Annotated in this window: 201 protein-coding genes, 2 tRNA genes and 1 riboswitch (1 of these 204 running past the window's edge); of the genes, 86 read left to right on the forward strand and 117 right to left on the reverse strand. The window is 61.2% G+C overall.

Going from position 1 to position 230686, the window contains the following annotated elements; translation table 11 throughout:
- Positions 1-154: 154 nt before the first annotated feature.
- Positions 155-775, forward strand: coding sequence for a flavodoxin family protein (locus INF35_RS10045; RefSeq protein WP_193502091.1), 621 nt, complete (start codon positions 155-157; stop codon positions 773-775).
- 92 nt (positions 776-867) lie between these two features.
- Here the strand turns inward: INF35_RS10045 and INF35_RS10050 are convergent, their stop codons facing one another.
- The 3 genes from INF35_RS10050 to INF35_RS10060 all read right to left on the reverse strand — a co-directional run bounded on the left by INF35_RS10050 (position 868) and on the right by INF35_RS10060 (position 3434).
- Entirely contained in the window at positions 868-1584 is a 717-nt protein-coding gene (locus INF35_RS10050) for an amino acid ABC transporter ATP-binding protein (RefSeq protein WP_193502093.1), read from the reverse strand.
- On the reverse strand, positions 1571-2338 hold the full coding sequence (locus INF35_RS10055; protein ID WP_193502964.1) for an amino acid ABC transporter permease: 768 nt from the start codon (positions 2336-2338) through the stop codon (positions 1571-1573). Before INF35_RS10055 ends, INF35_RS10050 begins: the two co-directional genes overlap by 14 nt.
- A gap of 232 nt (positions 2339-2570) precedes the next feature.
- Positions 2571-3434, reverse strand: coding sequence for a transporter substrate-binding domain-containing protein (locus tag INF35_RS10060; RefSeq protein ID WP_193502095.1), 864 nt, complete (start codon positions 3432-3434; stop codon positions 2571-2573).
- Between the two features lie 95 nt (positions 3435-3529).
- On the opposite strand from INF35_RS10060, the gene INF35_RS10065 reads away from it, so the two are divergent.
- The 26 genes from INF35_RS10065 to INF35_RS10190 all read left to right on the forward strand — a co-directional run bounded on the left by INF35_RS10065 (position 3530) and on the right by INF35_RS10190 (position 31773).
- Positions 3530-3799, forward strand: coding sequence for a hypothetical protein (locus INF35_RS10065; RefSeq protein ID WP_193502097.1), 270 nt, complete (start codon positions 3530-3532; stop codon positions 3797-3799).
- 229 nt (positions 3800-4028) lie between these two features.
- The gene (gene feoB, locus INF35_RS10070; protein ID WP_193502099.1) at positions 4029-6407 is read left to right on the forward strand and encodes a ferrous iron transport protein B; all 2379 of its coding nucleotides are present in this window, start codon (positions 4029-4031) and stop codon (positions 6405-6407) included.
- Between the two features lie 25 nt (positions 6408-6432).
- Positions 6433-6615, forward strand: coding sequence for a FeoB-associated Cys-rich membrane protein (locus tag INF35_RS10075; RefSeq protein ID WP_193502101.1), 183 nt, complete (start codon positions 6433-6435; stop codon positions 6613-6615).
- 273 nt (positions 6616-6888) lie between these two features.
- Positions 6889-7764: a PPK2 family polyphosphate kinase gene (locus INF35_RS10080; RefSeq protein ID WP_193502103.1), complete on the forward strand. Its 876-nt coding sequence runs from the start codon at positions 6889-6891 to the stop codon at positions 7762-7764.
- Positions 7765-7790: 26 nt separating this feature from the next.
- Positions 7791-8900, forward strand: coding sequence for a glycosyltransferase family 1 protein (locus tag INF35_RS10085; RefSeq protein ID WP_193502105.1), 1110 nt, complete (start codon positions 7791-7793; stop codon positions 8898-8900).
- A complete protein-coding gene (locus INF35_RS10090; protein ID WP_193502107.1) occupies positions 8897-9877 on the forward strand; it encodes a glycosyltransferase family 2 protein in 981 nt (326 codons plus the stop codon). Before INF35_RS10085 ends, INF35_RS10090 begins: the two co-directional genes overlap by 4 nt.
- Before the next feature lie 67 nt (positions 9878-9944).
- Complete coding sequence (locus INF35_RS10095; protein WP_193502108.1) at positions 9945-11195, forward strand: glycosyltransferase family protein; 1251 nt, start codon at positions 9945-9947, stop codon at positions 11193-11195.
- Between the two features lie 26 nt (positions 11196-11221).
- Positions 11222-12511 carry a glycosyltransferase family 4 protein gene (locus tag INF35_RS10100; protein ID WP_193502109.1) on the forward strand — a complete coding sequence of 430 codons (1290 nt, stop codon included), beginning with the start codon at positions 11222-11224 and terminating at the stop codon, positions 12509-12511.
- Positions 12498-13508 carry a glycosyltransferase family 2 protein gene (locus INF35_RS10105; RefSeq protein WP_193502110.1) on the forward strand — a complete coding sequence of 337 codons (1011 nt, stop codon included), beginning with the start codon at positions 12498-12500 and terminating at the stop codon, positions 13506-13508. The genes INF35_RS10100 and INF35_RS10105 overlap by 14 nt, the downstream gene beginning before the upstream one ends.
- A gap of 67 nt (positions 13509-13575) precedes the next feature.
- A complete protein-coding gene (locus INF35_RS10110) occupies positions 13576-14595 on the forward strand; it encodes a glycosyltransferase family 2 protein (protein ID WP_193502111.1) in 1020 nt (339 codons plus the stop codon).
- A 4-nt stretch (positions 14596-14599) separates the two neighbouring features.
- A complete protein-coding gene (locus INF35_RS10115; protein ID WP_193502112.1) occupies positions 14600-15580 on the forward strand; it encodes a glycosyltransferase family 2 protein in 981 nt (326 codons plus the stop codon).
- 23 nt (positions 15581-15603) lie between these two features.
- Positions 15604-16824: a glycosyltransferase family 4 protein gene (locus INF35_RS14070; protein ID WP_193502113.1), complete on the forward strand. Its 1221-nt coding sequence runs from the start codon at positions 15604-15606 to the stop codon at positions 16822-16824.
- Positions 16821-17879: a glycosyltransferase family 2 protein gene (locus tag INF35_RS10125; RefSeq protein ID WP_193502115.1), complete on the forward strand. Its 1059-nt coding sequence runs from the start codon at positions 16821-16823 to the stop codon at positions 17877-17879. The genes INF35_RS14070 and INF35_RS10125 overlap by 4 nt, the downstream gene beginning before the upstream one ends.
- Before the next feature lie 310 nt (positions 17880-18189).
- On the forward strand, positions 18190-19485 hold the full coding sequence (gene eno, locus INF35_RS10130; RefSeq protein WP_193502117.1) for a phosphopyruvate hydratase: 1296 nt from the start codon (positions 18190-18192) through the stop codon (positions 19483-19485).
- A gap of 354 nt (positions 19486-19839) precedes the next feature.
- Positions 19840-20715: an ABC transporter permease gene (locus INF35_RS10135; protein ID WP_193502119.1), complete on the forward strand. Its 876-nt coding sequence runs from the start codon at positions 19840-19842 to the stop codon at positions 20713-20715.
- 10 nt (positions 20716-20725) lie between these two features.
- Positions 20726-22015, forward strand: coding sequence for an ABC transporter ATP-binding protein (locus INF35_RS10140; protein ID WP_193502121.1), 1290 nt, complete (start codon positions 20726-20728; stop codon positions 22013-22015).
- A gap of 3 nt (positions 22016-22018) precedes the next feature.
- On the forward strand, positions 22019-23005 hold the full coding sequence (locus INF35_RS10145; RefSeq protein ID WP_193502123.1) for a glycosyltransferase family 52: 987 nt from the start codon (positions 22019-22021) through the stop codon (positions 23003-23005).
- Between the two features lie 49 nt (positions 23006-23054).
- Positions 23055-23315: a hypothetical protein gene (locus tag INF35_RS10150; RefSeq protein ID WP_193502125.1), complete on the forward strand. Its 261-nt coding sequence runs from the start codon at positions 23055-23057 to the stop codon at positions 23313-23315.
- A 132-nt stretch (positions 23316-23447) separates the two neighbouring features.
- Positions 23448-24191, forward strand: coding sequence for a 3-deoxy-manno-octulosonate cytidylyltransferase (locus INF35_RS10155; RefSeq protein ID WP_193502127.1), 744 nt, complete (start codon positions 23448-23450; stop codon positions 24189-24191).
- A gap of 44 nt (positions 24192-24235) precedes the next feature.
- Positions 24236-25807, forward strand: a complete 1572-nt coding sequence (locus INF35_RS10160) for an aldolase catalytic domain-containing protein (protein WP_193502129.1) — start codon at positions 24236-24238, stop codon at positions 25805-25807.
- Positions 25808-25850: 43 nt separating this feature from the next.
- The gene (locus INF35_RS10165; RefSeq protein WP_193502131.1) at positions 25851-26375 is read left to right on the forward strand and encodes a KdsC family phosphatase; all 525 of its coding nucleotides are present in this window, start codon (positions 25851-25853) and stop codon (positions 26373-26375) included.
- Between the two features lie 12 nt (positions 26376-26387).
- Entirely contained in the window at positions 26388-29072 is a 2685-nt protein-coding gene (locus tag INF35_RS10170; protein ID WP_193502133.1) for a DUF2142 domain-containing protein, read from the forward strand.
- Positions 29073-29097: 25 nt separating this feature from the next.
- Entirely contained in the window at positions 29098-30231 is a 1134-nt protein-coding gene (locus tag INF35_RS10175; RefSeq protein ID WP_193502135.1) for a glycosyltransferase family 4 protein, read from the forward strand.
- A gap of 69 nt (positions 30232-30300) precedes the next feature.
- The gene (locus tag INF35_RS10180; protein WP_193502137.1) at positions 30301-31020 is read left to right on the forward strand and encodes a glycosyltransferase family 2 protein; all 720 of its coding nucleotides are present in this window, start codon (positions 30301-30303) and stop codon (positions 31018-31020) included.
- A 3-nt stretch (positions 31021-31023) separates the two neighbouring features.
- Positions 31024-31383 carry a DUF2304 domain-containing protein gene (locus INF35_RS10185; RefSeq protein ID WP_193502140.1) on the forward strand — a complete coding sequence of 120 codons (360 nt, stop codon included), beginning with the start codon at positions 31024-31026 and terminating at the stop codon, positions 31381-31383.
- A 99-nt stretch (positions 31384-31482) separates the two neighbouring features.
- The gene (locus INF35_RS10190; RefSeq protein ID WP_193502142.1) at positions 31483-31773 is read left to right on the forward strand and encodes a hypothetical protein; all 291 of its coding nucleotides are present in this window, start codon (positions 31483-31485) and stop codon (positions 31771-31773) included.
- Positions 31774-31868: 95 nt separating this feature from the next.
- Here the strand turns inward: INF35_RS10190 and INF35_RS10195 are convergent, their stop codons facing one another.
- From INF35_RS10195 to infC, 24 genes are all read right to left on the reverse strand, one after another.
- Positions 31869-33113 (reverse strand): hypothetical protein, encoded by a 1245-nt coding sequence (locus INF35_RS10195; RefSeq protein ID WP_193502144.1) that lies wholly within the window; start codon positions 33111-33113, stop codon positions 31869-31871.
- A 150-nt stretch (positions 33114-33263) separates the two neighbouring features.
- Complete coding sequence (locus INF35_RS10200) at positions 33264-33707, reverse strand: CD1247 N-terminal domain-containing protein (RefSeq protein ID WP_193502146.1); 444 nt, start codon at positions 33705-33707, stop codon at positions 33264-33266.
- Positions 33708-33776: 69 nt separating this feature from the next.
- Positions 33777-34334 (reverse strand): elongation factor P, encoded by a 558-nt coding sequence (gene efp, locus INF35_RS10205; protein ID WP_193502148.1) that lies wholly within the window; start codon positions 34332-34334, stop codon positions 33777-33779.
- Positions 34335-34485: 151 nt separating this feature from the next.
- Positions 34486-35340 (reverse strand): TIM barrel protein, encoded by an 855-nt coding sequence (locus INF35_RS10210; RefSeq protein WP_193502150.1) that lies wholly within the window; start codon positions 35338-35340, stop codon positions 34486-34488.
- Positions 35333-35842: a YqeG family HAD IIIA-type phosphatase gene (locus INF35_RS10215; RefSeq protein ID WP_193502152.1), complete on the reverse strand. Its 510-nt coding sequence runs from the start codon at positions 35840-35842 to the stop codon at positions 35333-35335. The genes INF35_RS10210 and INF35_RS10215 overlap by 8 nt, the downstream gene beginning before the upstream one ends.
- A 139-nt stretch (positions 35843-35981) precedes the next feature.
- Positions 35982-36158: a 30S ribosomal protein S21 gene (rpsU, locus tag INF35_RS10220; protein ID WP_040917814.1), complete on the reverse strand. Its 177-nt coding sequence runs from the start codon at positions 36156-36158 to the stop codon at positions 35982-35984.
- Positions 36159-36378: 220 nt separating this feature from the next.
- The gene (gene leuS / locus INF35_RS10225; protein ID WP_193502154.1) at positions 36379-38922 is read right to left on the reverse strand and encodes a leucine--tRNA ligase; all 2544 of its coding nucleotides are present in this window, start codon (positions 38920-38922) and stop codon (positions 36379-36381) included.
- Positions 38923-39034: 112 nt separating this feature from the next.
- Complete coding sequence (rsfS, locus tag INF35_RS10230; protein WP_193502156.1) at positions 39035-39418, reverse strand: ribosome silencing factor; 384 nt, start codon at positions 39416-39418, stop codon at positions 39035-39037.
- Positions 39419-39502: 84 nt separating this feature from the next.
- On the reverse strand, positions 39503-41575 hold the full coding sequence (locus INF35_RS10235) for an LCP family protein (protein WP_193502158.1): 2073 nt from the start codon (positions 41573-41575) through the stop codon (positions 39503-39505).
- 67 nt (positions 41576-41642) lie between these two features.
- A complete protein-coding gene (yqeK, locus tag INF35_RS10240) occupies positions 41643-42218 on the reverse strand; it encodes a bis(5'-nucleosyl)-tetraphosphatase (symmetrical) YqeK (protein ID WP_193502160.1) in 576 nt (191 codons plus the stop codon).
- Between the two features lie 119 nt (positions 42219-42337).
- Positions 42338-42946: a nicotinate (nicotinamide) nucleotide adenylyltransferase gene (gene nadD / locus INF35_RS10245; protein WP_193502163.1), complete on the reverse strand. Its 609-nt coding sequence runs from the start codon at positions 42944-42946 to the stop codon at positions 42338-42340.
- The gene (locus INF35_RS10250) at positions 42943-43248 is read right to left on the reverse strand and encodes a YhbY family RNA-binding protein (RefSeq protein ID WP_193502165.1); all 306 of its coding nucleotides are present in this window, start codon (positions 43246-43248) and stop codon (positions 42943-42945) included. Before INF35_RS10250 ends, nadD begins: the two co-directional genes overlap by 4 nt.
- A 111-nt stretch (positions 43249-43359) precedes the next feature.
- Complete coding sequence (gene rdgB, locus INF35_RS10255) at positions 43360-43998, reverse strand: RdgB/HAM1 family non-canonical purine NTP pyrophosphatase (protein ID WP_193502167.1); 639 nt, start codon at positions 43996-43998, stop codon at positions 43360-43362.
- Complete coding sequence (gene ftsY / locus INF35_RS10260) at positions 43995-44951, reverse strand: signal recognition particle-docking protein FtsY (RefSeq protein ID WP_193502169.1); 957 nt, start codon at positions 44949-44951, stop codon at positions 43995-43997. Before ftsY ends, rdgB begins: the two co-directional genes overlap by 4 nt.
- A gap of 43 nt (positions 44952-44994) precedes the next feature.
- Positions 44995-48552, reverse strand: coding sequence for a chromosome segregation protein SMC (smc, locus tag INF35_RS10265; RefSeq protein ID WP_193502171.1), 3558 nt, complete (start codon positions 48550-48552; stop codon positions 44995-44997).
- A 36-nt stretch (positions 48553-48588) separates the two neighbouring features.
- Positions 48589-49272, reverse strand: coding sequence for a ribonuclease III (rnc, locus tag INF35_RS10270; RefSeq protein WP_193502173.1), 684 nt, complete (start codon positions 49270-49272; stop codon positions 48589-48591).
- A complete protein-coding gene (plsX, locus tag INF35_RS10275; protein WP_193502175.1) occupies positions 49269-50306 on the reverse strand; it encodes a phosphate acyltransferase PlsX in 1038 nt (345 codons plus the stop codon). The genes rnc and plsX overlap by 4 nt, the downstream gene beginning before the upstream one ends.
- A gap of 20 nt (positions 50307-50326) precedes the next feature.
- Positions 50327-51646 carry a methylenetetrahydrofolate--tRNA-(uracil(54)-C(5))-methyltransferase (FADH(2)-oxidizing) TrmFO gene (gene trmFO / locus INF35_RS10280; RefSeq protein WP_193502177.1) on the reverse strand — a complete coding sequence of 440 codons (1320 nt, stop codon included), beginning with the start codon at positions 51644-51646 and terminating at the stop codon, positions 50327-50329.
- A 25-nt stretch (positions 51647-51671) separates the two neighbouring features.
- Positions 51672-53750, reverse strand: a complete 2079-nt coding sequence (gene topA, locus INF35_RS10285) for a type I DNA topoisomerase (protein WP_193502179.1) — start codon at positions 53748-53750, stop codon at positions 51672-51674.
- A 106-nt stretch (positions 53751-53856) separates the two neighbouring features.
- Positions 53857-54960 carry a DNA-processing protein DprA gene (dprA, locus tag INF35_RS10290; RefSeq protein WP_193502181.1) on the reverse strand — a complete coding sequence of 368 codons (1104 nt, stop codon included), beginning with the start codon at positions 54958-54960 and terminating at the stop codon, positions 53857-53859.
- A 19-nt stretch (positions 54961-54979) separates the two neighbouring features.
- Positions 54980-55756: a TrmH family RNA methyltransferase gene (locus INF35_RS10295; protein WP_193502183.1), complete on the reverse strand. Its 777-nt coding sequence runs from the start codon at positions 55754-55756 to the stop codon at positions 54980-54982.
- A gap of 97 nt (positions 55757-55853) precedes the next feature.
- A complete protein-coding gene (rplT, locus tag INF35_RS10300) occupies positions 55854-56210 on the reverse strand; it encodes a 50S ribosomal protein L20 (RefSeq protein ID WP_193502185.1) in 357 nt (118 codons plus the stop codon).
- Between the two features lie 52 nt (positions 56211-56262).
- Entirely contained in the window at positions 56263-56469 is a 207-nt protein-coding gene (rpmI, locus tag INF35_RS10305; RefSeq protein WP_193502187.1) for a 50S ribosomal protein L35, read from the reverse strand.
- Between the two features lie 25 nt (positions 56470-56494).
- Positions 56495-56998, reverse strand: coding sequence for a translation initiation factor IF-3 (gene infC, locus INF35_RS10310; protein WP_207728312.1), 504 nt, complete (start codon positions 56996-56998; stop codon positions 56495-56497).
- Between the two features lie 403 nt (positions 56999-57401).
- Between infC and INF35_RS10315 the strand changes: the two genes are divergently transcribed.
- From INF35_RS10315 to INF35_RS10360, 10 genes are all read left to right on the forward strand, one after another.
- Positions 57402-58514, forward strand: a complete 1113-nt coding sequence (locus INF35_RS10315; RefSeq protein ID WP_193502189.1) for a D-alanine--D-alanine ligase family protein — start codon at positions 57402-57404, stop codon at positions 58512-58514.
- Positions 58515-58517: 3 nt separating this feature from the next.
- Positions 58518-59351 carry a glutamate racemase gene (gene murI, locus INF35_RS10320; protein ID WP_193502191.1) on the forward strand — a complete coding sequence of 278 codons (834 nt, stop codon included), beginning with the start codon at positions 58518-58520 and terminating at the stop codon, positions 59349-59351.
- A 20-nt stretch (positions 59352-59371) separates the two neighbouring features.
- Positions 59372-59827 (forward strand): DUF1934 domain-containing protein, encoded by a 456-nt coding sequence (locus INF35_RS10325; protein ID WP_193502193.1) that lies wholly within the window; start codon positions 59372-59374, stop codon positions 59825-59827.
- A 49-nt stretch (positions 59828-59876) separates the two neighbouring features.
- Positions 59877-61637 (forward strand): arginine--tRNA ligase, encoded by a 1761-nt coding sequence (gene argS, locus INF35_RS10330; RefSeq protein ID WP_193502195.1) that lies wholly within the window; start codon positions 59877-59879, stop codon positions 61635-61637.
- A 1742-nt stretch (positions 61638-63379) separates the two neighbouring features.
- Entirely contained in the window at positions 63380-64105 is a 726-nt protein-coding gene (cuyB, locus tag INF35_RS10335; RefSeq protein WP_207728301.1) for a cysteate racemase, read from the forward strand.
- 89 nt (positions 64106-64194) lie between these two features.
- On the forward strand, positions 64195-66177 hold the full coding sequence (gene metG / locus INF35_RS10340; protein ID WP_193502196.1) for a methionine--tRNA ligase: 1983 nt from the start codon (positions 64195-64197) through the stop codon (positions 66175-66177).
- A 25-nt stretch (positions 66178-66202) separates the two neighbouring features.
- Positions 66203-67165 (forward strand): DMT family transporter, encoded by a 963-nt coding sequence (locus tag INF35_RS10345; protein WP_193502198.1) that lies wholly within the window; start codon positions 66203-66205, stop codon positions 67163-67165.
- A 9-nt stretch (positions 67166-67174) separates the two neighbouring features.
- Positions 67175-67966: a TatD family hydrolase gene (locus INF35_RS10350; protein WP_193502201.1), complete on the forward strand. Its 792-nt coding sequence runs from the start codon at positions 67175-67177 to the stop codon at positions 67964-67966.
- A 34-nt stretch (positions 67967-68000) separates the two neighbouring features.
- Complete coding sequence (locus tag INF35_RS10355) at positions 68001-69740, forward strand: hypothetical protein (RefSeq protein WP_193502203.1); 1740 nt, start codon at positions 68001-68003, stop codon at positions 69738-69740.
- A gap of 93 nt (positions 69741-69833) precedes the next feature.
- Positions 69834-70067, forward strand: coding sequence for a methylenetetrahydrofolate dehydrogenase (locus tag INF35_RS10360; RefSeq protein WP_193502205.1), 234 nt, complete (start codon positions 69834-69836; stop codon positions 70065-70067).
- Positions 70068-70236: 169 nt separating this feature from the next.
- Here the strand turns inward: INF35_RS10360 and INF35_RS10365 are convergent, their stop codons facing one another.
- Positions 70237-71604, reverse strand: a complete 1368-nt coding sequence (locus tag INF35_RS10365) for a DUF6612 family protein (protein WP_193502207.1) — start codon at positions 71602-71604, stop codon at positions 70237-70239.
- A 139-nt stretch (positions 71605-71743) separates the two neighbouring features.
- Positions 71744-72229: a CYTH domain-containing protein gene (locus INF35_RS10370; RefSeq protein ID WP_193502209.1), complete on the reverse strand. Its 486-nt coding sequence runs from the start codon at positions 72227-72229 to the stop codon at positions 71744-71746.
- A 181-nt stretch (positions 72230-72410) separates the two neighbouring features.
- Between INF35_RS10370 and INF35_RS10375 the strand changes: the two genes are divergently transcribed.
- The 7 genes from INF35_RS10375 (at position 72411) to INF35_RS10405 (ending at position 82470) form a co-directional block, all read left to right on the forward strand.
- Positions 72411-73643, forward strand: a complete 1233-nt coding sequence (locus INF35_RS10375; protein WP_193502211.1) for a class I SAM-dependent rRNA methyltransferase — start codon at positions 72411-72413, stop codon at positions 73641-73643.
- Between the two features lie 201 nt (positions 73644-73844).
- Positions 73845-75935 carry a glutamine synthetase III family protein gene (locus INF35_RS10380; RefSeq protein ID WP_193502213.1) on the forward strand — a complete coding sequence of 697 codons (2091 nt, stop codon included), beginning with the start codon at positions 73845-73847 and terminating at the stop codon, positions 75933-75935.
- Between the two features lie 173 nt (positions 75936-76108).
- Entirely contained in the window at positions 76109-77419 is a 1311-nt protein-coding gene (locus INF35_RS10385; protein WP_193502215.1) for a glutamine synthetase family protein, read from the forward strand.
- 52 nt (positions 77420-77471) lie between these two features.
- Entirely contained in the window at positions 77472-78047 is a 576-nt protein-coding gene (locus tag INF35_RS10390) for an ANTAR domain-containing response regulator (protein WP_193502217.1), read from the forward strand.
- A gap of 240 nt (positions 78048-78287) precedes the next feature.
- Entirely contained in the window at positions 78288-79937 is a 1650-nt protein-coding gene (locus INF35_RS10395; RefSeq protein WP_193502219.1) for a CTP synthase, read from the forward strand.
- 377 nt (positions 79938-80314) lie between these two features.
- Positions 80315-81007, forward strand: coding sequence for a phosphatase PAP2 family protein (locus tag INF35_RS10400; protein WP_207728302.1), 693 nt, complete (start codon positions 80315-80317; stop codon positions 81005-81007).
- Positions 81008-81258: 251 nt separating this feature from the next.
- Positions 81259-82470: an FprA family A-type flavoprotein gene (locus INF35_RS10405; protein ID WP_193502221.1), complete on the forward strand. Its 1212-nt coding sequence runs from the start codon at positions 81259-81261 to the stop codon at positions 82468-82470.
- A 151-nt stretch (positions 82471-82621) separates the two neighbouring features.
- On the opposite strand, the gene INF35_RS10410 is transcribed toward INF35_RS10405, so the two are convergent.
- From INF35_RS10410 to INF35_RS10450, 9 genes are all read right to left on the reverse strand, one after another.
- A complete protein-coding gene (locus tag INF35_RS10410; RefSeq protein ID WP_193502223.1) occupies positions 82622-84070 on the reverse strand; it encodes a 5-bromo-4-chloroindolyl phosphate hydrolysis family protein in 1449 nt (482 codons plus the stop codon).
- Positions 84071-84103: 33 nt separating this feature from the next.
- Positions 84104-85411, reverse strand: coding sequence for a GDSL-type esterase/lipase family protein (locus INF35_RS10415; protein ID WP_193502225.1), 1308 nt, complete (start codon positions 85409-85411; stop codon positions 84104-84106).
- Between the two features lie 194 nt (positions 85412-85605).
- On the reverse strand, positions 85606-86457 hold the full coding sequence (locus INF35_RS10420) for a DUF368 domain-containing protein (RefSeq protein ID WP_193502227.1): 852 nt from the start codon (positions 86455-86457) through the stop codon (positions 85606-85608).
- Positions 86458-86708: 251 nt separating this feature from the next.
- Complete coding sequence (locus INF35_RS10425) at positions 86709-87341, reverse strand: sigma-70 family RNA polymerase sigma factor (protein ID WP_235983203.1); 633 nt, start codon at positions 87339-87341, stop codon at positions 86709-86711.
- Positions 87342-87641: 300 nt separating this feature from the next.
- Positions 87642-88460: an ABC transporter ATP-binding protein gene (locus tag INF35_RS10430; protein ID WP_193502231.1), complete on the reverse strand. Its 819-nt coding sequence runs from the start codon at positions 88458-88460 to the stop codon at positions 87642-87644.
- A complete protein-coding gene (locus tag INF35_RS10435; protein ID WP_193502233.1) occupies positions 88453-89376 on the reverse strand; it encodes an ABC transporter permease in 924 nt (307 codons plus the stop codon). Before INF35_RS10435 ends, INF35_RS10430 begins: the two co-directional genes overlap by 8 nt.
- Positions 89377-89471: 95 nt before the next feature.
- Positions 89472-90515 (reverse strand): ABC transporter substrate-binding protein, encoded by a 1044-nt coding sequence (locus INF35_RS10440; protein ID WP_193502235.1) that lies wholly within the window; start codon positions 90513-90515, stop codon positions 89472-89474.
- A gap of 477 nt (positions 90516-90992) precedes the next feature.
- Positions 90993-92591 carry a putative PEP-binding protein gene (locus INF35_RS10445; protein ID WP_193502237.1) on the reverse strand — a complete coding sequence of 533 codons (1599 nt, stop codon included), beginning with the start codon at positions 92589-92591 and terminating at the stop codon, positions 90993-90995.
- Between the two features lie 70 nt (positions 92592-92661).
- Positions 92662-93852, reverse strand: a complete 1191-nt coding sequence (locus INF35_RS10450) for a patatin-like phospholipase family protein (RefSeq protein WP_193502239.1) — start codon at positions 93850-93852, stop codon at positions 92662-92664.
- A 301-nt stretch (positions 93853-94153) separates the two neighbouring features.
- Here INF35_RS10450 and INF35_RS10455 point away from each other — a divergent pair, with 301 nt between their 5' ends.
- The gene (locus tag INF35_RS10455; RefSeq protein ID WP_193502241.1) at positions 94154-95080 is read left to right on the forward strand and encodes a nucleotidyltransferase family protein; all 927 of its coding nucleotides are present in this window, start codon (positions 94154-94156) and stop codon (positions 95078-95080) included.
- Between the two features lie 143 nt (positions 95081-95223).
- Here the strand turns inward: INF35_RS10455 and dnaJ are convergent, their stop codons facing one another.
- The 5 genes from dnaJ to INF35_RS10480 all read right to left on the reverse strand — a co-directional run bounded on the left by dnaJ (position 95224) and on the right by INF35_RS10480 (position 101337).
- A complete protein-coding gene (dnaJ, locus tag INF35_RS10460) occupies positions 95224-96393 on the reverse strand; it encodes a molecular chaperone DnaJ (protein ID WP_193502243.1) in 1170 nt (389 codons plus the stop codon).
- A 226-nt stretch (positions 96394-96619) separates the two neighbouring features.
- Positions 96620-98464 (reverse strand): molecular chaperone DnaK, encoded by a 1845-nt coding sequence (dnaK, locus tag INF35_RS10465; RefSeq protein WP_193502244.1) that lies wholly within the window; start codon positions 98462-98464, stop codon positions 96620-96622.
- A gap of 91 nt (positions 98465-98555) precedes the next feature.
- Entirely contained in the window at positions 98556-99215 is a 660-nt protein-coding gene (locus tag INF35_RS10470) for a nucleotide exchange factor GrpE (protein WP_193502245.1), read from the reverse strand.
- Complete coding sequence (gene hrcA / locus INF35_RS10475; RefSeq protein ID WP_193502246.1) at positions 99212-100237, reverse strand: heat-inducible transcriptional repressor HrcA; 1026 nt, start codon at positions 100235-100237, stop codon at positions 99212-99214. Before hrcA ends, INF35_RS10470 begins: the two co-directional genes overlap by 4 nt.
- Positions 100238-100791: 554 nt before the next feature.
- On the reverse strand, positions 100792-101337 hold the full coding sequence (locus INF35_RS10480; RefSeq protein WP_193502247.1) for a stage V sporulation T C-terminal domain-containing protein: 546 nt from the start codon (positions 101335-101337) through the stop codon (positions 100792-100794).
- A gap of 178 nt (positions 101338-101515) precedes the next feature.
- On the opposite strand from INF35_RS10480, the gene INF35_RS10485 reads away from it, so the two are divergent.
- On the forward strand, positions 101516-101995 hold the full coding sequence (locus INF35_RS10485; protein ID WP_193502248.1) for an NUDIX hydrolase: 480 nt from the start codon (positions 101516-101518) through the stop codon (positions 101993-101995).
- Positions 101996-102087: 92 nt separating this feature from the next.
- On the opposite strand, the gene INF35_RS10490 is transcribed toward INF35_RS10485, so the two are convergent.
- From INF35_RS10490 to INF35_RS10520, 7 genes are all read right to left on the reverse strand, one after another.
- Positions 102088-103419 (reverse strand): hypothetical protein, encoded by a 1332-nt coding sequence (locus INF35_RS10490; protein WP_193502249.1) that lies wholly within the window; start codon positions 103417-103419, stop codon positions 102088-102090.
- Positions 103420-103551: 132 nt separating this feature from the next.
- Positions 103552-104715: an FtsW/RodA/SpoVE family cell cycle protein gene (locus tag INF35_RS10495; RefSeq protein WP_268885745.1), complete on the reverse strand. Its 1164-nt coding sequence runs from the start codon at positions 104713-104715 to the stop codon at positions 103552-103554.
- A 175-nt stretch (positions 104716-104890) separates the two neighbouring features.
- Complete coding sequence (locus INF35_RS10500; protein WP_193502251.1) at positions 104891-108484, reverse strand: SpoIID/LytB domain-containing protein; 3594 nt, start codon at positions 108482-108484, stop codon at positions 104891-104893.
- A 73-nt stretch (positions 108485-108557) separates the two neighbouring features.
- On the reverse strand, positions 108558-109865 hold the full coding sequence (locus tag INF35_RS10505) for a competence/damage-inducible protein A (RefSeq protein WP_193502253.1): 1308 nt from the start codon (positions 109863-109865) through the stop codon (positions 108558-108560).
- A gap of 18 nt (positions 109866-109883) precedes the next feature.
- The gene (thiI, locus tag INF35_RS10510) at positions 109884-111077 is read right to left on the reverse strand and encodes a tRNA uracil 4-sulfurtransferase ThiI (protein WP_193502255.1); all 1194 of its coding nucleotides are present in this window, start codon (positions 111075-111077) and stop codon (positions 109884-109886) included.
- Positions 111078-111114: 37 nt separating this feature from the next.
- Entirely contained in the window at positions 111115-112272 is a 1158-nt protein-coding gene (locus INF35_RS10515) for a cysteine desulfurase family protein (protein ID WP_193502257.1), read from the reverse strand.
- Between the two features lie 230 nt (positions 112273-112502).
- Positions 112503-113516, reverse strand: coding sequence for an aldo/keto reductase (locus tag INF35_RS10520; protein WP_193502258.1), 1014 nt, complete (start codon positions 113514-113516; stop codon positions 112503-112505).
- A gap of 297 nt (positions 113517-113813) precedes the next feature.
- On the opposite strand from INF35_RS10520, the gene proC reads away from it, so the two are divergent.
- From proC to INF35_RS10535, 3 genes are read left to right on the forward strand one after another with little or no spacing between them, the layout of a single operon-like run.
- Positions 113814-114614: a pyrroline-5-carboxylate reductase gene (proC, locus tag INF35_RS10525; RefSeq protein ID WP_193502259.1), complete on the forward strand. Its 801-nt coding sequence runs from the start codon at positions 113814-113816 to the stop codon at positions 114612-114614.
- A 30-nt stretch (positions 114615-114644) separates the two neighbouring features.
- Entirely contained in the window at positions 114645-115409 is a 765-nt protein-coding gene (gene proB / locus INF35_RS10530; RefSeq protein ID WP_193502260.1) for a glutamate 5-kinase, read from the forward strand.
- A gap of 51 nt (positions 115410-115460) precedes the next feature.
- Positions 115461-116753, forward strand: a complete 1293-nt coding sequence (locus INF35_RS10535) for a glutamate-5-semialdehyde dehydrogenase (RefSeq protein ID WP_193502261.1) — start codon at positions 115461-115463, stop codon at positions 116751-116753.
- Between the two features lie 122 nt (positions 116754-116875).
- On the opposite strand, the gene INF35_RS10540 is transcribed toward INF35_RS10535, so the two are convergent.
- Positions 116876-118885: a glycoside hydrolase family 25 protein gene (locus INF35_RS10540; protein ID WP_193502262.1), complete on the reverse strand. Its 2010-nt coding sequence runs from the start codon at positions 118883-118885 to the stop codon at positions 116876-116878.
- 213 nt (positions 118886-119098) lie between these two features.
- Complete coding sequence (locus INF35_RS10545) at positions 119099-120196, reverse strand: DUF3810 domain-containing protein (protein WP_193502263.1); 1098 nt, start codon at positions 120194-120196, stop codon at positions 119099-119101.
- A 172-nt stretch (positions 120197-120368) separates the two neighbouring features.
- Between INF35_RS10545 and INF35_RS10550 the strand changes: the two genes are divergently transcribed.
- The 3 genes from INF35_RS10550 (at position 120369) to INF35_RS10560 (ending at position 123702) form a co-directional block, all read left to right on the forward strand.
- On the forward strand, positions 120369-122075 hold the full coding sequence (locus INF35_RS10550; RefSeq protein WP_193502264.1) for an alpha-amylase family glycosyl hydrolase: 1707 nt from the start codon (positions 120369-120371) through the stop codon (positions 122073-122075).
- Between the two features lie 71 nt (positions 122076-122146).
- Positions 122147-122264: riboswitch (TPP riboswitch) on the forward strand.
- Between the two features lie 93 nt (positions 122265-122357).
- Positions 122358-122987, forward strand: coding sequence for an energy-coupled thiamine transporter ThiT (locus tag INF35_RS10555; protein ID WP_193502265.1), 630 nt, complete (start codon positions 122358-122360; stop codon positions 122985-122987).
- Positions 122988-123150: 163 nt separating this feature from the next.
- A complete protein-coding gene (locus INF35_RS10560; protein ID WP_193502267.1) occupies positions 123151-123702 on the forward strand; it encodes a TM7S3/TM198-like domain-containing protein in 552 nt (183 codons plus the stop codon).
- Between the two features lie 77 nt (positions 123703-123779).
- On the opposite strand, the gene INF35_RS13995 is transcribed toward INF35_RS10560, so the two are convergent.
- From INF35_RS13995 to INF35_RS10590, 6 genes are all read right to left on the reverse strand, one after another.
- Positions 123780-125627 carry a 5'-nucleotidase C-terminal domain-containing protein gene (locus tag INF35_RS13995; RefSeq protein WP_193502269.1) on the reverse strand — a complete coding sequence of 616 codons (1848 nt, stop codon included), beginning with the start codon at positions 125625-125627 and terminating at the stop codon, positions 123780-123782.
- A gap of 193 nt (positions 125628-125820) precedes the next feature.
- The gene (locus INF35_RS10570; RefSeq protein WP_193502271.1) at positions 125821-126966 is read right to left on the reverse strand and encodes a hypothetical protein; all 1146 of its coding nucleotides are present in this window, start codon (positions 126964-126966) and stop codon (positions 125821-125823) included.
- A 136-nt stretch (positions 126967-127102) separates the two neighbouring features.
- The gene (gene mfd, locus INF35_RS10575; protein WP_193502273.1) at positions 127103-130567 is read right to left on the reverse strand and encodes a transcription-repair coupling factor; all 3465 of its coding nucleotides are present in this window, start codon (positions 130565-130567) and stop codon (positions 127103-127105) included.
- A gap of 39 nt (positions 130568-130606) precedes the next feature.
- Positions 130607-131200 carry an aminoacyl-tRNA hydrolase gene (gene pth, locus INF35_RS10580; protein WP_193502275.1) on the reverse strand — a complete coding sequence of 198 codons (594 nt, stop codon included), beginning with the start codon at positions 131198-131200 and terminating at the stop codon, positions 130607-130609.
- A 41-nt stretch (positions 131201-131241) separates the two neighbouring features.
- Positions 131242-131610 carry a YccF domain-containing protein gene (locus INF35_RS10585; protein ID WP_193502276.1) on the reverse strand — a complete coding sequence of 123 codons (369 nt, stop codon included), beginning with the start codon at positions 131608-131610 and terminating at the stop codon, positions 131242-131244.
- Between the two features lie 43 nt (positions 131611-131653).
- Entirely contained in the window at positions 131654-132391 is a 738-nt protein-coding gene (locus tag INF35_RS10590; protein ID WP_193502277.1) for a UDP-N-acetylglucosamine diphosphorylase, read from the reverse strand.
- Positions 132392-132761: 370 nt separating this feature from the next.
- Between INF35_RS10590 and ppdK the strand changes: the two genes are divergently transcribed.
- Entirely contained in the window at positions 132762-135428 is a 2667-nt protein-coding gene (gene ppdK / locus INF35_RS10595; protein WP_193502278.1) for a pyruvate, phosphate dikinase, read from the forward strand.
- Positions 135429-135459: 31 nt separating this feature from the next.
- Here the strand turns inward: ppdK and INF35_RS10600 are convergent, their stop codons facing one another.
- On the reverse strand, positions 135460-135687 hold the full coding sequence (locus INF35_RS10600) for a hypothetical protein (RefSeq protein WP_193502279.1): 228 nt from the start codon (positions 135685-135687) through the stop codon (positions 135460-135462).
- 50 nt (positions 135688-135737) lie between these two features.
- On the opposite strand from INF35_RS10600, the gene INF35_RS14135 reads away from it, so the two are divergent.
- Positions 135738-136088 carry a ParB/RepB/Spo0J family partition protein gene (locus tag INF35_RS14135; RefSeq protein WP_193502280.1) on the forward strand — a complete coding sequence of 117 codons (351 nt, stop codon included), beginning with the start codon at positions 135738-135740 and terminating at the stop codon, positions 136086-136088.
- An 884-nt stretch (positions 136089-136972) separates the two neighbouring features.
- On the opposite strand, the gene INF35_RS10610 is transcribed toward INF35_RS14135, so the two are convergent.
- The 6 genes from INF35_RS10610 to INF35_RS10635 are packed head-to-tail and all read right to left on the reverse strand — an operon-like array spanning position 136973 to position 141253.
- Positions 136973-137917: a DUF1848 domain-containing protein gene (locus tag INF35_RS10610; RefSeq protein WP_193502281.1), complete on the reverse strand. Its 945-nt coding sequence runs from the start codon at positions 137915-137917 to the stop codon at positions 136973-136975.
- A 28-nt stretch (positions 137918-137945) separates the two neighbouring features.
- Positions 137946-138485 (reverse strand): DUF3795 domain-containing protein, encoded by a 540-nt coding sequence (locus tag INF35_RS10615; protein ID WP_193502283.1) that lies wholly within the window; start codon positions 138483-138485, stop codon positions 137946-137948.
- Between the two features lie 15 nt (positions 138486-138500).
- Entirely contained in the window at positions 138501-139346 is an 846-nt protein-coding gene (locus INF35_RS10620; protein ID WP_193502285.1) for a GIY-YIG nuclease family protein, read from the reverse strand.
- A gap of 16 nt (positions 139347-139362) precedes the next feature.
- Positions 139363-140013: a GyrI-like domain-containing protein gene (locus INF35_RS10625; protein ID WP_193502287.1), complete on the reverse strand. Its 651-nt coding sequence runs from the start codon at positions 140011-140013 to the stop codon at positions 139363-139365.
- A gap of 2 nt (positions 140014-140015) precedes the next feature.
- Positions 140016-140339 carry a TfoX/Sxy family protein gene (locus INF35_RS10630; protein ID WP_193502289.1) on the reverse strand — a complete coding sequence of 108 codons (324 nt, stop codon included), beginning with the start codon at positions 140337-140339 and terminating at the stop codon, positions 140016-140018.
- 2 nt (positions 140340-140341) lie between these two features.
- Positions 140342-141253 carry a helix-turn-helix transcriptional regulator gene (locus INF35_RS10635; protein WP_193502291.1) on the reverse strand — a complete coding sequence of 304 codons (912 nt, stop codon included), beginning with the start codon at positions 141251-141253 and terminating at the stop codon, positions 140342-140344.
- Between the two features lie 273 nt (positions 141254-141526).
- Here INF35_RS10635 and INF35_RS10640 point away from each other — a divergent pair, with 273 nt between their 5' ends.
- Both INF35_RS10640 and INF35_RS10645 read left to right on the forward strand, forming a co-directional pair.
- Complete coding sequence (locus tag INF35_RS10640) at positions 141527-141781, forward strand: hypothetical protein (RefSeq protein WP_193502293.1); 255 nt, start codon at positions 141527-141529, stop codon at positions 141779-141781.
- Positions 141782-141790: 9 nt separating this feature from the next.
- Positions 141791-142519: a hypothetical protein gene (locus INF35_RS10645; protein ID WP_193502295.1), complete on the forward strand. Its 729-nt coding sequence runs from the start codon at positions 141791-141793 to the stop codon at positions 142517-142519.
- Positions 142520-142714: 195 nt separating this feature from the next.
- Here the strand turns inward: INF35_RS10645 and INF35_RS10650 are convergent, their stop codons facing one another.
- The 3 genes from INF35_RS10650 to INF35_RS10660 are packed head-to-tail and all read right to left on the reverse strand — an operon-like array spanning position 142715 to position 144006.
- Positions 142715-143056, reverse strand: a complete 342-nt coding sequence (locus INF35_RS10650; RefSeq protein ID WP_193502297.1) for an ASCH domain-containing protein — start codon at positions 143054-143056, stop codon at positions 142715-142717.
- Positions 142989-143258 carry a hypothetical protein gene (locus tag INF35_RS10655; RefSeq protein WP_193503021.1) on the reverse strand — a complete coding sequence of 90 codons (270 nt, stop codon included), beginning with the start codon at positions 143256-143258 and terminating at the stop codon, positions 142989-142991. The genes INF35_RS10650 and INF35_RS10655 overlap by 68 nt, the downstream gene beginning before the upstream one ends.
- Before the next feature lie 4 nt (positions 143259-143262).
- On the reverse strand, positions 143263-144006 hold the full coding sequence (locus INF35_RS10660) for a glycerophosphodiester phosphodiesterase (RefSeq protein ID WP_193502299.1): 744 nt from the start codon (positions 144004-144006) through the stop codon (positions 143263-143265).
- 431 nt (positions 144007-144437) lie between these two features.
- Between INF35_RS10660 and INF35_RS10665 the strand changes: the two genes are divergently transcribed.
- From INF35_RS10665 to INF35_RS10675, 3 genes are all read left to right on the forward strand, one after another.
- Positions 144438-147695 carry an ADP-ribosylglycohydrolase family protein gene (locus INF35_RS10665; RefSeq protein ID WP_193502301.1) on the forward strand — a complete coding sequence of 1086 codons (3258 nt, stop codon included), beginning with the start codon at positions 144438-144440 and terminating at the stop codon, positions 147693-147695.
- 246 nt (positions 147696-147941) lie between these two features.
- Positions 147942-148277, forward strand: a complete 336-nt coding sequence (locus tag INF35_RS10670) for a PadR family transcriptional regulator (RefSeq protein WP_193502303.1) — start codon at positions 147942-147944, stop codon at positions 148275-148277.
- Positions 148252-149391, forward strand: coding sequence for a DUF4097 family beta strand repeat-containing protein (locus INF35_RS10675; RefSeq protein ID WP_193502305.1), 1140 nt, complete (start codon positions 148252-148254; stop codon positions 149389-149391). Before INF35_RS10670 ends, INF35_RS10675 begins: the two co-directional genes overlap by 26 nt.
- Before the next feature lie 553 nt (positions 149392-149944).
- On the opposite strand, the gene INF35_RS10680 is transcribed toward INF35_RS10675, so the two are convergent.
- The 9 genes from INF35_RS10680 to INF35_RS10720 all read right to left on the reverse strand — a co-directional run bounded on the left by INF35_RS10680 (position 149945) and on the right by INF35_RS10720 (position 158689).
- Positions 149945-150553 (reverse strand): ABC transporter ATP-binding protein, encoded by a 609-nt coding sequence (locus INF35_RS10680; RefSeq protein ID WP_193502307.1) that lies wholly within the window; start codon positions 150551-150553, stop codon positions 149945-149947.
- A 2-nt stretch (positions 150554-150555) separates the two neighbouring features.
- The gene (locus INF35_RS10685; protein WP_193502309.1) at positions 150556-151491 is read right to left on the reverse strand and encodes an ABC transporter ATP-binding protein; all 936 of its coding nucleotides are present in this window, start codon (positions 151489-151491) and stop codon (positions 150556-150558) included.
- Positions 151492-151501: 10 nt separating this feature from the next.
- The gene (locus tag INF35_RS10690; RefSeq protein ID WP_193502311.1) at positions 151502-152326 is read right to left on the reverse strand and encodes an ABC transporter permease; all 825 of its coding nucleotides are present in this window, start codon (positions 152324-152326) and stop codon (positions 151502-151504) included.
- Positions 152323-153321 carry an ABC transporter permease gene (locus tag INF35_RS10695; RefSeq protein WP_456237422.1) on the reverse strand — a complete coding sequence of 333 codons (999 nt, stop codon included), beginning with the start codon at positions 153319-153321 and terminating at the stop codon, positions 152323-152325. Before INF35_RS10695 ends, INF35_RS10690 begins: the two co-directional genes overlap by 4 nt.
- A 153-nt stretch (positions 153322-153474) precedes the next feature.
- Positions 153475-155094, reverse strand: coding sequence for an ABC transporter substrate-binding protein (locus tag INF35_RS10700; RefSeq protein WP_193502313.1), 1620 nt, complete (start codon positions 155092-155094; stop codon positions 153475-153477).
- A gap of 63 nt (positions 155095-155157) precedes the next feature.
- Positions 155158-156516: a nickel pincer cofactor biosynthesis protein LarC gene (larC, locus tag INF35_RS10705; protein WP_193502315.1), complete on the reverse strand. Its 1359-nt coding sequence runs from the start codon at positions 156514-156516 to the stop codon at positions 155158-155160.
- Positions 156513-157277 (reverse strand): nickel pincer cofactor biosynthesis protein LarB, encoded by a 765-nt coding sequence (gene larB, locus INF35_RS10710; protein ID WP_193502317.1) that lies wholly within the window; start codon positions 157275-157277, stop codon positions 156513-156515. Before larB ends, larC begins: the two co-directional genes overlap by 4 nt.
- A 13-nt stretch (positions 157278-157290) precedes the next feature.
- Positions 157291-158046, reverse strand: a complete 756-nt coding sequence (gene larE / locus INF35_RS10715; protein ID WP_193502319.1) for an ATP-dependent sacrificial sulfur transferase LarE — start codon at positions 158044-158046, stop codon at positions 157291-157293.
- A gap of 211 nt (positions 158047-158257) precedes the next feature.
- Complete coding sequence (locus tag INF35_RS10720; RefSeq protein ID WP_193502976.1) at positions 158258-158689, reverse strand: DUF3842 family protein; 432 nt, start codon at positions 158687-158689, stop codon at positions 158258-158260.
- Positions 158690-158858: 169 nt separating this feature from the next.
- On the opposite strand from INF35_RS10720, the gene INF35_RS10725 reads away from it, so the two are divergent.
- The 4 genes from INF35_RS10725 (at position 158859) to INF35_RS10740 (ending at position 161949) form a co-directional block, all read left to right on the forward strand.
- Positions 158859-158945 (forward strand) — tRNA-Leu (locus tag INF35_RS10725).
- Positions 158946-159414: 469 nt separating this feature from the next.
- Positions 159415-159789 (forward strand): ArsR/SmtB family transcription factor, encoded by a 375-nt coding sequence (locus INF35_RS10730; protein WP_193502321.1) that lies wholly within the window; start codon positions 159415-159417, stop codon positions 159787-159789.
- Positions 159790-159825: 36 nt separating this feature from the next.
- On the forward strand, positions 159826-160041 hold the full coding sequence (locus tag INF35_RS10735) for a cation transporter (protein WP_193502324.1): 216 nt from the start codon (positions 159826-159828) through the stop codon (positions 160039-160041).
- A 42-nt stretch (positions 160042-160083) separates the two neighbouring features.
- Positions 160084-161949 carry a heavy metal translocating P-type ATPase gene (locus INF35_RS10740; RefSeq protein WP_193502326.1) on the forward strand — a complete coding sequence of 622 codons (1866 nt, stop codon included), beginning with the start codon at positions 160084-160086 and terminating at the stop codon, positions 161947-161949.
- A gap of 87 nt (positions 161950-162036) precedes the next feature.
- Here INF35_RS10740 and INF35_RS10745 read toward each other — a convergent pair whose 3' ends face one another.
- The 5 genes from INF35_RS10745 to INF35_RS10765 form a co-directional block, all read right to left on the reverse strand.
- Entirely contained in the window at positions 162037-162798 is a 762-nt protein-coding gene (locus tag INF35_RS10745; protein WP_193503023.1) for a hypothetical protein, read from the reverse strand.
- Between the two features lie 142 nt (positions 162799-162940).
- Positions 162941-164320 (reverse strand): aldehyde dehydrogenase, encoded by a 1380-nt coding sequence (locus tag INF35_RS10750; protein WP_193502328.1) that lies wholly within the window; start codon positions 164318-164320, stop codon positions 162941-162943.
- Positions 164223-165536 carry an iron-containing alcohol dehydrogenase gene (locus INF35_RS10755; protein WP_193502330.1) on the reverse strand — a complete coding sequence of 438 codons (1314 nt, stop codon included), beginning with the start codon at positions 165534-165536 and terminating at the stop codon, positions 164223-164225. Before INF35_RS10755 ends, INF35_RS10750 begins: the two co-directional genes overlap by 98 nt.
- 285 nt (positions 165537-165821) lie before the next feature.
- Positions 165822-167501: a phosphoenolpyruvate--protein phosphotransferase gene (gene ptsP / locus INF35_RS10760; RefSeq protein ID WP_193502332.1), complete on the reverse strand. Its 1680-nt coding sequence runs from the start codon at positions 167499-167501 to the stop codon at positions 165822-165824.
- A gap of 159 nt (positions 167502-167660) precedes the next feature.
- The gene (locus INF35_RS10765) at positions 167661-167918 is read right to left on the reverse strand and encodes an HPr family phosphocarrier protein (protein ID WP_193502333.1); all 258 of its coding nucleotides are present in this window, start codon (positions 167916-167918) and stop codon (positions 167661-167663) included.
- A 421-nt stretch (positions 167919-168339) separates the two neighbouring features.
- Here INF35_RS10765 and INF35_RS10770 point away from each other — a divergent pair, with 421 nt between their 5' ends.
- From INF35_RS10770 to INF35_RS10785, 4 genes are all read left to right on the forward strand, one after another.
- Entirely contained in the window at positions 168340-169218 is an 879-nt protein-coding gene (locus INF35_RS10770; RefSeq protein ID WP_193502334.1) for a PepSY domain-containing protein, read from the forward strand.
- A 152-nt stretch (positions 169219-169370) separates the two neighbouring features.
- Positions 169371-170030, forward strand: coding sequence for a serine O-acetyltransferase EpsC (epsC, locus tag INF35_RS10775; RefSeq protein ID WP_193502335.1), 660 nt, complete (start codon positions 169371-169373; stop codon positions 170028-170030).
- Between the two features lie 96 nt (positions 170031-170126).
- A complete protein-coding gene (locus INF35_RS10780) occupies positions 170127-170348 on the forward strand; it encodes a YdbC family protein (protein ID WP_193502336.1) in 222 nt (73 codons plus the stop codon).
- Positions 170348-170941, forward strand: coding sequence for an HD domain-containing protein (locus INF35_RS10785; RefSeq protein WP_193502337.1), 594 nt, complete (start codon positions 170348-170350; stop codon positions 170939-170941). Before INF35_RS10780 ends, INF35_RS10785 begins: the two co-directional genes overlap by 1 nt.
- Positions 170942-171044: 103 nt before the next feature.
- Here INF35_RS10785 and INF35_RS10790 read toward each other — a convergent pair whose 3' ends face one another.
- The 11 genes from INF35_RS10790 to prmA all read right to left on the reverse strand — a co-directional run bounded on the left by INF35_RS10790 (position 171045) and on the right by prmA (position 184519).
- Entirely contained in the window at positions 171045-172940 is a 1896-nt protein-coding gene (locus INF35_RS10790) for a hypothetical protein (protein WP_193502338.1), read from the reverse strand.
- A gap of 135 nt (positions 172941-173075) precedes the next feature.
- On the reverse strand, positions 173076-174227 hold the full coding sequence (locus INF35_RS10795; protein WP_193502339.1) for a coiled-coil domain-containing protein: 1152 nt from the start codon (positions 174225-174227) through the stop codon (positions 173076-173078).
- Between the two features lie 129 nt (positions 174228-174356).
- The gene (gene ftsZ, locus INF35_RS10800) at positions 174357-175604 is read right to left on the reverse strand and encodes a cell division protein FtsZ (protein ID WP_193502340.1); all 1248 of its coding nucleotides are present in this window, start codon (positions 175602-175604) and stop codon (positions 174357-174359) included.
- Between the two features lie 306 nt (positions 175605-175910).
- Entirely contained in the window at positions 175911-177173 is a 1263-nt protein-coding gene (locus INF35_RS10805) for a UDP-N-acetylglucosamine 1-carboxyvinyltransferase (RefSeq protein ID WP_193502342.1), read from the reverse strand.
- Positions 177174-177307: 134 nt separating this feature from the next.
- The gene (locus tag INF35_RS10810) at positions 177308-177895 is read right to left on the reverse strand and encodes a dipicolinate synthase subunit B (RefSeq protein WP_193502344.1); all 588 of its coding nucleotides are present in this window, start codon (positions 177893-177895) and stop codon (positions 177308-177310) included.
- Positions 177892-178680 (reverse strand): NAD(P)-dependent oxidoreductase, encoded by a 789-nt coding sequence (locus INF35_RS10815; RefSeq protein ID WP_193502346.1) that lies wholly within the window; start codon positions 178678-178680, stop codon positions 177892-177894. Before INF35_RS10815 ends, INF35_RS10810 begins: the two co-directional genes overlap by 4 nt.
- Positions 178681-178827: 147 nt before the next feature.
- On the reverse strand, positions 178828-180876 hold the full coding sequence (locus tag INF35_RS10820; RefSeq protein ID WP_193502348.1) for a peptidoglycan DD-metalloendopeptidase family protein: 2049 nt from the start codon (positions 180874-180876) through the stop codon (positions 178828-178830).
- 45 nt (positions 180877-180921) lie between these two features.
- Positions 180922-182166, reverse strand: coding sequence for a murein hydrolase activator EnvC family protein (locus tag INF35_RS10825; RefSeq protein WP_193502351.1), 1245 nt, complete (start codon positions 182164-182166; stop codon positions 180922-180924).
- A 124-nt stretch (positions 182167-182290) separates the two neighbouring features.
- Complete coding sequence (locus INF35_RS10830) at positions 182291-182530, reverse strand: phosphatase (RefSeq protein WP_235983205.1); 240 nt, start codon at positions 182528-182530, stop codon at positions 182291-182293.
- Between the two features lie 264 nt (positions 182531-182794).
- Complete coding sequence (locus tag INF35_RS10835; RefSeq protein ID WP_193502354.1) at positions 182795-183526, reverse strand: RsmE family RNA methyltransferase; 732 nt, start codon at positions 183524-183526, stop codon at positions 182795-182797.
- 72 nt (positions 183527-183598) lie between these two features.
- Entirely contained in the window at positions 183599-184519 is a 921-nt protein-coding gene (prmA, locus tag INF35_RS10840) for a 50S ribosomal protein L11 methyltransferase (RefSeq protein WP_193502356.1), read from the reverse strand.
- A gap of 148 nt (positions 184520-184667) precedes the next feature.
- Between prmA and INF35_RS10845 the strand changes: the two genes are divergently transcribed.
- From INF35_RS10845 to spoVAE, 4 genes are all read left to right on the forward strand, one after another.
- Positions 184668-185234, forward strand: coding sequence for a GNAT family N-acetyltransferase (locus INF35_RS10845; protein WP_193502358.1), 567 nt, complete (start codon positions 184668-184670; stop codon positions 185232-185234).
- 54 nt (positions 185235-185288) lie between these two features.
- Positions 185289-185729: a SpoVA/SpoVAEb family sporulation membrane protein gene (locus INF35_RS10850; RefSeq protein WP_193502360.1), complete on the forward strand. Its 441-nt coding sequence runs from the start codon at positions 185289-185291 to the stop codon at positions 185727-185729.
- 170 nt (positions 185730-185899) lie between these two features.
- Complete coding sequence (locus INF35_RS10855) at positions 185900-186910, forward strand: stage V sporulation protein AD (RefSeq protein ID WP_193502362.1); 1011 nt, start codon at positions 185900-185902, stop codon at positions 186908-186910.
- Between the two features lie 3 nt (positions 186911-186913).
- Positions 186914-187270 carry a stage V sporulation protein AE gene (gene spoVAE, locus INF35_RS10860; protein ID WP_193502364.1) on the forward strand — a complete coding sequence of 119 codons (357 nt, stop codon included), beginning with the start codon at positions 186914-186916 and terminating at the stop codon, positions 187268-187270.
- A gap of 98 nt (positions 187271-187368) precedes the next feature.
- On the opposite strand, the gene INF35_RS10865 is transcribed toward spoVAE, so the two are convergent.
- Complete coding sequence (locus INF35_RS10865; protein ID WP_193502366.1) at positions 187369-188553, reverse strand: MFS transporter; 1185 nt, start codon at positions 188551-188553, stop codon at positions 187369-187371.
- A gap of 283 nt (positions 188554-188836) precedes the next feature.
- The gene (rny, locus tag INF35_RS10870; RefSeq protein WP_193502368.1) at positions 188837-190393 is read right to left on the reverse strand and encodes a ribonuclease Y; all 1557 of its coding nucleotides are present in this window, start codon (positions 190391-190393) and stop codon (positions 188837-188839) included.
- A 775-nt stretch (positions 190394-191168) separates the two neighbouring features.
- Between rny and thrS the strand changes: the two genes are divergently transcribed.
- Complete coding sequence (thrS, locus tag INF35_RS10875) at positions 191169-192932, forward strand: threonine--tRNA ligase (RefSeq protein WP_193502371.1); 1764 nt, start codon at positions 191169-191171, stop codon at positions 192930-192932.
- A gap of 157 nt (positions 192933-193089) precedes the next feature.
- Positions 193090-193383 carry a hypothetical protein gene (locus tag INF35_RS10880; protein ID WP_193502373.1) on the forward strand — a complete coding sequence of 98 codons (294 nt, stop codon included), beginning with the start codon at positions 193090-193092 and terminating at the stop codon, positions 193381-193383.
- A 182-nt stretch (positions 193384-193565) separates the two neighbouring features.
- Here INF35_RS10880 and INF35_RS10885 read toward each other — a convergent pair.
- A tRNA-Lys gene (locus INF35_RS10885) sits at positions 193566-193641 on the reverse strand.
- Positions 193642-193866: 225 nt separating this feature from the next.
- On the opposite strand from INF35_RS10885, the gene INF35_RS10890 reads away from it, so the two are divergent.
- The 3 genes from INF35_RS10890 (at position 193867) to lepA (ending at position 197618) form a co-directional block, all read left to right on the forward strand.
- On the forward strand, positions 193867-194562 hold the full coding sequence (locus INF35_RS10890) for a tRNA 2-thiocytidine biosynthesis TtcA family protein (RefSeq protein ID WP_193502980.1): 696 nt from the start codon (positions 193867-193869) through the stop codon (positions 194560-194562).
- A 68-nt stretch (positions 194563-194630) separates the two neighbouring features.
- Positions 194631-195809 carry an alanine racemase gene (gene alr / locus INF35_RS10895; protein WP_193502375.1) on the forward strand — a complete coding sequence of 393 codons (1179 nt, stop codon included), beginning with the start codon at positions 194631-194633 and terminating at the stop codon, positions 195807-195809.
- The gene (gene lepA, locus INF35_RS10900; RefSeq protein ID WP_193502377.1) at positions 195810-197618 is read left to right on the forward strand and encodes a translation elongation factor 4; all 1809 of its coding nucleotides are present in this window, start codon (positions 195810-195812) and stop codon (positions 197616-197618) included.
- A gap of 87 nt (positions 197619-197705) precedes the next feature.
- On the opposite strand, the gene INF35_RS14075 is transcribed toward lepA, so the two are convergent.
- Entirely contained in the window at positions 197706-198209 is a 504-nt protein-coding gene (locus INF35_RS14075) for a DUF6591 domain-containing protein (protein WP_328740779.1), read from the reverse strand.
- A gap of 117 nt (positions 198210-198326) precedes the next feature.
- Between INF35_RS14075 and INF35_RS10910 the strand changes: the two genes are divergently transcribed.
- Positions 198327-198572, forward strand: coding sequence for a helix-turn-helix domain-containing protein (locus INF35_RS10910; RefSeq protein ID WP_193502381.1), 246 nt, complete (start codon positions 198327-198329; stop codon positions 198570-198572).
- A 70-nt stretch (positions 198573-198642) separates the two neighbouring features.
- On the opposite strand, the gene abc-f is transcribed toward INF35_RS10910, so the two are convergent.
- On the reverse strand, positions 198643-200133 hold the full coding sequence (abc-f, locus tag INF35_RS10915; protein ID WP_193502383.1) for a ribosomal protection-like ABC-F family protein: 1491 nt from the start codon (positions 200131-200133) through the stop codon (positions 198643-198645).
- Positions 200134-200648: 515 nt separating this feature from the next.
- Here abc-f and sdaAB point away from each other — a divergent pair.
- The 4 genes from sdaAB to INF35_RS10935 all read left to right on the forward strand — a co-directional run bounded on the left by sdaAB (position 200649) and on the right by INF35_RS10935 (position 205685).
- Positions 200649-201308: an L-serine ammonia-lyase, iron-sulfur-dependent subunit beta gene (sdaAB, locus tag INF35_RS10920; RefSeq protein ID WP_193502385.1), complete on the forward strand. Its 660-nt coding sequence runs from the start codon at positions 200649-200651 to the stop codon at positions 201306-201308.
- 25 nt (positions 201309-201333) lie between these two features.
- Positions 201334-202218: an L-serine ammonia-lyase, iron-sulfur-dependent, subunit alpha gene (sdaAA, locus tag INF35_RS10925; RefSeq protein ID WP_193502387.1), complete on the forward strand. Its 885-nt coding sequence runs from the start codon at positions 201334-201336 to the stop codon at positions 202216-202218.
- A 139-nt stretch (positions 202219-202357) separates the two neighbouring features.
- On the forward strand, positions 202358-204991 hold the full coding sequence (locus INF35_RS10930) for a peptidoglycan-binding protein (protein WP_193502389.1): 2634 nt from the start codon (positions 202358-202360) through the stop codon (positions 204989-204991).
- A 4-nt stretch (positions 204992-204995) separates the two neighbouring features.
- Complete coding sequence (locus INF35_RS10935; RefSeq protein WP_193502391.1) at positions 204996-205685, forward strand: peptidoglycan-binding domain-containing protein; 690 nt, start codon at positions 204996-204998, stop codon at positions 205683-205685.
- A 65-nt stretch (positions 205686-205750) separates the two neighbouring features.
- Here the strand turns inward: INF35_RS10935 and INF35_RS10940 are convergent, their stop codons facing one another.
- Both INF35_RS10940 and rbr read right to left on the reverse strand, forming a co-directional pair.
- Complete coding sequence (locus INF35_RS10940; RefSeq protein WP_193502393.1) at positions 205751-206512, reverse strand: hypothetical protein; 762 nt, start codon at positions 206510-206512, stop codon at positions 205751-205753.
- A 231-nt stretch (positions 206513-206743) separates the two neighbouring features.
- Positions 206744-207286 carry a rubrerythrin gene (gene rbr / locus INF35_RS10945; RefSeq protein WP_207728304.1) on the reverse strand — a complete coding sequence of 181 codons (543 nt, stop codon included), beginning with the start codon at positions 207284-207286 and terminating at the stop codon, positions 206744-206746.
- 220 nt (positions 207287-207506) lie between these two features.
- On the opposite strand from rbr, the gene INF35_RS10950 reads away from it, so the two are divergent.
- A complete protein-coding gene (locus INF35_RS10950; RefSeq protein WP_193502395.1) occupies positions 207507-207887 on the forward strand; it encodes a Fur family transcriptional regulator in 381 nt (126 codons plus the stop codon).
- Positions 207888-208124: 237 nt separating this feature from the next.
- Entirely contained in the window at positions 208125-209165 is a 1041-nt protein-coding gene (locus INF35_RS10955; RefSeq protein ID WP_193502396.1) for a DUF4349 domain-containing protein, read from the forward strand.
- Positions 209166-209300: 135 nt separating this feature from the next.
- Here the strand turns inward: INF35_RS10955 and aspS are convergent, their stop codons facing one another.
- The 3 genes from aspS to INF35_RS10970 form a co-directional block, all read right to left on the reverse strand.
- The gene (gene aspS / locus INF35_RS10960; protein ID WP_193502397.1) at positions 209301-211085 is read right to left on the reverse strand and encodes an aspartate--tRNA ligase; all 1785 of its coding nucleotides are present in this window, start codon (positions 211083-211085) and stop codon (positions 209301-209303) included.
- 94 nt (positions 211086-211179) lie between these two features.
- Positions 211180-213099, reverse strand: a complete 1920-nt coding sequence (pulA, locus tag INF35_RS10965) for a type I pullulanase (RefSeq protein ID WP_193502398.1) — start codon at positions 213097-213099, stop codon at positions 211180-211182.
- A gap of 179 nt (positions 213100-213278) precedes the next feature.
- Positions 213279-215561: a glycogen/starch/alpha-glucan phosphorylase gene (locus INF35_RS10970; RefSeq protein ID WP_193502399.1), complete on the reverse strand. Its 2283-nt coding sequence runs from the start codon at positions 215559-215561 to the stop codon at positions 213279-213281.
- 247 nt (positions 215562-215808) lie between these two features.
- On the opposite strand from INF35_RS10970, the gene INF35_RS10975 reads away from it, so the two are divergent.
- Entirely contained in the window at positions 215809-216690 is an 882-nt protein-coding gene (locus INF35_RS10975) for an AraC family transcriptional regulator (RefSeq protein WP_193502400.1), read from the forward strand.
- Positions 216691-216857: 167 nt separating this feature from the next.
- Here the strand turns inward: INF35_RS10975 and INF35_RS10980 are convergent, their stop codons facing one another.
- The 3 genes from INF35_RS10980 to INF35_RS10990 form a co-directional block, all read right to left on the reverse strand.
- Entirely contained in the window at positions 216858-218711 is a 1854-nt protein-coding gene (locus INF35_RS10980; protein WP_193502401.1) for a hypothetical protein, read from the reverse strand.
- A gap of 100 nt (positions 218712-218811) precedes the next feature.
- Positions 218812-219657 carry a class B sortase gene (locus tag INF35_RS10985; protein ID WP_193502402.1) on the reverse strand — a complete coding sequence of 282 codons (846 nt, stop codon included), beginning with the start codon at positions 219655-219657 and terminating at the stop codon, positions 218812-218814.
- On the reverse strand, positions 219654-220109 hold the full coding sequence (locus tag INF35_RS10990) for a DUF4352 domain-containing protein (RefSeq protein ID WP_193502403.1): 456 nt from the start codon (positions 220107-220109) through the stop codon (positions 219654-219656). Before INF35_RS10990 ends, INF35_RS10985 begins: the two co-directional genes overlap by 4 nt.
- A 207-nt stretch (positions 220110-220316) precedes the next feature.
- Between INF35_RS10990 and INF35_RS10995 the strand changes: the two genes are divergently transcribed.
- A complete protein-coding gene (locus INF35_RS10995) occupies positions 220317-220670 on the forward strand; it encodes a helix-turn-helix domain-containing protein (RefSeq protein ID WP_193502404.1) in 354 nt (117 codons plus the stop codon).
- Between the two features lie 247 nt (positions 220671-220917).
- Here INF35_RS10995 and INF35_RS11000 read toward each other — a convergent pair whose 3' ends face one another.
- The 6 genes from INF35_RS11000 to INF35_RS11025 form a co-directional block, all read right to left on the reverse strand.
- Entirely contained in the window at positions 220918-221661 is a 744-nt protein-coding gene (locus INF35_RS11000) for a tRNA threonylcarbamoyladenosine dehydratase (RefSeq protein WP_193502405.1), read from the reverse strand.
- A 28-nt stretch (positions 221662-221689) separates the two neighbouring features.
- On the reverse strand, positions 221690-222133 hold the full coding sequence (locus INF35_RS11005; protein ID WP_193502406.1) for a hypothetical protein: 444 nt from the start codon (positions 222131-222133) through the stop codon (positions 221690-221692).
- A 4-nt stretch (positions 222134-222137) separates the two neighbouring features.
- A complete protein-coding gene (locus INF35_RS11010; RefSeq protein WP_193502407.1) occupies positions 222138-223769 on the reverse strand; it encodes a DUF4153 domain-containing protein in 1632 nt (543 codons plus the stop codon).
- Between the two features lie 153 nt (positions 223770-223922).
- On the reverse strand, positions 223923-224147 hold the full coding sequence (locus INF35_RS11015) for a helix-turn-helix domain-containing protein (RefSeq protein WP_193502408.1): 225 nt from the start codon (positions 224145-224147) through the stop codon (positions 223923-223925).
- 15 nt (positions 224148-224162) lie between these two features.
- Positions 224163-224651, reverse strand: a complete 489-nt coding sequence (locus INF35_RS13870; protein WP_193502409.1) for a DUF2975 domain-containing protein — start codon at positions 224649-224651, stop codon at positions 224163-224165.
- Positions 224652-224880: 229 nt separating this feature from the next.
- Entirely contained in the window at positions 224881-225387 is a 507-nt protein-coding gene (locus INF35_RS11025; protein WP_193502410.1) for an HD domain-containing protein, read from the reverse strand.
- A gap of 188 nt (positions 225388-225575) precedes the next feature.
- Between INF35_RS11025 and INF35_RS11030 the strand changes: the two genes are divergently transcribed.
- Positions 225576-225977 (forward strand): hypothetical protein, encoded by a 402-nt coding sequence (locus tag INF35_RS11030; RefSeq protein ID WP_193502411.1) that lies wholly within the window; start codon positions 225576-225578, stop codon positions 225975-225977.
- A gap of 62 nt (positions 225978-226039) precedes the next feature.
- Here the strand turns inward: INF35_RS11030 and INF35_RS11035 are convergent, their stop codons facing one another.
- The 5 genes from INF35_RS11035 to INF35_RS11055 form a co-directional block, all read right to left on the reverse strand.
- Positions 226040-227422, reverse strand: a complete 1383-nt coding sequence (locus tag INF35_RS11035; protein ID WP_193502412.1) for a sodium-dependent transporter — start codon at positions 227420-227422, stop codon at positions 226040-226042.
- Between the two features lie 292 nt (positions 227423-227714).
- Positions 227715-228167, reverse strand: a complete 453-nt coding sequence (locus tag INF35_RS11040; protein ID WP_193502413.1) for a MarR family winged helix-turn-helix transcriptional regulator — start codon at positions 228165-228167, stop codon at positions 227715-227717.
- Positions 228168-228206: 39 nt separating this feature from the next.
- The gene (locus INF35_RS11045; protein WP_193502414.1) at positions 228207-229136 is read right to left on the reverse strand and encodes a TPM domain-containing protein; all 930 of its coding nucleotides are present in this window, start codon (positions 229134-229136) and stop codon (positions 228207-228209) included.
- Positions 229133-229762, reverse strand: a complete 630-nt coding sequence (locus INF35_RS11050; protein WP_193502415.1) for a hypothetical protein — start codon at positions 229760-229762, stop codon at positions 229133-229135. Before INF35_RS11050 ends, INF35_RS11045 begins: the two co-directional genes overlap by 4 nt.
- A gap of 1 nt (position 229763) precedes the next feature.
- On the reverse strand, positions 229764-230686 hold the 3' portion of the coding sequence (locus INF35_RS11055) for a toxic anion resistance protein (RefSeq protein ID WP_193502416.1). It continues 259 nt past the right edge of the window; 923 of the gene's 1182 nt are visible here — the last part of the coding sequence; its start codon lies off the right edge, out of view — the gene reads right to left on this strand; its stop codon occupies positions 229764-229766.

Consider the following 230686-nt stretch of genomic DNA (forward strand, 5'->3'; position numbering starts at 1 on the left):
CGGCCCCGTCCATCCCCTTGCATGGACATGATATAATAGGAATAAAGTCAGGAGAACGGGATCAGCAGACGCCCTGCGGTCAAGCTGCCGTTTTGCAGAACCGCAGGCGGCCCTGCCCAAATTTTCCCGCATTGAAATGGAGGCTGGATCTGTCATGAAAGTACTTTTGATCAACGGCAGCCCGCATGAAAAAGGCTGCACCTATGCTGCTCTCGCCGAGATGGCCAAGGTCCTCAACGGGGAAGGCATTGAGACCACCATCTTCCACATCGGCCGGGCGCCGGTGGGCGGATGCGTAGGCTGCGGCGGCTGTGCCAAGGCGGGCAAGTGCGTCTTCGGCGGTCCCGTGGCGGATGTGCTGCCTCTGGTGCAGGAGGCTGACGGTATCGTCTTTGGCGCACCGGTCCACTATGCCACCGCGGCAGCGGGCATGCTGGGCTTTATGCACCGGTTGGCCTACTCCGCTGGACGGTATCTGCGTCACAAGCCTGCCGCTGTGGTGACCAGCGCCCGCCGCGCCGGCACCGTCAGCGCCCTGGATGCCATGATGAAGATTCCAACCTTCTACGAGATGCCCCTGGTCAACTCTACCTACTGGCCCATGGTCCACGGCTCCAACGCCGAGGAGGCCGCCAAGGACGAGGAGGGCATGCAGATCATGCGCAACCTGGCCCGCAACATGGCATGGGTCCTGCGCTGCATCGAGGCAGGCAAGGCCGCCGGCATTGAGGCTCCCACCGCCGAGAGCGGCAGCCGTACCAACTTCATCCGCTGATTGTTTCAACAATCCGGAAGTTTTCCACAACAAGCAAAAGATCCCCGTACCGGGCGGCTGCCTGATACGGGGATCTTTGTATCTTGCAGAGATTACAGCACCTTGGACAGGAAGGTGCGCAGGCGCTCGTTGTCCGGGTTGGCAAAGAACTCCTGCGGGGGGCGATCCACCTTGACCACACCTTCGTCGATAAAGATGACGCGGTTGGCCACCTCCCGGGCAAAGCCCATCTCATGGGTGACGACCACCATGGTCATGCCGCCCTTGGCCAGCTCCTTCATGAGTTCCAGAACCTCGCCCACCATCTCGGGGTCAAGGGCGGAGGTGGGTTCATCGAAGAGCAGGGCCTCCGGGTCCATGGCCAGGGCACGGACAATGGCAATGCGCTGCTTCTGGCCGCCGGAAAGCATGGCCGGGTAGGCATCCGCCTTGTCCGCCAGCCCGATGCGGGCCAGCAGGTCCATGGCCTTGGCATCGGCCGCCGCCTGGCTCATCAGGCCCAGTTTGGTGGGGGCCAGCGTAATGTTGCGCTTGACGGTCAGGTGCGGGAAGAGGTTGAAGTGCTGGAACACCATGCCCATCTTGGCACGGATCTTGTTGATATCCTTTTCCGTGACCTCTTTGTCCTCAAAGTAGACATGGCCGGAGGTGGGTTCCTCCAGACGGTTGAGGCAGCGTAGGAAGGTGGACTTGCCGCAGCCGGAAGGGCCGACCAGGCAGACAACGTCGCCCTTGTTGATGGTCAGGTTGATGCCCTTGAGGACATCCAGACCGGCATAGCTTTTTTTCAGATTCTCAACGACGATCACTCTGTCTCATCCTCCCTTCCAGTTTGCCCAGCAGCCAGGTAAAGACCATGACCAGCACCAGATAGATGGCCGCAATGCCAAGCAGCGGATACATGGCCTCGTACGTACGGTTCATGATGCCCTTGGCCGCATACAGCAGTTCCTTGCCGCCGATAACGGTGATGAGCGACGTGTCCTTGAGCAGGACGATGAACTCATTGCCCAAAGCAGGCAGCACCGACTTGATGGCCTGGGGAATCACAATGTTGACCATGGTGGTGGTGTAGTTGAGGCCAAGGCTGCGCCCCGCCTCCATCTGGCCGGGGTCCACGGCCATCAGACCGCCGCGGATGATCTCCGACACATAGGCGCCCGAGTTGATGCCCAGGCTCAGTGCACCGACCAGGGTATACTCGCGGCTGGACTTGAAGATGACCATGCTCATGATGAGCAGCTGGACCATCATGGGGGTGCCGCGGATGACGGTGGAGTAGATCTTGCAGATCAGGTTGACAACGCCCAGCACCGGGTTGCGGTGGCCGGGACGCTGCTGGTCATGGGCCACGCGGATCAGCGCGACCACACCGCCCAGCACCACGCCCAGAGCCAGAGCCATGGCTGTGACAAGCAGCGTGGTGCCCACGCCCTGAATGTACTGCTGCCAGCGGTCGCCCTCAAGAAACGCCTGATAGAATTTGACGAAGATGTCCTGCCACAGAGTGAGCTCTGTGCCGCTTTTTGCCAGATTGGACAGCGTTTCAAACTGTGCTGCCAAGTCCATGCCCACATCCACCTTTCTTTCCGGTCGGTGCCGCGCCGGGAATTTCCGGCGCTTTGGTTGATTGCCGCCATTGACGGCGCGGTCTCTGCCGCCCGGGGCGGCAACAAAAGAGAGAGCGGCCAGCCCGGCACATTGCCGGATGCGGACGCAGTCGCCCGCATGGTCGCCCTCCCCTTTCAGGCGGTATTATCCGCCTGTTGTGTCGATTGGTTCAGCTCTAGTCCGATCAGTCGGCAGTGATGTACTTGTCGATGATGGACTGGACGGTGCCGTCGGCCTTCAGCTCAGCCAGTGCGCCGTTGATGGCGTCCAGCATCTGGGTGTTGCCCTTCTTGACGCCGATGGCGTAATCCTCATTGACATACTCGGTGTCGAGGATCTTCAGGCCGGGGTTGGCAGCGACGAACTCCTGAGCGGGAGCGTTGTCGATGACAACGCAGTCCACCTGACCGTTCATCAGGGCCTGGACAGCGGTCAGACCGTTGTCGTAGGGAGTAACGTTCTCTGCGCCGAAGCCGCCGTTCTCCACAGTGTCGGAGCAGTACAGGTCACCGGTGGTGCCGCGCTGCACGCCGATCATCTTGCCGGTCAGATCATCCACGGAAGTGATGTCGGAATCCTCAGGCACGATGACCACCTGAATGCCGGTGGCATAGCTGTCGGTGAAGTCCAGGTTGACCAGGCGGTCCTCGGTGACGGAGACGCCCGCCATGACCATGTCGCTCTTGCCGTTCTGAGCAGCCAGCAGGGCAGAGTCAAAGTCCATATCGTCGATGCGCAGTTCCAGGCCCAGCTTGTCGGCGATAGCCTGGGCGATCTCCACGTCGATGCCCTCGAACTCGCCGGCGTCATTGGTCATCTCGTACGGCGGGAAAGCAGCATTGGTGGACATGATGAGCATGCCTTCCTCAACGGTGGTCAGCTCACCGGCAGTGGCTGCGGACTCGGAAGTAGCCTCGTCCACCGCGGCCTCGGAGCTGGAGCTGGTATCGGCAGCGGAAGAGCTGCTGTCGGAAGAAGTGTTGCCGCTGCAGGCCGCCAGGCTCAGTGCCAGGGCGGAGGCCAGCAGGATAGAAGTCAGTTTCTTCATGTTTGTTCCCTCGTGTTCTCTCTTTTTTAGTATAAGGTATGGTTTATGTGTCCCGGCACGGCAGATACCGTGTCCTCCCCGGTGACTTTATCAGTATGCTGCATAAAAGCTACAATGTCAATGAATATTTTTCAATTTTGGCAATTTGTGTAGGGGGATTGCCGGTGCGCCGCGATTTTTGTGCAGTTTTTTCGTCTGAAAACAGCCTTGTGCATACAGCTTTTCTTCTCTTTCCGCAAGGCAATTTGCGCTGCATCGTCCACGTGCCGGGAACGCGCTTTCTGTATGTTTACTCTATTGCGGGCTGGTCCGCGGGGTTTGTGTCCCCTTTTGCTTTCCCGCCGGATGCTGCCTTTTCCGACTGATATGCACTTATTTTGTATATTTATCCATATTCATGCATGTTTTCACCGTAACGGGGGAAAGGGAGCTTTTTTCCAGACCCCATCCTATTGACACTCACCGTCCCCGATGCTAGACTGGGACTGCTATAATAGGTATAAAGTGCGGCAGGAACCGCATTTCGGCGCATGCAGCAGGCGGCGCCGCAGAGAACGCGCCCGTTTTTTCGGGGCGCAGGGGGGAATTGGAAACATGACATTAGCCGAATTATCCGTCGGCCAGGACGCCCGTATCCGTACGGTGGGCGGCGAGGGAGCCCTTCGCCGTCACCTACTGGACATGGGCCTGACGCCGGGCATTGAAGTGACGCTGCGCAAGGTCGCGCCCATGGGCGATCCCATTGAGCTGGAACTGCGCGGCTATGAGCTGACACTGCGTCTGGACGACGCCCGCAAAATTGAAATCGAAGGAGTACATACCACCGATCGCGCCGCCCGCAGCGAGGAGCGCCACGCACCGGTGCCCCATCCCGGCCGCGGCGAGATCAGCCGCGCCCCCAGCTACCGCACCCGCAAAAGCGGCGATGTGATCCCCAAGGGCCAGCCTCTGACCTTTGCCCTGGCCGGCAACCAGAACTGCGGCAAGACCACCCTGTTCAACCAGCTGACCGGCTCCAACCAGCACGTGGGCAACTTCCCCGGCGTGACAGTGGATCGCAAGGACGGGCAGATCCGCGGCCATGCAGAGGCTACCGTCACCGACCTGCCGGGTATCTACTCGCTGTCGCCCTACTCCAATGAGGAGATCGTTACACGGGATTTTCTCTTGCAGAACAAGCCCACCGGCATCATCAACATTGTGGATGCCACCAACATCGAGCGTAACCTCTATCTGACCATCCAGCTGATGGAGCTGGGCATCCCCATGGTGCTTGCCCTCAACATGATGGACGAAGTCCGTGCCAACGGCGGCACTATCATGGTCAACCAGCTGGAGGAACTGCTGGGCATCCCGGTGGTTCCCATCTCGGCTGCCCGAAACGAAGGCATTGACGAGCTCATCGAGCACGCCATTCACGTAGCCCGCCATCGGGAAGCCCCCGGCCGCATCGATTTCTGCGACGCCGGTGATCCCGACGATCCCCGGGGCGCAGTGCACCGCTGCATCCACGCCATCGTCCACCTGATCGAGGACCATGCCCGCCGGGCGGGGCTGCCGCCGCGCTTTGCCGCCACCAAGCTGGTGGAAGGCGACCAGCCCATTCTGGAACAGCTGCAGCTGGACCAGAACGAAAAGGAAATGCTGGAGCACACCATTGTGGAGATGGAAAACGAGACCGGCACCGACCGGGAGGCCGCTCTGGCCGACATGCGGTTCCACTTTCTGGAAGGCCTGTGCGCCGAGACCGTCGTCCGCCCCGCCGAGAGCCGGGAGCATCGCCGCAGTGTGGAGCTGGACAAAATCCTGACCGGGCGCTTCACTGCCATTCCCTGCTTCATCGTCATTCTGGCGCTGGTGTTCTGGCTGACCTTCGGAGTCATCGGCGCGGCGCTGTCCGACCTGATGACCCTGGGCATCGACAACTTCACCGCCCTGGTGGACGCGGGGCTCACCGCCTACGGCATCAACCCCGTGGTACATTCCCTCGTCATTGACGGCATTTTCGCAGGCGTTGGCAGCGTGCTGAGCTTTTTGCCCACCATCGTTACCCTGTTCTTCTTCCTGTCCATCCTGGAAGATACCGGCTACATGGCCCGCGTCGCCTTTGTCATGGACAAGCCCCTGCGCCGCATCGGCCTGTCGGGACGCAGCTTCGTCCCTATGCTGGTGGGCTTCGGATGCTCGGTGCCCGCCATCATGTCCACCCGCACCCTTTCCTCCGACCGTGACCGCCGCATGACCGTGCTGCTCACCCCCTTTATGAGCTGCTCCGCCAAGCTGCCCATCTACGCCCTGTTCACGGCGGCTTTCTTCCCCCGCAATCTCCGTCCTGTGGTCATGGTGGCCCTGTATCTCATCGGCATCCTGTGCGGTGTGCTGTATGCTCTGGTGCTGCGCCATACCCGCTTCCGCGGCGAGCCGGTGCCTTTTGTCATGGAACTGCCCAACTACCGCCTGCCCAGCCCCAAGAGCGTGGGCCAGCTGATCTGGGAAAAGGCCCGGGACTTTATCCAGCGGGCCTTCACCATCATCTTTGTGGCAACCGTCATCATCTGGTTTTTGCAAAGCTTCGACACCCGCCTCAACGTGGTCACTTCACCAGAAAACAGCCTGCTGGCCATGATCGGCGGCTGGATCGCTCCCATCTTTGCCCCGCTGGGCTTCGGTGACTGGCGCGTCTCCACCGCCCTCATCACCGGCTTTACTGCCAAGGAGAGCGTGGTCTCCACCCTTACCGTTCTGCTGGGCGGCGACACCGGCCTGCTGAACAGCATGTTCACTCCCTTCACCGCCATGGTGTTTCTGGTGTTCACCCTGCTGTACACCCCCTGTGTGGCTGCCATCGCAGCGGCCCGCCGGGAGCTGGGTTCCGCCCGCGCCGCGGCCGGTGTGGTGATCGTCCAGTGCCTCATCGCCTGGGTTGTTGCCTTCCTCGTCCACTGTGTCGGCCTGCTGATCGGGCTGGCCTGACACCCATTTCAAACAGGAGTCTATTATGAATTTGCAGAGTTTTCTCGTCCTTGTGGTGATCTTTGTGCTGCTGGGTCTGGCCGTGGCCTTCATTGCCAAAAACGGCGGCTGGCAGGGCGGCTGCAGCGGTCACTGTGCCAGCTGCCAGCAGCGCTGCGCCCAGCAGAACAAAAAGTCCGACTCTGACCCCGACGGCGAATCCAAATAATCTCACCGCCTGACCAAACCCTTTTCCGCCGCGTGCCTGTCATCCTGACGGGGTACGCGGCTTTTATTTTCCGTTTTTGTCTGTAAAGCGGCATTTTTTTCCTTTCCTTGCCGTGTCCGTTATAATCGCGCAACGGGCACAATAGCCTCCGTCGGCATCGGGCCGCAATTTCCATGTAAAACTCATAAATTATCCTGCCCTGCGCGGTTGCGAAACCATGCGGGAGCAGGTATACTGATTATGGGGTTTTGTGACCCCGCAGGAGGCTGCATCATGAACGCTGAGACTTTTTGCTTTGACGGATCCCGGACCTGTGATCTTGACCGTCTGCCCACCGGGGCGGGCAAATACCGCGGCAAAAAGGCGGAATTTGCTCCCCGCACTGCCAACAACCTGAAGCAGATGGAAGTTCTGCAGGACGCCCTGTATGCGGACGGCCGGGAAGGACTCATCATCCTGCTGCAGGCACTGGACGCCGCGGGCAAGGACGGCACCGTCAAGCACGTCATGGGAGGACTGAACCCCCAAGGCGTGGTCGTGCACAATTTCAAGCAGCCCACGTCGGAGGACCTGCGCCACGATTATCTGTGGCGGGTCAACCGCTGTCTGCCGCCCCGGGGCGGTATTGCCATTTTCAACCGCAGTTATTACGAGGACGTGCTGGTGGTCCGAATGCATGAACTGTTCCGGGGCTACCGCATGGCCGACCGGGTACTGAACGATTCCGACGAGGCGTTCTTCAAAAAGCGTTACCGTCAGATCCGCGACTACGAGGAATATCTGTACGAAAACAGTTTCCGGGTGGTCAAGATTTTCCTGCATCTGTCCAAGGCGGAGCAGAAAAAGCGGTTTCTGGAACGCATCGATTTACCGGAGAAAAACTGGAAGTTTTCCCCCGACGACATCAGGGAGCGCGGCCGCTTTGACGAGTACAACAAACTCTACGAAGAGGTCATCAACGCCACGGCCAGCAAGTACAGTCCCTGGTACGTCCTGCCCGCCGACCAGAAATGGTATACCCGGTATCTTGTGTCCGAGATTGTGGTGGATGCCCTGAAACAGTGCCATCCCCGTTACCCGGTGCTGTCGGCGGAGGACCGGGACCGGCTTGTCCGCAGCCGGGAGCTCCTGATGAACGAGCCTGACTGACCCCACACGAAAGCGAGGGATGCCGCATGGCCCCCATCCGGGTCCTGCAGATCATGCCGGCCATGGACGCCGGCGGCATGGAGACCTTTGTCATGAACGTCTACCGTGCCATAGACCGCACCAAGGTGCAGTTCGACTTTCTTTATCACTATGACAAACCCTGTTTTTACGACGAGGAGATTCTCTCTCTGGGCGGGCACATCACCAAGCTGACCGTCCGCCAGGACAACAATCTGCCTCGCTATCTCCATGCGCTGGATGCCTTTTTTGCCGCAGAACCCCAATATCGCATCATTCACGGGCATTACAGCGGCTTCGGCATGTTTTACAACCGTGCGGCCAGGCGCCGGGGCATTCCGGTGCGGGTGGGCCACAGCCACAACACCGCCTACGAACCGGGGCTGGTGGGTACTCTGGACCGGCTGATGAGCAGCCGCTTCGACCGTCTGCTCACCGACCGGTTTGCCTGCAGCGAAAAGGCCGGGCAAATGCTGTTCGCCAGCCACCCCTTCACCGTACTGCCCAACGGCATCCCGGTGGACAAGTTTGCCCACCCTGACCCCAGTGCCCGGGCTGCCCTGCGCGCCGAATTCGGTGTAGCGGAGGACGCCCCGCTTCTGGGGCATGTGGGGCGCTTTTCCGCCCAGAAAAACCACAGCGGCCTGCTGGACATCTTTGCTGAAGTCCATCGCCGCCGCCCCGACGCCCGGCTGCTTTTGCTGGGTACCGGCGCTCTGGAGGCTGACATCCGCGCCAAAGCGGAGAGCCTTGGCCTGAGCGACTCGGTCCTATTTGCCGGGGTCCGCAGCGACACCGCCGCCTGCTATGCCGCCATGGACGCTTTCTTGCTGCCCAGCCTCTTTGAGGGGCTGCCCGTGGTGCTGGTGGAGGCCCAGACCGCCGGGCTGCCCTGTTTTGTATCGGATACGGTGGACCGGGGCGCCGCTTTTGCCGACGGGGTACAGTTTCTGCCCCTCGGCTCCCCTGCTGCCTGGGCCGATGCCCTGTGCGGGGAGCCTCTTGTCCGCAACCCCAACGCCCTGGCCCAGGCCAAAGCCGCCGGTTACGACGTGCGGACCTCGGCACAGAGGCTGCAGGAATTCTATCTCCGGCGCTACGCCGAGGTGGAAGCATGAGGGCCGCCCGCATTGCCGTGGTGGTGCCCGTCTACAACGCGGCAGAGTACCTGCCCCTGTGTCTTGACTCCATCGCGGCCCAGAGTTTCTCCCAGTTCTGCTGTGTGCTGGCCGACGACGGCTCTACCGACGGCTCGGGAGCGCTCTGCGATACATACGCCCGGCGGGACCCCCGCTTTGAGGTGCTGCACCTGCAAAACGGCGGCACCGCTGCTGCCCGGGCTGCCGGGGTGCGGGCCGTCTCTTGTGAGTATCTGGCCTTCTGCGATGCCGACGACCTGCTGCATCCCCGATTTCTGGAGACGCTGCTCCATGCCGCCGAGCAGAGCGGTCTGCCCATCGCCTGCTGCCGGTACGACACCTTTACCGATGCACCGTCCCTGAACGGCCCGGCGCCGGAGAGTTACACCGAGATGGAGGACCCCCGCCATCTGGAGGCCCTTCTCCACGACCATGCCGTGGACTACAGCCTGTGCAACAAGCTGTACGACGCCAATCTGATGCGGCCGGAGTTTCTCGACAACGGTCTTGCCCACAACGAGGACCTGCTGGCCAACTGGGAGGCGTTTCTTCTGGCACCGGGGATGGTCTTCTGCGATTTTGCGGGCTACCATTACCGCCAGCATGCCGCCTCGGCCAGCCACCACGGGCTGACTGCCGGAGAGCTGGCCGACCACCGCGCCGCCGCCGCCCAAATTCTGGCCCAGGCGCCGGACTCTGTGCGCAGCAGTGCTGGAGCTTTCTACTATGAAAAACTCACCTATCTGGTCACCCGGATTCTGCGCCTGCCCGAAGATGCCGGTCTTGCCCCCGCCCTGCAGCAGCTGACGGAAGAGCTGCGCCGGGGCGAGAAAGACCCGCTGCTGGGGGCCAACTCCGCCCTGCCCCGGGCTGTGCGCATTGCCGCCCGGGCCGCCGTGCATACGCCCCGGCTTCTGCGCCTTGCCTGCCGACTGCTGCTGCGGGACCGGGCCTGATTTTTTGCCGTTGTTCGGCTTATCTTTTGTTTTGTGCTTGCCTGATTGCTGAAAAAGGAGCTTATTGATGCGCTTTTTATTGATTGTAGACAGTGTGGAAGCGCCGCAGGCCATCAACCCCGAGCTGGGACGCCGCCTGGCCGCTCAGCTGGCGGAACTGGGGCACCAGGTCCATCTGCTGGAGCTGTGGGACGGGGAGACGCCTCCCCCTGCCCCCGCCGGCGCCGGCACCCCCAACGGTGTGGTGCTGCACGACCTTGCCTTTGCCGATGAGCGGATGATGAACCGCGCCCTGGAAAACGGGTCCAGGCAGGGCAGTCCCATTCCCCTGCGTCTGGCCCGGCTGGCCCGTCACCCCGCCGCCATGGAGGCCGCTTTCCGCCAGCTGGTGCTGCGCCGCCCCCGCCGTCAGGAGGATACCCGCCGGGAGATCGAGCGCCTGGACGCCATCTATCACTTTGATTTTGTCACCGCTGTAGCTGCCCCCTACCGCGCCGCCTTTGCTCTGGAGGAAGCCTCCATCGTGGGCAAAAAGGTGCTGTGGCTCATGGACCCCTACGCCGCCAACCGTACCTATCAGGCCCCCGGCGGCTGGGCCCGGGAACTGCAGCTGCTGCGCTCGGCAGACACGGTGTTCGTCACCCGTCAGGCCATGTCCGACTACGAAAACGGTCCCCTGGCCCCCTGCCGGGACAAGGCCTTTGAGCTGGCCTTCCCTGCCCTGGTTCCGCCCCAGGCCGAGATCTATGACCCCCACCGGGGAATCGGCCCGCTGGACTGCGTCTTTTGCGGGACCCTGTACCCGGGCATCCGCACGCCGGATTTTGCCCTGGAACTGTTCACCAAGCTCAACAGACCCGATGTGCATCTGACCATGGTGGGCCGGGGCTGGGACAGCTTTACCTCCCAGGCCGACGCCGCCCGCAAGGCCCTGGGCAAGCGGGTACAGCTTTCCGGACCCGTCTCCGCCACCCGGGCCCGCACCCTCACCGCCGGGGCCGACATCCTGCTCAATCTGGGCAATGCCGTGAGCAACCAGATCCCCAGCAAGCTGTTTGAGTATTTCGGCACCGGCAAGCCCATCCTGCATCTCTCCCCCCGGGAGGACGACGCGGTTCTGCCCTACCTGAAACGCTATCCCCTGGCCCTCGTTCTGTCTGAGCAGGAGGGCGTCACCCCCGATGTGCTGGCCCGCCTCAACGCCTGGCTGCGGGAGATGCGGGGCAAGTCCCTCACCTACGAGAAGGCCGCCGAGCTGTTCCCCGAATATACCCCCGCCGCCGTGGCCCGGCGATTTGTTGAGATCATTACCCGGTGATTTCCGCCGGAGAAAGGAGCGCCCCCATGCCTCACATTCTATGGCTTGTCAGCATTACGCTGCCGGAGGCCGCCGCAGCCTGCGGGCTGTCCGCCGCCGAGGTGGGCGGGGGCTGGCTCACCGGCATGCTGGATGCCCTGGCGCCCTCCGCCGACCTGACGGTATGCAGTCTGGACGCCCGCGCCAAAACGGTCCTGAACGGCAGCGGCGGAGGCGCCAACTTTGTGGTGCTGCCCCCCGACGCCGGGTTCGACTCTTTGCTGGAGGAAGGGCATTTTGACCTTGTCCACATCTGGGGCACCGAGTACCCCGCAGCCGCCGCCATGCAGGCTTCCGCCAAACGCCATGGCCTGCCGGTTCTGGTGGGCATTCAGGGTGTCATGAAGGACTGCGCCGCCCATTTGTGCGATGGGGTGCCGGAGCGGTATCTGCACTCCAACGCCCTGCAGCGGGCCATTGACCGGGTGGTGCCGGGGGCCCTTCTGGACGGCATGCAGAAACGGTTTGACGATCTGGCCCAGAGCGAAGCCCGGCTGCTGGCCGGGGCCCGCTATGTCACCGGCCGCACCACCTTTGACCGCCGTGCCGTGGCCGAGCTGGCGCCCAACGCCCTGTACTTTTGCTGCAACGAGACGCTGCGCCCCGCCTTTGTCCAAAGCCGGGAGCTGTGGCATGCCCGGGAATTCGGCCGGGGTCCGGTGCTGCTCATGAGTCAGGGCAATTATCCGCTGAAAAATCTGCATACCATGCTGCGCGCCCTGCCTCTCCTGCTCAAGCGCTGGCCCGATGCCGTTTTGCGGGTGGCGGGCTGGCCGCCTCTGGAAAAAGGTCCCCTGCTGCGGCCGGTCATTGACTGGATGTTTCCCTATCAAAGCTACTGCAAAAAGCTGATCCGCCAAAACGGGCTGGACGGCCACGTGGTCTACACCGGTCCCCTGCCTGCCGAGAAGATGCGCCGGGCTTTTCTGGATGCCGACCTGTTCGTGCTGCCCTCCTACAGCGAGAACAGCCCCAATAGTCTGGGCGAAGCCATGCTGCTGGGTCTGCCCTGTGTGGCGGCTGCGGCGGGCGGCATCCCAGACATGACGGGCGGCGGAAAAGACGCCGTCCTCTACGGCCCGCCGGGGAACGCCGATGCTTTGGATGAGGCCATCGCCTCGGTCTTGTCCCGGCCCGACCACGGTGCCGCCATGGGAAGCGCCGCCCGGGACCAGGCCCGCATCACCCATGATCCTGCGGCCAATGCCGCCCGTATGCTGGAAATTTACGACGCCGTTCTGCGCGCCGAAAAGGAGTCCTCCCATGCCAACCCCTGAGCTTGCCCCCGTCAGTGTCATCGTGCCCTGCTACAATGCCGCGGACACCCTGCGCCGGGCGGTGGAGGGCATTCTGGACGGTGCGCCGTCCAATCTGGAGCTGCTGCTGGTGGATGACGGTTCCACCGACGCCACCCCCGCCCTCTGCGATGAGCTGGCCGTCGGGGACTCCCGCATTCAGGTGCTGCACAAGCAAAACGGCGGGGTTTCCTCCGCCCGCAACGCCGGTCTGGACAGGGTCCGGGGCGACTGGGTGCTGTTTGTGGATTCCGACGACACCCTGACCCCCGGGCTGTGGCAGGTTCTGGGGGAGGCCTTTGCCAGGCAGCCGGGGCTGGTGCTCTTCGGCATTGACCGGGCCAGCGGCCCCGCCCCCTGCCCTCTGGCGCCGGGGTATTATCCCGACCCGTCGGCCCTGGGAGACGCCCTGCGCCCGCTGCTGTTTGAGAGCGGATACCTGGCCGCGCCTTACGGAAAAGTCTTTTCCGCCGGGGTGCTGCGGCAGGCCGGAATGCGCTTTGACGAGGCCCTCAAGGTCAACGAGGATGTGCTGTTCAACACAGTTTTTTTACAAAATACCATTTCCATTTTCTGCCTGCCGGGTGTATACTATTACCAATATGACCAGAAAGCGGGGTCCCTGTCCCGGCGTCTGCGGGGCGATCTGCTCAAGGCCGAGCGCTATTGCGCCCCTCAGCTCAAAGCCATGCTGCAGCGCTGGGGCTACCCGCCTGAACCGTTTCTCAAGGAGAGCCGCCTGCGCGCCTGTCTGAATCAGTATGGCCTGCTGACCGGCTGCCGGGGCGACATGCCCTATCAGGAGCGCCGGGCCCTGTTTGCCGAGATTTTGGCCCAGCCCGATGCCCGGGCTGCCCTGCGGGAGCAGCTGCGCCGGGATGCCCATCCCCTGCTGGCGCTGCCCTACCGGGTGGGCGTTTCCCTGGACCTGCCGGGGCTGCTGGCCGGGTATACTCTTTTGAAAAACCGGTTTTTATGATAGAATTTTCCCGGCGCCGGACGGCGTCTTTCTGAAATACCACATCCCCACATCCAAGGAGCGACCGATGTCCACCACCCCGAAACTCAGCATCATCACAACGGTATACGACGCCAAGGACTATCTGCCCGCCACGGTGCAGAGCATTCTGGCCCAGACCTTTGCCGATTTTGAGCTTCTTCTGGTGGAGGACGGCAGTCCCAACGGCTGCGGCGAGCTCTGCGACCAGCTGGCCAGGCAGGATGCCCGCATTCGGGTATTCCACAAGCCCAACGGCGGCCCTGCCTCGGCGGCCAATGTGGGGCTGGAAAACGCCTGCGGGGATTACATCGGCTTTGTGGATTCCGACGACCTCATCCAGCCGGACATGTACGCCCGGCTGTTTGCCGCGCTGGAAGCCCATCCCGGTGCCCGTCTGGCCGCCTGTGCCGGGGATGCCATCGACGACAGGGGCCAGCCCATTCCCGGCCGGGGAGTCACCTGCTCCATCACCGGGGAATGCAACGCCATGGACCTGCTGCTGGAGACCTTCAAAACCGGCAGCTTTTACGGGCCGCTGAGCTGGAACAAGCTCTTTGACGCCCGGCTGTTCCGGGACAAAAACATCCGCTACGACGAGAGCATGTTTTTCGGCGACGACGCCAGCGTGCTGCATCTCGTCTTTGAGGGAGAGAGGGCGGTCTGCCTGCCCGACGCCCTCTACCATTACCGCACCCGCGCCGGACAGATGACCGGGGCTGTGTTTCCGCCCCGCAAACTGGACGACCTGCGGATGTACTGGGACTGGCTGAGCTATTTTGCCGCCCGGCCGAATTCCGAGGAATACTACCGGTGGGCGGTGGCCTGGTACTGGAAGGTTTTTTACCAATTCTGGGTCATGTCCGGCGAGGCAGGGAATCTGGCCGAGCTGAAACCCGGATTTCTGAAACACAAAAAGCATCTGGACAGCCTGCTGCCCGACATTTTGCGGTGCCCGTACATCGCTGCGGGCGAAAAGGTACGCGCCGTTCTGTTCATTGCCAGCCCCACGCTGACCTGGACGGCGGCCCGTGCCTGGGGGCGGCTTTGCAGATTGGGAAGGGGTTAAAACTATGGAACGTATCTGTGTGAGCGTGATCATTCCGATCTACAACACCAAGACCTGGCTGGAAGAGTGCATCCAGAGCGTCCTGGACCAGAAATTTGACCAGACCTTTGAGGTCATTCTGGTGGACGACGGCTCCACCGACGGCTGCGGTGATCTCTGTGATGAGTTTGCCAAGCGGGATGCGCGCATCCGGGTCATCCATCAGGAAAACCAGGGCCTGTCTGCCGCCCGCAACACCGGCATTGACGCCGCCCAGGGCCGTTACTATGCCTTTGTGGACTCGGACGACATCCTGCGCCCGGCCTATCTGCAGAAGCTCTTCGACGCCTGCGAGAAGCACGACGCCTACATGGCCATCTGCGCCGTGGAGGATGTGCGGGAGGACGGCACCAGCGAGGAGCCCCCTGCCTACACCATGCCCACCGAGGTGGGCGTCTTTACCGGCAAGGACCTGCTTAACCGGTTCTACGCCGCCAACGGCACCTACTACACCGTTGCCTGGAACAAGCTCTACCGTGCCGAGGTGTGGAAGCTGTTGCACTACCCCGAAGGCCGCCTGCATGAGGACGACTTTGTGGCCCACCGCCTGTTCTGGCGCTGCGACAAGGTGGTCTGCCTGGACGATCAGCTCTACTGCTACCGCCTGCGCAGCGGCAGCATCTGCCGTACCAACATCAAACCGGAAGCCTTCGACGCTGTGGACGGTCTGGCCGACCGCTACCGCTTCTTTGTGGAGAACGGCGCCGACCGCACCGTCATCGACTGCGCCTATGCGGCCTGCTGGCGGCGGTATCTCTTCCTGTGCGCCAAGGTGCGCCAGTCCCCTGAGCCCGCCCTGGTCAAGGCAATCTCCAAGGAGCAGTTTTTGATGCAGGGGCTCATCAGCTACCTGCCCAACTGCAAACAGCTGAAAATGACCGAAAAGCTCTCGGCCGCCCGCTGGTCCATGATGCCTGCGGAAAGCCTCTGCCCTGTGAAAAAGTAATCTTTGTGTGAGGAGGCCCGGCCGTGCCGCTTGTCAAGCCGGACAAAAAAACTGAAAAGCTTCCCCGTGTGCTGCTGATCCCCCCGGCGGACCTGCCCGTGCCTGCGGTGCGCGGCGGCGCGGTGGAGACCCTCATCACCCATCTGATCCGGGAAAATGAGCGACAGGGAAAACTGGATCTTTTGTGTGCCAGCGTCCAGGACCCCGAAGCCAAAGCCGCTGCGGCAGACCTGCATCATACCAAAATGATGTACATCGCCCGTCCCCGGGGGCATCGCCGGTACTGGCCCATGGTATTTATTGAGCGGTGTTTTGGCGTTGCAGCGCCTTATGAGCCGTGGTATCAGAAGGTCCAGCTGTCTCTGGCTCTGGAACTGCCCCCACCGGACTGGATCATCGCCGAGGGCGGCAACCTGACCCAGTTCGGTGCCATCGGCCGCATGTTCGGCCGCAAGCGCTGCCTGGCCCATCTCCACGGCCTGACCCAGTGCAGCCGCCAGATGGACGATATCTATGGCGGGGTGCTGGCCCTGAGTGAGTTCATTCGAGATGAGTACCTGAAAACCAGCACTCTTGATCGAAAAAACGCCTTCATTCTTCACAACTGCATCGACACCGAACGCTTCACCCCCGGTGAGCCCGACGCCAGGCTGCGTGCCTCCCTCGGGTTCGCGCCGGAGGATTTTGTTGTGCTCTTCTGCGGGCGGCTGGAACCGGACAAGGGTATCCACAAGCTGCTGGAGGCCATGGCCTCTCTGTCCGACCCTCACATCAAACTGCTGATCGTCGGCAGCCCCTTTTTCGGCAGGACCCAGTCCAGCCCCTTTTTGAAAAAGCTGGAGGCCCAGGCCCGGGCACTGGACAGCCGGGTCCGGTTCACCGGCTTTATCCAGAACGACGCCCTGCCCGACTATTACCGCCTGGCCGACCTGGTCTGCGTGCCCACCATGGTGCAGGAGGCGGCGGGCCTGGTGGCCATCGAGGCCATGGCCTGCGGCCGCCCGGTGCTGGCCACCCGCTCCGGCGGCATGCCGGAATATCTGGCCGGAAGCCAGGCCGTACTGGTGGACCTGAACCGGGACGTAGCCGGGCAGCTTGCCTGGGCCATTGAGATGCTGCGGGATCATCCCGAGCTGCGCGCCGAGATGGGCCGCGCCGGAGCCGAGGCCGCCAAGCGGTTCTCGGTAGCCGCCTTTTACGACAACTTTGTCCGCATCCTGACCGAAATGGGGGAACGCACATGAAGCCCGCCGTCTGCGTCATCGTGCCGGTATACAAGGCCGTGCACACCCTGGACCGCTGCGTGGAGAGCGTGCTGTCCCAGGAGGTTTCCGGCGGGCTTTGCTGCATTCTGGTGGACGACGGCAGCCCGGATGAATCGGGAGCCATGTGTGACGGCTGGGCCCGGAAAGACCCCCGTGTGCGGGTCATCCACCAGGAGGACGGCGGCGTATCCAGCGCCCGCAACGCCGGTTTGGAACTTGCCGACGCCGAGTACATCGTCTTTCTCGACTCCGATGACGCTTTGCGGGAAGGTGCGCTGGAAGCCGCCCTCACCGCCCAGGAGGAACACCCGGACAGCTTTGTCATCTGGAACTACACCACCGACCTGCTGGACGACGCCCCCACCGAGGGAGATGTGACCGTCCGGCCGGCCTCGGCACTGGCAAGGCTGTATCTTGACTGCCTCATCGCCATGCCCTGGAACAAGCTCTACCGGGGAGACCTTTTGCAGGAGCTTCGCTTTGACGAGGGCTATACCCTGGGCGAGGACCTGCAGTTTGTGCTGGATTACATCGCCCGGCTCAACCATGGGGAAACGCCCTGGTCCTTCGCGGTGCTGGAGGCCCCTCTGACCTGGTACAACTGCGACACCACCGGAACCAGTCTTTCCACCCGCTATCACGACGACTACTGCGACATCTGGCCCCGGCACTTTGCCAAGCTGAACGCTGCCTGCCGGACCGTGCATGTTCCCCCGGAGGACCTGCTGCCCCTGCACCGGGCGGAGCTCACCGTCCTGGCGGAGGGTGCGGCCGATATTCTGCGCCGGGACCCCTCCCCTGCCGGACTGCGCCGGGATAAGGCCGACAAGGCGCTGTCCGGAGTGTGGCTGCGGGAACTGCTCAAAACCATGCGCCGGGAGAAAAACTACTCGGCTTACTATCTGCCGGTGTGGTGGCGAAACCTTCACCTGCTCTACTCCATGGCGGAAGCCAAGCGGCTGAACAAACCACTGTACGGCAAGATGGACTGGCTGGGATACTATCTCTTTCTGGGACGGCGCCGCCGGGAGTAATCTTTTGTTCCTGCGCTGCCTGTCTGGGATTTGTTTCGCCGCTCTGCGGGCGAGGCTGCCGGAGCCCTTGTTCTGGGAGGTCCCACCTCCGCCGCATTGTTTCAACAGTCCGTGGAAAACTAAATCATTCCATCACAGCCGCCCGGCTTTTGTCAGCCCGGGCGGCTGTTTTTGTAAATCTTTTGCATAGGTCTTGATTTGCGGCGAAATACTTAGTATGATGAATGCAGAAGATGTTAGCATTGAGCAACTAAAGTTTGCGTATGCAAATCCCGTTGCTTTTCGACACTTTGGAAAGGAAGGTTTTCCCATGAACTATCTTGAGATTGAGCAGGTCATCGGCCGTGAGATTATCGACTCCCGGGGCAATCCCACTGTGGAGGCGGAGATCCGTCTTGCCGACGGCACCATCGCCCGGGGCGCTGCCCCCAGCGGCGCCTCCACCGGCGAGTTTGAGGCCCTGGAACTGCGGGACGGCGACGCATCCCGCTACGGCGGCAAGGGCGTTGCCAAGGCTGTGGAGAACATCAACACCGTCATCAACGAGACGCTGACCGGTATGGACGCCTCCGACATTTACGCCGTGGACCGGGCCATGATCGCTGCCGACGGCACAAAGGACAAGTCCCGTCTGGGGGCCAACGCCATTCTGGCTGTCTCCATCGCCTGCGCCAGGGCGGCGGCCGCCTCTCTGGACATTCCTCTCTACCGCTTTCTGGGCGGCATTGCGGGCAACAAACTGCCCGTGCCCATGATGAATATCCTGAACGGCGGCGCCCATGCCGCCAACACGGTGGACGTGCAGGAATTCATGATCATGCCTGCGGGGGCGCCCTCCTTCCGGGAGGGTCTGCGCTGGTGCACCGAGGTGTTCCACGCCCTGCAGAGTCTGCTCAAGGCCAAGGGGCTCACTACCTCGGTGGGCGATGAGGGCGGCTTTGCCCCCGACCTGGCCAGCGACGAGGAGGCCATCGAGTATATCCTGGAAGCCATCCGCAAGGCGGGCTATGAACCCGGCAAGGATTTCGTCCTGGCCATGGATGCCGCCTCCAGTGAGTGGAAGGCCGGCGAGAAGGGCCGCTACAAGCTGCCCAAGTGCGGCAGGGAGTTCACCTCCTCCCAGCTGGTGGAACACTGGAAGGAACTGGTGGACAAGTACCCCATCTATTCCATTGAGGACGGCCTGGACGAGGAGGACTGGGAAGGCTGGCAGCTTTTGACCCGGGAGCTGGGCGACCGCGTCCAGCTGGTGGGCGACGACCTCTTTGTCACCAACACCGAACGGCTGGCCAGGGGCATTGCCTTGGGCTGCGGCAACTCCATCCTCATCAAGCTCAACCAGATCGGCTCGGTGTCCGAGACGCTGGAAGCCATCAAGATGGCCCACAAGGCCGGGTATACTGCCATTGCCTCTCACCGCTCCGGCGAGACCGAGGATACCACCATCGCCGACCTGGCCGTGGCCCTCAACACCTGCCAGATCAAGACCGGCGCCCCCAGCCGCAGCGAGCGGGTGGCCAAGTACAACCAGCTGCTCCGCATTGAGGAGGAACTGGGCGACGGCGCGGTCTATCCGGGCTTTGACGCCTTCAACATCCGGCGCTGAATCCGGCGTTTTCCCTATCCACCATGTGTAAGACCGGGAGTCCCCGCCAGGCGGGGGCTCCCGTTTCATTTGCCGGCCGGACCGTGACGGATTCCTTTCCTGCCCTTTTTCGAAGAAGATTTCTGCAGCAAAAGACTCTTTGGGGAAGTCTCGGCGTTTTGGCCGGGTTATCCCCGCATGGAGGAATCCCGTATTGCTTTTTGCCGTACACAGGAAGTTTTTTCCCTGCTGCAAACCATACACGGCAGGGCCCGCCGGCCCCTGCCGCAAACCGCCCGGGATTTGTAATTTACTGCCATCCATGGTACAATAGGCGTGTATATGAATTTTTGCGAAAGTACAGGTAATGAATCTATGGCGGAACAACTGCAGACCAACGCCTCCAACGGCGAATGGACCACCATTATCCGTCCCCGCACCGGCTGGTTTGACATCGACCTGCAGGAGCTGTGGCGGTATCGCGACCTGATCGTCCTGTTTGTCAAGCGCAACTTTGCCGTGCTGTACAAGCAGACCATTCTTGGCCCGGCATGGGTGCTTCTCAACCCGCTGCTGACCAGCGTGCTCTTTAACGTAGTGTTCGGCGGCATTGCGGGCCTTTCCACCGACGGCACCCCCTCCTTCCTGTTCTACATGGCGGGCAATACCGTCTGGACCTTTTTCTCCAGCTGCATCAACAATACCGCCAACACCTTTGTGGCCAACAGCCAGGTGTTCGGCAAGGTGTATTTTCCCCGGCTCACCATGCCCATCAGCCAGGCGTTGACCAGCCTCATCAACTTCCTGATTCAGGCGGCCATGTTTGTGCTGTTCTGGCTCTATTTCTTCTTCACCGGGGCGGACATTCACCTCACCGCCTGGATGTGGGCCGTGCCTCTGGTGCTGGTCCAGACCATGCTGCTGGGCCTGGGTGTGGGCATCATCGTCTCCAGCCTGACCACCAAGTACCGTGACCTGGCCATCGCCGTCAGCTTCGGCGTGCAGCTGTGGATGTACGTTTCCCCCGTGGTCTACCCGCTGTCCACCCTGGGAGAAAGTCCCCGCCTCGCCTTTTTGATGCGTCTCAATCCCATGACCGCCCCCATCGAGATTTTCCGCACCGCCACGCTGGGTACCGGCTCGGCGGAAATGGGGATGTTCGTGTACAGTCTGGTGTTCACCGCCGTGGCCCTTGTCCTGGGCGTGGTGCTGTTCAGCCGGATCGAAAAAACCTTTATGGACACGGTGTAAGGGGGCAGCTATGGCATCCAACAACAGAACGCCCGTCATCCAGGTGACGGGGCTGAAAAAGCAGTACAAGCTGGGCCAGATCGGCGGCGGCACCCTGACCCACGACCTTCAGAGCTGGTGGGCGCGTGTCCGCGGCAAGGAGGACCCCAACACCGTCATCGGCACCGACACCCGGCTGTTCGGCCAGACCTTCATGGCCCTCAATGGGGTAGATCTCACCGTCTACCAGGGGGAAGCCCTGGGCATCATCGGCCGCAACGGAGCAGGTAAGTCCACCCTGCTCAAGATCCTCTCCCGCATCACCGCCCCCACCGAGGGCGAGATCCGGCTGAAAGGCCGGGTGGCCAGCATGCTGGAAGTGGGCACCGGTTTCAACAACGAGATGACCGGCCGGGAAAACATCTACATGAACGGCGCCATCCTGGGCATGACCAAGGCCGAGGTCGACGCCAAGCTGGATCAGATCATCGAATTTTCCGAGTGCGGGGACTTCATCGACACCCCCGTCAAGCGATATTCCAGCGGTATGTTCGTCAAGCTGGCCTTCGCTGTGGCGGCCCATCTGGACAGCGAGATCATGGTCATGGACGAGGTCCTGGCCGTGGGCGACATGAAGTTCCAGCAGAAATGCCTGGGCAAAATGAGCGACGTGGCCGGTCAGGAAGGCCGCACCGTCCTCTATGTCAGCCACAACATGTCCACCATCCGCCAGCTGTGCACCCGCTGTGTGGTGCTGGACAAGGGCCGGGTCATCTTTGACGGCGACGTGGAACAGGCCATTGCCGTCTACATGGATACCACCGACGTCAACGTGGTCCACTACGACCTGGCCGACGTCTCCCGCATGAACCAGAGCGCGGGCAAGCGGCTGCGCCTGGAGACCCTGGACTTTGTGGACAAGGAATCCAGCGTCTTTGCCGACACCGAGAAAATGCGCATCCGCATCACCTGGCGGGTGTCCGAACCCTTTGCCGGGGTGCACATGAAGATGAATCTGCATTACCGGGATTCCTCCCCCGTGGGCATCACCCACCCGGTGGACCTGGGCCCCGCCCAGCCCGGAAAGCTGTACGTCTCCGAATTCGAGTTTGACCCGTCGCTTTTGGGCGAGGGACAGTATTTCTTCTATCTCGACATCTTCGACGGTGCCCTGGCCCAGGCGGTCTGTCTGGACAAGCCGGTCACCGAGTTTGCCTTTGAGGTCACCAGCGGCGACCTCTCCATGCCCGAGTGGGCCTCCGGCTGGGGCCGTATCCACTTCCCGCCGGTCAAGGTGCTGACCTCGGGGGCGGAGGGATGAGGGATGGCAAAGCCGGATCTTTACATCTGCCACACCGCCTATCACCTGCTCATCGCCCTGGTGCGCGCCCTGCGCGCGGGGGGCGGGCAGTCTGTCTGGCTCAGCGAGCAGCTGCCCGACGCCGAGGCCCTGGCGGCTTCCCATAAGCTGGACGGCATTTTTTCCGAAGTCTGTGTCCTGCACGAGTCCCGCTGGCAGGGAACCGTCACCGGTCCCCTTGCCCACATCCGCAACCGCCGGGCTTACGAGAAGGCCGGTGCCGGGCCGGTGCTGGACAAGCATGCCTACCATACCATCTACATCAGCAACGACTGGAGCGCGGTGGGGCGGTATCTTCAGGACTGCCGGGCGCCCTACACTCTCTGTGAGGACACCCTGGGCGGCACGCTGGACCCCGACCAGCATCTGCTGGACGAGCAGCGTACTGCCCCCGATTTCAAGGCCCGCCGCGAGGGGCAGGGCTACCTCTACTGGGGGGACAGCCCCGTCTGCCAGGCCGTGGAGAGCGAGGACGCCACCCAGTGCGTGCTCTTTCCGCCGGAAAAGCTTCTGACCTTTTCCAAGGCGGAGCTTCTGGAAAGCCTGTCCGATGAGGAGAAAGCCGCCGTGCGCAGGGTCTTTCTGACAAGGCCGCTGCCGGATGATCCCGCGGTTTTCTCCCGGGCGACCCTTTTGCTGCCCCGCAGTTTTGTGGACGACGGCCGCATGGACCAGGACACCCAGAACCGGATGTTCCAGGCCGTGGCCAAACAGTATGCCGACGGTCCCCTCTTCATCAAGACCCATCCCCGTGACACCACCGACTATGAAGCTCTGTTCCCCGACGCCGTGGTGCTGGAGCGCACCATGCCCAGCGAAGTGCTGAATTTCTGCCTGCCGGGCAAGTTCCGCCGGGCGGTCACGGTGCAGAGCTGGGTGCTGCGGGGCTTTACCGCCGCGGAGGAGAACATCTTCCTCTCGCTGGAGGACGCTCTGGCCCTGATTGGATGATGGTTGTTCCGCTTTTCTCTTTCCCAACGCAGAAAGGATGGCGAAGCTGATGTTCTGGCACAAGGTACAGCGCTTTTTGGCCATTGCCATGGGTGCCTTTTTCGGCGTCTTTCTGGGGTATTGTCTGTGGACGGCATGGGACCATATGGCCCGCCCCGAATTGTATGCCATGAACTCCGCCCCCTGGTGGGTGGGGGTGCTGGTCTATGGCATCGGCTGTGCGATCTGTGAGCTGGTGCTGCTGGCCGGCTGGCTGTTCGCCCGTTTCCGGGCAGGGAAAGCTTCTCCGCCCGATCCCGACAAAAAATGATGAACCACTGAACGATCCCGGCTGGTCCTGTCCGCCTGCTGTGGCGGGCAGGACGGAGCGACCCGGTTGGAGAGGGAGATTCCCGTTTTCCCGCCGGCGTTGCCCCGCCGGGCAGAAAGGACATGTTCTGTTATGAAAACCATTGCTGTGATTCCCGCACGGTACCAGAGCTCCCGCATGCCGGGCAAGCCTCTGGCCGATATTCTGGGCCGTCCCATGATCTGGTGGGTGTGGCGCGAGGCCAAAAAGTGCGCTGTCCTGGACGATGTGGTCATCGCCACCGACGACGAGCGCATCGCCGAAGCCTGCCGCAAGTACGGCATGGAATACTGCATGACCAGCCCCGACCACGACACCCCCACCGGACGCATCTGGGAGGTCAGCACCAAATTGGAGGCCGACCTCTATCTCCAGGTCATGGGGGACGAGCCCCTCATCAATGTGAAGGCCTTTGACCTGATCCTGCCCAAAGAGCAACCTGAAGATCCCTATTATGTGGCGGTGCTGACCAACGTCATGGAGCACCCCGCCGATGTTATCGACTTTTCCAACCAGAAGGTGGTCACCAACGCCGCCCGGGAGATCCTGATGATCTCCCGCAGCCCCATCCCTTACCCTAAGGGAACGCTGGACTTTGAGTATGAGAAGGTCACCGGCATCCAGCTGTACAGCCGTCAGGCGCTGGCTTTCTACCACGACACCCCCAAGTCCCTTTTGGAGCGTGCCGAGGAAAACGACATGATGCGTTTTGTGGAAAACGGGCACAAGGTACATGCCATTGTCAGCCCGTACAAGACCGTCAGCGTGGACACCCCCAAAGATCTTACCCTGGTGGCCCGCATCCTCACCGAGCGCGGAGCCACTGTTGAGGAATAAACCCAACAAACCGCAGTTTTTCTGCCAAAAAGGAGGTATTGCCCATGGGCGACATCAAACTGCTGGACTGCACGCTGCGTGACGGCGGCTACGTCAATGACTGGAAGTGGGGATTTTCCCCCGCACGGGATATCATCCGCACCCTGACCCGGGCCGGAGTGGATATTGTGGAGGTCGGCTTTCTGCGCAATGTGGAGGGCTATGACCCCGATGTATCGGTTTGCAACACCATCGAGGAGCTCAACCGCCTGCTGCCCGACGATCCCCGGGGCACCATGTACTCCGGTATGGCCATGCGCTCCAACTACGACATCCGCAAGCTGTCGGAGTATCAGGGCAAGGGCATCGAGATGATCCGCATCACCGCCCACGACTACGATATCCGGGACGGCATGGACTTTGCCCGGGAGGTTAAGGCCCGGGGCTACAAGCTGTCCATCAACCCCATCAACATCATGGGCTATGCGGACAAGGACATTCTCTGGATTCTCGACCAGGTCAATGCCATCATGCCCTATCAGTTCTCCATTGTGGATACCTTCGGCAGCATGCGCCGCCGGGACCTGGAGCGCATTGTCAGCCTGGTGGACCACAACCTCGACCCGTCCATCCGGGTGGGCCTCCATCTCCATGAGAACATGGCCCTGAGCTTCTGCCTGGCCCAGGAATTCATCGACAAGCATCTGGCCCGGGACATCACCGTGGACGCCAGCCTGATGGGCATGGGCCGTATCCCCGGCAACCTGCCCATCGAGCTCACCGCCGACTATCTCAACGAAACCTGCGGCGGGCACTACGACATTGACGAGCTGATGGATGCCATTCAGGACCACATCGCGCCCATCAAGGGCCAGCCGGAATGGGGCTACACTCCCGCCTATTTCCTGTCGGCGCGGTACAATCTGCACCGCAACTATGCCGAGCATTACCTGGCCAAGGGCGATTTGACCAACCGGGACATCAACCACATTCTGTCGGTGCTGGACCGCTCCAAGGCCACCGCCTTCGACAAGGCATACGCCGACCAGCTCTACCAGGAATACCAGAGCCGTCAGGTCGACGACGCTGCCGCCATGCAGGAGCTGACCCAGGCTTTCCAGAGCCGCACTGTGCTGGTGCTGGCCCCCGGCGCCACCCTGGCCGACCCCGACGTGCAGGCCAAGCTCAAGGCCATGCCCGGCAAGGAAGCGGACGTGGTGGTCTCGGCAAACTTTCTGCCCGACTTTCTGACGCCGGACTATGCCTTCTTCACCAACAGCAAACGACTGGACAAAATCACGGCTTTCCCCTGCCCGGCTATTCTGACCTCCAACCTGCGGCCTGAGACTGCCCCGGCCGCCTGCCGCACCGTCAACTACAACCGTGTAGCGGGCGCCTTTGCCCAGGGCAGCAACAGCGTCATCATGCTGCTGCGGCTGCTCTCCCAGTGCGGCGCCCGGGCTGTGCTGCTGGCCGGTGCCGACGGCTACCCTGCCGGCAAGCCCGCCTACGCCGACGCCAGCCTCCATGCCCACACCGGGCGGGATCATGCCTTCCATGCCGCCATGGCGGAGGCTATCCGCACGGCGGGCATCCCGGTGACTTTCGTCACCCCCAGTGCCTACCAGAACGCCTGAACCGGCGCGGGCACTGCAAATCCACAACAAAGGACGTGATGGCATGATCCGCCTGCTGGTACTGGACGTGGACGGCACCATGACGGACGGGGGCGTCTACTACGACGCTTCCGGCAACGAACTGAAAAAATTTGCGATCAAGGACGGCGCAGGCATCGTGCTGGCCCGGGCGGCAGGCATTCAGATCATGATCTGCACCGGGCGGGAGTGCGAGGCAGTGCGGCGGCGGGCCGCCGAGCTGCACGTGGATCACCTGTACCAGAACGTTTCCCGCAAGGCAGAGTTTCTGGGGCAGTTCCTCGCCGAGCACGGCTTTGCCCGGGAGGAAGTGGCCTACTGCGGCGACGACCTCAACGACCTGGGCGCCATGGCTCTGTGCGGCTTTGTGGCCTGCCCTGCCGACGCCAGCCCAGAGGTCCTGGCCCGGGCCGACTGCCGCTGCCCCCAGAAGGGCGGCGAGGGCTGTGTGCGCGGCGCTGTGGAAGCCATTCTCCGCCGGGACGGCCGCTGGGCCGAGGCAGTGCACAAGGCTTTCGGCGTCACGTTGGAAACCGGCTGCGGCCGATAACAGGAGCGCTCCATGACAGCATTTGCATCCTTTTGTAAAAAGCATCGGCACACCCTCGTTGCCCTCGGGGCGGCGGCGGTGTGCTTTGCCGTTTTTCTCCTCTGCTGGTTTGTCTCCATCCGCGGGCTGGGCTCCAAGGCCCTGTCCGACAAGCTGAGCGACGACTACTCCGCCTACCTTCCCATGGAGGGCAGCGTCAGCCAGAGCTTCGTCTTTGACGACGACCTGCTGGCCATGGCCTTTGTATTCGGCGTTGAGGGGGAGCAGCCTTCCGGCACCCTGGACCTTGTGCTCACCGACGCCGACACCGGCGAGGTCCTTGCCCAAAGCCAGGGCGTGATGGAGAACATCCTGCCCGGGCAATACACCGGCCTGGGCCTGGACACCGCTGTCACCGGCACGGAGGGGCGGCACTATCTGGTGACCCTGACCCCTCACTATACGGGCAGCGGCCGCCTGAGCATCGGCTGTTCCTCCACCGCCACCCTGTGGGAGGAGACCATGACGGTGGATGGACAAACTCAGAATTCCACTGCCGCCCTCATCGTCACCTACCGGCAGATCGGCGGCTTTCTGACCCGGTATTACTGGGTGGTTGCCCTGGCGGTGCTGGCCATCGTCTTTTGGGGGGTGCGGTCGGCCCTGCGCCGCCGCATTGCCCTGCACCGGCTGGTGTTTGCCCTGGTTCTGGCTCTGGGCCTTGCCTATACCCTGGTGCTGCCCCCCTACGGCGCCCCTGATGAAAAATACCATATCAACCAGTCCTTTACCCTGGCATGCCGCTGGGCCAACGTCTTCTCGTCGGAGGACTGGGAGATGGGCCATGTGCCCATCAACATGAGCTACCGCCGGGAGCACGACTTTGACGCCACCCTGCAGGACCAGGAGGACGGAACTACCGTCTGGACCTGGCAGGCCTTTGCCGACGGCATGTTCACCCTCTCCCCCGACGACTTTGACAGCCACGTAGCTCTGGAGGAGGCCCAGACCGACTCCAACCCCATCCTCTACCTGCCCAGCGCGGCGGTGGTGTTCGTGGGATTTCTGCTGCATCTGGGCTTTGTGCCGGTACTGGTGCTGGGCAGGTTGGCAAACCTTGTCTGCTTTGCGGCGCTGGCGGCATTTGCGGTGCGTTTTGCCCCCTTTGGCCGCCGGGTCTTTGCTGCTGTCGCCCTGCTGCCCATGACGCTGCATCTGGCGGCGTCCTTCTCCCGGGATGCTCTGCTGCTGGGGCTGTGTTTTGCCTTTACCTCCCTCTGTCTGCGGGCGGCGTTTGGGGAAAAAGCCCCCGGCCGTGCCCTCCTCATCGCCATTGCAGCGGCGGGTCTGCTCTTCTGCCCCGGCAAGGCGGTCTACCTGCCTCTGGCGGCTCTGGTGCTGCTGATCCCGTCCAGGCGTCTGGGACTGCCCCGTCCCGCCCTGTGGAAGGCCGGATACCTTGCCGCCTGTGTGGCGCTGACCCTCTGCATGAACAGCTCCATGCTCAGTTTTGCAGTGGGAGGCGAGACCCGGCAGGCAGCCTCCACGGATTCGGCAGAGGCGGCTGCCGCTTCCGTGGAGGGGGGCGAACCTGCCGTGGAAGCGCTGTCCCTTGCTGTGCACGGCGCCCCCTCCGGGGAGGCTGATGATGGGGAGACCTCCGCACCTGCGGATGCTTCCCCTGAGAAGGAAACCTATCACTTTTCGGCGGACGACGCAGAATTCCCTGCCGATATGACGCTGACCATCCGGGAAGATCTGGTTGACAACACGCCGGAAAATTATGTCCGACGCCTGTTCTGGTACGTGGAAGGAGTGGAAAATCCCGCCCAGGCGGAGGTGACCTTCTGGGCTGATGCACTGAAGAACGGCGATGTCACCGCTGCCATGCTGGCACAGAGCTTTTTCTTCAGCCCTTCTGAAATGGAAAACGCCTCCCTCTCCGACAGCAACTATCTCTATGCGCTGACGCTGTGTCTGTTTGATCGCGTACCCGACAAGTATGAACTCGACGGCCAGCTTGAACGCCTTGCACAGAGCGGACGAATCGCCTTTTTCAAAGAAATCTACTCCAGCGAGGCGGCTGCCTCCCTGTTTGCCGGCTGCGGTTTGACCATTGGCATCGAGGACGATACCCGCTATCCCCTTGACCGGAACGAATTGGCCAAGGATGTGGAGGCCGCTGCCGCCGTGCGGGAAAGTCAGAGCATTGCCACCGGCGACGACGCCATCTGCTACACCCCGGGCTATATTCTGTCTCACCCGGTGGATACCCTGCGCCTGATGGTGCGCACCGTTATCGACAATACCGATCATTACCTCCGCACCCTGGTGGGCGGCAGTCTGGGGTATTACTCCCTGGACCTGGCCTGGGGCTGGGTGGTGGTTCTCTATCTGCTGCTGGCCTGGGCTGTGATCCCCGCCGGGGACAGCCCCCTGACAGGGCGCCTCCGCGCCGGGGCCTTTGCTCTGGTGCTGCTCTGCTGTGCGCTTTCGGTGGCAGGCTGTCTGACCTGGACGCCCACCTATTCCGAGACGCTCTACGGCCTGCAGGGACGGTACTTCCTGCCGGTGCTGCCCCTCGGCCTGCTGTGCCTGGCTCCCCGCCGTATCCGCGTTTCCGATGCAGGCCATGCCGAGGCCTGCCTTGTCTGTGCCCTCTGTCTGGCAAACGCCGGGGTGCTGCTCAACGCCATGCTGGCCGTCGTCGCCCAGTAATCGCCCCACGGGAGGGATTTGTGTCTTGACCATCTGCTTTTTTTCCGCTCAGTACCTGCCCACACCGGGGGGCGTGGAGCGGTACACCTGGAATATGGCCCGCCGGGCCATCCGTGCCGGTCACCGCGCCATTGTGGTGACCAGCGCCCTGCCCGGCCTGCCCGACCACGAGATCGACGCCGACGGCATCGAGATTTTCCGCCTGCCGGTGTGGCCGGTGATGAAAGGGCGCTTCCCGGTGCTGCGGTTCGGCGCCCGCCACCGCGACGGGGTAAAAGCTCTGTTTGCCCGCCCCATTGACCTTTGCGTCATCCAGACCCGCATGTATGTGGAGAGCATCTGGGCGGCCCGTGCGGCGGCCGGGCGCAGGATTCCCACTGTGGTCATTGACCATTCCACCGGCTACATGCCCATGGGCGGCGGTGTTCTCGGACTGGCCGGGCGGATGTATGAGCACCTGGCCTGTGCCCTTATCAAAAGTACCCATCCCCGGTTTTACGGGGTTTCCCTGGCGAGCTGCCGTTGGCTGGCGACTTTCGGCATCCGTCCGGAGGGCACTATGCCCAACGCCATTGACCCCGACGCTCTTGCCGCCGAGCTGGCAGAGCCCCCGACCCCGGGTCTGACCCGGAGTGAGCTCTGTCCTGACGGGGAAAAGCTCGTCCTGTTTGTGGGGCGCATGATCCCGGAAAAGGGCATCTGTGAGCTGGCCGAAGCAGTCAGTGCCATGCCCGGCGTGGTGCTGGCTGCCGCGGGAGACGGTCCCCTGCTGGAGGAATTGCGCACCCGGTATGCCGGTGAGAAACGCATCCGGCTGACCGGCCCTCTCTCCCACGGGGACATCGTCCGGCTGCTGGGTCAGGCAGACTGCTACTGTCTGCCCACCCGTTATGCCGAGGGCCTGCCCACCACCCTGCTGGAGGCGGCCGGCTGCGGATGCCCCATCCTGTGCACCCCCACCGCTGGAACGGAGGAGCTTCTGCCCGGTGACAGTGCGGTCTTTCTGCCGGACACCACGCCCGACGCCATCCGTGCCGGGCTGAGCCGTGTGCTGGATGACCCCGCCGCAGCACATGCCCGGGCCGCCCGAGCCTGTGAAAACGCTCTGGCGCACTTTACATGGGACGCCGTCTTTGATAAACTGGTACAAAGTATCTGATTTTTTGCCCATCCTATCTGAAAAAGTCTTGTGCGCGGGAGAATTTTTCCCGGCGCAGAAGGAGAAAAGATGTCTAAACTACTGATCGTCATTCCCGCCCATAATGAGGAGGAAAACATCGTCCGCGTCGTCCGTGAGCTGATCACCAAGTATCCCCAGTACGACTATGTCGTCGTCAACGACGGCAGCCGGGACAAGACCGCTGCCCTCTGCCGGGCCAACGGCTTCCGGCTCATTGATCTGCCGGTCAATCTGGGGCTGGCCGGCGCCTTCCAGACGGGGCTGCGCTATGCCGCCGAAAACGGCTACGACTGTGCCATGCAGCTGGATGCCGACGGCCAGCACAAGCCGGAATACATTGAACCCATGCTGGAAGCCCTGGACGAGGGTGCCGACATTGTCATCGGCAGCCGGTTTCTCACCGTCAAAAAGCCCAAAAACCTGCGTATGCTGGGCAGCTATATCATCAGCTGGTCCATCCGTCTGACCACCGGCCGAGCAATCTGTGACCCCACCTCCGGCATGCGGATGTTCAACCGTGCCATGGTGGAGGAGTTCGCCCAGAATCTCAACTACGGCCCTGAGCCCGACACCATCAGCTATCTGATCAAAAACGGTGCCAAGGTCAAGGAGGTCCAGGTGGAGATGGGTGAGCGCGTTGCCGGGCAGAGCTATCTCAATTTTGCCAAAAGCGTTCAATATATGGTCAAGATGTCCATCTCCATTTTGCTGATCCAGTGGTTCCGCAAGCGCGACACCGAGACCCCTTACTCGCAAAGGAGGACCTGAGTCATGTTAGATCAGCCTATCATCCGCGCTTGTCTCATCATCGGCAGCCTGATCACTGCCTTTTTTATTCTGCGCCGTGTCCGTCAGGCCAAGGTCCAGATTGAGGATACCATCTTCTGGCTGGCGGCCTCCGCCGTGCTGCTGATCCTGGCCATCTTCCCCGGCATCGCCTTCTGGGCCTCCCGGCTGCTGGGATTTGTCAGCCCCATCAACTTTGTCTACATCGTTATCATTTTTCTGCTGATCGTCAAGCAGTTCTTTATGTCTATCCGCCTCAGCCAGCTGGATTCCAAGGTCCGCATCCTGACCCAGCGCATCGCCCTCAACGAGGAAAAAGCTGAGCGGGACAAATTGGATTTGTAAAGTATCCTCAAACCTGATATAATAGTTTATGTATCGTCTGATCTGCGCCCATGTACCCGCATGCCGCGCTGTCTATACAGGAAGGAAGGTTGTGACCCCATGGCATACACTCCGAAATTGACCTACAAAGGCCGTCCGCTGGTTCGCTGCGGCAACGACATCTACTACGGTTCTCTCAAAGACCCCTACGTCATCTATCTCCAGATCCTCACCACCAAAAAGGAAAAGGACGTTGAGGTTGCCGACAAGGTCCATATCGTTCTGCTAAACACCGATTCCTCCAAGGCTCTGCCCGACCGCATCGTCCGTCAGGCAAACAAGGTGGGGCTTTTCAATGCCCTGAGCTTCGGCGACATTATGCTGCGCAGCCAGATGAAGGGCAAGGCCTGAGCGGTGCTCCTTTTCCTCTGTGCAAGAGACAAACAAAGCAGGCGCTTCTCCCCCCTGCGGGGGCAGAAGCGCCTGCTTTTGTTGTATACGGTTTTTCAATAGATGGGGGCATGACTGACAAAGGCTGCAAAATAGACGCACCAGAGCACTCCCAGCACGGCCAGCAGGATGGCGCGTCCGACCTTGCCGCGCACGACAGTTACTGCCGCGCCGGGCAGCGCCGGCATGCCCAGGGCATACCGCTGGGCGCTGATGAGCCAGGTCTGACCGTTCATCATGAGAATGCCTGCCAGGCCCAGCAGCAGCCAGTCCGGGCAGAGTCTGTGCGCCGCCAATGCAAAGAGCAGCACCTCCAGCAGGATCACCGCCACCGTCCACAGGCCGATATAGATGCCCAGCGGAGTCTCAATGTCCACGTAGCGGCACATGTTGACGATGGCCTGGGGAAAGAGGCAGAAGCTGTGATGCCAGTGCTCCTGCTGGTAAACGGTGAACTGAAAGGCGTTGCCGTAGACCTTCCAGTTGAGGAGCAGATAGACGAGGATGCCTGCGGCAGGGCCTGCCGCAGGGAGCATGCAGGAGGCCCGGAGCTTTTCCCGGCGGCGGAGGGCCAGAATCATCCAAGCCACGGCATAGCCTGCCAGCAGGATGCCGTTGGCCCGGCAGAGAGCCGCCAGCAGTCCGAACAGCCCCGCCTGTCCCGGTCTGCGGCGCTGCATGGCGTCCAGAAAGGCAAAGTTCAGGCAGTAGAACAGTGCCTCGGTCTGGGGCAGGACAAAGAAGAAGCTGCCCGGCAAAGCCAGCTGCACGGCACAGGCCACAGCCGCTGTTATTTGGTCACCGCCGGTCAGCCGCCAGACACAGCGGTAGAGAAGCACGGAGCCCGCCGCCGTGAGCAGCATGGCTAGCACCGTCCCCACCAGCCACAAGTCCGCCCCCAGCAGAGCAAAGGGACGCAGCAGCCAGCCCCACAAGGGGAAAAAGACGATCATCAGGTATTGCTCGGCAAAGCCGTCCTCCCCTGCCCCATAGCCCCAGCGGGCCAGGTCCAGGTAGTGGCGGGCGTCCAATCCGCCGCAGAGGCCCACCTGTACCCCATCCAGCGGGGAAAGTTCCGGATGCTGCAGCCAGGCTGCAATGCACAGTGCCGTCAGCATGACGGCGCACCAGAGCAGCGCCCCGCCAAACACCAGACGCTGGCCTTTGATGGGCACTGTCCCGCTTCTGTCCCGTGGGCCATTTCCGACGGTGGCACCGGCAAACAGGCGCACCACACCCTGTCCCAGGGCATAGAGAACCCCGACCGCCGCCCCACCAGCCAGAAGCAACGACACAGACATGGTCTTTCCCCCTTTCTTTTCAGTCTGCCCTGATTATAGCACAGGCAGACAGGCAAGTCCATCTGCGGCCCCGCCGCCCCCTTTACGCAAAAACCGCCCCCGCAGGGTCCGGAGTTCCGGTCTCTGCAGGGGCGGTTGTGGTGCAATTGCTTATTCGATGGGGATATCACGATTCTGAGGCAGGGCCGCGGGCTCTTCGTCCTCGTCCTCCGCCAGCTCAACGCCGAAGGAAGCGCCGCAGTTGGGGCAGACCAGTTCGTCGCCCAGCAGGGCATCCTCGTCCACGGTGGTGACCTCGCCGCAGTTGGGGCAGGTCACTTCGTACATGGCATCCTCGTCGTCGCTCTCCTCGTCCTCATCATCGTCTACGTCAAAGACAACGTTGATGAGATCGGTCAGATCCTCGTCGATGGTATCCACATCCTCGTACAGCTGATCCAGGGCATTGTCCTGCTCGGTCACGGTGGCGGCCATCTCCTCCAGCAGGTCCATCATCGCAGCGATGATTTTGCCGTTCTTGGAGTTGGCGTCAAATTCCATACCGGACATCAGTCCGCGGATGTACGCAGCTTTTGCATTGAGATCCATTGCCATAATGGTTCCCTCCTTATGATGGACGGTCTCCCGCCCGTTTGCGTCGTTATGAACTCTGTCAGGCAGAGATCAGACACGCTCCATATACTCGCCGGTGCGGGTATCGATGCGGATCTTGTCGCCCTCGTTGATGAACAGAGGAACGCGGATCTCGGCACCGGTCTCAACCTTGGCGGGCTTCAGGGTGTTGGTGGCGGTGTTGCCCTTGAAGCCGGGCTCGGTCTCGGTGATCTCGAGCTCGATGAAGTTGGGGATTTCGACGCTGAACACCTTGCCCTTGTAGGACAGCAGCTTGCAGACCTCGTTCTCCTTGCAGAACTTGAAGTTATCGGGCACATCGGCGGCGTTGACCGGGATGTCGTCGTAGGTCTCGTTGTCCATGAAGTGGTACAGATCGCCGTCAGCGTAGCTGTAGGTCACTTCCTTGCGCTCGATGAAGGCCTGGGGGAACTTGGCGGTGGGGTTGTAGCTGGTTTCGGTAACAGCGCCGGTAATGACGTTCTTGGTCTTGGTGCGCACGAAAGCAGCGCCCTTGCCGGGCTTGACGTGCTGGAACTCGACGACCTGAAGGACCTGGCCGTCCTGCTCAAAAGTAACACCGTTACGGAACTCGCCTGCAGAGATCATATAGAAAACTCCTCCATATATTAGAATTCAAGCATACCTGTAGATATTTTACCCGAAACTGCGCGCCGTTGCAAGCCCTGCGCCCGGTTTTCGGGGCCAAAATACAGAAAAATCCGGGATTTTGGCCGTTTTTTCGTGTGATTGCCTGCGTTCAGGCCTCCTCGTAAGCCTGCATCAGCGTCCGGGCGTCCTCCGCCTGGGTGCCTGCCGACTCACAGATGATGGTGGGGGCCAGTCCCCGCTGTTTCAGCAGCTGCATCAGTGGCTGGTGGGGCGGGCCGAACTCGGTATCGGCAAAGGTGAGATGGCACTTTTCTCCGCCTGCGGTGTAGGCAATGCGGGAGAAGTGGGAGTGGAAATGCACCGCCCGGTCATCCCCCAGCGCCTGGGCCATGCGGTCGAGGATGACTGCATAGTCCTCCTCCCCGGTGATGCCGCCGTGGGTGCGGGCATACAGATGGCCGAAGTCGATGCAGGGAGTGATGCGGTCATCCACGCCGCACAGGGCCAGCACCTCGTCCAGCGTGCCCAGCTGGTTCACCTTGCCCATGGTCTCGGGGCAGAGTATGCAGTCGCCAAAACCTGCGGCGTCCACCGCCTCCACCGCCCGGCGCATGGTGTCCAGGGCCTTTTCCAGGGCGGCTTCCCGGCTCTGTTTGCCGCAGCTGCCTGCATGGAAGATGACCCGGCGTCCTCCCAGCGCCTTGACCAGGGCACAGCTCTGCAGCAGGTAATCCACGCTGTGCAGGCGCTTTTCCTCCTCCATACTGCTCATGCTGATATAGTAAGGCGCGTGCACCGACAGGGCGATGTTCTTCTCGGCACACTGGGCACCGAGAACGGCCGCCTTGTCCAGAGGCATGCGGACGCCCCGGCCGCACTGGACCTCGAAGGCGGTGAGGCCGAACCCGGCATGGTAAGTTGCAATATCCCGCGGGCTTTTGAAGCCGGAGGCGGCAAAACTGTCCGACAGACCGGCAGCACCGAAGCGGGGTGAATCACTCATACAGGGTCCCTCCCTTTTTGTAATACTTACGGATGAAGGGCGGTTCAAACTTGCGCTTGAGCTTGACCCCTCTGGATTTGTCGTGGGGGGTGCGGGGCATGACATACAGGCAGCGGATGCCGAACAGCCCCGCGGCCAGGCGGTCGGTGTAGATCTGATCCCCCACCATGGCCATCTGGTTTTTCTTAACGCCCAGACGGCGGCGGGCCACCATAAGCCCCACCGGCAGCGGCTTGCATGCCAGAGGCACCCAGGCCAGGCCGATGCGCTCCGCAAAGGGACGCACCCGCTTTGCCGTATTGTTGGATACAATGGTCAGGCTGACGCCCGCAGCACGCATAGTGTCCAGCCAGGCGGAGACACTGTCCTCCAGCTGCTGGCTGCCGTCCCCGGTGAGGGTGTTATCCACATCCAGCACCAGGGCACAGATGCCCTTCTGACGCAGAAACTCAGGCGTGATTGCCTCCACATTCTTGAAAATATATTCCGGTGTGAGCAGCATGGGTTTGTCCCCCTTTCCCGGGCGGCGATGGTAAAAAAGAATTCTGCAGCGGGGCTGACCCCGCAATAAAAAAGCAGGCCCGACACGCGGGCCTGCTCAGCCGTTCGACGTTGCACGTCAGCTCATGCAGGCAAAAAGCTTACTTGAACTTACGCTTGCGGGCGGCTTCGGACTTCTTCTTGCGGCGCACGGACGGCTTCTCGTAAGCCTCGCGCTTGCGCACCTCGGCGAGCACACCGCTGCGAGCGGTGCTGCGCTTGAACCGGCGCAGGGCGCTCTCAAGGGATTCGCCCTCTTTGACACGGATCTCCGACATCTTGCTTTCCCTCCCTTGGCCTATAGACAGGAGTTTGCCGGTCGTTTTTTCAGCATCTGCGCGGTAGGGTACTTTCCGGCAGACAGTCACAGGACTGTACCGAAAGCGCCTTTTTTCACGCTTGCTACTAGTCAACCAGTATTGTCAATTATACTATACTGTGCGTGAAAATGTCAACCTTCTTTTCGCGTACAGTCGGATTGTTCACAAATTGTTCAGCTTATCCCTTGGCGGCCAGGTTGACCAGCTTGCCCTTGACGTAGATCTCCTTGACAATGGTCTTGCCGGCCAGAGCCTCCTGCACGGCGGGCTCCGCCTTGGCCTGGGCAATGGCATCGGCCTGCTCGATATCGGCAGCCACCTGGATGCGGGCCTTGACCTTGCCGTTGACCTGCACGGCGATCTCGATGGTCTGCTCCACGCACTTGGCCTCGTCATAGGACGGCCAGGGGTGGTAGGCCAGCTGATCGATATGGCCCAGCTGCTGCCACATTTCCTCGGTCATGTGGGGGGCAAAGGGGTTGAGCAGCTGCAGCAGCACTTCCAGCTCGGCACGGGTGGCGCCGCCGTTGTCATACAGGGCATTGACGTAGATCATCAGCTGAGCAATGGCAGTGTTGGCCTTGAGGGCGTCGATGTCCTCGCCCACCTTCTTGATGGTGCGGTGAACAGTGGCCTCCAAAGCGGGACGATAGCCCTCGCCCTCCACGATCTTGTCGCCCAGGCCCCAGATGCGCTCCAAAAAGCGCTTGCAGCCCTTGATGGAGGAGGTGTTCCAGGGAGCGGCCTTCTCAAAGTCGCCGATGAACATCTCATACAGGCGCAGGGTGTCGGCACCATACTCATTGACCACGTCGTCGGGGTTGACCACGTTGCCCAGGCTCTTGGACATCTTGACAATGGGATGCTCGGCCATCTCGCCGTACTTCTCCACCAGATGGGCACGGACGGCCTTCTCGCTGCCGAACTCCGCCAGCAGCTGCTTGCGCTCGGCGTCGGGCAGGTTTTCAAAGGCATGGGGGTTGAGGCCCAGAATCATGCCGTGGCTGGTGCGCTTGTTGTAGGGCTCCTTGGAGGGGACCACACCGATGTCGTAGAGGAATTTATGCCAGAAACGGCTGTACAGCAGGTGAAGGGTGGTGTGCTCCATGCCGCCGTTGTACCAGTCCACAGGGCTCCAGTATTCCAGGGCTTCCTTGCTGGCCAGCTCCTTGTCGTTGTGGGGATCGCAGTAGCGCAGGAAGTACCAGCTGGAACCCGCCCACTGGGGCATGGTGTCGGTCTCCCGCTTGGCAGGGCCGCCGCAGCAGGGGCAGGTGGTGTTGACCCACTCGGTATGGCGGGCCAGGGGGCTCTCGCCGTCGGGGCCGGGCTCAAAGTCCTTGATCTCGGGCAGCCGCAGGGGCAACTCGCTCTCGGGCAGGGGCTGCCAGCCGCACTTCTCGCAGTAGACCATGGGGATGGGCTCGCCCCAGTAACGCTGACGGCTGAACACCCAGTCGCGCAGCTTGAAGTTGACCTTCTTGCAGCCCTTGTGATTCTCTTCCAGCCAGGCGTACATCTTCTCCTTGGCATCCTCCACGGACAGGCCGTCCAGGAAGCCGGAGTTGACCAGCGTGCCGGTGGCCACGTCGGTGAAGGCAGCCTCGCTCAGGTTGGAAGGCTCGTTGCCCTTGACCACCTCGATGATGGGCAGGCCGAACTTGGTGGCAAACTCCCAGTCACGGGTATCGTGGGCAGGCACAGCCATGATGGCGCCGGTGCCGTAGGTGGCCAGGACGTAGTCCGAGATGAAAATGGGGACCACCTTGCCGTTGACCGGGTTGATGGCCTGGACGCCGTCGATGCAAACGCCGGTCTTTTCCTTGTTGAGCTCGGTACGCTCAAAGTCGGACTTGCGGGCAGCCTCGGCCTGGTATGCCTTGATCTCATCCACATTCTTGATGAGGCCGGCTTCCACCCACTTCTTGATGAAGGCATGCTCGGGGCTGACGACCATGTAGGTGCAGCCGAACAGCGTGTCGGCGCGGGTGGTGTAGACGGTCAGGGTATCCCCTGCGGTGGTGTCGAAGTTGATCTCGGCGCCGTGGCTGCGGCCGATCCAGTTCTTCTGCTGGGTGGAGACACGCTCAATGTAATCCAGGCCATCCAGATCATCGATCAGGCGGTCGGCATAGGCAGTGATCTTGAGCATCCACTGGCTCTTGACCTTGTGGACCACGGGGCTGCCGCAGCGTTCGCACACACCGTTGACGACTTCCTCATTGGCCAGCACGACCTTGCAGCCGGTGCAGTAGTTGACCGTGGTCTCCTTTTTATAGGCCAGGCCCTTCTTGTACAGCTGCAGGAAGATCCACTGGGTCCACTTATAGTAATCCGGGTCCGTGGTGTTGATCTCCCGGTCCCAGTCAAAGGACAGGCCCAGGCTCTTGAGCTGAGCCTTGAAACGGGCCACGTTCTTGGCGGTGACGATTTCGGGATTGATGTGATTTTTCAGGGCATAGTTTTCAGTGGGCAGGCCGAAAGCGTCCCAGCCCATGGGATACAGCACGTTATAACCGCACTGACGCTTTTTGCGGGCCACAATGTCCAGAGCGGTGTAGCTGCGGGGATGTCCCACGTGCAGGCCTGCCGCCGAAGGATACGGAAATTCCACCAGAGCATAAAACTTCGGTTTGGACTTGTCGATCTCGGCATGGAAGGTATGCTCGTCCTCCCACACTTTCTGCCATTTGGCTTCTACTGCTTTGAAATCATATTTCACGATTCGATCTCTCCCCAATGCGGGCGCTGCCCGCTGTTTTGACTGTATATCACGCCTTTCGGCGCAGCAGGGCAGGCCCTGCGTGTTTTGCACGCGGGGCCTGCCCTGTCGGTCACTGTGCTTCGCCGTCTGCGCGGTCTTCCGGCAGACGCCACTCGGATTCAGGCATCGTCTCGCCGTCCGCCCACAGATGCTCCAGATCATAGAAATCATGGGCTTCCTGGGTGAAGACATGGACGATCACATTGCCGTAATCCAAAAGAATCCAGCGCTTGCCGTCATGGCCCTCGGTGCGCAGAACGTTGACCCCCATACGGCCGAGCTGGAAATCCGCCTCGTTGGCCAGGGCGCCCACATGGGTGGTGGACGTACCGGTGGCGATGACAAAATAGTCGGTCACGGTGGTCAGGTCGTGTACGCGGATGACGCGGATGTTCCGCGCTTTCTTGGCATCCAGCGCCCGCGCCAGTGCAATGGCAAGTTCTTTGCTTTCCATGCGGTTCCTCCTGTTAAGCTTTTTCCTTACAACAAGCCGGAAAGCCCCTGCCGTTTTTGCGGGGGCCTGCCGGGGTTATCCTTATTATGCCGCGTCGTCGGCCTCGTCAGACGAATCCGAGCCGTCGGTACTGTCCGATGTGTCGGAGCCGTCCTCTCCTTCCGGTGCGGGAGTCTCGGTGGGAAGGTCGTAGGTGGCATTGGGATCGGTCTCAATACCGGATTCATTGGCGGAATTGACCACATCCTGGTTCAATGCTCCCATATACTGGACATTGGGATCGGTGGGTGCCCGGTTGCCCACGTCGACGACGTTGTCGCAGACATTCAGCTGATCCGCCGTCATCTGGGTTTCCGGTGTGCGGAAGTACTGATTGAGCAGATCCGCCGTTCCCTCGCGGTAGATCACGTCGATATCGTTTTCCATATAGAACAGCTGGCCCATATAGACCGGGACCTGACACAGCATGATGTGGTCACTGCTGACCTTGAGCAAACTGACCGCCGCGCTGACCAGTTCCTGTACATCCAGGGAGGTCTCCATATAATTCATGACCACGGGCAGGATCTTGGCCACATCCCACACCGTCATGGCGCGCAGACGGGCAAACATGGCGGAATAGAAATACCGCTGCACGTTCAGGCGCTGGATGTCACTCTGCGCATAGGTCTTGCGGGCGCGAAGGAAGAATTCGGCGGTGGCGCCATCCATCCACTGCAGGCCCTGGTCCAGATGGCTGGTCACATTGCCGTTTTTATCCGTGTAGGTGATCTCCTGAGGCACATAGACCTGAATGGGTCCCAGGGTATCCACCAGTTCCACCAAAGCTTCCAGCCGGATGGCCACATAGCCGTCGATATAGAGGCCCAGCTGCTCGTTGATGAGGGTGCAGAGGGCATCATAGTTGTTGTTGCCGTCGCTGCCCTGGGTGATGGCCACATTGTTGATCTGATAATTGCGGGAAACCGTCCGGTCTGTAGTGACCAGAATGTTCCGGGGAATCTGCAGCATGCGGACTTCGTCGTTGACAAAATCCAGCTGCACATACATGATCATGTCGGTGTTGCCGTCGTTGGCTTCACTGTCGTTGGTGGAGCCGGCGGCCATGTCGCCGCCCTGAGCGCTTCGGTCAACGCCCAGCACCAGAATGTTCAGCTGCTGGCCGTCCAGGCCTTTGGGCGTATTGATGAGCTGGTTGATGGAAATGGAGCCGCCCTTGGGACGGATGGCATTCATGATGACGCCGATGGTACCGGCAAAGATCAGGGCAATCACCAGCACGGTACCCAGCAGAATCTTCCACCAGGTGACTTTCTTCTTGCGTTTGCCGTTCTTGCCTTTTCCGCTGCCGTCATCGTTGCCGCCCTTCCTGCCGCGGCGGCCGGGTCCCTTGGGCGGTCTGCCGCCCGCAGTACCGGAAGCAGCCGCCGATTTTGCTGCGGAAGTACCTGTACCGCCCGCGGTATGTCCTGCACCGGCGCGGGAGGCCTGAGCGGCCGCCGCTGCTGCACCGGCAGCCGCTGCAGTGCCGGCGGTCTGTACCTCCGGCTGAACCGAAGCCTGAGCGGCCCGGGCAGCAGACTGCCCCGATGCTGCACGGTGAATGGTCCGGCCCGAGGTCTGAGAACCGGCGGCCGCCCCGGTGCGGTTTCCCTGACTCTGCGGCCGGGCGGCCGATGCGGGCTGGGCGGCGCGCTGCTGAGACTGCGCGGCCTGAGCCTGAGCGCGGCGGCGCTGGCGGGCCTCAAACTCGGCATCGTTGTTGATGTCGTACATGGGCTTGCTGCCCTGGGCACGGCTCAAATCCAGATGCTGGACCCTTGCGCCGGAGGCCGGTACCTGCTGTACCCGGGGAAACTGCTGGCTGCGCCGCAGCCGGGCTGCCTCTGCATCGGCACGGGCGCGGGCACGGGCCTCCTCCAGACGGGCCGCATCTGCATAGCCGCGCTGGGACGCGGCGCGCTGCTGCTCGTAGCGGCGGCGGGCAGCTTCCCGTGCGGCAGCTTCGTCAGACGGTGCAGAGGCCGGGGACGCCGTGCCGGTATTGATCGTGCGGCCGGATGCCGCCTGTGCGTCGCCTGCATGATAGACGTTCTGCGTACTGCCCGGGGCACTGCGATGTCCCCCGCCGATATTGATTTTCCGAGGCTCGCTCATTGGCTGCTCCTCCTGCAATTTTGACATTGGATTTCGGGCGTTGGCCCCCATAATGTACAGGGGTTTGTCAAGTGCGGTGCGCAATGCTGCTGCGCACATCCTCCAGCGCGGCAAGGCTCTCGGGGTCTACCGGCTTGCCGCCGTCTTTTACAAATTGAAGGCTCTGTTCCAGTGCGGTGCACAACGCCTTGTCCAGATCCTCGAACTCCAGCTTGCGCAGTTCCTCGACGCCGGGAAAGTCCCTCTCGTCGCTGGTCATGTCGGCCATATAAATGATCTTGTCCAGCAGGCTCATGCCTTTTTTGCCGGTGGTGTGGCAGCGGATGGCCGAGAGGATCTCCGGGTCGCTGACCCCCCATCTCGTCTGGCACAAAATTGCCGCGGCAAGCCCGTGCCACACTGGTGCGGGCCGCTGGGCAGCATTATTTGCTATTATAGCATTGTCATGGAAAATCTGCAACAACTCGGCCCGGGACAGCTCCTTGGCACTGTCATGCAGGAGCGCCGCAAGGGCGGCTTTTTCCGGGTCTGCGCCCCATCGCTCGGCCAGCGCCACCGCCATTTTTTTTACATTCAGGGTGTGACGATAGCGCTTGTCCCCCAGCCGGCCCTTGACCAGTTCCTTGGCTTCCTTGCAGGTCATGCAGAATTCTCCCTTTCGTATTTTTCGACGTTATATTACAAATTGTATCTTCTCTCGATAGTACGCTTTATTTTGTCTGTTGTGCACGATACATCGCACTTAAAATGATTTACGTTCTGTTATTTAGAAGATCGTTTGTACAGGCCGTATTCATCAATCAGTTCCGGCACCGGCGGCGGCAGCAATTTGCGGGCACTGGTATCCCCCGCCTGCAGCCGGGCGCGGAGCGTGCTGGAAGCACACTCAAAGGCCGGAGCCTGAGCAAACAGAATGCGCCCGCCGTCTGCCTTCAGGCTGTCGGCCATGCGATGCAAGGCAGGCGCGTCGCCGCCCTGACGGCTCTCCACCACCAGGGTGGCCAATTCCAGAATGTGCCGCCAGCTGCGCCACTCCCGGAAGGTCAGCAGCATATCGCTGCCCACACTGAGGTAAAGCTCAGCCCCCAGATAGGCGCGGTGAAGCATCTCCAGCGTCTCCACCGTGTAGCTGCGCCCGCCGCGGTCGATCTCCCACCGGCTGACGCCCACCCCGGGACCCAGCGCCGTAAAGCAGGCGCACATGGCCAGCCGCTGTTCGGCTGGGGTGGAGCTGGCCGCCTTGTGGGGCGGAATGCCCGCAGGCATGACGATGACCCGGTCGGGGCCGACCAGGTCCATTGCCGCGCGCAGGTTATTCATATGGCCGAGATGGGGCGGGTCAAAGGTGCCGCCGTACAGCAACAGTCTCATTTTGCTTTTGCCAGGATGGCGTCAAAATCCGAATCCTTCTTCTTTTTGAGGAAGAGGACAAACTTGCGGCCGATGACCTGCACGCAGTCGGCGCCGGTGGCCTCGGCCAGAATGTCCGCAGCCTCCCGGGCAGAATACTCGCTGTTTTCCAGCACCTTGAGCTTGATGAGCTCCCGGGCTGCCAGGCAGTCCGCCACGGCAGCGGTCAGAGTGTCGTCGATCTCCCCCTTGCCGATCTGAAACACCGGCTCCAGGGGATTGGCCGCGGCACGCAGGGCCGCACGCTGTTTGCTTGAAAGCATAGTGGTCTCCTTTTTCTGTCGCCGTCGCCAAACGGCGCTGTCTTAGTAAATCACAAAAAAGTTACTAAATTGTTACAAAGTTGCAAAAGTTCGGGGAAGCGCTTTTCCACTTTATGCCTTGCCGTCCAGCAGGGCGGGCAGAGCTGCCTCCATGGCTGCCATGGCGCGGCCCCGGTGGCTGATAGCGTCCTTCTCCCCGTCGGCCAGTTCCGCGTAGGTGCGGCCCTGGGTGTTGGGGACGGTGGTGCCGTCGGGCAGGCCTACGAAGTCGGGGATGAACAGCGGGTCGTAGCCGAAGCCGTTGGTGCCCTTCTCCTCAAAGGCAATGTGGCCGGGGCACTCCCCCAGAAACGTATGGCATTCCCCGTCGGGCATGAGCACGCACACCGCCGACACAAATCTGGCGGTGCGGGAGCCTGCCGGCACGGCGGACATCTTTTCCATCAGTTTGCGGTTGTTGGCGGGGTCGTCCCCGTGCACGCCGCAGTAGCGGGCGCTGTACACGCCGGGCTCCCCGTTCAGGGCATCCACGCAGAGGCCGGAGTCGTCCGCCACGGTGGGCAGGCCGCTGGCCTTGCAGAAGGCCTCCGCCTTGATGCGGGCATTCTCGGCAAAGGTGGTGCCGTTTTCCTCGGGGTCCAGGTCCAGGCCCAGCTCCCGGGGGCTGGTGACGGTATGGCCCATCCGTTCCAGAATGCGGCGCAGCTCCTTGAGCTTGCCGGGGTTGTTGCTTGCAGCACAGATGGTCATTGTGCGGTTTCCTCCGTCTCGTCGTGTTTGGGCAGTTCGGGCAGCAGAGCCTCCGAGAAGTCGGTGGCCGAGAAGAAGAGCAGATCGTCGATTTTCTCCCCCACGCCCACAAAGCGGATGGGAAGCCCCAGCTTCTGGCGGACACCGATGACGCAGCCGCCCTTGGGGGTGCCGTCCAGCTTGGTCAGCACCACGCCGGTGGCACCGGCAGCCCGGCAGAACTCCTGGGCCTGGCTGATGGCGTTCTGGCCGGTGATGGCATCCAGCACCAGCAGTACCTCCAGGCTGGCCTCGGGGCTGGCCTTCTTGACGCTGCGGGTGATCTTGGACAGCTCATCCATCAGGCCCTTCTTGTTGTGCAGGCGTCCGGCGGTATCGGCTATGACCATATCATAACCCTTGGCCGCGGCGCTCTTGACTGCGTCAAAGATGACGGCCGCCGGGTCGGCGCCCTCCCCTGCCTTGACCAGGGGCACTTCGGCGCGCTCGGCCCACAGTTCCAGCTGCTCGCTGGCCGCGGCGCGGAAGGTATCCCCCGCCGCCAGCATGACCTTTTTGCCCAAGTCCTTGTATAAGTAGGCCAGCTTGGCGATGGTGGTGGTCTTGCCCACGCCGTTGACGCCGATGACCAGGATCACCGCCGGCTTGCCCGACAGGTCCAGGTCATCGGTGGGGCTCATCTCCAGACGGATGAGCTCCCGCAGGGCCTTGAGGGCCTGCTCGCCGGTCTTGAGGTGTTCCTCCCGCACCTTGTCCCGCAGCTCGTCCACGAGACGGATGGCACAGTCGGGGCCCACGTCGGCCAGGATGAGCTGTTCCTCCAGGTCGTTATAGAGATCGTCGTCGATCTGGGAATTGGTGAGTGTATTGACGATGCCGGCAAAAAAGCCGGTCCGGGTCTTTTCCAGACCATCGTTGATTTTTTTCTTGCGGAATGCGTCGAACAGGCCCATTGGGGCACCTCCTTGGAAAATAGGGTCTATGGCCGGGCGGCTGTCAGGAGATCAGGTCCGCGGATACGTTGTTCAAATCCAGGCGCAGGATCTTGGAGACACCGTCCTCCTGCATGGTAACGCCGTACAGAACGTCGGCAGCCTCCATGGTGCCGCGGCGGTGGGTGATGACGATAAACTGGGTGTTCTCGGTCATGCGGCGGAGATACTGGGCATAGCGCACCACGTTGACATCGTCCAGGGCAGCCTCGATCTCGTCCAGAATGCAGAAGGGCGAGGGATTGACCGCCAGAATGGCAAAGTAGATGGAGATGGCCACCAGCGCCTGCTCGCCGCCGGAAAGAGCCGACAGGTTCTTGATGACCTTGCCCGGGGGCGAGACCTCGATCTCGATGCCGCTTTCCAGCACGTCGGACTCGTCGGCCAGGTAAAGGCGGGCGCTGCCGCCGCCGAACAGTTCCCGGAAAATCTGCCCGAAATGGGTGTTGATCCTCTTGAAGCTGGCGGTAAACATCTCCCGCATCTGATCGCACAGTTCGTTGATCATGCGGTTGAGCTCGGCCCGAGATTTCTCCACGTCGGTGACCTGGGCCTTCATGAAGTCGTAGCGTTCCTTGACTTCCTTGTACTCCTCGATGGCGCCCACGTTGACGTTGCCCAGGGCGCGGATCTTGCCCCGGACCTCGGTCACCTGGCGGCGCAGCTCGGTCACGTTCTCAAACTCCACACACAGAGCCTGGGCCTCGCTCTCGGCCAGCTGGTACTCCTCCCACAGCTTGGAGGCGGTGGTGTTCAGCTCGGTCTCGGCAGCGGAACGGCGCTCGGCCAGACGGGCCATCTCGCCGCTCATCCGCTCCCGCTCATCGGTCAGGGCGCGGTTTTCCTGGGTCATGCGGGTGATCTCCGCCTCTTTCTCCATGCGGGCGGTCCCCGCATCCCGGATGATCTGCTCACACTGGGCAATGCGGTTTTTGTTTTCCTCCCGGGTGCGGCGAATCTCCTCCATGGCCTGCTCGTTGTCCCGGATGTGCTGCTCCGCCGTCTCAATGGCGGCGTTCAGCTCCCGGGCCCGGGCCTCGGCCTCGCCGGTGCGCCCGGTCAGGGTCTCCACCGCCGCTGCGTGCAGGCTCAGGTCCTTCTCGGCGGTCAGGCGGGCTACCCGGTTTTCGTTGGCCGCATTGGTCAGGTGCTCCCGGTTTGTGGTGAGGGTGTCATCGCTCTCACCCAGTCCGGCCAGCTCCTTTTCACAGGCGGCCAGCTCGGTCTCGGCGGCGGCGCGGTCTTTGCCCGCCTGCTCGGCGGCGGCACGGCTCTCGGCCAGCTGGGCTTCAAACAGGGTGATCTCCTGTTCCAACTTCTGCATGGTCTGCTCGCCCTCGTTCAGGGCGGCGGTCAGGCGGTCCAGTTCCAGAGAGGCACGCAGCCGGTCGGCAGCGGCGGTCATGCCCTCGCTGTCGGCGCCGGTGAGCTGGGCCTGCAGGGCCTCGGCTTCCGCCTTGCGCTCCCGGGCGGTTTTGGCGGCGGCATCCCGCTTCTGTTCCAGCACGGTCAGGCGGGCGTGCAGCTCTTCCAGCTCCTGCTTGCGGCTGAACACACCCACGCTGCGGGCGGTGGAGCCGCCGGTAAAGCTACCGCCCGCGTTGATGACCTGGCCGTCCAGGGTGACAATGCGGTTGCGGTAGCCCAGATTGCGGGCCACGGCGGAGGCCTCAGTCAGGTCCTCCACCACAATGATGCGGCCCAGCAGGTTGTTGACAATATTCTGATACCGGGGGTCGGCGCTGACCAGATCGGCGGCCACCTCGGCGGTGCCGGTGAGGCGGCCGCTGAAGCGGCTGCCCTGCACCGTGTCCAGAGGCAGGAAGGTGGCGCGGCCGCCCTTCTCCGCCTTGAGGAAGGCGATGGCTGCCCGGGCGGCGGATTCGTCCTCCACCACGATGTTCTGGAGGGCAAAGCCCAGGGCCGTCTCGATGGCAACCTCGTAGCCCTTGCGGACGGTGAGGATGCCCGCCACCGGGCCGATGATGCCCCGCAAACGGCGGGAGGCAGCGGCTTTCATGACGGTCTTGACGCTCTGCTGGTAGCCGTCCATATTCCGTTCCAGGTCCTGCAGGATGTGCACCCGCTGGGTGGCGGCGCTCAGTTCCCGCTCGGCCTTCTGCAAAGCATCGGCGGCCTCGGCCTGCTGCTTTTTGCGGCTGTCCAGCTTGAGGCGCAGGCCTGCTTTGATGTTGTCCAGGCGGGTGACGGCCTCCTCCGCCTCCTTCAGGCGGGCGGCGGCCTGTTCCTTTGCCTCCTCCGCCGTGCGGGCAGTCTCGGCAGCGGCTTCCTTGCTGGCGCGGGCGTCGGTCAGACGGGCCTGGGCAGCGTTGGCGGCACTCTCCGCCGTGGCGGCCTGCACCTGGGCTGCGGTGGCTTCCTGCTGGTGCCGCACCATAGCGGCGTTGATGAGGTCGCGGCGCTCACCGCTCTGGCGGGCCTGCTGTTCCAGTTCGGAGAGCTGCTGTTGCAATTCCTCCGCCTGGCGGTCGATGCCGGCAATTTTTGCGTTGAGCTCCTCCATGGCGGCACGGTGGGAGGCGATTTCCTCCTCGATGCCGCGGCGGCCTTCGCCGGAGCGTTCCAGCTCGGCTTTGGCATCCTCGATCTGGCGGCGGCTGTGCTCGTTCTCGTTTTCCAGAACGGCAATGCGGCTCTCACTGCCGGCATTCTTCTCGGTGACTTCCCGGATCTCGGCGTTGGCCTCATCCGCACGGATCATCAGCTGCTGGGACTCGGCCCGCAGCTGGTCAGCCCGCTCGTCGTACTGTTCCAGATTGCGGCTGATGCGGTCGTAATCCGCCTGGGCGGCCTCATACTTTCGCTGCTGGTCCCGCACCGTGTCCTTGGCACGGCGGATGGCGTCCACCCACAGGGTGACTTCCAGGCTTTTGCGGGTCTCGGACAGGGTCAGAAACTGCTGGGCCTTCTCGCTGTCCCGCTTGAGGGGGCCCACCCGGCGTTCCAGTTCGCCCAGAATGTCCCGCAGCCGTTCCAGATTGCCCTCGGCGGCGGCCAGGCGGCGCTCGGCCTCGTTCTTGCGGTAACGGTAGCGGGCAATGCCCGAGGCTTCCTCAAAGATTTCCCGGCGCTCCCCCGACTTGGCGGCCACGATCTCGGCGATGCGGCCCTGGCCTACGATGGCATAGCCGTCCCGGCCCAGACCGGTGTCCAGAAGCAGCTCATACACATCTTTGAGGCGGACGCTCTGACCGTTGATGCTGTATTCACTTTCGCCGCTGCGGTAGTACCGGCGGCCAATGACCACCTCGTCGGCATCCATATCCAGACGGTGGTCGGAGTTGTCGATGGTCAGGCTGACCGAAGCATAGCCCATGGCGCCGCGGGTCTGGGTTCCGCCAAAAATGACATCCTCCATTTTGCCCGCGCCGCGCAGCTGCTTGGAACTGGTCTCGCCCATGACCCAGCGGATGGCGTCGGAGATGTTGCTCTTGCCCGAGCCGTTGGGGCCCACAACGCCGGTGATGCCCTCGCCGATGGTCAGACGGGTCTTGTCCGGAAAGCTTTTGAAGCCCTGAATTTCAAGTTCTTTCAGACGCATAGAAGGGATACTTCTCCTTTGTATGTGGCAGGCGGATCAGGTCTTGTGGATCAGGCCCATGAGGCGCAGCGCTTCCCGTGCGGCATGCTGCTCGGCCGACTTTTTGCTGCGGCCCTCGCCCCGGGCGATGCAGTTGGAGTTCAGATAAACCGCCACCTCAAACCGCTTGTCGTGGTCGGGACCGGACTCGGCCTCCACCTCATAGTGGAGCTTTTCCTCGGGATTCTGCTGGATGACTTCCTGCAGTTTGGTCTTGTAATCCTCCTCGGCAGTCTTTCCCTCGGTGAGGAAAGGCTGAATGAAGCCGCGGGCCGCTTCCAGCCCGCCGTCCAGGTACAGCGCCGCGATGACTGCCTCAAAGGCGTCGGAGACCACGCTGGGACGCTCCCGGCCGCCGCCCAGTTCCTCGCCGCGTCCCAGCCGCAGATAGGTGCCCAGCTCGATCTCCTGGGCAAACTGGAAGAGGGCGTCCTCACTGACAAGGGAGGCGCGCATGCGGGTCAGTTCACCCTCGGGGCGGGTGGAGTGGTGGAACAGATAATCCGCCGCCACCACCGACAGCACACTGTCGCCCAGGAATTCCAGACGCTCGTTGTGCTGCACCGGGGTGCGGGATTCGTTGGCATAGCTGGTATGGGTCAGCGCTGTGGTCAGCAGCGTTTTGTCTTTGAAATGGTAGCCCAGCTTTTCCTCAAGCTGTGCGGGGGAACGAGTTTTCATGCTTCCACGCCCTTTTTCATGGTAGTATCGGCTGTTTCCAGCTCGGCAAGCGCTGCCGACATCGTGCCGCAGAGATCCTCCTCCACGCAGATGCGGGCCTGACGGATGGCATTTTTGATGCCCTTGGCCTTGCTGGAACCGTGGGCCTTGATGACCGGCTTGGCAGTGCCCAGCAGGGGCGCGCCGCCCACTTCCTCGGAGTCCATCTTGTGCTTGATGCCCTTCAGGCCGCCCTTGACGCCCAGATAGCACAGCTTGGTGACGATACTGTGCATAAACACGTCCTTGAGCATACCCAGCAGGCTCTTGGCAACGCCCTCGGTGAGTTTGAGGACCACGTTGCCCACAAAGCCGTCGCAGACCACCACGTCCACGTTGCCGGCGGGGATGTCACGGGGCTCGATGTTGCCCACAAAACGGATGACGGGATTTTCCCGCATAAGGCCGTGGGCTTCCCGGTAGATAGGAGTGCCCTTGGTGTCCTCGGCGCCGTTGTTCACCAGAGCCACGGCGGGGTCGGGGCGGCCCATGACCTTTTTGGCATAGACGCTGCCCATGACCGCAAAGGCATTGAGGGTGGTGGCGCGGCATTCCACGTTGGCGCCGCAGTCCAGCAGCAGATAGTTCTGTGCCAGGCCGGGCATGGGAGTGGCCAGCGCCGGACGCTTGACCCCCTTGACAGTGCGGACAATGAGGCTGGCACCCACGTGCAGCGCACCCGTGGAGCCCGCCGAGACGAAGGCGTCGCCCTCGCCGTTTTTGAGCATGGTCAGGCCGCGCACCAGGCTGGAGTCAGTCTTGTGACGGGCCGCCTTGACGGGGTCGTCGTGCATGGAAACGACCTCCCGGCAGTCGATGACCTCCATGCCGTCCAGGGAGATGTTATTCTCCTTTGCGGTCTTTTCAATGACATCGGCCTGACCCAGGAGCACCAGCTCCATACCATCGCCGAACTCACGCACGGCGTCCGCCGCGCCCTGAAGCACACACAGCGGCGCGTTGTCGCCGCCCATGGCATCCACCAGAATTTTCATACGTTCCCCTCTCTTTCAAATCATTGACACTGGGCAGGGCCTTCACTGTCGCGGACCCACCCGGCCATGGCCGCCTGCGCGGTCTCGGACAGAGCGGCATAGCGTTCCCGCTTGTCCCGGATATCGGGGCGCGGGGGCAGAATGCCCATGTTGGCGCCCATCGGCTGGAAATCTTTGTTGGCTGTGGTGATGTAACGGATCAGTGCGCCGCACATCGTGGTTTCCGGCGGGGGCGTCCAGGGGAGGCCCCGCAGCCGGGCATACAGGCTGCGGGCGGCCAGCAGTCCCGAGGCCGCGCTCTCCATGTAGCCCTCGAAGCCGGTGATCTGCCCGGCAAAAAAGACGTTGGGATGCTCCCGCAGGCAGAGGGCGTCGGTGAGTACCGCCGGGCTGTCCAGGAAGGTATTGCGGTGCATGACGCCGTAGCGCACAAACTCCGCATGCTCCAAACCAGGGATCATGGAGAAGACCCGCTTCTGCTCCCCCCACTTGAGGTTGGTCTGGAAGCCCACCAGGTTGTACAGGGTGCGGCCGGTATTTTCCGCCCGCAGCTGGACGTTGGCCCAGGGACGGTGGCCGGTGCGGGGGTCCCGCAGGCCCACCGGGCGCAGGGGGCCGTACCGGATGGTATCCGCTCCGCGGCCCGCCATCACCTCAATGGGCATACACCCCTCGTAGACGGTCATGGGGGTGTCGAAGTCATGAAGCGGTGCCCGCTCGGCGCTGACCAGGGCGGTATAGAAGGCCTCGTACTCTTCCTTATTGAAGGGGCAGTTGAGGTAGTCGGCTTCTCCCCGGCCATAGCGGGAGGCTGCAAAAATGCGGTCCATGTCCAGGCTCTCCGCCGTAACGATGGGGGCTACCGCATCATAAAAGCTGAGCCGGTGGCTGCCGGTGAGGGATGCAATGGCCTCCCCCAGCCTGCCGTCGGTCAGGGGTCCGGTGGCAACCAGAACGGGCCGGTCCTCCGGCAGGGAGGTGACTTCCTCACGGTGCACCGTGATGCCGGGGTGGTTTTCCACCATTTGGGTGACGGCCTCCGAGAACTTGTCCCGGTCCACTGCCAGGGCGCCGCCCGCCGCCACACGGGCGGTCTCAGCGGCGTCCAGAAGATGGGAGCCCATGGCCCGCATCTCCAGCTTGAGCAGGCCGGATGCCGAGTCGGGGCGCTCCGCCTTGAGGGAGTTGGAGCAGATCAGTTCGGCAAAGCCGGCGCTTTTGTGGGCGGGGGAAAAACGGGCGGGTTTCTGCTCGTACAGATCCACGGCCACACCATGGTCCGCCAGCCAGAGGGCGGCCTCACTGCCGGCCAGTCCGGCGCCCAGAACGTTTACTTGCATAGAGGTTCCTTTCCCATCGGGGAGGTTATTTTTTCTCCACCGGTTTTTCAAAGCCGCAGCCTTCCTTGGCGCAGTAGAGCATGCCCTTTTTCTTGAACAGCGTGGCGCCGCACTTGGGGCAGGTCTCGGGCACCGGCTCGTCCCAGGTCATGAACTTGCAGTTGGGATAGTTGCCGCAGCCGTAATAGACGCGGCCGCGGGCGCTCTTGCGCACCAGCATATGGCCGCCGCACAGGGGGCAGAGTCCGCCGGTATCCTTGACCAGGGGGCGGGTGTTCTTGCAGTCGGGGAAGCCGCTGCAGGCCAAAAACTTGCCGTAGCGGCCCGACTTGATGACCATGGGCTTGCCGCACTTGTCGCAGATCTCATCGGTGGGGATGTCCGCCACCTTGACCCGCTTGCCTTCCATGTTCTTTTCCGCGTTTTCCAGGCTCTTGGCAAAGCCCTTGTAGAACTCGTCCACCGTGTCCACCCAGTTGGCCTTGCCGTTTTCCACGGTATCCAGTTTCTTCTCCATATCGGCGGAGAAGGTCACGTCCACGATATCGGGGAACTGATCCAGCATAACACTGTTCACCGCCTGGCCCAGAGGAGTGGTGCGCAGCTTTTTGCCGTCGCGCTCCACATAGCCGCGGTCGACGATGGTAGTGATGATGGGGGCGTAGGTGGAAGGACGGCCGATGCCGTTTTCCTCCAGGGCATGGATCAGGGTAGCTTCGGTGTAGAGCGGCGGCGGCTGGGTGAATTTCTGGTCGGCATGGAGCTTTTCCAGAGGCAGGGTCTGGCCCTGTTCCAGGGGAGGCAGGGCGGTCTCCTTTTTCTCCTTGTCGTCGGTGGCCTCCTCATAAAGGGCGGTGTAGCCGTCAAAAGCCACCTGGTAGCCGCTGGCACGGAAGAGGTAATTCCCCGCCGTGATGCCTACCGAGACGGTATCCTGCTCACAGTCCGCCATCTGGCTGGCCATAAAGCGGCTCCAGATCAGACGGTAGAGCTTGGCGGTGTCGCCGGTCAGGCTGCCATCCACCTCGTCGGGGGTCAGACCCGGCACCGAGGGACGGATGGCTTCATGGGCGTCCTGGGCGGCGGTGGCGGAGCGGGACTTGTACTTGCGCTTGGTCTTGCAGATATAGCGCTCGCCCCAGCGGCCGCCGATATACTCCTTGGCCGCGGCCACCGCCTCGTCGGAGACGCGCAGCGAGTCGGTACGCATATAAGTGATGAGGCCGATGGCGCCGTGACCGGCGATCTCCACGCCTTCATACAGCGTCTGGGCGGCCCGCATGGTGCGGGTAGCCGAGAAGCCGTAGCGGCGGCTGGCCTCCTGCTGCAGGGTGGAGGTGATGAAGGGCGGCGGCGGCACACGGCGGCGGCGTCCCTTGTCCACCTGGGTGACGGTGTAGGTCTTGCCCTCCAGGGCAGCCAGAATGCCGTCGGCCTGGTCCTTGTTGGTGACTGCCAGCTTTTTGCCCGCGGCATCGGCGGCCAGCCGGGCGGTGAAGGCGGTGCGGCCCTGGCCGAACTCGGCGTCGATGTTCCAGTACTCGTCGGGGACGAACTTTTCGATTTCCAGCTCCCGGTCCCGGATCAGGCGCACAGCCACGCTCTGCACCCGTCCGGCGGAAAGGCCCCGGCGGACCTTGCGCCACAGAAAGGGCGACAGCTTGTAGCCCACCAGGCGGTCCAGCTCACGCCGGGCCTGCTGGGCATTGAACAGGTCCATATCGATGGCCCGGGGATGAGCCATGCCCTCCTGCACGCCTTTCTTGGTGATCTCGTCAAAGGTGACGCGGTTGGGCTGGGACGGGTCCAGCCCCAGTACGTTGGCCAGATGCCAGCTGATGGCTTCTCCCTCGCGGTCCGGATCGGTGGCCAGCAGTACGCCGTCGGCGTGCTTGGCCTCGTCCTTGAGCTCACGGACCAGCTTTTCCTTGCCTTTGATGGTGATATAGCGCGGCGTGTAGCCGTTCTCCACGTCGATGCCCAGCTGGGAGGCGGGCAGGTCGCGGATATGGCCCATGCTTGCCGTGACCTTGTAGTCTTTGCCAAGGTATTTGCCGATGGTCTTTGCCTTGGCGGGGGATTCCACGATGACTAACTTTGCCATGTGTGATGACACTCCTGTCTGAGGCCGCCGAAACAGCGGCGGCGCTGGTCTGCCGGAGCACAAACATCCGGCTTGATACAAATATGCCCGCCTGGAAACGATCTTTTCACCGGGCGGCTGTCAGGCTGCGTCCAGGCCCCGGCAGGGCGGCGCCAGCCAGTTCCAGTTCGGTATAGGCTGCCAGCACCTGGGCAGCGGGAAGCTGCGCGGCGCGGCAGATATCCTCCAGGTACATGGGGTCGGGGCCCAGCACCTCCAGCACCTTGCGTGCCGTGGGCGACAGATCGGAATCTGTATGGTCCCCGGGGTCATTTTGCCACAGATCGGCCTCCGGCGCAAGTCCCAAAACCCGGCAGACATCCTCGGCACTGCGGAGGATCCGCCCTCTGCCCTCCGCCAGCAGGGCGTTGGTGCCCGCGCTGGTATGGCTGAAAATGCTGCCCGGGACCGCCATGACGGGCCGGCCGTATCGCTCTGCATGGCCCACCGTATTGAGGGTCCCGCTGCGCAGGCTGGCCTCGCAGACGCACAGGACCTCCCCCATGCCCGCGATCAGCCGGTTGCGTGCCAGAAAGGTCCCCTGCATCTTGCCGGAAAAGCCCGGCGGGTACTCGCTGACCACTGCACCGCCCTGCTGCTCCATTTTCCCTCGCAGGGGCGCGTTGGCCGCCGGGTAGGTTTTGTCAATGCCGGTGCCCAGGAAGGCAATGGTCTCCATGCCGCAGTCCACGGCGGCCTTGTGGGCTTCTCCGTCCAGGCCGTCGGCCAGACCGCTGATGAGCACCACTCCCTGCTCTGCCAGTGCGCGGGAGATCTCCCCGCAGGCACGGCGGCCGTAGGGCGTGGGGCGGCGGGTGCCCACCATGGAGACATACCGTCTGCCGTTGAGGCAATCGGTGCGGCCTGTTACATATAATACAAGGGGAAGGTCGGGCAGGTCCAGCAGGCGCCGGGGATAGTCGGGGTCCTCCGGCGTCAGGATGGCCGCACCGATGGCTTCACAGTCGGCCAGCCGGTCCGACAGGTCGGCAGGTTCCAGCCCCCGGGCACGGGTCAGGGCGCCCCGGGTCAGGAAATCCGGCCGCAGCCCCGCCCGGATCTGGGTGTAAAAGCTGCGGGCATCCCCGTACCGTCTCAGGGCAAGGCCGGCCGACGGCGAGGCAATGCCCAGCACGTCAGTCATCCACAGCCAGTAGAGTATGTTTTCCATGCCTCTCCCCCGTTTCGGCTCAGCAGCCCCGGAAATGCCACAGCAGGACGCTGCCTGCCACCGCGGCGTTGAGACTCTCCGCCCGGTCGGTCATGGGGATCTTCACCGCCTGGTCGCAGGCATCTATGGCAGCGTCGGTCAGCCCCTGGCCCTCGCTGCCGATGACCACACAGAGTCCGCCTGCAAACTCCCGTCCCACCGTATCCAGCGGCACGGCACCACGCAGGGCGGTGGCCAGGCAGGTTACGCCCCGCTGCCGCAGGGCGGTGAGTTCCCCGGGCAGGTTCCGGGTGACAACCACCGGAATGCGCGCCGCGGCCCCCATGGAGGCACGCAGCGTCCGGGGAGAAAAGGGTGAGGCACAGCCCCTGTCCAGCAGCACCGCGTCAAACCCGAAGGCCGCCGCGCTGCGGATGAGGGTGCCCACATTGCCCGGGTCCTGCACCCGCTCCAAGGCAAGGATGCGCCGGGCACCGGCCAGGGCCTCGGGGCCGGGATGGGGCAGCTTAAACAGGCAGAACACCTGCTGGCTGTTTTTGGTGGAGGACAGCTTATCCGCCACGTGATCGGCCACCGGCCAGGTCACGCTGTCGAACTTTGCCAGCTCGGGCGTGCGGTCCAGGGCCCGCTGTGTGGCAAAGCAGGCAGTGCAGCGGCAGGCCGCCGACAGCTCCAGGCAGAGCTTTGGACCCTCGGCAAAAAAGAGGCCTTCCGCGGTGCGGCGCGCCTCCTCATCCCGCAGGCGGCAGGCGTGCTTGACTTTTTCGTTGTCTCGGCTGGTAATGGTCTCGTTCACTGATTTTCCCCGTATCCGCCGGGCAGGCCGGCTGTATTTTCCCCTATAACACAAAAGCGACGCACGCGTGCGCGTGCGTCTGCTTTGTCTTTATGATTTACGCCTGAGCCTTCTTGGCAGTCTCGACCAGAGCGGCGAAGCTCTGAGGATCGTGAATGGCCATCTCGGACAGCATCTTGCGGTTGAGCTCGATGCCGGACTTCTTGAGGGCGTTCATGAAGGTGGAGTAGTTCATGCCCTGGGGACGGACCGCATTGTTGATGCGGGCGATCCACAGACTGCGGAACTGACGCTTCTTCAGCTTGCGGCCGACGAATGCGTAGTTGCCGCTCTTCATGACGGCCTGCTTGGCCATGCGGAAATGCTTGCTCTTGGAGCCGTAGTAGCCCTTGGCCAGCTTGAGGGTCTTGGTACGACGCTTATGCGTCATGGTAGCGCCTTTGATACGTGCCATTGTATTCTATCTCCTTTATACTCTCGATATCAGTTCCCGAACCCGGATTGGCTCAGCCGCCGTAGGGCATCATCTTGCGGACGGTAGCCTCGTTGGTCTTGTCCACGTAGTGGTTCATACGCAGGCCGCGGGTGAGCTTGGTGGTCTTCTTGGTCAGGATATGGCGGCGCTTGGTGGCGTTGCGCTTGATCTTGCCGCTGGCAGTCATCTTAAAGCGCTTTTTGGCGCCGGAAAGGGTCTTGAGCTTCATTTTAGCCATTTTCAGTTTCCTCCTAAAAGCGTGTTTACTTGTTCGGGCTGGGCGAAAGGAACATCATCATGCTGCGTCCTTCGAGCTTGGGCTGCTTGTCAATGACAGCCTTGCCTTCAAGCGCCTCGGCAAAGCGCTTCTCCACGTCGATGCCCAGATTGGTGTGCGCCATCTCGCGGCCGCGGAACCGGATGGAGACCTTCACCTTGTGGCCCTGCTGCAGAAACTTGAGCGCCTGGTTCACTTTGGTGTTGAAGTCGTTGGTATCGATGTTCAGAGAAAGGCGAATTTCTTTCAGCTCGACGACCTTCTGGTTTTTACGGGCTTCCTTCTCCTTTTTCTGCATCTCGAACCGGTATTTGCCGTAGTCCAGGATCTTGCATACCGGGGGTTTTGCCTGCGGCGCGACCTTGACCAGGTCAAGATCACGCTCCTGCGCAAGACGCAGCGCGTCGCGTGGGCTCATGACGCCCATTTGCTGGCCGTCGGCGCCGATCAGACGGACCTCCTTGTCTCGGATCCGCTCATTGATTTCCAGTTCCTTGGAATTGCTGTTGCTGGCGATGGGAACACACCTCCGTCACAAATATCATTGGGAAATTGCATACAAAAAGCGGCTGCCAGTACCAAGCAGCCGCCAAACTCATACAAACGCACAATGCCCGCAAAAAGGGGAATCGCACTCCGTAATGACCCGGGATACTGTCCCTTATGGGATATCCGCAAGGTGAGCCGACGGCGTCCAACGCCGGTCGCTGCTTTTTTTACAGCGATTAGTTTACCACGCCCACCTGCCGATGTCAAGGGGCATTTCTCCGCCGCAAGTCAATTTTTTTGCGTAAAATCTATGGCAACGGGCGCATAAGTATGGTATGATAAGCTGAACATGCCTGCGCGCAGAAAAAACGCCGGGTATGTTATAGGAAGGGAGATATGCGTTTATGTCGAATTCGACTAACGATACGCTGCGCGTGGCGCTGTTCTTCGGCGGCGTCTCCAGCGAGCACGAGGTCAGCTGTGTGTCGGCTGCCGCCTGGGTCCGCGCCCTGTCTGCCGAGCCCTGCCGCAGCAAATACGAGGTGGTGCGCGTGGGCATCACCAAGGACGGCCGCTGGCTGCGTTTTGACGGCAGCGCCGACGCCATGGCCGACGGCAGCTGGGAGCAGGATGCCTCCTGCCGTCCCTGTGTGCTCAGCCCCGACCGCGGCGACCACGGCCTGCTGGAGTTTGCCCCCGACGGCACCGTGACCCGCATCCGCATTGATGTGGCGGCTCCCGTGCTCCACGGCAAAAACGGCGAGGACGGCACCATCCAGGGCCTGTTTGAGGTGGCGGGCATTCCTTATGTGGGATGCGGCGTGCTGGCCAGCGCCGTCTGCATGGACAAAGCCGTGGCCAACACCATGATGGATGCCTCCGGCGTGCCCCACTGCCGCTGGTGCTGGGCCCCCGCCGAGGAGGCCGATGACCCCGAGGCCCTGTGCAGCCGGGTGGAGAGCGTTCTCAGCTACCCCATCTTTGTCAAGCCCGCCAACGCGGGCTCCAGCGTGGGCATCAGCAAGGCCGCCGACCGGGAAGCCCTCAAAAAGGCCGTCCGCGTTGCCCTGGCCGAGGACACCAAGGTGGTGTTTGAGGAGTTCATCGACGGGCAGGAAGTGGAATGCGCCGCCTTCGGCAATCCCGAGACCGGCGTCACCGTCACCCGTCCCGGCGAGATCCTGGCCGGCGCCGAGTTCTATACCTACGACGACAAATACAAAAACGGCGTGTCCCAGGTCCTCATCCCCGCCCGCCTGAGCGAGGAGAAACTGGATGAAGTTGCCTCCCTGGCCAAAAAAGCATTTCTGGCCCTGGGCTGCACCGGACTTTCCCGCTGCGATTTCTTTGTGGAAAAGGGCACCGGCCGCGTGCTGTGCAACGAGCTGAACACGCTGCCCGGCTTTACCGCCATCAGCATGTACCCCAAGCTGATGGAACACGACGGCGTGGGCTTCTCCGACCTGGTGGACCGCCTCATCGGTCTGGCGCTTGCCAAAAGAAAGGGTGCTTATTGAGCTATGGATAACCGTCCCATCGGCGTATTTGACAGCGGCCTCGGCGGCCTCACCGCCGTGCGTCAGCTTCGGCGGGTACTGCCCGGCGAGGATATCGTCTACTTCGGCGACACCGGCCGCGTGCCCTACGGCTCCCGCGGGCGGGACATCATCGTCCAGTATGCCCGCCAGGACATCGGCTTTCTGCTGTCCAAGGATGTGAAATTCATCGTCGCCGCCTGCGGAACGGTCAGCTCGACCTACCCGCCCGCTGAGGCTTCCCAGCTGCCGGTGCCCTTCACCGGCGTGGTGGGCGCCACCGCCCGCCGGGCCGCCGCTACCACCAGAAACGGCCGCATCGGAGTCATCGGCACCCAGGCCACCATCCGCAGCGGCAGCTATCAGCACCTGCTGAAGGAGCTGGTGCCCGGCGCCCAGCTGTTCGCCAAGGCCTGTCCCCTCTTTGTGCCGCTGGTGGAAAACGGCTACATCAACGAGGGCAACCCCGTCACCCGGCTGGTCATTGCCGATTACCTCACCGAGCTGCGGGACACCGGCATCGACACCCTGATCCTGGGCTGCACCCACTATCCCCTGCTGGAAGGCTTTATCCGGGAGTTCATGGGGCCCGACGTTGCCCTCATCGACCCCGGCAAATCCACCGCCGATGCGCTGGTGGATGCCCTGGACGCGCTGGAACTGCTCAGCGGCAGGACCGAGGGCGGACAGGCGGAATTTTACGTCAGCGACACCACCGAAAGCTTCGCCGAGGCGGAGGCGCTGTTTCTGGGCAAATACGGCGGCGGCCCCGTGACCCAGATCGCCATTGAGCAGTACGCTTGGCCGCCCAAACCCTAACACAGGCAGGTAAACAGAACATGGAAGAAAATTATCTGATCACGATCAAAGGCACCATGGAGCAGGACGGCCACAGCGACAGTGTGGAGTTGATGACCCACGGCAGCTTTTTGCAAAGGGACGGAAATTTCTATATCATATATAAGGAGACCGAGGCCACCGGCTACGACGGCTGCACCACCACGGTCAAGATCTCGGAGGATGCCCGCCGGGTGGCCATGATGCGCTATGGCAAGGCCCAGAGCCAGCTGGTCATCGAGAAGGGCACCCGCCATCTCTGCCACTACGAGACCGGCTACGGTGCCGTCTCCCTGGGCGTTGCCGCCGATGAGATCGAGCATGAACTCAATCAGGAGGGCGGCCACGTCAAGTTCAGCTACACGCTGGATTCGGGCAGCGAGGACTTTATCAGCCGGAATCTGGTGGACATTCACGTGACGCCGCTGCCCCGGCCGGAACCGGACAGCGTCTCGTGACGCCCAAAGACCAAAAGAATTGTAAATACTGCAAAGGAGAGCGTTTTTCATGACCGATTACCGCAACTACAACCCCCGCAAGACTGCGCTGGACGCCGCCCGCGACCTGCTGACCAAGGCTGCCTGCGCCGCCATGGATGCCGGTGCCCTGCCCAAGACCGATCTGCCGGATTTCATTGTGGAGATCCCGGCCGACACCAAAAACGGCGACGTGGCCGCCAACCTTGCCATGGTGGGCGCCCGTGCCTTCCACAAGGCACCGCGCCAGATCGCCGAGGCTGTGGTTGCCGCCCTCGATCTGAACGGCAGCCTCTTCGCCCGCGTGGAGATCGCGGGCCCCGGCTTCATCAACTTCTTCCTGGGCGACGGCTGGTTCACCTCTGTGCTGCGCGCTGCCTGCGCCGGCCAGGACTACGGCCGCACCGATGCAGGCAAGGGCAAAAAATATAATGTAGAGTTCGTCTCCGCCAACCCCACCGGTCCCATGCACATGGGCAACGCCCGGGGCGGCGCCTTGGGCGACTGCCTGGCCGCCTGCCTGGACTGGGCCGGCTACGATGTGACCCGCGAATTCTACATCAACGATGCGGGCAACCAGATCCAGAAGTTCGGCAAAAGCCTGGCCATCCGCTACCTGCAGCTGTACAAGGGCGAGGAGGCCTGCCCCCTGCCCGAGGAGTGCTACCAGGGCGCCGACATCATCGAGCGTGCCAAGGAGTTTGCCGCCGTCCACGGCGACAGCTACGTCAACGCCGATTTTGAGGAGCTGAAAGAAGCCATCACCGCCGACGCTCTGCCCAAGAACATCGCCGGGCTCCAGCGCGATCTGGGCAAGTACCGCATCGAGTACGACGTGTGGTTCCATGAGAGCACCCTCCATGAGAGCGGCGCGGTGAACGATATCGTTCAGCTGCTGCTGGACAAGGGCGCCTGCTACAAGGCAGAGGACGGCGCCATCATGTACAAGAGCGCCCAGTACAGCTCCAAGTACGGTGTGGCCAACAAGAAAAAGACCGACGACGGCACCGAGGAGGAGGCCAAGGACGAGGTCCTGGTCCGCGCCAACGGCATTCCCACCTATTTTGCCGCCGACATCGCTTACCACTACAACAAGCTGGCTGTCCGCGGCTTTGACAAGGCCATCGATGTCTGGGGTGCCGACCATCACGGCCACGTGGCCCGCATGAAGGGCGCCATGGACGCCATCGGTCTGGACGGCGACCGTCTGGATGTGGTACTGATGCAGATGGTCAACCTCATCCGCGACGGCAAGCCCGTCCGCATGAGCAAGCGCACCGGCAAGGCCATCACCCTGACCGATCTGCTGGACGATGTGCCCATCGATTCCGCCCGCTTCTTCTTCAACCAGCGGGAAAGCTCCTCCACCCTGGACTTTGACCTGGACCTGGCCGTCAAGAACGACAGCGACAACCCGGTCTACTACGTTCAGTACGCCCATGCCCGCATCTGCTCCATCCTGAAAAAGCTGGAGCAGGAGGGCGTCACCTTCCGCGGTAGCGACACCGTGGATGCCTCGGTGCTGACCGATCCCGCCGAGCAGTCCCTGCTGCGCCTGATCGCCGCCTTCCCCGCCGAGATCGCCGCGGCCGCCGAAAAGTATGACCCCGCCCGCATCACCCGCTACACCATCGACGTGGCCAGCGCCTTCCACCGCTTCTACGGCGCCTGCCGCATTCTGGGTGCCGAGGATGCCGTCCAGCAGGCCCGCATCGCCCTCTGCCTGGGCGTCCGCGACGTGCTGCGCAACGCTCTGACCATGTTCAAGATCAACGTACCCGAGAGCATGTAAGGCAAAAAGCATCGTTTTACCGTATAAATGCAACAAGCCCGCAGACCAATGGCCTGCGGGCTTTCTCGTTTAGGTACACCGAACAAATTTATTATACCATATCTGTCAATGTACTTTCAACTCAATTTATGCACAAATAAATCCTTGTAAGGTTGTCGGGTTTGCGAATAGACGTTCGCCTAAGGCCGTGGTATAGTATAGTCACAGAAAGAAAACAGCCGGAGATAAGGAGATAGAAACTCCAAGAGCCCACTTCTCAAAAGGTTCGGCTACAAAGTTTTGAAGATCTTTTCTAAAGGCTTAAGGTCAATTTCATTGAAAGTTTCTTTCTAAAAAACATACCGAGGAAACAGGGAAAACAAAGTAAATCAAAAGAAGCAGAATCGAAATTCTAAAATTCAAAAGCTTGTTTCAGAATCAAAAATTTCGGAAGAAATAACTGAATTTGAAAAAGGCAGATGAATCAAAGAAAATTGATGAAGTGGAAGTTGAAAGAAATGAAAATTCCGGAAAGAATCGGATATGCAGAGAGAGATGCGATGGAATACCTTAAAAGTTCCAGAAAAGGAAAACTTCAAAATCAGCCGATGGTTTTTGACAAGTTGTAACAAAGAGGCACGCCGGCAGGATTCGTAAGGAAGGAGGCTCAGGTCCCATGGCAAACTTTAAAGATCCCATTCATCACCGGCAGGCCTGGGCTTGCTGAGACAACAGAAACCACATCAAGAGCCGCAGGTCATAACCTGTACAGAAGCTAACAAATGATGCTTTGGTTCTGAAAATGATCAAAATGCAATCCCAGGGCCTGTCAAATCAGACAGCTTTATATAGATAGATGAGAAGACGAACGAAGGGTGAAAATCCAGATAGTCCGCCAAACTGAAAAGCAAAATCTTACCTTTAAGATAAAGCGTAAAGTTTCATCTAACTGAACAAGGAGTTACTCCAATGTACTAGAGTAAAGAGGTTCTTCCTCTCAGCATCAAATCCCCAAAACCCATTGCAGGAAATCTCAGATCTTCCCGGTTCCACAGATGCAGGGTAAGTAACGAACGATTGAAAATACGTTGACAAAGTGTCCTGAAGTTTCAGGCCGGAGCCACTCCCAGATGTTCCGAGATAGTTTCAAAGACACCGCAGGGTACAGAGTTCCAGGTAAAGCAAACTGGTCAAATACAAACGATTTTCCTCTTCTCTTCCCCCAGGCAAATAACGAACGACAGGGTGATCGGTAAAATCTTCTGAACTGTATAGGCAGAGACCCTTGAATCTCAGCCTGATTCCAGCAAAGTTTCTGGTAACCATTACAAGCAAATTCCAAAGGTTTTTACCAAATAAGAGTTTCGGCAAATCAAATGGGTTCGATCCACATCTAATCTGGAAGAGGTAGCTCATGAAAATGAGTGAACAGTCCGAAAAATAGTGAATCACGGGTATGAGGCTATGACTCCGAAGATGTAAGACCGGCGGGGCGCACAGAAATGTGTGCCCCGTCTTTTTGCGTTTTTTCTGATTTGCTGTCTGACTGCCGCTTTTTCTTCTCCAGATCCAAACTCACCTTCCCTGCCATGCGCAGAGAATTCCTCGGGCGCTCCCCTTTGTTCCGGCCTTCGGGTGTAATCCGGCTCCAACAATCCGAATGGTTTTACCGCCTACCGAAGCCACACGGTGGGCATTTTTCTTGCATATTTTACCGGAGGGCCGTATAATAAGGGTATTAGTCAAAAATGGGAGGTGTGCGCATGCCGATACTACAGCCGGGCAAACATCCAGTGCTCGGCATTCTGGGCGGGCTCGGCCCTGCTGCAAGCTGCTATCTATACCAGATGCTGATCGATCACACCCCTGCCACGTGCGACCAGGATCACATTGATATTGTGATCTCCTCCCGCGCATCGACACCGGACCGCACAGCATTTATCGTGGGAAAGAGCAAGGACGACCCCTTCCTTGTCATGGAACAGGACGGAAAAAGTCTGGTGGCCTATGGTGCCACCGTGCTTGCCATTCCCTGCAACACCGCACACTATTTTTATGACCGTCTTGCCGCAGCTTTGCCGGTCCCCGTACTCAATATGCCCCGCCTCACCGTAGCAGAGGCCAGGGCTGCCGGATGCAAAAAGTTGGGTATCCTTGCCACTGACGGCACCCTGCTGGCGGAAACCTACCAGCTGATGTGCGCCGAGGCCGGCGTCGAGTGCGCTGTCCCCTCCCCCGAGCACCAGCGCGGGGTAATGGCAGTCATCTACGACCAGATCAAGCACGGCAAGCGTGCCGACATGAATCTGTTCAATGCCGCGGCCGACGACCTGAAGCGTCAGGGCTGCGACATGGCCGTGCTGGGCTGCACCGAACTCAGCCTGGTCAAGCGTGACGAAAAGCTGGGCAGCTTTTTCATCGACAGCACTGAGGTGCTGTGCAAAAACGCCCTGCTGGCCTGCGGTGTTCAGCCCATCGGCTTTGACTGAGAGCCGTGTTCTCTGATTTGCACATTCTCGCGCACTGCGCGCAGTTTCCCGGACGCCGGGCAAATGTTTTTTAGGAAGGATTTGAAACGATGGACAACAAAAAGTTTTACATCACCACCCCGATCTACTACCCCAGCGATAAGCTGCACATTGGTCACAGCTACACCACCGTTGCCTGTGACGCCCTCGCCCGCTACAAGCGTGCCCAAGGGTATGACGTGATGTTTTTGACCGGTACCGACGAGCACGGCCAGAAGATCCAGGACAAGGCCGCCGCCAAAGGCGTGACTCCCAAGCAGTATGTGGATGAGATCGTGGCCACCGTCAAGGATCTGTGGAAGACCATGGATGTCAGCTATGACCGCTTCATCCGCACCACCGACGACTACCACGTCAAGAGCGTGCAGAAGATCTTCACCGCCCTGCACGACAAGGGCGATATCTACAAGAGCACTTACAAGGGCATGTACTGCAAGCCCTGTGAGAGCTTCTGGACCGAGGCCCAGCTGAAGGACGGCTGCTGCCCCGACTGCGGCGGTCCCGTCTACGAGGCTGAGGAGGAAGCCTACTTCTTCAAGACCAGCAAGTACGCCGATCGTCTGCTCCAGTGGTATGAGGATCACCCCGACTTCATCCAGCCTGCCACCCGCAAGAACGAGATGATTGCTTTCATCAAGCAGGGCCTGCAGGATACCTGCGTCTCCCGTACCAGCGTTTCCTGGGGCATTCAGGTGCCTTTCGATCCCAAGCACACCATCTATGTCTGGATCGACGCTCTCTCCAACTATATCACCGCCCTGGGCTACGGCAACGACACCTACCACGACTACGACAAGTACTGGCCCGCCGATGTCCACATGGTGGGCAAGGAGATCCTGCGTTTCCACACCATCATCTGGCCTGCCATGCTCATGGCGCTGGATCTGCCTCTGCCCAAGAAGGTCTTCGGCCATGGCTGGCTGCTGCTGGGCGGCGGCAAGATGAGCAAGAGCAAGGGCAACGTCATCGACCCGGTCAAGCTCTGCGACCGCTACGGCGTGGACGCGGTGCGCTACTTCCTGCTGCGTGAAGTGCCCTTCGGCAACGACGGTTCCTTCACCAACGAGGCCCTCATCAACCGCATCAACACCGACCTGGCCAACGATCTGGGCAACCTGCTGTCCCGCACCGTGGCCATGTGCGAGAAATACTTTGGCGGCACCGTGACCGCCGAGGGCCTTACCGAAGAACTGGATACCCAGCTCAACGATCTGGTGGCCGCCCTGCCCGCCAAAGTGGACGCCGCCATGGAGGCTCTGGATGTACCCCAGGCTCTCATCGCCATCTTTGAGGTGGTCCAGCGGGCCAACAAGTACATCGACGAGACTGCCCCCTGGGTGCTGGCCAAGAACGAGGCGGACAAGCCCCGTCTGAACACCGTTCTGTACAACCTCTGCCGCGCCCTGCACAGCGTGACCATTCTGCTGGAGTGCTACCTGCCCAACACGGCGCCCAAGATGGCTGCCCAGCTGGGTCTGACCGGCGACGAAGTCAAATTCGACGCCCTCACCTCCCACAAAGAGAGCTACACCGTCCACAAGGGGGAGGCCCTGTTCCCCCGCATTGATGTCAAGGCGGAGATTGCCTATCTGGAGGCTGAGGACGCCAAGCGCAAGGCGGAAGCCGAGGCCAAGGCAGCCGCTGCCGCCAAGGCGGAGGCTACCCAGTCTGAGCCCGCCGCCGAGATCACCGACCACGAGGCCGAGATCGACTTTGATACCTTCTGCAAGGTGGAGCTGCGCGTGGCTGAGATCCGCGCCTGCGAGGCCATGAAGGAGAGCAAGAAACTGCTGCACCTCACCGTCTTTGACGGCGAGCGGGAGCGCTGCATCCTGTCCGGCATCGCCAAGTGGTTCAAGCCGGAGGATCTGATCGGCAAGAAGGTAGGCATCGTTGCCAACCTGGCCCCCCGTCCCATGATGAAGGGCAAGTACGTCAGCGAGGGCATGATCGTGGCCGCAGACACCGAGGACGGCGGCTGTGCCATCGCCTTCTATCCCGATTCCGTCAAGGCCGGCAGCCGCATCCACTGACGGACGTATCCGGGAGTGTCCTGCCTTGACTGAAACCAACCACAATCCCGGGGCCAGCCGTCTGGACGCCCTCTTTGCTGCGCCTGCGGCGGCTGTGATCCTGGCCATTGTCTGCAACTGTCTGTGGGGGTCGGCTTTCCCGTTCATCAAGATGGGATACCGGCTGTTTGCCATCGATAGCGCCGACACGGCGTCCATCCTCTGCTTTGCGGGGGTGCGCTTTATGCTGGCGGCGGTGCTGGTCTGGCTGTGCGGGCTGGCCCTCAACCGCCGTCCCCTGCCCATGCCCAAAGGCCGGGTTCTTGCCCAGTGCTGCGGGCTGGGGCTCTGGCAGACTGCCCTGCAATATTTCTTCTACTATTCCGCCGCTGCGGCGCTCACCGGCGCCATGGGCGGCATCCTCAACAGCACCCAGAGCTTTCTGGGCGTGATTCTGGCTCACTTTGTCTACGGCAAGGCCGACCGAATGACCCGCAGCAAGGCTCTGGGCTGTGTGCTGGGCTTCGGCGGCGTGCTGGTTGCCACCCTGGGCGACCACGGCGGCGGCAGTGCCTGGGGCATGATCGCCATGCTCACTGCCTCGGTGATCTTTGCCTTCGCCGGGCCGTGGAACAAATCCGTGACCCAAAAGGCCGACAGCTTTTCGGTCTGCTGCATCAATCTGGGTGTGGGCGGGCTGGCACTGGCCGTCGCGGGTTTTGCCATGGGCGGGCGTCTTGCCCCCCAAAGTGCCGCCGGGCTGCCGGTGCTGCTGTTCCTTGCCTTTATCTCGGGGGCCGGTTATGTGCTGTGGGCGCTGCTCATGAAGAACAACCCGGTATCCCGCATTGCGGTGTTCGGGCTGTTGATTCCCGTTATCACGGTGCTGCTGTCCGCCCTGCTCAACGGCGAAACGCTGATGGACTGGCGGTATCTGGCCGCTCTGGTGCTGGTCTGCGCCGGCATCTGCCTGGTCAACCGCCGCACTGCCCCCTCCCAAACCACTTGAGGAACCTCTATGAACGAGATCTACGATACCCATGCCCATTACAGTTCCCGGCAGTTTGATGCCGACCGGGACGCCCTGCTGCAATCCCTGCCCCAGGCCGGAGTGGTGGGGGTGCTGGAATGCGCCACCCACTCGGGGGACGCGCCCTCGGTGCTGGACCTGGCCCGGAAGTATCCTTTCGTGCACGCCGCCCTGGGCATCCACCCCGAAAGCCTGGGGGAGGAAGATGCCCCCACCGTGGCCGTCTACGGCGGGGACTGGCGGGCCGAGCTGGCTGCCATGCGGGAACTATATGACGACCCGCAGGTGGTGGCGGTGGGTGAGATCGGTCTGGACCATCACTGGCCGCTGCCTGCCCGGGAACAGTACGACCTGTTTGAGGCGCAGTTGCAGCTGGCGGCGGAACTGGATTTGCCTGTCTCGGTCCACGACCGGGAGGCCCATGCCGAGACCTACGAGCTGCTGAAAAAATACCGTCCGCGAGGAGTGCTGCACTGCTACAGCGGCAGCCCCGAAGACGCGGCCTGGCTGGTGGCCCAGGGTATGCATCTGGGCTTTGGCGGTGCGGTGACCTACAAGGGGGCCAAGCGGGCGGCCCGGGTGCTGGCAGCCATCGACCGCAGCGCCGTGGTGCTGGAGACCGACTGCCCCTACATGGCGCCGGAACCGGTGCGCGGCCGCCGCAACGACAGCCGCAACATTGCTCACGTGGCAGCGTTCATCGGGACGCTGTGGGAGATGGATGCCGGTGAAGTCCTGCGTCTGACTGCGAACAATGCCCGCAGCGTGTTCGGCGGGTGACTACTTTCATTCCATAATCAGGATGTGTCCTATCATGTTAACTGACTTTTTGCCTCACAAGCCTGACCCGCGCCGCTGGTTTGCTTCGGAGCGCACTGAGCTTTCCGCCATGAAGCGCCCCGCCACTGCCGCGACCCTTTTGCTGGCTGTTTTGTTTGTCTTTCAGTTGGGATTTTTGTGCTGGTGTAACCTGACCCAGTGGCAGAGCCATCTGGACGGCGATTCCTCCACCCAGATTGTAAAAGTTCTGGAGATCTGGAAAGCCGGTTCCCTATCCCTTTCCAACTGGAACGATACCACTACCCTGCTGCTGGATATGCCCCTTTCCCTTGCAGCGGCACTCATGCCGCTGTTCCGTGATCCGTTTTTGTCATATGGCGTCAGCAATATCATCTGGCTGATCTTGTTTGTATACGGCATCTGGCAGTTGCTCCGCCGGGCCGGATGTACCATTGCTCTGCGTCTGCTGGCATTGTTTTTGATTCTGACCCCGTACAGCTACACCGAAGTACTGGGTTATGCCAACTGCCTGCTGGTACAAAGCGCCTACTATCTGGTGCGCGCCGTGTACATGGTCTATCTGCTGTACAGCCTGATGCAGCTGTACCGGAAAGAACGCGGTTTTGGTCATCTGATCACCTGGTTGTTCACTATGGGGTTGGGCGCCTGGATCGGTATGTCCAGCGGCACATTTATGCTGTTGCTGGTTCTTCTGCCGGTGATCGCGGGATTTGTGGTCCGCGCCTTTGCCGCCGACCGTCCGCGGCTGCTGCTCTCTTCCGGGAGTGTATTCCTCATCTTGAATCTGCTGGGTTTTGGCGCCGGTTATTTTGTCCAGCGCAATGTCGTTCATTTTTCTTCCCGCGATTCCATCATTGCCTGGAACAGCTACACTGAGTTTCTTTCCAACCTTTCCAAGGTCATCCAGGGTTATCTCAAGCTCACCAACGCTTTACCTGCCGACGGCGGCGTCATGATTTTGAGTTCCGAGGGTATTGCATTCGGCATCGCTTTTGTCGTGTCCATGGTCATTCTGGCTGGCACTCTGCTCTGTCTGTGGCGGATCAGCCACGCACCTTCCGCCGCCTGCCATGCCGCCGGGAACGAGCGCGGATTGTTGTTTTCCGCTTTGCTGAGCATTGTGGGTGTGGATACGCTGATTCTGGTTGGTGCCTCCCTGGCTTACGGCGAACTGGTATATGAAAGCCGCTACCTGATTTTCCTGTTGATTGCTTCGGTTCTGCTGCTGCCTCTCTGCCTGCCCTGGCTCAAACGGGCCGGCGGATTGTATGTTCCCGTTCTGTTTTTGGTCACGGCCCTTTGCGTCGTCAACGCCTTTTTGTGCGACGCAGGGTATGTGTCCCATCCAAGCTATGATTTTTCCTATGCCAAGACCGTAACCAATGCCTTGAATGCGGCTTATCCCGATGTAAAAATCGTTTACATGGTGACAGACGATCATGACCGCAAGGTCCTGCGTACCGCCGATTCCAACAAGGTTTACCGTATGGTCACCGGTAACTATAACCCCGGTGACTACACCTACTATAACGATGGCACCGGCTTGGAAGCCGGCAGCTTGCTGCTGGCCACCGATGCCCAGTATGCGGCAATGCCTGCGGAACTTTCCTCCCGCTTTGTCAAGACGGATATGCCTCAGTTCTGGCTGTATCTTGACAAAACCGGTTACAGTACCAACGACCCCCAGCCCTACTCGGTGTATTACTGTGCCGACGGCGGCATCGATTTGACCAGCCTGCCCGTTACCGACTGATTTGTGGGAACTTTCGCGGCCGTTCCATTTGACACCGGCCGCGATCCCATATATCATAGAGAAAAACAAACCAATACTTCAGGAGTGTCGTTTATGAAAGCACGCATCCCCAAACATCGCGAATTCATCATTGATTTTCCCCAGGATGTCCCCGCAGAGAAGGCCAACGAGGGCTGGGACAAGCTGATGGCCATTGTGGAGGACTACAAGAAGTCCCACAACGGTCAGTCGGTCTATTCCCCCACCTTCATTGAGGACTGCGAGCCTGCGGTCAAAAAGCTGCAGGAGGAGTACGGCTTCAACTACAAAGTCGAGGAAAGCAAGTAACTCCAAGCCGGGCGGATCTTCGGATCTGCCCGTTTTTTGATGCCGAAGATTTTCCACAGTTTCCACCAGAACCTCTTCTCCATCATAAAAGCACCGCCCCACAGGGAAATGAATTCCCGCGGGGCGGTGCTTGTTTGGTTTTAGGATTGGTGTGATACCCGTTCTCCGTTCAGACCGCCTGAGTGCCGGAACCGCCGTCCAGGTGGGCCAGGTCATAGGGCATGACATAGTCCAGCAGGGCGCAAATTTCCTCCCAGCTGCCGCTGCCGTCCTTCTCCGCGCCGCCGTCCTGAATGCGAACGACGATCCACGGATAGTTCACCGCCTGCGCGGTGACCTGATCCTCCAGATAGGCCCAGGCAAAGTAGTTGGCCGCCCGGAGGTCGTTCTCCTCATACTCGATCCACATGATGCTGTAGAGCAGGGTATCCGACTCATAGTAGTTGTCATAGGGGTACTGGTCGGGGTGGTTCTCCATGAGTTCGGTATAATATCCGTCGATCAGGCCAAAGTCGTTCTGGTCAATGGTGGTATACATCTGATATTGGACGGTGCGGTCCAGCTCCTCACTGTAGAACGTCACCATATCGTAGTTCATGCCGGAGACTTCATAGCCTTCCGGTGTGGCAATATCCATATAATAATTGCCTTCCCGGATGGTATAGATGCCGTTGCCGTTATCCGGGTTGCCCTCGGCCAGGCGTGCAGCCTGCTCGGCAGCCACATGGGCCTGCGGCGGCAAAGCGGGGATCTCCTGGGGTTCATAGGAGGTATAATCACAGGTCATGGTAAAGTTGCTGACGGTATAGCTCATGCCGGAGCCTTCCAGCATACTGTTCATCACAGCATCCAGCCCTACAACGGAATATTCCGTCCGAATGGGCAGATAGGTCTCCTTATTCACATACATCCGCACGTCAGCACTCACACCGGAGAGATCCGCCTGCTCCTGAAGCGTATCCTCCTGCTCCTGCGAGCCGGCCAGTTCCCCCAGCATACCGTCCAGAATCGGGCTCAGGGTATCCCCGGACAGTGTTCCCACCAGGCATATTGCCGGGGTCCCGTCCAGCTCCTCCACTTCCTTGTCAAAGGTCAGGTTTTCCGGATCGTCAAACTGCACCGCCGTGCCTGCCTGTACCATGGAAGTGTCGGCGTCGGCGCACATCCAGATATCGTCGCTGTGAAGGTACTGCACCATTTTGCCATCCTCCTCCAGGAGGTAGCTTTCCAGCGTCATGGGTACCCGGATTCCCATGAGTTCATAGCTCATTTCCAGATTCATGTAGCCCTGCATGGGGTCGGGAGAATACACCAGCGACTCTTCCACAGACACCGTGGTGTCCACCTCCATGCCGCCCATCCCGATGGAAAGTTCCATCTGACCTGTGACAGAAGCCGCTGTGCAGGGGGTTTCCGACATATTGGCTGCCACGCGCTCGGCTGTCTGCTGGGGAGACATGGGCATGCAGCCCTGCATGGAGAGCAGCAGCGCAGCGGTCAGGGTTCCGGCTGCGGTGCGCAGAAAAATCCGTTTCATGTGATCCACTCCTTTTTATCCTTGCCTGCCTTGCCATACAGTGCAGCGGCTGCATACGGGATACAAGGAAATTGTATCACTCTTTTCACATATTTTCTATAATATTTTCACATTTTGCATTTTATTTTGTTGCTTAAGCTCATTTTCTGGTCTGGTTCCAGTATTCTCCCATGCTTGCCCCCGATTTTCCCGTAACTTCATCGGAGAGATAGGCCTGCAGCATGGGGGTATCCGGCCGCCAGGAAAGCGCCGCTTCCTCGGTGGGGTACTCGATCTCGGCATAGAAAAAGGCGCCGGGCAGGCCCGAATCCACCTCGTTGACCTCCAGCGTCAGCCCGCCGGGCAGGGCATAGCTGCGCCGCAGCTTGGCGATCAGCGGTTTGCCGATGAGATGCCTGAGCTTTTCAAACAGGTCGGGGGAGATGTCGGTTTCGATCTCCTCCCGGGAAAGGGTGCCTTCTCCCTTGAAGCAGAGCACGTATCTGGTCTGGCCGCCGGTCAGCGCCTCCCTGCGGATGCGCACTGTGGGTCGGACACTGATGTATCCCTGGTCCATTTGGTATTCCTCTGTAAGGGGAAGGCCCTTCGGCCAGTCTGTTACCATCCATTTGCGTTCAATTTCCATAAGGCTCTCCTTTCGCCGTGGGCAGCCGCGCCGTTCCTGACTGTCGGTTTCCTTTATTATAGCACGCCGGTGCTGCTTTGCGGGGAATGGGTCTGACTTTTTGCCGCTGTCTTGCGTATTGGGCAGCAAAACGGTATACTGATACCGATTGATTTTAAGAATAAGAAAAGGACGACTGCCGATGAAAACCGAGCGTGAATGGCCTGCCTTCACCGTATCCAAAAAAGCAACGGCCACGTTGGCCGCCGGGCATCCCTGGGTGTACGACAACGAGATCACCCAGGCTCCCGACATCCTGCCCGCCCCCGGCGGCCTGGCCGATGTTCTCAGCCCCCGGGGCAGCTATCTGGGTACCGCTATGTACAGCCCTGCCAGCCGTATCCGGCTGCGGGTCATCAGCCGCAATGCCAACGACCGCTTTGACCAGGCCTTCTGGCGCCGCCGGCTGGAATATGCCTGGGCCTACCGCAAGCAGGTGCTGGGTGAAACCGACTGCCAGTGCTGCCGCTTTGTCTTTGGGGAGGCAGACTCCCTGCCCGGGCTGACCGTGGACCGGTTCGGTCCCCTGCTGGTCACCCAGATCACCAGTGTGGGCATTGAGGTGCGCAAGGACCTGATCCTGCCCATGCTTGCCGATGTGCTGCGGGCCGACGGCCAGCACATTGACGGCATCTTTGAGCGCAACGACCTGGCCCTGCGGGACAAGGAGGGCCTGCCCCGGGGCAAGGGATGGTATCCCCTGCCCGGCGAGCCTCTGCCCCAAAGCCCCGTCACAGAAATCTGCGAAAACGGCGTCTACTATGCCGTGGATGTGGAGAACGGTCAGAAAACCGGCTTCTTCCTGGACCAGAAGTACAACCGCCGGGCAGTGGCCCATCTGGCCGCCGGACGCACCGTACTGGACTGCTTCACCCACACCGGCAGCTTTGCCCTCAACGCGGCAAAGGGCGGTGCCAAACACGTCACGGCGGTGGATGTGAGCGCCTCGGCCATTGAAATGGCCCGCCGCAATGCTGTGAGAAACGGGCTGGATGACCGGATGGACTTTGTCTGTTCCGACGTGTTTGAGCTGCTGCCCCGGCTGGAAAGTGAAGGCCACCCCTACGATTTTATCATTCTGGACCCGCCGGCCTTTACCAAATCCCGGTCTACGGCGGCCAGCGCCATGCGCGGCTACAAGGAGATCAACCTCCGGGCCATGCGCCTTCTGCCCCGGGGCGGCTATCTGGCCACCGCCAGCTGCAGCCACTTTGCCCCCGCCCCCGAGTTTGTGAAGATGCTGCATGCCGCCGCCCGGGACACCGGCCGCTCCCTGCGGCAGATCGAGGCCCGCCAGCAGGCCCCGGACCATCCCATCCTGTGGGAAGTCCCCGAGACGGATTATTTGAAGTTCTACCTCTTCCAGGTGGTATAAGCGGGTGGTTTTGCCCTCCAAAAAGCCGCAAACTATGGAAAAGCTCCAATTTTTACCGTTTTCAAACCTTTGTATTTTGTCAAAGCGCCTATTGCGTTTTATCCCCGCGCCCGATATAATTATCACATAAACAGCAAGGGCGCTGCGAACGTAAGCTTCGCAGCGCCTTTGTTAGTTTCGAGCAGTAAAGGAGTATGAAGTATGGCAGCAACCGTTATGGAACTCTACGGCAGCAAAGTCTTCAACGAGCATGAAATGCGCGAGCGTCTGCCCAGTTCGACCTATAAGAGCCTGAAAGCAACCATCGAAAAGGGCCAGCCCCTTGACCTGGATGTGGCCAACGTCGTCGCCAGCGTCATGAAGCGCTGGGCGATTGAGCTGGGTGCCACCCACTACACCCACTGGTTCCAGCCTCTGACCGGTATCACCAGTGAAAAGCATGACGGCTTTGTTGCCCCTCAGCATGATGGCACTGCCATCATGGAGTTCTCCGGCAAGGAGCTCATCAAGGGCGAGCCGGATGCTTCCTCCTTCCCCTCCGGCGGCCTGCGCGCCACCGCTGAGGCCCGCGGCTACACCGCATGGGACCCCACCAGCTACGCCTTCGTCAAGGATGACGTGCTGTGCATCCCCACTGCGTTCTGCTCTTACACCGGCGAAGCTCTGGACAAAAAGACTCCTCTGCTGCGCTCCATGAAGGCCATCTCCGATCAGGCCCGCCGCGTGCTGCATCTCTTCGGCAAGGACGTGGACCAGGTCCACACCACCGTCGGTCCTGAGCAGGAATATTTCCTCATCCGCAAGGAAGACTATGAGAAGCGCCTGGACATTGTCCTGACCGGCCGCACTCTGTTCGGCTCCGCGCCTTCCAAGGGTCAGGAGCTGGAGGAGCACTACTTCGGCGTCATTCGTCCTGTGGTCTCCGATTTCATGAAAGAGCTGGACGAAGAGCTGTGGAAGCTGGGTATCCCTGCCAAGACCAAGCACAATGAGGTCGCCCCCAGCCAGCATGAGCTTGCTCCTATCTTTGATACCGCCAACGTTGCCATCGATCACAACCTGCTGACGATGGAACTGATGAAAAAAATCGCCGCCCGCCATGGTCTGGTCTGCCTGCTGCACGAGAAGCCTTTTGAGGGCGTCAACGGCAGCGGCAAGCACAACAACTGGTCCCTGAGCACCGATGGCGAGAACCTTCTCGATCCCGGCGATACCCCCATGCAGAACCTGCAGTTTATGGTGTTCCTGTCCGCCGTCATCAAAGCTGTTGACGAGTACGCCGACCTGCTGCGCACCTCTGTTGCCACCCCGGGCAACGATCACCGTCTGGGCGCCAACGAGGCTCCGCCGGCCATCATCTCCATCTTCGTGGGCGAGGAGCTGGAAGCCGTCATCGACGCCATCTGCTCCGACTCCCCCTATGCAGGCCCCGTCAAGATGAAGATGGATCTGGGCGTCGATGTCCTGCCCAAGTTCAGCAAGGACACCACCGACCGCAACCGGACTTCTCCCTTTGCCTTTACCGGCAACAAGTTCGAGTTCCGCATGCCCGGCTCTACCGAGAACCTGTCGGATGCAAACTTTATCCTCAACACCGCTGTCGCCAAGGAGCTGCGTGACTTCTGCAGCGAAACCGAGGATGCTGCCGACTTTGAATGTGCCGCTGCAGCCTGGGTCAAGAAGACCCTCAATGAGCACCGCCGCGTCATTTTCAACGGCAACGGTTACTCCGAGGCCTGGGAGATCGAGGCAGAGCGCCGCGGCCTGCCCAACCGCAAGTGCACTCCCGATGCCATGGTCGCGCTGAAAGATCCCAAGAACATCAAGCTCATGGAAGAGTTCGGCGTCCTGACCCGCACCGAAATGCTGAGCCGCTACGAGGTTGAGATGGAGCATTACTCCAAGGTTCTCAACATCGAGGCCCGCACCATGCTCAAGATTGCCAACAAGCAGCTGATTCCCGCCGTCACCGCTTACATGGACGACGTTGCCGGCACCGCGGCCACCAAGATGGCTGTGAACGAGTCCCTTTCCACCCGTGCCGAGCAGAAGCTGCTGACCAAACTGTCCCAGTACGCCGACGAAATGTCCGACGGTGTGGACGAACTTCAGAAGGTCGCGGATGAGGTTTCCGCCATGACGGATGAAACCGCCAAGGCCCACGCCTACCACGACGTTGTCATCCCGGCGATGGAAAAGCTGCGTGCAAGCGCCGACGCCGCCGAGGAGATCTGCCGCGAGGATTACTGGCCGCTGCCCTGCTACAGCCGCCTGCTCTACTACACCGAGTGATCGGTTTCCTCGCCGCCTGGTAACCGGGCGCTGCGCAGACCACAAAACAGCCATTCTCCTTTTCCTATTTCTTACACCAGCTCGGAGGGCCCGCCATCGCGGGCCTTTCGAGTTTTGGGCTACTACCGGCAGCGCGTCCCCGTCCCGGCGCCTGCTATCCATGGAGGTTCACCATGAAACGGACTGCACAGGATATCCTGAACTTTGTGGAGGACAACGATGTCAAGTTTGTCCGGCTGGCCTTTTGCGATATTTTCGGCAATCAGAAAAACATCTCGCTGTTTGCCAGCGAACTTCCCGGTGCGTTTGAGCACGGCGTCTGTTTCGACGGAAGTTCCATCGCAGGCTTCATGAATACCGAGGAGAGCGACCTTGTGCTGTGGCCCGACCCGGATACCGTCTGTATCCTGCCCTGGCGCCCCGCCGAAGGCCGCGTCATGCGCATGTACTGCGACATTACCCTGCCCGACGGCAAGCCCTTTGAGGGCAACTGCCGGGGATACTTACAGTCGGTGGTACGCCGCGCCCGGGCCATGGGTCTGATCTGCAATGTGGGCTGTGAGTGTGAGTTCTATCTCTTTGAGACCGACGATCACGGCAACCCCACCAAGATTCCCCTGGACCACGGCGGCTACTTTGACATTGCCCCGCTGGACAAGGGGGAAAACATCCGCAGGGAAATCTGCTTTGCCATGGAGGACCTGGGCCTCAGGCCTCAGCACAGCCACCATGAGAGCGGCCATGGTCAGAACGAGGTGGATTTTCTCTATGCTCCGGCCCTGCGCTCGGCTGACAATCTGAACACCTTCAAGAGCACCGTCAAGGCCATTGCGGGACGCAACGGGCTGTTCGCCAGCTTTATGCCCAAACCTCTGCGGGACCAGGCAGGCAGCGGTTTGCATGTCAACATCTCCCTCAAGCGGGACGGCAAGAATCTGTTTGAGGGCGACATTGCCCCCGACAGCGAGCCCGGACATTTTATTGCCGGGATTCTGGCCCACGCCCGGGAACTGACTGCCTTCTGCAATCCGCTGCCCAACAGTTATGCCCGCTTCGGCAGCTGTGAGGCCCCCCAGTACATCAGCTGGAGCCGACAAAACCGCAGTCAGCTCGTCCGTCTGCCCTCTGCTCACGGGGAGCTCTGCCGCATGGAGATGCGCAGTCCCGATCCCTCCTGCAACCCCCATCTGGCCATCGGCCTGATTCTGGCCGCCGGTCTGGACGGCATCCAGAACAAGATGCCGCTGCCCGCTCCCATTAATCGGAACCTCTTTTTGCATTCCAGCACCGAGGGCCTGGAAAGTCTCCCCCGCTCTCTGCGGGAGGCCATCACCGTGGCAGCATCCAGCGATTTCATCTCCAACGAGCTGCCCCTGGCCCTGCTGAACAAATACTTTGAGTACCAGACCCGCCTGTGCCTGGATTTTGAAAGCGCCCCCGATCCCGAAGCCTGGGAACGGGAGAACTGCTTCCCCACGATCTGAACCTCTGCACCGTCGGCAGCGACGGTGAACTTTGCCGAAAGGAGGGACCCGTATGCCTCTGGCTCTGATTGCGTCTGCCGGTGTCAACGCCAACGAATATCTGGCGCGGCACATCGCAGAGCTGGGCTATGCCCGCCCGGTCATTGTGGCCAGCGGCGGCGAGGCCCGCAGACGGCTGGCGGAAAAAGATTTTGAGATCGTGGTTATCAACACCCCTCTGCCCGATGAATTCGGTCACGAGCTGGGCACCTATGCGGTGGAATGCTCTCATGCAGGGGTGCTGCTGCTGGCCAAGTCCGGCACGGCGGAGCAGATCTCGGGCAATCTGCAGCAGAACGGCGTTCTGGTCCTGGCAAAGCCGTTCTCTTCCGCTCAGTTTCGCCAAGCGGTACAAATGGCCTCCAGCTGCTGCCGCCGTCTGGCTCCCCTGCTGGAAGAGAACGCCCGCCTCACCGACAAGATCGCCCAGCTGCGTCTGGTGGACCGTGCCAAGTGCATGCTGATCGAAAGGCGCGGCATGACCGAGGCGGAAGCCCACCGCCTCATTGAAAAGCGGGCTATGGATACCCGCACCAGCCGCGGCGAGGTTGCCTCCGCCCTGCTGGATGAAGAGGATGACGATCTTTGACCCGGTGCCGTGTTTCGGCACGGCATGGGGCAGCCGTATTGCCGGTCCGCACAGGACCAATACTGTTTTTGTGAGAATCGGCTTTTGAAGGTATCCCGCTGCGGCGGATACCATTTGCCCTGTCCCGCGGACAGGGGTGGGAAATTTACTTGTACCGCGCCTGGAATTCTTGATTTTTCCAGGACAGCGTATCTATAATGATAAATTGGTATAATTGATATGGATGTGGAGGATGTGTATATGTCTACCAAATATATCTTTGTTACCGGCGGTGTGGTCTCCGGCCTGGGCAAGGGCATTACAGCGGCCAGTCTGGGCCGTCTGCTCAAAACCCGCGGGCTGAAAGTGGCTTCTCAGAAGCTGGACCCTTATATCAACGTCGATCCCGGCACCATGAGCCCCCTGCAGCACGGCGAGGTCTTTGTCACCGACGACGGCACCGAAACCGACCTGGACCTGGGTCACTACGAGCGCTTCATCGACGAGAACCTGAACAAGTACTCCAACCTGACCACCGGCAAAGTCTACTGGAACGTCCTGCACAAGGAGCGTCAGGGCGCCTATCTGGGGCAGACCGTCCAGATCATCCCCCACATTACCAACGAGATCAAGAGCTACATCTACAATCTGGCCAAGAGCACTGAGGCTGATGTGGTCATCACCGAGATCGGCGGCACCACCGGCGACATTGAGAGCCAGCCCTTCCTGGAGGCCATCCGTCAGGTGGGTCTGGAGCAGGGTCTGGAAAACTGCTGCTACATCCATGTAGTTCTGGTCCCCTACATTTCTGGCTCCGACGAGTACAAATCCAAACCTGCCCAGCATTCCTGCAAGGAACTGCAGGGCATGGGCATCATCCCCAACGTCATCGTGCTGCGCGCCGACGGCAGCGTGGGCGCCGACATCAAGCGCAAAATCAGCATGTTCTGCAATGTGCGCCCCGACTGCGTCATTGAGAACCTGACCATGCCCAGCCTCTATGAGTGCCCTCTCATGCTGGACGCCGCCGGTCTGACCAATGTGGTCGTCCGTCAGCTGCACCTGGAAACTCCCCCGTCCGATCTGACCGAATGGAAGGAACTGATTTCCCGCATCGCCACCCGCAGCAAGAACTGCACCATCGCTCTGGTGGGCAAGTACGTCAAGCTCCACGACGCCTATCTCAGCGTCATGGAGAGCCTCTACCATGCAGGCTTTGAGAACGAGTCCAAGGTGGACATCCGCTGGGTGGACAGCGAGAATCTGCAGGACCAGCAGCGCTGCTCCGAAGAGCTGGCCGACGTGGACGGCATCATCATCCCCGGTGGTTTCGGCGACCGCGGCATTGAGGGCATGATCCAGGCTGCCCGCTACGCCCGCGAAAACCGCATTCCCTGTTTCGGCATCTGCCTGGGCATGCAGATCATGGTCATGGAGTTTGCCCGCGATGTGCTGGGCTACGCCGATGCCAACTCCAGCGAGTTCACCCCCGACGGCCAGCACAATGTCATTGCGCTCATGCCCGACCAGCAGGGCAACATTCCCAAGGGCGGCACCATGCGCCTGGGCAAATATCCCTGCACCATCACCCCCAGCACCCATATGGCTGCCTGCTACGGCAAGACCGAGATTGACGAGCGCCATCGCCATCGCTACGAGTTCAACAACGACTTCCGCGAGGAGATGCAGCAGAAAGGCCTGGTCATCGCCGGTACCAGCCCCGACGGCCGTCTGGTGGAAGCTGTGGAACTGCCTGACCGTGAGTTCCACATCGGCGTACAGTTCCATCCTGAGTTCAAGAGCCGCCCCAACCATGCTCATCCCCTGTTCAAAGGGTTCATTGCAGCCGCTCTCAACTACCAGTGCGAGCGCCTGCACCACGAACACACCACCATGCACGAAAGCATCTGATGATTCCCGCGCCCGGGTGAGCGGCACCACGCCGCCGCCCGGGCGCGGTTTGTCTGTGTTGTTCTGTCGGCCCGGGCGGCGGCTGGCTCCCGTTTTTCCCGCAGCAGATGTAAAATTTCCAGTTTTCTGAAAAAAATTCTGACTTTGTGCAAAATCCACAGCGCCTGTCTCGTATGGATGAATAGACGTTCCAAGGAGGCAGAAATTTCGTTTTATCGGCCAAAAAATGCACAATCTTTCGGGCAGAAGCACAGATTCACACCTGGTCGTGCAAAATATCTTGTAGGTTTTAGTACTACACTCCTTTGGAACGATGCTGTATAATAGATGAATCCGGAGGCGCCCTTGCCTCCGGCAATAAAAAAAGGAGCTGTATTATGGTTACCTGGTGTAAGCGCCATCCGATTCAGTTCATGGCGCTGTATCTGGTCTTTTACTTATCGTTTTTTACCCTGCTGGAGCGCAGCATTGTGCCCACCGTGATCCTCCACTGTGCACTGGATGATATGATTCCCTTTGTCAAATACGCCATCATCCCCTACTACCTGTGGTTTGTCTGGATCGTCTGCACGCTGTTCTGGCTGCTGTGGTTTGCCCCCAAAAAGGAATTCTGGCGCCTGTGCCTGCCGCTGTTTGCCGGTATGACCCTGTCGCTGATGTTCTGCGCAGTGATCCCCAACGGTGTTGCCCTGCGGCCTGCTTCCATTGAGGGCAACGATATCTTCACCGTGCTGGTGCGCGGCCTGTGGAGCGCCGATACCTCTACCAACGTCTGCCCGTCTATCCACGTTTTCAACTCGCTGACGCTGGATTTGGCTTTCCAGCGTACCACGCTGCTTTCCAAGCGCAAGTACCACTTCGTCCGCTGGAGTGCGCGCCTGCTGGATGTTTCCATTGTCTTGTCCACCATGCTGCTGAAGCAGCACTCGGTCATTGATGTGGTCTGCGGCATTGTGCTGGCGCTGGTCATCGACCGCGCGGCAACTGCCGTCTCGGCTGCACTGGCCCGTCATCCCGAGGTCCTCACGCCTCACGCCAAGCAACCTCACGCCATGCTTGAGCGGGAATGATCCCAAACGGAAAATCCCCTGTTTTCCGGCGTTTTGCCGCGAAAACAGGGGATTTTTGATTGTGTTTTGCCTTTACCCCGTGGGGCGTTTGTGCTATACTGTGGGCGGAGCGTGTCGTGCTGCCGTTTGTTGCGGCAGCAACAGCACTTCGATGTACAACATTCTATACTGGATACAATGATCTGCGGGGCGGGCGCACCGCGTTTTTTAGTGTGCCGCCCCGCCATATCTACAGGGAGGTTTCAACGCATATGCACTGCACCCATCTGATTGCGGCCGATACCTGGTATGTCGGCGCAAGCGACCGCCGTCTGGCCAAGTTTGAGAATCTGTTCCCCATTTCCCGCGGCGTTTCCTACAACTCGTACCTGATCGTTGACGAGAAAACCGCGCTGCTGGACACTGCCGATTCTTCGGTCAGCGCACAGTATCTGGAAAACACCGCCCATGCCCTCAACGGCCGCGGGCTGGATTACCTCATCATCAACCATATGGAGCCCGACCATGCCGCCACCATCGCGGAGGTGCTGCTCCGCTGGCCCCAGGCACAGATCGTCTGCAACGCCAAGACCGTGCCCATGCTGAAGAACTACTTCCCCGCTGCGGCAGAAAAGATCGACGCCGCCCTGCTGGTCAAGGAAGGCGATGTGCTGTCCCTGGGCAGCCATGAGCTGACCTTCGTTATGGCTCCCATGGTTCACTGGCCGGAAGTTATGCTGACCTTCGACAAGACCACCAACGTGCTGTTCTCTGCCGACGCCTTCGGCACCTTCGGCGCCCTGAACGGCAACATCTTTGCGGACGAGGTGGATTTTGCCCGTGACTGGCTGGACGACGCCCGCCGCTACTACGCCAACATTGTGGGCAAGTACGGCACCCAGGTCCAGGCTGTCCTGAAAAAGGCCGCCGGTCTGCCCATTCAGGTCATTGCTCCGCTGCATGGTCCCATCTGGCGCGAAAATCTGGGCTGGTTCCTGGGCAAGTATGACCTGTGGAGCCGCTGGCAGCCGGAAGATCAGGGCGTTGTCGTCCTGTACGGCAGCATGTACGGCAACACTGCCGGTGCCGCTTCCGCCCTGGCCGGTCTGCTGGCCGACCGCGGCGTCAAGAACATCGCCGTCCATGACCTGTCCGTGACGGATACCAGCGAGGCTGTGGCGGAGTGCTTCCGCGCCTCCACCATCGTGCTGGCTGCCCCCACTTACAACGGCGGTCTCTACCTGCCCATGAACGCTCTGCTGGAGGACCTGAAGGCTCTCTCTCTGCAGAACCGCACCTTCGCTCTCATCGAGAACGGCAGCTGGGCTCCCATGTCCGGCAAGCTGATGGCCGAGCGGGTGGGCGAGCTCAAGAACTGCACTCTGCTGGATACCCGCGTTACTCTGCGCGGCGCTCTGACTCCGGCTCAGGACGCCGACCTGGCCGCTCTGGCTGATGCCGTTGCCGCCACGGTGCAGGGCTGATCTCGGTTTTCCTTTTACTTACTCATACCCCCGCACGCTGCGGGAGCTGTGGTTTGTGCCGCCGCTCCCGCAGCGTTTTTCTGTGCCTGCATACAAAACGGGGCGCGTCCGGCCAATGGCCGGGCACGCCCCGTTCCCATAATTCTTTTTATTACAACTTCGGCGGCTGGGGAGCCTGCGGAGGCTGAACCCCCAGGCCAAAGGGATCGCTGTTGCCGGTAAGCCCGTCGGCAGAAAGCATCTGTTCCATCACGTCGATGTCCGCCGAGACATCCAGCGCATCGTCCTGAAAAAGCTTGTCCAGCTGGTTTTCAAAGGCTACCACCAACGTATCCATGGACTGCTCGATCCGGCGCTTGGATTCCCGGATGTTGGTACCTTCAATTCCCTGGGCTTCCAGCTCTGCGTAAGTATCCAGCAGCTTGAGGGAGGTGGGCAGGTAGTAGTCCATAAACTTGCGCATCTGGGGCAGCTTTTCGGGGTTTTCCCGAATCTGCGCAAAGATCTTGGCCGACACCGCTTCCAGGCGACTGATCTTGTCGCTCATCTCCTCATCGGGGATGGCGTCATTGACCCGGCGCAGTTCCCTCAGAATATTCTCATACTTTTCATTGCCGTTGGGCTGCTTATCTTCGTTACTGTCTTTGTCGGCAGCATCCGGCTTTTCCTGGGGCTGAGGCTTTTGCCGCGGCTCCGGCGGAACGCCGCGCACGATCAGCGCACGGCTGTGCATATCAATATAGGCAGCAGGCCCGAACACGCCTTTCAGGATGCAGTTTTCCAGATGCTGGCGGCATTCCTCCTCACTGCAGCCCAGGGAGGAGGCAATGTCCTCCACATACATATGGTCGGCGTCGCCCACAATGTTGGCGATCTTGCGGCGCTTCATCCAGGAAGTCCGCATCCGCTGGGCGCCGTAGCACAACCCCAAACCGCCCAGGAAGAACATAGCCAGCGGCCACATTTCCTCAAAAAACCAGAGGATATCATGGGCTTCCGTCAGAATCCAGAAGGAATCGAACAATTCCGCCACACCGCCCAGACCGCCAATGACCATCAGCACAATACCGGCGACAAACAGGATGTCCGCCTTGCTTTTTTCCGCTGTGCTGTACTGGACCGGCTGCGCTGCGCTTTGCTGCTGTGCCGGATTGTCGTAGGCAGAAGCCCCCTGCTGTGCCTGCTGCTGCGTCCGGGGAGGCGCCTGGTATCGGGCCTGTGCCTGGTTCTGCCATGTGGTCCGGTTTCGGTTGGGCTGGTTCTGGCTCTGGCGCATGACCTGATTGATCACCAGAAAGATAAAGCCCAGCGGAAACCACACCACAAAGCCCATCAGAATGGCCCACCAGGGAAAATTGAAATGTCCATCCCGGGTAAACTCCCGGCGCAGACTGTTTCCGAAGCTGGCGGGATTCTGGCTGGGCCGCCAGGCGTTGGGGCGGTAGGGATTCTGGCCGTAACCGTTGCCCCGGTAAGGGGTTCCCTGCTGCCAGTACGGACCTCTGCCCTGCTGGTAATGCGGTCCCTGCTGATAGCGCGGCCCGGTACCGGGCTGTTGGCGGTTATTCTGTTGTTCCCCGTCATGAGGTTGATTCGGCATTGCTTTCACGTTCCTTTTTGGCTGATCCTCTTCTCACGGCAGATCCGAAAGAAGTTCCCTCATCTCATCGCTCAGATAGTAGGTGCTGCCCAGCTGGTAGGGGTTGTCCTTGTCGTAGGGTACGTGGGTGCGCAGATACTCCACCCAGGTAGCGTATCCGGACCCCGAAAGATGAAGACCGTCCGGCTGGGCATAGTCGGCTTTCAGGGAGCCGCTCTCATCCACAAAGACTTCATTCAGGGCAAGGTAAAGACAACCCTTTTCGGCAGCAAGAGAGCTCAGGGAAGCATTGATGCTGTTGACCCGATCCGGCGTCAGACCCGGCATTTCGTCCTGTACCTCGGCCTGTACCGGCAAAACCGACTGTACAAAAATCGTGGTATCCGGCAGTGCTGTCTTGAGCTCGTCAAGCATACGGCCGTAATAGTTCAGGAACCCTTCGTCATTGTTGGTGGAATAGGCCAGGCTGTTGGCTCCCAGCAGTACATACAGCTTTTTGGGCTGTGCCTGTGAGAGAACATCGAGAGGGATCTCTTCCCCGCGGTCGCTGCTGGTCATGGTGGTGCGGTTGACAATATCGTTGGGCGATGCGCCCTCATAAGCACAAACCAGTGCATCCCCCACATCGATGTCGTAGTCAGTGTAACCCACTGTGAGCGAGTCCCCCAGGAAAGCGGCATCGTTAAACCAGCTCAGGTCCACCTTGCCGAACTCCGGCACTGCGCTCGGCACGGACGGCGCAGCGGTATACGTGTAATTTTCCGTCTGGCGGGCAGGGCCCACGTCACCCCAGTTCAGAGCTTCCGTCAGGGCGTTGCCGGAGTCCTCCGCATAGGGCAGCGGCGCCACAACCGATGTAGTGAGCTGAGAGGTATCTCCCTCAATGACGGGATTTTCCGTTTCCGTACTGCCGTTTGGCAGCAGCACCGTGATAACACCCGATGCCAGCAGGATACACACGCCGGTGGCGATCAGCGTCAGCCGGCGACGGGCCCGCCGGTTCTGGCGAGCCTTGCGGGCCGCCGACCGCGCCGACTGACGGGCGGGATCTCCCTGCCCTGCCTGCGTCTGAACCGGGCGCTGAGGCTGCGGCGGACGCTGCCAGCCGTCAGCCGCTGCCCACTCAGGAGGGGCATAGGGTGCACGGTAAGCATTATTTTTTTCGGGCGATGGGCGCGCGCCTGCCCCGCTGCGCGGAGCCTGCCGCTGTACCGGCTGCGGCTCGACCGGCCGCTGCCCCGGAGAAACACGGCGCACGCCGCCGCTGCCGGGGGCTCTCACCTGCCGGTTTTGCTTTTCTCTTGGTTGGTATCCGCCATATCTGCCTTCCCTGTTCGGCATGGGCCTGTCCCCCTTTCTTTTGCTGCTTCGCCTTCGGGCTGTGCCGTCAAAGGCTGATTAAAGGTATTATATCATATCCCCGTGCGTAAAAACAGCTTTTTACCCGCCTGCTCTGTAAACTTTCACTGAACAACGATTATCACTATGCCGGTTGTCCAACAAAAAAGCCTCCGCACAGGCGGAGGCCGGCAAATTCAGTTTTCCTTCGGGAAACGGCTGTTGAAGCGGTCCAGTGCCAGGGCAGCCGCAATTCCCGCCGCCAGGCAAATCAGGTTGGCGGCCAGCGCGCCTGCTGAAACGGCAAAACTGCCGTAGGGCACGATCATGAGGGTCGCTGCGATCACGATGCCTACAATGGCATGAAATGCGCAGGAATAGTGATGGGCAAACAGCGAATCGATGCCCTTGGCCAGGCAGATCACCGTGACGATGGCCCCCAGGGCGCCGGGTACCAGAACGCCCGCATCCAGATGGCCCAATCCGTCCACAAAGGGCGTGTAAAGGCCCAGCGGCATGAGCAGCGTGGAAAAGCTCATACCCGGCGCAATAACGCTGAGAGCCACGCAGAAGCCGCAGAACAGATACCACCCGAAATTCGGTGTGATCTGCACCGAGAGGACGTTCAGGGTTCCCAGCAGTGCCAGCACGATGACAAAGGCCGCCGCCATGGAGAGATAGGATGCCCGGGTGCGGCCTTTTTCTCCCGCTTCCCGGAACAGTGAGGGCAGCATTCCGGCGATAAGTCCCACAAACAGGCAGACCGACTGGTCAGGGTAGGTTTCCAGAAAAAAGGACAACAGATTGGCAATGCCCAGAAATCCCACCGCCGCCCCGAGAATGACCGGCAGCAAGCGGGGAACATGGGTTCTGAAGTTGCGCACCGGGCAGGAGAGCAGCTCCATCACCGGCTTGTAGATGCCAAAAATAACGCAGAGTACACCGCCCGAGATGCCGGGCAGCACGGCCCCAAGGCCGATGAGCGCTCCCTGCACCAGACGCATGACAAAGCGCACGGCAGGCTGACGGCCAACGGAAAATTCTTTCATAAAATTGGTACCTCTCCATCCGGTTTACAGTCCACGGGCCGGAAGCTATTTTTTCCGCCCGGAAGTTTGTACCATTATATCATACCCGTTTCCCTGTGAGAACGGGATTTTCTCTGTCCCTACCACGAAAGATGTGATATTTTTGTTAATTTTGTCCAAGTTTTTCCAGCGGCTGAACGGAGTCGGATTTGTACACCTGTACTGCCGCAGCGGGAGCATTTTACCGGTGGCTCCCATTGTGGGGTTGGATTTCACTTTTGAGGCATTTCTGCCCGGCAATGGGCCTGATTTTCCCAGTGAGCACGCAGCGTTTCCAATGCACGCTTTTCAATGCGGGAGACATAGCTCCGGCTGATGCCCAGTTTTTCCGCCACTGCCTGTTGGGTAAGTTCCGCCTTGCCGTCCAACCCGTATCGCATCGTAAGAATGCGGGCATCCCGGGCAGGCAATGCCTTCACCAGCGCACGCAGCCGCATCGCAATGTCGCGCCGCTCGCAGTCTTCTTCCATCACCGCATCGTCGGTCAGTACATCGGCAAGGGTCAGGGTACCGCTGTCATTGGCATGGCTCTCCAGCGGCTCCTGCAGCGAAAGCGGTGTACCTTCCCGCCTTGTGTGTCGCAGATACATCCGCAGCTCATTTTCAATGCACTGGGAAGCATAGCTGGCAAACCGGACACGGCGGGCGGGATCAAAGCTGTCCACCGCCTTGATCAGGCCAATGGTCCCCATGCTCACCAGATCGTCCTGCGCTGCCGCAACTGCGTAATATTTTTTGGTCACATGGGCAACCAGGCGCAGGTTATGGCGGATCAATCGGTCACGGGCATTGCGGTCCCCCTGCCGGGCTGCAGCAAAGGCGGCACGTTCCTCCTCTGCACGCAAGGGCCTTGGAAAGCTTCCCGTCTCCAATCGGAGCGTCAGATATAAAATGTGCGAGGCTGCTGCCTGCAAGAACAATCCGAGAATTTCCAGCATAATACCACCCCCGGCTCAGCATATGCATCGTCCGCCGGCACTATGTGTCAAGCTGCATGGTTCCCCGGCTTATGCAGAGCTTCCGCGCCCTCCGTCAGCCAAGGGTTCGTCTTTTCCCTTTCAGCAGGCTTTGCAGCATAAAAAATTCCCTGCAGAAGCCACGTTGAGAGGCTCCGCGGAGGAAGGATTCTTATAGAATTGCACGGTTCAGTCAGCGGCGGTCTGCGTCTTGCTGAGCAGAATCCGGTCGTTGTCCAGCTTGTGTCCCGCATCCCGGGCAAAGCGCTCCAAAAGGCCGTCCACCGTCATGTGGTCCCGCTCTTCTCCGCCGATGTCCAGCACAATATGGCCCGCGTCCATCATGATGGTGCGGTTGCCCAGTTCCAATGCCGCGTGCATATTATGGGTGATCATCAGGCAGGTGATGTTGTTTTCCGCCACAATGCTGCGGGTCAGAGCCAGGACCTTGTCGGCGGTGGCGGGGTCCAGGGCTGCGGTGTGTTCGTCCAGAAGCAGCAGTTTGGGGGTAACCAACGTAGCCATGAGCAATGTCAGCGCCTGCCGCTGACCGCCGGAGAGAAGCCCCACCGGCTGTTTCATGCGGTCTTCCAGTCCCAGGTCCAGGGCGGCCAGCCGGCTGCGGAAGAGCTCCCGCTCGGTTTTGGAAATACGGGAGAAAGGCGAGGTATGTCCCGAAGCCCGCAGATAGGCAAGGGCAAGGTTTTCCTCAATGGTCATGCTGGGAGCGGTCCCTTTGAGAGGGTCCTGGAACAGGCGGCCGATGGTCTTGGACCGTTTGTAGTCCGGCCAGAAGGTGATATCCTTGCCGTCCAGCACAATGCTGCCGCTGTCTGGGATGAAACTGCCCGCAATGGCATTGAACAGGGTGGATTTGCCTGCTCCGTTGGAGCCCACGATGGTGACGAAGTCCCCCCGTTCCAGTTTGAGGTCAATGCCGGTCAGGGCCTTTTTCTCGTTGACCGTGCCGGGATTGAAGGTCTTTTTGACCTGTCTGAGTTCAAGCATCCTGATTGCCTCCCTTCCCGAACATGGCAGCATAGCGGCGGCGCTGGAATTCGGCGCCCTTCTTGAGGGCAGGGGCCGAGATGGCCAGCACCACGATGATGGCGGAGATCAGCTTGAGGGCCTCCGACGGCAGGTTGGCCCGCATGGCAATGGCGATGATAAAGCGGTAGATGATGCTGCCCGCCACCGCCGCCACGGCCTTGGTCCACAGCCCGCCATGACCGAACAGCGTTTCCCCAATGATGAGGGAGGCCAGCCCGATGACCACCATGCCGGTGCCCAGGTTGATGTCGGCGGATTTCTGGTACTGGGCCAGCACCGCGCCGGACAGGGCGGTCATGGCGTTGGCAATGCACAGGCCCACTGTGACGGTGAAGGCGGTATTGATGGAGCTGGCACGCACCATGTCGGGGTTATCGCCGGTGGCACGGATGGAAAGGCCCAGCCGTGTACCCAGGAAGGCGATGAGCAGGGCGCAGACCACCGCCGTGATGAGGGCGGCAGTGATAAGCTTGTAGGGGGCGTTCTCCCCGAACAGCGACTCTGCCATGGTGAACAGTGTGGTCGTCTTGAGCATGGGCACATTGGAGGAAAATCCCATTACCGCCAGATTGATGGTGTACAATCCGGTGTTGGTGATGATGCCCGCCAAAATGGAGGGCACCCCCATCCGCGTTTGGAGAAAAGCGGTGATAAAGCCCGCTGCAGCGCCCGACACCATGGCGGCAAACAGCCCAAGGACGGGATGCCCCGCCACAGCCATGGTGGCGGAGACCGCACAGCCCAGAGTGAATGCGCCGTCGGTGGTCATGTCCGCGATGTTGAGGACGCGGAAGCTCAGAAACAGTGCCATGGCGACCAGAGCATAGATACAGCCCAGCTCCAGCGCGCTCAGCACAATGGCAGTGGTGATCATTGGTATACAGCTCCTTTGGTTGAAAACGCACCGTGCGGGGCAGAGCCTTCTGCCCTGCCCCGCTGTGCGGTGTTACGATTCAGGATATGACCTCGTTATTCGCCCGCGGCAGCGGTGGTGACCTCGACCACTGTGCCGGCCATATCGTTGAAGGCGCTGTAATCCAGGCCCAGGGCGGCAGCGGTCTCGGTGTTGACGGTGATGACGCCGCCCTCCATCACGGTGTAGTCGGAGGGAACGGTAGCGGTCTGGAGGGCATCCACCGCCATGTCGGCGGTCTTGGTGCCCAGGTCGGTGTAGTTGACGCCGCAGGTGGCGAAGGCCCCCGAGGTGACGAAGGAGTCAGCCCCTGCGTAGAAGGGGATGCCTGCATCGGTCAGGGTCTCGGCCACGGCACCGGCTGCGCTCATGATCACGTTGTCGGTGGGGGTAAAGACGGCATCCACCCGATCCGTCAGGCCGTTGACGGCGTCCAGGACCTCGCCGGTGGCGTTGCCGGTGGCCTCCACATAGGCGACGCCCTTATCCTCCAGGTAGGCCTTGGCCTCGGCGATGGGAGTCTCGGAGTTGGTCTCGGAGTTGGAGTAGAGCAGCCCCACCGTCTGGATGTCGGGGTTGACGGCAAACATCATATCCAGGATGAACTTGGTGTCCAGAGCATCGGAGGTGCCGGTGACGTTCTCCAGGTCGGTCAGGCCGGCGGTGGCGGGGTCGGAGATGGCGGCATAGACCACAGGGATGCTGCCGTCCACGGCGTTGACCATGCACTGGGCCGCCAGGGAGGCGATGGGGATGACGGCGTCGTAGCCGTCGGAGACCACCTGGCTGCCGATCTGGTTGAGGATGCTGCTGTCACCCTGGCCGTTGAACTCGGTATACTCGATGGTGACGCCGTCAGCGGCGGCCCGGGCATCCAGCTCGGCCTCAATGGCGGTGCGGATCTCGTCCAGAGAGGAGTGGTCCACCTGCTGGACAATGGCGATGCGGTAGCTCTCGCCCTCGCCGGAGGTAGCCTCGGCCGTGGCGGCGGAGGACTGGCCGGCGGATGCAGACTGGCTGGAAGAGGAATCGCTTCCCGAGCAGGCGGCCAGGGACAGGGCAAAGGTGGCGGCGGTGAGAACAGCAAGCAGTTTTTTCATGGTAGTTTCTCCTTTTTTATCTGGCATGAGGATGGATGGGCGTTCGGTCTGTTCTGCCGCGCCATCGCCGGCCGGGATGGAGACTGGTTTTCATAGGCTGTACGCTCCCTTTCAACAGGTTCCGGGATGCGGGTATAAAAAAACTGCCCCCGCACAACCCCAGACGGGTGTTGTGCAAGGACAGGACAAATCCAAATTGATTTGGCGACCTGCGGTGCCACCTTGCTTGCCGCGTTGATCCGGCGCGGCCCCTTTGCGGAGAACCATCATTCCCCTGCCCTGTAACGGAGGCTTCCGTCATCGGATACTCAGCCCTGCGGCCTTTCCCCGTGCCCTCTGCGAACCATTTGTCTGCCCCGCTTCCGGCCCCACTCCCAGCAACGGGGGCTCTCTTTGCGTGCGCCTGCAGTTTTACTTTCGCTTCATTGGTTTGAAGTTATTTAATCACATCCACTTTGATTTGTCAACACTTTTTGTTCAACTTTTTGTTTCCGCCGGGGAAGTCTTCGCCGCCAGATCCATCTCCATAAACTCCGCCTTAAGGTCATTCAGGCTGATCCATTCCAGGCAGAAGGCGCGGATACCGTCCCGCAGATAGCTTTCCATCTCGGGCAGGTCCCGGGCCATAATGCCGCACATGTACACCGGGACATTCCGGTCCGCCGCCATCCGGCAGACCATATCCACCAGCCGCCGCACAGCGGGGGCATCGGCCCGTTCATACCGGCCCTTGGAGCTGTCGCTGAGTCCGGCCGCCACCGTGTAGTGCACCAGATCGTCAATGTCGATGGCCAAAAACTTTGCCCCGTGGTCCATGATCTGGTCCGCCACCAGCGCGGCGGCGGGGATCTCAATGAGACAGCCGAACTCCAAGTCATGGGCATAGTCCACGCCACGGCGGTCAAGGCGCTCCTTGCAGCGCTCCACCTCCTGCATCACATCGTCCCATTCCTCGGGGCCGGTGATCATGGGCAGCACCACACGCAGGCCGCCCCGGGTCCCCGCCCGCAGAAGGGCCGTGATCTGGGTGGAAAGCCGGCGGCGGTTTTCGGCGGCGCGGCGAACATCCTCCACCCAGGGCGCGGCGTCGTCGGCGCCCACGTCCCCGGTGCGTACAGTGACCGGACGGCCTCCCGCCGCTCCCAGGCAGTTGATGTAGTGATAATACTGCTTTTCCTCTCCCAGATGGTCCAGCAGCAGCTGCTCGGTGCGTACCAGTCCGATGGCGTCGGCTCCGGCATGCATAGAGTTTTCAATATCCTCCGGCGAGGAGGCACTGGCGTACAGTGCCACCGGCGTACCATCCCTGGTGATGCAGGGCTTGCCGGCCAGGGCATGGCGTTTGCGGTTTTTGCGCTGCAAAAGCGCCAGCCGATGGTTGGCCTGGGCGATATCATCGGGGGTGGGGTCCACGATCATGGTACCTGCCTGACCGTCGATGAGGGCCTCGTGCCCTTCGGCCAGTGCAGCCATCCCCTTGCCCAGCCCGAACACCGCCGGGATGCCCATGGTGCGGGCCATGATGGCCGCATGGCTGGTTTCGCTGTCGTTGTCGGCGGCAATGCCCAGGATCATGGAACGGTCCAGGGAAAAAATATCGCTGGGGAAGAACAGATTGGCCACCAGAATGGACGGCTGGGTCAGATGCAGTTTCTGGCGGGGGCGTCCGTCCAGAATATCCACCACCCGGCGGCAGGCATCCCGCACATCCACGCTGCGCTGCCGGATGTAGTCGTTGTCCACATTGTTGAGCCGCGCTGCAAAAATCTGTTCAGCACGCTCCACCGCCGCGGCGCTGCCTGCTCCCGCCGATATGTAGTCGCCGATCTCATTGGTGAAGGAATCGTCCTCCAGCAGTGCGATCTGAAACATCAGGATATCGGCATCCGCTCCCTGGGCACGCTGCTGCAGCTGGGTCAGCTCGTCCTTGGCCAGCACAATGGCCGCCTCGTACAGAGCGCGCTCCCGGAACGGATCACTGACGATGCGGTGCAGGCCCACGATGCCCCGGTCCAGCCGCACCACCGGTCCCACTGCCACGCCGGGCGATACTTTGATTCCCTTGAATGCAGGCATAAACTTCCCCCTTTCCTGCCGCGGCGCCCAGCAGGCTGTTGCCGAATCCTTCCGCCGCGCCGTGCGGCCTTTACCAGAATACGCCGGTGCCCATCCCCGACAGGGTGTGCGAGACCAGCGCCGTCACAAAATCTTCGGGTGCGGCAGCCGCCATGGCCGCCTCCCCCACTACGTTGCCTTCCTGTCTGCCCAGCAGGATGGGAAACCGGTCGGCCGGGTCCCGGTCGAAGCTTCCCAAAAAAGTCAGGGCCAGCAGCTTTGCCGTCATGGGTTCGTCGGGCGGCACCTGCATCCGCTCCGCCGCCATCTCCAGCGGCGCCAGTGCAGCAGCCGTGGGGGCGGTGGGGTCTTTGTCGTAGGTGGGCGGATACCCCTTGACCTGCCGCGCCATGCTCTCCGTCAGCCAGAGGGTCGGCACCCGTCCCGCCGCCTGAGTGAGAGCCGCACGGTAAGCCGCCGCAAAATCCGAGAGGAACCGATCCTCCGACGGCAGAATGGCATAGGCAGTGCCGCCCACCCGTCCGAACAGGCGCAGCGTATCCAAATACCCCAGCTTGATGTTGCGCCGGGCACGCTCGCCGTCAAATTCAAACAGGGGGCCGAGATCCCAGTGGCTGTGAATGATCCGGGTGGGCAGGCCGGTGGTGTTGGGACGGCTGATGCCTACCCCGTCAATATCCACCGCAATGAGCTCGGTGGCTCCCATACGGGCTGCCAGGCTCATGGGCATGTTGTCACTCCAGCCGCCGTCAATATACTTGACCCCGTCGATCTCCTGGGGGCGCAGCGCCGGAAAACAGGCGCTGGAAGCCATCATATACTCTTTGAGCCGCCCCCGGGGGATCTCTTCCAGGGTATACTGGTGGGAGCGCAGAGTGTTCATCTCGGTCATGACCAGACCGTACCGGATAGCAGAGGCCCGCATGACCCCCTCGTCCAGATAATCGTCGATGGTGGAGCCCAGGGGCTCGATGTTCATGCCGCCGCTGCGCAGCACATCCAGAAGAAAGTCCCGCAGCTCCTCCGGCTTTTTGCCCTGGGGGACCTCCAGCACGCCGTGCACATCCAGCGTCTGCCAGAGCTGCTCGGCCTCGGCCAAATGCCCCATGACGAACAGCGCGCCATTGAGAGCGCCCACACTGGTGCCGGTGATGAGTTCCGGCTGCCAGCCCACCTCCCGGAGGGCCTGATAGACCCCCACCTGGTAGCTGCCCTTGGCTCCGCCCCCTGCCAGCACAAGACCTTTTGCTTCGCCCCGCATGGTGCTCCCCTCCCCGTCCGGTATTTTTTTCATTATATCATAACCGGCCGCAATTTATATACCTTATTGTCAAATTTATTTAACTTTTTTCGGGGCCGGTATCTGCCCGGACCGGTCCGCTCTGTTTGACTGCATTATAACATTGCTGCGCCCAAAATTCCACTGACAAAACCAATGCTTTGCGGGCAAGCGGCAAATGTCTCTCCGGGCGGCTTGCATCCGGAGCCTGGGGCGTGTATGATAAAAACAGAATCCGAGCTGCCCCATCCGCAAGGGCGCAGCCGAAAAAGGAGTTTTTGGGATGAGCAACAAACCGATTCTGGTAGTGATGGCCGCAGGCATGGGCAGCCGCTACGGCGGGCTCAAGCAGATCGACCCGGTCGGTCCCTGCGGCGAGGCCATTCTGGACTACAGCCTCTACGATGCACGGCGGGCGGGATTTTCCACCGTCGTCTTCATCATCAAGCATGAGATTGAGGAGGACTTCAAGCACACGGTAGGCGCCCGGGCCGAGCAGGCAGGGCTGGAAGTGCGGTATGCCTTCCAGCAGCTGGACATTCTGCCCGAGGGATTTACGGTGCCGGAAGGCCGGGTCAAGCCCTGGGGCACCGCCCACGCGGTCCTGTCGGCGGCGGGATGCATCGACGCTCCCTTTGCTGTCATCAATGCTGACGACTACTATGGTCCCACCTGCTTCCGGCTGATTTATGAGTATCTTTCCACCCACGCCGACGGGGACAAATTTGCCTGGGCCATGGTGGGCTTCCACCTCAAAAACACCGTCAGCGAGAACGGTTCGGTCAGCCGCGGCGTCTGCGTGACCGATGAGGCCGGCAATCTGGTCTCGGTCACCGAGCGCACCCGCATCGAACCCCGGAACGGAGCCATCGCCTACACCGAGGACGAGGGCAAGACCTGGGTGAAGCTGCCCGGCGACTCTCTGGTCAGCATGAACCTGTGGGGCTTCACCCCCAGCTTTGTCGCGGCGGCACAGCAGGGATTTGCAGACTTTCTGCGTCAGAATGTGCCTGTCAATCCCCTCAAGTGCGAGTATTATCTGCCCAGCGTGGTATCTGCCGCCCTGGCGGACGGCCGCGCCCAGGTCCGCGTGCTGACCAGCCCCGACAAGTGGCACGGCATCACCTACCGGGAGGACAAACCTGAACTGGTGGCAGCGCTCAAGGCCATGACCGACGCAGGCACCTATCCCCAGGGACTGTGGAAGTAAATCCTCTTTCCCGGCCTTTTCCCATAAAAATACCGGCCCCCATCCCAAGGCACTGACTGTGCCGGGATGGGGGCCGGTTTGTTGTTATGGAGTTTGTGGCCGCGCGACCGCAGGATCGCGGCGCCCAACCGCGCCGTGACAGGTCACATGAAGCGGTCTTTCAGATTCTTAAAAAATCCCTTGCGCTTTTCGTAGTTTTCATCCCGCAGAGAGTCCTCAAAATTCTTGAGGGCGTCACGCTGTGCTTTGGTCAGCTTTTTGGGGATTTCCACATCGACCACGACGTACTGATCGCCGCGGCCTCTGCCGTTGAGGTACTGGATGCCCTTGCCCCGCAGGCGGAACTTGGTGCCGCTCTGGGTACCTTCCGGAATGCGGTAGGCCACCTTGCCGTCCACGGTGGGCACCGTGATCTCGGCGCCCAGCACCGCCTGGCTGAAGGTGACAGGCTCATGCACCCAAACATCGAAGCCGTCCCGCTCAAAGACCGGATCGGGCTTGACGGTGACGTGGACGATCACGTCGCCTGCCGGGCCGCCGTTGGTACCGGCGTCGCCCTGGCCGCGCAGCGCGATGTTCTGGTCATCGTCGATGCCCGCCGGGATGCGGACTTCCAGCGTCTTGCGGGAGCCCGTCTTGCCGGTGCCGCGGCAGGTGTGGCAGGGGTTCTTGATGATGGTGCCCCGGCCGCCGCAGTAGCTGCAGGGCTGCTGGCTCTGCATCACGCCGAAGGGTGTGCGCTGCTGGGTGACCACATAGCCCCGGCCGCCGCAATGGGGGCAGGTCTCGGGACTGGTGCCGTGTTCCGCGCCGGAACCGCCGCAGTCGCGGCAGGTTTCCTGACGGTTGATGGTGACGGTCTTGCTGCATCCGTGGGCCGCCTCCTCAAAGGTGAGGATGACGCTGGCCTGGATGTCATGGCCCTTGCGGGGGGCATTGGGATTGGCCCGGCTGCCGCCGAACCCACCGAACCCGCCGCCGAAGCTGCCGCCGAAAATGTCGCCGAAAATATCACCGAGGTCGACGCCGCCGAAGCCGCCGCCAAAGCCACCTGCACCCGCGCCCTGGCCTGCCGCGTAGTTGGGATCTACGCCCGCAAAGCCGAACTGATCGTACCGCTTGCGCTTTTCCGGGTCGGAGAGAACGTCGTTTGCCTCATTGACCTCCTTGAACTTTTCCTCGGCTTCCTTGTCGCCGGGGTTCAGGTCAGGGTGGTACTTTTTGGCAAGCTTGCGGTAGGCACTTTTGATCTCGCTATCGGTGGCGTTTTTGCCGACGCCCAAAACCTCGTAGTAATCTCTCTTATCTGCCATATTATCACACCTTTCCATTCGCTGTTCCCACCGGCGCGCATTGGCGCCTGTCAAAGCAGGCCCAGTGACTGGCTGTTGACCCCACAAGGGCCGCCGCCGGGCAAAGTACGCCGGCGACGGCCAGTGGGTTTCATTTCACAGCTTCAGGGTCCGCACCGGCTCCGGCCGACTGCCGGACGGCGGCCGCAGGTTCCGTCGCCGGTGCTTGTCCTGTTACAGATTGATTTTAGACCTCATGGAAGTCGGCGTCAACGGCGCCGTCATCGGTCTGGGATGCGCCGCCCTGTGCACCCGCGTTGGGGTTGGCGCCGGGCTGCTGCTGGGCCTGCTGGGCCTGAGCAGCCTGCTGATAGACCTTCTCGCTGATGGCGTAGAATGCCTTCTGCAGTTCTTCCTGCTTTGCCTTGATGTCGTCGATGGTACCGGACTTCAAAGCTTCCTTCAGGGCGCTGACCTTGGTCTCGATGTCGCTCTTCTCAGAGGCGGAGATCTTGTCGCCGAACTCGTTCATGGCCTTCTCGGTCTGGAAGACCATCTGGTCGGCATTGTTGCGGATATCCACTTCCTCACGGCGCTTCTTGTCCTCGGCGGCATACTGCTCGGCATCCTTGACAGCCTTGTCGATGTCGTCCTTGCTCATGTTGGTGGAAGCGGTGATGGTAATGCTCTGCTCCTTGCCGGTGCCCAGATCCTTGGCGCTGACATGGACGATGCCGTTGGCGTCAATATCGAAGGTGACTTCGATCTGAGGCACGCCGCGGGGAGCCGGAGCGATGCCGTCCAGATGGAAGGTTCCCAGGCTCTTGTTGTCGCGGGCAAACTCACGCTCGCCCTGCAGGACGTTGACTTCGACGCTGGGCTGGTTGTCGGCCGCAGTGGAGAAGACCTGGCTCTTCTTGGTGGGGATGGTGGTGTTGCGCTCGATGATCTTGGTGCAGACACCGCCCAGAGTCTCGATGCCCAGGCTCAGCGGGGTGACATCCAGCAGCAGCAGGCCCTTGACATCGCCCTGCAGAACACCGCCCTGAATGGCAGCGCCCACAGCAACGCACTCATCGGGGTTGATGCCCTTGAACGGCTCGCAGTTGAGCTCCTTCTTGACGGCATCGTAGACAGCGGGGATACGGGTGGAACCGCCGACCATCAGGACCTTCTTCAGGTCGGAAGCATTCAGGCCCGCATCGGCCAGAGCCTTGCGGACAGGGGTCATGGTGCGATCGACCAGATCAGCGGTCAGCTCATTGAACTTGGCGCGGGTCAGGGTCATATCCAGATGCTTGGGGCCGTTGGCGTCCGCGGTGATGAAGGGCAGGTTGATGTTGGTGGAGGTAGCGCTGGACAGTTCGATCTTAGCCTTCTCGGCAGCTTCCTTCAGACGCTGAGCAGCCATCTTGTCCTTGCGGAGGTCGATGTTGTTCTCACGCATGAAGTCCTCAGCCATCCAGTCGATGATGCGCTGGTCGAAGTCATCGCCGCCCAGGTGAGTATCGCCGTTGGTGGCCAGGACTTCGGTGACGCCGTCGCCCATCTCGATGATGGAGACATCGAAGGTGCCGCCGCCCAGGTCGTAGACCATGATCTTCTGGTCGGCTTCCTTATCGATGCCGTAAGCCAGAGATGCAGCAGTGGGCTCGTTGATGATACGCTTGACGTTCAGGCCTGCGATGGTGCCTGCGTTCTTGGTGGCCTGACGCTGGCTGTCGTTGAAGTAAGCGGGGACGGTGATGACCGCCTCGGTGACCTTCTCGCCCAGGTAAGCCTCGGCGTCAGCCTTCAGCTTGGCCAGGATCATGGCGCTGATCTCCTCGGGGGTGTAGTCCTTGCCGCCGGCATGAACCTTCTCGGCAGTGCCCATCTTGCGCTTGATGGAAGAAATGGTGTTTTCGGGGTTGGTGATGGCCTGGCGCTTTGCCACCTGGCCCACCAGACGCTCGCCGGTCTTGGTGAAGCCGACGACGGAAGGCGTGGTACGGGCGCCCTCAGAGTTTGCGATAACGACAGGCTCGCCGCCTTCCATAACAGCGACGCAGCTATTGGTAGTACCAAGGTCGATGCCAATGATCTTGCTCATAATGATGATCTCCTCTCGAATGAATGCATATTCAAAATGTTGGTGAATGTTGATTTTATATGACCGGTCCTTTGCAGGATCGATACGTCATTTATTCAGCCACAACCACGGTGGCGTGGCGGATGATGCGGTCGCCGATCTGGTAGCCTTTCTGGAATACCCGGACGACGCTGCCGCTCTCCTGCCCTTCCTCGGGCGGGACCTGCTGGACGGCGTTCATGAAGTTGGGGTCAAAAGGCTTGCCCAGCGCTTCGATCTCCACCACATGCAGCGTTTCCAATGCCTTGGCGGCTTTGTCCAGGGTCATGGTCACGCCCTTCTTGTAGTTTTCATCGGTGCAGGGGGCGTTGGCGGCCATGTCCAGCGTATCCAAGATGCCCAGGATCTGGGTCACCGCATGGGAAACGCCGTCGTTGAACTTCTGGTCGGCCTCCCGCGCCGAGCGCTTGCGGTAGTTGTCATATTCCGCTGCGGTGCGCAGCAGCTGGTCACGCAGATCGGCGGATTTCTTCTCGGCCGCTTCCAGCTTGGCCTTGGTGGCCTCCAGCTCCCGGGCCTTGCCGCCGAACCAGTCCTTCTTCTCCTTGCCGGAGGTCTTGGGCTGTTCTGCCTTGTCGGTGGACTCTTCTTTTCCGGAGGTTTCGGCGGCAGCTTGAGATTCCTCCTTCGCTGCGGCGGGCGCTTGTTCCTCCGGTGCGGGCTTTGCGTCCGCTTCGGGCTGGACGCCCCGTGCCTTGGTTTCTTCGCTCATTCTTGGTCCTCCTGTCTTTTGCCGGACATGCTCTGTCCGAGCTTACCGGTAAAGTAATCCAAAATGGGAATCAGTTTCTGGAACGGCATTCGGCTGGACCCGATGATGGCCATGGTTCCGGTCAGGCCGCCGCCTGCAAGATACCGCTTGCAGACGATGCACAGCCCCGGCATTTCGGGGTCCAGGTCCTCGCCCAGCTTGGCGGTGACCCGCCCTCCTTCCGGCTGCAGCAGCTCGGTGGCTGCCCGATTGTCGGAAAAGATCTCCAGCAGAGTGCCGAGATTCTCCCGCACATCGGCGTTCTGTGCCAGATACTGAGCGCCTTCCAGGTAAGCCTGGGGGCCGGTGCGGACCAGCGCCTCGGCGGCCGCCACAACGGGGGCCAGCCGCTCGCCTGCTGCCATGCGAAGGCTTGCGCTGAGCATGGGGGTCAGATCCTCGGGGGAGACGAACGTCAGCCCGCGGTTGAGAAGCTGCGCCAGAGCCGCCGCATCGCTGCGGGAGAGACCGGTATCCACCCGGGCCACCCGGGTGCGGACTCCGCCGGCGCTGGTCACTGCCAGGATTGCCGCCGAGTACCGGCCAACCTGCACCACCTCAAAGTGGGCGATGCAGAGGTCGTCGGCCCGGGGGGTGGTGGCTGCTGCTGCGCAGCCGGTGTAGTCGGCCAGCGCTCTTGCCGCCGCGGGAGCCAGCTTTTCCGGCTCCACGTCCATGGTGGCGAACAGCTCATCAATCTGCTCCCGGTCGGTGTCCTCCAGCTGCATGGCGTCGGGGCCTTCCAGCAGGTGATCCAGATAGTACCGGTAGCCTTTGGTGCTGGGCACCCGGCCTGCGCTGGTGTGGGGCTGCTCCAGCATTCCCAGCCGTGTCAGCGCCGCCATCTCATTGCGAAGCGTCGCGCTGGACACCGCCATGTCAAAATAGTGGGCCAGCAGCCCGGACCCCACCGGCTCGCCGTCCAGAGCATACAGGGCAACGATGGCCTCCAGGATCCGCTGCTTGCGTGCATCCATTGCCATCTTCCCCGCCTCCTGTTCTCACGGTTCTGTTTGTTTTTAGCACTCTATGTTCCCGAGTGCTAAGTTTATTATATTCCAACCTTTCCCGCTGTCAAGGGTTTTTGCAAAAATCTTTGAAAGTTTAACAGTTTCGTCACAAAGCAGGAGAGAAATCCAACCGCAGCGGCTTTCGGATTCTCCCTTCCGCCCGCATTTGCCCGCAAACCGGCAGATACAGAGACTTTTCCCAGACTCTGAGGCTATTTCAGGCAGACCGGAGAGCCCCTTTCTTCTGTCCGGGAGAAGGTGTCCCTGCGCGGTTTCCTCCTTGTCTTCTGCGCGGCGGAGCGCCCCTCCGGCAGCCGGCTCCCGGACGGATTAGCAATACCCCCTCCCCTGCCGCAAGGAATCCGCCGCAGCCCTGCCGGGCATGAGCTGGCCATGGGATTTTCCAAAATCAACAAAGCCGCCGCCCGGTCACCGCGGAAGGCCATGGGGCTCTTCCGCCAGAGATTCCGGTCGGCGGCTTTTCGCTTTGGGCGGCATGGACAGCGGAACAGCATGGGCCGCGGCCGTCATTCCTCCATCCAGCGTGCGAGGAATGCCGCCGCAATGCGCATGGCCCCGGTCTGAGCGTCATCGGGCGGGTCGGTTCTGGCACTGCCCAGCAGGCAGACACCGCCCTCAATGTCCCCGCCCACCACGATGGGCGCTGCGCATTCCAGGGTGCGGCTATCCACGCCGGTCACTGCGTGGACTTTCCGGGACGGATCCCGGGGTGCCGTATAGATTCCCCGGGCTGCCAGCAGCTTTTCCAGTTCAGGGGTAATGTGCTTGCCCAGCAGTTCTCCCCGTGTTCCCCCCGAAACCGCCACCACGGTATCACGGTCACAGACCATGACCGGGGCGCTGAGCTGTTTGGCCAGCACCTCGGCATAAGCGCCCGCCAGCTCATTGAGCTCGGCCATTTGAGAATACTTGCGGAAAATCACCTTGCCGTCCGCTTCGGTAAAAATTTCGAGTGCGTCGCCCTGGCGGATACGCTGGGTACGGCGGATCTCTTTGGGGATCACCACACGGCCCAGTTCGTCAATACGGCGCACAATGCCGGTTGCTCTCATTGCGGAACCCTCCCTCTGGTTCTCCCGGCCGAATAGCCGGGCTTTTTTGGCTTCCTCTCTAGTGTGCCGTGGCGCAGCCAAAATATACCTGCCGGTTTTCCCGTTTCATGGCAGGTCTTTTCAAGCCGGACGACGGCAGGTATAATAGCGGTAGATCACACACAGGAGGCTTTGGCCCATGGAAGAGCTTTTGCAGACAACGCTGTGCTATCTGGAGCAGGACGGCTGCTATCTCATGCTGCACCGCGTAAAAAAGAAAAATGATGTCAACAAGGACAAGTGGATCGGCGTGGGCGGCAAGTTTGAGCCGGGAGAGGATGCCCTTGCCTGCGCCATGCGGGAAGTGCTTGAAGAAACCGGCTATACCATGGACCATCCCCGCTACCGGGCCATGGTGGATTTCTACTGTCCCCCCTGGCAGCCCGAGCGGATGCACCTGTATACCTGCGATGCCTTTTCCGGCACGCCTCATCCCTGCAACGAGGGCGACCTGGTCTGGGTGCCCCGGGACCAGGTGCAGGCTCTGCCCATCTGGCAGGGAGATAAAATTTTCTTTGACCTGCTGGACCGGGACGCGCCCTTCTTCCATCTGGAACTGTTTTATCAGGGCGACACCCTGGTCCGGGCTGTGCTGGACGGACGGGAGCTGACCCTTTGATTTCTCCCACTATAATAAATAAGAAAAACCGGGCGGCAGTCCCCTTGCGGGATGGCCGTCCGGTTTGTTTGTCTCTCTATTTGTATGCGAAGTCAGCGGTGCAGGGCACGGCGAAGGCGTCCGGTTCCCGCTTTCAGGCTGCAGGCATGCCAGACAAAGGCAAGGCCTGCAAACAGCGTCACGCCCAGTGCCCGCCAGGTAAACCAGCCGTGCTGGATGGAATGGGTGCGCAGCAGTGCCAGCCACGCCGGGGCGGACAGCGCCACCAGCGCCAGAGGCAGCGCCTCGAGAAGTTCTTTTCGCCCGCGAAGGCAGAGCCCAAAGGCAGCGATGCAGACCACCGCCAGGACCATCAGGGGGATCAGCAGTCCTTTGCCGGTGAGGGTCTCAACCACAAAGCGGATGATGTTGCCCCAGGTCAGTTCCATGCCGTGCCAGGTATCGGCAGAGGTGCGCACCGAGGCCTGATGCAGGGCATCCCCGATGATATCCTGTCCCGTCACCGCACCGGCCAGCACCCATTTGGAGGCCCAGCAGACCGCATAGCCTGCTCCCCAGCAGAGCGCTCCCCCGCAGACCACACCGCAGCGGCGAAGAGGCGTATCCTCCCGGACACGCCGGTCCAGCAGCCATACGGCCAGGGGCAGCCCCAGCGTCAGGATGGGGGTGACCAGCAGGTCCAGAAAGGCGGTGCAGACGCCGGTGACCACCAGCCCCGCTGCCAGAACATCCGGCGTGCGGGGGCGTGCCAGCACCCAGATGCAGGCTCCGTAGGCCACTGCAAAGCAGGTGAAGAACTGCATCTGCCGCGGCACAAAGAAGCAGGAGACCATCAGCTGGCTGACCGCAAACCAGAGGGCCGCCCGCCAGCCGCAGGCCTTCCAGAGCTGCCGCAGCAGCAGGCAGGCCAGCACCGCAAACAGCAGGTAGTTGGCGATGCGCACCTGGCCGTAAGTCAGGAACATCAGAAGCGGCCGCAGCCAGATGAGATAACCGTGCCAGTACCGTGCGTAGGAAAAGGGCTCCAGCCCGGTATCGGCGCCGGTTTTGCCCTGAGCCCGGGCATCCAGATAGGCAGCCAGATCGTCGGGCAGGGTCTCGAAGTTGTCCACGTTGTAAGCGGTGGAGGTCATCATGGCCTGCAGGGGGGAGGTCTCGTCGGCACTGGCCGCCTCAAACAGCATGATGGTGTCGGTGTAGTTGTCCATCTGGAACAGCTTGAAGCCGAAATATTCCGGGTAGAGCCCCTCCTGCTGAAGCAGCGGGACCGACCGGGCAATGTTGGCCCGCACCGGCTCCCCCGGCAGGGCATAGGCCGCCAGAAGCAGCACAAACAGGATTACCAGCGCCGCAGCGCCGGACAACACTCCGCGGCCTGCCGCGCGCAGGGGGGAGACTGATTTCTTGGATGGGGAAGCGGGCATGGAAGGCCCTCCTTTTCCGGGATGCTGAAAACTTGCGGCATCCGTCCCCTTCCTGCGGCAAAGCAAAAGAGGGCAGACGGTCCGCCGCTGCCCTCTTATTATAATGGAAAAGCCCTCATGCTTCAACCGCGGCTAGTCTGCCTGCCGGGAGACCGACAGCACAATGCCCATCTCTCCCAGCAGCATCATGAGGCTGGTGCCACCCGAGGAGAAAAAGGGCAAGCTGATGCCGGTGTTGGGGATGGTGTTGGTGACCACGGCAATGTTCAAAACCGCCTGCAGAATGACCTGCACCACAAATCCCACCACCAGCAGGGCGCCGAACCGGTCCCTGGCCCGCACGGCGATGGACAGTCCCCGCAGCAGCAACAGCAAAAACAGCAGAATCACCACCGCCGCCCCCACAAAGCCCAGCTCCTCGCACAGGATGGAGAAGATAAAGTCGTTCTGGGGTTCGGGGACGTAGAGGTATTTCTGGCGGCTGTTGCCCAGTCCCAGCCCGGCCAGTCCTCCCGACGCAATGGCATACAGGCTCTGGATGGTCTGGTGACCCTCTCCCAGAGGGTCCGCAAAGGGATTCTGCCAGGATTCCAGACGGTCGGTGGCATAGGGCACCAGCTCGGGCAGCAGAATGACCGCCGCCGCAATGGCTCCCGCCGCCGCGCCGCCCGCCAGGCCGAACCACTTGAGCCCGGTGCCGCCCACAAACATCAGCACCGCCCCGATGCCCAGAATGAGCAGCGTGCCCGACAGGTGGGGCTCCAGCAGCATCAGCACCGTGACCACCCCCAGAATGATGCCGAAGGGCAGCACTCCCGTAGAGAAAGTTTTCATCCGGTCATGGTTGAGGGAGATGATGTGGGAAAACACCAGCACCACCGAGAACTTGGCGATCTCACTGGGCTGCAGGGTTCCCAGCCCCGGCAGCACGATCCAGCGCTTGCAGCCGTTGTACTCCGGCATGAACAGCACAAGGGTCAGAAGCACCAGCGAGATGCCCATCATGGGCCAGGCCAGTCTATGCCAGACGTGGTAGTCGATGAAGGACGCCCCGTACATGGCAATGACCCCCAGCACCGCAAACAGCAGCTGGGGCCGGATGTAGGTATAGGCATCCCCCCGGCGGTAGAGTGCCACCGCGTACCCCGCCGAAAACAGCATCATCAGCCCGAAGCATACCAGCAGCAGCAAGATCACCAGAAAGGGCAGATCCAGCGCCGGGGCCCGGGCAATGCGCTGCCGGACGCTGTTCAGCACGCCGGCGGCTCCCGGCCGTTTCTTTGACAGCTGTGCCATTTGTATCCCTCCTTTTGATGGAAAGACCATCCTGTCTATTGTACGCGGGCGGTCGGGGTTTTAGTCGGGGCGGCGGAAAGCGGCAGACAAAAAAAGACTGCCTGCCCTCCCCCATGTTCCGGGGAAAGGCAGGCAGCCGTCTTATTCTGATAGGGAATGTCCGGTCAGTAGGTGGTCAGTAGGTGGTCAGGGTGGTGCCGGGATAGTAATGCTTGAGGATATCCTGATAGCTCCATCCGTTGTTGGCGTAGCCCACAGCGCCCCACTGGCTCATGCCGCAGCCGTGGCCGTAGCCATAGACATCAAAGATGAAGCAGTCGGTGCCGGAATCGTAGCTTACCGTAAAGCACTGGCTGCGCAGGCTGCGTCCGTCCACACTCTGGCCGGCCATCAGGTTTTCCCGGAACCAGGTGCCCCGGCAGGTGGTGTTGGGGCCCTCGTCGGGGCCGATCTGCATCTGGGTGACCCAGCCGTACTGGTTGGCAGACAGGATCTTGAACCACTTGTTGGGGTCTACCCCCGACAGGTCAATGCCCAGCACATCCTGAATGCGCTGCTGCACCGTGGCACGGGAAAACCGTGCCGTGCCGGAAGTAGCGCCGTTGGTGTGCCAGTTGGTGGCAGTGGTCTCGTCGTAGGGGCTGTCCACCGCCTGCAGCCAGGCGCGCTCATTGCCCCAGACGTCCGCCGCCGACGCCGTACCCTTGGAGGCCGACGCAAAATACGGGGTAAAGCAGACGTTGCCGTTGTAAGTAACCAGCACATGGGCCACTTCCTGCGCAGCGGCCAGTGCTGCCGAGCCGGGGGTGGTGCCTGCCACTGAAGGGTATCCCCCCTGGCTGAGGATCCAGCAATGGGCGGCCACGCACTGGGCCTTGTAGGCCTCGGCGGGGGCATTGGAGCCCAGCTCATTCTGGGCGATCATGGCAAGGCAGGTCACCAGGTCCATGGTCTGCTGGGTGCCGTTCATGGTGACGTTGATGGTTTCGCCCTGGGCGGAGGACCCGCCCTGATTGGAATCCCCGCCCGAGTCTCCCGACCCGGAGGAATTGTCCGAACCATTGGAGTTTCCGTCCGAGCTGCTGCCGCCATCCGAGTTGCTGTCCGAATCGGAAGAGCCGGAGGAGGTGATGCTGTCCACCGGGACATTCTGTTCCGGCAGAGTGCCCTCGGCGCCCTGATGGATATCCGACTCGGAGGCGCCCGCCTCTCCCGCTTTATCGGTCAGACCTGCCAGCAGCTGGTCGGCGCTGGTAATGAGGTTGTCGGTCTTGTTCTGCAGGTCCTCAATGCTCTGGCTCAGGTCGCTGTCGGTGGCGGTCGTCTGGCCGGGCTGTCCCTCCTGATTGGGGTGGACATCCTGGCTGTCACTGCCCGAATTGCTGCCGGAGCCGGAGGCCGTCCGGGTGCTGATGGTGCTGACTCCGGCATACCATTCCAGCTGAGACTTCAGCAGAGATGCCGCGTCGGGCATGTCCTGTCCGTTGGCAGCGTACTGGGATGCGGTGAGCAGCGGGCTTTCCTGCATCTGGATGGGCGCGGCGGCCAGCTGGGCATTCTCCCCCTCCTCAATGAGGCGGCCGGTCATGCAGAAGCTGAGGCCGTCCACATCCGAGGGTCCCACCAGCGTGAGGAAGCGGGAGCCGTCCTCCACGTCGATGTCGGTATCGTACAGCGAGCGCATATGAGCGCCCAGTACAAAACTCATATAGTCGTAGTAGGAGGACAGGTCACCGTAATCCGCCGGGTCCAGGCCGGTTTCGTCCTCCGGGTCCAGATACCAGACGGCCATCACCTTGTACCGGTAGGTACCGTCCGCCAGATAGAGGGTGAATCCCGCGTTGTCCCGCATGGTCTCCAGGCTGGAGAGCCCTGCCAGGGAAATGCTGTCCAGGCTGAGCACTGTATTGGAAGGTTCCGAGGCCCCCAGATAGCTGGTTCCGGTGACCTGCGGCCGGGCGTTGGAGGCATCCTCCGCCGTTGCCCCTGGGGTGTAGACCAGCTGTCCCTCCCAGTCGGGGAAGGCCAGATAGCCCACCGCGTCCTTCTGCTTTTGCTGGGCGTTGGCCAGGTAGGTGCCGGCTTTCTCGTCAAACTGGGTGGTGCCGTAGCCCCGGGGGGACGGCTTGCTGCCCAGGTTGGTGCTGAAATAATACCACAGGCCTACGGCTCCCGCCACCAGCAGGACCAGCAGTACCACAAAGGTCACCGTCATGCTGCGCCGCTGTTTGCGCTCGGTGCGCTCAATGGCGGCAAGACTGCGGTTTTTGGTGGGGTCCATCACATCGTCGGGAGAGCTGGCATCGTACAGATGCTTGGCCGCGGCCTGGAAGTCCTCCAGACTGCGGGGCTCCTGGGCATCGTCGGCCTGCTGGGCCGCACGGATGGTCTCGGGGTCCAGGGATGCGGTGAAATCGGGCACGTCGTCATCCAGGATGGAATGGGTCTGAGGCGCGGGAGCTTCCTTCACGGTGTCGGTGGGGATGGGTATGGTGCCCGTCTTTTGGGCAGGCGCCGACTTTTTCCCTCCCGATGTCCGGGCGCCGGAAGTCCGGGCCGTGCGGGCCGCCCGGTAAGCCGCAGCAGCCTGTGCCCCGCCTGTGGTGAAGGTAAGCGGCGTTTCTCCGCTGTCGTTTGACCCGGAGCCGGGCGCTGCGGAGTCCACAGGTGTTTCAAAGGTGATGGTGCCGGTGGGGGCGCTGCTGCGGGCGGCGGCGGCGACCGGCTGCCGGGCTGTGTCGTCCCATTGCTGCTCGGCAGCGGCCCAGGCGGAAGCCGTCACTGCAGCCGCATTGTCGGGCACCGGGCGCTTGGAGACCGGCTGTCCCCCCGTGTTGGAGGCAGCTTTGGACGCCACCCGGGCCGCCGAGGCTCCCACCGCCGCCGCAGCCGCCAGCTTGGCTGCCTGGGGGATCTGGGCGGTGTCAAAGTCCAGCATGGGCTCAAAGTCGGCCTTGGATGCGGATTTGGTCCGGGAGCGGCGGCGCAGGGAGAACCGGGTGGTGTCCCCCGGCTTCTGCTGTCCGGCCTGGGAGACCAGCAGCAGCGGCCGCTCGTGGCCGGGGCGGAACTGGATGGTGCCCTGGCTGAACTTTAGCCCCAGCGCGCGGCGGCGTGCCAGGTCCAGAATGTTGTTGGCGATGGCGGCGTCGCTCATCTCGGGGCTGACGGCACAGGCCACCGCTCCCCGCTTGTCGCACAGCAGCACAAAGGGAGCCTGCCCCACCGTGGCGGGCATATACACGGCGGCATAATCCGCCTGGCCCACCTGCATGGCGATCTGTGCCCGGCCGGCAGCAGCCTGCATCACATCGCCGGGGAACTTTTTCAGCAGCGACTGGGGCGTGGTGATCTTGCGGGCGTTGGCGGCGTTGGCATAGGTCTGGGTGCCAAAGTCAAACACTGCCTCGCTGTGGTCCAGCGGCTGCAGCAGAGACCCCAGCAGCCGGCCGGTGGTCTCGTCCGCCGCCACGATGAGGCGGCGCTTTTTGACCAGAGCATCCAGCGTTGCCTGGGCCAGGCTGACCTCGCCCATGCCGTAAAAGGCATCGCCGAAGCGGGCACGCAGTTTCTGCGCCCATTTGTCGCAGTGCTCGTCCGCCATTGCCTGGGTGGGGGCCGATGCCTGTACGCAGACGGCAAACTCACCGTCGCGCTCCAGCAGGCGCAGACCCGGGCATCCGTCGTCCTGCGCCGCGCGCAGAATGGCCGTGACCTCCGCCGAGGTCAGACCGAACACACGCAGAATACGCAGTTGTGTCGACACCATGGTAACACCTCCAAAGTCCTTTGCTTGGGTCACAGCATCCGCCGCGCCGTGCAGCGGATGAGAAAGTCAAAAATCAGAAATCCAGTGCCTCGGGTTGATCGAGGCAGTCGGGCGTGGTGAGCACCGCATCGGGCACATCCACTCCCAGCGCCATGCGGCGCAGCATATCCAGGGCATACAAAGCCGCCCGGGTGCGGATGATGGACCGCTCCCGGTAGCCGCCCAGAGTCAGGCGCATGACCCAGACCTTGCCGCTGCGCCCGTCGGTGCCCGCCAGATAGACGGTGCCCACCGGTTTGCCGGGCAGGGCGCCGCCGGGGCCTGCAATGCCAGTGATGCCCACCGCCAGCTCGGCGCCGGAGGCACGCTGTGCCCCCAGGGCCATGGCCGCGGCCACCGGCCCCGACACCACATTGAAGCGCTCGATCAGCGCCGGGTCCACTCCCAGCAGGGCGGTCTTGGCAGCCTCGGCATAGGTGACGAAGCCGTAACCGAACACCTCGCTGGAGCCGGGAACGTTGGTCAGCTTTTCGGCGATGAGACCGCCGGTGCAGCTCTCCGCCGTGGAGGCGTGGAGTCCCTGTTCCCGCAAAATGCGGACGACGGTGTATTCCAGCCCCGGCACATCCACGTCGTAGGCGTTGTCCCCCAGGCGCTGGCGCAGGCGGGCCACTGCGGCGTCGCAGGCGGCCTCGGCACTGGGTTCGTCGGGTTCCCGGGCAGTGACGCGGATCTCGCTCTCCCCTACCTTGCAGTAGATGGCTACCGTGGGGTTCTCACTGTCAAACAGCTCCCCCACCTTGGAGGCGATACTGCTCTCGCCTCCCAGCACCCGCAGCGTCCGGCTGCGGATGGTGCAGTTCTGCCCCGCTTCCAGCCGGGGGCGGATCTGCTCGGCCCACATGGCCTTCATCTCCCGGGGGACCCCCGGCATGAGCACGGCACAGTGGCCGTTCTCGTCCTCAAACCAGGCGCCGGGGGCGGTGCCGTGGGCGTTGGGCAGCTTGCGGCCTTTTACGGGGACCATGGCCTGCTTGCGGTTGTTGGGGGTGGGGCGGCGGTTGGTCCGGGCAAAAAAGTCCACGATCTTCTGCCACTCTTCCTCGTCAAACTGCAGCGTGTCCCCGAAGGCTTCCGCCACCGTCTCCTTGGTCAGGTCGTCCTCGGTGGGGCCCAGGCCGCCGGAAAAGACCAGCAGCTCACTGCGCTCCTTCGCCTCCCGGACCAGGTCCCGCAGCCGCTGGACGTTATCCCCGATGACATGCTGGTGCAGCACGCTGATGCCCAGTTCGGCCAGTTCCCGGCTGAGAAACTGCGCGTTGGTATTGAGGATGTCCCCCAGCAGCAGCTCGGTGCCCACACAAATGATCTCGGCGTTCAAAGTCTGTCCGCCTCCCTGTCAGAATTCCGGCTCGTCCCCGATATGGATAGGGATCTTTTCCACATTGGCGGCAGCCTCCGCCTCCAGCTCCTCCAGCCCGGGCATGGCTGCCTCGGCGGCCTCGATCTCCTCCAGGGAGGGCCGGGTCTTGGGATGGGGCGGAGTGAAGATGGTGCAGCAGTCCTCGTAAGGCTCGATGGAAGTCTCGAAGGTGCCGATCTCCCGGGAGCGGGCAATGATCTCGGTCTTGTCCATGCCGATGCAGGGCCGCAGCACCGGCAGGCTCTGGGCGGCATCGGTGCAGGCCAGGGCGGGCAGCGTCTGGCTGGCCACCTGGGCCAGGCTCTCGCCGGTGACGAGGGCCTCCATGCCGGTGGTGTCTGCCACCCGCTTGGCGATGCGCAGCATGCTCCGGCGCATGAGGACGGTGAAGAGCACATCGGGGGCGTTGTCCCGGATATACTCCTGGGGTTTGGTGTAGGGCACCACAAACAGCACGCAGTTGCCGGTGTACTCGCTGATGAGCCGGGCCAGCGACACTACCTTGAGCTTGGCCCGCAGGCTGGTGTAGGGCGGCGAGGCAAAATGGATATGATGCAGCGCCAGACCACGCCGGGCCATGCACCAGGCCGCCACCGGGCTGTCAATGCCGCCGGACAGCAGGTTGAGGGCCCGGCCGCTGGTGCCCACAGGCAGACCGCCCGCGCCGGGGACCTTGGGGCCGTGGATATAAGCGCCGAAATCCCGGATCTCCACCATGATCTCCAGCTGGGGATTGTGCACATCCACCCGCAGGTAGGGATGTTTGGACAGCAGGAAGGCGCCCAGTTCCCGGCAGAGCTCAGGGCTCTTCATGGGGAAGGTCTTATCCGACCGCTTGGCCTCCACCTTGAAGGTCTTGATGCCCCGCAGTGTCTGGCCCAGGTAGGCCTCGGCGGTGGCGCAGATGCTGTCGAAGTCCTTGTCACAGACGGCGGCGCGGCTGAGCTTGACGATGCCGAAAATTTTGGAGATGCGGCGGAAGGCCTCGTCCATATCGATGTCGTCGGACTTGGGCTGGATGAATACCGTACTCTGGGCCTGACGGATCTTGAACTCGCCCAGATCTTCCAGGCGGTGGCGGATGGCTTTGGACAGCTTTGCCTCAAAGGTGCCGCGGTTGAGGCCTTTCAGGGTCATTTCGCCCTGGTAGGCCAGGATGATCTCTTTCATAATTGGCAACTACCTTTTCTTTTATGTAATAGGATGTTCAGATGTGCTGCAGTTCCTGCATGCCGGTGCGCAGACCTGCCAGCAAAGCATCCACGTCGGCCTCGTCGTTGTCAGCGCAGAAGCTCACCCGCAAAGCCGTGGCGATGGCTGCCCCGTCGCAGCCCATGGCCTGCAAAGTGTGGCTGGGCTCACCCTTGTCACAGGCGCTGCCCCCCGAGACGTAGATTTTGCGGTCGCTCAGGTAGGTGATGAAGGTCTGGCTGTTGACGCAGTTGGTGGAGAAGTTGAGCACCTCCGGCACGGCGCCCTCCGGGGAATGGATGGTCACCCCGGGCAGCTCCGCCAGACCTGCCCGCAGCCGGGCATTGAGGGCAGCGTCCGCTTTTGCGTTGGCTGCGATCTTCTTGGCTCCCTGCTCCGCCGCCACACCCAGGCCCACCGCGTAGGGCAGGTTCTCGGTGCCGGGACGGATGCCCCGTTCCTGATGCCCGCCCAGGTAGGGCGGCACCAGATGCTGGCGCTGGTTCTCGCACAGATACAAAGCGCCGATGCCCTTGGGGGCATGGACCTTGTGGCCGGACACCGACAGAGTGTCCACGTGGGAGAGGATCTTCATGTTGAGGGGGATGCGCAGCCAGGCCTGCACCGCATCTACATGGACGGCAGTGCGGCTGTTCCTGGCCTTGACCCCGTCGGAGAAGCGTTTGATATCCTGCAGCGCCCCCGTCTCATTGTTGACGGCCATGCAGCAGGCCAGCACGGTGTTTTTGTCCACAGCGGCCACCAGACGGTCCACATCCAGATGGCCGTCGGCCTGGGGCAGGATCTCCACCACCTCAAAGCCCTGGTCTTTCAGGGCGCGGATGGGGCGCTGAACGCTGGGATGCTCAAAGCCGGTGACCACGATCTTGTTGCCCCAGGCCTTGCGGGCCATGGCGGCGCCCAGAATGGCAATGTTGTTGCTCTCGCTGCCGCAGGCGGTGAAGTAGATCTCTTTGGCGGCGCAGCCCAGACTGCGGGCCACCTTGCCCCGGGCGGAAGCCAGCTGCTGTTCGGCCAGGATGGCCGGTTCATACAGGCTGGACGGATTGGCCCAGCAGCTGCGCACCGTGCGGTCGATGGCATCCGCCACCGCCGGGTCCACCATGGTGGTGGCAGCGTTGTCCAGATAGTGCAGTTCGGCGTTTGTTCGCATACCTTGCGGTTCCTCTTTTCCCCTCGATTGTGCCGGTGCCTCCCGCCGGGAGGGCAGCGTTCCGGCACTTAAAAATGTACAAACCAATACAGAATAGATTATACACGGTTGCCGGGGCAAACACAAGGACACCCCGCAGGAAAAATATTGCCTGCCGTACAAAAAGCCCGCCGCAGTGCGGGAAAAACTCCCCGGCACCGCGGCGGGCGGAAAAGATTGGTTACACTGGTTTATTCCCCGAAATCGGCAGCCACCTTTTTCAGCATCTGCCGGATGGGCAGCTGATAGGGGCAGCGGGTCTCGCAGGCGCCGCACTCCACACAGGCGCCGGCCTTGACCTTGAGGGTGGCATAGCGCTCCCGGGCCCAGCCTTCCAGCCCGTAGCGGTCGAGGTAGCCATGGAAGAGGAAGCAGTTGGGGATCTGGATGCCCACGGTGCAGGGAGCGCAGTAGTTGCACCGGCGGCAGAACTGGGTGCCCAGGGCACGGCGGACTTCCTCACAGCGGTTCAGCTCCTCCCGGGTGAGAGGGCTGGTATCGGCGGCAGCCTCGATGTTCTGGGTCAGCTCCTCGGGGGCAGCCATGCCGGGGATGGCCACCGTGACGTTGGGGTTGCTCAGCACATAGCGCACAGCCAGGCGGCCGTCCTCCAGAGCGCCGCCGGCCAGAGGCTTCATGGCGATAAAGCCGCGCCCCGACGCCGCACACCTGGCGATGAGGTCGGCACCCTGCTGTTCCACAATGTTATAGGGGAACATGACTGTCTCGATATCGGGGCAGTCCAGGGCCTTTTCAAAGGTAGCAGCCAGGTGGGCAGTAACGCCGATGTGACCTACCACGCCTGCCGCCCTGGCCTCCTTGAGAGCCTCCATGGCGCCGCCGGAAGCCAGGATCTTGTCAAGGTCCGCCGGGCTGGGATTGTGGAACTGGTAGAGCTCGATGTGATCGGTGCGCAGATTCTTGAGGCTGGCGGCCAGTTCCTTCTCCATTTCCTCCCTGGTCAGAGCGCGGCACTTGCTGGCCAGCACGAATTCATCCCGCAGGCCGCTCTCCTCCAGGGCCTGACCGATCCACTCCTCGCTGACGGTATATCCCCGGGCGGTGTCAATGTAATTGATGCCCGCCTTGTGGGCTGCCTCCAGCAGGGCGCGGGTGCCCGGCTGATCGATGCGCTGGATGGGGATACCGCCGAAACCCAGGCGGGAAATCTTCAGCCCGGTATTGCCCAGCTTGACATATTGCATAGTTCTTGCCTCCCTGTTTTGGGCACAGCTCTGTGCTGCGCCTTTTCCTGAAAGACCGGGTGCCCTTTCTGCCCGCCGGCCTCTTTTGCAAAGCATTTACGGTATCATTATAGCAGGTCATGACAAAAAATGCACCGTTTGCTGCCGGGGCGGAGGCATCGACAGCGGCAGGTCAGTTTTTCCCGCGCGGATCCGTGTTTTTGCCCGCCGCGAATTGACAACGCCCTTCCCGTGCGATACGATAAATGCAAGCATTCCGCGCTGTGAAGCGGAAAAGAGCAAGAGGGAGATTTGCGTATGCGTTACGGGTTTATCGGATGCGGCAATATGGGCGGTGCAGTGGCCCGCGCCGTCTGCAAGGGTGCCGGGGCGGAGAACGTCCTGTTGGCCAACCGCACGCCTGCCAAGGCCGAGGTCCTGGCCGCCCAGCTGGGCTGTGCCGTGGGTGACAATGAGAAGGTGGCACAAACCTGTCATTTCATTTTTCTGGGGGTAAAGCCCCAGGTCATGCCTTCCATGCTGGCGCAGATCGCTCCGGTGCTGGCCGGGCGCAAGGGTGCCTTTGTGCTGGTCACCATGGCCGCGGGCCTGAGCATGGCCCGCATCCGGGAACTGGCCGGGGGCAACTACCCCATCATCCGCATCATGCCCAACACCCCCGCCGCGGTGGGGGCCGGCATGGTACAGTATTGCTCCCTGGACGTGAGCGACGCCGATTTGCAGGAATTCCTTACCGCCATGGCTCCCGCGGGCCTGCTGGACGCCATCGACGAGAAGCTCATCGACGCGGCCAGCTGTGTCTCCGGCTGCGGCCCCGCCTGGGCCTACCAGTTCATTGAGGCGCTGGCCGACGGCGGCGTGGCGGCTGGTCTGCCCCGTGCCAAGGCGCAGATGTATGCCACTCAGATGCTGCTGGGCAGCGCCCGGCTGGTGCTGGAGAGCGGACAGCATCCCGGTGCCCTGAAAGACGCGGTGTGCAGCCCGGGAGGTTCCACCATTCAGGGCGTCCGTGTGCTGGAGGAACGTGCCTTCCGGGGCGCAGTGACCGACGCGGTGCTGGCCGCCTACGACAAAACGCGCGAGATGGGCAAGGGCTGATGCCACGCGCAGAGGGATGAGGAAAACAAAATGCGTATTGTTGTGAAAATCGGGACCAGCACCCTGGCCCATGCCGGCGGACGGCTGAACATCCGCCACACCGAGGAACTGGTCAAGACCCTGAGCGACCTGAAAAACGCCGGGCACGAGCTCATCGTGGTGTCCTCGGGCGCCATCGGCATGGGGGCAGGCAAACTGCAGATCGCCCGTCCCAAGGACATGCCCACCAAGCAGGCCGCAGCCTCGGTGGGACAGTGTGAGCTGATGTACACCTATGACCGGCTGTTTTCGGCTTACAACCACACGGTGGCCCAGATCCTCGTCACCCGGGAGGACTTTGACCGGGTGACCCGGCTGGAAAACCTGCAAAACACCATCTACCGCCTGCTGCAGCTGGGGGCCATTCCCATCATCAATGAGAACGACAGCGTAGCCACCGAGGAGATCGCCGTGGGCGACAACGACACCATGGGCGCACTGGTGGCCAAATATGCCCGGGCCGACCTGCTGGTGGTGCTCAGCGATATTGACGGCCTCTACACCGCCGACCCTCACACCCATCCCGATGCCAAACGCATCGAGCTGGTGGAGGAGATCACTCCCGAGATCGATGCCCTGGCCGGGGGCACCCACAGCGGGCTGGGCACCGGCGGCATGGCCACCAAGCTGATCGCCGCCCATATTGCCACGGGGGCGGGGGTGGACATGGTCATTGCCAACGGTTCCTGCCCTTCCCTGCTCTACGATATTGTGGAGGGCAAGCCGGTGGGCACCCGCTTTCTGGGCAGACACTGAACTTCCGGGGCGCTGCCCCGCCCCCATTCAAACCAAGAGGGAGGCTTTTTCATGACCACACATGAGATTCTGATTGCCGCACAGTCGGCACGCCAGCCTCTGGCGCTGGCCGGCACCGACACCAAAAACCAGGCGCTGGAGGCCATGGCCGCCGCCCTGACCGCTGCATCCGATGAGATACTGGCCGCCAACCGCAAGGATCTGGAGGCTGCCCGGGGCAAAGTCTCCGATGTCATGCTGGACCGGCTGGCGCTCACCCCGTCCCGCCTGACCGATATGGCCAAAGGCATGCGGGAAGTCGCCGCCCTGCCCGATCCGGTGGGTGCTCTGCTGCGGCAGATCGTGCGCCCCAACGGGCTGGTGATTGAAAAGCGGGCTGTCCCCATGGGGGTCATCGCCATCATCTATGAGAGCCGCCCCAACGTCACCTCCGACGCCGCCGCCCTGGCCATCAAGGCGGGCAGCGCCTGCGTTTTGCGCTGCGGCCGGGATGCCTGGCAGAGCTGCCATGCCATTGTAGAAGCCCTGCGCCGGGGGCTGGTCTCCGCCGGTCTGCCTGGGACTGCCGTCAGCCTCATCGAGGACACCACCCATGCCTCCGCCAACGAGCTGATGGCCGCCGACGGGCTGGTGGACCTGCTCATTCCCCGGGGCGGCGCCGGGCTGATCTCCGCCTGCGTGCGCAACGCCACGGTGCCCTGCATCCAGACCGGCACCGGTATCTGTCACGTCTATGTGGATGCCGCCGCTGACCTGGAAATGGCGGTGCGCATCATTGAGAACGCCAAGACCTCCCGCCCCAGCGTCTGCAATGCCGAGGAAGTCTGCCTTGTCCACCGGGATGTGGCGGACAAGTTCCTGCCCATGCTGCACACCGCCCTGGTGGAGGACCGCGCTGCCCAGGGCCTGACCCCCGTGGAGCTGCGGCTGGATGAGCGGGGTGCCGCCATCATTGCCGGCACCCCGGCCTCGGCGCAGGATTTCGACACCGAGTTTCTCAACTACATCCTGGCAGTGGGTGTGGTGGACAGCCTGGACGACGCCATTGCCCACATTGCCGCCCATTCCACCCACCACAGCGATGCCATCGTGACGGCGGACGACAAGGCAGCCGCCCGCTTTACCGCCTGTGTGGACAGCGCGGCGGTCTACGTCAATGCCTCCACCCGCTTCACCGACGGCGGAGAGTTCGGCCTGGGCTGCGAGATGGGCATCTCCACCCAGAAGCTCCACGCCCGGGGTCCCATGGGACTGGCAGAGCTGTGCACCTACAAATATATCATCCACGGCAGCGGTCAGACCCGCGGCGGCGCGGCCGCCAAGCTGCAGACCCCCTGCTGCTGATTTTCTGCGTCAAGCCCGGGTTTCGGACGTTGCCCCGAAAGAACCGAACAGACAAAAACCACCCCCGATACCTTTGCGGTACCGGGGGTGGTTTTTTGATGTTTCTGCTTTTGCGAGAGCAATCAGCCAAGGTTCATATCAACACCGCCGGAGACACCCTTGACCTTGCCGGTGCTGGTGTACTGCCAGATATCGTAGCGGTAGTTGAAGTCCAGCGAGTCGCGGTACTGGGCGATCCAGATCCGGTACTTGCTGATGTTGGCGTAGTTCAGCGAGTTGTAGAACCAGCTGGCGTAGGAGTAGACGCCTGCGGTGTAGCCCGCGTTGCGGATGGTCTCGCAGAAGGCGACGGCGCAAGCGGTGCGCTCGGCGGCGGAGAGGCCATCGGCGCGGCCGGTGTCCCCGGCCACCTTTTCAGTGTCATAGTAGACGCCCAGAGGCAGGCCGTAACCGCTGCACAGGCTCAGGACCATGCTGGCTTCCTCCACGGCCTCAGCCTCATTGATGGCCTGGCTGTAGAAGTAGACGCCGACCTTGAGGCCCGCGGCCGTGGCGCCCTGAATGTTTCGGCGGAAGGTGGAGTCCTCCACCAGCGCGCCGCTGCCGTAACCGCGGTAACCCACGCGGATGATGGCAAAGGTGATGCCATCGGAAGCCACCGCGTTCCAGTCGATGTTGCCCTGATACTTGGAAACGTCGATGCCCCGGGCCGTCTGGTTGAGGGCGCCGTCGGCGGCAAAGGTGTAGACATTGCCCTGAATGACCTGGGTGCCGGTGACCGGCTGATGGGTCGCGGGGTCGTAGTAGTAGTTCTTGCCGTCGATGTTCTGCCAGCCGGTGTACTCATATGTAATGCGCTCGCTGGAGGACACCGCAAAGCCGTAACCCGAAAGCTCGGACGCCTTGATCTCACCGGGCATGCCTGCCGTGGGATCACTGGGCGTCGCGGACGGCTTGGGCGTGGGCGTCGGGGTGGGGGTAGGCGTCGGCGTAGGTGTGGGGGTGGGCGTGGGGGTAGGCGTCGCCGTCGGGGTGGGCGACGGTGTCGGAGTAGGTGTGGGTGTCGGGGTCGGGGTGGTTTCCGGCTCCGGGGAAGGCGTCTCGGTCACCTCGGGTTCCGGGCTTTCGGCAGTGGGCTGGGAGCTGCTGTCATCCAGCAGTTCCACCTCCGGGCTGGTTTCCGGCGCATTGGTGCCGTGGCGCATGGTCAGCCCCATGAGGGAAAGGCCGCGGAAGGAAACGCCCGCCGCCGAGAAGGTGGCAGTGCTGTCCCGCTTGGCCCCCACCAGGTCCTTGGTGTTGGAATCGTAAACCGGCAGGTAAGGCGAGGTGGAGCCGTCGTTCATGAGCAGGTGCCCGTCCGAGCTGAGCTTGGCGGTGTACACCGTCACGCGGGAGACTTCCTTCTGGCTGGAATCTGCGTAGGCAACGGTATCGGTGATTTCCTCCTCCACGACGCTGTCGCCGCCGTAGCTGGAGTCTTCCTGGCTTTCCACCACCTGGTTGGCCTGGACGATCTTGTCCTTGACGGCCTCCACATCGGCCTTGTATTCCACTTTTTCCTGTACGGTGACTTCCACATCGTCGGGCATGCTGTAGCCCTCCACCTCAGGGAAGCTGATGGTGTAGTCGCCGGGCTTCACATCCTCGGCCAGCATGGTGCCGGTGTCGGTGTCCACGGGATAGGCAGTGGCATTGCCCTCCCCGTCGGTAACCGTGACATCCAGTTCCACACCGGTGAGAGGGATCTTGCCCTCCGCGGCGGTGGCGTCGCTGTCGGCCATCTGCACCGCGATGGTGGAGGCATCCTCATCCTGTTCCGGCTTTTCATACAGGGTATACAGCTGCACGCCGATATCCTGCTGCACCACCGACACATCACACCAAACATTCTGTGCCGGGGCGGGCGTGGGGCTTGGGGTGGGCGTAGGGGTGGCGGAAACGCTCTCCGCCTCCGGTGCCGCCGTGGACACTGCCTCCCGGGGCACGGTGCTCAAAAAGGTCGTTGCCATGACGCTGACGCCGATGCTGGCACACAACAGCACCGACACACCGCCAAGAGCCACTTTATACAGCGGCAGACGCTGGAAGGTACTGCCGGAAAAGTATTTCATGACATGATGTTTTTTCATTCCGCTAGATTTCTCCTGTTCTTTTCGTGCTTATGGGCACGGAAACCACATAATACTCCCAAATATAGCTTTCATTATATACTTCTATCACCCGGGGTGCAAGTGGTATTGACTGGAAACAATTGTAAATTCTGTCGCTGCATCGAAGGTTCCGTCCACATCTGGTAGCCATGGGTATCACAAGGCACAAGAGGGAGCCAAAACGGGCATGTCTCAGCCCGCCGCAGGCAGATACTTTTCCACCAGCAGATCCACGCATGCCCCGTAGCTGCGCATGCCCAGCTTCTGGTCGTAGCTCTGCAGAAAGCCCTCATAAACGGTCTCTCCCAGCGTTTCCACCGGGCCTTCCCAAGCGGCCCAGTAGGCATCGTTGCAGGCAATATCCGCCCGGGCCTCGGGGCAGAGAAGCTCCCATGCGGCAAGGGCCTGTTCCGGGTCGGCGGAATAGAGGGCGTTGAACAGATGCACAAACCCGTACAGCCAGCCGGAATAGACATACTCCGCCCTGCCGCTGGTCACCGAGGCATAGATGCCGCAGAAGTTTGCCTCCTGCTCCGCCGCCACGCCCCGCTGGTGGGCAAACTCATGGGCGACGGTCACCGGCAGAAACACCGCCGGGCAGTCCACGTTGACGGTGCTCTCCCCGAACAGCGGGCAGAGATACCCGGTAAAGCCCGCCGCACTCATGATTTTGGAATAAAAAGCAGGCTTGGCCCGGCGCTCCGGCCCCGCAAGGCAGGGATACTCGGCGGCGGCAGCTTCATACACCCCGGCGCTGTGGTTGAGAATCTCCTCCACCGTGACGGCAAACAGGCCGTCCCCATCCCGGGGGACGGCATCTGCCGTCTCATTGACACGTTGGGCAAAGTATCCGGTGACCGCCGCCAGATCGGCAGTCTCCACCGGGCCGCCGGACATGCCCGCCTTTTCGGCAAAGGTGGTGCCGTAATACTGGGTGCCCCACAGGGCGCAGACCAGCAGATAAATCCACACCCCCGCCGTAACGAAATGCAGCGCCAGCGTGCCGAGGCGATTTCTGCCCCGCCGCACCGCCAGCCAGACCGTCCGCACCGCCATGAACAGCACAAAGAGAATCAGTACCGTCACGGACGCCTCGCATACGCTGAAGGGCAGCGGGTCCACCCAGGCCGATACGGTACGCTTGACCGGCATGGACACTCCCGCCAGCCAGGCATCCATCCAGGCGCGGCTGCCCCGGGCCGCCCAAAACAGACACAGCCCCGCCAGGGCGACGGCCAGAAGAATCAGGGCCACGGCGTGTCGGCGGCAATGCTGCATCCATTTTTGCATAAAAGGCACCTTCCTTGCGATTTTTGGGGCATACCTGTATTATACCGGCATACTGCGACGGATGTAAACGACTCCGCCCTTGCTTCCATGAAATTTGCACAGGATGGGTTCGCGTTTTTTGTACAGGTGTGCTATGATACAGAGAGAATGTTCCGGGCGGGAGGTGAGCGGCATGCGGCCGGATATTGCAGATTTTTATAGTGGCATCAGCGCTGGAGCCGCGGAGCTGTTCTGCCCCCATCCCTCCGACAGCGGGGACGGCTGGCTGTTCTGTGTCTTTGCGCCTGGCGCCCGCCGGGTTCAGGTGCTGGGGGACTGGAACGGCTGGGACCTCTACTCCGCCGCCGAGCTGGCCCGCTGCGAGGACGGACTCTGGCGGGGCAAGGTCACCGGTGCCCGGCAAGGCCAGCTGTACAAGTACAATATCCTCTGTGCCGACGGGGTCTGGCGGCTGCGCACCGATCCCTTCGGGGCGGAGTATGAGCCTTCCGCCGTGTCCGCTGCCCGGCTGAAGGTCCTTCCCCGTCCGCCCGCGCCTTTTCGTCCCGGAGCGGGCGCCGACCGGCCCTTGCGCATCTATGAGCTCCACGCCGGCAACTGGCGCCGCCACTGGGACGGCCGGTACTATACCTTTGATGCTCTGGCCGATCGGCTGATCCCCTGGGCTGCCGATCACCACTTTACCCACATCGAGCTTATGCCCCCCGCCGAATACCCCTTTGACGGCAGCTGGGGGTATCAGCTCACCGGATACTTTGCGCCGTCGGCACGGTTCGGCGGGGCGGATGCCTTTGTCCGGCTGGCCGAGCGCTGTCATCAGGCGGGTCTGGGGGTACTGGCCGACTTTGTGCCCGTCCATTTTGCCCCCGACGACGGTGCCCTCACCTGGTATGACGGCACCGCCCTCTATGAGGCCGGACCCAGCGACTGGGGCAGTCTGGTCTTTGACCTGGCCAGCGGTCCGGTGCGCAGTTTTCTCTTGAGCGCCGCCTGCCGCTGGGTGGGCGACCTGGTCTGCGACGGCCTGCGGGTGGATGCGGTGGGCTATGCCCTGCGGCGCTGGCCGGGGGGTGAGGCCGCCTCCTTCTTCCGCCTGCTCACCGACACGCTGCACGCCCGCTACCCCGGCGTGCTTTTGATTGCCGAGGACACCGAGCCCGGCTGCCGGGCCACCGCCCCCACCCGGGAGGGAGGTCTGGGCTTTGACTACGTCTGGGATGCCGGCCCCCTGCAGTCTCTGGCCGATACCCTGGCAAGGCCCTTCAGCTGCCGGTGGGCTGGGCCTGTCCTGGGCAGAGAGGGCGAGCGCTGCATCCAGGCCTTCAGCCATGACGACTGCGCCTTCCCGGGCGGGGCACTGCTGCCCCGGCTGTACGGCGACCGCCCCCTGCAATTTGCCCAGGCGCGGCTGTTTTTGCTGTACCAGGCCGCCATGCCGGGCAAGCAGCTGCTGTTCTCTGGCTGCGAGTTCGGGCAGCTGGCCTCCTTTGATCCCGGCCGGGAGCCGGACTGGTACCTGCTGGCCGATTGCGATCACCGGGCCCTGTCCGACTACTGCGCCGCCCTGGGGCAGTTTTACGCTGAACACCCCGCCCTTTTCTGTGAGGACGACAGCGCCTGGTTTCATCTGGCCGCCAACGGGCCGGTGCGGGCCTGGGTGCGGGCAGCACGGGGAGAAACGCTGCTGTGCGTCTTCCACCTGGAGCCTGACCCCCGCCGCGGCGTGGTGCTGGACCTGGGAATGCCGGGATGCTTCGGCCGGATGCGGGAGATCTTCTCCTCCGGGGCGTCGGAATCCCTGCCGCCGGTTTGGGCGGAGAACGGCCGGGTGAGACTGGATCTGCCGGGGTTGTGTGCATCGGTGCTGGCCTTTGACTGATGGACTGCCGTACACCGGAATTTGACCGGTATGGCTTGACATTTTCCACAAAACGTCTATACTGTTTTTGGACATAAAAACAGGGGCGCTGAGAGTTCTTCTCGGCTGAGATTGGGGCAAATTGCAGTCCCAGGTCGCCTTGAACCTGATCCGGGTAATGCCGGCGTAGGAAGTTTGCGGTAACATCACCAGATGGACGACTTGACGCGCCTGCATGTTTTGTGCAGGCGCGTTTTCTTTGTTTTTATGTACTATTCCGTATCGTTGAAGGAGTGTTTTTCCATGTCTGCCACCCATTCCAGAACCCGTACCCTGGTGGAGGCCGCCCTGATGATCGCCCTGGCCACCGTCCTGTCCGAGATTCAGTTTCCCCTGGCCTGGACCCACGGCGGTTCCATCACCCTGCTGTCCATGCTGCCCATCATCCTCATGAGCCTGCGCAACGGGCCCAAGTGGGGTCTGGGCACCGCCTTTATCTTCAGCCTGATCCAGTTCCTTCTGGGCGTCAGCAACCTGGCCTACTGCCAGACCCTGGCTGCTCAGATCGGCTGCGTGCTGCTGGACTACCTGCTGGCGTTCACGGTGCTGGGTCTGGCCTGCCTGCCCTTCCGCGCTCTCAAGAGCGGCGTTGTGGGCGTGGGCGTAGGCACCGCCGTCGTCTGCCTGCTGCGCTTCCTCTGCAGCTTTTTCTCCGGCTACATTGTCTGGAAGGACTATGACTATGCCTTTGAATGGCTGAACAATTTCGGCTGGGGTGCCTGGTTCACCGCCAATCTGGGCGAGGATGCTCTGTGCTGGTTCTACAGCTTCGCCTACAACTTCAGCTACATGCTGCCCGAGACCATCCTGACCGTTGTCGGCGCAGTGGTGCTGTACAAGGCGGCGCCCCGTCTGTTCCGGCGCGAGGGCTGATGCGCGGCTGAATCATCCGCTTTTTTGGCGGCACGGACATTCTTCCGTGCCGCCCTTTTTGTTGCAAGGGGCTGCCCGCCGTGTTAAAATGGGCACAGTTCCCCCGCCCGGCTCCCGTCCCCTGCCGTGCGCCGGGTCTCACTGACAGGAGGTCTTGGTTTCTATGGATCTTACCACTCTGATTGCTGAAATCCCCTCGGCGGCCATCTCGCTGGTGGTGGCGGCTCTCATCTGCTTTATGGGGTACCGGCTGCGCAAGGCGGGCATCATGCTGGCCGGGGCGCTGCTGGGCTACAAGCTCACCTGCGACATCGCCGGGCGCTATCTGGATGCCTCTACTACCCTGATGGTGGGGCTGATCGTCGCCGTCGTGCTTGCCCTGGTCTGCTCCTGGCTGTACGACGCCGGCATCTTTGTCCTTTGCGGTGCCTGCGGAGCGCTGTACGTTTCCTCTCTGGTGGAACAGTTTGCCCTGATCTGGTGGCTGGAGCTCATCATTCTCATTGCGGCGTTCATTGCCATCGGTGTGCTGGCCTTGCAGTTTGTGCGGCCGGTGCTCATCATTGTCACCGGCCTGGCCGGAGCCAGCAGCATGCTGTCCAGCCTGGTTCTGCTGGGCCTTCCCCTGCCCGACGGCAATCCCCGTCTGATCTGTGCATTGGTGCTTGCTCTGGTGGGCATGGCAGTCCAGTTCACCACCACCCGCGGAAATTGACCATTTACTGAACCATAGGAAAGGCGCCCGATGGATTTTCTCCATCGGGCGCCTGTTCTTTTCTCTTGGGTTGCCCCTTATTTCTTTTTGTTATGATGATAGGTTCTGCGCCTGGCGGGTTTCTCCTCCATGCGGCGGCGGATCATCACCACCGCCACCACGGCAGCACCGGCCACCAGCACGCCGATGCCCACATACAGCGGCAGGCTGCTGGAAAGTTCCTGCACTTCCTCCGCCTGTTGCTGCTCCTCCGGGGAGAGGGTGGGTTCCGGCGTGGGCGAGGGGGTGGGCGTGGGCGTCATGGTGGGGGCGGGCGTCACACCGATGATGGTGCCTGCGGTAGGGTCGTCCACCGGGGCCGGGGTGCGGGCCGGGGCGGGGGTGGGCGTGGCCGACGAAGCCGCCGGGGTAGGCGTGGGCGTCGGGGTGGCTTCGGCTTCCGGTTCAGGTGTTCCCACCGCGGTGGTGGACTGCATCTGCGGCGTGGGGGTGGGCGTGGGCGTCGGCGTCGCCGTAGGCAGCGGCCCGGTCACAGTGCCCTCCGGCAGAGCGCCGATGGATACCTCCATGCCGCCCTGCGCGGCAAACCCGGTGATGCTGCTGACAAACCATGCTGTCCCTCCCTGCACCAGCTGAATGGTGTGGGAGCCGGGCGTCAGACCCTCAACAGTCAGAACCCCCTTGTCGTCGATCCTGCCCTGCATTTCCACACCGTCCACATAGACGATCACGGTGCAGTTGGTCACTGCGCCGTCAGTCTTGAGGGTCACGGTGTAGGTATCCGCCGTTACCGGCAGGATGCGTCCCGTAGTGCCCTGGCGCGCCAGCAGCAGGGTCAGCGTATCGGCATCACAGTTTTTGGGCAGATCGAGGAGAGCGGTATGCAGGGCAGGCGCTTCCACCGTCTGGACAGTGTCCTCCCCGGCGCCGTTCAGCGGCGCGACTCCACCCTCCGGCTGGGCGAAATAGTCGGTATAGCCGGCCGCGCTGTCCAGACCGTAGGCCGTCAGCAGATCGGAAGGCAATACCAGCGCCAGCCGGGTGGAAGTGCCGTGCAGGTCGATCTCGGTCTCCCCGCTCAGCCCGGCCAGCCAGGCCTGTTTGACCTGAAAGTCTCCGTCCGTTTTCTGGTAGGTGAAGCGCAGGCCGCTGACCTGGAAAAAGGCGCCGTAGTTTTCATCCTGAGCCGAGAACATTCCCCTGAGCGCTGCATTGAGCACATCGTTGAGCTTGTCCCCCGTGATGACCACCAGGGACAGGGGGGAATCCTCCACATACTCGGCAATGTTGTTTTCATCCAGGGTCGTTCCCGCCGGGGCGGTCTTGAGCAGGCGTCCGCCGTTCACCATGGAAATCAGCGGCAGGCTGTACAGGTCGGTATTCTCCTGCCAGACAAGGCTGGACGCCGCCGCGTAGGACATGGCGTCGGCCAGCAGGCTGCCGAAGTTGGTTTCCTCCCGGCTGGAGACCTGCACCGTGGCGCCGTCCGCATCCACTGTCGCCCACAGAGGGCTGTTCAGCGTGAGGGAACGGGCCGCGTCGGGATTGCCCGCCGGGTATCTTCCCTTGGGAGAGACTGCGCCGATCATCCAGTCAGCAGGCCAGCTGTCGGCCCCCAGCGTCACAGTCCGGTCGGCATCCTCCGGGGTGGCCTGCTCGGCAGTAGCCTGTTCCGCCGTCGCCTGTTCCTTTGTGGCGGCCTCCTCGGCGGCAGCGGTTTCGGCAGTGTCTTCCTCCTCCTCTTCCCCCGTGAAGAACCGCAGCAGGTCTCCCAGGATGGGGACCTCCATCAGGGTATCCATCACGCTTCCCGCAGGCTGGACCGCAGCCGTGGAAAAGGCTTCGGCAGATACGGGGGCCGTCACCGCGGCGGCAAAACAGACTGCCAGCCCAAGGCTGAGCAGACGGGTGGGAATTCCTTTCATCACAGTCCCTCCTTTTCGGCGGGCAGGCACCGGCCTGTCCGCATTTCTGAATCTTTTTATATTCCATAACGGGAAAGGCCGGGGCTGACGCCCCGGCCTTTCCCGTATATGCGGGCCGCAAGGGTGCCGCGGCGGCAGCCGCAGGCGTCTTTACGGCCCCGCATGGTTTCCGTTACAAATGCTGATGCAGCAATCAGACGCTGCGCTTGATGTTGGATGCCTTGTAGGTGTTCATGGCGCTCTCATTGAGGTTGTGCTCCATGGCGGCACCCTCGGCATACAGCTCGTTAGTAAAGTCTTCGCCCTTCAGCTCGCTGAGCAGGTCGTACTGGGTCTGGAAGTTGGAGACGGTGCCCTGCTCCAGCGGGTTTACCTTGCGCACCAGCACGATGGCGGTGCCCAGGTTCACCTTGACCCACCCGCCGTAGCCGGCAGCGTCCACCGCATCGGTCAGCATGTTGCCGCCGTTGCCGTCATCATAGCTGGACAGCGAAGAGGGCGTATACAACTGGGAGCCGCAGTAGTAAACCGACTGGGACTTGTCAAAATCGGTGGAGCCCAGAATCTCCATGGCCTGAGGCACATACTCCAGTGCCGCCTGATACATAATCATATAAGCGCTGGTGGAATCCATGCTGGCAGGAGCATTGGTCTTGAGGTAAGCCAGACAGTCATCCGCAAGGGTGTCGATGGCAGCGGCCTGCTCGCTGGAAGCAAAGGTGTAAGTGCTGGTATCCATCAGCGGCAGGTAGACGCTGTCGATGTAGCGGCAGTCATTTTTCAGGAATTCCTCATACTCAGCCTCGGTGACCGGCTGCTGGCCGTTCTCGCCGTACATGTACTCCAGGCAGGCCTGGGCTTTCTGACCATTCAGCAGGTAAGCCTCCAGTGTGTCCTTGGAGATGCCGTTTGCCTCATAAACGTCGCCGTTGGACTCCCACATGGAATCGGCATTCTCCGCAGCCTCAGAGGTGGCGGCGTCCTCCAGGGTGGCGCCCAGCTCATCAAACATGGTCTCCACCGCAGCATAGTACTCGATGGCACGCTGGGTCAGGCGGGAGATGTAGTCAGCGCCGTCGGTGGTGACTTCCTCATCGCCGATGGTTCCGGTCACACTGGCCTTGAGCACGGCGGAAACGTCGTTGGCCGTCTCACCGGTGGCCAGGTCGGCGTTGGAAGCTGCGGTGCTGTAGGCATTGTACTGGGCCAGCAGGTAGATGCCCGCCGGGATCTCAACGCCGCCGATGCTGCCGACGGTGGCCGGGGTGGTGATGTTACAGCCCGCGACGCCCAGCAGCATGGCCAGCGCCAGACCCAGGCTGATGAATTTCTTCTTCATGGGTATGGGTTCTCTCCTTTATATAGCTTTCGATGCGAAAACGCATGATATAAAGCCATTATAGCTTTTTTGCCCTGTTATTTCAAGCCAAAGGCCCTGCCGGGATGTGTAAATTGTGTGGCAGGCCCTCCTGTTTTCAGGCGCCCTCCCCTTTGGCACCGGGCAGCAGCGCCACCGCATCCCGCAGAATGACCACCGGGTCCTCCCCTTTGGCCACGTGCAGCATGATGCAGGGTCGGCCCAGGCCGTTATACAGTACCCGGCCGGGCATGTTCTCGGACAGAGCGCCCAACTGCTTGGGTCCGATGACATCGGAGTAAAGGAGCAGCTTGTCGCCCTTCTGGGCGATTTCGGCCACCCCTGCCCGGGCCGCTGTGACCCGGATGAGGGAGATGTCCACCAGGCCCTGCACGCTGCGGGGCGGATCGCCGTAACGGTCGATGAGCTCATCCAGCACATCGGTGGCGTCGTCTGCGGTCTGGATGGCGGCAATGCGCTTGTAGGCCTCGATGCGGCCCGCTGCGTCGGGAATATAGCGCTCGGGCAGGTAGGCGTCCGCCGTAATGTCGATGAGGCAGTCGCTCTTGTCGGGGGCAGGCGGTTCGCCCTTGGCCGCCGCAATGGCCTGGCCCAGCATCTTGACGTAGAGCTCATAGCCCACCGCCTCCATGTGGCCGTGCTGGCTGTGGCCCAGCAGATTGCCTGCACCCCGGATCTGCAGGTCCCGCATGGCGATGCGGAAACCGGAGCCAAAGGCCGTGAACTCCCGGATGGCGGACAGGCGCTTGGAGGCAATCTCCGTCAGCACCTTGTCCCGCTGGAAGGTAAAGTAGGCGTAGGCCTTGCGGCTGGAACGCCCCACCCGGCCGCGGATCTGGTAGAGCTGGGACAGACCCATGCGGTCGGCGTTTTCAATGATCAGCGTATTGCAGTTGCGCACGTCCACGCCGGTCTCGATGAGGGTGGTGCAGACCAGCACGTCGATCTCGGCGTCCAGCAGCTGCTGCCACACCGAAGAGATCTGCTCCTCCGTCATCTTGCCGTGGGCGATGCCCACCCGGGCGCCTGGGGCCATTTTGCCCACGCGGGCGGCGCACTCCTCGATGGTCTCCACCCGGTTGTGCAGATAGTAGACCTGCCCGCCACGGGCCAGCTCCTTCTTGATGGCCTCCCCGATGATACCCTCGTCATATTCCATAACGTAGGTCTCCACCGGGCGGCGCTCGGTGGGGGGCATCTCGATGGTGGACATGTCCCGGATGCCGGACAGCGCCATATTGAGGGTGCGGGGAATGGGGGTGGCCGACAGGGTCAGCATATCCACCCCGATGAAGTTCTCCTTGAGTTTTTCCTTGTGCTTGACGCCGAAGCGCTGTTCCTCGTCAATGATGACCAGGCCCAGGTCCTTGAACTTGACATCGCTGGAGAGCAGGCGGTGGGTGCCCACCACAATGTCCACCGTGCCGTCCTTCAGGCCGCGGATGGTCTCCTTCTGCTCCTTGGCGCTGCGGTAGCGGCTGAGCAGGCCGATGCGGATGGGAAACGCCTCCATGCGGGAAATGGCGGTATTGAAATGCTGCCAGGCCAGAATGGTGGTGGGGGCCAGAATGGCGCACTGCTTGCCCCCCATGACGCACTTGAAGGCCGCCCGCAGGGCCACCTCGGTCTTGCCCACGCCCACGTCGCCGCAGAGCAGCCGGTCCATGGGCCATTGCTGTTCCATGTCGTGCTTGATATCGGCGGTGCAGGTCAGCTGGTCGGGGGTCTCCTCATAGGCAAAGCGCTGCTCGAACTCGGTCTGCCAGGTGTCGTCGGGGGGGAAGGCATAGCCCTTGGCCTGACGCCGCCGGGCATAGAGCTCGATAAGCTCTTTTGCCATCTGCTCGGTGGCGGCCCGGACCTTTTTGCGGGTCTTGGTCCACTCGGCGCCGCCCAGACGGCTGAGCTTGACCTTCTCGCTGTCACCGGGAGCGGTGTAGCGGGAGAGCAGGTCCAGCTGGGTGACCGGCACATAGAGCACGTCCTTCTTGTCGTACTCGATGCGCAGGTAGTCCTTGGTAACGCCCTGCACCTCCATGCGGCGGATACCCGCGTAGCGCCCGATGCCGTGGTTCTGGTGGACCACCAGATCCCCGGGGGTGATGTCGGTCAGGCTGGCCAGGGCGTCCCGGCTTTTGCGCGCCTTCTTCTGCTTGGAGGCAGACGACTCCCCGAAGGCCCGCCCGGTGATGACAGCATACTTGGCAAAGGGATACTCGCAGCCGGAGGAGAGATGCCCCGGCAGCACCTGCACCAGCCCCGGCACCGGCGTGGCGTCGGGGGACTCGGTGGTGTTGAGGCCCCGGTCCCGCAGGTCCCGGGCCAGGCCTTTGGCAGCGCGCTCGGTGCCGGCCAGCACAGTGACCGCGTAGCCCTGGCGGCACAGCGGCCCCAGGTCATCGTCGGCCAGGGAGGCCACCTCCCCGCTCCAGGCGGGCAGGGTGTGGGCGGGAGCGTTGATGATCTCCTTGAGGCGGATATCCGGCATACTGCGGGCAAAATTTTCCGCGCAGAGAGTGGGATAGTGTTCCGCCTGGGCCCAGAGCCAGGCCGGTTCGGCATAGAGCACATCCAGCCCGTCGCAGAGGACGCCGTCCTCGTACAGGCTCTTGGTCTCCTCCTCCCGGCGGAACTGGTTGGCCCGCTCCGCCTCATGGAGGGAGGCGGGCTCCTCCAGGATCAGGATGGGCTGGTCAAAATAGTCCAGCAGGGTGGCGGGCTCGGGGTAGCGGATGCCCAGGTATTTGTCCATGGCTTCGGGCAGGGCACCGCCGTCCATCATGGCCAGATCCTGCTCCATGCAGGCGGCCATGGCGGTCTTTTTTTTGCCCCGGCGGTGGGACAGCGCCTTGCGCAGCAGCGCCGCCGCGTCGGCGGGCGCGCCGAACAGCACCTCCCGGGCCGGGCTGAGGTAGAGCTTTTCCAGGCTGTCCTCCCGGCGCTGGGTGGCCAGGTCAAAGCTGTGCAGGCTGTCGATCTCGTCGTCCCAGTACTCGATGCGGGCGGGGGCTTTCATGTCGGGGGCGAAGATGTCCACAATATCGCCGCGCACCGAAAACTGACCCGGGCCGTCCACCCGGTCCCGCCGGGTATAGCCCGCCCCGTACAGGGCAGCGGTCAGCTCCTCCCGGGGCAGGACATCCCCAGGGCGGATGGTGCGGGTGTTGGCGCAGAATTCCGCCCGGGGCATGGTGTACTGGGTCAGGCCCTCGCAGGGGACGCAGACCGCAGCCAGCCGTCCCCCCACCAGGTCGCCCAATACGCCCAGACGGCGGTACTCGTACTCCCGGGCCGTGCTCTCGATGGGCCGCAGGACGTAGTCCCGGGCCGGAAACACCGCCGCCGCAATACCCAGCGTGTTCAGGTCGGCGGCAAATCGGGTGGCTTCCGCCTCGCCGGGGGTGACGATGCAGAGGGGACGGTTCAGCGCCTTCTGCAGGGCCGCGTACATCTGGGCACGTCCGGCGCCGGGCAGCCCGAAGAGGGCCGCCGCACCGGGAGTCCCCAGCGCGCCGGCCAGACGTTGGTATTCACTTGTGGTGCCAAAGAGTTGCGAGAACATGATGCTCCCTTTCCGGGAATTGCGGCTCCCGTATCCGTCTCAGTGGTTGTACTTGTTCTGGGCCTCCGCCAGCTTGCCGTCCATGAGCAGGCGGCAGGCGCCCTCAATATCGGGCAGGCGGTCGGCGATGGCCTTGGCGTCCTCGGGCGGGAACTTGCCCAGCACCCATGCCGCCAGGTCGTACTGGGGGTTAGGTTTCTCCCCTACCCCGATGCGCACCCGGTAAAAGCCGTCGGTGCCCAGGGAGGCAATAATGCTTTTGAGGCCGTTGTGTCCCCCCGCCGAGCCGGAAGGCCGAATGCGGACGTGGGCAGGCTTCTGGGCGATGTCGTCGCACAGGACGATGACGTGGTCGGGTTTGATCTTGTAGAAATTAGCCGTCGGGGCAATGCTCTGGCCCGAGAGGTTCATATAGGTCAGGGGCTTGAGCAGGACCACCTTGTGGCCATCGATCTCTGCAATGCCGTAGAGGCCCTGCCACTTGGACTTGGTCACGCTCACATTCCAGCGCCGGGCCAGGTAGTCCAGAGCCACAAAGCCGGTGTTGTGGCGGGTGCCGTCATATTTGGGTTCGGGGTTGCCCAGACCGGCAATGAGCCAGTCCGCCCCCGATGTGCTGCTGAAAAATGACATAAAACTGCGGGATTCTCCTTTTGGATATGATAAAGCCGTGTTCAGTAAGCTTCCACCACCCGGCTGCCGAAAGGCGTCAGCGCCAGACGGGCGATCTTGAAAAACTGCCGTCCGAAGGGAATGCCGATGATGGTGATGCAAAGCACACAGCCCCACAGGGCGTGAGCCACCGCCAAAGGCAAACCGGTAACGAGCAGCCAGATGATGTTGAGCAGCAGCGAGCCGGCCCCTCCGCCATACACCACTTCCTTGCCGAAGGGAAACAGGCTGAGGGAAGCAAACTTGAAGCACTGCAGCCCCACCGGGATGCCCACAATGGTGATGCACCACAAAAGCCCTGCAAAAAACCAGCTCAGCGCGCTGACCAGGCCTCCCAGCAGGCACCATAAAATATTGCCGATCAGATTCATCGGGATTCCTTTCTTTTTATACAGTATCCGGCCGGGGCAAGGCTCAGCCCTTCTTTTCGGCCTCCAGCTTCTGCTTTTTGGCGATGTACTTCTGGAGCTTTTTCTCGCCCCAGCCTTCGATGGCGGCCTGCTTGCCCCGCTCGATGCCCAGCGCGCCGGCGGGCACATCATGGCCGATGGTGGAGCCGGCGGCGGTGTAGGCGTGGTCCCCGACCTTGACCGGGGCCACCAGGTTGGTGTTGCAGCCGATGAAGGCATAGTCGCCGATGGTGGTGCGGAACTTGCCCTCGCCGTCGTAGTTGCAGGTGACGGTACCGCATCCGAAGTTGCAGTACTTGCCCACGTCGGCATCGCCGATGTAGGTCAGGTGGCTGACGGTGTTGCCCTCGGCAAAATTGACGTTCTTGGTTTCCACGTAGGCCCCCAGGTGAACGCCCTCCTGGGTGACGGTGCCGGGCCGCACATGGGTGAAGGGTCCGATGCGGTTGTTTTTGCCCAGGCAGCTGTCATAGCACTGGCTGGCGTTGACGGTGGAGCCCTCCCCCACCGTGGTATTTTCCAGCAGAGTGTTGGGGCCGATGACGCAGCCCGCGGCAATCCTGGTCTTGCCCCGCAGGATGCACCCGGGCAGGATCACCGCACCGGGGGCGATCTCCACCTCGGGATCAATGTAAACGTCACGGCTGACAAACTCCACACCGTTGTCCAGGTGTTTTTCAAAGGTTTCGGCATATTGGCGCTGTGCCGCTTCAAAGCGCTGGCGAGCAGTCATGTTTTCCATACCTTATTATAGCCTCCCTGCCCTTGCGGGCGTTTCGGGGCTGCCCGGCGGGCAGCCTTGTACCGTGCGTATTATAGCAGATTTCCATGGCAAACAAAAGCAGGGTGTGCCGCTTTTTGCGGCACACCTTCCCGGCCAATGTTATGAACTCAACTTTATACCCATTATAATTTTAGCATTTTTTATGCAAATTGCAAGCCTGACGCTGTAAAAAATCGGCACTTTTTGGTCAAATCATTGCTCATTTTTTTAACAATATGCTGGAAATTCTTGCAAGAGTCTGTTATAATGGATTCTGCCGAACATGTAACTATGCGACGCGGGTGTGCACGGCACACCGGGAAGAAACCGTATTTGTATGGAGGTAACTATGAGCAAAAAGTACCTGTACCTGTTCAAGGAAGGTCATGACGCCTTTGGCGGCGATCAGACCAGCATGAAGAACATCCTTGGCGGCAAGGGTGCCGGCCTGGCCGAAATGACCCATGCCGGCATGCCGGTGCCCCAGGGCTTCACCATCACCACTGAGGCCTGCACCCAGTACTACGCTGACGGCCGCGAGATCAACGAAGAGATCAAGGCCGACATCTTCAAGTACATGGGCATCCTGGAGGAGCAGACCGGCAAGAAGTTCGGTGATATCGACAACCCCCTGCTCGTCTCGGTCCGTTCCGGTGCACGTCAGTCCATGCCCGGCATGATGGACACCATCCTCAACCTGGGCCTGAACGATCAGGCTGTTGAGGGCCTGGCCAAGAAGACCAGCAACCCCCGCTTTGCTTATGACTGCTACCGCCGCTTCATCCAGATGTACTCCGATGTCGTCATGGAGCTGGGCAAGAGCTTCTTCGAAGAGCGCATCGACGCCATGAAGGAGCGCAAGGGCGTCAAGCAGGACGTCGAGCTGGATGCTGACGACCTGAAAGAGCTCGTCGCCGAGTTCAAGGCCATCTACCTGGAGAAGCAGGGCAGCGAGTTCCCCCAGGATCCCAAAGAGCAGCTGATCGGCGCTGTCAAGGCCGTTTTCCGCTCCTGGGACAACCCCCGCGCCAACGTTTATCGTAAGATGAATGAGATCCCCTACGAGTGGGGCACTGCTGTCAACGTTCAGCAGATGGCGTTCGGTAACTCCGGCATGCGTTCCGGCACCGGCGTTGCTTTCACCCGTAACCCCGCCACCGGCGAGAAGAAGCTGATGGGCGAGTACCTGATCAATGCTCAGGGCGAAGACGTTGTCGCCGGCATCCGTACTCCCTCCCCCATCAGCAAGCTGCATGAGGAGATGCCCGAGGTCTACGACCAGTTCGTCGAGATCGCCGGCCGCCTCGAAGCTTACTACCGCGACATGCAGGATATGGAGTTCACCATCGAGGATGGCAAGCTCTTCATGCTGCAGACCCGTAACGGCAAGCGTACCGCCCAGGCTGCTCTGCAGATCGCCTGCGACCTGGTGGACGAGGGCGTCATCACCGAGCGTGAGGCTGTCCTGCGCGTTGAGCCCAAGCAGCTCGACACCCTGCTGCATCCCCAGTTCGACGCTGCTGCCCTGAAGGCTGCCGAGGCTATCGGCAAGGGCCTGGCTGCTTCTCCGGGATCTGCCTGCGGCCGTGTCGTCTTCAGCGCTGAGGATGCTGAGGAGAAGGTCAAGGACGCCGAGTGGAAGAAAGTCGTCCTGGTTCGTCTTGAGACCAGCCCCGAGGATATCGTCGGCATGCAGGTTTCTCAGGGCATCCTGACCGTCCGCGGCGGCATGACCAGCCACGCTGCTGTCGTCGCCCGCGGCATGGGCACCTGCTGCGTCTCCGGCTGCGGCAACGACAACGATGTCACCATCGACTACGATGCCAAGGTCATCACCGTCAACGGCCATGTCTTCCATGAGGGCGACTGGATCAGCATCGACGGCTCCACCGGCAACATCTACGAGGGCCAGATCGCTACCGTTGCTTCCACCGAGAACACCAACTTCAAGCGCTTCATGGGCTGGGCTGACGAGGCTCGCCAGCTGAAGGTTCTGACCAACGCCGACAACCCGACCGACGCTCAGAACGCTGTCGATATGGGTGCTGAGGGCATCGGTCTGTGCCGTACCGAGCATATGTTCTTCGCTGAGGACCGCATCAAGGCCGTCCGCGAGATGATCTGCGCCCGTACTGTGGAGGCCCGCAAGGCTGCTCTGGCCAAGGTTGAGCCCTTCCAGGAGGCTGACTTCACCGCTATGTACAAGATCATGGGCGATCGTCCCATGACCATCCGTTACCTGGATCCGCCTCTCCACGAGTTCCTGCCCACCAAGGCTGAGGACATCGCTGAGCTGGCTGCCGACATGGGCATGACCGCTGAAGAGCTGACCAACGTGGTTGTCAGCCTGCACGAGTTCAACCCCATGATGGGTCATCGTGGCTGCCGTCTGTGCGTCACCTACCCCGAGATCGCCGAGATGCAGACCAATGCCGTCATCAAGGCCGCTCTGAAGGTTTCTGCTGAGACCGGCAAGATGATCACCCCGCACATCATGATTCCTCTGGTGGGCGAGGTCAAGGAGCTCAAGTACGTCAAGGATGTCGTCGTCAAGACCGCCGACAAGCTCATTGCTGAGGCTGGCGTTGACATGAAGTACCAGGTCGGCACCATGATCGAGATTCCTCGTGCTGCTCTGACCGCTGGCGAGATTGCCAAGGAAGCTGACTTCTTCAGCTTCGGCACCAACGACCTGACCCAGATGACCTTCGGCTTCAGCCGTGACGATGCTGCCAAGTTCCTGACCGCTTACTACGACAACAAGATCTACGAGAGCGATCCGTTCCAGCACCTGGATCAGGTCGGTGTCGGCAAGCTGATCAAGATGGCTGCTCATGATGGCCGCGAGACCAACCCCAACCTGGGTCTGGGCATCTGCGGCGAGCACGGCGGCGATCCCAGCAGCGTCGAGTTCTGCCATAATGTTGGTCTGGACTACGTCTCCTGCTCTCCCTACCGTGTGCCTATCGCTCGCCTGGCTGCTGCACAGGCAGCAATCAAGAATCCTCGCAAGTAAAACCGTTGGACTCTTGGAGCTCACGCTCAGCTTAGAGGATGCGCAAGCATTCCAAAAAGCGCATAACAGCGTGATAAAGCCAAGCCGATGGCGTGATATCGACTTGGAGATCTACCTGTAATACGCCAATCCCCCTGCTACTGATTTCAGTTGCAGGGGGATTTTTTATGCCTACTTTTTGTTCAAAAGGCGATTTTGGGCCCGGAAAATCTGGATTTTCTGAAAATGTACCCGGTTTTTCGTATACATTTTTGGGCACAAAACGCCTCTTGCAAGCCTTATTTTTACCAAGAAAGGAAGCGTATTGTCATGGTAGAAAACCAAGTCCAAAACCCACCGGCTGAAAAAGTAATCGCTCTTTCAGCCAGTCTGCTGGAACCCTTTCAGGGACATCCCTTCCGGGTGGCCAGCGGTGAGGAAATGGAACAACTGAAGGAAAGCATCCGGAAGTACGGTGTTCTCTCACCGCTGCTGGTCCGCCCCCGTGGGGATGGCCGCTACGAGATTGTCAGCGGACACCGCCGCAAGGCCGCCTGCGAGGCTCTGGGCATCACCGAACTGCCGGTGCTGGTCCGGGATAAAAAGCCGTTTCGTTCCATGATACTGCGGTCAAGATCGGTCAGCCTTGTCATGTCCAGCGTTTTAATGGCTTGCAGATAGTAATCCGATGCGGCGTTGGTGCAATAGTGAGCCAACAAGGTGGCCATAGCCGGATAATCCGTTAAAGCATGCTTCACATCGTCATACAGCTGAGCCACCTGACAATAAGCTGTTTGTTCCGGAGCGGCCAATCCCTGAGCAATCGTTCGGGGAGTGCGGTTTGATGTCCCTTCTGTTGCTGCAGGAGGCTCCTGCGCAGAGGGTTTCTTGATCGGACGGGTAAACAGATTCAGCGGAAACCATTTCTTGAACGACGGCTCGTGGGATTCCTTCTCCGGCTGCGGCGGTTGATAATGTCGCCAATCTATCTGCGTGAGAAGGTCTGTGCGGATGGTCATTTCGTAGTCCTTGTATTGTTCCAGAAGGCTCTGGGCTTTCTCGTAGAAAGCCTTCCAGGGAATGTCCAGCACAGCAAAGACCAGATCTCCCAAATCGTAGGATTCTTCCAGCCATACTCGGGGCTGGTTTTGCTCCACATACTCCGGGATTTGCAGCTGGTCTTTGATTTTCTCCATACGCGCAATTACGGAAGATCGTCTGGCATCTTCCGGTGTGGTTTGCCGGTTTACGGCTGCCTGCCGCTGCCTTTTGTTGGGCATCTGGAACGGAATGAAAAGATTCGCTTTCTCAAAGCGAAAGATAAAATTGGTCGGCATGAAAAAGTCCTCGATAATTGTCGTAATTTGGCGATAAAATGTCGTAAAAATGCGAAAAAGGCGTATATCTTTACGCCTTTTTCGCATCGTAACACGCGGCAGAAACCACGTCAAGATTCGAGGATTCCTGACGATTGTCCCCATGCCTATCTTTCAGAAAAAATTTACAAAAACATTCCCCGGAGAGTAAAATACACTCTCCGGGGAAGTCTTTTAGTTACCCAGAAATCAATAAAACCGCAACTGTTCCTCCTTGCAGGACTTTGCCGCTCGTTCTTTCACCACATCCTTCGGCAAAATCTGCCCGCAGAGCAATGGCGAGTTCGGATCGTGCGCTTCCGTATTGCGCGCAACAGTTTTCAAGCTGTGCATCGCATAACAATACCTGCAACCGTGACGGCAGGTGTCATACATACCAATGTCGATGCTGGCCATGCAGCCGCATTCCGGGCGCTGGTTTTTGTCTTTCTCCAATGTAAGACGGCACTCGGCAATCTGTTCCAGCAAGTTTCGGTCAATGCAGTGGCCGTGGACAATGCCGTATGGTGATAAGTCTATTTGTTCTGCACAGGTTTCCAGCACAAGGTGATGTTTGCCTGCAATATCGGCCAACCGTTGGGCCAGTTCCACGATTTCCTTTTCCGTTAGCGGAGCAAAGCCTAAACCTTGCATGTTGGTCTGGGTGCTGCGGTAGAGGTCCACAAAGCTGATGATGCACTTACGGGTATAGCCCTCCAGCCGTCGGGCCAACTGGCTGAAAAAGGTAATGTGGTAGTCCATTGTATAGCGGTCGGTGAACAAAATAGGGTCATACCGCCAGATCACCCGTTCGGGGCCGATCCTGTGGGAAAGTTTCTGAAAGGCAGGCAGGATCACGTCGTTTTTGCTGGGCACACCCGGTTCCACATCGGTTCCGTAAGGGGTCAGGGTGAACTGGAAGTAGAAGGGATATTCCCGCAGTTCCGCCAGTCGGGGCATCAGCGGCAGCGGATTTTTGGTCCAGAAAACGATGCCGTCCACCACATCCGGCGACAAGGAAATGCGGCTGACACGATGGAAGTTCATGGGGTTGCGGACGCAGACATAGCCCTCCCGGATACGGTTGTAAAACCAATCGGGATAATAGGCGGGAATATCAGTCCGCCTGCTGGCGCTGATGATCAAAGGGTTCACCTCCCGGTTGTGCAGCGGTACAAGCCACTCACTTTTTCTTGTTTAGTTTCAGACAGACACCGTGGCCATCAGCTGCCCCTTGCAGCAGCTTCACGGCGGCCGCGGCCCTCTCTTTGACGGAACATTCCGGCTGTTCCTCCAGCTTGGCCACAACGTTTTTCAGATCTTCCAACGGCAACAGGTACACCGCCGCGCAGTAGAAGGTTTTGCGGCGGCCATCGTTATAGTCGGCCAGCAACTTATCCAGAATTACCCGCTTGGCCCGCAGTTCGTCTATGTAGGCATCCAGCCCCAATTCCCGGGCGCAGTTCAGGTCGGCGGCACGGCGGCTGTGAGGCACAAAGGAATCAGCCGCATCAAACTCGTCATACCGGGCACAGGGGTAAGTGGGACACTGACTGCAAAAGGCATACCCGCCCTTGTCCGTTGAACACCGGGCAATAGTGCAACTCTGGTTGCCCGGTCCACCGCCGCAACCAGGACAGTAACCGCCTACCTGCATGGGGCAGAGCAGACAGTTCAGACCGCACAGGCTGAACTCGGTATGTTCCCGTGTGAAGCCTTTCATAAGCGTAATTCCTTATTAGTTGTCATTTAGTCCATACTCTTTTGTCAGCAACTTACGTTTATACAGTTTTTCTGCGTCCAGGACTTCTTTTTCGGATGCAGACTTGGGCAATACCTGTAAAATGGAAAATTGGAATTGATGGTACCGAGTCGGATATTCATCCAGCAGTTTTATTAACTCCTTGTTGCCACCGTGCTGTGTGTGTACATATTGGGACCAGCGCCCCCACAAACCATCGGTTCCATATGCGGAACCGACATACTGCATACCGCTCTCGCGATCTACAATAAGATAAACTGCATAAATCGAGGATAAGGCGGCACGCCATGTCTCATAGGCGACGGGATCATCTATTACGCTTTTTAGCTTTCCGTAAGACAATACCAGAGACTCATAGCCCGGAAATTCCTGCTTTTCATTGGGGAGGATATAACTGACCGGTTTTTCGTTGGAGCCTTTCTGTTTCCATTGCCTTGTAGAATTGCCCCAATCAATGACAAGACGGTTTTCGTATTCTTCCAAAAGGTCAATGTGTTCCAAATCAAAAAAGGCACGGTTGCCTTGAAAGTGTTCTGGGTTTGGAAATCCATCTGGCATTACATCCAGCGTGTCTGGAACTGAACCGCACACCTTATAACACCCAAACAGTCTTGCCAGTGTTCCTCTTTCGCTGATAAACACACACCAGTAATCATATCCACGGCCAAAATCTTTGTCCTGCTGGCGGGTATAATCCAAAACCATCCCTTTTTCATAACACTCTCTAAAATCTTGGAGAGAGAAAGAATGGCGAAGCAGATACACACTGGAAGGCTCCAACCCAACCTTTTTTAGAATGTCAGAAAGATATAATATTGCCATGTGAATACCTCCCATATCAATCTGTTGGCAAAGCTTTTTCCTTTCGAACCGGGTGGCGCACCACGGTTTTCAGGCTTTCCGGTTTGCAGCGGCGCACATCGCTCAGGTAGATCTCGTGGTGGAATCGGTTTTCACCAAAGTCCGCCGTGTAACCGTGCGCTTTGGCATATTCCGCCATAGCAGCTACCGTGGCAGGCTCGGCATCGTAGGGGCCGATGTGCATACACTGAACGCACGGACCTTCCTCCCAGGTGAAGAACTCCACCGGGGAGCAGTCCAGTTTCTTTTTGCGGGAGGCTTCCTGCACGGCCCAGTCAAACTCCGCCTTGGTGACGAAGTCCGGCAGACGGATCAGAGAAATCCAGCAAAAGTCCTCTTTGTGAGTGTAGTCCACACCATGGACACCTTCCTGCCACCACAGGCCCTCCAACGGCGGCACCACATAGTCGAAGTAACCATCCATCTTGTGGCTGCCCATCTTGCTCATTTTTATGGTGTAGGCTACCGCATACAAAAGGCCGATAGCCTGTTTGTAGGCCCCGCTTTCCTCGTTGGGATCGCCATGCCCGCGCACCGCCAGAAAGTTCATGGCAGGTACCGTAACGATACCCGGTGTTTTGGGCGGCAGATAGAATTCCTTGTATTCTTTCTTGTAGTCAAAAGCCATCTTCATTTCCTCCGCTTTTGGGATGCCGCTTTGCGCAGCGCTTCACAGGTGATGCGGGTCAATTCCACCGCCATGGTGGGGTCGTCCACGTCCTCTATCACAAAGGAATCGCTGGCACCTTCATGAGATGGGGCCTTCGGCAGGTCGGGAAAGGCTGCTTCCCCTTGAGGCGTGATTTTGATAAACAACTGGTCATCGCAGATGACGCCGAAGAAGGTACCGTCGCAGGACAGGCCGTATTCTCCGAACATTTTGCGGGCACGGACGCTTCCGGCCCCTCGGAGCTGTTCCACCACATACTCCACATAATCAGAATGAGATGCCATAGCTACCTCCGTTTCTCGTAGCGCTGGGCCAGCCGCCTGACAAGAGCCCCCAGCCGTTCCCGCAACTCGGCAGGCTCCAGCAGCTCAGCACCGTCACCAAAAGTGAGAATCCAGCTGATTACACTATCCGCGTCCGGGAAACCTCGACGGAAAAGCAAGGAGCCGTCCGGCTGTACGGTAAAACTGTCTGCACCGTATTCTTCCACCAGCCGCCAACGGCAGGCTGGGTCAAAGTGCGCGCACACCTGATATTGTGTGAGACAAATCCGCTCCGGGTCCAGATCCGGCAAAGGGGCAGGGCGTGGTGTAAAAGGATCTCCGGTAGAAAGGGTTGTCATGCGGTTGAGCTTGAACAGGCGGAAGTCCTGCCGGGTTTGACACCAGCCCCATAGATACCATGTGGACCAATGAAAGACCAGATAATAGGGCTCTACGCTGCGCACCGATGTGCCCTTGGGCGCGTCGTAAGTGAAATGTACAAGGCGGTGCTGCTCCATGGCATTCTGTATGGCCTCGATTTTAGGGGCAAGGCTGCTTTTGTACCACGAGGACAAATCAATGAGCATGTGGGTGCCGCCGGATATCAGGGGGCTGTTTCCAGCGGACAGCTTTTCCATGAGCTGAGCATAGCGCCGGGTGCCGCTGACGCTGTCCAGACTGCGCAGCCCCGCCAGAATGGCCTGCATCTCCGGGGCGGTGAGCACCGTGCGGTCTACCCGGTATCCCTCCATGATGGAGATCCCGCCGCCAGCCCCCTGTGCGGTGGTGATGGGGATGCCTGCCCGGCAGAGGGCTTCAATATCCCGTTGTATGGTACGGCGGGACACTTCGAACTGCTCCGCCAGTTCCGGCGCGGTGACCTGTTCCCGCTGAAGAAGGATGGACAAAATGCCGATCAGCCGATCCATTTTCATGGTAATCACCGCCCTTTGTTCTTTTGCCTGTATTATACCATAGCAACCGGACAACTGTCTGTCATGTTTGGATTTGGGAGAATGTTTTTTCTGCGGGAATGTTGCAATCCCGCTCCCCATACGCTATGATGGTGCTGTCATCGGAGGACAGTACACCGTAGTGTGGGGGATCGTAAGCGGAAGCTTGCAGGCCGCCTGTCGGATAAGATGTCGAGTGAGCTCGGTTATTACAGTTGCTGTAGTGATCGGGCGTTTTTCTTTAGGAGGGCAACTATGCAACATACATCCGTCAATCTGATCCCCTTGGAGACCGCCGACCGTGAGCAGTTCATTCTGGACAACCAGCGGGCCTTCTGGTATGGTACCATGCAGGAGTTTGGGATGCGGGACGAGCATCCGGACAGCCAGGGCGAGAGTATCTCCCGCAAGTCCATCAAAGCTTGTTCACGAAAAAATACCCCGGCGCTGTATTTGACGCCGGGGCACTTTTTTTGTAAGCTATTTATGGCATATCCTATTATCTTGTGAGGTGGAAAGATGGATACCACTCTGGATCGAATCGGACTGTATGATTTATTCGGCACCTTTTTATCCGGTGCCATCATAAGTCAGCTTTTCTGCTATCTGACTACTATTTTTTTATCTTCCGAGGCAAGCAGAGCAATTTTTCAGACGGAGCTTTCTTCGTTATCCCTCAATGCCCTGAGCGCAGTAACTTTCAGTTTTCTGGTTGGCCTTGTTTTAGAGAGCTGTGCCTCCTTAATGGATAAAAAGTTTTTTCGTTTCAGAGACAAGGCCATGGACCTGATCGACTCTGCCCCGGATAAAGTGCTTAGTGTGGATATTTCCAGTGCAAATCTGGACGCCATGAAACAATCCATTCTCGGCAATACATTTCCTCAATCGGATCCTGAGGCCAAGCGAAAAGGAGAATACATTTACCAGCAATGCAAGATTTATCTGGAGGCAAATAAATTAAACGCCAGGGAACAAAGTATCAACGCCATTTATGTTCTTACCCGAAATGTAATGGTGGGATTTGGTTTTTGCATGGTGCTTTATCTTGCCATTCAATTTTTAAATTACCGCTTCACAGCATCTCTGCATCCGGCCCCGGCCTTTTCCCTGGCAGTGATCGTGCTTTTCGGTTTTTGCATTGCAGTTCTTTGGAACCGCTGTACCTCGTATTCCAGATATCGGGTAAGGGTCATTCTTCGAGAATACTATCATCATAAATTTGCGGCGGAAGCCTCCTCTTCTCACTGAGTTTCTCTTTTTCGCACAGAACACAGGCAGCGGATACCGCTCCACATTTTCCACAGCTTTCATCTGAAAATCCCCGCGCATCCTTCCAACGGTATGCGCGGGGATTTGATGTTTCTGCCCTTTTCTTGCCGGAGGTTCTTTTAACAAGGTCGGAACACCGCCGGATTTTCCTCCGGTGCATGGTCCCGCAGCGGTTCAATCCATCAGTGCCATTTCAATCCCCACCGCGCCATATTTTTGCTGTTCCTCCCGGGAATAGTAACTATCCATATCTTTTGGGTCCGGCTTATCCCCGGGCTTGTACCCACAGGATAGCAGCGGCAGTGCCTGATAGAGCTCTGCAAAACTGGCGAAACGGTGCACCGCAATCACCTGTACCCGGATTTTCTGCAGCCCGTCCCCCAGATTCAAAAACTCGATCTGATCTCCCGCCTGAATTTTCTGCCGCTTCGGATCATTGAGCCGAAGTTCAATGGTCTTTTCCCCTGCCTTTATTTTCCGGAACGGCTCCGGTTGGAGATTCATACAGTGCAGCATGTATTTTCCATCTTTCCTTCCTGTTTTGCACCTTGAGAAAAGTCACAGCCGGAAAGCACCGGCAGCACACCAAAACCAAAGCTCTGCAAAAACCGTAAAGCACAAGAACCGCAGCAAGGCGGCGGATGCTGCTTTGCGGATAGAGTTTTGCAGCTTTGTTTTTTATGGAACCGCACAAAAAGCCTGACTCCGTCTTTTCCATACCATTATTTCATTTCATCTGCCAGTCGGTCCCGCACCGCCAGCGCCAGCCGGGGATCATTGGTTATCACATCTGCGCCTTCCTTCATCAGCCAGTGCAGATCCTCCTCGCCATTGACGGTCCAGACGCGCACGGCCAGACCGCTGTCCAGATAAACCTGAAGCAGATTGCCCATTTTTACATTATACAGCCCCGGATGCAGTCCCTTTACATTGTGGGCCGCAGCATACTTTTCCACGTCACAGGGAATGTCTCCAAACAGATAGGCGGTCTCCGCTTTGGGGGCCAGGCGCTGTACCTCTGCAATACTGTAGTGATTGAAAGAAGAATAAACCGTCCGGTTTTTCATCCCCAATTTTTCCACCAGGTCCAGCGTCTTTTTTTCTATTCCTTCATACCACAGAATGCCGGTTTTAAGCTCGATATTCACCAGCATACCGCTTGGCTTGACCAGTTCCAGCACCTCCTGCAGTGTGGGAATACGGACATCACCATAGCCGGACATACCATTGTCGGCACAAAGTTTTTTCAGCTCAGCCAGGGTGTGATCTTTTACCAGACCGGTTCCATTGGTGGTGCGATCCAGTTCTTCATCGTGAATGACCACCAGTTCCCCGTCCCGGCTCAGATGGACATCCAGTTCAATGCCGTCCGCTCCCTGTTCCATGGCTGCCTGAAATGCGGGCAGTGTATTTTCCGGCGCATAGGCGCTGGCTCCGCGATGCGCGTAGATCTTTACCTGCTTCATACATCAATCCTGTCCTTTCCTGGTTTCCTGTCCGGGATGCCCGGCGGGCGGTTTCTCCTCCGGGCTCCGAGAGTCCCTCAGAACTGCCGTTATCCCTGCTTGCCTCCTTACCATATCACATTTGTGCCGCAAAATCCACGCTGATTTCCACAATCCGTTTTCCCCCGTTCAAAGTGTTCTTCCGGATTTTGGGGCACGCTTTTCCAGACCTTTTCTATTTCAGGCGCCCGGAATTTCTGTATTATAAATCCGCCCGATTTGCCCCGCAAATAACATCAATTCCTTAAAAATTCAGCAATTCCCGGAAATATCCGTTTTTTGTTGATGGAGAACCGGTTATGCCGTATAATAAATTTACATCTTCATTTCTCGTTTGCGAGTCGGCGGATTCTTCCCCACCGCCTATCCCAACGCTAAAAAAGGAGGCCCCCATGAGTACCTCTACTGTCTCATCGGACAATCTCTCAAAGTATCAGGAACTGTATGAAAAAGTCTATCCCGGCTGTGCCATGTTTGTCCGGGATGTCAACCTCTCCCCCCAACTGACGGAAAAGTATACCGCCGGGAGCATCCTCCGGGAGAAAGCCTTCACCGATGCCAGCATCCGGTTTATGGGCATGGTCACCACCCACCGGTATGTGATTCTGTCCAACCACATGGCGAATCTTTCCGCTTTCGAGCACGGCACCAACTGGGGGCTCCACGTTGCCAGCAAAGACTCGCATTTCAAGGTGCTGGGTGTGCACAGCTGCGGCGGCAAAACCGGTATCTTTCTGCTGCATCTTCCCAACGACGAAAGCTGGAAGGCCTGGCAGACCGTGGTCTTTGACCTGGATGAAAAACTGTACCGCATGGCCACGGAACGGTTTGACGCCAAATGCAGCGCTCCTCCTGTGCCGGAGCTGACCACGCCGCAATGGCTGGACCGCTGTTCTTTTCCTGTGGGAATGGACAATGCAGGGAATTTCTGGCCTCTGGAAGATGCCGCGGTTCCGCCCTCCCCTGCCTGTGCTCCCTATGGTCCCTACCATTCCCTGCAGGAGCGTTACCGCGGCTGTCTGCTGGGCGGTGCCGTGGGCGACGCTCTGGGATATCCGGTGGAATTCATCAAAGAGAAAGCCATCTGGGACAAGTATGGGCCCTGCGGCATCCAGACGCTGGAGCAGGCCGGCACCCCCGCCCTCATCTCGGACGATACCCAGATGACGCTGTTTGCTGCCAATGCCATTCTGTACAGCCGCGGGCAAAAGCTGGCTCTCCGCCCGGCGCTTTGGCTGGCGTACCGGGAATGGCTGGGCACCCAGGGAGACACCAGCCGCATGGATTCCCCTTCCGGGCCCAAAATGTGGATTTTCCGAGACCCGCGTCTCCATGCCTGCCGCGCTCCCGGCAATACCTGTCTGGACGCCATCCGTCACAGCCCTGACGGCGGAACTCCGGACTCGCCTGTGAACAACAGCAAAGGCTGCGGTACCGTTATGCGTGCCGCTCCTCTTGGGTTGGCGATCTCCTCCAGCGACAAGGGCGGTCTGAAAACGGTATATGACATGGCGGTTGCCGATGCCGCTCTCACCCACGGCCATCGCCTGGCATGGGCCAGTTCCGGCGCCCTGGCTCAGATCATTTACGAGATCGTGCAGCACCGTCCCCAGCGGGACTATCTTCTGCAGGAGGCCGTAGCAGTCGTCTTCTGTCCCGGCTCGGATGACCTGAAAGCACTGCTGGACAAGGCGGTCCAGCTGGCGGAGGATTCCTCGGTGGATGATCTGGACGCCATCCATATGCTGGGCGAGGGCTGGGTGGCCGAGGAAGCTCTGGCCATTGCGGTGTTCTGTGCAGTGCGGCATCAGAACGACTTTGCCGCCGCCATCCGCGCCGCCGTCAACCACAAAGGTGACAGCGATTCCACCGGCGCCATCTGCGGCAACATTCTGGGCGCCTGGCTGGGCGAAGATGCCGTGGCACAGGCCTTTGACCTGGATCACCTGGAACTGCGGGATGTCATTGAGAAAATGGCCGACCGCCTGTTTACTGCCGTCAACGGGCCCTTCCTGCGGCGGCACGGTGTCCCCTTCCTGGACTGCCCGGAGGGCGGCACCGAGCAGGACCATGAGCTGTGGCAGCAGATGCAGCCCGTGCTTTTGGAGAAAAACCTTCCGGGCCCCATGGCAGCCGGAGAATTCGTGTCGGCTTTCCTTGCCCTGTTTGAACAGCAGACCGGGCATTCTCTCTCCCGGGCGGACATTCCTGTGTCCGGGACTTCCGGCCCGACCAGTCCCACCTGTTATTCCGGCGTCTGGTGGGCAGACCATCTGCTGCCCTCCCTCTGCCGCTGGATTGCCGAGGCGGACAAACTGCCCTGCGACGTTTCTCTCCCGCTGGACGGCTTTGTATGGAAGCTTCCTGCCGCCTTTGCCCAGGCCCTCAGGCAAATTCCGGGCTCCGAGGAGGAAACCGTGGCGCCGCCTGCCCCGAAGCCAACGCCGGCCGATCCGGTGGTTCCTGCTTCGGCCGAGTATGACCCTGCGGCAGCTGCACCTGACGGGGCAAAGCCAGCCCCTGTGGAGGAGGCAGCTTCTGCTGATGCCGCGATGGAAACCAATGATACCGAATTTTCCGTGACGGAGGATCATTCCACGGAAGAAGTCGTCTCCTCCCTGCCGGAGGAAACCAACGGGGTAACCGGGTCGGAGGAAGCGTCCGTATCAGACGCCCGTCCGACGGGCATTCCCGAGGAGGCTCCCTTGCCGGAGACTGTCCCCACGGCAGAGCCGGCCGCACAGGAGAATTCTTTGCCGGCTCCACAGAAAGACGCTGTTTCCTCCGCAGCCTCTGCCCCGGAGGCGAAGTCTGTTCAGGAAGTGCCGTTGCCTTCCGCCTTGCAGGAGGTCCCCGAGAATGCCGCGGCTCCGCAAGTGCCGCAGACTCCCCCCATGGTGCCTCTGCGTCCGGTGGGGCTGATGTACACGCCGCTGACCAAAAAAGCCCTGGCCATCTGCTTTGACGCCCACAAAAATCAGTGCGACAAGGGCGGCCTGCCCTATGTATTCCATCCTTTCCATCTGGCGGAACAGATGGAGACCGAGCTGGAAGTCTGCACCGCCCTGCTCCACGACGTGGTGGAGGATTCCCACTATACCTTTGAGGATCTGCGGCGGGAAGGCTTTCCCCAGCCGGTTCTGGAAGCCCTGCGCCTGATGACCCGGGACCCCTACATGCACTATCTGGATTACGTGGTCCAGCTGCGGCGAAATCCCATCGCCCGCCGGGTCAAGCTGGCCGACCTGCGCCATAACAGTGATCTGAACCGTCTGGTCGCCGTGGGCCCCAAGGACAAGCGCCGCCTGCTCCGATACCGCATGGCTCTGGCCATTTTGGCCGCTGACGACTACGATGCCGGGCGCCGCTGTTTCTGCAAGCGGCTGCCGCTCTCGGTGGAGCAGCCCGTCTTCCTCACGGTGTACTACGACGCCGCCGGGAAGGTACTGTATTACTGCGTCTCGGAGGATGCTGCCGCCCCCTCCTGCTGCTGGTTTGATGCAGAAACCGGGGAAAAGCTGCGCATCACCCTGCATCCCCACCGCACCCTGCCCGACAGTCTGGCCGACCTCACGCCCCTGTCCTGTCAGAATCTGGACGGCCTGCTCCGGCATTACGGCGTTGACCCCACCAGAGATCCGGCAGAGTGATCCTGTCGGGACAGGCCTTTCTGTAATCTCCTGCATACAATGATCCCCCGCCAAAGTCCTGTACAGGCTTTTGGCGGGGGATCTTTTTCAGAGAAAAATGCCGGGCTCCCCGGCGATGGTTTCCGGGCGTAATCGCAGCCCCGGGTGACAACTGTGGATTTTATCCTCTGTTTTTTGCGGAATACTGTTGACAAGCAATATTATTCATTTTATAATATGGTAAAACAAACAATCGAGGTGATCCGTTTGGGGTTTCAAATCGGCGGCGCCATCCTGGATTTTGTGGTGCTGAGCATCCTGAACAGCAAGGATGCCTACGGCTACCAGCTCACCCAGGAGGTGCGCAGCATTCTGGATGTATCCGAAACGGCGCTGTATCCGGCACTGCGGCGGCTGCAGAAAAACGGTCTGCTGGACACCTATGACGTGCCTTATCAGGGCCGCAACCGCCGGTATTACCGCCTGACCGACAGCGGCAGGCAGGCCCTTGCCGACTACACCATCCAGTGGAAAGCATTCCGTCAAAGCATGGATCGTTTGCTGAAGGAGGAAAACCATGATGACTGCCCAACAGTATTTTGAGGAGTTGTCCGCCGGGCTGGACCGGCTGGATGCCGCCGCCCGTGAGGACATTATCGCCTACTATCGGGAGTACGCCCAGGAGGCCGGGCTCTCCAGCTATGAGCAGCTGAGCGAGCACTTCGGCACGCCCCGCGCCCTGTGCGACAGTCTCTGCGCTGAGCTTTCGGGCACTGCCCCCCTGCCCCCGTCCCCGGCCGTGCCGGAGCAAAAAATCCCTGCGGCAGTCCGGAGCATTCTTGTCATGCTGTCGGGCCAAAAGCGGGATGCAGGTACCGACCCGCAGACCAGCGAGTGTGAGATTGCCCTGGATGCCTTTTCGGGCATTGATCTGTCGGTCTTCATACCCGACGTGGTCTTGCAGGAAGGTGACTCCTTTTCGGTGCACTATCGTCTGCCCGAGTGCGAGCGTCTGGAGTGTGCGGAGGTCGTGGACGGGCTGTTCCGCTTCCGGACTGCCAAGACCAGAACATTTCTGTTTTCCTCCAGTGGCGGAGAGGTCATCATCACGGTTCCAAAAGGGACCCGGCTGCAGCAGGCGGAGTTCCGCATGGTTTCGGGGCTTCTCCGGCTGTCCGGAATTTTCTGCGGCAAGACCGTTGTTTCCACCGTTTCGGGGGACATCAACCTCCGCGGCGGAACCCCCGGCCAGCTGAGCGCCCGCACCACTTCCGGTGATTTCTTCCTGCTGGATGTCTGCGCTTCCTCCCTCCACTTCGGCACCGTTTCGGGAGATGTCCGGATGGAAGGCTGCCACTCTCCCATCGCGGATCTGTCCTCCACCTCGGGTGACCTGCATCTGCATGGTATGGCCTGCGAATGCTGTTCCGTCCACACCATCTCAGGGGATGTAGAGATTGAGGGTTCCCTGGGAACACTGAAAGTATCCACCACCTCCGGGGACTGCACACTGTCCGGCACTTTGACCGGCCAGAGCAAAGTCACTACCGTCTCGGGAGAGATCGATGTGCACTTTCCCGGTGTGGGGGTGGACGCCTCCTCCCTGGACGGCATCACCCTGGACGGCTGCCGCTGCGGCAAAACCGCCTCCTGTCCCGGCAAGGTGCCCCTGATCCTGAACAGCACGTCGGGGCATATCACCGTCACCACCGGCTGATTTTTTCCCGCGCCCCGGCCACGTGACCGGACGGCGCATAACCTTCCCTTTTGTTCCCCGGATAAGGCCCACCTCCTTCAGGCAGGAAGCGGGCCTTGCTCGTATGCCTGTGCCGATGGGAAATATGTGGAATTTTCTCGGTCATAATTCGTTCAAATATTGTTTGAAGATTCTTCAAAAAGTTTCTATACCCTTTTCAAAATTGAGGCGTATTCTATATACAACAGCAAGAGACACCGGAGCGCCGGAGTCACCTGCGATTTCACTGCCTCCCGGCCATGCGAGGGCAAGTGCCCGGTCAGGAGCAGACAACCAACAAGGCCATATCGGCCATTTGAATAGATCAGCGCAACGCCACCCATCCGGTCTTTAGGGGCCGCGGGTGGCGCGCTGCATTTCTCCATACAAACAGCCGCGCCCCTGTCCGGACTGCCTTGCAAGGCGCCGGGCAAGGGGCGCGGCTGTTTTGTTTTGGGTTTTGCTTTGGGAATGAATGCTTGCTTTTGAGGGGATCGCCCGCCGGCAGGGATTGGGGGAATCCCGGGGCGACGTATCACACAGGCAGGGTCTCGATGCGGGTGCAGACTTGTTCCAGCAGGCTGTCGCTGTGGCTGACGATGAGCAGCCCCAGGTCGCGGCGTTCTGCCTCCCGGATGAGAAAGCTCCAGATCTGTGCCTGGGTCACCAGGTCCAGCATGGCGGAGATCTCATCACACAGCAAAAACCGGGTGGCCGGGTTGAGGGCCCGGGCCAGGCAGAAGCGCTGGAGCTCGCCGCCCGACAGTTCCGCCGGGAAGCGCTCCATCCAGCCGTCCTCGATGTGCAGTTCCTCCAGCAGGCGGCGGTCCACCGGGCCGCTCTCCGACAGAGTTACTCCCAGGCGAAGCAGCGGGTCCACCACCGTCTCGGGGTGCTGCCACATCATCTGTACCGGGCAGACGCCGCGCATGCCGCAGACCGGCTTGCCGTCCAGCAGCACCTGGCCGGACTGGGGACGCTCGTAGCCTGCCAGCAGCCGACAGAGTGTGGTCTTGCCCCGGCCGCTGGGTGCCTTGAGTCCCACCCGCTCCCCCGACTGGATGGTCAGGCTGATATTCTGCAATACCGGCGCGCCGTGACGGCCCCGGTAGGTAAAGGTCACATTGTTTGCTTGCAGGGTCATGGTCATTCCTCCCTCCGGGGATTCAGGCACCGCACCATGCCCCCCTGCCAGGAGCGCAGGGGCAGGTCGGCGGCCTCCCGGCACTGGGGTGTACTGCGGTCACACTGCCCCGCAAAGGGACAGCCCGCCGCCAGGGTGCCGGGATAGGGCTGGGCGCCTTCGATGGGCTGAAAGCCGTGCTCCGGCATGGCCCGCCACAGTGCCCGGGTAAAGGGATGGCGCAGGTTGGCAGGGTCGGCAAAATCCGCTGCCGAAGCCACCTCGATGGTCTGGCCGGCGTAAAACACCGCCACCTGATCGGCGATGGTCAGGGCCAGCTCCAAATCGTGGGTGATGAGCAGCACCCCGGCGCCGCCCTCGGCCAGCTCCCGGAAGTGCCCCAGAATCCGCGCTGCCGCTTTGGCATCCAGCCCGGGGGTGGGCTCGTCGGCAATGATGAGGCGGGGCTCATGGGTGACGGCCGTGGCAATGAGCACCCGCCGGGCCATGCCGCCGGACAGCTCAAAGGGATAAAGTTCCTCGGTCTCGGGGGCAAGGCCGTAGCGGGTCAGGGCTTTGCGGGCCCGCTGTGCGGCATCGGGGGCGGCATCCTCCCCCCGGACCTGGTCCCCCACCTTCATGAGCGGGTCCAGGTAGGTCACCCCCTGGGGCACCAGGACGATCTCTCTGCCCCGGAGCTTGGCCGCCCGCTTGTCGGTCAGCTCACTGCCGTCGTAGAGGATACGGCCCTCCATGTGGCTGTTGCGGGGCAGAATATGCAGGATGCCGTGGGCCAGCAGGCTTTTGCCGGAGCCGCTGGCGCCCACCACCGCCACCACCTGCCCCGGTGCGATCTGCAGAGACAGGTCTTTGATGACCGGCAGTTCCCGCCGTCGGGTTCCCTTGGCATACTGGGTGAAGTGGATGGACATATGTTCAATTTCCAGAATCGGCTGCATGGGTTCCTCCTCATTCCTGGGCGCTGGCCGGGTCAAGGAGCAGACGAATCCGCTCTCCCAGCAGCGCAAACAACAGCACCACAATGACCAGCGAGATGCCGGGGAACAGCGCCAGCCACCACTTGCCGGTGGTCAGGTAGCGCATGCTCTCGGACAGAATGACGCCGATGGCGGGCTGCTCCGACGACAGGCCGAAGCCCAGAAAGGTCACGCTGGCCTCGTGCAGGATGGCGTGGGGGAACAGCAGAATCAGCCCGGTGAGAAACTGGGGCATGAGATGGACCAGCATATGCCGCCGGACGATGTCCCAGCGGCGGATGCCCAGCTTCCGGGCTGCCAGAATGTAGGGTGCCTGACGCAGCTGCATGACCTCTCCCCGGATGACCCGGGCCAGGGAGGTCCAATGGCTGAGGGCCACGCCGGTGACCACCCCCAGAAATCCCTTGCCGCAGGCGATGGAGATGAGCATGACCAGCAGGATATGAGGAATGCCCATGACCAGATCGATGCAGAAGCAGACAACGCTGTCCGCCCAACGGCCCATAGTGGCCGAAATGATGCCCATGACCAAAGCGATGCAGGCGCTGACCGCTGCGGTGAGCAGGCCGATGCGGATGCTCAGGGAGAGGCCTGCCAGGGTGCGGGCCAGCATATCCCGGCCCATCCAGTCGGTGCCGAAGGGGTATTCCAGGCAGGGCATAAGGTTTTTCCGGGCGAAATCGCTTTCCATGGCCCGGCCGTTGAGCAGAATGCCCGCCACGGTGATGGCGGCCAGCACCGCCACGGCAAACAGCACAAGAAAGAGGGTGCTGCGTCTGCGGTTGGTGGTTGTCATTTGCTTGCAGCCCCCCTTCGGATTTTGGGATCGACGACGCCGTACAGCAGGTCCGCTGCCAGGTTGCCGCCGAACACAATGGCCGCTGTGATGACGGTGATGCCCAGCAGCAGAGGCATGTCGCTGCCCAGGCCCGCCGTGACCGCCGCCTGACCCAGGCCGGGATAGGTAAAGACCTGCTCCACCACCACCGAGCCGCCGATGATCTCACTGATGGAGGCAAACTGCAATGTGATGGCAGGCAAAGCCACATTGCGCAGGCCGTGGCGCAGCACGATGCGCAGCTCCGACTCGCCCCGGGCGCGGGCAAAGAGGGCGTAGTCGCTGTTGAGGACATCCACCATCTTTTCCCTTGTGTGCAGGGCAATGTTGGCCACGCCGGTGATGCTCAGCGTCAGGGCGGGCAGAATGGCATGCTGCAGACGGTCGGCCAGGGTGATGCTGGCGGCGTCGGCCCCGATGGGCACCGACAATCCGATGGGCAGCACCCCCAGCCAGACCGAGAAGATGAGCAGCAGCAGCAAAGCCAGCCAGAAGGTGGGGGTGCTGGAGATCAGCAGGCAGTAGCCGCGGATAAGACGGTCAGGCAGGCGGCCGCGGGTGGCCCCCGCCGTGACGCCCAGGGCAAGGCCCAGAATGCCCGAGATGATCCAGGCAAAGAGCAGCAGCCACAGGGACCCGGCCAGCCGCTGGCCGACCACCTCCAGTACCGGCTGGCGGTAGAGCAGCGAGGTGCCGAAGTCCCCGTGGAGCACGTCCCCCAGCCAGCCCAGATAGCGCTCCACCGGCGGGGTGCCCACCCCCCAGTAGGCTTCCAGCTTGGCCACCTGTTCCTGGCTCATGGAACCCAGGGCCACCTGGCCCACATTGGTCTGCAGCGGGTCCAGAGGGGAGGCCGTCATCAGTGCAAAGGTCAGAATGCTGACCCCCAGCATGAGAAATGCCATCCTGACCAGTTTTGCCGCTGCAAACCGGAGGCGATGTTTCAACAAAATCCCTTCCTTTCCGAAAAAGTCCGTTGCGCCTTGCCCGCGGCACAGCCGCACAAAGGACAGGCGGTCTGCGGTCCTCTGTGCGGCTGTGTCTTAACGGTAAAGCGGTCCCCTAATGGACCTGTATCTGATGCCCTGACGGCAGGGCGGGGATGGTTATGACCAGCTCCACTGATCCACGTTGTTCACAATGGACCAGCCGTGGCCGTGGGGATGGATCTTTTGCTCGGCGATCTGCAGGCCGTCCCGCACCCAGTAGAGGTGGCTGACGTTCACCAGCCACACCCAGGGAATGTCGCCATCCTGAGTGACGCCGGTGGTGCCGTCCCACTGGGCCTTCTGCCACAGGGTATAGGACTCTTCCAGGTCACTGCTGGCCAGAGCCTCGTCCATATACTGGTCAACGGTGTCGTTGGAGTAGGGCGAGTACTCGGCGGTGCCGGTGTCCTCGGGGGAATAGTAGATGTTATACAGCTCCATGGGGGTATGAGCGCCCCAGCCCCACACCAGCGGGGTGGAGAGGGCCCGGTCGTAGGCGGTGTCCCAGCCCACGCCCTCGATGGTACACTGGATGCCCAGCTCCGCCAGCTGGTTGGACAGGTCGGCGGCCAGTGCCTGACGGACCGAGTCGCCGTTGGAGTAGAGGATGTTCAGCTCGGCCTTGACGCCGTCCTTTTCCCGCACGCCGTCGCTGCCCATGACCCAGCCGGCATCGTCCAGAAGCTTGGCCGCGCCCTCGGGGTCATACTCTACTTCAGAAGCAGGGTTATACCAGGGCAGCTGGTCGCAGACGCTGTAGGCCGGGGTGCCGTAGCCGTTGAGGACGTTGTCGATCATCTCCTGACGGTCGATGCCGATATTGATGGCACGGCGCACCGCCACATCGGAGGTCACCGCATTGCCGGTGGCCACACCGTCGGCGTTCACCGAGGGCTCGGTGACAGGCAGGTTGATGCCCCGGTTATCCACCGTCTGGTAGGCGGCGAGGGTGTAGCCGGCGATGGTCTGGTCAGAGTAGGTGGCCGAGGTGTAGGCCACGTCCACCTGCCCTGCCTGAGCGGCCAGGAAGGCGGCGTCCTCCTCCATAAAGAGGATGGTGACCTGTTTCATCTTGGGCTGTTCGCCGTAGTAGTCGGGGTTGGCCTCCAGAATGATCTGCTGGCCCCGGTCCCACTGCTTGAGGATATACCGGCCCGAACCGATGGGGTTGGAGCCGTAGGTGGCGCTGTCGTAGGCGTGCTCGGGCACGATGCCGACGATGGCCATGGTGTAGGGCCAGATGGAGAAGGGCTTTGCCATGTGGAACACCACGGTGGTGTCGTCCACTGCCTCGGCGCTGTCCAGCATGGTGAAGTCGTTGACCGAGCTGGATGCCTTGACGGTGTTGTAGGTGAAGGCCACATCCTCGGCAGTCAGGGGTTCACCGTCGGTGAACTTCACATCATCCCGGATGGTGACCGTCCAGGTCATGCCGTCCTCGCTGGACTCGCAGGAGGTGGCCAGGTCATAGCCGATGGTCAGGTCGGGGTTGGTGACCGTGAGGGTGCTCTGGATCAGCGGCTCATGGACGTGCTCTCCCGCGCCCCAGCCGAAGGCCGGGTCAAAGCCCGCTTCCGGCTCGGAATTGGTGTCCATGGCAATGATGACCGAGTCCCTGTCTCCCGCCTGCTCGGCGGTGGCCGGGGTCTGGCCCGAGGTCTGCCCGCCGCAGCCTGCCAGCAGTCCCGCCGCCATGACGGCAGCCAGCATCAGTGAAGCGATCCGTTTTGTCTGCATCGTAAATCATCCCTTTCTGTAATGGACCCCGCCGGGTTTCCGCCGCGGGGATGCGGCCGGTAATCAGGCGTTGCCGTCGATCTTCCGGAGGACTTCCTCCAACACCTGCTGGTAGGAGATGCCGTTTGCCTTTGCCAGGGCGGCGGCATCTTCATATTCCGGCTTGGCATGGCGGATGCCGAAGCCCCGTGCATACTTGACCCGCACCGGGCCCCACTGAGTCTCCACCGTTCCGGCGGAGGGCTCCAGGAAATACTTTTCGCACCGGCGGACCCGCAGGCCGTTGCTGGTGGTGTAGCGAAGCACCTCCCGCGCCAGGTCGGAGATCTTGTCGGCGTCGCACAGCACGGTGAGCAGATGGCCGGGACGGCCTTTCTTCATGGTGCCGGGCACGGTGTAGACATCCAGGGCCCCCAGCTCCAGCAGACGGCCGCAGGCAAAGGCCAGGGCCTCGGGGCTCATGTCGTCAATGTTGCAGACCAGCTCGGTGATCTGGCCGTTGGACTCCTCCCGGGTATTGCCCCAGAAGCTGCGCACGCAGTTGGCCTGGCCGAAGTCCTTGGTGCCGATGCCCACGCCGATCTGCTCCACCGTCATCACCGGCATGGGGCCGAAGCTCGACGCAAAATGGGCCAGCAGCGCCGCGCCGGTGGGGGTGCACAGCTCGCCCATAATGCTGCCGCCGTAAGTGGGGACGCCTTCCAGCAGGTTGGCGGTGGCGGGAGCAGGCACCGGCATGATGCCGTGGGCACAGCGCACCGTGCCGCTGCCCACATGGATGGGCGACACCACGATCCGGTCGGGGTGCAGCAAATAGAGGGCGTAGCAGACGCCGGTCACATCGGCCACGGCGTCCAGGGCACCCACCTCATGGTAGTGGACATCCCCCACCGGGCAGCCGTGGGCCTTGGCCTCTGCTTTGGCAATGTCATCGTAGACAGCCCGGGCAGCGGTGCGCACCTCCTGAGGCAGGGGCAGAGCGTCGATGATCTCCGCAATATGCCCCGGGGTGGAATGATGGTGGGCGTGGGCATGGTCGTGGGTGTGCTCCTCGCCATGAGGATGGTCGTAGCCATGCTCTTCATGGTCGTGATCGTGGGGGTGCTCATGGACATGGTGGTGTTCGTGGTCATGCACATGGACATGTTCATGGCTGTGGAGATGGGCCTCCTCCTGTGCCTCCCCGTGGGTGTGGTCAGGGGCGGCGGGTTCCACTTCCTCCTCGCCGTGGACGGTTACCGCCATATGGGTGCCTGCGATGCCGCAGGTCTTGGCAGCCCTGGCCTCCAGGGCCACACCGGGCAGGCCCAGGCCGTTCATGGTATTCAGGAAAGCTTCCTTGTCGGGCAGCAGTTCATACAGGGACGCCATGAGCATATCGCCAGCAGCACCCATGGCACATTCAATGTACAGCGTTTTCATTTTGTCTCCAGTCCTTCCATTTGATTGATGCGGCTGGCGAGATACCCCGCCCCGAAACCGTTGTCGATATTGACCACACTGCAACCCGACGCGCAGGAGTTGAGCATGGACAAAAGCGCCGACAGACCGCCGAAGCTGGCGCCGTACCCCACGCTGGTGGGCACTGCAATGACCGGGCAGTCCACCAGACCGCCGATGACCGACGCCAGAGCGCCCTCCATGCCGGCCACCGCCACCACGCAGCGTGCCTGCATGAGCACATCCAGGTTGGACAGCAGCCGGTGCAGCCCGGCCACCCCCACATCATACAGGCGGGTCACATGGTTGCCCATGGCCTCGGCGGTGAGGGCGGCTTCCTCGGCCACCGGCATGTCGCTGGTGCCCCCTGTGGCCACCACAATGTTGCCCAGGTCCCGGCGCTCGCCGGGGAAGGCCAGACCCAGCCGAGGGCTCTCGTGATACTCAAGAGGCACCTGGGATGCCACATAGTCGGCGGCCTCCTTGCCCATGCGGGTGATGAGGATGTTTCTGCATCCCCGCTCCCCCATGGCCGCCGCAATGCCTGCGATCTGTTCCGGCGTCTTGCCTGCGCCGTAGATGACCTCGGCGGCACCCTGGCGCACGCTGCGGTGCAGGTCCACCTTGGCATAGCCCAGATCCTCAAAGGGGGCTTCCTTCAGTTCCAGCAGAGCGTCCTCCGGCCTGGTCTCGCCGTTGGCCACGCTGCGCAGAAGGCAAAGAATATCATGCTTGTTGTCCATTTTGCTCCTCCTCTTATACCGACGCCTTGCGGGGCGCAAGGTCCAGTGTCACAGCCGAAAACTCCGGCGCCAGCGCCCGGAGGATCTCCTCCCGCCGGGCCAGCACCCGGGGCAGCTGCTCCTCCGTCACCTGAAGACGGGCCGCGCCGTCCGCCGTGCGCACCCGGAAGTCTGTGAATCCCAGCCCGGCCATGGCGGCCTCCGCCATTTCCACCCTGGTCAGCATCTCCGCCGTGAGGGCGGTGCCGGTGGGGATCCGGGTGGCCAGGCAGGCGTAGGCGGGCTTGTTCCAGGTGAAGATCCCCGCCTCTTTGGACAGCCGCCGGACCTCCGCTTTGGTGATGCCGCATTCCCGCAGGGGGGAACGGACTTCCAGCTCCCGCAGAGCCACCATGCCGGGACGGTCCCCCGCATCGTCGGAGGCATTGGTGCCGTCCAGAAGCACCGTGTAGCCGTCATTGGCAGCCGCCCGGCGCAGCTGGGTGAACAGCGCCTTCTTGCAGTAGTAGCAGCGGCGGGGACCGTTCTCGGCGGCTTTTTCCACCGCCAGCACATCCAGTTCGATGACCGTCATGGGCACATCCAGTTCCTTTGCCAGGCGGCGGGCATCCTCCAGCTCAAAAGCGGGCTGAAAGGCGGTCTTGATGTAGTAGGCCCGCAGGTCGCAGCCGTACTGTCTGGACGCCCACATCAAAAAGGCCGAGTCCGTCCCGCCCGAAAAGGCCAGCGCTGCCCGGGGCACCTGGCGGAAAAATTGTTCCAGTGTCATGGGGTTCTCCTCTCCGCCCCGGCGCCGGCTTGCAGGCCAAAGCGTCGGGAAATTTGTTTCTTTATTTTCTTAACCATTTTTTGAGACAAAAAAGAGGTGCCCGCTTTCCTGCCGAAAGCAGACACCTTCCTGGTATCCAAATCGTTCGCTATTCTTGTAACCGGCGGGGACAAATGCTGATTTTATTCCCCATGGCGGCTTCGGCCGCAGGTCACCGGCTTCCTGCCGTGTGATCGGGGTTGCATACATTCTGCAGCGCATCCACCGCGCTCTGGATCAGCCGGGACATGGGCAGCTCCTGTGCCCCTGCCACAATGTTGTCGCATTGATTGACCGGCACCAGCACCCGCACGGCGGAGCTTTGCCCCACCGCCATGGCGGCTTTGGGGGTGATCTCCCCCAGCATGGCATCGGCAATGACAATGCCCACCGGTCCCATAATGATGTCCGCCCTGCGGCAGCCCACAAGGATGGCATTCTCTCCGGTGGCGGCCTGGTCGGCTCCCGCACGCAGCATGGCGGTAGTCGCCGCACTGTTGGTGCCCACGGCCAGCACCCGCACGCCGGGGCACTGCGCCTTGATTGCCGCGACCAGCTGACGGCCCAATCCGCCGCCCTGGCCGTCAATGACCATGACCTTCAACATTTATCACCTTGCCTGTCCAAGGGCATTATCCCATAGTGTGAAAAAAAAGTCAAGAAAATGCAGCGGCGTCTCGTTTTTGTGCGATATCCCCTCTATGCCGGAAGGGGCGGCAGTACAGAAAGTGCTTGATTTGATCGCTTTTTCATGGTATACTAATCAGGTATCAGCCGGTGTGTTGGAATTGGCAGACGAGACGGACTCAAAATCCGTTGCTGGCAACAGCGTGTGGGTTCGACCCCCACCACCGGCACCACGTTTGAATGGACTGTGCTCCATTCAAAAAGCCCAGCCAGTTGGCTGGGCTTTTCTCATACCGTTCTGTCATTCCTCCTTCTCCCCAACCTACGGGCCAAGGAGGAGAGCGGACATCAATTTCATCACGCAAACACATATCGAAATGGACTACGCTCCATCCAAAAAGCCCAGCTGTTTGGCCGGGCTTTTCTTATATTATTGCGGCATTTCCTTCTTCCCTTCACTTTGGTATACAAACTTTGGCAGTAGGCCCCCTACATCGGCCTGCAAAGGCGGCGGGATGCATCGGATGCCTCTCCCCGCCGCTTTTGCCCCGGCCTGTGGTCGGTTTTGTTCCTCCTTTTCCTGAAGTTATCATCTCTTTGCAAAAAAATCGCTGCTTTTTCCGGGTCTGCTATTGACAAACGGCTGCGGCGGAGCTATATTATCATCATATGAACAAACGTTCACATGAAAGGATGAGGTGAATGGCATCTCCCGAAGTACCCCGCAGCCCCTCCGCGGAAGGGGAATTCCTTGCCGCACAGCCCGACGTGGTGGAGCGCCTGCGGGAGGATCTGCCGGATGACGAGGTTTTGTATGATCTGGCTGAGCTGTTCCGCATGTTTGCGGACTCCACTCGCATCAAGATCCTGTATGCGCTGTTTGAAAGTGAGCTCTGCGTGGGAGACATTGCCCAGCTGCTCAACCTTTCGCAGAGCTCCGTCAGTCACCAGCTGCGGCTGCTGAAAAACAGCAAGCTGGTCAAATTTCGCCGGGAAGGCAAGGTCATCTTTTACTCGCTGGACGACGACCATGTCCGCAGCATGATTGCTCTGGGCATGGAACACGTTGAAGAATAACCCCATAGATCACCATATAAGAAGGAGTGCTCTGTCATGCAGAAGAAATTCAACATCGAAGTGGATTGCGCCAACTGCGCCGCCAAAATCGAAAATGCCCTGAACAAGATGGAGGGCGTCAACCGTGCCAGCGTCAGCTTTATGACCCAGAAGCTGGTACTGGATGCCGACGACGACCGCTTTGCCGCCGTGCTGAAGGACGCGGTCAAGACTGCCAAAAAAATCGAGCCGGACTTTGAGATCGAGCTGTAAAATTTGATGCACCATTTCAAATCAAACTGGGGGCAATTTCCTATGACCAAAAAGCAGAAAAAGACCCTGTACCGCATCATCGCCGCTGCGGTTTTGCTGATCGTGGTTGCGCTTGTGACCGAGTCCATTCCCATGCCGCAGGTTTTACAGTTTGTGCTGCATCTGGTGCCCTATCTGGTGATCGGCTGGGACATTCTGCGCAAGGCATTTCTGGGCATCCTCCACGGCGAAGTCTTTGACGAGAACTTCCTCATGGCCATTGCCACCGTGGGCGCCATGGGCGTGGGCGAATACCGTGAGGGCGTGGCCGTCATGCTGTTCTATCAGGTGGGCGAGCTGTTCCAGAGCTACGCGGTGGGCAAAAGCCGCCGCAGCATCGCGGCGCTGATGGACATTCGTCCCGACAGCGCCAACCTGGAACAGGCCGACGGCAGCCTGAACACCGTGGACCCCGAGGAAGTACCGGTGGGCGCGGTGATCGTCGTCCGCCCGGGCGAGCGTGTTCCCCTGGACGGCGCGGTGCTGTCCGGCGAATCCAGCCTGAACACCAGCGCCCTCACCGGCGAGAGCGTTCCCCGCACGGTGCGTCCCGGAGACGAGGTCATCAGCGGCTGTGTCAACGGGGACGGCCTGCTGCGCATTGAGGTACGCAAGCCCTACGGCGAGTCCACCGTGGCCAAGATCCTGGACCTGGTGGAAAATTCCAGCCTGAAAAAAGCCCGGGCGGAAAACTTCATCACCAAATTTGCCCGGTACTACACTCCCGCCGTCTGCATTGCCGCCCTGGCGCTGGCCGTCATCCCGCCGCTGTTTGTGGACGGGTGGATGACCTGGTTCACCCGTGCCCTGACCTTCCTGGTCATCAGCTGCCCCTGCGCCCTGGTCATCAGCATCCCGCTGACCTTCTTCGGCGGCATCGGCGGAGCCTCCCGGCAGGGCGTACTCATCAAGGGCGGCAACTATCTGGAAGCTCTGGCCCATACCGAGACCGCCGTCTTTGACAAGACCGGCACCCTGACCCGGGGCATCTTTGCAGTGGAGCGGGTCCGCCCCGCCGGGGACTATGCCGAAGCCCAGGTCATTGAGCTGGCCGCCCAGGCGGAGAGCTACTCCAACCACCCCATCAGCAAGAGCCTGCGGGCCGCCTGTGCTGAGCAGCCCGACCCCAAGCGCACCTCCGATGTGCAGGAGATCGCCGGGCAGGGCATCCGCGCCAGCGTGGACGGCCACGCCGTGGCCGTGGGCAACGCCCGCCTGATGGAGGCTCTGGGCATTGCATACATTCCCGACGACGGCGTAGGCACCGTGGTCTATGTCGCCTGCGACGGGGCGTTCCTGGGCTCTATCCTCATTGCGGATGAGGTCAAACCCACCGCTGCGGCGGCCGTCTCCGCCCTGAAAAAGCAGGGGGTGCGCACCGTCATGCTCACCGGCGACGCCCCCGCCGTGGCGGAGCACGTGGCTGCTGAGCTGGGCATGGACGAGGTCCACGCAGGCCTGCTGCCCGGCGACAAGGTGGAACAAGTGGAAGCCCTGCTGGCCGCCAAGCGGCCGGGTTCCAGCCTTGCCTTTGTAGGCGACGGCATCAACGATGCCCCCGTCCTCATGCGCGCGGATGTGGGCATTGCCATGGGCGCGCTGGGCAGTGACGCCGCCATCGAGGCCGCCGACGTGGTGCTGATGGACGACGACCCCGCCAAGCTGTCCGACGCCATGCGCCTGGCCCGCAAATGCATGCGCATCGTCTATGAGAACATCATCTTTGCCCTGGGTATCAAGATTGCCTTCCTGATCCTGGGTGCGGCGGGCATCGCCACCATGTGGTGGGCGGTCTTTGCCGACGTGGGCGTCATGGTGCTGGCCGTGCTCAACGCCATGCGGATGCTCTCGACTCCCAAAAAGCACTGACCTCTCCTTTGTGTAACCCGTTTATCCATATAAAGCAGGCCCCCGGCAGGTATTTCTCCTGCCGGGGGCTGTTTTGTCTCTTCCGGTTTATTCCTCATTATCGGGGCCTGCAAAGGACGGTTGGCCGTAGGCGTCCACCCGCCAGCCGTTTTCGGTATTGACCAGACGGATGGTAAGGTGTCCCACCTTGTCATAGCTGACCGCCCGCCGGGCGATGTAATCCTCGGTGCTCTCCCCTTCCATGGGGATGGTGTAATGGGCAATGCGGTAAAACTCCACCGTATTGTCGTCCGCCGAGATGAGCTGGAAGGTATCGGGCACGTCAGATACCTCGCTGTTTCCGCCGATGCCGATATCCGCCGCTGCCAGCTTGCCGTCGATGGAGATGAACCGCCAGTCAAAGCCCCGCTCCTCCAGAAACTCCGGAGTGAACACGGTGAGGAGCTGCTCCCGGTAGTATTCCAGGGTAGCGTTCTCCCCCTCCAGGATCTGGTAGCGGAAGGTGGTGCCGGTGTCCGCCTGCCTTTCCACCTCCGGCTGGTCGGAGTAGTTCCAACTGTACTGATACATGACCGAGAAGGTATCCCCGAACAATGGCTGGGATGCCTTGTCCGCCCGGGTGTAAATGTCGTACTGCTCGGAAGTCAGAAAGACCTCCGGGCTGTCCACTTCCTCCCCCGCCGGGGTGGGCGCAGGCGTGGGCGTGGGGTCCGGTTCCGGGGTGGGGGTTGCCTGTACCGGCTGGGGCGCGGGGGTCGCTTCCCCGCCGGGCAGCTGGACAGTTACGGTACAGCCCACCAGCAGCCCCGCCGCCAGCAGCACAGTCAAAGCAGCACAAATTTGTTTCATGGCGATCCCTCCGGTTCTTCCCATGGCATTTTCCGCACCCCAACGCCGCGGGGTGCACAAAAGGGGAGGATTCTGGCCCGGGCGGGCCTTTCTCCTCCCCTGTATGATAGAATGCAAATGCGTCCGAACTGTGTCTGCGGGCTCAGCGCAGGAACATCCGGATCATCCGGTCTTTCAGGCTGGTATAGGGCTGGTAGCGCATGGGCAGATCGATCCAGGTCTTTTTGTCCACGATGCTGCGGGTGTGGCTGAATTCCTCAAACCCGGCCTTGCCGTGGTAGCCCCCCATGCCGCTCTCCCCCACACCGCCGAAGGGCATGGCGCTGGTAGCCAGATGGATGATGGTATCGTTGATGCAGCCGCCGCCGAACCGGCAGCGGGACAACACCTGCTTGCGATTGGCGCTGCTGGAGGTAAAGAAGTAGAGGGCCAACGGATGGGGGCAGCTCTCCACCTGGGCGATGGCCTCGTCCAGGCTGTTCCAGGTCAGCACCGGCAAAATGGGTCCGAAGATTTCCTCCCCCATGACGGCATCGTCAAAGGTAACGTCTGTCATGACAGTGGGAGCAATGCGCAGGGTCCGGGCATTGGCGTTGCCGCCCGCCACCACCTTGGCAGGGTCGATCAGGCCCAGAATACGGTCAAAATGCTTCTGGTTGATGATCTTGCCGTAGTTCTCATTTTGGAGAGGATCGGCGCCGAACTGGGCGGTGATCTCCTCCCGGATGGCCTGGACCAGCTCGTTCCGGATGGATGCTTCACAGTAAAGATAGTCGGGAGCCACGCAGGTCTGGCCGCAGTTGAGGTACTTGCCAAAGACAATGCGCTTGGCCGCCAGGCGGATGTTGGCGGTAGCGTCCACGATGCAGGGGCTTTTGCCGCCCAGTTCCAGGGTGACGGGAGTCAGGTACTCCGCCGCGTGGCGCAGCACTTCCCGGCCCACGGTCTTGCCGCCGGTGAAAAAGATCTTGTCAAACTTCTGGTTGAGCAGGGCCTGGTTTTCGGCGCGGCCCCCGGTGACCACAAAGACGTACTCGGGGTCAAAGCACTCGGCAATCAATTTCTGGATGACGGCAGAGGTAGCCGGGGCATAGGCGCTGGGCTTGACCACGGCAGTGTTGCCGGCGGCAAGGGCGTCGATAAGAGGTTCCAGCGTCAGCATCAGGGGGTAGTTCCAGGGGCTCATGATGAGCACATTGCCGTAGGGCGACGGGCTGCGGAAGCTGTGGGCCGCAAACTGGGCCAGCGGAGTCATGACGGTATGGCCGCGCATCAGCCCCGCCAGGTGGCGGCGCATCCAGCTCAGCTCCGACAGGGTCATGCCGGTCTCGCACATGTAGCTTTCCACAGCGCCCTTGCCCAGGTCGGCTTTCAGCGCGGCGTTGATCTCCTCCTCGTGGCGGAGGATGGCGTTTTGAAGGTCCTCAAGCGCCTTTGCTCGAAAGGCTCTGGGCAGCGTTTTGCCCGTCGAAAAGAATCTGCGCTGACTTTCCAGCACCTGCGCGATCTGTTGTTCTGTCATTGGTGTTTTCCTCCGTTTTGGGCATGACCAGGCGGTACAGGGCCTGGAGTTCCTGGGCGTCCATCAGGACAGGCACAGGGTAAAGGGGATTGGCCTCATGGTCGGCGTTGCGGGCCAGCTTGGGCAGGTCCTCCTCCCGGATGCCTTCCAGCGTGCGGGGGATCTCCATGCGGGCGTTCATCTCCCGGATGCGGGCGATGAACTTGGCCGAGGCCTCCGCCGGGGTATCGCTGGCGCCGGCCACGCCCACCTCCACGGCCAGGCGGCCCAGGCGCTTGTGGGCGGCAGTGCCGTAGGCTTCCAGCACTTCGGGCAGCAGCACCGCGTTGGCCAGACCGTGGGCGATGCCGTACTGGCCGCCCAGGGAATGGGCCACCGCATGGACGTAGCCCACGTAGCTCTTGGTAAAGGCAGTGCCCGCCAGGTAAGCGGCCCGCAGCATCTTGGCACGGGCGGTCAGATCGCCGCCGTTCTCCCAGGCCACGGGCAGGCTTTCCAGAATGAGCCGCACGGCGGTGACGGCGGCCTCCCGGGTGCCGCGGGTGGTGGAGCCGCCGATGTAGGCTTCCACCGCGTGGGTCATGGCGTCCATGCCGGTGGTGGCGGTGAGCATGGGCGGCAGGCCCACGGTGACCTCCGGGTCCAACAGGGCATAGGACGGGATAAGGGCAAAGTCGTTGATGGGATACTTGTGATGGGTCTCGCCGTCGGTGATGACGGCGGCCAGAGTGGTCTCGCTGCCGGTACCGGCGGTGGTGGGCACTGCAATGAGCAGGGGCAGGGGCAGCAGGACCTGCAGCAGGCCTTCCATACGGGAGAGGGGTTTGCGGGGGCGGGCAATGCGGGCGCCCGCAGCCTTGGCGCAGTCCATGGAGGAGCCGCCGCCAAAGGCGATGATGGCGCCGCAGCCGTCGTCCAGATACATCTGGCGGGCGGCTTCCACGTTGGCAACGGTGGGGTTGGCGACGGTCTCGTCAAAAATGCTGACGCCGATGCCCGCATTGGCCAGAGCCTGCTCCAGCGGCTCGGTCAGGTGGTGGCTGCGGATGCCCTTGTCGGTGACCAGCAGCACCCGGGCGATTTTTTTCTGTTTCAGCAGTTCGGCCACGCCGTTCACGCCGTCCAGCAGCTTGGGCTCCCGGTAGGGCAGAAAGGGCAGCGCGGTGCGCATGACAAACTGGAAGGTACGGCAGTAGACTTTTTTGACGATATTCATGGACATGGCCTCCCCGGCATTCAGGCGTTATCAACGGTTCCAGATGGCTCCGGATTTATAACTAAATTTCCTGAATCATTCTAGCACTTCTGGCTCCATATTCCTACTGTCGTTTCGCCGGATTTCTGCGCTTTGTCCAAATTTTTTATGGCGAGATTTGCATACTTTTTGCCGTACTGCGGTAAATCTTTGTCCTTTGCCGTCTCGACTGCGGCGCACAGGCGCAAAAAGCGGGAGCCCGGGCCGCAGTCCGGGCTCCCGCTCGTATCTCATGAAATAGAGGGATCAGGTCGCCTGATACTCGTTATTCAGCGCGTCCAGAATCCGGGCACTGCTCTCGCGGGTATCGGTCATGCGGACCGCATTGCGCAGAGGCAGGACAGCCCGGGGGCTGACGGACAGCTCGTCAATGCCGATGGCCAGGAAGGTCTCGGTCAAAGTCAGGTCCGCGCCCAGCTCGCCGCAAATGCCCACCCAGATGCCGTTTTTGTGGGCGTTCTCCACCACCATCTGCAGCAGGCGCAGGACGGCGGGGTGATGCGGGTCATAGAAACGGCCCAGATCGTTGTTCTGACGGTCGCAGGCCAGGGTGTACTGGGTCAGGTCGTTGGTGCCGCAGCTGAAGAAGTCCACTTCCTTGGCCAGGCGGTCGGACATGATGGCCGCGGCGGGGGTCTCGATCATGATGCCGATCTGGACATCCTCACTGTAGGGGATGCCCTCGGCTTTCAGCTCGCGCTTGACTTCCTCGCAGAGCTTTTTGGCCTCCCGGACCTCCCAGACGCTGGTGACCATGGGGAACATGATGCCCAGCTTGCCGAAGGCAGATGCCCGGAACAAAGCCCGCAGCTGCGTGCGGAAGAAGTCCGGCCGGGTCAGGCTGATGCGCAGGGCGCGCATGCCCATGGCGGGGTTGTCCTCCTTGGGCAGGTTGAAGTAGCCGATCTGCTTGTCGGCGCCGATATCGCAGGTACGGATGATGACTTCCTTGTCCTCCATGTCGGAGAGCACCTGCTTGTAGGCCTCAAACTGCTGATCCTCGGTGGGATAATCGTCGCAGTTGAGGTAGAGGAACTCGCTGCGGAAGAGGCCGATGCCGCCGCCGTCGTTGACCTGCACGGCATGGACATCCTCGGGGCTGCCGATGTTGCAGTAGATGCGGATGCTCTTGCCGTCCTTGGTAATGTTGGGCTGGCCCTTGAGGGATTCCAGCAGGCGCTGCAGGCGCAGCTGCTCCTCCCGCTTTTTCAGCAGGCGGTCCCGGGTCATGTCGTCGGGGTCGATGACCACGTTGCCGGTGGCGCCGTCGATGATGACCTGGCGGCCCTCATACTCCGGCTTGAGGGCGTCGCCCACACCCACAATGGCGGGGATGCCCATGGTGCGGGCCAGAATGGCGGTGTGGCTGGAGCCGGAACCACCCGCCGTGATGAAGCCCAGAATCTTGGTTTTATCCAGCTGGACCGTCTCGGAGGGAGCCAGGTCGTCGGCCGCCAGCAGAACGGGGACCTCGGAGGCAATGCCGCCCTCCACAGTACCGTTGAGGATGGACAGAATACGGCGGGACACGTCCTTGACATCGGCGGCGCGGGCCTGCATATAGCTGTCGTCCATGGACTCGAACATCTGGGCAAACTGCACCGCCACATCGGTGACAGCCGCCTCGGCATTGCTCTTGTTTTCTTTGATCAGACCCTCGATGGCTTCCTCGTAGTCCAGGTCCTCGGCCATCATCTGATGGGTCTCAAACAGCATGGCAGCTTCGTCGCCGGCCTCGGCGCGGGCTTTTTCAGCCAGCTCGCCCAGCTGCTCGATGGCAGCGGTCTGTGCGCCCTTGAAGCGATGCCACTCAGCGTCCACGTCCTCCACCTGATAGCGGGTGATGGTGGTTTTTGCACGGTGATAGAAATACAGCGGGCCGATCCCGACCCCGGAAGAGACACCCTTACCCTGAATGGTGATCATTTTTTCTACCTTCTCCTTACTTGCTTGTCCGCAACATGGCGGATGCAGAACGCAAAAACGGCTGTCCCCCGGCCCGGTGGTATGCGGCAGCCAAGCCGCAGTCGCCGTGAGCCAGCGGGCAGCCGCTGTTTTGCGTCAGATCAACGGATATCGTTCCGCTTACAGATGCTCTTTGAAGAATGCCTCCAGAGCAGGAGCTGCGGTATCCTCATCGGCGCCCTCAACGGTGACGGTGACGGTATCGCCGCACTTGACGCCCATGCCCATCAGAGCCATGAGCTTGAGTGCATTGACCGAAGCATCCCCCTTGGTGATGGTGACGGTGCTCTGATATTTTTTGACTTCCTTGACCAGCAGGCCGGCGGGACGGGCATGGATGCCCACCGCTTCCTGGATGGTATACACAAACTGTTTCATGGTAACCTCCCGAATCATAGGCTTAAACACAGATTAAGCCAAAGTTTTAACATAGTTATATTAGCATTTTTCTCACAGAACGTCAACTGAAAACCCACGCTAAACCCGCCTTTTTGTGCATTCAGACAAAATTTGACACCTTTTGAGGGGCTTCTATGCCAAAGCGCCTTTTTCTCTTCCGGCTGCAGCCTTTCGGAGTTCCCGGAACAATATTGCGAACCTGACGCAAAACCCTTCTCAAAGGCTGCCGTCATATGCTTTCGGCTCTGTCAGACCGGGCTGCACCGGAAATTTTTTCACATTTTTTTGAAATTCTGCTGTTTCTAATGTTTCTTTAATCTTGACCTGCTATCCTTTAGTTACAGCAAGAAACGGTACACACTACCGACACCCACAATATAGAGAAAGAAAGGGAAACATCATGAAAAAGACAACATTGCTCGCTCCCCTGGCCCTGACCCTCACTCTGGCCCTTACCACCGGCTGCTCCGCCGCCGCTATGGGTTCCTCCGCCGCCGGAACCACCTCCGGCCTGTCCCCCGCCGGCTCCCCCAGCAGCAACACCACCGCAGGCATTGCGGGCAGCGCCGACTCCTCCGAGTACATCGCTCAGTCCGATGCCGAGAGCATTGCCCTGGCTGACGCCGGACTGACCGCAGACGCCCTGGCAGGCAGCTACAGCCGCCTGGAATACGACGATGGCCGCGCCGTCTACGACATCGAGTTCTGGACCGCCGACACCGAGTACGACTACGAGATCGACGCCGTCAGCGGTGAGATTCTGTCTATGGACTACGACGCCGACAACCACAACCGGCAGAGCGCCACTGCCAGCTCTTCCGCCGGAAGCTCCGACCTCATCAGCGAGGACGACGCCCGCCTGACCGCCCTGACCCACGCCGGCCTTGCAGAAAGAAGCGACGTGCAGTTTGTCCAGTGCAAGCTGGACCGGGACGACGGCCGCCAGGTCTACGACGTGGAATTCTACACGACTACCGCCGAGTATGACTACGAGATCGACGCCGTCACCGGCGAGATCCTTTCCTACGACTACGACGCCGAGCACTACACCGCCCCCGCTGCTTCCGGCACCCAGATCACTTCCGACGATGCCAAGCGCATTGCCCTGGAGCACGCCGGGATCGCCGAGGCCGATGCCACCCGCTTTAAGGTGGAACTGGACGAGGACGACGGCCGCCAGGTCTACGAGGTGGAATGGGAAGTCGGCCGCACCGAGTACTCCTACGAGATCAGCGCCGCTGACGGTTCCATCCTGAACTACGAGACCGATCACGATTGATTGTCTGCTCCCCTCTCCTCTGCCGCCGTGCTTCGTGCACGGCGGCTTTTTGGGCAGTTTCCGGCCGAATTTGCGCGGGGTTTGCTGTACAACCCCTCAAAAACGTGGTATTCTTTTAAGTAAGACTTTGTTTTGAGGGGGAGGGCGACTGTATGGGCCTTTGGGCAGACGCCAAAAACATCCGGGACAAAGACCCCGCCGCACGCAACGTGCTGGAGGTCATTATCCTGTATCCGGGCTTTCATGTGCTGGTCACGCACAAGATCGCTCACTTTTTATACCGGCATCACTGGTTTTTCCTGGCCCGGTTCATCAGTCAGCTGTCCCGCCATCTGACCGGCATTGAGATCCATCCTGGCGCCAAAATCGGCCACAAGCTGTTCATCGACCACGGCATGGGCATCGTTTTTGGCGAGACCACCGAGATTGGCGACAACTGCACCATCTACCACGGCGTCACCCTGGGCGGCACCGGCAAGGACACCGGCAAGCGCCACCCCACCCTGGGCGACAATGTGCTCATCGGCGCGGGGACCAAGGTTCTGGGCCCCGTTTACATCGGTGACAATGTCCGCGTGGGCGCAGGCAGCGTGGTGCTGAAAAACCTGCCCGCCAACTGCACCGCCGTGGGCGTCCCTGCCGAGGTGGTGCGCATCAACAACAAAAAGGTCTGCCCCGCCGACGACCTGGATCAGCAGGATCTGCCCGATCTGTATCAGCAGCGCATCTCCCAGCTGGAGGCCCGCCTGAGCAAGCTGGAGGCCCGCCTGCAGGGAGAATATCCCCCCGACCGCCCCACCGGCGAGCAGTGATCTGCCGCGATTCCCCTTGCTTTTTCCAGGCAAATCCGGTATGATTGACCCTAGCCCCGGCCGGGGCAAACCCAGCGTAAGGAAGGAATAGGAACCATGGCTGAATTCAAGTATGAAATTACCGAGCGTATCGCCGTTTTGTCCACCAATAACAAGGGATGGGAGCGCCAGCTCAACATGATCAGCTGGAACGACCACGATCCCAAATACGATATCCGCGACTGGTCCCCCGACGGCAGCAAGATGAGCAAGGGCATCAGCATGACCCGCGACGAGCTGGTCATTCTCAAGGATATCCTGAACGAACTGGAGCTGTAATGGAAGACTATCATCAGCAGTTCATTGAGATCTACAACGCCAACATCACCCGCCCCGGCGCCGACCGCCTGCTCAACTGGCTGGAGACCACCGACTTTTTCACAGCCCCTGCCTCCACCCGGTTTCACGGTGCCTGCCGCTGCGGCCTGGTCATGCACAGCATCAACGTCTACCAGGCCATGACCCAGCATTTCTTCACCGAGGGCGAAAATGCCGAGAGCTATGCCATCTGCGGCCTGCTCCACGATTTGTGCAAGGCGAATTTCTACAAAGTCGGCACCCGCAACGTCAAGAACGACGAGACCGGCCAATGGGAAAAGGTCCCCTTCTACCAGGTGGCCGATCAGCTTCCCTACGGCCACGGGGAAAAGAGCGTCTATCTCATTGAACATTTCATGCGCCTCAAGACTGCCGAGGCCATTGCCATCCGCTGGCACATGGGCGGTTTTGACGACGCTGTGCGCGGCGGCAGCTTTGCCGTCAGCGATGCCTTCAATACCTATCCGCTGGCCGTCAAGCTGCACACGGCCGACCTGATCGCCACCTATCTGATGGAACAGGGCACCAGCAGCGTGGAAAACGGTCACCGCTGACCGCTCCTTTTATGACAAAGCAGATCCCCCCGCACACCTGCTCTGAACGGCAGATGTGCGGGGGGATTTTGATTTTTCAGCATGCTGTCCGGGAGGTTTCTCCTCAGCCCAGGGATGCCATATACTCGTCGATGCGCTGGCTGTACAGCTGAGGCCAGCGGGCGTCATACCCGGCGAACAGTTCCTTGAAGTAATCGGCCTCCGCCTGGTCCGGAGTGGAGTTGCGCTCATAGCAATAGAGAGTCAGGCCGTTTTGCAGGGGGAACTGGGTCACATAGGTGTAGTGGGCTGCCGCGGGGGTATCGGTGCGAAGAGCCCGGTTGATGTCCCCCACCAGCGTGCCGGTCTCGAACTCGTCGGTGACCATGACATATTTGGAGGTCCAGATCTCCGTGGGAAAACCGTGGGTGGAAGGCACACTGTTCTCCCACAGGATGATGCTCTGCAGCTCCACATGGGCGGGATCGCTGTAGGCAAAGGTACTGCCGCTGTAGCCCCCCGAATCAATGTTGATGTAGACGGTATCCTCCGTGGTGCAGTGCTCCAGCACAAAATCGGTGACCGCGCGCATCTGGTCCAGATCGGTGCGGCGGGTCAGGTCCAGAGCCTCATCGCTGAGCAGTATCGTGCCCGTGGACAATCCAGACACACGCAGAGCGTTGCCGAAGTTGAGGCAGAAAAACACCGCCGTCACCGCAGCCCCTGCCCGGACTGCCGCCTTCCGCTGCAAAGCGCAGAGCGCCGCCAGCGCACAGAAGATGGTGCCCAGATAGAGGGGGGCCAGGATCAGGCTCTGGTGGTCCCCCAGGGACTGGGTACGGGTAAAGAGCACCACGGCCACCGCCGCCGAGGCCAGCGTGACCAGTGCAGGGCCCCGGGAGGCTTTCCGGGACAGGGCCAGCACCAGGCCTGCCAGGCAGAGCAGGCAGAACAGTGCTCCCTGACGCTCAAACTGAGCAATCAGGTTGGACAGCAGGCCGCCGCCGTAGAAGGCGCCGTAGATATCGGCGTAGTCGGTGGTGAGGGCGGTGATAAAGGTAGGCAGCAGCGGCACCACCACGCAGATCACGGCGGGGATACCGAACTTGAGCAGGTTGCCCAGCACCAGGCCGAACACCCTGCGCCGCGCCGCTCCCAGCAGCACCGCCACCGTGTAGGCCAGGTAGTAGGCCAGAATCCAGAACATATACCACCGGCGGGTCAGCACCAGAGCAAAGGTGGCGGCGAACAGGCAGACCAGGCGGCCTGCCTCCAGCCGGTCAAAGCGGTAGTCGGCCGTGAGCAGCAGGATGACCGACACAAAGGTCAGGCCGAAGGCATCGGGCATGCCGTGGGTGGCGGGCCACAGGAACATGGGCCAGAGCACCATGGCAGCCATGCACAGCGGGTAGTACAGGGCGGTGCGTGTCCCTCCAAACCAGACCGCCGCCCGCTTGGCCACCATGAGCAAAGCCAGCCACATGGGCACAAAGCAGGTCAGGGTGTAGCAGAGCATGAAGCAGTTGATGGTGCGGGGCAAAAACAGATAGGGCACGCTGATAAACAGGTTCATGAACATCTTGTAGTCGGCGGTGAGCAGACTTTCCAGCAGGACGTGGACCCCATAGAACCCGTTGGTGGAGAAGGTGGAAAACAGCAGCTGCTGTTTGGCAAAATAGTTGATGGCGTCCTCCCCGTAGACGGTCTGACGGTAGAGCACCAGGGCAGCGATCACCCCAAAGCCCACCACTGCCCCGCCCGCAAAGGCGCGCAGAAAGGGTTTGTCTTTCCAGAATGGGGCCTCCCCCGGGAAGGCGATCTTCCAGGCAGTGCCCAGCAGCAGGCAAAGCCCGCCCATGCACAGCACCCACATCCAGACCACCAGCAGCAGTCCGCCGTAGGCCGTGACGGCGCCGCCCGCCAGCACACACACAAAGGCCAGGGCGGCCGCCAGCAGCAGCCGGACGCCACGGGGCTGGGCAGCCAGCGCGGCGCGGCAACGTTCCAATACAGGAGGCATCTTTATTCTCCTTTCCCTATGGGGAGAGCAAAACAAAACAGGCCGCAGTCATTGCGGCCTGTTCATCGGTTGCTGCCACAACTCAAACGATCTGCGGGGATCGTTCTACTGTGGAATATCCATTTGTTCCAAATATTACTTGTCGTCCCCGCTCATACGGTTGATGGCGTCCAGCAGGCTCTGGGCAACAGCACGGCGGCTGCTGCCGCTGTTATGTACGCTGCTGCGGCGCAGGCGTCTGGACGGCGGCGGAGCCGGCTTTGCCTTGGGTACAGGCCGGACCCGGCGCGGGGCAGGCGTCGTAACAGGGGGCTGAGCAGGGCGCAGACGCTCGGCGGGACGGGGTGCCTCGGGCGCGGGACGGGCGGGCGGCACAGGTGCTGCCGGGGGTTCCGACCGGGACTCGGGTGCGGGCTCCGGTTCCGCCTCCACGGCAGGCGGGTCGCTTTCCGGCGTGCCCTGGGCGAAATCATTGAGCTTGACGCCCATGGATTCCAGGTCTGCATCGGTGCTGTCCAGCGCGGCATAAATGGCTGCGGTGGCATTTTCCAGATCCAGAGCGGCGGCACTCAGCTTTTCATCCACACGGCTCAGGCGCTCCCGCAGCACCATGACACCGGCAGCCAGATCTTTGGCGTTCTCCGCCATGCGGGTCTTCTGCTGCTCGGCCTCCTGACGCATACGGCGCTCGGCGGTCTCGGCATAGATGCGGGCATCGGCCAGAATCTTGCGCGCTTCCACACTGGGAGTGGGTGCGGGGGGCTGAGGCTGCGGGGCCGGTTCCGGCGCAACCGCCGGAGCAGGCGGCACCGGTTCAGGGGCAGGAGCAGGCACCGCAGGCTGGGCGGCCTTCTCGGCGCGCAGCTGCTTGACCTCTTCCTCCAGCTCCTGGCAGCGGTTCTGCCACTCCAGAAGAGTCTTCTGGCTCTGGCGGTACTTGCTCTGGTAGCCGGTGGCCCGGCTCTCGGACACGCTGTACTGCTCCACGCTGTCGGCCAGCTTCTTCTCGCTCTCGGCGTAATCGCTCTCGGCCTTTTCGGCACGGCGGGTCTGCTGCAGAAGCTCATCCTGCAGCTTTTCCACACAGGCGCGGGCGTTGGCCTGCTCCTTTTTCATTTTCTCAATCTGGGCCTGCAGCTGCTTGATCTGTTCTTCATATTCCATCTGCTGCTGCTGCGATTCATTGACGAGCGCATTCACATACGCCAGCACGTCATTCTCGTCAAATCCGCCGACCACGCGGCGCCGGAATCCCTGTTCCGGCACTTTCGGTTCTCCCGACGGCATGGCGTACCCCCTTTTCACTGCCGGTCACCAAACAGCCGGTGCCCCTTTCCCCCTTAAAAGAAAAGGACACACGGCTGATGTTTTTCGTATATCCCGCCTTTGTGCACAGCGGGGTCAACCCGCAGTGGATTACTGGCGCTTGTTCAGGATGCTGAGCAGATCGTTGAAGTAATCGCCGTCATCCTCTTCGTCCTCGTCGGCCTTGCCGGGCGCGGTATCCAGACCCGCACCGAACACCTCATTGAAGACGGGGTTCGGGATAACGGGATCGGGCTTTTCCACCTTGGCCGGGGCCGGAGCGGGCGCAGGGGCAGGAGCCGGGGCAGGCTCCACCGGGTTGACCGGCGCAGCAGCAGCGGCGGCCTGGCGGGCAGCGGTCTTGCTCTGGATATGAGCCTGGATGGGCTCATCCACAGAAGGCGTGCTCTCAAAGCCAGTGGCAACGACGGTGATGTTCATCTCGTCGGAGAGATGCTCATCGAAGGCAGTCCCCCAGATGATGTTGGCATCGGGATGGGCTGACTGGGTAATCATGGAAGCAGCGGTCTCAACGTCGTCCAGACCGATATCGGGGCTGGAAGTGATGTTGATGATGACGCCGCGTGCGCCGGCGATGCTGGTCTCGAGCAAAGGGCTGGAGATCGCGGCCTTGGCGGCATTCTCCGCCTTGCCGGCGCCCTTGGCCACGCCGACGCCCATGTGGGCGAAACCGGCGTCCTTCATGATGGAGCGCACGTCGGCGAAGTCCAGGTTGATGAAAGCCGGAATGTTGATCAGGCTGGAAATGCTCTCAACGCCCTGGCGCAGGACGTTGTCCGCCGCCTCGAAGGCGTTCATCAGGGTGATTTTTTCCTGGCTGATGAGCTTCAGACGCTCATTGGGGATGACGATCAGGCTGTCCACATGCATCATGAGGGAGGCAATGCCCTGCTCGGCAAGGCTCATCTTGCGCTTGCCTTCAAAGCCGAAGGGCTTGGTGACGATGCCGACGGTCAGGATGCCCAGATCATGGGCAGTCTCCGCCACAACGGGTGCAGCGCCGGTGCCGGTGCCGCCGCCCATACCGGCGGTGATGAAGACCATCTGTGCACCCTTGAGTGCATTGGCGATCTCGTCCTTGCTTTCCTCGGCGGCGCGCTGGCCGACCTCAGGATCGGCACCTGCGCCGCGGCCCTTGGTCAGCTTTGCACCGAGCTGGACTTTCTGGGTGGCCTTGGAGTTGATCAGGGCCTGCTGGTCGGTGTTCATGGCAACGAACTCGACCCCCGAAAGGCCGGCCTCCACCATGCGGTTGACCGCGTTGCCGCCGCCGCCGCCAACACCGATAACCTTAATGTTTGTAACATTCTGCATCTCTTCGTCGAGAACGAACGCCATGAGAGTATCCCCCTAAAACTTTGGATTTTTATGGACTGCCGGGCTATATAGGGCACACTAGTCCGTGGATAATACATATAACTGATTATAAGAATACCAAATTTGCCCCGCAATTTCAATACCCGAACGCCAAAATGGCAGAAAACGCCCATCGATTCCCGCCTCTGCGCCGGGGCCCGTCCGTGCATTTTGGCCGCGGCAGGCGGTTTTTCGGGTTTTGCGCGATGCCGCGGCAAAATAAAAAAAATTTGCCCGCACACAGCGGGCAAACCCGTTTGGCACAATATTTGCACCGTCCGTTTTTCGTCAGGCCGTGCGGCAGGCAGCCCCCAGAGAGGCAAGCTCGGCGGGCAGGGACTGATACCCCCGCCGGATGTGTCCCTCGTCCAGCACGCAGGTCTTGCCGGAAGCCGCCAGCCCCGCCACCACCAGCGCCGCGCCGCCCCGCAGGTCGGGAGCGCTGACAACGGTGCCGGTAAGCTCGGCACTGCCCGCGATCTTCAGCTCCCGGCCCTCGGCGCAGACATCGGCCCCCAGGGCGGCAAACCCCGCCGCGCAGGCAAAGCGGTTCTGGAACAGCCCGTCATACACCCGGCTGGGGCCGTCGGCGGTCAGCAGCACGGCGGCCGCCAGGGGCGCCGCATCGGTGGCAAAGCCCGGGAAGGCACAGGCAAACAGTTCCTGCCCGCCCTTGAGCGGCATGGAGGGGTCCCGCCGGATGCGCACCGCGTTGGCCCCGGTGCGGACCTCACACCCCGTCGCACGCAGAAAATCCAGGAAGGTCCCGAAATGGGCCGGACGGCAGCGGCGGATGGTGATGTCTCCCCCTGCCGCGGCCACCGCCGCCCCGTAGGTGCTGGCAGCGATGCGGTCGGGCAGCGGCGTGTAGCTGCCGCCGTCCAGTCCCCCCGCACGTCCCCGGATGACGATGACCGGCGTGCCCGCCCCTGTGATCCGCGCACCGCAGGCGGAAAGGAATCCCGCCAGGTCCTCGATCTCAGGCTCACAGGCAACGCCCCGCAATACCGTGGTCCCCTCGGCGCAGCTGGCCGCCATGAGCAGGGTCTCGGTGGCCCCCACGCTGGGCAGGCGCAGGGTAAAGTCCGCCCCGTGCAGCCGCCCCGACCGTCGCAGCACCACCGCATCGGAGGCGATCTCCACCCGCGCCCCCATGGCGGCCAGGCCGTCCAGATGAATATCCACCGGCCGGGGCCCCAGCCGGCATCCGCCCGGCACAGGCAGCCGTACCTGCCCCACCCGTACCAGCAATGGCGCCAGATAAAACACCGAACTGCGCATGGCCCCCGCCAGCTCGGGCGGTACATCCCCCCGCAGCAGCGGTACCGGCGATGTCAGGATGTCCCTGCCGCACCAGCCGGCCCGCGCTCCCACGGCAGACAGAAGCGCCAGACTGGTATCCACGTCCGACAGCCGGGGAACGCCCCGCAGCCGGCAGGGCCCGCCGCACAGCAGCGTCGCTGCCAGAATGGGCAGAACGCTGTTCTTGGCCGCCGGCGGCGTGATGCTGCCCGACAACGTGCGCCCGCCGCGCACCTCGATGATCTCCATGCCGCACCGCCTCCTCTGTTTGCTTCCGGACGGCAGTCTCCGCCCGGAAATGGCTCAACATTCCACTATATGCCGCGCAGCGCCGCCCGGCCACAGGATACAACCCCTCTCCGCAAAGTTTTTTGCCCTTTTGGTCACAGCAGCAGCGGCTGGAGCTGAATGCCCCGCAGGGCACAGTCCAGGGTATCGGGCAGCAGACTCATGTCACTTTTCAGGCTGCAGGGCTTTTTGTAGCTGTCGTCCTGGCCGAAGGGCACAAAATAAAAATGCTTGCGCTGCAAAAGCGCCGCCAGATTGCCCGCGCTGGCGCCCAGGCCGTCGTTGGTGGAGGGGGCCAGAATGATGGGCAATCCGCCCCGCAGCATGCTCTTGACCCCCATGGTGACGGGGGTGTCGCTGAGTCCTGCCGCCAGCCGGGCCAGTGTCGTCCCGGTGCAGGGCGCCACGATCATGGCACAGGCCATGCCCGCCGGACCCAGAGGCTCCGCCCCCTGGATGCTGTCGATGGGCTGGTGGCCGGTCAGTTCCTCCAGTTTCTGCCGCCAGTCCGCCGCCCGGCCGAACCGGGTGTCCATGCTCCCCGCCGAAAAGCTTAAAAGCGGCAGCACCTCCCAGCCCCGGGCCGTCAACCGCTCGATCTGCGGCATTACTGCGTCAAAGGTGCAAAAGCTGCCGCACAGTCCGAACACAACGGTGCGCGGCAGATCAATGCGCTGATTCATGCATGCTCTCCCCTTTCCTCCAGAATGTTCAGCACCGTGTCGGCCACCAGTTCGCCTGCCGTCTGCGGGGCGCACCGGGCGGGCAGGCTGAGGGCGTGCTCGGCACGGATGTTCAGTGCCTTTGCCGCGGCGAAATCGGTTCCCCCCGGCATGCTGGCCAGGTCGATGACCAGCGCCCCCGCGGGCAGGCAGGCAAGCTCGGACCTGCCCAGCACCGGTGCGGGAATGGTGTTGACCACCGCGTCAAACCCGGGCAGAATTTGGGGCAGCCGGGTCAGGTCGACGGCACGGCAGCCCGCGCACCGGGCCCCGGCACGCTGCTCCGGCGAGCGGGCCGCTACCGTAACCACCGCTCCCAGCACCTGCAGCCGCCGTGCCACCGCACGCCCCACCCGGCCATATCCCAGCAACAGAATGGGACTCTGCCAGATGGTGCGCTCCCGCAGCTGCATGAGCAGGCAGATGCAGCCCTCCGCGGTGGGGACGGCGTTGAGGCTGGCCAGTTCCGGCCGCTGGAAATAATCGATCAGTTCAATGCCCGCCGCATCGGCCGCTGCCTGCACCGGCGGACTGACCTTTCCGCCCAGCGCCAGCGTGCCCGGCCGCGCGGCCCGCAATATGCGGGCCAGATCCGCCTTGCCCGCATCCAGCGGCATGGGCAGAAGGATATAATCGGCATTGCCCACACCTTCGGCGCCTGTCACGGCGTATCCGGCGCGCTGCAAGGCCCGGGCAGCCGCGCGCTGGCGCGCGTCGGTCCCCACAATGCAGAATATTTTTTGCATGTTCTCACCCCCGGCATTTATCCCATGCTATGCCGGGGGCCTGCATCTGGTGCGGGACGGCAGACGCAAAAAACCGGAAGGTCTCCTCCCGTTTGGGAAGAAAACCTTCCGGTTTTGATTTCAGTATTGCAATATGCGTGAACAGGGTCAGCCCGCCTGCAGGGCGGCGTTTTCTCCGCGCAGTATGGAGAGAGGCTCAACCGCCACGTCACCCACGCGGACCTCCACAATGGTGCGGGTCACCGTGGTACCGATGCTTTCGCCCTGTTCGACCATATCCCCGGCCTTGACTCCCACCGAGCCCAAGCCAAAGAAGATGGTCTTGACGCCGCCGCCATGCTCGATCACGATGGTGTTGCCTGCCGTGCCCCCCAGATCGCCTGCCAGCAGCACACGGCCGTCCGCCGGGCTGATGATGGTGTCGCCCCAGCGGGTTTCAACCACTACATTCTCGGCCACGCGGCCGGTACCGTTATCAATGCCGCCGTTGCGCTCGGTGCGGGTACGGCCCACGTATTCAGGCGCTCCGTAAGCCATGGCCACGTCAATGCTGCGCAGGAACGGCTGTACAAAGCCGCTCTCCGTCCAGTAGAGCTCCGGGTCCGCCACATCCAGCAGCGCCTTGACCTCCTCGGGGTAATCCTCCTCGCCGATATAGGGCGAGACCCGTGACCGGGTGCTGGATACATCACTGTATCCAAAGCTTCCGGCGGTGACGCTGAGTTCCAGGTTTTCGGTGTAACCGTCCGCCGTGACCTGCAGCACATAACCGCCCAGAGCCTGATCATAGGGAATGGGCACAAAGGCCACCCAGGCGTCGCCCAGCTTGACGAAGTCGGTGCCGTCCAGGGTGCCGGACAATGTGGGAGCCTGATCCGACTGCAGGTTGGAGACGCGGACACTGGCCACACCGCCCTGTACAACGCTCCTTGTGTTGAGGCGGACCGACGGGCGGATGCCGATGGTAAACTGGAACAGATAGGTTTGCTTGCCGGTGATGGCAGCGTTCTGGCTGGAGCCGGTCTCGGTGCTTACCACCAGTTCGGCCGTATAGCTGCCGTTGGCCGGGAAGCTGAACTTGCGGTATTCAATGAGGCTGCCGCTGAAAATCTCCTCATCGTTTTCATCGGTGATGGTCAGCATGGTCTCATAGCCCGAGGGGGATACGCTGAGGCTGGGGGACGAAGTGTCCACCATCTCGGTGAGCTCCACCGGATCCCGGTGGAACGTTTTGGAATAGGTGCGCTTGAAGCTGTTGCCCACCACCGGCACATGCCAACTGTAGGAGGCGGTTTCCACCGTCTGTCCGTCAAAGGTGATGGTGATCTGGGGAAGGTCTTCGTCGGAGGCATTGCAGTACAGCCAGCCCACCCCCACCATGGCAATGATGAGAATTCCGCCCAGCACCAGAACCAGCCAGCGGACCAGGCTGCGGCCCATGCTTCCTGCACGGTCGGCCGCGGTCAGCGGCTCATCTGATGTGTCGTCGTCCAGGTCGTCCGCCGCGGCGCTGTCGGAACCGTTCTCCCCGGCAGCCTGCTCGGCCCCGGCCAGAATCTGCTCCACCGAAACCTGCACCGTGCGGGTGATCTCCGCCAGACGGGCCTGCTGGGCTTCATCCAGGGCATCGGGAGAAGGCTCCCCGCCTTTTCCATTGCCCTCCGAAGAGCCTGCCTCCTCCGTGCCCTGGACCGGCCAGGCCGGCGGGCTCTCCGGCTGCTGAGGCTCCCGTGGCTGGGAGGCCCGCTCTTTGTCCTGTTCGGACTGCTTTTCCAGCGCGCGGCGGACTTCCTCCTTGCGCAGCTCCTCGGTGGTGAGCGGTTTCTTCTCCGGGGCGGGCTCTCCGGCCTGGGCCGGAGCAGCCGCCGCGGTCACGGATTGTTCCGCTCTCTGCTTTGAGCCGCCGGCTTTTTCCCCGGCATCGCCCTTGGGCTGCTGTGAAGATTTGTTCTGGTTCTGACCGGCCGCGCCGCTGCCGGAATGTCCCTTGTGCGACGATCTGCGCTTGCGGCGCCGGCGGGAACTGCTGGTTCCTCCGGACTTTTTCCGGTCCTGACCGGAGGAGGCGGAGGCATTGCCCGCCTTTGTGGTATTGTCAGGTTTTTCCCCGCCGCCGTCCCGTGTCGGCTGCTGCGCAGCGTGGGATGTCTTGCCCGTCCCCTGCTGTGCGGTGTTCTCCTGCTTTTCTTCGCTCATACTTTGCCACCCTGAAAATTGCTTGCTGATTGTGCTCCTGATGGTTTACAGGTTTTCTTTGTACTGAAGTCCGCTCTTGCCCGAGAGGATCTTGCTGGGGTCCACCGACTTGTTGCCGATGCGCACCTCATAAATCAGATCGTGCTGGTCGGTAGCCTTGCCGACCACATCCCCCTTGGCGACGGTCTGGCCCTGCTGGACCGTGACCTCCCCCAGGCCGAAAAGATAGCTTTTGACGCCGCAGCCATGATCGATGACCACTGTGCCGCCGCTGACTTCCAGCGTACCGGCGTAGACGACCTTGCCCGCCTGAGGGCTGAATACATCGCTGCCGTTGGGCGCTGCATAGGTCAGGCCGGTGGACTGGCCGTCCCGGGTGCCGTCCACAATATAGATAGTACCGTAATTGACGGCAACGCCGCCCTCGCTGGGTGCCTGGAATGCTCCCGACCAGAGCTTGCCTTCCTCCGACGATTCATACAGCGGCCAGATGGCATTGCGGTATTTTTCCGATGCATCGGCACTGACAGGCTCGGAAGCCTCGCTGACCACGTTGCCGTACTGCGCCGCTCCCACCGTCAGCGTGACGGTGAGTTCGGTCTCGCCGCAGCGGACGGTGATGTCATGCTTGCCGCCCTCGGCGTTGTAGGTGACGGGGATATACCCCATCCAGCCCCCCGTGACCGGGCGGAACCAGACGCTGCCCAGATCGGTCTCAGCCGTGGGCGTGTCCCCGCTCAGGATGCCGGTAAGCAATATGGCCACCACATCCCCCTGGGTGGCGCGTTCGGCGCTCAGGGTCACCTCCGGCTCAAAATTCACCGTGAAGTTGGCCTGGTACAGATACCACCCCAAGGGCTTGGCGGGCTTTTCCTCGCTGAGCTGACGCAGGGTCAGGCTCAGGGTGTACTCCCCGTTGGCCGTGTAGACAAAGTCGGCATAATCCTGGGCCGTCCCCTGGAAAGCCGTGGTACCGTCGGGGCCGGTCAGCGTCAGGTCGGCCTGGCTGACCCAGGACGGCAGCACCAGCTCGGGGCGGGTATCGCCGAAGTCTCCCAGTTTCTGCTCGCTGAGCGTGGCCGGAGAGTAAAAACTCCTGTAGACAACACCGCCGAAGATGGGGACTTTCCAGTCATAGCCGGCGTTTTCCAGCGTGACACCGCCAAAGGAGGCACTCTCCTCCGGCAGGTCATCCTGCCCGGTCATGTAATAGAAGGCGCCGACCGTGCCGCCCAGCAGCAGCGCCACAAACAGCACTACCATGAGCAGCCAAAGTAACAGCCTTTTCATTGTAAATTTCCTCCCGGCCCCGGAGTGTTACCGCCCCGGGACTGGCTCAGATGTAAAAAAGCCGGGCGTCCGCCCTGCCGCACGTCGCCGTGCGCCGGCGGCCACCCGGCCAGACAGAACCTTTTCAGAACGAAATGTCGCCGTCCGTGTCGGGGTCGGCCAGGGGCTCGGCATCCGCAGAGGCGGTGTCATCCTGTTCGTCGTCCTCAGCTTCTTCATCGTCATATTCGTCGCTGAACAGCAGCTTTTCATACTCGTCGAGCTCCTGCTCACGGCGGCGCAGGTACAGTGCAACCGCAGTCAAAACGCCCGCAGCTGCTGCCAGAAATGCCAGCGCCGCGCCAAAAGTGGACTTTTTCATCATGGTGGTTCAACCTCCCTTGCGTTGCGCCGCCTGTTGCGGCGCTTCTCAGCCCCGGCCGGCAGGCCGAGCGCAGTCAGATTGGTTTTATTATACCCGACCCCGCCGGGGAATACAACGGCAAACCTGTAAAAAATTGGAGACAAAAAATGATTTTCTTTGTCATTACAAAATCATCTCTCGCCCCAAAAACACGGTTTTACGTCATTTTGTTTTGCTGTCGCGCTTTTTTTCAAAATTGCATAGAATGCGGGTGGGGATTCTGGCTTATTCCAGATTGCCTGTCAGCGTCATGACCGCTGCCAGCGCAGCCAGCGGTGCCGTCTCACACCGCAGGATCCGGGGCCCCAGCCCCACCGTCCGGGCGCCCGCCGCTGCGGCCAGGTCCGCCTCCTCGGGGGCAAAGCCGCCCTCGCTGCCGGTGATGAGGGCAATGCGGCGAACCGCTTTGTCCTCCTTCAGCAAGGTGCGCAGCGGGCTGCCGCCGCACTCATAGAAGAAGAAGGCGCGGTCGTAGTCTTTCAGCTCCCGGCAGACCGAGGCAAAATCCGGCAGGGGCAGGCTGACCTCCGGCAGGATGCCTCTGCCGCACTGCTTGGCTGCCTCCACCGCAATGCGTGCGTAGCGCTCCCGCTTGGCCTCCTCCTTTTTGGGGGCGGCCACACAGTAGCGGCTGAAAAAGGGCACCACCCGGTGCACCCCCAGCTCCACGCTGTGCCGGATGATATCCTCCAGCTTGCCCTGCTTGGGGTAGCCCGCGTAGAGGGTGATCTCCACACTGGGTTCGGCGGCGCTGGGGTAGCCCTCGCTGACCGAGAACTCCACCCGGCCCGGCTGCACCGATGTAATGGTACCGGTATACTCCACGGCGTTGGCGTCGCACAAAATCACCTGGTCCCCCACCCGGCCCCGCATGACATCGGCCAGATGGTGGGCGTCCGGCCCGGTCAGCGCCGCCCGGCCGGAACCGATCTCGGTGGTAAAATAACGGTGCGGCACGATGTTCCTCTCTTTCCACAGTACAAGCGCTTATACAATTCGTACTGTTTCAACAATATAATCCGTTTTATATCAATTTTCTGCTTTGCGGCAGAGGATGCAGACCCAGCCCCGTTTTTCGTAGACGGCCTCGGGGGCAAGACCGGCGGCGCGCAGGCCGTCCAGCACCTCATCCTTGCGCTCATCGATAATGCCCGAGGCAATGAAGGCCGCCCCCGGCGCCATGAGGGCGGGCACCGACGGTGCCAGGGACAGGATGGCCGCCGCCACAATGTTGGCGGTGATGATGTCGTAGGTCCCCTCCGCCTTGTCGGACAGGTCGCCCACCAGCACGCGGAAATGCTCCGACACGCCGTTGCGCTGGGCGTTCTCCCCTGCCGTGCGGACGCACATGGGGTCGATGTCCACGCCGTCGGCCTCCCGGGCCCCCAGCTTGAGGGCCGCAATGGCCAGAATGCCCGACCCGGTGCCGATGTCCAGCACCCGCTCGCCGCCCTGGACCAGGCGGTCCAGCAGCTCCAGGCAGAGGGAGGTGGTTTCATGGGTGCCGGTGCCGAAGGCCATGCCCGGGTCCATGGTGATGCGGATACGGTCGGTATCGTAATCCTCCCAGCCGGGCACAATGGCAAGGCGCTGGCCGATGTCCATGGCGTGGTAGTACTTCTTCCAGGCGTTCTGCCAGTCCTCCTGCTCCACGCCCGCGGTGTCGAGGCTGTACTCGATGCCCGCAGCCTCCAGCCGCTCCTTGAAGAGGGGCAGGATCTCGGCAGGGTTTTCGTCCGGGGCAAGATACATGTGCACCTTGACGATGTCCCGGGGCTTGTCCAGCAGTTCCTGCTCGATGAGGTCCACATGGGCGATCTCCCAGGACTGCTCCTCCAGGTCGCTGTAATCCTCAATATAAATCCCGCCGTTGGACACCATCGTTGCGATCGCTTCCGCGGTCTCGGCGTAGCGCTGCGGCACCGTAATCTGAATATCGGTCCATTCCATGGCAAATGCCCTCCGTGTCTGTTTGATGTTTTCATTATACACGAAATCGGGGCGTTGTGTACAGTGGGCAGCCGCCTCGCACCGGGCGCCCGCCTGTGGTATACTGGTCTGAGAGCCGGCCCTGCCGCCGGGAAAGGAGAGTCCCACCATGCAGATCCGATTGCTGAACGAAACCGAAGCCGAAACCATCCACCGCGAACAGATGACCCGGGACTTTCCCGAGGCGGAGCTGAAACCTTTTTCGGCAGTGCGGGGACTGATGCGCCGGGGCCTGTACGAGCCCCTTGCCCTGTATGAGGACGGCCATCTGGTCTGCTACGCCTGGCAGACGGTGCTGCCCGACTGTGACACTGCTCTGCTGGACTACTTTGCCGTGCTGCCCGAACTGCGGGGCAAAGGCACCGGCACACGGGCTCTCCGGGCTCTGGCCGGGTACTACGCTCCCCGCAGGCGGACGCTGCTCATCGAGTGCGAGCATCCCGCCGAGGCCCCCGACCCTGCCGAGGCAAAGCGGCGCATCGGGTTTTATCTGCGCGCCGGGGCACGGGCCACCGCCATGGAGGGACGGGTGTTCGGGGTGCGGTATCAGATCTACGCGCTGCCCTGCGGCGGGGACGAGCGGGACGACGTGCTGCGACGGGATCTGGAGACCCTCTACCGGGCCATGGTCCCCGAGCCTTACTACCGGGGCAATGTAATATTTTACGGCGGCTGAGGACAGACTAAGGGGCAAAGCTGTTTTCAACATCCACAGAAGGAAGTGCCGCCCATGAAACTGGACCCTGAACGCTATGCCAAGATGACCCGGGACGCCCTGCCCCACTCCCCAGTGCTGAAAGACTGCCTGTGGGCGTTTTTTGTGGGCGGCAGCATCTGCCTGATGGGAGAGATCCTGCGGCAGAGCTGGCTGCTGCTCTACGACAAGGAACTGGCCGGCACCCTGACCAGCATTTCCCTGATTCTGCTGTCCGCCCTGGTCACGCTGCCCGGCTGGTACCAGAAGCTGGGCGCCAGGGCCGGGGCCGGCACACTGGTGCCCATCACAGGGTTTGCCAACTCGGTGGTCAGCGCTGCCATCGAGTTCAAGGCCGAAGGCTGGGTGACCGGCGTGGGATCGCGGATCTTCATTATCGCAGGACCTGTCATTGCCTACGGCACGCTGGCCTCCTGGGTATGGGGCATCGTTTACTGGATCATGGGAAAGCTCTGACACAGTTTTCTGCATACGGCCCGGGGCATCGGTTTGGGATGCTCCGGGCTTTTTGACGACTTGCCTGCCATCCCGCCATCTCCGACAGGCCGACGGGATGCCCCATGCATAAAACCCGGGCTGCCCGGCACACTAAAGGCAGTTTGTTTCTGCGCAAGGAGGGGTTTTCCATGACGGTCCGCAACGGCGACACCGTGATCTTCGGCACACCGCCCGTCATTCACACCTGGGCGGCGGCGGGCGGCAAAAAGGAGGCGGAAGGCCCCCTGGCCGACGCCTTCGACCTGCTGTTTCCCGACACGACCTGCGGCAGCAGCAAGTGGGAGCAGGCCGAGAACATCCTGCAGCAGAAATGCGTGGAGCGCTGTCTGAAAAAAGCGAACCTGGACCCGGATCAGATCGACCTGACCTTTGCCGGGGACCTGCAGGCCCAGTGCACCGCCAGCAACTACACCATGCGGGTGCTGGGCTCCCCCTACGCCGGGCTGTACGGCGCCTGCAGCACCATGGCCGAGGGGCTTTCCCTGGCTGCCTGTTTTGCAGCGGCAGGGTATGGGCAGCAGGTGCTGGCTTTCACCAGCAGTCACTTCTGTGCGGCGGAGCGGCAGTTCCGCACCCCGCTGGACTACGGCGGCAAACGGCCTCCCACCGCCCAGTGGACGGCCACCGCCGCCGGAGCCTGTTTGCTCTCCCCCGAGGGGCAGGGGGTGACGGTGCACAGCGTGACCTTCGGCCGGGTACAGGACTACGATGTCCACGACATCAACAACATGGGCGCCGCCATGATGCCCGCCGCCGTCTCCACACTGATGCATCACTTTGACGACACCGGCACGGTGCCCGCCGACTATGACGCAGTGTTCACCGGCGACCTGGGCGAGGTGGGCAGCGGGCTGCTCTACCGGCAGATGCGCGCCGAGGGCTATGACCTGTCCAACCACCTGGACTGCGGCTGCCTGCTTTACGACGTAGGAAATCAGCATGTACAGGCGGGCGGCAGCGGCGCCGGATGCAGCGCCGCCGTGCTCTGCACCTTTGTCCTGCCCCGCCTGGCCGACGGCCGCTGGAAGCGGGTGTTGTTTCTTTCCACCGGGGCTCTCATGAGCCAGACCACCTATCTGCAGGGAGAGAGCATTCCCGGCATCGCCCATGCGGTGGAACTGCGTGCACAGGAGGGATGAATCATGTCATATGTCTGGACTTTTCTGGTCGGCGGGGCGATCTGCGTCATCGGCCAGCTGCTCATCGATTACACCGCCCTGACCCCCGCGCGGATCCTCACCGGATACGTGGTGGCAGGCGTGGTATTGAGCGCCGTCGGTCTGTATGATCCCTTGGTCGAGTTTGCCGGGGCGGGCGCCAGCGTGCCCCTGCTGGGCTTCGGACATCTGCTGGCCCAGGGCGTGGTCAGCGCGGTGGACGAGATCGGCCTGCCGGGCATCTTTACCGGCGGACTCACCGCCGCGGCGGGCGGCATCGCAGCCAGCCTGGTGTTCGGCGTACTGGCTGCCCTGGTGGGCAAAAGCCACGACCAGAGCTGAACCGGTTCCGCCCCGGCCCCGTTTTCCGTGTATTTATTGTATATAAATAAGGAAAAGCCCCGTCGTCAGACGGGGCTTTTGAGATTAGATACGGGCGGTCACTCTCCCGCCAGGACGCTCTCCCGCTTGGCGCGGGTGCGGCGGTGGAGGCTCTCGGCCATGATGACCATGAGGATCAGCAGCACGCCCAGATACCAGGGATAGAGGGCAGGCGAGACATACTGCGCCAGCAGGCCGAAGATGGGCGGCATGAGGCAGCTGCCGATGTAGGCAAAGGCCATCTGGACGCCGGTCATGGCCAGGCTGAGGGCCCGCCCGAAGTTGGCGGGGGTCTCGTGGATGATGCAGGGGTAGACGGGAGCGCAGCCCAACCCCACCGTGATGAGCCCGGCAAAGAGGACGTTCTGTCCCGCGGGCAACAGGATGAGCACAATGCCCAGGGCGATGAGCGCCTGTCCCAGACGGATCATGTTCTGGTCGCTGAGCTTCATGGTGAGGAAGCCGCAGATGGCCCGTCCCACCGTAATGCCGATGTAAAAGGTACTTGCCCAGCTGGCGGCGGTGTTGGCGTCGATGCCCCGGGTCAGGGTGCAGTAGCTGGCCGCCCACATGCCTGCGGTGCTTTCCAGGGCGCAGTAGCAGAAAAAGCAGACCAGCACCTGGACCACCCCGGGCAGGCGGAGAAGCTGGGGCAGGCTGCGGTGTTCGGGGGTGAAGTCCTCCCCTTCCAGGGTTTTGCCGGGGCGCTTCCACAGGGGCAGGCTGAGCAGCAGAATCACCGTCAGACCGAACTGCAGCAAAGAGATGATGCGGTAGCCGTTCTGCCAGCTGCCTCCGGCCAGCGCCCAGCCCATAATAACGGGACCGGTGCTGGCGCCAATGCCCCACATGCAGTGCAGCCAGCTCATGTGGCGGCTCTCATAGTGCAGGGAGACATAGGCGTTGAGGGCGGCGTCCACGCTGCCCGCGCCGAAGCCGTAGGGCAGCGCCCACAGGCAGAGCTGCCAGAACCGGGTACAGGTGGAGAAGCCGAACAGCGCCACCGCCGTCAGCAGCACGCTGGCCGCCGTGACGCCGCCGGTGCCCAGTTTGCGGTTGAGCCGCTCGCTGAGCAGGCTGGACACGATGGTGCAGGCAGAGATGAGCATGGACACAATGCCCGCCCAGGACAGATTTGCCTCCAGCTGGCCCACCATGCTGGGCCAGGCCGATCCCAGCAGGGAATCGGGCAGACCCAGGCTGATAAACGCCAGATAGATCACCGGCAGAAGAAGGGACGCCATATTCTGCAGCTCCTCTCAGATGGATGATTAAAAACGGCCGCAAAGTCCGCCGCGGACGGCCGCAGCGTTCTCCCAAAAGCAACCGTAACGATTATACCACCCTTGTCAAAGTCCGTAACGTTTAGGGGAACAATCTGTCGCAAAAGCTGCAAACTCTGTCTGTTGCACTCCGGGCTGTCTCGTCCGGGCCACACCCGCCGCCTTGCCCGGATACCGTGTGACCTGCAGCAAAAAAGCGGGAAGCTGCCCGGTATGGGCGGCTTCCCGCAATGGTTTGCGAAACTTATTTGGCGTACTCGGTGGCGCGGCTCTCGCGGATGACGCTGACCTTGATCTGGCCGGGGTAATCCAGCTCGTCCTCGATCTTGCGGGCGATGCTGCGGGCCAGCAGTACCACCTGATCGTCGGCGATCTTGTCCGGCTGAACCAGAATGCGCACCTCGCGGCCGGCCTGGACGGCATAGCTGCTCTCCACACCGTCAAAGCCGTTGCACAGAGCTTCCAGCGTTTCAAGACGCTTGATGTAGCTCTCCATGTTCTCGCGGCGGGCGCCGGGACGGGAAGCGCTGATGGCGTCGGCCGCCATGATGATGAATGCCAGCGGCGTCTTGGGCTCCACGTCGCCGTGGTGGGCCTCCACCGCATGGATGATGGCGGGGTTTTCCCGGTACTTCTTGCAGATGTCCACGCCGATCTGGACATGGCTGCCCTCAATCTCGTGGTCCAGCGCCTTGCCGATGTCATGCAGCAGACCGGCACGGCGTGCCATGGCCACATTGACGCCCAGCTCGCCGGCCATGAGTCCGGCCAGCCATGCCACTTCCAGAGAGTGGCTCAGCACGTTCTGGCCATAGCTGGAACGGAACTTCAGCCGGCCGATGAGCTTGACCAGGTCGGGATGCAGGCTGTGGATGCCCAGGTCCATGACCGCTTTCTCGCCTTCCCGCTTCATGGTGAGCTCCAGCTCCCGGCGGCACTTGTCCACCGTTTCCTCGATGCGGGCGGGATGGATACGGCCGTCGGCAATCAGGCGCTCCAGCGCCATGCGGGCCACCTCACGGCGGGTCTGGTCAAAGCTGGACAGGGTGATGGCTTCCGGCGTGTCGTCGATGATGAGGTCACAGCCGGTGGCAGTCTCCAGGGCGCGGATGTTGCGGCCCTCGCGGCCGATGATGCGTCCCTTCATCTCATCGTTGGGCAGCGGCACCACGCTGACCGTCGCCTCGCTGGTGGCGTCGGCAGCACAGCGGGCAATGGCCTGGCTGACCATCTCGCGGGCCATGTTGTCGCACTCGTCCTTGAGGTTGGACTGATAGGCGGAAATGCGCATGGCTTTCTCGTGGGTGAGTTCCTCATCCAGGCGCTGCAGCAGCACGGCGCGGGCGTCCTCCTGGGACATGCCGGCGATGGTTTCCAGCTTTTCAGTCTGGCGCAGCTTGAGCTGTTCCAGCTCGTCCAGGCGGGCTTCCACCAGCTCAGTGCGCTTTTTCAGGTCCTCTTCCTTGCGTTCAATGGTGGCGGTGCGCTTGTCCAGCGCCTCCTCCTTTTGATCCACACGGCGCTCCTGCCGGGTGACCTCGGCACGGCGCTCCTTGATCTCCTTGTCGGCCTCGGACTTGAGCTTGAAGGCTTCGTCCTTCGCCTCGATGATGGTCTCCTTGCGTTTCTGTTCGGCTGACTTGATGGCGTCGTTGACGATCCGCTTGGCTTCCTCTTCGGCGGAGCCCAGCTTGGCCTCTGCCGTGCGCTTGCGGTGCTGTTCGCCCAGCACAAAACCAAGCGCCACACCGACAGCGATCGCAACAAGTACCGCCACCACCAATGCGATGATGGGTACCATTCGATTTTCACTCCTCGTTGGCAATAATTTCGTAAACCATGAGGACGGCTGCCCGCGGGCGCTTTTTCAGATCATATCTGCAATTTTATAAGATTGTTGTAAAAACCATACGCAAACGCCGCCGCTGCCGGGCGCCGCAGGCCAAAAAGCCGCGGTCTTACGAGAAAAGAGGAGCAAAAAGCCTCAGCAACATGCGGTCAAACGGACACACCAAGCCCGTTGAAATCTTACAAAACAAACGTGCGACGGCGGATGTGCCGCCCTCACCCGATTCAATCCAAGAAAGCCATACGACCTGCCGGCCGCAGTCCTTTGTATACTATTAACAATAGTATCTGTATTCTGTACGAATGTCAAGAAATTGTTACAACAGGATTGCCATACCCCCTTGACTTTGAGAAAGGGCGGAGCTATTATAACAATAACTTCATTCCGTCCAAAGCTTTGAAGCGGACAAACGGACGTATCTGCGTCCGGGTATCAGAGAACGCCGCCCCGGCCGTACCGGCCCCGTGCTGCAAGCGGCCTGCCCGGAAGATACCTCTTACCACCGCAGAGCGTGGGGGTGAACCCCCGCCGGGCCCGGCCCGTTACCGCCGGATACGAGTGGCGTGCCTTACCGCGCGCAATTCGGGTGGAACCGTGGAGCATTTCAAACGCTTCATCCCGTATGGTACGCATTGCGTACGCCGAAACTGCGGGATGGAGCGTTTTTCTTATTCCGTGCGCCGTCAGGCGCGCGGGCCTGTACCTTTTTATAAGGAGGAAACTGCAAATGAAGATCATCTACAAGGACGGCACCGTTGCCGAGTGCCCCAAGGAAGAAGAACTGCACGTTCTGCGCCACACGGCGGCTCACGTCATGGCGCAGGCCATCAAGCGCCTGTATCCTCAGGCGGACTTTGCCTTCGGTCCCGCCACCGACAACGGCTTCTACTATGACGTGGACCTGGGAGACACCAAGCTCACCGACGAGGACCTGGCCGCCATCGAGAAAGAGATGAAGAAGATCTGCAAGGAAAACCTGCCCATCAAACCCTTCATCCTGAACCGTGAGGAAGCCGTCAAGCTCATGGAGGAGCGCGGCGAAAAGTACAAGATCGAGCATATGGCCGACCTGGCGGACGAGACCGAGTTCAGCTTCTTCCAGCAGGGCGAGTACGTGGATATGTGCATCGGACCCCATCTGACCTACACCAAGGCTCTCAAGGCCTTCAAGATCACCCAGCAGTCCGGCGCTTACTGGAAGAACGACAAGAACAACAAGATGCTCACCCGCATCAACGGCATCGCTTTCCGCAGCCAGGACGAGCTGGACGAGCACCTGAAGCTGATGGAGGAGGCCGCCCGCCGCGACCACCGCAAGATCGGCAAGGAAATGCAGCTGTTCATGTTCTGCGACGAAGCCCCCGGCTTCCCCTTCTTCCTGCCCAACGGCATGATCCTGAAGAACACCCTCATCGACTACTGGCGCGAGATCCACACCGCCGCCGGCTACGTGGAAGTGTCCACTCCCCTTATCATGAACCGTCATCTGTGGGAGACCTCCGGCCACTGGGATCACTACAAGGACAACATGTACGCCACCAAGATCGACGACGAGGACTACTGCATCAAGCCCATGAACTGCCCCGGCGGCGTTCTGGTCTACCGCAGCCAGCCCCACAGCTACCGTGAGCTGCCCCTGCGCGTGGGCGAGCTGGGCCTGGTCCACCGTCACGAGCTGCGCGGCGCCCTGCACGGCCTGTTCCGCGTCCGCTGCTTCACCCAGGACGATGCCCACATCTTTGTCCGTCCCGATCAGATCACCGACGAGATCATGAACGTGGTACACCTCATCAACTCGGTGTACGAGAAGTTCGGCTTCAAGTACTTCGTCGAGCTGTCCACCCGTCCCGAGAACTCCATGGGTTCCGACGAGGACTGGGAAGCCGCCACCAACGGCCTGAAGCAGGCTCTGGAGCGTCTGAATCTGCCCTATATCATCAACGAGGGCGACGGCGCTTTCTACGGTCCCAAGATCGACTTCCACCTGCAGGATTCCATCGGCCGTACCTGGCAGTGCGGCACCATTCAGCTGGACTTCCAGATGCCCTTGAACTTCCAGCTGGAGTATGTGGATGAGGACGGCCAGAAGAAGCGTCCCATCATGCTGCACCGTGTCTGCTTCGGCTCCATCGAGCGCTTCATCGGCATCCTGACCGAGCACTATGCCGGCAAGTTCCCCACCTGGCTGGCTCCCATCCAGGTCAAGGTCCTGCCCGTCTCCGAAAAGACGCTGGATTACGCCAAGCAGGTCACCGAAGTCCTGCGCAAGGCGGGCGTCCGCGTGGTGCTGGATGAGTCCAACGAGAAGATCGGCTACAAGATCCGCGAGGCCCAGCAGGTGGACCGGGTACCTTATATGCTGGTTCTGGGCGCCAAGGAGGCTGAGGCCGGCAACATCTCCATCCGTGACCGCTCCGGCAACACCACTCAGTCCAGCCTGGACGAGTTTGTGGCCAAGGTCTGCGAGGAGATCAAGGAGCGCCGCAGCTAAGCTGACCGGCCACGCCCGTTCCGGGGTCTTATTTCCCGCATCGTGATATAGCCAAAACAAAGACCGCACACCGGGCAGCGCCCTGATGTGCGGTCTTTTTGTTTTTTGGGTATCTTTCTCCCCTGCCCCGGGCATGCTAGGGTCGGAGGTGTTTTGCATGACTTATCTCAACTGCAGCCAGTCCGACTGCTGCCACAACAAGGGCGGGTGCTGCTGCCTGGGCAACATCAAGATGCACCATACCAGCGCCCACAATGCCAAGTGCGCCAGCTATGCCGCCAGTGAAGGCTACGGCAACTGCGCCACCGACAATGTTCCCGGTTCCGCCGAGACCGAGATCCGCTGCGACGACAACGCCTGCATCCACAACAAAAAGCGCGCCTGCTGCGCCGATCTGGTGGGAGTGTCCCAGGGACGGACCGGGCCCTGCTGCGCCGCGCGGGAGGAATAACGGGCACAGACTGTCCAAAGGCCGGACGGAAATCCGCGCAGATGCACGGTTCCGTCCGGCTTCTTCGGATTGTTGGGACCTTTTGTTCTGCAATTTTAGTCAGAATATAGTCAGAGTTCAAACAGGCAGAAAAGAGAAAGCCGCGGCCAGCGTCAAAAACAACGCAAAACCGCGGCTTTTTCTGGTGCGCTTGCGGGAACTCGAATCCCGGACCCACTGATTAAAAGTCAGTTGCTCTACCGACTGAGCTACAAGCGCATATTGCTCTAACAGCTTATCGATTATATCATTCCCCGCCCCTTTTGTCAATACTCGACGGAAGGAGTTTTTTATTTTTGCACATACAGCAGTCGCTCTGCAATAAAATTGTAGCATTGCGGGCCGCAGCATGGTATAATGACTTGTTAGTAATTTTTCAGCAAAGGAGGGCGTGCCGTGCAGCGTCTGGAAGGCCTTGTCCGCAAGGCAGTACAGGACTACGAGATGATCTCCCCCGGTGACCGCGTCTGCGTGGGTGTGTCGGGCGGCAAGGACAGCGTCGCCCTCACCGTGGCACTGGGGCGGCTGCGCCGCTATCTGGGCGTCCCCTACGAGGTAGTTGCCGTGACCCTGGACCCCTGCTTCGGCGGGGTGGAGACCGACTACTCCCCCCTGGCCGAACTGTTTGCCGCCGAGAGCATCCCCTATGAGGTTCGCCGCACCGATATTGGTCCCGTGGTGTTCGACTACCGCAAGGAATCCAATCCCTGCGCCCTGTGCGCCAAGCTGCGCCGCGGCACCCTGCACACCGCTGCCAAGGAGCTGGGCTGCAACAAGATCGCCCTGGGGCATCATCTGGACGACGCGGTGGAGACCTTCTACATGAATCTCTGGCGGGAGGGGCGCATCGGCTGTTTTTCGCCGGTGACCTGGCTGTCCCGCCGGGAACTGACCATGATCCGGCCTTTTATCCTCGCCACCGAGGCGGAGGTCCGGCACGCCGTCAATCGGGAAAACCTGCCCGTCATCAAGAGCCGCTGCCCTGCCGACGGCGTCACCGTCCGGGAAGAAACCAAGCAGTTTGTGCGGGAGATGAGCCGCCGGGACCCGGCGTTCCGGCAAAAGACCCTGCATGCCCTGCAGGAGAGCGGCATCGACGGCTGGAAGCCCATCCACACCGGGCGCAAAAAGGACTGGTAAGGTGCAAGGCGCCGTACACATAGAGAGATGGGACAAAAGCGTCCCTGCCCCAAGGAGGGGATTCATCCATGCGTTTTGAAAAACACTGCTGGGCCGAGATCGATCTCGACGCACTGCTTTCCAACTATACTCTGATCCGCCGCACCGTGGGCGGCAACGTCTGCGCTGTCCTAAAGGCCGACGCCTACGGTCACGGCAGCGTGGCCGTGGCCGAGGCCCTGCACAAGGCCGGGGTCTCCGCCTTTGCGGTCAGCTGTCTGGCGGAAGCCCGGCATCTGCGCCGCCACGGCCTGACCGAACCGCTGCTCATCCTGGGCTACACCGACCCTGCTTTTGCCGATGAGCTGGCTTCTCTGGGCATCACTCAGGCGCTGTTCTCCCCCGAGTACGCCGCCGAGCTGTCCCGGGCGGCCGCCCAGGCCGGCTGCACCGTGCGCTGCCATCTCAAGGCCGACACCGGTATGGGGCGCATCGGCTTCAACCTGCGCACCGACTTTGACAAGGCCATGGGCGAGATGGAAGCCTGCTATGCTCTGCCGGGGCTGGAAATCACCGGTATTTTCCAGCATTTTGCAGTTGCCGACAGTCTGGACGCGGACGACGACGCCTACACCAACTCCCAGCACGATCTGTTTGTCCGGGCGGTGGAGCGGCTGCGGGCCGACGGCTTTACCCCCGGCACCGTCCACTGCGCCAACAGCGCGGCCCAGCTGCTCCATCCCGAGTGGCGTCACGATCTGGTGCGGGCAGGCATCATTCTGTACGGCCTGGCCCCCAGCGGCGAGGTGGGCAGCGCCGAGCTGCGCCCCGCCATGACCCTGAAAGCCGTGGTGACCCACGTGAAATGGCTGGACGCAGGTCAGAGCGTCAGCTACGGCCGCACCTTTACCGCCGAAAAGCCCACCTGCGCCGCCACCATCAGCGTGGGGTATGCCGACGGTTACCCCCGCCGCCTTTCCGGCCTGGGTGCTATGACCATCCGGGGCAAGGCCGCCCCGGTCATCGGCCGGGTCTGCATGGACCAGACCATCGTGGATGTCACCGGCATTCCCGATGTGCAGCCGGGGGATGAGGTCATCGTCTTTGGCCCCGACGCCGCGCCGGGTGCCGACACCGCCGATACCGTGGCCGAAAAGACCGGCACCATCAACTATGAGATCATCTGCGGCATCTCCCGCCGGGTGCCGCGGGTCTACCTGCAAAACGGAGTCCCCGTACGGATTTGGAACGACCTGGAGGAAAACTGAATGGCACGCGACAACATTCGAAATTTCTGTATCATCGCCCACATCGACCACGGCAAGAGCACCCTCTCCGACCGTATCCTGGAGCTGACCGACAGCGTGGATAAGCGCACCATGGAGGATCAGATCCTGGACGACATGGAGCTGGAACGGGAGCGGGGCATCACCATCAAGGCCCGGGCCGTGACCATGCGCTACCATGCCGACGACGGCAAGGAATACGAGTTCAACCTCATCGACACGCCGGGCCACGTGGACTTTGCCTACGAGGTCAGCCGCAGTCTGGCCGCCTGCGAGGGTGCGGTGCTGGTGGTGGACGCCAGCCAGGGCGTGGAGGCCCAGACCCTGGCCAACTGCTACATGGCCATTGACCACAACCTGGAGGTCGTGCCCATCCTGAACAAGATCGACCTGCCCAGCGCCGACCCCGACGCCGCCGCCAAAGAGGTGGAGGATGTCATCGGCCTGCCCTGCATGGACGCGCCCAGGGTGTCCGCCAAGCTGGGCGAGAACATCCGCGCCGTGCTGGAGCGGGTGGTCAGGGACGTGCCGCCGCCCCAGGGCGATCCCGACGCGCCGCTGAAAGCCCTGATCTTTGACAGCATCTACGACAGCTACAAGGGCGTCATCGTCTACGTCCGCGTGTTTGAGGGCACCGTCAAGCCGGGCGACACCATCCGCCTGATGAGCACCGGCGCCCAGTTCCAGCTGGTGGAAGTGGGCCACATGGGCGCCACCAGTCTGACCCCCTGCGACAAGCTGGAAGCCGGCGAGGTCGGCTACCTGACGGCCAGCATCAAGACGGTTCGTGACACCCGCGTGGGCGACACCGTCACCCTGGCGTCCAACCCCACCGCCGAGGCTCTGCCCGGATACCGCACCGTCACCCCCATGGTGTTCTGCGGCATCTACCCCGCCGACGGCGCGGACTATCCCGACCTGAAGGACGCCCTGGAAAAATTGCAGCTCAACGACGCCTCCCTGAGCTTTGAGCCGGAGACCAGCGCCGCCCTGGGCTTTGGCTTCCGGTGCGGCTTCCTGGGACTTCTGCACATGGAGATCATCACCGAGCGTCTGGAGCGGGAGTTCGATCTCGACCTCATCACCACCACCCCCGGCGTTCAGTACCGCATCACCCTGACCGACGGCACGGTGGAGATCATCGACAACCCCTCCGCCTATCCCGACCCGGCCCGCATTGCCAAGCAGGAGGAACCTTTCGTCAATGCCCACATCTACACCCCCAACGAGTATGTGGGCCCCCTGATGGATCTGTGCCAGACCAAGCGCGGCATCATGATCGACATGAAATATCTGGACGAGACCCGGGTAGATCTGCACTACCAGCTGCCTTTGGGCGAGATCGTCTACGATTTCTTTGACGCCATCAAGAGCCGCAGCCGGGGCTACGCCAGCTACGACTACGAGTGGGAGGACTGGCACGAATCCAAGCTGGTCAAGCTGGACTTTTTGCTCAACGGCGATCTGGTGGACGCTTTGTCCCTCATCGTCTTTGCGGACAACGCCTACGCCAAGGGCCGCCGCATCTGCGAAAAGCTGAAAGAGAATATTCCCCGCGCCCTGTTCGAGATTCCCGTCCAGGCAGCGGTGGGCGGCAAGGTCATTGCCCGGGAGACGGTCAAGGCCATGCGCAAGGACGTTCTGGCCAAGTGCTACGGCGGCGACATTACCCGCAAAAAGAAGCTGCTGGAAAAGCAGAAGGAAGGCAAAAAGAAGATGCGCCAGCTGGGCACCGTCAACCTGCCCAGCGAAGCCTTTACCGCCATCCTCAAGCTGGACTCCGACTCCTGAAGGCCGATATAACATAAAAGCATCCCCCGCAAGTTCACAACGAGCTTGCGGGGGATGCTTTATTGTTCCGCCCGGGTTTGCAGCCGGTCACTCCTCTTCGGAAGCGGCCAAGAGTTTTTGGGAAACCCGGGACATTACCTCAATGTAATACATCTGGTCAGCGGTGGAAAGAGAATCCTCGTCAATGGCTTCGATTTTTTCCGTCATCTCCGCATACTGGGCCATATAGTCGGCGTATTCCAGCATAAGTTCCGCCGTGCTTTCGCTCTCCTCATACACCTGCATGAACTCGATGTACTTATCAAAAAAAGCCTCGTAACTGTCCATTGCCTCCTTGACTTCCGGCGTCACGCCGGCTCCCTCTGCTATATCCTCTTGCTCTTTGCTTTGCTCCTCCGACATGGTATCTTCCTGTTCCACCGGTTCCGGAGTGGGTTCCGGCGTTGGCTCCGCCTGTTCCGTCTGTGGTGTAGGGGTCGGTTCCTCGGATACAATATTTCCCCCGCCCGTGCAGGCACACAGCATACACAACACGGCACATACCAAAATCAGGCAGATAATCCGGCAAATTTTCAAACCGCAACGACACATTTTGACTCCTCCTCAAATTTCACAGCTATTTTTAGTCATCTTTGGGATAATATTAGCACTCGGATACGGTATCGTCAATATGTTTAGTTATCTTTTGCCTAAAATGTGAGGTACCGGATGAAAATTTATCGACCCAACGGGCGTTGCAATATTGTGGGAGAACGGGTGCGCCTTCTGCGCAAACATGCCGGGCTTTCTCAGGAAGAGCTAGCGGCAAAGATCCAGCTGGAAGGTCTTGACCTTACTCAAAAGGCAGTTAGCCGGATCGAAACCGGCAGCCGCATCGTATCGGACTATGAACTGCTCTATCTATGCCGTGCACTCAATGTTCCCCTTTGGGAACTGCTCCCTGACCAAATCTGAAAACAGCTCCCCGCCGGGCGAAGCATTCGCCTTGCGGGGAGCCGTTTTTATATCCTGTCAAAGGCTGTATTTACGGGCGGGCAAGTTCCACCGTGTCGGTAGCTATGGCATGGCAAAAAGCCCGGTCATGCTCCACAAACAGCATCGTGGGGCGATACTGTAAGATCAGCTCCTCGATCTGACGGCGGGACAGCACGTCAATGTAGTTGAGTGGCTCGTCCCAGACATAGAGATGCGCCCGCTGGCACAGGCTGCGGGCCAGCATCAGCTTTTTGCGCTGCCCGGCACTCAGGTCGGATACCTGCTTTTCAAACTGCACCCGCTCAAAGCCCAGCTTGCGCAAAATGGCCAGAAACAGGCTTTTGTCCACGCCATAGCTCTGGGCATACTCCCCCGGCGTGCCGTCAAAGCGGTCCGGACTCTGTTCCACCCGGGAGATCACCAGTCCCGACGCCGTCTCGCACAAACCGTCGCGGGGCACTGTTTCCCCGCAGATCAGCCGCAGGATGCTGGATTTGCCGCTGCCGTTGGGGCCAACCAGAGCCAGCCGCTCCCCGCCGTGCAGTTCAAAGGTCACCGGAGCAAAGACCGCCTGTCCGTCGTAGCAGACCGACAATTCCCGGCAGCGCACCAGACAGGCGGCAGGGTGCTCCAGCGGATGCAGCTTGAGGGCTTCGGCCGTCTCCAGGTTTTTCAGCAGGGATGCCTTTTCCGCGGCGGCTTTTTCCCGCCGGGCCTCAATGTTTTTGGCCCGCTTCATCATCCGGGCGGACTGATGCCCCACGTATCCTCTGTCCACCCGCAGGCCGGAGTTTCGGGTGGCATACTTTCCTTTTTCCACCTTGTCCGACCAGGCGGCAGCACGGCGGGCGCCTTCCTGCAGGCGGCCGATCTCCCGGGTCAGGCGGGCGTTTTCCGCCAGTTCCCTGGCATCCCGGCGATCCCGCTCCCGCTGCCAGTCGCTGTAATTGCCCTGCATCAGGGAAAGGCCCGTCTGCTCAATGGAGAGCATATGATCGACGCACGCATCCAGCAGCATCCGGTCGTGGGACACCAGCAGAAATCCCTGCCGCCGGGAGCGCAGATAGTCTCCCAGCCTTGCCCGGCCTCCGGCATCCAGATGGTTGGTGGGCTCATCGATAAGGGGGTAACTGCCCTCCTGCAAAAACAGGGCAGCCAACAGCACCCGGGCCTGTTCCCCCTGGGACAGCGTGGAAAACGTCCGGTCGAGGAACGTTTCCCCCAACCCCAGCAGGCTCAGCTCCCGTTCCAGCATCCAGTCGGGCACCGTGTCGCCGGTCACCTCCCGGGCCACGGCGGCGACGCTGTGGCCCGGATGCTCCACCGTGCAGGGGAACATTCGGGGATGGTCCCGGATTTCAATGCTGTTTTGGGGATACTCCCCTGCCAGCAAGCGCAGAAGGGTCGTCTTTCCGCGTCCATTGCGTCCGGTCAGTCCCAGCTTCCAGCGAGAGTCAAATTGAAGATTCACATCTGTAAAAACCGGGTCATAGCTGCCCGGATAGGAAAAAGTGAGATGGGTAATTCGGATCAGTGACATAAGGCCGTGCCTCCTTTCGGCACCCCTGTGCGGAGCAGCATCCTTTTCCCCCACAGACAAAGGCGGACCGCAGGAAACACTTTTCCACAGTCCGCCCAACGCCAAAGTATCCCCCTGCCGCATCCAAAAGAATGTACAGGTGCAAAAGGGCATAAAAACAGTGGAAGGATGCGCGGTTTCCTGCCGCGGGCACACCAAAACAAGGGCGGTCTGTCTCCGTCCTTTATTTCAGGATCGCCCGAACGTTCAGCAGGTCACCTTGCGCATCCTTCCACCTCATTTCCCTTTGAATCTGGTTACAGTATAACATGGCCCCCTCCGGGATGCAAGGCATCGTTCCCCCCGCCAGTCCCCGGCCCGCGCACAAAAATTTGCAGTTTTGTATTGGCAGACTCTTTTCAAAACGGTATACTATTAGTATGTCTGCGCAGAAAGAACACAATGTTCCTCTGCTGCGCGCCAAACCACAGGCGGCCGGTCTGGTTTTGTCCGGCTCCGGAAAGCGAACGACTTCCATGAATGTATTCGATATCATCGGCCCGGTGATGATCGGGCCTTCCAGCTCCCACACGGCAGGCGCCGCACGGCTGGGCCAGATCGCCCGCAAGATTCTTGGCGCCCCCGCAGTCAAGGCCGAGATCACCCTGTGCGGGTCCTTTGCCCAGACCTACCGGGGCCACGGCACCGACAAGGCCCTCATCGCCGGTATTCTGGGCATGAGCCCCGACGACGAGCGCATCCGCACCTCCCTGCAGCTGGCGGAAGAATGCGGCCTGCAGTACTCTTTCAAAACGGCCTCCCTGCCGGGAGCCCACCCCAACACCGCCCGCATCACCCTCACCGATGCCCAGGGGCACACCTCGGTGATCCAGGGTGCGTCGGTGGGCGGCGGCAACATTCTGGTCAGCGAGATCAACGGCATGCGGGTGGCTGTGACCAGCCAGTACAATACCCTCATCGTGCTGCACCACGATGTGCCCGGCGTCATTGCGGCCATCACCAACGTCATGGCCTGTTCGGGGCTGAACATCGGCAACTTTCAGCTCTCCCGCCCCCAGAAGGGCGGCCACGCCGTCATGACCATCGAGGTGGACGGCGAGGTTCCCCCCGCATTGACCGACAGCCTGAAAGTGCTGCCCAACGTCATCAGCGTTGAGCTGATTGAGGCGGTCTGATTTTGCTGCAAACGAGGTGTATACCATGCTGACATACGATACCATCGACAGTCTCTGCCGCGCTGCCGAGGAAGCCGGGCAGCCCATCTCCCAGGTAGTGCTGGCCGACCAGGCCGAGCAGATGGAGGCTTCTCCCCAGGCCCTCTACGCCCGGATGCTGGACAGCCTCAAGGTCATGCAGAACGCCGTTCAGGCAGGCATGGCCCCTGATCTGCGCTCAGCGTCGGGGCTTTCGGGCGGGGATGCCGCCAAAATGCAGGCCTACGCCGCCACCGGCGGGCTCACCGGGACCTTCCTCAACCGTGCCATGGCCCGGGCCCTGGCCGTATCCGAGTACAACGCCTGCATGGGCAAGATCGTGGCCGCTCCCACAGCGGGCTCCTGCGGCATCATCCCCGGCACCCTGCTCTCGGTGCTGGACGAGGGCCGCTGCACCGAGCATCAGGCCGTCATGGCGCTGTTCACTGCCGGGGCGGTGGGCATGGTCATTGCCAACCGGGCCTTCATTGCGGGGGCTCAGGGCGGCTGCCAGGCGGAATGCGGTTCCGCCGCCGCCATGGCCGCCGCGGCCCTGGTGGAGGTAAGCGGCGGTACGCCCCGCCAGTGCGCCGACGCCTGCGCCATGGCCCTGAAAAACCAGCTGGGTCTGGTCTGCGACCCGGTGGCCGGGCTGGTGGAGGTACCCTGCGTCAAGCGCAACGTGGGGGGCATTGCCATAGCCTTCACCGCGGCGGAAATGGCCCTGGCCGGTATCCGCAGCCGTATCCCGGTGGACGAGTGCATCGACGCCATGCGGGAGGTGGGCGAGGCCTTGCCCTGCTCCCTGCGGGAGACGGCCCAGGGCGGTTTGGCCGCCACCCCCACCGGCCAGGCGGTGAAAAAGCGCATCTTCGGCTCCCGGGAGGGGTGACCGCGCCTCCCCCTTTCCCCATTCAAACATTCAGACATTCCGGCGGACCTGCCTATGCAGGTCCGCCTTTTTGCTGTCTGTGGGGCGTCAGTGTCAGCCCGTCCCGCCCCGGCATAGCCTGTAACAGGAGGTGCATTTTATGCCAAACGGAATTTTACGGGTCTATACCACAGTCGCCGGGCAGGCCGCGCCGCTGGCCGGGGTGACTGTGACCATATGGGACGAATCGGGCAGCCAGCGGGCCCGGATCATCACCGATGCCAGCGGCGCATCGGGGGACATTCTGCTGGAGGCTCCCGACCGGGCTCTGAGTCTGGACGAGGCCAACACTACAGTGCGGCCTTACGCCGTCTACCGCCTGACCGCGGCCCTGGACGGCTGGCGCACCCGGACCATTGACGGCGTGCAGATCTTTGACGGTCAGGCCGCTGTGGCTCGGCTGGAGTTTTTGCCCGGGGACGCTGCCCTTGCCCGGGTGCAGGAGGGCACGGTGGAGATTCCCGAGCATCCCCTCTTTGTGGGCGGCGGGTCCAGCGCCCCGGCCCCCGAGGACAACGGGACCGTCCCCGCTGTCCTGAGCGAGGTGGTCATCCCCCGCACCATCACGGTGCACCTGGGGGCGCCCACATCCTCGGCCCGCAACGTGACGGTGAGCTTTCAGGATTACATCGCCAACGTTGCCTCCAGTGAGGTCTACCCCACCTGGCCGGAACAGGCACTGCGGGCCAACATTCTGGCCCAGATCAGTCTGGCCCTCAACCGCATCTACACCGAGTGGTATCCCAGCCGGGGATACAGCTTCAACATCACAGGTTCACCGGGCTACGACCAGGCTTATGTGGACGGCCGCACCGTCTTTGATGTTATGGAGCGGCTGACCGCCGAGCTGTTCTCCACCTATGTGCGGCGCAGCGGCTTTGCCGAGCCCTACTTTACCGAGTACTGCGACGGCAAGAGCGTCACCTGTGCAGGCATGAAGCAGTGGGGCACCGTGGACCGGGCCAACGAGGGCAAAACCGCCCTGCAGATTTTGCGTTACTACTACGGCAGCAGCATCCAGCTGGCCACCAGCTCCAACCTGGCCTCCATCCCGGAGAGCTATCCCGGCACGCCCCTGCGGCTGGGCAGCACCGGCACCGCCGTGTCCGTTCTGCAAAAGCAGCTGTCCCGCATTGCCAAGGACTACCCCGGCTTCGGCAAGCCGGAGGTGACGGGGACCTTCGACGCTGCCACCGAAAGCTGCGTCAAGGCGTTCCAGAAATACTTCTCCCTGACGGCGGACGGCGCGGTGGGCCGGTCCACCTGGTACAAAATCAGCTATATCTATGTCTCGGTGAAAAGGCTGGCCCAGCTCACCAGCGAGGGCGAGGAGTTCGACGCGGTGATCTCGGCAGGCGCCTGGCCGGGGGTAGTCCTGCGCCGGGGCAGCACCGGCACCCCGGTGGAGCAGGTGCAGTTCTGGCTGTCCGGGCTGGCGGAGTTTGACAGCGCCATCCCCACCCTGACGGTGGACGGCAATTTTGGAGCAGGGACCGAGCGGTCGGTCATCGCCTTCCAGAAAAGCGCCGGGCTGACCGCCGACGGCGTAGTGGGCGAAAAGACCTGGAATGCCCTTTACGACGCCTGGGTGGATGTTCAAAGCGACATGGGCGGTACCGCCTGGCCGGGGACAGTCCTGCGCGTCGGCTCCAAGGGCAACAGCGTGCGGCAGGTGCAGTTCTGGCTGCTGCTGGCGGCAGGCAATTACAGCATGCTGCCTTCCGTCACGGTGGACGGCAGTTACGGCAGCGCTACCGCCTCCGCGGTGAGCGCCTTCCAGAGTTATTTCGGATTGACGGCGGACGGAGCAGTGGGACGCCTGACCTGGAACAAGCTCAATGAGGTGGGCATCGCCGTGGCCAATGACCTGGTGGATCTCAACGTAGCTCCCGGGCAGTTTGTCACGACCCTGCGTCTGGGCAGCAGCGGCACGCCGGTGCGGGCGGCCCAGTATTACCTGCGCATCCTGTCCGCTTACTACCCCGGCCAGCCCTCCCTGACGGTGGACGGCGTCTTTGGTCAGGGAACCCAGCGGGCGGTCATTGCCTGGCAGCAGCATGCCGGGCTGACGGCGGACGGCGTCATCGGGCGGCTGACCTGGCAGAGCATCTATCAGAACGCCATGACCATGGCGTCCAGCGGTTCGGTGGCCACTGCACGCACCGCCCCTGATTTCACCGCCACCCTGGCCCCCGGAGACAGCGGCACAGACGTGCTGTGGCTTTCCCGCACCATGCAGTTCCTGGCCAGCTGGCTGGACGGCATCCAGCCCCCCGACAGCCAGACGCTGTATTTCGGAGATTCCCTGGAGGCCAGCGTGAAGAGTGCCCAGCAAACCTTTGACCTGCCCGAAAGCGGCGTGGTGGATGCCGACGACTGGGCGACCTTCAATGCGGCGGCCCTGGCCCTGCTCAGTGCCACGCCGCCCGCCGCCCGGCCCGAGCCGGACGGCATCTGGCCGGGCCATGCCCTGACCAAAGGCAGCGCGGGGCCTGCCGTGCTGCAGGTACAGCGCTGGCTGAACATTCTGGCCAGCGTGCAGGTCCAGGCCCTCTTTGTGCCCGAGACCGGCGTGCTGGACAGAGACACCGAGACCGCCCTGCAGAGCTATCAGATCCGCACCGGACTGCAGCCGCTGGGCATTGTGGACGACGCCACCTGGGAAAGCCTGCAGGCGGCCGCCGCCCCCTACGAGCGTTTCCTGCAGGGAACGGCTTCCACCGAGGAGGGATGATATCATGGCAAAAGTTTTTGTGTACGACGCCTACACCGACAAGTTTTACACCTATACCCTGTCCGAAAGTGACCCCATGCCCTACAGCTACGACACCACCCTGCGGGTGCGGGAGTTCCGCGGCTCCTCCAAGTCGTCGGTGCTGTGGACGACGGTGGCCGCCATGGAAGCCTGGAACCTGACCCGCCGCAGCTATGGCGCGGGCATCCCCGTGGGGTATGCCTTCAAGCGCATCTGGGAGGGCGGCCACGGCACCACCAGCCAGCACTACGCGGGCGTTGCCTTTGATGTGGGCCAGAGCACCACCAGCGCCAACCGCCGCAAGATCTACAACACCGCCGTGGCCACCGGGGCCTGGGGGTACGTGGAACCGCTATCCATGACCCCCACCTGGGTCCATTTTGACCGCCGCTACGGCACCCCCGCCTGCTCCGGCACCACGGCGGGTTATCCCAAAGTCCGCCGGGGCAGCAAAAACACCTATGTGCTGATTTTGCAGGATGCCCTCAACGCCTTGGGGTATTCCACCGGCACGCTGGACGGCGTCTTCGGCAGCAAGACCGAGTCCGCCCTCAAGGCCGCCCAGAAAGCCTTCGGCCTCACCGCCGACGGCATCTGCGGCTGCAATACCTGGAAAAAGCTGGCCTCCGCCGTGGTAGGCATCGGCCGGACCTCCACCGTCATCGACCCGTAACCTTCCCGCTGCAAAAGGCCCCCGGTCTCACTCAAGAGACCGGGGGCCTTTTCTTTCCTCTTATATCACAATCCGTTCTGGGTGCCGCCGATCTGCTCGATCAGGCCGATCACATCGTCAAGACCTTCCTGGGAACTGGCCGACAGGAAATACACCAGCAGATAACCATCCTTCTCACTGGCAAAATAGCTCATGGCCGTGGTCAGACCGTTGGCGTCGGCAGTGGTGGTCATATTCAGCTGCACACCGGACAGCGGGCCGAAGGTGGTCTCCTCCGGTTCCTCGGCCGAGACAGTCATCCCGTCCATCACCTGCAGCACGGCGCTGACCTGCTGCAGGTATTCCTCCGGCGTTATGGAGGGCGTACCCGCCGCTGCGGGGTTCACAATATCGCAGAAGAAACCGGCGGTACCGTCCGCCCGCATGGCATAAAAGTCGTAGGTGTCCACTCCGCCGGTATCGGCCGAGAGAGAACCCGAATCCAGATCAAGGCCTTCCTCCACCACATCGTTGCCGGCCCCTACAATTTGCAGGATCTGCTCACTGGTCAGCGGTGTCCAGCCATCCGGCAGCGTGAAAGTGATCCCGGTCCAGCTGTTGGTATAGGTCTGACCGCCCCAGCTGCCCAGCTGGATCTCTGCCGGCTCCTCTTCTTCCGTTTCCTCCACGACGGGCTCCGGTGTAGGTTCGGGGGTTGTCTCGGCGGCAGGAGTGGACTGAGGCTCTGCAGCGGAATCCGAGGACGAGGACGGGGCCGAGCCGCAGCCGGCCAGCAGGGATGCCGACAAGATCACGGCGCAAAGCAGGGATACAATACGCAGTTTCACGGAATAACCTCCTTTTTGGATACAGCGAAAACGACTTTTCCATGCAATAATCGAGACAGGGAATGGATTTTTCATCGCCACGCGCTTCCTGTTATTGGATGATTATGCCAGTATTTGCAATGCATGTAAATTATTTTTATGTTTCTTTTACAACGTTGACTATTGTATTACAAAAAGCCGCCCCCTTCCGGCGGAAGGGAGCGGCGATCTGTGACAGGGTTCAGCAAGCCATCAATAGTTGGAGCTCTTCAGCTCAAAGTAAGCCTTGGGATGGGCGCAGACGGGGCACTTTTCGGGAGCGTGCAGGCCGATGTAGACATAACCGCAGTTACGGCACTGCCAGACCTGCTCGGTCTCGCGGGCAAAGACGCGGCCGTTTTCGATGTTGGCAGCCAGAGCCTTGTAACGCTCCTCATGCTCCTTCTCGATGTCGGCAACCATGGAGAACAGGCGGGCGATGTCGTCAAAGCCCTCTTCCTTGGCCTCGGCAGCCATGCGGGGATACATGGAGGTGTGCTCCTCGTTCTCGCCGGCGGCAGCCATCTTGAGGCAGGTCAGGGTATCGGGAATCTCGCCGCCCTCCATCAGGAGCTTGAACCAGATCTTGGCATGCTCCTTCTCGTTGTCGGCGGTGGAGGTGAACAGAGAAGCGATCTGCTCATAGCCCTCCTTCTTGGCCTTGGAGGCGAAGTAGGTATACTTGTTGCGGGCCTGGCTTTCACCAGCGAAGGCTTCCCACAGGTTTTTTTCGGTTTTGCTGCCTTTGAATTCCATAATCGTTACCTCCTGAGTAAAAATGTCGGTGATCGTTCAACCGTAATTTTAAGATTTTGTCTGAAATTATAATACACCCTTCCCCAGACAAAGTCAAGGCCTTTTTTGCGAAATTCCTATAAATTTTATCTGCAATTATCCGACAAAGCTTGACAGCGGCCATGAGATAAGGTATTCTTATAATTAAGAATGAATCTAAAACAGAAAGGATCTGTCACCTATGACCAGACAACGTGCTCTGATCCTTGATATCATGCAGAACGATCCCGGCCATCTGACGGCCGACGAGATCTTTGCCGAGGCACGCCGCCGCATGCCCAGCATTGCGCGGGGCACGGTCTATCGCAACCTCAAGCTGATGGAACAGGATCACGAGATTGCCCGGCTGGAGATGCCCTCCGGGCCCGACCGCTTCGACAAAACCGCTGTGCCCCACGGGCATCTGTACTGCGACGGCTGCCACAGCCTGCGGGATGTTCCCGTGGTGGGACTGGTGCGGGAGCTGGAAGCCGCCATCGGCACCGAGGTGCGCTCCTATCAGCTGACAGTGCACTATCTCTGCCCTGAGTGCCGCCGCGCCATGGAAAAGACATTGAATTGACAGACAGCCTCCGCCCGGCCCCGCAAAAGGCCCGGCGGGGGCTGCTGCTGTTTTGTCCGGCCTCCGCCTGCAAATCAGGGGCGGACAAAAGCGGGATTTTGCAGGTATTTCACGGAACATTTGAGGATTTTTTCCGTGTTATAAAAGTGAAAGGATATCCCATGCAGCCGAAAGGACGGCGGGGCATGCTCTGCAAAGCCCTGCCGTCCCGATAAAGCCCAAAGGAGTGTGAAGAAAATGAAAGCCAATCGCCCCCGTATCCGGCTGGCCGGGCTGGCCCTGGCCGCTATCCTGATGCTGAGCCTGACCGCCTGCGGCAGCAAAGGCAGCGGCGCCGCCAACGGAGCCGCCATGGATTCCACCACCGAAGCTTATTCCCCCGAAGCTTCGGCAGATTCCGGAACCTCTGCTCCCCTGATCTCCCCTGAAGCCACCGCCGAATCCTCCCGCAAGATCATCTACACTGCCAGCGTGGAGATGGAATCCACCGACTACGACGCCACCCGGCAGGGCATTCTGGATGCCGTTGCGGCTGCGGGCGCCTATCTCCAGAGTTCTTACCAGTACGGCAACGCCCAGGACGCCAACCGCAGCTCGCAGTATTGTGTACGCGTCCCGGTGGAAAACTATTCCGCTCTGCTGACCTCCCTGGGGGAGACAGGCAACGTACTGAGCCAGAGCGAGAGCACCGACGACATCACCGCCAGCTACATCGACGTGGAGGCCCGGCTCAGCGCTCTGGAAACCCAGCGTGACCGTCTGAACCAGCTGGCCGACCAGGCCGAGACCACTGCCGACCTGCTGGAGATCGAGAGTCAGCTTTCCGATGTGCAGTACCAGATCGAGAGCTACACCGGTCAGCTGCGGGCCATGCAGGACCAGGTGACCTACTCCACCGTGGACATCTATCTGAACGAGGTCGCCACCCTCACCCCCACAGGCGTCACCTTTGCCGACCGTCTGGCCGATGCCTTCTTCGGAGGCTGGCAGGCCTTTGCCTCCCTGGTGCAGAATGTTTTCCTGGCTGTGGTTTATCTGCTGCCGCTGATTCTTGTGGCAGCGGTCATCATCACGCTGTGTGTGGTGCTGGGACGCCGCCGGGCCAAACGCCGCCCCCGCCGCCCCGGGCCCATGCCGCCGGTTCCCCCGGCATCCGGCACCGGTCCCGAGGCCACCTACATGGACCCCGCCATGGATGACCGCATCCTGATGCCAGACGACAGTCCGAATACTGATTCCGGCAAACCGAAGCCGCCCCAAACCGGTCCCAAATACTGATTTTTCTACAGAAGCATACGGCACAGGCAGGGCCCGCGGTGAGAGATTTTCTCCACGCCGCGGGCCCTGCCTGCATTTTGCCGCAAAAAAGCGGGCGCATCCCGGATGGAAGGGGTGCGCCCGCAGGGGAATGGTTTACTTGTCTGCCAGTGTCAGGGCGATGGACAGGTCCTTGAGCTGCTGAGGATCGACCACATCGGGGGCGCCGGACATGGGTTCGCCGGCGTTCTGTACCTTGGGGAAGGCGATGACATCCCGGATGGAGTCCTTCTTGAGCATGAGCATGACCATGCGGTCCAGGCCGTAGGCCATACCGCCGTGCGGGGGCGCGCCATACTTGTAGGCATCCATCAGGAAGCCGAAGCTCTGACGGGCCTTCTCCTCGGTGAAGCCCAGGGCATGGAACATACGGTCCTGCAGGGCGGGGTCGTTGATACGCATGGAGCCGCCGCCCATCTCGACGCCGTTGAGGACGATGTCGTAGGCAACGGCACGGCAGGCGCCGGGGTCGCTCTCCACCTTGTCGATGTCCTCGGCACGGGGCAGGGTGAAGGGATGGTGCATGGCCATCCAGCGGCCTTCCTGCTCGCTGTACTCAAACAGCGGGAAGTCCACCACCCACAGGAAGTTGAAGAGATCGGGGTTGATGAGGTCATGCTTGCGGGCAATGTCCAGACGGACCTGGCCCAGGGCGGTGCAGGCCTTGACCCAGTCGTTGTCGCTGACAATGAGCAGCACGTCGCCGGTCTCCAGGTTCATGGCCTGGTAGAGGCGGGTCTTTTCCTCCTCGGTGAGGAACTTCTCAAAGCTGGAGGAAGTGCCGTCGGCGGTCAGGCGGCTGTAGGCCAGGCCCTTGGCGCCGTAGGTCTTGGCTACATCGCCCAGCTTGTCGATGTTTTTACGGCTGAGCTTGTCGGCCATGCCCTTGGCATTGATGGCGCGGATGGAGCCGCCCGCCTCCAGCACGGCGGCAAAGGGCTTGAACTCGGTGCCGCGGAAGACCTCGGTGACATCCTGGATCTCCAGGCCGAAGCGGGTATCCGGCTTGTCGGAGCCGAAGCGGGACATGGCCTCGGCCCAGGGCATGCGGACGAAGGGCGTGGCCACGTCGATGCCCAGCATTTCCTTCCACAGCCGCTTGATGAGGCCCTCGTTGATGGTCATGATGTCGTCCTCGGTGACGAAGGCCATCTCCTCATCCACCTGGGTGAACTCGGGCTGACGGTCGGCGCGCAGGTCCTCGTCGCGGTAGCAGCGGGCGATCTGGAAGTAGCGGTCAAAACCGGACAGCATGAGGATCTGCTTGTAGAGCTGGGGGCTCTGGGGCAGAGCGTAGAAGTGGCCCGGCTGCACGCGGCTGGGCACCAGATAGTCCCGGGCGCCCTCCGGCGTGGACTTGATGAGGGTGGGCGTCTCGATCTCGCAGAAGTGGTTGTCGCAGAAATAGTTGCGGATGATCTGGCAGATCTTGGACCGCAGCACGATCGGCTCATGCATGGAGGGACGGCGCAGGTCCAGATAGCGGTAGCGCAGGCGCAGGTCATCGTTCACGTTGATGCCGTCGCGGATCTCAAAGGGCGTGGTCTGGGCCTCGCTGAGGATGCGCAGCTCCGAGACATAGAGCTCCACGTCGCCGGTGGAGATCTTGTCGGTCTTGGAAGCACGCTCCCGCAGCTTGCCGCGGCAGATGACCACGTACTCGCTCTTGAGAGATTCGGCCTTGGCAAAGACATCCTTGGGGGTGTCCTCGTCGAACACCAGCTGCAGAATGCCGGTGGTATCGCGCAGGTCGGCAAAAATAATGCCGCCCTTGTCACGGCTGCGGGCGATGGAGCCACAGACTGTCATTTCCTGGCCCACATTCGCCATGCTGACCTCGCCGCAATAGTTGGTGCGGCGCAGGTTGCCCATCGTTTCCATAGTAATATCCCCTTTTCGGTTCCCTGTTTAGATGTTGACATATTATTATACCCCGTCCGGCCATGTTTGGCAAGCCGGACGGGGCCTTTTGCCCTTACTGACGGACAAAAATGTTGACGCTGACCGGGGCCAGCTCCACATGGCCGGAAAGCTCCTCTCCAAAGGGCCGGGCGCCGGCGCGGGTGCCGTCACACAGGCGCCGCCAGGGCCCGCCGGGCAGCTCCACCCACTGAGAGGTGGTTTCGGGATTATAGTAGACGGCCAGTTCTCCCTCGCCGTCCTGCTTTTCCAGCACAAAGCCGATCATCCAGCCGGGCATGGCCAGCAGAATGGGAGCCGTCTCCCCCGCCGCCCCCGACAGTTCGGGATGGGCACGGCGAATCTCCAGAAGCCCCCGGTAGTAATCCACCAGCGGCTGCATCTCAGCGGCACGGCGCCAGTCCAGCCGGTTGACCGGCTGGGGGCCCAGATAGCTGTTGCCGTTTCCTCCCTTGGTGCGGGCGAACTCCTCCCCCGACAGCATGAAGGGCAGACCACGGCAGGTGAGATAGATGCCCGCAGCCATGCGGTTCTGGGCCAGAAGGTCGGCGTCGGGGTCGTCGAAGTTCGTGCGCCCTGCCACCAGCTTGAGCTTGTCCCACAGGGTGTAGTTGTCGTGGGCCGAGACGTACTGCACCACCTGGCCCGCTGCCCGGGGCCGGAAGCCCGCCTCGCCGTCCTGCCAGGCGTCCACGGCGTGGAGCAGGTGCACCCCATGGTAGGGGCCGCCGTTCACATAGCCGGGAGACTTGGCGTCGAACACTCCGCCCTTGATGTCGTCCCGGGTGGCGTCGCAGAAAAAGCCGATGCGCGGGTCCAGCACATCCAGAGCCCCCTTGTCCGACGGCCGGGCGCCCGTATCCATGCAGGTGCCGCCGCCCATCCAGGGCTCGCCGTACATCAGGATGTCCCGCCCGCCGGGCAGAGCGTCCAGGGCGGCGCGGATGGCGTTCATGGTCTCCGCGTCCTCCAGCGCCATAAGGTCGAAGCGGAAGCCGTCCACATGGTATTCCCTGGCCCAGTACAGGCAGGAGTCCACAATATACTTGCGCATCATCCGGCGCTCGCTGGCCAGGTCACAGCCGCAGCCGGAGCCGTTGGTCAGGTGACCGTCCGGCGTGCGGCGGCAGTAATAGCCGGGCACCGTGCGTTCCAGCCAGCCGTCCGGCTGATAGGTGTGGTTATAGACCACGTCCATCACCACGCCCAGCCCCGCCCGGTGGATGGCCGCGATCATGGCGCGGCATTCCCGCACCCGGACCTCCCCATGGTAGGGGTCGGTGGCATAGCTGCCCTCCGGCACATTGTAGTTGACCGGGTCATAGCCCCAGTTGTAGCCGTCCGGGTCGGCCTCGTCAATGCGGCCATAGTCAAAGATGGGCATGAGCTGCACATGGCTCACCCCCAGCCCTTTGAGATAGGCCAGGCAGGTGGGCTTTTCCGGGTCGCCGTCCAGGCAGGTGTTTTCCGCCGTGAAGCCCAGATATTTGCCACGCCACGCTTCCGGCACGCCGCCGGCCGGGTCCGCCGAGAAGTCCCCCACGTGGGTCTCCCAGATGCAGCGGGCATGGGCGGGAATCTCCGGGCGGCGGTCCTTCTCCCATCCTTCCGGCGCGGCGGAGGCCAGATCAATGACCATACTGCGCCGTCCGTTGATGCCGCAGGCTCTGGCGTAGGGGTCGGCGGTGAGGACTTCCCCTTCTTTGCCCTCAAACTGCAGGGCATAGACATAATAGACTCCGGCCAGGTTTTCTTCCACATGGACCTGCCAGACACCCTGTCCGGTGGGTTCCATCAGGTGATACCCCCGCAGTCCCGCGTCGGGCTCATCGTCCGAACCGGTGGCGTACAGCAGCACCCGCACCGCCGATGCTGTGGGGGCCCACAGCTTGAAAATGGTACGTTCCCTCTGCCAGGTGGCCCCCAGATCCTTACCGGTATAGGCGGGCAGCGCCGCCGCCTGCTGTTCTCTCATTGCCTGTCACTCTCCCTTAATGCGGCGCCGCCTGTGCGATGCCAAAGCGTGTCTGTGCACCCTGAAAAAACGCGCACACACGAAAGGGACGGCTGCCAACCCGACAGCCGTCCCTGAAATTTTGTCTGTTCTGTTGTTGACACCTCTATTATACCCTGTGCCCCGGCCTGATTGCAAGGTCAGTGCTGGGCGGTCAGGTGCCAAATATCCCGGTTATACTCCCCGATGGTCCGGTCGGAGGAGAAGTAGCCCGCCTTGGCAATGTTGATGAGGGCGCGGCGGCTCCAGCCCAACGGGTCAAAGGCGTAATCCGCCAGCGCCTGGTCCTTGCGCACCACATAGGCGTTGAAGTCGGGCAGCGTCTGGAACCAGTCCTTATAGATGAGCTCGTTTTTCAGCCGTTCCAGATTTTCGCTCCGGCCGGCGGCCAGCATCTCGGGGCCGGTCAGAAAGTCGATAGCACGGCACAGGTTGGGGTCGGCCTCGTACCATTCCCGGGCGCAGTAATCCCCCGCCGCATAGCGGTGGATGACCTGATTGCTGCTGGCACCGAAAATATAGATGTTGTCCTTGCCCACCAGCTCGGCGATCTCTACGTTGGCGCCGTCCATGGTGCCCAGGGTCAGGGCGCCGTTGAGCATGAACTTCATGTTGCCGGTGCCGGAAGCCTCCTTGGAGGCCAGGCTGATCTGTTCGGACAGGTCACAGGCGGGAATGAGTTTTTCCGCGATGGTGACATTGTAGTTGGGCACAAATACCACCTGCAGCCAGCGGGAGACCTCGGGGTCGGCGGCAATGACCTTGCTTAGGGTCAGGATGGCATGGATGATATCCTTGGCGATGGTGTAGGCCGGTGCCGCTTTGGCGCCGAAGATACTCACCAGCGGCACCGCCGGCGTGTGGCCCGCCTTGATCTCAAAGTACTGGTGAATTAGATAAAGCAGATTGAGCTGCTGGCGCTTGTACTCGTGCAGGCGCTTGATCTGGATGTCAAACATGGCCTCGGGGTCCACCCGGATGCCCTTCTCCCCCAGCCAGGAGGCCAGCGCCTTCTTGTTGTCCGCCTTGATCTGGGCGAACTGCTGAAGCACCACCACGTCGCCCTCGGCGGCATCGGTGTACTGCATGAGCTGTTCCAGCCGGGAGGCATCCTTCTTGAAATCCGGGCCGATGAGGGTTTCGATCTCAGCCGCCAGGGCCGGGTTGCATTCCAGCAGCCAGCGGCGGAAGGTGATACCGTTGGTCTTGTTGTTGAACTTGTCTGGATAGAGTCGGTAAAACCCGTTGAGCTCGGTGTTTTTCAAAATCTCGGTATGCAGCGCCGCCACGCCGTTGGTGGAGTGGGTAAAGTGAATATCCATATGGGCCATGTGGACGTTGCCGTGGTCATCCACCACCGCCAGGCTGCGGTCATCGGTGCGGGAGCGGGCCAGGTCGTCCAGCTTGCCAATGATGGGCATGAGCTGGGGCACCACCTTCTCCAGATAGTTCCAGGGCCAGGTTTCCAGTGCCTCGGCCAGAATGGTGTGGTTGGTGTAGGCGCAGGTATCGGTGACGATCTGCACCGCCTCCTCAAAGCCGATGCCCTTCTCCTCCAGCAGGCGGATGAGCTCGGGGATGACCATGCTGGGATGGGTGTCGTTGATCTGGATGGCGGCGTAGTCGGCCAGATCATGCAGGTTGCTGCCCCGCTCCTGGCACTCGGCCAGAATGAGCTGGGCGCCTGCCGACACCATGAGATACTGCTGGTAGATGCGCAGCAGGCGGCCCGCCTCGTCGGAATCGTCGGGGTAAAGGAACAGCGTCAGGCATTTTTCAATGTCGGTCTTGTCAAAACGGATGCCCTCGGTGACCATGGACTCGTCGATGGTGTCCAGGTCAAAAAGGTTCAGGGTGTTGGTGCGGCCCTCATAGCCGGTCACGGCCAGGCGGTAGAGGCGGGCGTTGACGGGGTGGCCGCCCAGGCTGACAGGGAACACCGTATCGGTGGGCTCCGCCCAGCAGTGGTCGGTCAGCCAGGGGTCGGGCTGTTCCTGCTGGACGCCCTGGGACAGGTCCTGCCGGAACAGGCCGAAGTGGTAGCGCAGACCGATGCCGTCCCCCGGCAGGTCCATGGTCGCCAGAGAGTCCAGGAAGCAGGAGGCCAGACGCCCCAGACCGCCGTTGCCCAGGCTGGGTTCCGGCTCCACTTCCTCAATGACGGACAGGCTCTTGCCCGCCTCCTTGAGGCAGGTTTTCACCTCGTCGTAGAGGCCCAGGTTGATAAGGTTATTGGAGAGCAGTTTGCCGATGAGAAATTCGGCGGAAATATAATACAGTTTCTTGCCCGACACCGGGGTGCGGCGTGCTTCGCTCTCCCGGCGGACAAGGTTGAGAAGTGCGAGATACAGTTCCTGATCGGTGCAATCCGCAACAGGCTTGCCGGTCAGTTCAATCAGATTTTGCTGGATGGTCCCTTGCATGCAGATCAACTCCTTCGTTGCAGTGGTCAGACCCTCTATCAAGCCGCGCCCGGAAATTGGCCGGTGAAAAATATGGATTATTTTCCCCCCGGGGGCTGCGGCCAGGGATACGCCGTCCGGCGTATCCTTAACATGTAGTATTATCACACTTTACAACCTGTATCTTGCACTATCCTTGCATTTTATGGTATTATCCTATCATAATCACAGTCCGGCAGGCTTCCTTGCCGTGGAAGGAGAGATTCTCATGCCGCAGACATCGGCCCGCCCGGAAGGGGAACTGTATCGGGAGGAAAAAGAGCACGGCAGCGCACTGTTTCCCTTCAACATCTATCCATGCACCATTCCGGACGACTTTGACTCTGTCCCTCTGCACTGGCAGAACAGCATGGAGCTGATCTATATCAAAGGCGGCGCAGGCCTTGCCCAGGTTTCTCTCAGCGTTATGGAGGCGCGTGCGGGGGATATTTTTGTACTGCCTCCAAAGACACTTCACGGCCTGCGGCAGTCCCCGGGCAAGCGGATGGAATACGAGAATTTCATCTTTTCCACCACCCTTCTGGGCGGGTCGGACGACCTGTGTGTACAGCAGTATTTGATGCCGCTGCAGTCCGGGCGGCTGACGCTGCCGGTGCGGATATCCCTGGAGGATGCAGGATATCCGGCCCTGTCTGCCTGCCTGACCGATGCGGAGGAATTCTGCCGCACCCGGCGCAGCGGGTTTGAACTGGGGGTCAAGGGAGCCATGCTGCGCTTTATGGCGCTGCTGCTGGCGGAGCAGAACCTGCCCCCGGCCCAGCCGGACAGTGTGGGCACCGCGCGGCTTCGGAAACTGCTCCAGCGCATTGAGGACAACTGCGCCGCTCCCCTGACGGTGCCGGATGCCGCGGCGGTATGCGGATGCAGCGCCAGTCATTTTATGCGGTGGTTCAGGAAAATGACCGGCACCACCTTCGGGGCCTATCTCAACGAGCGGCGGCTGGCAGCGGCGGCGGAGCTTTTGCGCACCACCGACGACACGGTGCTGAGCATTGCCGAGCAGGCCGGGTTTGAGAACCTCTCCAACTTTAACCGCCGGTTCAAGGCGCGATACGGCATGACACCCAGGCAGTACCGGAGCGGCACCTGAGCGCTTTTCCTCCCCAAGGCACAAAAAATACAGGCCCGAAGCCAATGGCCTCGGGCCTGTATTTTTTGGGTTGTGACACCCTAGTGCATTCTATTGGAGAATGTCGCCATCAGAAAAAGCAGCCGGGTAAACTTACCCGCTCATGGGGGAGACCAAACCGATTGGGTTTAGTTCAGCTTTTTACGAATAGCAAACAGGTAAACAGCTGCACCAGCCAGAGCCGCGCACAGAACCACGACGAAGCTCACGGGGCTGACAACGCCCTGGTTGCCAGTCTGGGGCAGGATCTTGGTGCTGTTGTCAGCAGGGGCCTCAGCCTTGACGACCTCATCGCTGGAATCGTCGGAGGAGGCGGTGACGGTGTTGGATGTAGTGGTAACATCCTTATAGACCGGATAGAAGGCGAAGTCGCCGGAGCAGCCCTCCAGCTTGCCCTGATCCAGATCATTGTAGCAGAAATCCTCACCAGGCTGCAGGGTCACGGTCTCATCCAGATCGCAAACCCAGTAGTCGAGAGCCTTGCTCTTGTCGCCAGTAGTGATGGAAGGAACAGTGCAGGGCTCGTCAGGATCAAAGCTCCAGAAGGTGTAATGGACTTCGTCCGGGTTGTCGGGATTCTCATTCCAGACATCATTCTCGCCCTTGCGGAAGACAGCAGTCTTTGCGGTAGCAGTCTCGGGAACGCGATCGATGACGATCTCGTAGTGCTGGCCGTAGATGAACTGGATATCGCCGGTAACGACCTGATAGTAGCCCTCGGGGACATACTGGTTCAGGACGGTGCGGTTATGGATGCCAGTGGGAACAAAGTAGTCGCCGCCAGCAATCACATTGCCTTCCATGTCGATGAACTGGATGTTGACGATGGAGGTGTCCTCAACCAGATTGATGTCATAGTGCTCGCCGGCCTCGAAGAGGATATCGCCGGTCACAGCCTGCTTGTAGCCCTGAGGAACGTAGCGGTCCAGGACCTGACGGTTCTGAACACCAGCGGGAACGAAGTAGTCACCGCCGGCAATCACATTGCCGTAGGGATCAACAAAAGCGATGTTGACGATGATGGCATCGTTAACCTTCTCGACGCGGACATCCAGGCTGGTGCCCTCGGCAACCATGAAGTCGCCGGAAACGCTCATCTGGTAGCCAACGGGGACGTACTGCTCCAGAACAGAGTAGTTCTGAACGCCCTCGGGCAGGAAGTAGTCACCGCCGGAAACGAAGGTATCGCCGTCCATGAAGCGGATGTTCATGATGACATCCTTGACGATCTTCTCGACGCGGACATCCAGGCTGGTGCCCTCGGCAACCATGAAGTCGCCGGAGACGCTCAGCTTGTAACCGTCGGGGAGGTACTGCTCCAGAACAGAGTAGTTCTGAACGCCCTCGGGCAGGAAGTAGTCACCGCCGGCAACAAACTCATCGCCATCCATAAAGCGGATGGTCATGATAACAGTAGTCGGCTCAGAATCTTCAACGGGTTGAACCGGAACATACACATACTTATCCGAAATTGCCAGATCACCCTGCTCGCCAATGTACTCATAGCCATCAGGGAGGTGCTCCAGAACCTTGGTGTAGTTCACGTTGCCTGCATCGGCAGCAACCTCAATAGCGATTTCAGCCACCTGGACCGAATTCTTCTCGTCGTAGAAATTCAGGTAAACCTTCTTTTCAGTCGGTTGAGAATTTTCGATCTTCTCGACTGCAACCGAAACTGTAGTATTTTCGGCATCCTTAATGACAAAAGTCCAATCCTCAGATCCAGCGAACTTATAGTCGTTCGGTACCGATACGTCGCCTTCGTACATATCTTCGATCGTATACTCTTTGTTGATTTGATAAACTTTACCGGCGATTTCTGTCGCAACGATTTTGCCATCTGCAACATCAACAAATTGGAACGTGGGTCTTACAGAGTTAGAATCGCCCGTAGCAAACGCCATAGCAGGAATGCCGATGCTCAGCATCAGCACCGCCAGCAGCGCAGCCAGCAGACGGCGAAACTTTTTCGTTTTCTGCATATTATTACTCCTTTTTCGCAATCTATTTCAAGCGCAAGGTTGGCAAGCCCCCATGTGTTGTCAGCCACACGTTTGAAACCATCCATATTTCGTCCGGGCATCATGCCCCGGACGGCCATCTTGCCGGCAGCAGCGGATCGGGATTGACCGTCACGCTGTCGGCCTCGGTGCTTTCCCCCTCCCGCAGCGGGCGTGCCATCACCACAAGACGGGCATCGTCCATCTCGTAGGTGCAGGTGCAAAGGGTCAGCAGGTGCTCATCGGCGCGTGCATAATCGCCCGTGGTGTAAAAGGCACGCGCCTGTACCGCATCCAGGTATTCCTGTTCCGCGGTATCATCCTCAAAGTCAACATATTTGTTGAACTGGAAGAAATCTTCATCGCTGGTACGGGCCGTGACTGCAAACACGGCAATCACCTTATAGGTCTGACTCCCGTACAGGGTATCCAGCTGGATCACCGGGTGCTTGGCATAATAGCTGGTGTCCCGGTATTCCTGCAGGCTGGAAAAACGGTCGGTGTCATCCACGCCCATGTTGTGGCCGTAAATAATCAGGTTCCGGCTGTTTTTCAAGTCGCATTCATAATCCACAAAAGGCAAGCCAAGATTGTCATACTCCTTGTCCAGCCCAAGCCGGAGGTAAAACTCGTTGTCTGTGGTCTGCATCACCGGCAGGTCAATGGGGGTATCCGGGATGGTGATCCATCCCACCACATCCGGATTCTGCGCCAGCAAGTCAGCAAATTTTTCCCGCTGTGCCTGCTCGATGTCCTCTTCACTGGACTGTTCCTCTTCGGTCACAGTCACCGCAGTCTCAAGCTCCGGTTTCTGCTGCCGCAGGTTCCACTCTCTGATCCAGGTAGGCGCCATCATCACGACGACTGCCAGCCCTGCCGCTGCCAGGCCGGAGACAAATACCCCCGCCATCAACAGGAAGCGCTTCACAGCGAAGCCTCCACAAAGTAAGCCGTTCCGTTTTTCCCGCTGGCCTTGACTTCCTGATACGCAACGGTGAGCTGCGTACATTCTTCCGGTACTGTCACCAGCATAGTGCCGGTATGGCTTTGCCCCGGCTCCAGTTCATAGGAATAAGGGACCATGTCATCATCCACCGCCTCCAGGCAGGTGCCGAAGTCATCGTCGCCATCGCCCCACTGAAGCTGGAAGTCCTCTGCAAACATGGTGTAGCTCTCATCGCTGGTGTTCTCCACCGTAAGCTGCATACTGACCAGCTTGCTGCCCTCCGGGATATCCACCCCGGTATAACTGTCGATGGTCTGCACATCGCTGACTGTAAAATTGAACAGCGTGGTGTACACCGTCTCCCCCGCCTGGGCAGTGACGCTGGGTTCGCCGCCGCATCCGGTGAGCAACACAATGAAAAAGAGCGGTAACATACACCGCAAGACAGTCTTCTTTATCTTTTCTGGCATTTGTTTCCGCTCCAAGTATATCTATTGTTTATATGTAACAGCTTCTTTTGTTGAGTAAATGGCATCACTATAGCTATTGATTGTCAATGTCTACCAGTACTTCCGAATTTCCGCAAAGTATGCTATAATAATTTATATTTTGTGGTTTATTGTGTGAGAGGGGGCTTTTGCATGGCATCTGACAACAGGCTCAATCAGGAGATCGGTCTGCGGGTCCGCCATATGCGGGAGCAGCAGACTCTTTCCCGGGAACGTCTGGCTGAACAGGCTGAGATCTCCACCCAGTTCCTGGCCGACATCGAGACCGGCCGCAAGGGCATGACAGTCCAGACTCTGCGCAAACTGACCACCGCTCTGCACTGCAGCTCCGATGATCTTGTGTTCGGGCAGTCGGAAGATACAACCACTGTCAACCCGGCGCTGGTCTACAAAATGCTTTCTCTCTCCCCCGATCAGGCTGGTCTGGCCGGCGATATCCTGAATCTGGTACTCAAAGCCCTGCCCCCGGACTCCAAGGCGGAATAACAGGAAAAAGCCCCCTGCACAACCGTTTTCACGGTCTATGCAAGGGGCTTTTCAGCAGCACGGCTTCTTTTAGATGCATTAAAATATTTTTTACGTTTGCCTTTGGTTTATCTTGATGAAGTGGAAATGGAGCAAAAATCCGGCACTTTGCACGTTTTTTACAAAAAAATTTGTTTTTGCAAAAAAATCCCCGAAGAACGCGACAACGCTCTCCGGGGATTTTTATCACATTGTTCAGGGGTCGGGCTCACACATCCGGCCGAAGGGTTCCTGCCATGCGCAGCAGGTCCTTGACCGCCTCTCCGCCCATGACCAGCCCGCAGGCGGCAGGGACAAAGGCATTGGAAGCCGGGACCGTGCGGCGGCCGGGTGCTGCCTGTTCCCCATCCTCCTGAGGCAGAGGGGCCAGGGGCGGCTCGGTGGAAAACACCACCTTGAGCTTATCAATCTTCCGTTTGCGGCACTGGATGCGGACGATGCGTGCCAGCGGGCAGACGCTGGTCCGGGAAATGTCCGCCACCCGGAAGGCCGTGGGGTCCATCTTGTTGGCGGCGCCCATGCTGGAAAGCACCGGCACCCCAGCCTGTTTGCAGCGCTCAATGAGCATCAGCTTGGAGGAAACCGTATCAATGCAGTCCAGTACATAGTCGAACTGACTCAGGTCGATCTGGTCCGCTGTGTCGGGGCCGTAGAACATCCGCAGGGCATGCACCTGGATATCCGGGTCAATGTCTGCCGTGCGGGCCGCCATAACGTCCACCTTATACTGTCCCAGGGTGGAGCGCAGCGCCACAATCTGCCGGTTGAGGTTGGAGGGGGCAACGGTGTCATTATCTACATAGGTCAGCTCCCCCACCCCGCTGCGGGCCAGGACCTCGGCCGCGTGGCCGCCCACCCCGCCAATGCCGAAAACCGCCACATGGGCGCCCCGCAGTGTGTCCAGTGCGGGCTGACCCAGAAGCCGCCGGGTACGGTTGTATTGTTCCTGCATAGCATTCTCCCTCTTGTGTATTCATCCCTCAGGCCGGTTCCAGGCTGAGGCGTACCACGCTCCCCTGCCGGACAGTAAAAGGGGTATGTTCACCATACCGCACACATCCGGTAAAGTCAACATCATAGCCCAGATTTTCCGGGTAAGCACAAATGCACAGCACCACCCGGTCCTCCTCCACGAAAATCAGCTGGGTGACGCCCTCCCCAATGGTCTCGGAGATCTCGGGGCTGTCAAAGCCGATGGTCCGGGCGATCTCCTCCCGACTGGTGTAAGGTTCAAAACTGTACACTGCCTCCCAGTCGAAGGGGACCGCCTCCTCCAGCGTGGTGGTGCCCCGGGTCAGGGCGGTGAGGGCGGCTTTCAGCCCACGGGCATTGCGAAAGCTCTCCACATGGGAAAACACCAGCCACAGCGCCGCCACCGTGACGGCCAGAAACAGCCCTGCAAACAGAGTTTGTCTTTTGGTCATGGCTTTATTCCTCCGGAACGACCTGGGTGCCGGTGCAGACATTGTCGGAAAAATGCAGTGCCAGTCTGCCGTCGGGCAGGTCCAGATAGCAGGTCCCGGCGGTACAGCCGCTGAGGTCATAGTAGATTTCGCCGATCTCAGAAGCGCTGCGGCCGGTGAACCAGCCCGCCTCGTTCAGCGCAGAGACAGCATACCGGGAGACCCGATCATTGTACGGCACGCCGCAGGTGTAGAACAGGTCCTCATCCACCGTCTGGATGGTTCCCGTCTGCCAGCGATCGATGTTCTGCTGGAGGCAGAAGCTCTCGATATCGGCACAGCAGAGCATGCTGAAGCTGCCTGCCAGCACCAGCACCGCCATGCGGGCGGCGGGGATCTGTCGGAACAGCCACAGCACGGCCAGCCCGCACCACACCAGCAGCACAGCCAGGAACCATCCGGACAGCACCCGCTGGGGGGTGGGGCCGTACAAAAGGATATAGGCTCCCAGCTTGGAGGCCGCCAGCGCGGCAAAGAGAAAACCGAACACGCAGAAAACCGTCATGAGGCGGCGCTGGCTTCCTGCCTGACGCAGGGGTCGGGCACCGAACAGCCGCAGTACAGCCAGAACCACAAAGTCCAGCAGCAGAATACGGCAGAGTTCCCAGAAACCGGTGACGGCAAAGTCGGAAGCCGCCTGAGCGCTCAGGCCCTGCCCCGCCGCCGAAAGGAACTCCACAGCCTGGACGCCGAAAAAGAGGGCATACACCGCGCACAGCGCACCGGGCACCAGATATCCGGTGGAGACGGGCAGCCGCGGCAGGGCAGCCAGTCCGGCATTCAGGGTTTTCTCCGGGAAAGGAGGCCGGGTATGGCTGAGGCTGCCGCCGATAAGGCCGAACAGCCATGCTCCCACCGGCAGCGACAGGATAAAAACCATCACGGTATCCAGGGCCAGGAGGTTATGGAGCCATTGGAACACTCCCTCACCCAGGCGGGCAAAGGTAGCGTCCACCCCGGCCAGCTGTCCCCAGGCAAAGATGCAGACCGCCGCTGCCACCGCCGCGCTGAACAGCCCTCCCAGCGCTTTGCGGGAATTGGCTCCCGCACGGTGCAGCAGGCCGGCCCCGCCGTGGGCCAGAGTCCTGGCCCGCAGCAGAAAGTCCCGCCAGGGCAGCACCGTTACCCCCATGAGCAGATCAAAGGGTGTCCACAGACCGCTTTGTCCTGCACAGAGCATGCCGCTGCGGCAGACCGTCCAGTAAACGGCGGTGGCATGCCAGGCCAGCCACTGCAGACCGTAAAGGGTCCCGGCATGAGCGTCAAAAACCATCATGGCGGCACTCTGCACCAGCCAGCAGACCATCCAGAAGGTGCTTTCGGCGGAATCGGGGCGCTTGTGGATGCGGCAGAGCAGCTCCACCTCGATGAGATACACCACCGCAAAAGCCAGCATGGACCAGCGGTAATCCGGACTGAACAGTACATAACGGGTATAGAAGTAGGCGGGCAGGTAGCTGAATACCGCCGCCGTCACAAAGCCTTTGGGCGGGGTCCATTTTTCCGCCGGCTTCAGGGCGGGAGGAAAGTTTTCGGTATAATCGGGCGCACTTGAATAGAGGGGGCGCGGCGCGCCCTCTTTGGGCATGGAATCCATATGCAGTTTTCCTTTCTGCGCGGCTTGCCAAAAAAACGGTGCCTTCCGGGAAACCAGGTTTTTTCCTCGGGACAGGATGGCGTTTTCTGTCAGCCGCGTCTTGTGAGCGCCGCCCGGGTCTGCGGCGGAGGGGTTACGGATGAAGTCAGAGGATCAAGGGGTATCGTCGTCAGGACCGGGTCGGTATTCCAGCAGATCTCCCGGCTGGCAGTCCAGCACCCGGCAGAGGGCTTCCAGAGTGGAAAACCGCACCGCCTTGGCCTTGTTGTTTTTGAGGATGGACAGGTTTGCCGGCGTGATGCCGATCTTTTCGGCAAGTTCTCCCGCGCCGATGTGCCGCCTGGCCATCATGACATCCAGATTGACATTGATGGGCATGGACAGCAGCTCCTTTTAGATGGTAAAGTCCAGTTCGTCTTTCATTTTCAGGGCCTGCTCAAAGGCATGTTTGACCACCTGCACAATGAGAGCCATAAATCCCGCCGCAATGCCCATGCAGGCAAAGGGGAAATACAGCACCGCCCCCGAGGGAATGCAGATGACGGCCGCCGCTGCGCAGCACCGGCTGATGCGCCGCAGCGCCTCCACCGTCTGGGGCACGAACACCTGACCCTGCTCCAGCCGGGTGAGAAAGCGGAAGAGATTCCACAGCATCCACAGGGCCAGGGCGGCCAGCAGATACCCCAGCCCCAGCATCACCCAGCGCACCGCCGGGCCCTGAACCCCCACGCGCCCCCGGGCGATGAGCCAGTCCACAATGGCCGGGCCCATCACGGCCACGGCAATACAGACAAAAAAGATCGCCACCGTGATGACGCGGGTCAGGGCAATGCTTTTTCGGTCGTCCCAAAAATGGCTGTTGGTTTGATCTTGCTTCGGCACGGGACATTCCTCCTTCCGGTATGGCAACAGCATACCACAGCGCATATTGTTTTTCAAGTGTTTTTTATTGTTTTTCAATAAATTATTTTTGTTTTACAATAGATCAGCAAAAGTTTACCTCTCTTTTGCAGCGGCCGGACACCAAAAGCGCCGCCCGGCAAACCGTATTCACGGTCCGCCGGGCGGCGCAGTCTGTTATCACGCTTGTGCTGCCATAAAAATCCGGGGGTCAGTGCCGGCCCGCAGTCTGGGCGGCAGGTACCAGAGGACGGCTGCGCTCCAGCAGCGTCTCGGTGGTGGAGGACAGCTTATCCGCCACGCAGACCACGGCGGCCTCCCGGCAGCGGGGCGGGGTCAGCAGCGTCAGCGGCCACATATGGCTGCGGATGACGTTGCGTTCCCGGTCGTTGAGGGAGTACCGGGCCTCGGCGTTGGCCAGTGCCGTGGCCGGGTGGGTAAAGCCGTGAAGTCCCATCTCCGGATGGGGCAGATGCCAGTCGTAGAGATAAAAGTCGTGAAGGAAAGCCCCCCGCACCAGGCTGGCCTCATCACAGCCCAGGTTCAGCCGCCGGTTGAGCCAGAAACTGATGGCCGCAACCCGCATGCAGTGCTCGTAGGTGGTGACATTTCCGTGCTGAATATACTGCTGCATTTGCAGCGCCTCTGCGGTGTCTGCCCAGCCGGTGAGATAACCGGCCAGGCACTGGGTTTCCTCCTGGGTGAGATTCGGCTGCATGGCGCCCTCCTTATGTCTCATTCTTTCCTGCCGCCGCTCTGCCGTGCCTTTGCCGCCGGCGGAGCGACACCCTCTTTTTTTATTATACCATATTTCAATGGCCCGGGTCGATGCCCTGTCCGCTGTAACGATGGTTCATTATCCGCGTCTTTATTTATAAAAGACGAAACAGACAGGAGGGTTTCCCCATGAAAAAGAAAATGTTTGCCGCTGTCCCTGTCCTTTTCCTGGCAGCTGCCCTGTTCGCCATGGGACTTTCCGCCGGGCAAAAGCCTTTTGCGGATCTGCAGGCCGGGGACATCGCCTCCGCCCGGGTCCAGCTTTTCCCGCCCGGTGAGACGGTGCCGCTCCGGGACTCCGAACGTTTGGCGGAACTGCTGCGGAAAATCGTCGTCTACCGGGAGGACGACTCCTATCAGGACTATGCGGGTCAGACCTGTCTCTTTGTCATTGAGAAGACCGACGGCACCCGGCTGGAGGTCACGGCCTTCTCCCCCTTTGTCATCATAAACGGAGTGGGATACCGGTGCCGCCCGGAACCCTGTGAGGCGCTGAGCCAATACGCCAACCGCATTTTGCAGGAAACCTGACCTTTTACACACCAAAAAAGCCCGCCCTGCCGGAGAGCAGAGCGGGCGTGAAAAGACGTTTCTCAGGCACCCATCAGCTTGGTGATGGTGGGCACCAGACCCTGGACCAGAATGACCAGGATCAGGATGGGCAGAATAAACTGGAAGTACGGCTTGAGTACCCGGGGCATCCGCAGGCCCTGGCCGTCGTTGGCTTCCTTGATGTAGTTGTCAAAGCCCCAGCCCCAGCGGCTGACGCAGAACAGCAGATAGACCAGGCTGCCCAGGGGCAGAAGCAGGTTGGAGACGATGAAGTCCTCCAGGTCCAGAACGGTGGTACCATCGCCCAGGGGAGCAAAGGCACCCCACACATTGTAGCCCAGCACACAGGGCAGGCTGGCAATGAGGATAAAGATGCAGCCAATGATGCAGACCTTTTTGCGGGACAGATGGAACAGGTCCATGACGCAGGCGATAATGTTCTCAAAGACGGCCAGCACGGTGGAAAAGCTGGCGAAGGTCATGAACAGGAAGAACAGCGCACCCCACAGGCGTCCGCCCGACATATTGGTAAAGACGTTGGGCAGGGTCTGGAAGATGAGGCTGGGGCCGGAATCCGGCGAGATGCCGAAGGTGAAGCAGGCCGGGAAAATGATAAGGCCCGCCGACACGGCCACAAAGGTATCCAGCACGCAGATGCGGGCGGCCTCGCCGGCCAGGGCGTGGTCCCGCTTCATGTAGCTGCCGAAGATCTCCATGGCGCCGATGCCCAGGCTGAGGGTAAAGAAGGACTGGTTCATGGCGGCGACAATGACACTGCCCAGGCCCTGCTCCATGGCACGGCCCCAGTCGGGCAGCAGGAAGAAGGACAGGCCCTCCCCTGCTCCGGGCAGCAGGATGCTGTGCACCGCCAGCACAACGATGAGCAGCAGCAGTGCCACCATCATCCACTTGCTGATGCGCTCCAGACCCTTCTGCAGGCCAAAGCTGCACACCACAAAGCCCAGCACCACGGCCACCGCCATCCAGAACCCCATCTCAAAGGGGTCGGCAAGCAGTTCCACAAAAACGTTGGGCACTGCCTCGGCAGACAGGCCGTTGAAGGTGCCGGTGATGAACTTGACAAAGTAGCTCATCATCCAGCCGGTGACGGTGGTGTAGTACATCATCAGCACCACACAGCCGATCAGGCAGGCCCAGCCATGCCAGTGCCATTTGGTGCCCTTGGGCTCCAGATTGCGGTAGGCCGCTCCGGCGCTGGCCCGGCCCGCACGGCCCACAGCCAGCTCCATGGTCAGGACGGGAATGCCCATGGTGATGAGGAACAGCAGGTAGAACAGCACAAACACACCGCCGCCGTTCTCACCCGTGACCGTGGGGAAGCGCCAGACATTGCCGATGCCGATGGCGCACCCGGCACTGACCAGCAAAAAGCCCAGCCGGGAATTGAACTTTTCTCTCTTCACTCCAAAACTCTCCTTTTCCAAACGATTCCACCAAAAAACGGCCCCGCCGCAGCAGGGCCGCATAAACAATATTATAGTATCCAGCTGCAAAAAACGCAATCATCTGTCAAAAATCGCACAGAGCGTGCAGGGTTGAACGCCGTCCCGTGGATGCAAACCGCCTTTTCGCAGGCAAAAAGCCGCCGACCGGCCGCCGGAATCCCGGCTGCGCTGTCAGCGGCTTCTTGCTTGCGAAAAAAGACTTCTTTCTGCCCCATCGGAGGAGACACGGTCCCGGACTGTCCTGCAGCGGTCAGTCCCTGGTCTCCGGGGCGATGATCTCAGGCATCAGCTCATTGCCCACAACGGTGAGCATCTCGTCCAGCTTGGCCACGTCCTCAGGGGAAAACCGTGCCTTGACCCGGTCCACCACCGTCTGCAGATAGGCGTAACTGATGTTGTAGTAATCCAGATACTTCTGGGTCGGGCGCAGGTGATACTCCCGGCGGTCGGTCTCGGAGCGCACCTTCTCCACATAGCCTTTCTGGATCAGGCTGTTGATCTTGTAGGAAGCGTTGGGCGTTGAGATGTGCATTGCCTGGGCAAACTGTGCCACCGTAGGGCTGCCCAGCGCCATGATGCCCTCCATGCAGAAGGATTCCACCGTCGTCAGAGTCGCCTCCCGGTTTTCAAAGCGGCTGAATACCTTCTGGTAAAAATGCAGCTTGAATTTGGTATAAACGGTATTGAATGCCTGATCCAACATTTGTAAAACCTCCACAGCGGGTCATGGCCCGCCGTTCAATTATCCGCGGCGTCCAACTCCGCCGCCGCGCGTGGAACCGCCGCCCGCACGGAAATTGCCCGGGCGGGCACCGCCGCCCGGCCGGGGACCGCCGCCGGGGCGAGGGCCGCCGGGTCCGGGACCAAAACCGGGACCAAACCCGCCGCGAGGCGGGCGGGGACCACCATAACGGGGTCCGCGGGGGGGACGGGGCGGGCGCGGAGGACGGGGCGGTCCGAAGAAAAAGAAGGCTCTGGGTCCCCTGTAACGGGGCCCGCCGTACCCGGGTCCCCGGAACCGCGGCGTGGCCAGAATCAATACAAAGGCCAGGATCAGAACAATGATGAGGACTACCACTCCCACAGGGATTCCCCCTTTCTGTGCAGTAGCCGTACCGCCCACCGAGGAAAAGTCACCGGCAGCCACCGCGGACACATCCATGGACACGCCGTAGATGCGGGCCAGCTCCTTTGCCAGAGCCTCCACCGTGGCCCGGGTGCCGGTATCGTAATCTTTCTGGACCCAGCTGGGTTCCAGATCATCTGCAAGGATGCGGCTGAGGGTGGTGGTGGGCAGCAGCGTTTCCAGTCCGGCGCCCTGCACCGCCCAGTAATCGTCGTCGCCGGAGGCCAGCAGCAGCAAGACGCCGTTGTCCTTATCCTCGTCCCCCAGGCTCCAAGCATTAAGCACCTCGTAGGCGTAGCCTTCCATGGTGGTGTTGCCCACCTGATCCACGGTGTAGACGCCGATCTGGGCGCCGCAGGTATCACTGAGGGCCCTTGACAAATTGGTGATGGCCTCCTCGGTGTCGGCGGAAAGGATGCCGGCATTGTCGATGACCGCCTTGTTTTTGTCCACCTCCGGCGCGGCGGCGGCAGGCAGGGCGGCTGCCATGGCAAACACCACAGCCAACAGCGGGGCTACCAGCCGTCTGAGTATCTTGTGGTTCATTGGAATGCTTCCACCTCCCCGATGCCCCACAGCGCCCCCATCACATTGGCGGGGAAAGCGCTGAGGGTTTTGTTGTATTCCTCGGCGGCGGGGTTGTATTCATTGCCCGCCGTACGCAGAATGATATCCTGCCGGGACAGAAATTCCGCATGCTGGGTCTCGATGGACTCGGTGCTTTTCCCTGCATCCACCGTCTCATTGTACATGATCTCCACCGCGCTGCCCAGGGCCGTGTTGGCGGCAAACTGGTCGGCGGGGTGGTCGGCGTCGGTGGCGTTCCAGGCATCCAGGGCCTGCTGCGCCGCCTGCACCGAGGGGGCATCTTCCCCCAGCGCCTGACCGCAGAGGCGGATCAGGTTGGCTGCCGCATCGGCCCGCAGGGAGAGATCGTTCTCCATGCTCTGGCCGTGCTCATTGGCGGAGGAGTAGATATCCCGCACCTGATTGTACTTTGTGTTGAGCTTGGCCCCGCCGATGCCCAGCACCGATACCACCGCCAGCACCACAAGAGCCAGCGCCGCAGTGGGGCGCTTTCTGGCCGGGGCGGGCAGTTTGCTCTCCACCTGGCCGAATACCTCCAGCTGGGGACCTTCAATGCGGAAAGTCTCCTGTTGTTCCAACTGCATGTTACTTTGTTGTCTCCATCAGTTTGGCGCGCAGCTCGCCCTCGATGCGGCCCAGCTCCTGCTCAGCCGCAGCGCGCTTGGCTTTGCCGTCGGCGCGGATCTTGTTGAGCTCATCCAGCGTGCTGATGAGCTCCCGGTTGGTCTGCTGCAGCGTCTCCAGATCCACCACGCCCCGCTCGGACTCCTTGGCAATGTCGATGGTCCCCTGCTTGAGGGTGGCGGCATTCTTGCGCAGCAGCTCGTTGGTGGCGTCGGTGACGGCACGCTCGGCCTCCATGGCCTGCTGGCTGTGAGCCATACCCAGGGCCAGCACCATCTGGTTCTTCCACAGGGGAATGGTGTTGACGATGGTGGTCTGGATCTTTTCCGCCATCATGGTGTCATTGGCCTGGATGAGCCGGATCTGCGGGCCCATCTGAATGCTGATGTTGCGGGTGAGCTGCAGGTCGTACAGCTTCTTTTCAAACCGGTCGCAGAGATCGGCCAGGTCCCGGGCCGCCTGGGCGTCCTCGGGCAGCTGGGTGCGCTGAGCCTTCTCGTTGGCCTCCTTCAGCTGGGTGGAACGGACCTGCTCCAGCTTTTTCTTGCCGGCCAGGATATACATGGTCAGTTCCTTGAAGTAGACCAGGTTGAGCTGGTACATCTTGTCCAGCATGGTGATGTCCTTCATGAGCACCACCTGATGGTCCTCCAGCTGAGCTTTGATGCGCTCCACGTTGACATCGGCCTTCTCGTAGCGGGTCTTCATGTTCTCGATGTTGTAGCTGGTCCGGCGGAACAGGTTGCCGAAAAAGCCCTTGTCCTTCTGCTCGGTGGCGTCAAAGCCCTTGAGCTCGGTGATCAGGCCGGTGATGAGCTCGCCGGTCTCCCCCATGTCCTTGGTCTTGACCCGGGAGAGCGCCGTGTCCGAAAAATCGCTGAGCT

It is taken from the genome of Gemmiger gallinarum, from assembly GCF_014982805.1.
Classification (GTDB): Bacteria; Bacillota; Clostridia; order Oscillospirales; family Ruminococcaceae; genus Gemmiger; species Gemmiger gallinarum.

Bases quoted from the DNA above. Each gene is read 5' to 3' on its own strand.
- INF35_RS10045 (WP_193502091.1), top strand. From the start codon at position 155: ATGAAAGTACTTTTGATCAACGGCAGCCCGCATGAAAAAGGCTGCACC.
- INF35_RS10060 (WP_193502095.1), bottom strand. From the start codon at position 3,434: ATGAAGAAACTGACTTCTATCCTGCTGGCCTCCGCCCTGGCACTGAGC.
- INF35_RS10065 (WP_193502097.1), top strand. From the start codon at position 3,530: ATGCTGCATAAAAGCTACAATGTCAATGAATATTTTTCAATTTTGGCA.
- feoB (WP_193502099.1), top strand. From the start codon at position 4,029: ATGACATTAGCCGAATTATCCGTCGGCCAGGACGCCCGTATCCGTACG.
- INF35_RS10075 (WP_193502101.1), top strand. From the start codon at position 6,433: ATGAATTTGCAGAGTTTTCTCGTCCTTGTGGTGATCTTTGTGCTGCTG.
- INF35_RS10080 (WP_193502103.1), top strand. From the start codon at position 6,889: ATGAACGCTGAGACTTTTTGCTTTGACGGATCCCGGACCTGTGATCTT.
- INF35_RS10085 (WP_193502105.1), top strand. From the start codon at position 7,791: ATGGCCCCCATCCGGGTCCTGCAGATCATGCCGGCCATGGACGCCGGC.
- INF35_RS10090 (WP_193502107.1), top strand. From the start codon at position 8,897: ATGAGGGCCGCCCGCATTGCCGTGGTGGTGCCCGTCTACAACGCGGCA.
- INF35_RS10095 (WP_193502108.1), top strand. From the start codon at position 9,945: ATGCGCTTTTTATTGATTGTAGACAGTGTGGAAGCGCCGCAGGCCATC.
- INF35_RS10100 (WP_193502109.1), top strand. From the start codon at position 11,222: ATGCCTCACATTCTATGGCTTGTCAGCATTACGCTGCCGGAGGCCGCC.
- INF35_RS10105 (WP_193502110.1), top strand. From the start codon at position 12,498: ATGCCAACCCCTGAGCTTGCCCCCGTCAGTGTCATCGTGCCCTGCTAC.
- INF35_RS10110 (WP_193502111.1), top strand. From the start codon at position 13,576: ATGTCCACCACCCCGAAACTCAGCATCATCACAACGGTATACGACGCC.
- INF35_RS10115 (WP_193502112.1), top strand. From the start codon at position 14,600: ATGGAACGTATCTGTGTGAGCGTGATCATTCCGATCTACAACACCAAG.
- INF35_RS10125 (WP_193502115.1), top strand. From the start codon at position 16,821: ATGAAGCCCGCCGTCTGCGTCATCGTGCCGGTATACAAGGCCGTGCAC.
- eno (WP_193502117.1), top strand. From the start codon at position 18,190: ATGAACTATCTTGAGATTGAGCAGGTCATCGGCCGTGAGATTATCGAC.
- INF35_RS10135 (WP_193502119.1), top strand. From the start codon at position 19,840: ATGGCGGAACAACTGCAGACCAACGCCTCCAACGGCGAATGGACCACC.
- INF35_RS10140 (WP_193502121.1), top strand. From the start codon at position 20,726: ATGGCATCCAACAACAGAACGCCCGTCATCCAGGTGACGGGGCTGAAA.
- INF35_RS10145 (WP_193502123.1), top strand. From the start codon at position 22,019: ATGGCAAAGCCGGATCTTTACATCTGCCACACCGCCTATCACCTGCTC.
- INF35_RS10150 (WP_193502125.1), top strand. From the start codon at position 23,055: ATGTTCTGGCACAAGGTACAGCGCTTTTTGGCCATTGCCATGGGTGCC.
- INF35_RS10155 (WP_193502127.1), top strand. From the start codon at position 23,448: ATGAAAACCATTGCTGTGATTCCCGCACGGTACCAGAGCTCCCGCATG.
- INF35_RS10160 (WP_193502129.1), top strand. From the start codon at position 24,236: ATGGGCGACATCAAACTGCTGGACTGCACGCTGCGTGACGGCGGCTAC.
- INF35_RS10165 (WP_193502131.1), top strand. From the start codon at position 25,851: ATGATCCGCCTGCTGGTACTGGACGTGGACGGCACCATGACGGACGGG.
- INF35_RS10170 (WP_193502133.1), top strand. From the start codon at position 26,388: ATGACAGCATTTGCATCCTTTTGTAAAAAGCATCGGCACACCCTCGTT.
- INF35_RS10180 (WP_193502137.1), top strand. From the start codon at position 30,301: ATGTCTAAACTACTGATCGTCATTCCCGCCCATAATGAGGAGGAAAAC.
- INF35_RS10185 (WP_193502140.1), top strand. From the start codon at position 31,024: ATGTTAGATCAGCCTATCATCCGCGCTTGTCTCATCATCGGCAGCCTG.
- INF35_RS10190 (WP_193502142.1), top strand. From the start codon at position 31,483: ATGGCATACACTCCGAAATTGACCTACAAAGGCCGTCCGCTGGTTCGC.
- INF35_RS10195 (WP_193502144.1), bottom strand. From the start codon at position 33,113: ATGTCTGTGTCGTTGCTTCTGGCTGGTGGGGCGGCGGTCGGGGTTCTC.
- INF35_RS10200 (WP_193502146.1), bottom strand. From the start codon at position 33,707: ATGGCAATGGATCTCAATGCAAAAGCTGCGTACATCCGCGGACTGATG.
- efp (WP_193502148.1), bottom strand. From the start codon at position 34,334: ATGATCTCTGCAGGCGAGTTCCGTAACGGTGTTACTTTTGAGCAGGAC.
- INF35_RS10210 (WP_193502150.1), bottom strand. From the start codon at position 35,340: ATGAGTGATTCACCCCGCTTCGGTGCTGCCGGTCTGTCGGACAGTTTT.
- INF35_RS10215 (WP_193502152.1), bottom strand. From the start codon at position 35,842: ATGCTGCTCACACCGGAATATATTTTCAAGAATGTGGAGGCAATCACG.
- rpsU (WP_040917814.1), bottom strand. From the start codon at position 36,158: ATGTCGGAGATCCGTGTCAAAGAGGGCGAATCCCTTGAGAGCGCCCTG.
- rsfS (WP_193502156.1), bottom strand. From the start codon at position 39,418: ATGGAAAGCAAAGAACTTGCCATTGCACTGGCGCGGGCGCTGGATGCC.
- INF35_RS10235 (WP_193502158.1), bottom strand. From the start codon at position 41,575: ATGAGCGAGCCTCGGAAAATCAATATCGGCGGGGGACATCGCAGTGCC.
- yqeK (WP_193502160.1), bottom strand. From the start codon at position 42,218: ATGACCTGCAAGGAAGCCAAGGAACTGGTCAAGGGCCGGCTGGGGGAC.
- nadD (WP_193502163.1), bottom strand. From the start codon at position 42,946: ATGAGACTGTTGCTGTACGGCGGCACCTTTGACCCGCCCCATCTCGGC.
- INF35_RS10250 (WP_193502165.1), bottom strand. From the start codon at position 43,248: ATGCTTTCAAGCAAACAGCGTGCGGCCCTGCGTGCCGCGGCCAATCCC.
- rdgB (WP_193502167.1), bottom strand. From the start codon at position 43,998: ATGACCATCTGTGCTGCAAGCAACAACCCCGGCAAGCTCAAGGAGCTG.
- ftsY (WP_193502169.1), bottom strand. From the start codon at position 44,951: ATGGGCCTGTTCGACGCATTCCGCAAGAAAAAAATCAACGATGGTCTG.
- smc (WP_193502171.1), bottom strand. From the start codon at position 48,552: ATGCGTCTGAAAGAACTTGAAATTCAGGGCTTCAAAAGCTTTCCGGAC.
- rnc (WP_193502173.1), bottom strand. From the start codon at position 49,272: ATGAAAACTCGTTCCCCCGCACAGCTTGAGGAAAAGCTGGGCTACCAT.
- plsX (WP_193502175.1), bottom strand. From the start codon at position 50,306: ATGAAAATTCTGGTGGATGCCATGGGCGGCGACAACGCGCCGCTGTGT.
- trmFO (WP_193502177.1), bottom strand. From the start codon at position 51,646: ATGCAAGTAAACGTTCTGGGCGCCGGACTGGCCGGCAGTGAGGCCGCC.
- topA (WP_193502179.1), bottom strand. From the start codon at position 53,750: ATGGCAAAGTTAGTCATCGTGGAATCCCCCGCCAAGGCAAAGACCATC.
- dprA (WP_193502181.1), bottom strand. From the start codon at position 54,960: ATGGAAAACATACTCTACTGGCTGTGGATGACTGACGTGCTGGGCATT.
- rplT (WP_193502185.1), bottom strand. From the start codon at position 56,210: ATGGCACGTATCAAAGGCGCTACCATGACGCATAAGCGTCGTACCAAG.
- rpmI (WP_193502187.1), bottom strand. From the start codon at position 56,469: ATGGCTAAAATGAAGCTCAAGACCCTTTCCGGCGCCAAAAAGCGCTTT.
- INF35_RS10315 (WP_193502189.1), top strand. From the start codon at position 57,402: ATGTCGAATTCGACTAACGATACGCTGCGCGTGGCGCTGTTCTTCGGC.
- murI (WP_193502191.1), top strand. From the start codon at position 58,518: ATGGATAACCGTCCCATCGGCGTATTTGACAGCGGCCTCGGCGGCCTC.
- INF35_RS10325 (WP_193502193.1), top strand. From the start codon at position 59,372: ATGGAAGAAAATTATCTGATCACGATCAAAGGCACCATGGAGCAGGAC.
- argS (WP_193502195.1), top strand. From the start codon at position 59,877: ATGACCGATTACCGCAACTACAACCCCCGCAAGACTGCGCTGGACGCC.
- cuyB (WP_207728301.1), top strand. From the start codon at position 63,380: ATGCCGATACTACAGCCGGGCAAACATCCAGTGCTCGGCATTCTGGGC.
- metG (WP_193502196.1), top strand. From the start codon at position 64,195: ATGGACAACAAAAAGTTTTACATCACCACCCCGATCTACTACCCCAGC.
- INF35_RS10350 (WP_193502201.1), top strand. From the start codon at position 67,175: ATGAACGAGATCTACGATACCCATGCCCATTACAGTTCCCGGCAGTTT.
- INF35_RS10355 (WP_193502203.1), top strand. From the start codon at position 68,001: ATGTTAACTGACTTTTTGCCTCACAAGCCTGACCCGCGCCGCTGGTTT.
- INF35_RS10360 (WP_193502205.1), top strand. From the start codon at position 69,834: ATGAAAGCACGCATCCCCAAACATCGCGAATTCATCATTGATTTTCCC.
- INF35_RS10365 (WP_193502207.1), bottom strand. From the start codon at position 71,604: ATGAAACGGATTTTTCTGCGCACCGCAGCCGGAACCCTGACCGCTGCG.
- INF35_RS10370 (WP_193502209.1), bottom strand. From the start codon at position 72,229: ATGGAAATTGAACGCAAATGGATGGTAACAGACTGGCCGAAGGGCCTT.
- INF35_RS10375 (WP_193502211.1), top strand. From the start codon at position 72,411: ATGAAAACCGAGCGTGAATGGCCTGCCTTCACCGTATCCAAAAAAGCA.
- INF35_RS10380 (WP_193502213.1), top strand. From the start codon at position 73,845: ATGGCAGCAACCGTTATGGAACTCTACGGCAGCAAAGTCTTCAACGAG.
- INF35_RS10385 (WP_193502215.1), top strand. From the start codon at position 76,109: ATGAAACGGACTGCACAGGATATCCTGAACTTTGTGGAGGACAACGAT.
- INF35_RS10390 (WP_193502217.1), top strand. From the start codon at position 77,472: ATGCCTCTGGCTCTGATTGCGTCTGCCGGTGTCAACGCCAACGAATAT.
- INF35_RS10395 (WP_193502219.1), top strand. From the start codon at position 78,288: ATGTCTACCAAATATATCTTTGTTACCGGCGGTGTGGTCTCCGGCCTG.
- INF35_RS10400 (WP_207728302.1), top strand. From the start codon at position 80,315: ATGGTTACCTGGTGTAAGCGCCATCCGATTCAGTTCATGGCGCTGTAT.
- INF35_RS10405 (WP_193502221.1), top strand. From the start codon at position 81,259: ATGCACTGCACCCATCTGATTGCGGCCGATACCTGGTATGTCGGCGCA.
- INF35_RS10410 (WP_193502223.1), bottom strand. From the start codon at position 84,070: ATGCCGAATCAACCTCATGACGGGGAACAACAGAATAACCGCCAACAG.
- INF35_RS10415 (WP_193502225.1), bottom strand. From the start codon at position 85,411: ATGCCGAACAGGGAAGGCAGATATGGCGGATACCAACCAAGAGAAAAG.
- INF35_RS10420 (WP_193502227.1), bottom strand. From the start codon at position 86,457: ATGAAAGAATTTTCCGTTGGCCGTCAGCCTGCCGTGCGCTTTGTCATG.
- INF35_RS10430 (WP_193502231.1), bottom strand. From the start codon at position 88,460: ATGCTTGAACTCAGACAGGTCAAAAAGACCTTCAATCCCGGCACGGTC.
- INF35_RS10435 (WP_193502233.1), bottom strand. From the start codon at position 89,376: ATGATCACCACTGCCATTGTGCTGAGCGCGCTGGAGCTGGGCTGTATC.
- INF35_RS10440 (WP_193502235.1), bottom strand. From the start codon at position 90,515: ATGAAAAAACTGCTTGCTGTTCTCACCGCCGCCACCTTTGCCCTGTCC.
- INF35_RS10445 (WP_193502237.1), bottom strand. From the start codon at position 92,591: ATGCCTGCATTCAAGGGAATCAAAGTATCGCCCGGCGTGGCAGTGGGA.
- INF35_RS10450 (WP_193502239.1), bottom strand. From the start codon at position 93,852: ATGCGGGGCGAAGCAAAAGGTCTTGTGCTGGCAGGGGGCGGAGCCAAG.
- INF35_RS10455 (WP_193502241.1), top strand. From the start codon at position 94,154: ATGAGCAACAAACCGATTCTGGTAGTGATGGCCGCAGGCATGGGCAGC.
- dnaJ (WP_193502243.1), bottom strand. From the start codon at position 96,393: ATGGCAGATAAGAGAGATTACTACGAGGTTTTGGGCGTCGGCAAAAAC.
- dnaK (WP_193502244.1), bottom strand. From the start codon at position 98,464: ATGAGCAAGATCATTGGCATCGACCTTGGTACTACCAATAGCTGCGTC.
- INF35_RS10470 (WP_193502245.1), bottom strand. From the start codon at position 99,215: ATGAGCGAAGAAACCAAGGCACGGGGCGTCCAGCCCGAAGCGGACGCA.
- hrcA (WP_193502246.1), bottom strand. From the start codon at position 100,237: ATGGCAATGGATGCACGCAAGCAGCGGATCCTGGAGGCCATCGTTGCC.
- INF35_RS10480 (WP_193502247.1), bottom strand. From the start codon at position 101,337: ATGAGAGCAACCGGCATTGTGCGCCGTATTGACGAACTGGGCCGTGTG.
- INF35_RS10485 (WP_193502248.1), top strand. From the start codon at position 101,516: ATGGAAGAGCTTTTGCAGACAACGCTGTGCTATCTGGAGCAGGACGGC.
- INF35_RS10490 (WP_193502249.1), bottom strand. From the start codon at position 103,419: ATGCCCGCTTCCCCATCCAAGAAATCAGTCTCCCCCCTGCGCGCGGCA.
- INF35_RS10495 (WP_268885745.1), bottom strand. From the start codon at position 104,715: ATGGCACAGCTGTCAAAGAAACGGCCGGGAGCCGCCGGCGTGCTGAAC.
- INF35_RS10500 (WP_193502251.1), bottom strand. From the start codon at position 108,484: ATGGTGTCGACACAACTGCGTATTCTGCGTGTGTTCGGTCTGACCTCG.
- thiI (WP_193502255.1), bottom strand. From the start codon at position 111,077: ATGAAAGAGATCATCCTGGCCTACCAGGGCGAAATGACCCTGAAAGGC.
- INF35_RS10515 (WP_193502257.1), bottom strand. From the start codon at position 112,272: ATGCGAACAAACGCCGAACTGCACTATCTGGACAACGCTGCCACCACC.
- INF35_RS10520 (WP_193502258.1), bottom strand. From the start codon at position 113,516: ATGCAATATGTCAAGCTGGGCAATACCGGGCTGAAGATTTCCCGCCTG.
- proC (WP_193502259.1), top strand. From the start codon at position 113,814: ATGCGTTACGGGTTTATCGGATGCGGCAATATGGGCGGTGCAGTGGCC.
- proB (WP_193502260.1), top strand. From the start codon at position 114,645: ATGCGTATTGTTGTGAAAATCGGGACCAGCACCCTGGCCCATGCCGGC.
- INF35_RS10535 (WP_193502261.1), top strand. From the start codon at position 115,461: ATGACCACACATGAGATTCTGATTGCCGCACAGTCGGCACGCCAGCCT.
- INF35_RS10540 (WP_193502262.1), bottom strand. From the start codon at position 118,885: ATGAAAAAACATCATGTCATGAAATACTTTTCCGGCAGTACCTTCCAG.
- INF35_RS10545 (WP_193502263.1), bottom strand. From the start codon at position 120,196: ATGCAAAAATGGATGCAGCATTGCCGCCGACACGCCGTGGCCCTGATT.
- INF35_RS10550 (WP_193502264.1), top strand. From the start codon at position 120,369: ATGCGGCCGGATATTGCAGATTTTTATAGTGGCATCAGCGCTGGAGCC.
- INF35_RS10555 (WP_193502265.1), top strand. From the start codon at position 122,358: ATGTCTGCCACCCATTCCAGAACCCGTACCCTGGTGGAGGCCGCCCTG.
- INF35_RS10560 (WP_193502267.1), top strand. From the start codon at position 123,151: ATGGATCTTACCACTCTGATTGCTGAAATCCCCTCGGCGGCCATCTCG.
- INF35_RS13995 (WP_193502269.1), bottom strand. From the start codon at position 125,627: ATGAAAGGAATTCCCACCCGTCTGCTCAGCCTTGGGCTGGCAGTCTGT.
- INF35_RS10570 (WP_193502271.1), bottom strand. From the start codon at position 126,966: ATGAAGAAGAAATTCATCAGCCTGGGTCTGGCGCTGGCCATGCTGCTG.
- mfd (WP_193502273.1), bottom strand. From the start codon at position 130,567: ATGTTCTCGCAACTCTTTGGCACCACAAGTGAATACCAACGTCTGGCC.
- pth (WP_193502275.1), bottom strand. From the start codon at position 131,200: ATGTCATTTTTCAGCAGCACATCGGGGGCGGACTGGCTCATTGCCGGT.
- INF35_RS10585 (WP_193502276.1), bottom strand. From the start codon at position 131,610: ATGAATCTGATCGGCAATATTTTATGGTGCCTGCTGGGAGGCCTGGTC.
- INF35_RS10590 (WP_193502277.1), bottom strand. From the start codon at position 132,391: ATGGAAAACATGACTGCTCGCCAGCGCTTTGAAGCGGCACAGCGCCAA.
- ppdK (WP_193502278.1), top strand. From the start codon at position 132,762: ATGAGCAAAAAGTACCTGTACCTGTTCAAGGAAGGTCATGACGCCTTT.
- INF35_RS14135 (WP_193502280.1), top strand. From the start codon at position 135,738: ATGGTAGAAAACCAAGTCCAAAACCCACCGGCTGAAAAAGTAATCGCT.
- INF35_RS10615 (WP_193502283.1), bottom strand. From the start codon at position 138,485: ATGAAAGGCTTCACACGGGAACATACCGAGTTCAGCCTGTGCGGTCTG.
- INF35_RS10620 (WP_193502285.1), bottom strand. From the start codon at position 139,346: ATGGCAATATTATATCTTTCTGACATTCTAAAAAAGGTTGGGTTGGAG.
- INF35_RS10625 (WP_193502287.1), bottom strand. From the start codon at position 140,013: ATGGCTTTTGACTACAAGAAAGAATACAAGGAATTCTATCTGCCGCCC.
- INF35_RS10630 (WP_193502289.1), bottom strand. From the start codon at position 140,339: ATGGCATCTCATTCTGATTATGTGGAGTATGTGGTGGAACAGCTCCGA.
- INF35_RS10635 (WP_193502291.1), bottom strand. From the start codon at position 141,253: ATGAAAATGGATCGGCTGATCGGCATTTTGTCCATCCTTCTTCAGCGG.
- INF35_RS10640 (WP_193502293.1), top strand. From the start codon at position 141,527: ATGCAACATACATCCGTCAATCTGATCCCCTTGGAGACCGCCGACCGT.
- INF35_RS10645 (WP_193502295.1), top strand. From the start codon at position 141,791: ATGGATACCACTCTGGATCGAATCGGACTGTATGATTTATTCGGCACC.
- INF35_RS10650 (WP_193502297.1), bottom strand. From the start codon at position 143,056: ATGCTGCACTGTATGAATCTCCAACCGGAGCCGTTCCGGAAAATAAAG.
- INF35_RS10655 (WP_193503021.1), bottom strand. From the start codon at position 143,258: ATGGAAAAGACGGAGTCAGGCTTTTTGTGCGGTTCCATAAAAAACAAA.
- INF35_RS10660 (WP_193502299.1), bottom strand. From the start codon at position 144,006: ATGAAGCAGGTAAAGATCTACGCGCATCGCGGAGCCAGCGCCTATGCG.
- INF35_RS10665 (WP_193502301.1), top strand. From the start codon at position 144,438: ATGAGTACCTCTACTGTCTCATCGGACAATCTCTCAAAGTATCAGGAA.
- INF35_RS10675 (WP_193502305.1), top strand. From the start codon at position 148,252: ATGATGACTGCCCAACAGTATTTTGAGGAGTTGTCCGCCGGGCTGGAC.
- INF35_RS10680 (WP_193502307.1), bottom strand. From the start codon at position 150,553: ATGACCCTGCAAGCAAACAATGTGACCTTTACCTACCGGGGCCGTCAC.
- INF35_RS10685 (WP_193502309.1), bottom strand. From the start codon at position 151,491: ATGCAGCCGATTCTGGAAATTGAACATATGTCCATCCACTTCACCCAG.
- INF35_RS10690 (WP_193502311.1), bottom strand. From the start codon at position 152,326: ATGACAACCACCAACCGCAGACGCAGCACCCTCTTTCTTGTGCTGTTT.
- INF35_RS10700 (WP_193502313.1), bottom strand. From the start codon at position 155,094: ATGCAGACAAAACGGATCGCTTCACTGATGCTGGCTGCCGTCATGGCG.
- larC (WP_193502315.1), bottom strand. From the start codon at position 156,516: ATGAAAACGCTGTACATTGAATGTGCCATGGGTGCTGCTGGCGATATG.
- larB (WP_193502317.1), bottom strand. From the start codon at position 157,277: ATGGACAACAAGCATGATATTCTTTGCCTTCTGCGCAGCGTGGCCAAC.
- larE (WP_193502319.1), bottom strand. From the start codon at position 158,046: ATGACACTGGAACAATTTTTCCGCCAGGTGCCCCGGGCAGCGCTGGCC.
- INF35_RS10730 (WP_193502321.1), top strand. From the start codon at position 159,415: ATGGCATCTCCCGAAGTACCCCGCAGCCCCTCCGCGGAAGGGGAATTC.
- INF35_RS10735 (WP_193502324.1), top strand. From the start codon at position 159,826: ATGCAGAAGAAATTCAACATCGAAGTGGATTGCGCCAACTGCGCCGCC.
- INF35_RS10740 (WP_193502326.1), top strand. From the start codon at position 160,084: ATGACCAAAAAGCAGAAAAAGACCCTGTACCGCATCATCGCCGCTGCG.
- INF35_RS10745 (WP_193503023.1), bottom strand. From the start codon at position 162,798: ATGAAACAAATTTGTGCTGCTTTGACTGTGCTGCTGGCGGCGGGGCTG.
- INF35_RS10750 (WP_193502328.1), bottom strand. From the start codon at position 164,320: ATGACAGAACAACAGATCGCGCAGGTGCTGGAAAGTCAGCGCAGATTC.
- INF35_RS10755 (WP_193502330.1), bottom strand. From the start codon at position 165,536: ATGAATATCGTCAAAAAAGTCTACTGCCGTACCTTCCAGTTTGTCATG.
- ptsP (WP_193502332.1), bottom strand. From the start codon at position 167,501: ATGATCACCATTCAGGGTAAGGGTGTCTCTTCCGGGGTCGGGATCGGC.
- INF35_RS10765 (WP_193502333.1), bottom strand. From the start codon at position 167,918: ATGAAACAGTTTGTGTATACCATCCAGGAAGCGGTGGGCATCCATGCC.
- INF35_RS10770 (WP_193502334.1), top strand. From the start codon at position 168,340: ATGAAAAAGACAACATTGCTCGCTCCCCTGGCCCTGACCCTCACTCTG.
- epsC (WP_193502335.1), top strand. From the start codon at position 169,371: ATGGGCCTTTGGGCAGACGCCAAAAACATCCGGGACAAAGACCCCGCC.
- INF35_RS10780 (WP_193502336.1), top strand. From the start codon at position 170,127: ATGGCTGAATTCAAGTATGAAATTACCGAGCGTATCGCCGTTTTGTCC.
- INF35_RS10785 (WP_193502337.1), top strand. From the start codon at position 170,348: ATGGAAGACTATCATCAGCAGTTCATTGAGATCTACAACGCCAACATC.
- INF35_RS10790 (WP_193502338.1), bottom strand. From the start codon at position 172,940: ATGCCTCCTGTATTGGAACGTTGCCGCGCCGCGCTGGCTGCCCAGCCC.
- INF35_RS10795 (WP_193502339.1), bottom strand. From the start codon at position 174,227: ATGCCGTCGGGAGAACCGAAAGTGCCGGAACAGGGATTCCGGCGCCGC.
- ftsZ (WP_193502340.1), bottom strand. From the start codon at position 175,604: ATGGCGTTCGTTCTCGACGAAGAGATGCAGAATGTTACAAACATTAAG.
- INF35_RS10805 (WP_193502342.1), bottom strand. From the start codon at position 177,173: ATGGAGATCATCGAGGTGCGCGGCGGGCGCACGTTGTCGGGCAGCATC.
- INF35_RS10810 (WP_193502344.1), bottom strand. From the start codon at position 177,895: ATGAATCAGCGCATTGATCTGCCGCGCACCGTTGTGTTCGGACTGTGC.
- INF35_RS10815 (WP_193502346.1), bottom strand. From the start codon at position 178,680: ATGCAAAAAATATTCTGCATTGTGGGGACCGACGCGCGCCAGCGCGCG.
- INF35_RS10820 (WP_193502348.1), bottom strand. From the start codon at position 180,876: ATGAGCGAAGAAAAGCAGGAGAACACCGCACAGCAGGGGACGGGCAAG.
- INF35_RS10825 (WP_193502351.1), bottom strand. From the start codon at position 182,166: ATGAAAAGGCTGTTACTTTGGCTGCTCATGGTAGTGCTGTTTGTGGCG.
- INF35_RS10830 (WP_235983205.1), bottom strand. From the start codon at position 182,530: ATGATGAAAAAGTCCACTTTTGGCGCGGCGCTGGCATTTCTGGCAGCA.
- prmA (WP_193502356.1), bottom strand. From the start codon at position 184,519: ATGGAATGGACCGATATTCAGATTACGGTGCCGCAGCGCTACGCCGAG.
- INF35_RS10845 (WP_193502358.1), top strand. From the start codon at position 184,668: ATGCAGATCCGATTGCTGAACGAAACCGAAGCCGAAACCATCCACCGC.
- INF35_RS10850 (WP_193502360.1), top strand. From the start codon at position 185,289: ATGAAACTGGACCCTGAACGCTATGCCAAGATGACCCGGGACGCCCTG.
- INF35_RS10855 (WP_193502362.1), top strand. From the start codon at position 185,900: ATGACGGTCCGCAACGGCGACACCGTGATCTTCGGCACACCGCCCGTC.
- spoVAE (WP_193502364.1), top strand. From the start codon at position 186,914: ATGTCATATGTCTGGACTTTTCTGGTCGGCGGGGCGATCTGCGTCATC.
- INF35_RS10865 (WP_193502366.1), bottom strand. From the start codon at position 188,553: ATGGCGTCCCTTCTTCTGCCGGTGATCTATCTGGCGTTTATCAGCCTG.
- rny (WP_193502368.1), bottom strand. From the start codon at position 190,393: ATGGTACCCATCATCGCATTGGTGGTGGCGGTACTTGTTGCGATCGCT.
- thrS (WP_193502371.1), top strand. From the start codon at position 191,169: ATGAAGATCATCTACAAGGACGGCACCGTTGCCGAGTGCCCCAAGGAA.
- INF35_RS10880 (WP_193502373.1), top strand. From the start codon at position 193,090: ATGACTTATCTCAACTGCAGCCAGTCCGACTGCTGCCACAACAAGGGC.
- INF35_RS10890 (WP_193502980.1), top strand. From the start codon at position 193,867: ATGATCTCCCCCGGTGACCGCGTCTGCGTGGGTGTGTCGGGCGGCAAG.
- alr (WP_193502375.1), top strand. From the start codon at position 194,631: ATGCGTTTTGAAAAACACTGCTGGGCCGAGATCGATCTCGACGCACTG.
- lepA (WP_193502377.1), top strand. From the start codon at position 195,810: ATGGCACGCGACAACATTCGAAATTTCTGTATCATCGCCCACATCGAC.
- INF35_RS14075 (WP_328740779.1), bottom strand. From the start codon at position 198,209: ATGTGTCGTTGCGGTTTGAAAATTTGCCGGATTATCTGCCTGATTTTG.
- INF35_RS10910 (WP_193502381.1), top strand. From the start codon at position 198,327: ATGAAAATTTATCGACCCAACGGGCGTTGCAATATTGTGGGAGAACGG.
- abc-f (WP_193502383.1), bottom strand. From the start codon at position 200,133: ATGTCACTGATCCGAATTACCCATCTCACTTTTTCCTATCCGGGCAGC.
- sdaAB (WP_193502385.1), top strand. From the start codon at position 200,649: ATGAATGTATTCGATATCATCGGCCCGGTGATGATCGGGCCTTCCAGC.
- sdaAA (WP_193502387.1), top strand. From the start codon at position 201,334: ATGCTGACATACGATACCATCGACAGTCTCTGCCGCGCTGCCGAGGAA.
- INF35_RS10930 (WP_193502389.1), top strand. From the start codon at position 202,358: ATGCCAAACGGAATTTTACGGGTCTATACCACAGTCGCCGGGCAGGCC.
- INF35_RS10935 (WP_193502391.1), top strand. From the start codon at position 204,996: ATGGCAAAAGTTTTTGTGTACGACGCCTACACCGACAAGTTTTACACC.
- rbr (WP_207728304.1), bottom strand. From the start codon at position 207,286: ATGGAATTCAAAGGCAGCAAAACCGAAAAAAACCTGTGGGAAGCCTTC.
- INF35_RS10950 (WP_193502395.1), top strand. From the start codon at position 207,507: ATGACCAGACAACGTGCTCTGATCCTTGATATCATGCAGAACGATCCC.
- INF35_RS10955 (WP_193502396.1), top strand. From the start codon at position 208,125: ATGAAAGCCAATCGCCCCCGTATCCGGCTGGCCGGGCTGGCCCTGGCC.
- aspS (WP_193502397.1), bottom strand. From the start codon at position 211,085: ATGGAAACGATGGGCAACCTGCGCCGCACCAACTATTGCGGCGAGGTC.
- pulA (WP_193502398.1), bottom strand. From the start codon at position 213,099: ATGAGAGAACAGCAGGCGGCGGCGCTGCCCGCCTATACCGGTAAGGAT.
- INF35_RS10970 (WP_193502399.1), bottom strand. From the start codon at position 215,561: ATGCAAGGGACCATCCAGCAAAATCTGATTGAACTGACCGGCAAGCCT.
- INF35_RS10975 (WP_193502400.1), top strand. From the start codon at position 215,809: ATGCCGCAGACATCGGCCCGCCCGGAAGGGGAACTGTATCGGGAGGAA.
- INF35_RS10980 (WP_193502401.1), bottom strand. From the start codon at position 218,711: ATGCAGAAAACGAAAAAGTTTCGCCGTCTGCTGGCTGCGCTGCTGGCG.
- INF35_RS10990 (WP_193502403.1), bottom strand. From the start codon at position 220,109: ATGTTACCGCTCTTTTTCATTGTGTTGCTCACCGGATGCGGCGGCGAA.
- INF35_RS10995 (WP_193502404.1), top strand. From the start codon at position 220,317: ATGGCATCTGACAACAGGCTCAATCAGGAGATCGGTCTGCGGGTCCGC.
- INF35_RS11000 (WP_193502405.1), bottom strand. From the start codon at position 221,661: ATGCAGGAACAATACAACCGTACCCGGCGGCTTCTGGGTCAGCCCGCA.
- INF35_RS11005 (WP_193502406.1), bottom strand. From the start codon at position 222,133: ATGACCAAAAGACAAACTCTGTTTGCAGGGCTGTTTCTGGCCGTCACG.
- INF35_RS11010 (WP_193502407.1), bottom strand. From the start codon at position 223,769: ATGGATTCCATGCCCAAAGAGGGCGCGCCGCGCCCCCTCTATTCAAGT.
- INF35_RS11015 (WP_193502408.1), bottom strand. From the start codon at position 224,147: ATGCCCATCAATGTCAATCTGGATGTCATGATGGCCAGGCGGCACATC.
- INF35_RS11025 (WP_193502410.1), bottom strand. From the start codon at position 225,387: ATGCAGCCGAATCTCACCCAGGAGGAAACCCAGTGCCTGGCCGGTTAT.
- INF35_RS11030 (WP_193502411.1), top strand. From the start codon at position 225,576: ATGAAAAAGAAAATGTTTGCCGCTGTCCCTGTCCTTTTCCTGGCAGCT.
- INF35_RS11040 (WP_193502413.1), bottom strand. From the start codon at position 228,167: ATGTTGGATCAGGCATTCAATACCGTTTATACCAAATTCAAGCTGCAT.
- INF35_RS11045 (WP_193502414.1), bottom strand. From the start codon at position 229,136: ATGAACCACAAGATACTCAGACGGCTGGTAGCCCCGCTGTTGGCTGTG.
- INF35_RS11050 (WP_193502415.1), bottom strand. From the start codon at position 229,762: ATGCAGTTGGAACAACAGGAGACTTTCCGCATTGAAGGTCCCCAGCTG.